Annotated in this window: 186 protein-coding genes, 2 tRNA genes, 2 pseudogenes and 1 riboswitch (1 of these 191 cut by a window edge); of the genes and pseudogenes, 103 read left to right on the forward strand and 87 right to left on the reverse strand. The window is 60.2% G+C overall.

Translation table 11 applies throughout. The features are described from left to right. A protein-coding gene (gene pbpC, locus AAFN47_RS15470) for a penicillin-binding protein 1C (RefSeq protein WP_499810151.1) crosses the window boundary here: on the forward strand, positions 1-1,861 show its 3' portion. 236 nt of this gene lie to the left of the window's left edge; 1,861 of the gene's 2,097 nt are visible here — the last part of the coding sequence; its start codon lies off the left edge, out of view; its stop codon occupies positions 1,859-1,861. A 372-nt stretch (positions 1,862-2,233) separates the two neighbouring features. Here pbpC and AAFN47_RS15475 read toward each other — a convergent pair whose 3' ends face one another. Then, positions 2,234-3,376, reverse strand: coding sequence for a lytic murein transglycosylase (locus AAFN47_RS15475; protein ID WP_499810152.1), 1,143 nt, complete (start codon positions 3,374-3,376; stop codon positions 2,234-2,236). Between the two features lie 254 nt (positions 3,377-3,630). Between AAFN47_RS15475 and AAFN47_RS15480 the strand changes: the two genes are divergently transcribed. After that, a complete protein-coding gene (locus tag AAFN47_RS15480) occupies positions 3,631-4,374 on the forward strand; it encodes a helix-turn-helix transcriptional regulator (protein ID WP_499810153.1) in 744 nt (247 codons plus the stop codon). 130 nt (positions 4,375-4,504) lie between these two features. Beyond that, positions 4,505-7,969, forward strand: coding sequence for a pyruvate carboxylase (pyc, locus tag AAFN47_RS15485; protein WP_499810154.1), 3,465 nt, complete (start codon positions 4,505-4,507; stop codon positions 7,967-7,969). Between the two features lie 10 nt (positions 7,970-7,979). Here pyc and AAFN47_RS15490 read toward each other — a convergent pair whose 3' ends face one another. The 6 genes from AAFN47_RS15490 to AAFN47_RS15515 form a co-directional block, all read right to left on the reverse strand. Then, on the reverse strand, positions 7,980-8,909 hold the full coding sequence (locus tag AAFN47_RS15490; protein WP_499810155.1) for a diacylglycerol/lipid kinase family protein: 930 nt from the start codon (positions 8,907-8,909) through the stop codon (positions 7,980-7,982). Between the two features lie 27 nt (positions 8,910-8,936). Then, entirely contained in the window at positions 8,937-10,502 is a 1,566-nt protein-coding gene (locus AAFN47_RS15495) for an efflux transporter outer membrane subunit (protein WP_499810156.1), read from the reverse strand. Between the two features lie 11 nt (positions 10,503-10,513). After that, positions 10,514-11,662 (reverse strand): HlyD family secretion protein, encoded by a 1,149-nt coding sequence (locus tag AAFN47_RS15500; protein WP_499810157.1) that lies wholly within the window; start codon positions 11,660-11,662, stop codon positions 10,514-10,516. A 3-nt stretch (positions 11,663-11,665) separates the two neighbouring features. Beyond that, positions 11,666-12,067, reverse strand: a complete 402-nt coding sequence (locus tag AAFN47_RS15505) for a DUF3302 domain-containing protein (RefSeq protein ID WP_499810158.1) — start codon at positions 12,065-12,067, stop codon at positions 11,666-11,668. A 153-nt stretch (positions 12,068-12,220) separates the two neighbouring features. After that, the gene (locus AAFN47_RS15510) at positions 12,221-13,384 is read right to left on the reverse strand and encodes an acetate/propionate family kinase (protein WP_499810159.1); all 1,164 of its coding nucleotides are present in this window, start codon (positions 13,382-13,384) and stop codon (positions 12,221-12,223) included. Between the two features lie 75 nt (positions 13,385-13,459). Continuing rightward, positions 13,460-14,341 carry a LysR family transcriptional regulator gene (locus AAFN47_RS15515; protein WP_499810160.1) on the reverse strand — a complete coding sequence of 294 codons (882 nt, stop codon included), beginning with the start codon at positions 14,339-14,341 and terminating at the stop codon, positions 13,460-13,462. Positions 14,342-14,447: 106 nt separating this feature from the next. Here AAFN47_RS15515 and AAFN47_RS15520 point away from each other — a divergent pair, with 106 nt between their 5' ends. Both AAFN47_RS15520 and ispG read left to right on the forward strand, forming a co-directional pair. Beyond that, positions 14,448-15,422, forward strand: a complete 975-nt coding sequence (locus AAFN47_RS15520) for an NAD-dependent epimerase/dehydratase family protein (protein ID WP_499810161.1) — start codon at positions 14,448-14,450, stop codon at positions 15,420-15,422. A gap of 110 nt (positions 15,423-15,532) precedes the next feature. Next, positions 15,533-16,783, forward strand: a complete 1,251-nt coding sequence (ispG, locus tag AAFN47_RS15525) for a flavodoxin-dependent (E)-4-hydroxy-3-methylbut-2-enyl-diphosphate synthase (RefSeq protein WP_499810162.1) — start codon at positions 15,533-15,535, stop codon at positions 16,781-16,783. 7 nt (positions 16,784-16,790) lie between these two features. Here ispG and AAFN47_RS15530 read toward each other — a convergent pair whose 3' ends face one another. After that, a complete protein-coding gene (locus AAFN47_RS15530; protein ID WP_499810163.1) occupies positions 16,791-17,705 on the reverse strand; it encodes a polyprenyl synthetase family protein in 915 nt (304 codons plus the stop codon). Between the two features lie 141 nt (positions 17,706-17,846). Between AAFN47_RS15530 and mtgA the strand changes: the two genes are divergently transcribed. The 5 genes from mtgA (at position 17,847) to AAFN47_RS15555 (ending at position 20,935) form a co-directional block, all read left to right on the forward strand. Then, positions 17,847-18,554 (forward strand): monofunctional biosynthetic peptidoglycan transglycosylase, encoded by a 708-nt coding sequence (mtgA, locus tag AAFN47_RS15535; RefSeq protein WP_499810164.1) that lies wholly within the window; start codon positions 17,847-17,849, stop codon positions 18,552-18,554. A 71-nt stretch (positions 18,555-18,625) separates the two neighbouring features. Next, positions 18,626-19,351 (forward strand): DUF1868 domain-containing protein, encoded by a 726-nt coding sequence (locus AAFN47_RS15540; protein ID WP_499810165.1) that lies wholly within the window; start codon positions 18,626-18,628, stop codon positions 19,349-19,351. Positions 19,352-19,358: 7 nt separating this feature from the next. Further along, entirely contained in the window at positions 19,359-20,006 is a 648-nt protein-coding gene (locus tag AAFN47_RS15545; protein WP_499810166.1) for a glutathione S-transferase family protein, read from the forward strand. 164 nt (positions 20,007-20,170) lie between these two features. Next, complete coding sequence (gene rpmF / locus AAFN47_RS15550; RefSeq protein ID WP_220231310.1) at positions 20,171-20,356, forward strand: 50S ribosomal protein L32; 186 nt, start codon at positions 20,171-20,173, stop codon at positions 20,354-20,356. Positions 20,357-20,593: 237 nt separating this feature from the next. Next, entirely contained in the window at positions 20,594-20,935 is a 342-nt protein-coding gene (locus AAFN47_RS15555; protein WP_499810326.1) for a hypothetical protein, read from the forward strand. 5 nt (positions 20,936-20,940) lie between these two features. Here the strand turns inward: AAFN47_RS15555 and AAFN47_RS15560 are convergent, their stop codons facing one another. Then, on the reverse strand, positions 20,941-22,104 hold the full coding sequence (locus tag AAFN47_RS15560; protein ID WP_499810167.1) for a M20 aminoacylase family protein: 1,164 nt from the start codon (positions 22,102-22,104) through the stop codon (positions 20,941-20,943). Between the two features lie 98 nt (positions 22,105-22,202). Between AAFN47_RS15560 and AAFN47_RS15565 the strand changes: the two genes are divergently transcribed. Both AAFN47_RS15565 and AAFN47_RS15570 read left to right on the forward strand, forming a co-directional pair. Continuing rightward, positions 22,203-23,384: a D-alanyl-D-alanine carboxypeptidase family protein gene (locus AAFN47_RS15565; RefSeq protein WP_499810168.1), complete on the forward strand. Its 1,182-nt coding sequence runs from the start codon at positions 22,203-22,205 to the stop codon at positions 23,382-23,384. A gap of 17 nt (positions 23,385-23,401) precedes the next feature. Next, entirely contained in the window at positions 23,402-24,502 is a 1,101-nt protein-coding gene (locus AAFN47_RS15570; protein WP_499810169.1) for a CobW family GTP-binding protein, read from the forward strand. A 6-nt stretch (positions 24,503-24,508) separates the two neighbouring features. Here AAFN47_RS15570 and AAFN47_RS15575 read toward each other — a convergent pair whose 3' ends face one another. The 5 genes from AAFN47_RS15575 to AAFN47_RS15595 all read right to left on the reverse strand — a co-directional run bounded on the left by AAFN47_RS15575 (position 24,509) and on the right by AAFN47_RS15595 (position 28,338). Beyond that, a complete protein-coding gene (locus AAFN47_RS15575; protein WP_499810170.1) occupies positions 24,509-24,745 on the reverse strand; it encodes a sulfurtransferase TusA family protein in 237 nt (78 codons plus the stop codon). Continuing rightward, a complete protein-coding gene (locus tag AAFN47_RS15580; protein ID WP_499810171.1) occupies positions 24,742-25,923 on the reverse strand; it encodes a L,D-transpeptidase family protein in 1,182 nt (393 codons plus the stop codon). Before AAFN47_RS15580 ends, AAFN47_RS15575 begins: the two co-directional genes overlap by 4 nt. Before the next feature lie 181 nt (positions 25,924-26,104). Further along, entirely contained in the window at positions 26,105-27,058 is a 954-nt protein-coding gene (locus AAFN47_RS15585; protein WP_499810172.1) for an acetyl-CoA carboxylase carboxyltransferase subunit alpha, read from the reverse strand. 105 nt (positions 27,059-27,163) lie between these two features. Then, positions 27,164-28,117, reverse strand: a complete 954-nt coding sequence (gene xerD / locus AAFN47_RS15590) for a site-specific tyrosine recombinase XerD (RefSeq protein ID WP_499810173.1) — start codon at positions 28,115-28,117, stop codon at positions 27,164-27,166. Positions 28,118-28,191: 74 nt separating this feature from the next. Further along, on the reverse strand, positions 28,192-28,338 hold the full coding sequence (locus tag AAFN47_RS15595; protein WP_499810174.1) for a hypothetical protein: 147 nt from the start codon (positions 28,336-28,338) through the stop codon (positions 28,192-28,194). Between the two features lie 187 nt (positions 28,339-28,525). Between AAFN47_RS15595 and AAFN47_RS15600 the strand changes: the two genes are divergently transcribed. From AAFN47_RS15600 to AAFN47_RS15610, 3 genes are read left to right on the forward strand one after another with little or no spacing between them, the layout of a single operon-like run. Beyond that, positions 28,526-29,137: a shikimate kinase gene (locus AAFN47_RS15600; protein WP_499810175.1), complete on the forward strand. Its 612-nt coding sequence runs from the start codon at positions 28,526-28,528 to the stop codon at positions 29,135-29,137. Beyond that, positions 29,127-30,257 (forward strand): 3-dehydroquinate synthase, encoded by a 1,131-nt coding sequence (gene aroB / locus AAFN47_RS15605; protein WP_499810176.1) that lies wholly within the window; start codon positions 29,127-29,129, stop codon positions 30,255-30,257. Before AAFN47_RS15600 ends, aroB begins: the two co-directional genes overlap by 11 nt. Beyond that, positions 30,254-31,534 (forward strand): HlyC/CorC family transporter, encoded by a 1,281-nt coding sequence (locus AAFN47_RS15610; RefSeq protein ID WP_499810177.1) that lies wholly within the window; start codon positions 30,254-30,256, stop codon positions 31,532-31,534. The genes aroB and AAFN47_RS15610 overlap by 4 nt, the downstream gene beginning before the upstream one ends. 6 nt (positions 31,535-31,540) lie before the next feature. Here the strand turns inward: AAFN47_RS15610 and AAFN47_RS15615 are convergent, their stop codons facing one another. Beyond that, positions 31,541-31,837 (reverse strand): BolA family protein, encoded by a 297-nt coding sequence (locus tag AAFN47_RS15615; RefSeq protein ID WP_499810178.1) that lies wholly within the window; start codon positions 31,835-31,837, stop codon positions 31,541-31,543. Between the two features lie 138 nt (positions 31,838-31,975). Here AAFN47_RS15615 and AAFN47_RS15620 point away from each other — a divergent pair, with 138 nt between their 5' ends. The 4 genes from AAFN47_RS15620 to AAFN47_RS15635 all read left to right on the forward strand — a co-directional run bounded on the left by AAFN47_RS15620 (position 31,976) and on the right by AAFN47_RS15635 (position 36,626). After that, entirely contained in the window at positions 31,976-32,611 is a 636-nt protein-coding gene (locus AAFN47_RS15620) for a J domain-containing protein (protein ID WP_499810327.1), read from the forward strand. Positions 32,612-32,695: 84 nt separating this feature from the next. Then, positions 32,696-33,685, forward strand: a complete 990-nt coding sequence (gene cobS, locus AAFN47_RS15625; RefSeq protein ID WP_499810179.1) for a cobaltochelatase subunit CobS — start codon at positions 32,696-32,698, stop codon at positions 33,683-33,685. A gap of 7 nt (positions 33,686-33,692) precedes the next feature. Then, positions 33,693-35,594 (forward strand): cobaltochelatase subunit CobT, encoded by a 1,902-nt coding sequence (gene cobT / locus AAFN47_RS15630; protein WP_499810180.1) that lies wholly within the window; start codon positions 33,693-33,695, stop codon positions 35,592-35,594. Positions 35,595-35,600: 6 nt separating this feature from the next. Continuing rightward, positions 35,601-36,626, forward strand: a complete 1,026-nt coding sequence (locus AAFN47_RS15635; RefSeq protein WP_499810181.1) for an esterase-like activity of phytase family protein — start codon at positions 35,601-35,603, stop codon at positions 36,624-36,626. Between the two features lie 9 nt (positions 36,627-36,635). On the opposite strand, the gene AAFN47_RS15640 is transcribed toward AAFN47_RS15635, so the two are convergent. Further along, entirely contained in the window at positions 36,636-37,295 is a 660-nt protein-coding gene (locus AAFN47_RS15640) for a queuosine precursor transporter (protein ID WP_499810182.1), read from the reverse strand. Between the two features lie 110 nt (positions 37,296-37,405). Then, positions 37,406-37,699 carry a 50S ribosomal protein L28 gene (rpmB, locus tag AAFN47_RS15645; RefSeq protein ID WP_220231327.1) on the reverse strand — a complete coding sequence of 98 codons (294 nt, stop codon included), beginning with the start codon at positions 37,697-37,699 and terminating at the stop codon, positions 37,406-37,408. Between the two features lie 222 nt (positions 37,700-37,921). Between rpmB and yddG the strand changes: the two genes are divergently transcribed. After that, positions 37,922-38,782 (forward strand): aromatic amino acid exporter YddG, encoded by an 861-nt coding sequence (yddG, locus tag AAFN47_RS15650; protein WP_499810183.1) that lies wholly within the window; start codon positions 37,922-37,924, stop codon positions 38,780-38,782. A 6-nt stretch (positions 38,783-38,788) separates the two neighbouring features. Here the strand turns inward: yddG and gloB are convergent, their stop codons facing one another. Then, on the reverse strand, positions 38,789-39,559 hold the full coding sequence (gloB, locus tag AAFN47_RS15655; RefSeq protein WP_499810184.1) for a hydroxyacylglutathione hydrolase: 771 nt from the start codon (positions 39,557-39,559) through the stop codon (positions 38,789-38,791). Positions 39,560-39,658: 99 nt separating this feature from the next. On the opposite strand from gloB, the gene AAFN47_RS15660 reads away from it, so the two are divergent. Further along, positions 39,659-40,432, forward strand: coding sequence for a class I SAM-dependent methyltransferase (locus AAFN47_RS15660; protein WP_499810185.1), 774 nt, complete (start codon positions 39,659-39,661; stop codon positions 40,430-40,432). Here the strand turns inward: AAFN47_RS15660 and AAFN47_RS15665 are convergent. Beyond that, the gene (locus AAFN47_RS15665) at positions 40,424-42,004 is read right to left on the reverse strand and encodes a S1 family peptidase (RefSeq protein WP_499810186.1); all 1,581 of its coding nucleotides are present in this window, start codon (positions 42,002-42,004) and stop codon (positions 40,424-40,426) included. The genes AAFN47_RS15660 and AAFN47_RS15665 overlap by 9 nt on opposite strands. 238 nt (positions 42,005-42,242) lie before the next feature. Between AAFN47_RS15665 and AAFN47_RS15670 the strand changes: the two genes are divergently transcribed. After that, positions 42,243-43,892 carry an MFS transporter gene (locus AAFN47_RS15670; protein ID WP_499810187.1) on the forward strand — a complete coding sequence of 550 codons (1,650 nt, stop codon included), beginning with the start codon at positions 42,243-42,245 and terminating at the stop codon, positions 43,890-43,892. A 3-nt stretch (positions 43,893-43,895) separates the two neighbouring features. Here the strand turns inward: AAFN47_RS15670 and AAFN47_RS15675 are convergent, their stop codons facing one another. Both AAFN47_RS15675 and phaR read right to left on the reverse strand, forming a co-directional pair. Beyond that, entirely contained in the window at positions 43,896-44,108 is a 213-nt protein-coding gene (locus tag AAFN47_RS15675) for a hypothetical protein (RefSeq protein ID WP_499810188.1), read from the reverse strand. Positions 44,109-44,276: 168 nt separating this feature from the next. Further along, on the reverse strand, positions 44,277-44,870 hold the full coding sequence (gene phaR, locus AAFN47_RS15680) for a polyhydroxyalkanoate synthesis repressor PhaR (protein ID WP_499810189.1): 594 nt from the start codon (positions 44,868-44,870) through the stop codon (positions 44,277-44,279). A gap of 259 nt (positions 44,871-45,129) precedes the next feature. Here phaR and AAFN47_RS15685 point away from each other — a divergent pair, with 259 nt between their 5' ends. From AAFN47_RS15685 to AAFN47_RS15715, 7 genes are all read left to right on the forward strand, one after another. After that, on the forward strand, positions 45,130-46,311 hold the full coding sequence (locus tag AAFN47_RS15685; RefSeq protein ID WP_499810190.1) for an acetyl-CoA C-acetyltransferase: 1,182 nt from the start codon (positions 45,130-45,132) through the stop codon (positions 46,309-46,311). Between the two features lie 68 nt (positions 46,312-46,379). After that, positions 46,380-47,105, forward strand: coding sequence for a beta-ketoacyl-ACP reductase (locus tag AAFN47_RS15690; protein WP_220231336.1), 726 nt, complete (start codon positions 46,380-46,382; stop codon positions 47,103-47,105). 644 nt (positions 47,106-47,749) lie between these two features. Continuing rightward, a complete protein-coding gene (locus tag AAFN47_RS15695) occupies positions 47,750-50,812 on the forward strand; it encodes a helicase-related protein (RefSeq protein ID WP_499810191.1) in 3,063 nt (1,020 codons plus the stop codon). Next, the gene (locus tag AAFN47_RS15700) at positions 50,812-51,198 is read left to right on the forward strand and encodes an RNA-binding S4 domain-containing protein (protein ID WP_499810192.1); all 387 of its coding nucleotides are present in this window, start codon (positions 50,812-50,814) and stop codon (positions 51,196-51,198) included. The genes AAFN47_RS15695 and AAFN47_RS15700 overlap by 1 nt, the downstream gene beginning before the upstream one ends. Before the next feature lie 228 nt (positions 51,199-51,426). After that, the gene (fdxA, locus tag AAFN47_RS15705) at positions 51,427-51,765 is read left to right on the forward strand and encodes a ferredoxin FdxA (RefSeq protein WP_499810193.1); all 339 of its coding nucleotides are present in this window, start codon (positions 51,427-51,429) and stop codon (positions 51,763-51,765) included. A 386-nt stretch (positions 51,766-52,151) separates the two neighbouring features. Continuing rightward, complete coding sequence (locus tag AAFN47_RS15710; protein WP_499810194.1) at positions 52,152-52,733, forward strand: CarD family transcriptional regulator; 582 nt, start codon at positions 52,152-52,154, stop codon at positions 52,731-52,733. Positions 52,734-53,022: 289 nt separating this feature from the next. Next, entirely contained in the window at positions 53,023-53,883 is an 861-nt protein-coding gene (locus AAFN47_RS15715) for an RNA polymerase factor sigma-32 (protein ID WP_499810195.1), read from the forward strand. A gap of 15 nt (positions 53,884-53,898) precedes the next feature. On the opposite strand, the gene AAFN47_RS15720 is transcribed toward AAFN47_RS15715, so the two are convergent. The 4 genes from AAFN47_RS15720 to thiB all read right to left on the reverse strand — a co-directional run bounded on the left by AAFN47_RS15720 (position 53,899) and on the right by thiB (position 58,880). After that, on the reverse strand, positions 53,899-55,356 hold the full coding sequence (locus tag AAFN47_RS15720; protein ID WP_499810196.1) for a M48 family metalloprotease: 1,458 nt from the start codon (positions 55,354-55,356) through the stop codon (positions 53,899-53,901). Positions 55,357-55,500: 144 nt separating this feature from the next. Next, a complete protein-coding gene (locus AAFN47_RS15725; protein ID WP_499810197.1) occupies positions 55,501-56,220 on the reverse strand; it encodes a thiamine ABC transporter ATP-binding protein in 720 nt (239 codons plus the stop codon). Continuing rightward, on the reverse strand, positions 56,220-57,854 hold the full coding sequence (gene thiP, locus AAFN47_RS15730) for a thiamine/thiamine pyrophosphate ABC transporter permease (protein WP_499810198.1): 1,635 nt from the start codon (positions 57,852-57,854) through the stop codon (positions 56,220-56,222). The genes AAFN47_RS15725 and thiP overlap by 1 nt, the downstream gene beginning before the upstream one ends. A gap of 6 nt (positions 57,855-57,860) precedes the next feature. Next, the gene (gene thiB / locus AAFN47_RS15735) at positions 57,861-58,880 is read right to left on the reverse strand and encodes a thiamine ABC transporter substrate binding subunit (RefSeq protein ID WP_499810199.1); all 1,020 of its coding nucleotides are present in this window, start codon (positions 58,878-58,880) and stop codon (positions 57,861-57,863) included. Between the two features lie 38 nt (positions 58,881-58,918). Beyond that, positions 58,919-59,026: riboswitch (TPP riboswitch) on the reverse strand. An 83-nt stretch (positions 59,027-59,109) separates the two neighbouring features. On the opposite strand from thiB, the gene AAFN47_RS15740 reads away from it, so the two are divergent. The 8 genes and pseudogenes from AAFN47_RS15740 to AAFN47_RS15775 all read left to right on the forward strand — a co-directional run bounded on the left by AAFN47_RS15740 (position 59,110) and on the right by AAFN47_RS15775 (position 70,976). Continuing rightward, on the forward strand, positions 59,110-59,763 hold the full coding sequence (locus AAFN47_RS15740) for a thiamine diphosphokinase (protein ID WP_499810200.1): 654 nt from the start codon (positions 59,110-59,112) through the stop codon (positions 59,761-59,763). A 6-nt stretch (positions 59,764-59,769) separates the two neighbouring features. Then, positions 59,770-61,584: an ABC-F family ATP-binding cassette domain-containing protein gene (locus AAFN47_RS15745; protein ID WP_499810201.1), complete on the forward strand. Its 1,815-nt coding sequence runs from the start codon at positions 59,770-59,772 to the stop codon at positions 61,582-61,584. Positions 61,585-61,743: 159 nt separating this feature from the next. Beyond that, positions 61,744-65,447 (forward strand): annotated as a pseudogene (metH, locus tag AAFN47_RS15750) (methionine synthase). A 118-nt stretch (positions 65,448-65,565) separates the two neighbouring features. Next, positions 65,566-66,408 (forward strand): AAA family ATPase, encoded by an 843-nt coding sequence (locus AAFN47_RS15755; protein ID WP_499810202.1) that lies wholly within the window; start codon positions 65,566-65,568, stop codon positions 66,406-66,408. A gap of 46 nt (positions 66,409-66,454) precedes the next feature. Then, positions 66,455-67,378: a homoserine O-acetyltransferase MetA gene (gene metA, locus AAFN47_RS15760; RefSeq protein ID WP_499810203.1), complete on the forward strand. Its 924-nt coding sequence runs from the start codon at positions 66,455-66,457 to the stop codon at positions 67,376-67,378. Positions 67,379-67,386: 8 nt separating this feature from the next. Beyond that, positions 67,387-68,571 carry a vWA domain-containing protein gene (locus tag AAFN47_RS15765; RefSeq protein WP_499810204.1) on the forward strand — a complete coding sequence of 395 codons (1,185 nt, stop codon included), beginning with the start codon at positions 67,387-67,389 and terminating at the stop codon, positions 68,569-68,571. A gap of 47 nt (positions 68,572-68,618) precedes the next feature. Beyond that, a complete protein-coding gene (locus AAFN47_RS15770) occupies positions 68,619-69,626 on the forward strand; it encodes an aldose epimerase family protein (RefSeq protein WP_499810205.1) in 1,008 nt (335 codons plus the stop codon). 453 nt (positions 69,627-70,079) lie between these two features. Then, positions 70,080-70,976: a PfkB family carbohydrate kinase gene (locus AAFN47_RS15775; RefSeq protein WP_499810206.1), complete on the forward strand. Its 897-nt coding sequence runs from the start codon at positions 70,080-70,082 to the stop codon at positions 70,974-70,976. Positions 70,977-71,011: 35 nt separating this feature from the next. Here the strand turns inward: AAFN47_RS15775 and AAFN47_RS15780 are convergent, their stop codons facing one another. Further along, positions 71,012-71,599: a histidine phosphatase family protein gene (locus tag AAFN47_RS15780; protein ID WP_499810207.1), complete on the reverse strand. Its 588-nt coding sequence runs from the start codon at positions 71,597-71,599 to the stop codon at positions 71,012-71,014. A 496-nt stretch (positions 71,600-72,095) separates the two neighbouring features. Between AAFN47_RS15780 and AAFN47_RS15785 the strand changes: the two genes are divergently transcribed. The 5 genes from AAFN47_RS15785 to AAFN47_RS15805 all read left to right on the forward strand — a co-directional run bounded on the left by AAFN47_RS15785 (position 72,096) and on the right by AAFN47_RS15805 (position 82,086). Next, the gene (locus AAFN47_RS15785) at positions 72,096-73,979 is read left to right on the forward strand and encodes a hypothetical protein (RefSeq protein WP_499810208.1); all 1,884 of its coding nucleotides are present in this window, start codon (positions 72,096-72,098) and stop codon (positions 73,977-73,979) included. Next, positions 73,963-78,285 carry a cytochrome P450 gene (locus tag AAFN47_RS15790; protein ID WP_499810209.1) on the forward strand — a complete coding sequence of 1,441 codons (4,323 nt, stop codon included), beginning with the start codon at positions 73,963-73,965 and terminating at the stop codon, positions 78,283-78,285. Before AAFN47_RS15785 ends, AAFN47_RS15790 begins: the two co-directional genes overlap by 17 nt. A 78-nt stretch (positions 78,286-78,363) precedes the next feature. Continuing rightward, on the forward strand, positions 78,364-79,623 hold the full coding sequence (locus AAFN47_RS15795) for a glycerate kinase type-2 family protein (protein WP_499810328.1): 1,260 nt from the start codon (positions 78,364-78,366) through the stop codon (positions 79,621-79,623). 196 nt (positions 79,624-79,819) lie between these two features. Then, on the forward strand, positions 79,820-81,112 hold the full coding sequence (locus AAFN47_RS15800) for a YlbE family protein (protein ID WP_499810210.1): 1,293 nt from the start codon (positions 79,820-79,822) through the stop codon (positions 81,110-81,112). A 47-nt stretch (positions 81,113-81,159) separates the two neighbouring features. Then, positions 81,160-82,086 carry an urea transporter gene (locus tag AAFN47_RS15805; protein WP_499810211.1) on the forward strand — a complete coding sequence of 309 codons (927 nt, stop codon included), beginning with the start codon at positions 81,160-81,162 and terminating at the stop codon, positions 82,084-82,086. A 16-nt stretch (positions 82,087-82,102) separates the two neighbouring features. Here the strand turns inward: AAFN47_RS15805 and AAFN47_RS15810 are convergent, their stop codons facing one another. From AAFN47_RS15810 to kynU, 3 genes are all read right to left on the reverse strand, one after another. Then, positions 82,103-83,161, reverse strand: coding sequence for a 3-carboxy-cis,cis-muconate cycloisomerase (locus AAFN47_RS15810; RefSeq protein WP_499810212.1), 1,059 nt, complete (start codon positions 83,159-83,161; stop codon positions 82,103-82,105). A gap of 15 nt (positions 83,162-83,176) precedes the next feature. Beyond that, complete coding sequence (gene pcaD / locus AAFN47_RS15815; protein WP_499810213.1) at positions 83,177-83,989, reverse strand: 3-oxoadipate enol-lactonase; 813 nt, start codon at positions 83,987-83,989, stop codon at positions 83,177-83,179. Positions 83,990-84,132: 143 nt separating this feature from the next. Beyond that, the gene (kynU, locus tag AAFN47_RS15820; RefSeq protein ID WP_499810214.1) at positions 84,133-85,374 is read right to left on the reverse strand and encodes a kynureninase; all 1,242 of its coding nucleotides are present in this window, start codon (positions 85,372-85,374) and stop codon (positions 84,133-84,135) included. A 146-nt stretch (positions 85,375-85,520) separates the two neighbouring features. Between kynU and dxr the strand changes: the two genes are divergently transcribed. Beyond that, positions 85,521-86,717: a 1-deoxy-D-xylulose-5-phosphate reductoisomerase gene (gene dxr / locus AAFN47_RS15825; protein ID WP_499810215.1), complete on the forward strand. Its 1,197-nt coding sequence runs from the start codon at positions 85,521-85,523 to the stop codon at positions 86,715-86,717. A 219-nt stretch (positions 86,718-86,936) separates the two neighbouring features. Further along, positions 86,937-87,200 carry a YMGG-like glycine zipper-containing protein gene (locus tag AAFN47_RS15830; RefSeq protein WP_499810216.1) on the forward strand — a complete coding sequence of 88 codons (264 nt, stop codon included), beginning with the start codon at positions 86,937-86,939 and terminating at the stop codon, positions 87,198-87,200. Between the two features lie 91 nt (positions 87,201-87,291). On the opposite strand, the gene AAFN47_RS15835 is transcribed toward AAFN47_RS15830, so the two are convergent. Continuing rightward, positions 87,292-87,690, reverse strand: coding sequence for a MarR family winged helix-turn-helix transcriptional regulator (locus AAFN47_RS15835; protein WP_499810329.1), 399 nt, complete (start codon positions 87,688-87,690; stop codon positions 87,292-87,294). 120 nt (positions 87,691-87,810) lie between these two features. On the opposite strand from AAFN47_RS15835, the gene hmgA reads away from it, so the two are divergent. From hmgA to maiA, 7 genes are read left to right on the forward strand one after another with little or no spacing between them, the layout of a single operon-like run. Then, positions 87,811-89,127, forward strand: a complete 1,317-nt coding sequence (hmgA, locus tag AAFN47_RS15840; protein WP_499810217.1) for a homogentisate 1,2-dioxygenase — start codon at positions 87,811-87,813, stop codon at positions 89,125-89,127. A gap of 1 nt (position 89,128) precedes the next feature. Continuing rightward, positions 89,129-90,148, forward strand: coding sequence for a fumarylacetoacetate hydrolase family protein (locus tag AAFN47_RS15845; protein WP_499810218.1), 1,020 nt, complete (start codon positions 89,129-89,131; stop codon positions 90,146-90,148). Positions 90,149-90,151: 3 nt separating this feature from the next. Then, on the forward strand, positions 90,152-91,102 hold the full coding sequence (locus tag AAFN47_RS15850; RefSeq protein ID WP_499810219.1) for an MBL fold metallo-hydrolase: 951 nt from the start codon (positions 90,152-90,154) through the stop codon (positions 91,100-91,102). A 33-nt stretch (positions 91,103-91,135) separates the two neighbouring features. After that, positions 91,136-92,743 (forward strand): FAD-dependent oxidoreductase, encoded by a 1,608-nt coding sequence (locus AAFN47_RS15855; RefSeq protein WP_499810220.1) that lies wholly within the window; start codon positions 91,136-91,138, stop codon positions 92,741-92,743. A gap of 11 nt (positions 92,744-92,754) precedes the next feature. Then, positions 92,755-92,958 (forward strand): DUF2783 domain-containing protein, encoded by a 204-nt coding sequence (locus AAFN47_RS15860; RefSeq protein ID WP_499810221.1) that lies wholly within the window; start codon positions 92,755-92,757, stop codon positions 92,956-92,958. Positions 92,959-93,006: 48 nt separating this feature from the next. After that, the gene (locus AAFN47_RS15865) at positions 93,007-93,549 is read left to right on the forward strand and encodes a VOC family protein (protein WP_499810222.1); all 543 of its coding nucleotides are present in this window, start codon (positions 93,007-93,009) and stop codon (positions 93,547-93,549) included. Positions 93,550-93,592: 43 nt separating this feature from the next. Beyond that, a complete protein-coding gene (maiA, locus tag AAFN47_RS15870) occupies positions 93,593-94,237 on the forward strand; it encodes a maleylacetoacetate isomerase (protein WP_499810223.1) in 645 nt (214 codons plus the stop codon). 2 nt (positions 94,238-94,239) lie between these two features. Here maiA and hppD read toward each other — a convergent pair whose 3' ends face one another. Further along, complete coding sequence (hppD, locus tag AAFN47_RS15875; RefSeq protein ID WP_499810224.1) at positions 94,240-95,352, reverse strand: 4-hydroxyphenylpyruvate dioxygenase; 1,113 nt, start codon at positions 95,350-95,352, stop codon at positions 94,240-94,242. Between the two features lie 140 nt (positions 95,353-95,492). On the opposite strand from hppD, the gene AAFN47_RS15880 reads away from it, so the two are divergent. The 3 genes from AAFN47_RS15880 to AAFN47_RS15890 all read left to right on the forward strand — a co-directional run bounded on the left by AAFN47_RS15880 (position 95,493) and on the right by AAFN47_RS15890 (position 98,194). Then, positions 95,493-95,948: an Lrp/AsnC family transcriptional regulator gene (locus AAFN47_RS15880; RefSeq protein WP_499810225.1), complete on the forward strand. Its 456-nt coding sequence runs from the start codon at positions 95,493-95,495 to the stop codon at positions 95,946-95,948. Between the two features lie 129 nt (positions 95,949-96,077). Beyond that, positions 96,078-97,130 (forward strand): TRAP transporter substrate-binding protein, encoded by a 1,053-nt coding sequence (locus tag AAFN47_RS15885; protein ID WP_499810226.1) that lies wholly within the window; start codon positions 96,078-96,080, stop codon positions 97,128-97,130. Between the two features lie 428 nt (positions 97,131-97,558). After that, positions 97,559-98,194 carry an alpha/beta hydrolase family protein gene (locus tag AAFN47_RS15890; RefSeq protein WP_499810227.1) on the forward strand — a complete coding sequence of 212 codons (636 nt, stop codon included), beginning with the start codon at positions 97,559-97,561 and terminating at the stop codon, positions 98,192-98,194. A gap of 312 nt (positions 98,195-98,506) precedes the next feature. On the opposite strand, the gene AAFN47_RS15895 is transcribed toward AAFN47_RS15890, so the two are convergent. Continuing rightward, positions 98,507-98,770 carry a hypothetical protein gene (locus AAFN47_RS15895; protein ID WP_499810228.1) on the reverse strand — a complete coding sequence of 88 codons (264 nt, stop codon included), beginning with the start codon at positions 98,768-98,770 and terminating at the stop codon, positions 98,507-98,509. A 387-nt stretch (positions 98,771-99,157) separates the two neighbouring features. Here AAFN47_RS15895 and AAFN47_RS15900 point away from each other — a divergent pair, with 387 nt between their 5' ends. Next, positions 99,158-99,853 carry a peptidoglycan-binding domain-containing protein gene (locus tag AAFN47_RS15900; protein ID WP_499810229.1) on the forward strand — a complete coding sequence of 232 codons (696 nt, stop codon included), beginning with the start codon at positions 99,158-99,160 and terminating at the stop codon, positions 99,851-99,853. Positions 99,854-99,929: 76 nt separating this feature from the next. Here the strand turns inward: AAFN47_RS15900 and AAFN47_RS15905 are convergent. Both AAFN47_RS15905 and AAFN47_RS15910 read right to left on the reverse strand, forming a co-directional pair. Continuing rightward, positions 99,930-100,337, reverse strand: a pseudogene (locus tag AAFN47_RS15905) (acetamidase/formamidase family protein); the annotation flags it as partial. Between the two features lie 252 nt (positions 100,338-100,589). Next, a tRNA-Arg gene (locus AAFN47_RS15910) sits at positions 100,590-100,666 on the reverse strand. A 158-nt stretch (positions 100,667-100,824) separates the two neighbouring features. Between AAFN47_RS15910 and wrbA the strand changes: the two genes are divergently transcribed. Continuing rightward, a complete protein-coding gene (gene wrbA, locus AAFN47_RS15915) occupies positions 100,825-101,424 on the forward strand; it encodes an NAD(P)H:quinone oxidoreductase (RefSeq protein WP_499810230.1) in 600 nt (199 codons plus the stop codon). A 24-nt stretch (positions 101,425-101,448) separates the two neighbouring features. Here the strand turns inward: wrbA and AAFN47_RS15920 are convergent, their stop codons facing one another. The 5 genes from AAFN47_RS15920 to AAFN47_RS15940 are packed head-to-tail and all read right to left on the reverse strand — an operon-like array spanning position 101,449 to position 107,377. Further along, positions 101,449-102,393 (reverse strand): ABC transporter permease, encoded by a 945-nt coding sequence (locus tag AAFN47_RS15920; protein WP_499810231.1) that lies wholly within the window; start codon positions 102,391-102,393, stop codon positions 101,449-101,451. Then, complete coding sequence (locus AAFN47_RS15925; RefSeq protein ID WP_499810232.1) at positions 102,390-103,439, reverse strand: ABC transporter permease; 1,050 nt, start codon at positions 103,437-103,439, stop codon at positions 102,390-102,392. The genes AAFN47_RS15920 and AAFN47_RS15925 overlap by 4 nt, the downstream gene beginning before the upstream one ends. Continuing rightward, positions 103,429-104,952, reverse strand: a complete 1,524-nt coding sequence (locus AAFN47_RS15930; protein ID WP_499810233.1) for an ABC transporter ATP-binding protein — start codon at positions 104,950-104,952, stop codon at positions 103,429-103,431. Before AAFN47_RS15930 ends, AAFN47_RS15925 begins: the two co-directional genes overlap by 11 nt. Then, a complete protein-coding gene (locus AAFN47_RS15935; RefSeq protein ID WP_499810234.1) occupies positions 104,949-106,391 on the reverse strand; it encodes an amidase in 1,443 nt (480 codons plus the stop codon). The genes AAFN47_RS15930 and AAFN47_RS15935 overlap by 4 nt, the downstream gene beginning before the upstream one ends. Before the next feature lie 2 nt (positions 106,392-106,393). After that, a complete protein-coding gene (locus AAFN47_RS15940; RefSeq protein ID WP_499810235.1) occupies positions 106,394-107,377 on the reverse strand; it encodes a BMP family protein in 984 nt (327 codons plus the stop codon). 209 nt (positions 107,378-107,586) lie between these two features. Between AAFN47_RS15940 and AAFN47_RS15945 the strand changes: the two genes are divergently transcribed. The 3 genes from AAFN47_RS15945 (at position 107,587) to AAFN47_RS15955 (ending at position 109,940) form a co-directional block, all read left to right on the forward strand. After that, positions 107,587-108,735, forward strand: a complete 1,149-nt coding sequence (locus AAFN47_RS15945; protein WP_499810236.1) for a WD40/YVTN/BNR-like repeat-containing protein — start codon at positions 107,587-107,589, stop codon at positions 108,733-108,735. A 94-nt stretch (positions 108,736-108,829) separates the two neighbouring features. After that, positions 108,830-109,318 carry a LysM peptidoglycan-binding domain-containing protein gene (locus AAFN47_RS15950; RefSeq protein WP_499810237.1) on the forward strand — a complete coding sequence of 163 codons (489 nt, stop codon included), beginning with the start codon at positions 108,830-108,832 and terminating at the stop codon, positions 109,316-109,318. Positions 109,319-109,448: 130 nt separating this feature from the next. Beyond that, entirely contained in the window at positions 109,449-109,940 is a 492-nt protein-coding gene (locus AAFN47_RS15955) for a GNAT family N-acetyltransferase (RefSeq protein WP_499810238.1), read from the forward strand. Here AAFN47_RS15955 and AAFN47_RS15960 read toward each other — a convergent pair. Both AAFN47_RS15960 and blaOXA read right to left on the reverse strand, forming a co-directional pair. Then, positions 109,876-111,171 (reverse strand): cation:proton antiporter, encoded by a 1,296-nt coding sequence (locus AAFN47_RS15960; protein WP_499810239.1) that lies wholly within the window; start codon positions 111,169-111,171, stop codon positions 109,876-109,878. The genes AAFN47_RS15955 and AAFN47_RS15960 overlap by 65 nt on opposite strands. A 78-nt stretch (positions 111,172-111,249) precedes the next feature. Next, entirely contained in the window at positions 111,250-112,059 is an 810-nt protein-coding gene (gene blaOXA / locus AAFN47_RS15965) for a class D beta-lactamase (protein WP_499810240.1), read from the reverse strand. Positions 112,060-112,281: 222 nt separating this feature from the next. Between blaOXA and ugpB the strand changes: the two genes are divergently transcribed. The 5 genes from ugpB to AAFN47_RS15990 all read left to right on the forward strand — a co-directional run bounded on the left by ugpB (position 112,282) and on the right by AAFN47_RS15990 (position 117,984). Beyond that, positions 112,282-113,595, forward strand: coding sequence for a sn-glycerol-3-phosphate ABC transporter substrate-binding protein UgpB (gene ugpB, locus AAFN47_RS15970; protein WP_499810241.1), 1,314 nt, complete (start codon positions 112,282-112,284; stop codon positions 113,593-113,595). Between the two features lie 78 nt (positions 113,596-113,673). Next, positions 113,674-114,555, forward strand: coding sequence for a sn-glycerol-3-phosphate ABC transporter permease UgpA (gene ugpA / locus AAFN47_RS15975; RefSeq protein ID WP_499810242.1), 882 nt, complete (start codon positions 113,674-113,676; stop codon positions 114,553-114,555). Between the two features lie 47 nt (positions 114,556-114,602). Further along, on the forward strand, positions 114,603-115,439 hold the full coding sequence (gene ugpE / locus AAFN47_RS15980; RefSeq protein WP_499810330.1) for a sn-glycerol-3-phosphate ABC transporter permease UgpE: 837 nt from the start codon (positions 114,603-114,605) through the stop codon (positions 115,437-115,439). Between the two features lie 5 nt (positions 115,440-115,444). Further along, on the forward strand, positions 115,445-116,497 hold the full coding sequence (locus AAFN47_RS15985; RefSeq protein ID WP_499810243.1) for a sn-glycerol-3-phosphate import ATP-binding protein UgpC: 1,053 nt from the start codon (positions 115,445-115,447) through the stop codon (positions 116,495-116,497). A gap of 665 nt (positions 116,498-117,162) precedes the next feature. Next, the gene (locus tag AAFN47_RS15990) at positions 117,163-117,984 is read left to right on the forward strand and encodes a methyltransferase domain-containing protein (RefSeq protein WP_499810244.1); all 822 of its coding nucleotides are present in this window, start codon (positions 117,163-117,165) and stop codon (positions 117,982-117,984) included. Between the two features lie 128 nt (positions 117,985-118,112). Here the strand turns inward: AAFN47_RS15990 and AAFN47_RS15995 are convergent, their stop codons facing one another. Both AAFN47_RS15995 and AAFN47_RS16000 read right to left on the reverse strand, forming a co-directional pair. Beyond that, positions 118,113-118,286: a DUF1326 domain-containing protein gene (locus AAFN47_RS15995; protein ID WP_499810245.1), complete on the reverse strand. Its 174-nt coding sequence runs from the start codon at positions 118,284-118,286 to the stop codon at positions 118,113-118,115. Positions 118,287-118,793: 507 nt separating this feature from the next. Next, complete coding sequence (locus tag AAFN47_RS16000; protein ID WP_499810246.1) at positions 118,794-119,417, reverse strand: hypothetical protein; 624 nt, start codon at positions 119,415-119,417, stop codon at positions 118,794-118,796. Between the two features lie 301 nt (positions 119,418-119,718). On the opposite strand from AAFN47_RS16000, the gene AAFN47_RS16005 reads away from it, so the two are divergent. Together AAFN47_RS16005 and AAFN47_RS16010 are read left to right on the forward strand one after the other, a co-directional pair. After that, a complete protein-coding gene (locus AAFN47_RS16005; RefSeq protein ID WP_499810247.1) occupies positions 119,719-120,234 on the forward strand; it encodes a DUF488 domain-containing protein in 516 nt (171 codons plus the stop codon). Beyond that, on the forward strand, positions 120,173-120,952 hold the full coding sequence (locus tag AAFN47_RS16010) for a DUF8758 domain-containing protein (protein WP_499810248.1): 780 nt from the start codon (positions 120,173-120,175) through the stop codon (positions 120,950-120,952). The genes AAFN47_RS16005 and AAFN47_RS16010 overlap by 62 nt, the downstream gene beginning before the upstream one ends. A gap of 92 nt (positions 120,953-121,044) precedes the next feature. Here AAFN47_RS16010 and AAFN47_RS16015 read toward each other — a convergent pair whose 3' ends face one another. Continuing rightward, positions 121,045-121,656, reverse strand: coding sequence for a hypothetical protein (locus tag AAFN47_RS16015; protein ID WP_499810249.1), 612 nt, complete (start codon positions 121,654-121,656; stop codon positions 121,045-121,047). A 598-nt stretch (positions 121,657-122,254) separates the two neighbouring features. Here AAFN47_RS16015 and AAFN47_RS16020 point away from each other — a divergent pair. Both AAFN47_RS16020 and AAFN47_RS16025 read left to right on the forward strand, forming a co-directional pair. Further along, positions 122,255-122,407: a hypothetical protein gene (locus AAFN47_RS16020; protein ID WP_499810250.1), complete on the forward strand. Its 153-nt coding sequence runs from the start codon at positions 122,255-122,257 to the stop codon at positions 122,405-122,407. A gap of 11 nt (positions 122,408-122,418) precedes the next feature. After that, complete coding sequence (locus AAFN47_RS16025; protein WP_499810251.1) at positions 122,419-122,733, forward strand: hypothetical protein; 315 nt, start codon at positions 122,419-122,421, stop codon at positions 122,731-122,733. 112 nt (positions 122,734-122,845) lie between these two features. On the opposite strand, the gene AAFN47_RS16030 is transcribed toward AAFN47_RS16025, so the two are convergent. After that, positions 122,846-123,616, reverse strand: a complete 771-nt coding sequence (locus AAFN47_RS16030) for an RES family NAD+ phosphorylase (protein WP_499810252.1) — start codon at positions 123,614-123,616, stop codon at positions 122,846-122,848. Beyond that, positions 123,547-123,984, reverse strand: a complete 438-nt coding sequence (locus AAFN47_RS16035) for an antitoxin Xre-like helix-turn-helix domain-containing protein (protein WP_499810253.1) — start codon at positions 123,982-123,984, stop codon at positions 123,547-123,549. The genes AAFN47_RS16030 and AAFN47_RS16035 overlap by 70 nt, the downstream gene beginning before the upstream one ends. A 136-nt stretch (positions 123,985-124,120) precedes the next feature. On the opposite strand from AAFN47_RS16035, the gene AAFN47_RS16040 reads away from it, so the two are divergent. Continuing rightward, positions 124,121-124,684, forward strand: coding sequence for an inner membrane-spanning protein YciB (locus tag AAFN47_RS16040; RefSeq protein WP_499810254.1), 564 nt, complete (start codon positions 124,121-124,123; stop codon positions 124,682-124,684). A 31-nt stretch (positions 124,685-124,715) separates the two neighbouring features. On the opposite strand, the gene AAFN47_RS16045 is transcribed toward AAFN47_RS16040, so the two are convergent. Next, positions 124,716-125,930 carry a tetratricopeptide repeat protein gene (locus AAFN47_RS16045; protein WP_499810255.1) on the reverse strand — a complete coding sequence of 405 codons (1,215 nt, stop codon included), beginning with the start codon at positions 125,928-125,930 and terminating at the stop codon, positions 124,716-124,718. A 221-nt stretch (positions 125,931-126,151) separates the two neighbouring features. Between AAFN47_RS16045 and AAFN47_RS16050 the strand changes: the two genes are divergently transcribed. After that, positions 126,152-126,952 carry a glycerophosphodiester phosphodiesterase gene (locus AAFN47_RS16050; RefSeq protein WP_499810256.1) on the forward strand — a complete coding sequence of 267 codons (801 nt, stop codon included), beginning with the start codon at positions 126,152-126,154 and terminating at the stop codon, positions 126,950-126,952. Between the two features lie 58 nt (positions 126,953-127,010). Here the strand turns inward: AAFN47_RS16050 and AAFN47_RS16055 are convergent, their stop codons facing one another. Together AAFN47_RS16055 and AAFN47_RS16060 are read right to left on the reverse strand one after the other, a co-directional pair. Then, positions 127,011-128,228 (reverse strand): alpha/beta hydrolase family protein, encoded by a 1,218-nt coding sequence (locus AAFN47_RS16055; RefSeq protein WP_499810257.1) that lies wholly within the window; start codon positions 128,226-128,228, stop codon positions 127,011-127,013. Positions 128,229-128,442: 214 nt separating this feature from the next. Next, positions 128,443-128,916 carry a phasin family protein gene (locus AAFN47_RS16060; protein WP_499810258.1) on the reverse strand — a complete coding sequence of 158 codons (474 nt, stop codon included), beginning with the start codon at positions 128,914-128,916 and terminating at the stop codon, positions 128,443-128,445. A 211-nt stretch (positions 128,917-129,127) separates the two neighbouring features. Here AAFN47_RS16060 and AAFN47_RS16065 point away from each other — a divergent pair, with 211 nt between their 5' ends. Next, complete coding sequence (locus AAFN47_RS16065) at positions 129,128-129,481, forward strand: DUF2200 domain-containing protein (RefSeq protein ID WP_499810259.1); 354 nt, start codon at positions 129,128-129,130, stop codon at positions 129,479-129,481. An 89-nt stretch (positions 129,482-129,570) separates the two neighbouring features. Here the strand turns inward: AAFN47_RS16065 and AAFN47_RS16070 are convergent, their stop codons facing one another. Further along, positions 129,571-130,860 (reverse strand): amidohydrolase family protein, encoded by a 1,290-nt coding sequence (locus AAFN47_RS16070; RefSeq protein ID WP_499810260.1) that lies wholly within the window; start codon positions 130,858-130,860, stop codon positions 129,571-129,573. A gap of 184 nt (positions 130,861-131,044) precedes the next feature. On the opposite strand from AAFN47_RS16070, the gene hisC reads away from it, so the two are divergent. Further along, positions 131,045-132,151, forward strand: coding sequence for a histidinol-phosphate transaminase (hisC, locus tag AAFN47_RS16075; RefSeq protein ID WP_499810261.1), 1,107 nt, complete (start codon positions 131,045-131,047; stop codon positions 132,149-132,151). Continuing rightward, positions 132,148-133,086 carry a prephenate/arogenate dehydrogenase family protein gene (locus AAFN47_RS16080; RefSeq protein WP_499810262.1) on the forward strand — a complete coding sequence of 313 codons (939 nt, stop codon included), beginning with the start codon at positions 132,148-132,150 and terminating at the stop codon, positions 133,084-133,086. The genes hisC and AAFN47_RS16080 overlap by 4 nt, the downstream gene beginning before the upstream one ends. A gap of 19 nt (positions 133,087-133,105) precedes the next feature. Here AAFN47_RS16080 and AAFN47_RS16085 read toward each other — a convergent pair whose 3' ends face one another. Beyond that, a complete protein-coding gene (locus AAFN47_RS16085; RefSeq protein WP_499810263.1) occupies positions 133,106-134,113 on the reverse strand; it encodes a DUF2125 domain-containing protein in 1,008 nt (335 codons plus the stop codon). Positions 134,114-134,166: 53 nt separating this feature from the next. Here AAFN47_RS16085 and AAFN47_RS16090 point away from each other — a divergent pair, with 53 nt between their 5' ends. Beyond that, positions 134,167-134,697 carry a gamma-glutamylcyclotransferase gene (locus tag AAFN47_RS16090; protein WP_499810264.1) on the forward strand — a complete coding sequence of 177 codons (531 nt, stop codon included), beginning with the start codon at positions 134,167-134,169 and terminating at the stop codon, positions 134,695-134,697. Here AAFN47_RS16090 and AAFN47_RS16095 read toward each other — a convergent pair. The 4 genes from AAFN47_RS16095 to ftsE all read right to left on the reverse strand — a co-directional run bounded on the left by AAFN47_RS16095 (position 134,646) and on the right by ftsE (position 137,982). Further along, a complete protein-coding gene (locus AAFN47_RS16095; RefSeq protein ID WP_499810265.1) occupies positions 134,646-135,455 on the reverse strand; it encodes a lysophospholipid acyltransferase family protein in 810 nt (269 codons plus the stop codon). The two genes, AAFN47_RS16090 and AAFN47_RS16095, sit on opposite strands and share 52 nt — an antisense overlap. Before the next feature lie 7 nt (positions 135,456-135,462). Next, positions 135,463-136,215, reverse strand: a complete 753-nt coding sequence (locus AAFN47_RS16100; protein ID WP_499810266.1) for a YdcF family protein — start codon at positions 136,213-136,215, stop codon at positions 135,463-135,465. A gap of 125 nt (positions 136,216-136,340) precedes the next feature. Beyond that, the gene (locus AAFN47_RS16105; protein WP_499810267.1) at positions 136,341-137,330 is read right to left on the reverse strand and encodes a cell division protein FtsX; all 990 of its coding nucleotides are present in this window, start codon (positions 137,328-137,330) and stop codon (positions 136,341-136,343) included. Further along, entirely contained in the window at positions 137,323-137,982 is a 660-nt protein-coding gene (gene ftsE / locus AAFN47_RS16110; RefSeq protein WP_220231508.1) for a cell division ATP-binding protein FtsE, read from the reverse strand. Before ftsE ends, AAFN47_RS16105 begins: the two co-directional genes overlap by 8 nt. A gap of 169 nt (positions 137,983-138,151) precedes the next feature. On the opposite strand from ftsE, the gene AAFN47_RS16115 reads away from it, so the two are divergent. The 4 genes from AAFN47_RS16115 to AAFN47_RS16130 all read left to right on the forward strand — a co-directional run bounded on the left by AAFN47_RS16115 (position 138,152) and on the right by AAFN47_RS16130 (position 140,578). Further along, positions 138,152-138,550, forward strand: coding sequence for a hypothetical protein (locus AAFN47_RS16115; protein ID WP_499810268.1), 399 nt, complete (start codon positions 138,152-138,154; stop codon positions 138,548-138,550). A 126-nt stretch (positions 138,551-138,676) separates the two neighbouring features. Next, a complete protein-coding gene (gene hpt / locus AAFN47_RS16120) occupies positions 138,677-139,219 on the forward strand; it encodes a hypoxanthine phosphoribosyltransferase (protein ID WP_499810269.1) in 543 nt (180 codons plus the stop codon). 191 nt (positions 139,220-139,410) lie between these two features. Continuing rightward, positions 139,411-139,773 carry a response regulator gene (locus AAFN47_RS16125; protein WP_499810270.1) on the forward strand — a complete coding sequence of 121 codons (363 nt, stop codon included), beginning with the start codon at positions 139,411-139,413 and terminating at the stop codon, positions 139,771-139,773. Positions 139,774-139,957: 184 nt separating this feature from the next. Further along, positions 139,958-140,578 carry a LysE family translocator gene (locus AAFN47_RS16130; RefSeq protein WP_499810271.1) on the forward strand — a complete coding sequence of 207 codons (621 nt, stop codon included), beginning with the start codon at positions 139,958-139,960 and terminating at the stop codon, positions 140,576-140,578. Positions 140,579-140,591: 13 nt separating this feature from the next. Here AAFN47_RS16130 and AAFN47_RS16135 read toward each other — a convergent pair whose 3' ends face one another. From AAFN47_RS16135 to argH, 4 genes are all read right to left on the reverse strand, one after another. Beyond that, positions 140,592-143,135, reverse strand: a complete 2,544-nt coding sequence (locus AAFN47_RS16135) for a TIGR02302 family protein (protein ID WP_499810272.1) — start codon at positions 143,133-143,135, stop codon at positions 140,592-140,594. A 97-nt stretch (positions 143,136-143,232) separates the two neighbouring features. Further along, entirely contained in the window at positions 143,233-144,501 is a 1,269-nt protein-coding gene (gene lysA, locus AAFN47_RS16140; RefSeq protein ID WP_499810273.1) for a diaminopimelate decarboxylase, read from the reverse strand. 9 nt (positions 144,502-144,510) lie between these two features. After that, positions 144,511-144,798, reverse strand: a complete 288-nt coding sequence (locus tag AAFN47_RS16145) for a hypothetical protein (RefSeq protein ID WP_499810274.1) — start codon at positions 144,796-144,798, stop codon at positions 144,511-144,513. Between the two features lie 94 nt (positions 144,799-144,892). Continuing rightward, the gene (argH, locus tag AAFN47_RS16150; protein WP_499810275.1) at positions 144,893-146,281 is read right to left on the reverse strand and encodes an argininosuccinate lyase; all 1,389 of its coding nucleotides are present in this window, start codon (positions 146,279-146,281) and stop codon (positions 144,893-144,895) included. Here argH and tlpA point away from each other — a divergent pair. Next, positions 146,280-146,990, forward strand: a complete 711-nt coding sequence (gene tlpA / locus AAFN47_RS16155; protein WP_499810276.1) for a thiol:disulfide interchange protein TlpA — start codon at positions 146,280-146,282, stop codon at positions 146,988-146,990. The two genes, argH and tlpA, sit on opposite strands and share 2 nt — an antisense overlap. Before the next feature lie 9 nt (positions 146,991-146,999). Here tlpA and AAFN47_RS16160 read toward each other — a convergent pair whose 3' ends face one another. The 12 genes from AAFN47_RS16160 to AAFN47_RS16215 form a co-directional block, all read right to left on the reverse strand. After that, on the reverse strand, positions 147,000-147,872 hold the full coding sequence (locus tag AAFN47_RS16160) for an NAD(P)-dependent oxidoreductase (protein WP_499810277.1): 873 nt from the start codon (positions 147,870-147,872) through the stop codon (positions 147,000-147,002). 24 nt (positions 147,873-147,896) lie between these two features. After that, positions 147,897-149,306, reverse strand: coding sequence for an adenylate/guanylate cyclase domain-containing protein (locus AAFN47_RS16165; RefSeq protein WP_499810278.1), 1,410 nt, complete (start codon positions 149,304-149,306; stop codon positions 147,897-147,899). 81 nt (positions 149,307-149,387) lie between these two features. Continuing rightward, complete coding sequence (locus AAFN47_RS16170) at positions 149,388-149,894, reverse strand: O-acetyl-ADP-ribose deacetylase (RefSeq protein ID WP_499810279.1); 507 nt, start codon at positions 149,892-149,894, stop codon at positions 149,388-149,390. 10 nt (positions 149,895-149,904) lie between these two features. Beyond that, complete coding sequence (locus AAFN47_RS16175) at positions 149,905-150,375, reverse strand: thioredoxin family protein (protein WP_499810280.1); 471 nt, start codon at positions 150,373-150,375, stop codon at positions 149,905-149,907. Between the two features lie 72 nt (positions 150,376-150,447). Next, entirely contained in the window at positions 150,448-151,869 is a 1,422-nt protein-coding gene (locus tag AAFN47_RS16180; protein ID WP_499810281.1) for a TrkH family potassium uptake protein, read from the reverse strand. A 66-nt stretch (positions 151,870-151,935) separates the two neighbouring features. Beyond that, complete coding sequence (locus AAFN47_RS16185) at positions 151,936-152,817, reverse strand: 3-hydroxybutyryl-CoA dehydrogenase (RefSeq protein WP_220231521.1); 882 nt, start codon at positions 152,815-152,817, stop codon at positions 151,936-151,938. A gap of 96 nt (positions 152,818-152,913) precedes the next feature. Next, on the reverse strand, positions 152,914-153,843 hold the full coding sequence (locus AAFN47_RS16190; RefSeq protein ID WP_499810282.1) for an electron transfer flavoprotein subunit alpha/FixB family protein: 930 nt from the start codon (positions 153,841-153,843) through the stop codon (positions 152,914-152,916). A 16-nt stretch (positions 153,844-153,859) separates the two neighbouring features. Further along, positions 153,860-154,609, reverse strand: coding sequence for an electron transfer flavoprotein subunit beta/FixA family protein (locus tag AAFN47_RS16195; protein WP_499810283.1), 750 nt, complete (start codon positions 154,607-154,609; stop codon positions 153,860-153,862). A 216-nt stretch (positions 154,610-154,825) separates the two neighbouring features. Further along, positions 154,826-155,584, reverse strand: a complete 759-nt coding sequence (locus tag AAFN47_RS16200) for a rhomboid family intramembrane serine protease (protein WP_499810284.1) — start codon at positions 155,582-155,584, stop codon at positions 154,826-154,828. Between the two features lie 7 nt (positions 155,585-155,591). Then, positions 155,592-156,170, reverse strand: coding sequence for a cob(I)yrinic acid a,c-diamide adenosyltransferase (locus AAFN47_RS16205; protein WP_499810285.1), 579 nt, complete (start codon positions 156,168-156,170; stop codon positions 155,592-155,594). A gap of 57 nt (positions 156,171-156,227) precedes the next feature. Then, positions 156,228-156,425, reverse strand: coding sequence for a twin transmembrane helix small protein (locus AAFN47_RS16210; RefSeq protein ID WP_220231526.1), 198 nt, complete (start codon positions 156,423-156,425; stop codon positions 156,228-156,230). A gap of 48 nt (positions 156,426-156,473) precedes the next feature. After that, a complete protein-coding gene (locus tag AAFN47_RS16215; RefSeq protein WP_499810286.1) occupies positions 156,474-157,307 on the reverse strand; it encodes an SDR family oxidoreductase in 834 nt (277 codons plus the stop codon). 133 nt (positions 157,308-157,440) lie between these two features. Here AAFN47_RS16215 and AAFN47_RS16220 point away from each other — a divergent pair, with 133 nt between their 5' ends. Together AAFN47_RS16220 and AAFN47_RS16225 are read left to right on the forward strand one after the other, a co-directional pair. Then, the gene (locus tag AAFN47_RS16220) at positions 157,441-158,289 is read left to right on the forward strand and encodes a YihY/virulence factor BrkB family protein (RefSeq protein ID WP_499810287.1); all 849 of its coding nucleotides are present in this window, start codon (positions 157,441-157,443) and stop codon (positions 158,287-158,289) included. Positions 158,290-158,398: 109 nt separating this feature from the next. Continuing rightward, complete coding sequence (locus AAFN47_RS16225) at positions 158,399-158,689, forward strand: hypothetical protein (RefSeq protein WP_499810288.1); 291 nt, start codon at positions 158,399-158,401, stop codon at positions 158,687-158,689. Here the strand turns inward: AAFN47_RS16225 and gluQRS are convergent. Then, positions 158,669-159,595 carry a tRNA glutamyl-Q(34) synthetase GluQRS gene (gene gluQRS / locus AAFN47_RS16230; protein ID WP_499810289.1) on the reverse strand — a complete coding sequence of 309 codons (927 nt, stop codon included), beginning with the start codon at positions 159,593-159,595 and terminating at the stop codon, positions 158,669-158,671. The genes AAFN47_RS16225 and gluQRS overlap by 21 nt on opposite strands. 69 nt (positions 159,596-159,664) lie before the next feature. Here gluQRS and AAFN47_RS16235 point away from each other — a divergent pair, with 69 nt between their 5' ends. Together AAFN47_RS16235 and AAFN47_RS16240 are read left to right on the forward strand one after the other, a co-directional pair. Further along, the gene (locus AAFN47_RS16235) at positions 159,665-160,315 is read left to right on the forward strand and encodes a DNA-3-methyladenine glycosylase family protein (protein WP_499810290.1); all 651 of its coding nucleotides are present in this window, start codon (positions 159,665-159,667) and stop codon (positions 160,313-160,315) included. A gap of 137 nt (positions 160,316-160,452) precedes the next feature. After that, the gene (locus AAFN47_RS16240) at positions 160,453-161,010 is read left to right on the forward strand and encodes an HNH endonuclease (protein WP_499810291.1); all 558 of its coding nucleotides are present in this window, start codon (positions 160,453-160,455) and stop codon (positions 161,008-161,010) included. 9 nt (positions 161,011-161,019) lie between these two features. Here AAFN47_RS16240 and AAFN47_RS16245 read toward each other — a convergent pair whose 3' ends face one another. Both AAFN47_RS16245 and AAFN47_RS16250 read right to left on the reverse strand, forming a co-directional pair. Beyond that, positions 161,020-161,535, reverse strand: a complete 516-nt coding sequence (locus tag AAFN47_RS16245; RefSeq protein ID WP_499810292.1) for a disulfide bond formation protein B — start codon at positions 161,533-161,535, stop codon at positions 161,020-161,022. Positions 161,536-161,545: 10 nt separating this feature from the next. Then, entirely contained in the window at positions 161,546-162,127 is a 582-nt protein-coding gene (locus tag AAFN47_RS16250) for a YqaA family protein (protein ID WP_499810293.1), read from the reverse strand. A 154-nt stretch (positions 162,128-162,281) separates the two neighbouring features. Between AAFN47_RS16250 and AAFN47_RS16255 the strand changes: the two genes are divergently transcribed. After that, a tRNA-Leu gene (locus AAFN47_RS16255) sits at positions 162,282-162,367 on the forward strand. A gap of 57 nt (positions 162,368-162,424) precedes the next feature. On the opposite strand, the gene AAFN47_RS16260 is transcribed toward AAFN47_RS16255, so the two are convergent. Together AAFN47_RS16260 and AAFN47_RS16265 are read right to left on the reverse strand one after the other, a co-directional pair. Beyond that, entirely contained in the window at positions 162,425-164,212 is a 1,788-nt protein-coding gene (locus AAFN47_RS16260) for a potassium/proton antiporter (protein WP_499810294.1), read from the reverse strand. A 239-nt stretch (positions 164,213-164,451) separates the two neighbouring features. Further along, complete coding sequence (locus AAFN47_RS16265) at positions 164,452-164,868, reverse strand: hypothetical protein (protein ID WP_499810295.1); 417 nt, start codon at positions 164,866-164,868, stop codon at positions 164,452-164,454. 345 nt (positions 164,869-165,213) lie between these two features. On the opposite strand from AAFN47_RS16265, the gene AAFN47_RS16270 reads away from it, so the two are divergent. The 3 genes from AAFN47_RS16270 (at position 165,214) to AAFN47_RS16280 (ending at position 168,819) form a co-directional block, all read left to right on the forward strand. After that, positions 165,214-166,857 carry an acyl-CoA synthetase gene (locus AAFN47_RS16270; RefSeq protein WP_499810331.1) on the forward strand — a complete coding sequence of 548 codons (1,644 nt, stop codon included), beginning with the start codon at positions 165,214-165,216 and terminating at the stop codon, positions 166,855-166,857. Between the two features lie 144 nt (positions 166,858-167,001). Beyond that, the gene (locus AAFN47_RS16275; protein WP_499810296.1) at positions 167,002-167,736 is read left to right on the forward strand and encodes a hypothetical protein; all 735 of its coding nucleotides are present in this window, start codon (positions 167,002-167,004) and stop codon (positions 167,734-167,736) included. A gap of 21 nt (positions 167,737-167,757) precedes the next feature. Continuing rightward, positions 167,758-168,819 (forward strand): hypothetical protein, encoded by a 1,062-nt coding sequence (locus tag AAFN47_RS16280; protein ID WP_499810297.1) that lies wholly within the window; start codon positions 167,758-167,760, stop codon positions 168,817-168,819. 71 nt (positions 168,820-168,890) lie between these two features. Here AAFN47_RS16280 and AAFN47_RS16285 read toward each other — a convergent pair whose 3' ends face one another. Continuing rightward, positions 168,891-169,550, reverse strand: a complete 660-nt coding sequence (locus AAFN47_RS16285; RefSeq protein WP_499810298.1) for a DUF2971 domain-containing protein — start codon at positions 169,548-169,550, stop codon at positions 168,891-168,893. Between the two features lie 235 nt (positions 169,551-169,785). Here AAFN47_RS16285 and AAFN47_RS16290 point away from each other — a divergent pair, with 235 nt between their 5' ends. Then, positions 169,786-170,133, forward strand: a complete 348-nt coding sequence (locus tag AAFN47_RS16290) for a type II toxin-antitoxin system HicB family antitoxin (RefSeq protein WP_499810299.1) — start codon at positions 169,786-169,788, stop codon at positions 170,131-170,133. A 274-nt stretch (positions 170,134-170,407) separates the two neighbouring features. On the opposite strand, the gene AAFN47_RS16295 is transcribed toward AAFN47_RS16290, so the two are convergent. From AAFN47_RS16295 to secA, 5 genes are all read right to left on the reverse strand, one after another. Continuing rightward, on the reverse strand, positions 170,408-170,686 hold the full coding sequence (locus tag AAFN47_RS16295; protein ID WP_499810300.1) for a helix-turn-helix domain-containing protein: 279 nt from the start codon (positions 170,684-170,686) through the stop codon (positions 170,408-170,410). After that, a complete protein-coding gene (locus tag AAFN47_RS16300; protein WP_499810301.1) occupies positions 170,655-170,888 on the reverse strand; it encodes a BrnT family toxin in 234 nt (77 codons plus the stop codon). Before AAFN47_RS16300 ends, AAFN47_RS16295 begins: the two co-directional genes overlap by 32 nt. Before the next feature lie 461 nt (positions 170,889-171,349). After that, on the reverse strand, positions 171,350-172,597 hold the full coding sequence (locus tag AAFN47_RS16305) for a GNAT family N-acetyltransferase (RefSeq protein WP_499810302.1): 1,248 nt from the start codon (positions 172,595-172,597) through the stop codon (positions 171,350-171,352). A gap of 7 nt (positions 172,598-172,604) precedes the next feature. Continuing rightward, on the reverse strand, positions 172,605-174,038 hold the full coding sequence (locus AAFN47_RS16310) for a lipopolysaccharide biosynthesis protein (RefSeq protein WP_499810303.1): 1,434 nt from the start codon (positions 174,036-174,038) through the stop codon (positions 172,605-172,607). Between the two features lie 149 nt (positions 174,039-174,187). Continuing rightward, positions 174,188-176,929 carry a preprotein translocase subunit SecA gene (gene secA, locus AAFN47_RS16315; RefSeq protein WP_499810304.1) on the reverse strand — a complete coding sequence of 914 codons (2,742 nt, stop codon included), beginning with the start codon at positions 176,927-176,929 and terminating at the stop codon, positions 174,188-174,190. 392 nt (positions 176,930-177,321) lie between these two features. Between secA and AAFN47_RS16320 the strand changes: the two genes are divergently transcribed. The 5 genes from AAFN47_RS16320 to AAFN47_RS16340 all read left to right on the forward strand — a co-directional run bounded on the left by AAFN47_RS16320 (position 177,322) and on the right by AAFN47_RS16340 (position 181,133). Further along, positions 177,322-178,206: a peptidylprolyl isomerase gene (locus AAFN47_RS16320; RefSeq protein ID WP_499810305.1), complete on the forward strand. Its 885-nt coding sequence runs from the start codon at positions 177,322-177,324 to the stop codon at positions 178,204-178,206. A gap of 29 nt (positions 178,207-178,235) precedes the next feature. Continuing rightward, positions 178,236-179,468 (forward strand): bifunctional glutamate N-acetyltransferase/amino-acid acetyltransferase ArgJ, encoded by a 1,233-nt coding sequence (gene argJ, locus AAFN47_RS16325; RefSeq protein ID WP_499810306.1) that lies wholly within the window; start codon positions 178,236-178,238, stop codon positions 179,466-179,468. 93 nt (positions 179,469-179,561) lie between these two features. Beyond that, the gene (locus AAFN47_RS16330; RefSeq protein ID WP_499810307.1) at positions 179,562-180,332 is read left to right on the forward strand and encodes a GNAT family N-acetyltransferase; all 771 of its coding nucleotides are present in this window, start codon (positions 179,562-179,564) and stop codon (positions 180,330-180,332) included. Continuing rightward, entirely contained in the window at positions 180,325-180,744 is a 420-nt protein-coding gene (gene mutT, locus AAFN47_RS16335; protein WP_499810308.1) for an 8-oxo-dGTP diphosphatase MutT, read from the forward strand. The genes AAFN47_RS16330 and mutT overlap by 8 nt, the downstream gene beginning before the upstream one ends. Before the next feature lie 89 nt (positions 180,745-180,833). Continuing rightward, positions 180,834-181,133, forward strand: a complete 300-nt coding sequence (locus AAFN47_RS16340; RefSeq protein ID WP_499810309.1) for a hypothetical protein — start codon at positions 180,834-180,836, stop codon at positions 181,131-181,133. A gap of 18 nt (positions 181,134-181,151) precedes the next feature. Here AAFN47_RS16340 and AAFN47_RS16345 read toward each other — a convergent pair whose 3' ends face one another. Together AAFN47_RS16345 and AAFN47_RS16350 are read right to left on the reverse strand one after the other, a co-directional pair. Further along, the gene (locus tag AAFN47_RS16345; RefSeq protein WP_499810310.1) at positions 181,152-181,970 is read right to left on the reverse strand and encodes a polyphosphate kinase 2 family protein; all 819 of its coding nucleotides are present in this window, start codon (positions 181,968-181,970) and stop codon (positions 181,152-181,154) included. A gap of 84 nt (positions 181,971-182,054) precedes the next feature. Further along, positions 182,055-182,939, reverse strand: coding sequence for a methyltransferase domain-containing protein (locus tag AAFN47_RS16350; RefSeq protein WP_499810311.1), 885 nt, complete (start codon positions 182,937-182,939; stop codon positions 182,055-182,057). 52 nt (positions 182,940-182,991) lie between these two features. Here AAFN47_RS16350 and AAFN47_RS16355 point away from each other — a divergent pair, with 52 nt between their 5' ends. The 4 genes from AAFN47_RS16355 (at position 182,992) to AAFN47_RS16370 (ending at position 185,404) form a co-directional block, all read left to right on the forward strand. Beyond that, complete coding sequence (locus AAFN47_RS16355; protein ID WP_499810312.1) at positions 182,992-183,756, forward strand: ComF family protein; 765 nt, start codon at positions 182,992-182,994, stop codon at positions 183,754-183,756. Positions 183,757-183,837: 81 nt separating this feature from the next. Next, positions 183,838-184,101 (forward strand): glutaredoxin 3, encoded by a 264-nt coding sequence (gene grxC, locus AAFN47_RS16360; RefSeq protein ID WP_499810313.1) that lies wholly within the window; start codon positions 183,838-183,840, stop codon positions 184,099-184,101. Between the two features lie 2 nt (positions 184,102-184,103). After that, on the forward strand, positions 184,104-184,979 hold the full coding sequence (locus tag AAFN47_RS16365; RefSeq protein WP_499810314.1) for a carbon-nitrogen hydrolase family protein: 876 nt from the start codon (positions 184,104-184,106) through the stop codon (positions 184,977-184,979). Continuing rightward, on the forward strand, positions 184,976-185,404 hold the full coding sequence (locus tag AAFN47_RS16370; protein ID WP_499810315.1) for a DUF1178 family protein: 429 nt from the start codon (positions 184,976-184,978) through the stop codon (positions 185,402-185,404). Before AAFN47_RS16365 ends, AAFN47_RS16370 begins: the two co-directional genes overlap by 4 nt. 211 nt (positions 185,405-185,615) lie before the next feature. Here the strand turns inward: AAFN47_RS16370 and AAFN47_RS16375 are convergent, their stop codons facing one another. Together AAFN47_RS16375 and ubiG are read right to left on the reverse strand one after the other, a co-directional pair. Continuing rightward, positions 185,616-186,032: a VOC family protein gene (locus AAFN47_RS16375; protein WP_499810316.1), complete on the reverse strand. Its 417-nt coding sequence runs from the start codon at positions 186,030-186,032 to the stop codon at positions 185,616-185,618. A gap of 359 nt (positions 186,033-186,391) precedes the next feature. Beyond that, complete coding sequence (ubiG, locus tag AAFN47_RS16380; RefSeq protein ID WP_499810332.1) at positions 186,392-187,138, reverse strand: bifunctional 2-polyprenyl-6-hydroxyphenol methylase/3-demethylubiquinol 3-O-methyltransferase UbiG; 747 nt, start codon at positions 187,136-187,138, stop codon at positions 186,392-186,394. A 197-nt stretch (positions 187,139-187,335) separates the two neighbouring features. Here ubiG and AAFN47_RS16385 point away from each other — a divergent pair, with 197 nt between their 5' ends. The 6 genes from AAFN47_RS16385 to clpB all read left to right on the forward strand — a co-directional run bounded on the left by AAFN47_RS16385 (position 187,336) and on the right by clpB (position 196,716). After that, positions 187,336-188,589 (forward strand): aspartate kinase, encoded by a 1,254-nt coding sequence (locus tag AAFN47_RS16385; protein WP_499810317.1) that lies wholly within the window; start codon positions 187,336-187,338, stop codon positions 188,587-188,589. Between the two features lie 62 nt (positions 188,590-188,651). Beyond that, the gene (ptsP, locus tag AAFN47_RS16390; protein ID WP_499810318.1) at positions 188,652-190,919 is read left to right on the forward strand and encodes a phosphoenolpyruvate--protein phosphotransferase; all 2,268 of its coding nucleotides are present in this window, start codon (positions 188,652-188,654) and stop codon (positions 190,917-190,919) included. A 23-nt stretch (positions 190,920-190,942) separates the two neighbouring features. After that, positions 190,943-192,019: a peptide chain release factor 1 gene (prfA, locus tag AAFN47_RS16395; protein ID WP_499810319.1), complete on the forward strand. Its 1,077-nt coding sequence runs from the start codon at positions 190,943-190,945 to the stop codon at positions 192,017-192,019. A gap of 5 nt (positions 192,020-192,024) precedes the next feature. Then, positions 192,025-192,915, forward strand: coding sequence for a peptide chain release factor N(5)-glutamine methyltransferase (gene prmC / locus AAFN47_RS16400; RefSeq protein WP_499810320.1), 891 nt, complete (start codon positions 192,025-192,027; stop codon positions 192,913-192,915). Positions 192,916-193,237: 322 nt separating this feature from the next. Beyond that, complete coding sequence (locus AAFN47_RS16405; protein ID WP_499810321.1) at positions 193,238-193,918, forward strand: DUF4167 domain-containing protein; 681 nt, start codon at positions 193,238-193,240, stop codon at positions 193,916-193,918. A gap of 197 nt (positions 193,919-194,115) precedes the next feature. Next, positions 194,116-196,716: an ATP-dependent chaperone ClpB gene (clpB, locus tag AAFN47_RS16410; RefSeq protein ID WP_499810322.1), complete on the forward strand. Its 2,601-nt coding sequence runs from the start codon at positions 194,116-194,118 to the stop codon at positions 196,714-196,716. Between the two features lie 81 nt (positions 196,717-196,797). On the opposite strand, the gene AAFN47_RS16415 is transcribed toward clpB, so the two are convergent. Continuing rightward, a complete protein-coding gene (locus AAFN47_RS16415) occupies positions 196,798-198,753 on the reverse strand; it encodes a M23 family metallopeptidase (RefSeq protein WP_499810323.1) in 1,956 nt (651 codons plus the stop codon). Between the last annotated feature and the right edge of the window lie 612 nt (positions 198,754-199,365).

Consider the following 199,365-nt stretch of genomic DNA (forward strand, 5'->3'; position numbering starts at 1 on the left):
TTTCATCGATCTTCTGATTTCCTATGAGGACCGGCGATTCTACGATCATCCCGGGATTGATCCTCTCGCCATGGGCCGCGCGCTTTGGCAGATGGCGCTGCACCGCCGGATTGTCTCGGGCGGTTCGACGATAACCATGCAGGCGGCTCGCCTGCTCGAGCCGCGGCCGGACAGGACCGTGGGCGCGAAAATCCTGCAGATGGCGCGGGCGTTGCAGCTCGAGAGACGCCTTTCCAAGGCCGAGATTCTGCAGCTCTACCTGACGCTTGCGCCCTATGGCGGCAATCTGGAAGGCGTGCGATCCGCGTCGCTTTCCTATTTCTCGAAAGAGCCGGCGGGCCTGTCGCTTGAGGAAATGGCGCTGCTTGTCGCCTTGCCGCAATCGCCTGAAACACGACGCCCGGACCGCTTTCCCGAACGTGCGCGCGACGCCAGCCTGAGAGTGATCGAGAGGGCCGCCATGACCGGCCTGATCGCCGAAGGCGAGCGCGATCGGGTGGCCGGTCTGCAATACAGGGCGCGCAAACATCCGCTGCCTTCGCTTGCGCCGCATCTCGCCCGTCGCGCATTGCTAGGCGCGCCTGACAAGGTCCGCATATCGACAAGTCTCGTACGGCCGGTGCAACAGCGGCTCCAGAGCCTTGCCGCCGGCGCGGCCAAACGCATTGGCCCGAATATCTCGGTCGCCATTGTAATGGCCGACAGCCGCGACGGATCCGTGCTGGCGGAAGTCGGCTCCGCCGATATCTTCGATGCAAGCCGCGACGGCTGGATCGACATGACGACCGCCGTGCGCTCGCCCGGATCGACCTTGAAACCCTTCATCTACGGCCTGGCGTTTCAGGAAGGTCTCGTCATGCCGGAAACGGTCATTGCCGACAGGCCGGCCGATTTCAGCGGCTATCGCCCGCAGAATTTCGACATGACCTTCCAGGGCGACGTCACGGTGCGCAGGGCGCTGCAAATGTCGCTGAACGTGCCCGCGGTGCGCTTGCTTGAAGGCGTCGGGCCGCAGCGACTTACAGCAATGATGCGCCGCGCCGGCGCCGCCTACAGTTTTAGCGGAGAGGAGGCGCCAGGCCTTTCTGTCGGTCTCGGCGGCCTCGGCATGAGCCTGAAGGACCTTGTGCAGCTCTATAGCGGGCTTGCGGTCGCGCCCGGTCGTGCTTTGCAGCCGCTGAACAATGGCATTGATCCCGAGCGGCCGGGCTCCGGAAACGGTCCCCTCATGGAGGCGCCGGCGATCTGGCATGTCACCGATATTCTGCGCGAACTGGCGCCGCCTGCCGGTTCCGCCAATGTCGATATCGCGTACAAAACCGGCACCAGTTACGGATATCGCGACGCCTGGGCGATCGGCTATGACGGTCGCTACGTGATCGGCGTCTGGGTCGGTCGGCCCGACAATGGCGCAGTTCCCGGATTGACCGGCTTCACCGCCGCCGCTCCCGTTCTCTTCGACGCCTTCGTCAGGTCAGGCGTCGATCATGCCGCCTTCACGCCGGCGCCGGCCGGCGCGGTGCGTCTGGCGCGCCAGGAATTGCCGCCGGCCATGCGGTTCTATCGTGGCGCTGGCGAAGCGGCGGCTTCGAGGGGCGCGGTGGAGACAGCTCCGCACATCGCCTATCCGCCCGCAGGCGCCCGTATCGCGCTCAGTTGGGGTCAACAGGCCTACAGTCCTCTGATCGTCAAGTTGCAGGGCGGACGCCCGCCGTTCCGCTGGCTCGCCAATGGCCGCCCGCTTGACGAGCCGGGTCGGCGGCGAGATCTCACCTGGATGCCTGACGGACCGGGCAGCGCGAACATCCTGGTTATCGACGCAGCAGGACGCGCGGCGCAGGTCGATGTCTTCGTGGAGTGATTTAGCGGCGGACCGGCGCGCAGAACAAAGCATGAATTCGCAGCTGCATTTTTGCGCTGAATGTGCTATACTAACGACGTTGCGCAAGCCTTGAAGTTCGAGCGGTTCACGACAATCAAACGCAAAAATCGCGGATTCCCGAAACAAAGCCAAATGCAATTTTTATGGAGATCGGCGATTCCCGAAACAAAGCCAGATTGAGTTTTGCCTGTGATTTGCCGGAATCCCGAAACAAAGCCAGATTGAATTTTTACCGCGGTTTGTCGAAATCCCGAAACAAAGCCAGAATTTTCCTTCGAGGCGCTATCGCACCCGAGAAATCTTATAACTATAAGATATTATTGCTATTTTTATGAAATTAGCAGGCGATCGCTAATTGAACACCGCGTTGTAGACGTCCTCATCCATGTGGCCGTCCGGCGTCATGCCGTTGCGGGCCTGATACATGCGGATGACTTCGCGCATCGGCAGGTTCACGCGGCCGTCGGTCCGCGGCACCGGATAGCCCATCTTCTTCAGTTCGTGCTGAAGGGCGACGCGCTCTTCCTTGTTGAGCGGCCGCTCGACGTTCCAGGTTCCGCTGAAGGAAGGCGTCCGGTCGGCGATCCGGTCGGCGAGATGCGCCACCGCCAGCGCATAGGCGTCGGAGAAATTGTACTCCTTGATGACGAAGAAGTTGTCGGTCACCAGAAAGGCGAGGCCTTCGACGCCGCTCGGAAAGAACAGCGTCGCGTCGCCCTTCGACGGCAGCGGCTTGCCGTCCGTGCGCACGACGCCGCGTCGCGTCCAGCCCGCAAAACTGTCGTCCGCCTTTGTCAGGTCGATGCTTTTCGGCAGCGTGACCTGATAGCCCCAGGGCGCGCCGGGCTTCCAGCCTTTCTGCTTGAGGTAATTGGCGGCCGAGGCGAGCGCATCCGCCTCGCTGGACCACAGATCGCGCTTGCCGTCTCCGGAATGGTCGACCGCGTATTCGATGAAACTGGATGGCATGAACTGGGTCTGACCGACCGCGCCGGCCCAGGATCCGCGCATCTGGCTCCGGCTCATTTTCTCGGTCTGCAGGACAAGGAGAGCGTTCACGAATTCCTTCTCGAAAAGATCCCTGCGATAACCGGCATACGCGAGCGACGCTATGGACCGGAGCGTATCGCTCTTCCCAATGTAGCCGCCATAATTCGTTTCCATGCCCCAGATGGAAACGAGCACGTAGCGGTCGACGCCGTATTTGCGTTCAATACCGTCGAGGGTGCGCTGATACTTTTTGGCCTTGGCGCGACCGTTGCTGACCTGGGCCGACGTGACGCGCTTGTCGAGATACTGTCCGATCGACCGTTTGAATTCCGGTTGCGATTTGGTCAGGCCGACGAGCTTGCTGTCATACGTCATGCCTTTCGTTGCGGCGTGGAACGTGTCCCAGCTCACGCCCGCTGCGGCTGCGGCCGGATAGAGAGATTCGACGTAATTCTCGAATTTCGGTTTTGCCGCGGCGATGTCGAATACTGTCAGCGTGGTCACGAGAACAGTCAAGGCACGAAAGATTAGGCGCAATTTTATCATGTGTTGAGAATAGCAGAAGCGAAAGCGCCCCGATAGCGTCAGGGTAAGGTCGCATAAAGAGAAACAAGTGGATTTGCTCCGCGCTGTATTCTACCTGTCATCTTAACTGGATAGTAGAATGTGAGAGTAGGTTGATGTCCAGACTGGTAGTTTGCTTCGTCTGAGCTTAGTATTGTGCCGGCGGGCTGGAATGAAAAACAAGCAAGTGAATAATGACATCACCTAGACTCGCGACCCTGACGGAATTCACGGCGCAGCTACCTGAAATCGAGACGGTCAACGAGGTGATCAGTGGTCTCGACGCGGTCATGAATGCCTTCGATATCCGATTTTATGTTATCGTTCGGCATCCGGCCTTTTCCCGCGATCTCATTGGTCAGGTTCTTGCCGGACGCTGGCCCGATGGATGGCCGGAACGGTATATCGCAAAGAACTATGTGCTTGTCGATCCGATCGTCCGATACATGGGCCGGTCGCAGGTCGGCTTCAACTGGGCGGATGCGATCCTCGCCTACCATTCCGACCCGGATTACAGCCGTATGCAGAGAATGATGCTCGACGCATTCAAGCACGGACTTGAGGGCGGATACGCCTTTCCCATACACGGCCGGGGGGGGCTGGTCGGCAATATGAGCCTCAGTGGTCGGGCGGCGGAACTCAAAACGAATGAACTGCAGGCTTTCGACACATTGGCGAAATACGCCTTCTGGCGCCTGCAGGAACTGGCGGGATCAGACGAGGGCAGGCCATCCTACACCGATCCGCATCTCACCGTGCGTGAAAAGCAGATCCTGGCCTTTCTCGGCGACGGTCTGACGTCCAACGAGATCGCGTCGGAACTGGAATTGTCACGGCATACGGTGGACTGGCATATGGGTTCGCTGCAGGAAAAACTGCAGGCGAAGAACCGCCATCATACGATTGCGATAGCATTTCGTCTCGGGCTTATTTCCTGATATTGCTAGGAAAATTTGCCCTATAAAAAATATTGCGACGCAAAAATTCCTTGACTTTACCCACCGGATCCGTGGCTTAATAGCCGATGCGTCTTAAGGCGCGTTGATGTCTGGATACGGAGCAGTCCTCTTGCCGATTTCGAAAATTCTCGTCGCCAACCGCTCGGAAATTGCCATTCGCGTCTTTCGCGCCGCCAACGAGCTGGAACTGCAAACCGTGGCTGTGTGGGCAGAAGAAGACAAACTCGCTCTCCACCGGTTCAAGGCCGACGAATCCTATCAGGTCGGGCGCGGTCCTCATCTCGAGATGAATCTCGGGCCGATCGAAAGCTATCTGTCGATCGAGGAAATGATTCGGGTCGCCAGGCTTTCCGGAGCCGACGCGATCCATCCAGGCTACGGACTTCTGTCCGAAAGTCCGGAATTCGCTGAAGCATGCGCCGAGGCGGGCATCGTCTTTATTGGTCCAACACCGGACACGATGCGTCGCCTGGGCAACAAGGTTGCCGCCCGCAATCTCGCCATGGAGGTCGGCGTGCCGGTGGTGCCGGCGACGGCCCCGTTGCCGGACGACATGGACGAAATCGCCCGCATGGCCGAGGAGATCGGCTATCCCGTTATGTTGAAAGCGTCCTGGGGCGGCGGCGGGCGCGGCATGCGGGCCATTCGTTCAGCCGATGATCTCGCCCGCGAGGTCACGGAAGCCAAGCGGGAGGCGAAGGCGGCCTTCGGCAAGGACGAGGTGTACCTCGAAAAACTGGTCGAGCGCGCGAGACACGTCGAAGTGCAGCTGCTTGGCGACACCCACGGCAACGTCGTGCATCTCTTCGAGCGCGATTGTTCAATCCAGAGGCGCAACCAGAAGGTCGTGGAGCGCGCGCCGGCGCCCTATCTCTCCGATGAGCAGCGCAGTGAAATAGCCGGATACGCAATCGAAATCGGCAAGGCGACCGATTATATCGGCGCCGGCACGGTCGAGTTCCTGATGGATGCGGACACTGGGGCGTTCTATTTCATTGAGGTCAATCCACGCATCCAGGTCGAACATACGGTGACGGAGGAAGTCACCGGCATCGACATCGTCAAGGCGCAGATACACATTCTTGATGGTTTCGCCATCGGCTCCGAGGGCTCCGGAGTTCCTGCGCAGGGCGATATCAAGCTCAACGGAAACGCCCTGCAGTGTCGGATCACGACCGAGGATCCGGAGCAGAATTTCATTCCGGACTATGGCCGAATCACCGCCTATCGCGGGGCGACCGGATTTGGAATCAGGCTTGACGGCGGAACCGCCTATTCCGGCGCGGTGATCACCCGCTTCTACGATCCCCTTTTGGAAAAGGTCACGGCGTGGGCGCCGACTCCGGAAGAGGTGATCAGTCGCATGGACCGCGCTCTCAGGGAGTTCCGCATCCGCGGCGTGGCGACAAATCTGACGTTTCTTGAAGCCATCATCGGACATCCGAAATTTCGCGACAACAGCTATACGACGAAGTTTATTGACACGACGCCGGAACTGTTCGAACAGGTGGGCCGCCGCGACCGCGCGACGCGGCTCCTGACATATATCGCCGACGTTACGGTCAACGGTCATCCAGAAACGCGCGGTCGCGCAACGCCGCCGGAGACAGCGCCGCCGCAGGTCCCCTTCGCCGGCGGCGAAGTTCCGGATGGAACCAAGCAGAAACTCGACGCGCTCGGTCCGAAAAAATTCGCTGAATGGATGCGGGCGCAATATCGCATCCTGGTGACCGACACCACCATGCGGGACGGCCATCAATCGCTGCTGGCGACACGCATGCGCACCTATGACATCGCCCGCATTGCCGGAACCTATGCGCGGTCCCTGCCGGAATTGTTTTCGCTGGAATGCTGGGGCGGAGCGACCTTCGACGTGTCGATGCGGTTCCTGACCGAGGATCCCTGGGAGCGGCTGGAACTCATTCGCGAGGGCGCGCCCAATATCCTTCTGCAGATGCTCCTGCGCGGCGCCAATGGCGTCGGCTACACCAACTATCCTGACAATGTGGTCAGGCATTTCGTGCGCCAGGCCGCTGCCGGCGGCATAGATCTTTTCCGCGTATTCGACTGCCTCAACTGGGTGGAAAACATGCGTGTCGCGATGGACGCGGTGTGCGAGGAGGACAAGCTCTGCGAGGCGGCGATCTGCTACACGGGAGACATCCTGAGTTCGGCGCGACCGAAATACGACATCAAATACTATGTAAATCTTGCCCGGGAACTGGCGGACGCTGGCGCGCATATCATCGCCGTTAAGGATATGGCCGGGCTGCTAAAGCCGGCCGCTGCGGCGCCGCTCTTCAAAGCGCTGCGGGAAGCGACAGACCTTCCAATCCACTTCCATACGCATGATACGTCCGGCATCGCGGCCGCCACGGTTCTCGCCGCCGTCGAAGCCGGCGTGGACGCCGTGGATGCTGCGATGGACGCGCTGTCCGGCAACACATCGCAGCCCTGTCTCGGATCGATCGTCGAAGCCTTGCGCGGCACGGAACGTGATCCTGGCCTTGATCCGGAATGGATACGACGCATTTCATTCTACTGGGAATCGGTGCGCTCGCAGTACGCCGCTTTCGAAAGCGATCTGAAAGGACCGGCGTCGGAGGTCTATCTACACGAGATGCCAGGCGGACAGTTCACCAATCTGAAGGAGCAGGCGCGCTCGCTCGGTCTCGAAACGCGCTGGCACGAAGTCGCCCAGGCCTACGCGGACGCCAACCGGATGTTCGGCGACATCGTCAAGGTGACGCCGTCGTCCAAAGTTGTCGGCGACATGGCGCTGATGATGGTTTCACAGGATCTTTCCGTCGCCAATGTCGAAGATCCGGCGCGCGACGTGTCGTTCCCCGATTCTGTCGTTTCCATGATGCGCGGCGATCTCGGACAACCGCCCGGCGGTTGGCCGGAGGCCTTGCAGAAGAAAATTCTGAAGTCGGACAAACCCTACACGGAACGTCCGGGTTCGCTGCTTGAAGACGCTGATCTCGATGCGGAGCGCAAGACGGTCGAGGACCTCGTCGAACGCGAGGTCAGCGAGTACGAGTTGTCATCCTACCTCATGTATCCGAAGGTGTTCACCGACTACGCGTACGCGCGCAAGACCTACGGGCCCGTTTCCATTCTTCCGACGCCGACATATTTCTACGGTCTTCCGGCCGGCGAGGAGATGTTTGTTGACCTCGAAAAGGGTAAAACCCTTGTGGTTCGCAATCTGGCGATTGGGGAGCCGAACGAGAAGGGCATGGTCACCGTGTTCTTCGAACTCAATGGTCAACCGCGTCGCATCCTGGTTCCCGACCGCATCCACGGTGCAGCTGCCTCGGCGCAACGTCGAAAGGTCGATCCGACCAACGAGGCCCATGTCGGTGCGCCGATGCCTGGCGTCGTCTCCTCGGTGGCTGTGGCCGCAGGACAGGAGGTCAAGGCCGGCGACGTGCTCCTTTCCATCGAGGCGATGAAGATGGAAACCGCGCTGCATGCCGAGCGTGACGGCGCGGTGCAGGAGGTTCTCGTAGCCTCCGGCGACCAGATCGACGCCAAGGATTTGCTGATCGTCTACGCCTCGGCGGAGTAGGAACCGCGGATCATTGCCGTAAACGTAGCGCTCCGGGCAGAATTTTGAATTCGGCCCGGAGGTATCCGGGTGATTCGCCGTCGATATCGATTGCGACCCGGTTCGGGCTTTCTGAAACGGTTTCGGCGATTAAACGACGCCCGCTGAAAAAGGCGATGCTTGGATGTGTCGTATGAGCGCCGGAATAGACCAGCGGCAATTGGCCAATCAGCTGCAGTTTCGGCGTCTTCTTCAGCACCATGATTTCGAATGCGCCGCTGTCGAGCCGCGCATTCGGAGCGACATGCATGCCGCCGCCGAAAAAGCGCCCGTTCGCCACCACAGTCAGGGATTGATCAATTACGAAGGATGGTCGGTTGTCGATCGACATCCGTATTGTAGATGGTCGATGCCGCCATACTGACGTTATCGTAGCAAGCAGGTAGGCAAGCGTTCCGGGCAGTACATTCGCCGAAGACGTGGCGTTGACGACGCGACAGACCTCTCCGGATAGGCCGAAACCGGCGGCGTTGATGAAAAGCCGGCTCGCCTGGTCGCCAGTTTCACTGCTGAAGGTGACTTTTCCAAGATCGATCGGTCTGACATCGCTCTCGGCAATGCGCTGCACCGGATCAGGCGATGGCTGTCCGAGGCTTCGGACGAAATCGCAGCCGGTGCCGCTGGCCAGCGCCGCAAAGGCGCAGCTCTCCGGCATATTACCGTTTGCATCGGGAAATCCGTTTACAGCCTCGCCGAAAGTACCGTCGCCGCCCACGGCGATGACCAGCGTCGCGCCGCCCTCGATAGCAGCGCGGACGAGGCGCGTTGCATCGCCTGCCACTTTGGTCACGGCCTGGTCAAAGGGTCCAAGCGCTTTGTGGATGCGGTCAGACAGAGTAGGCCATCGCCGTCCTGTCCGCCCGTTGCCTGCACGCGGATTTACGACAACGAATATGCTCATGCCGTTACGATCGCTGACGCGCCGGAATCAGCTTTCCGGCTGATCGACGCTGTCTGGCGCGCTTTCAAGCAACTTGCCCCAATTGGTGCGTTGTTCCATCTGCGTTCGGGTCTTGTCGTTGACGAAACCCTTCACATTGGGCGGAATCCAGCCGCCGGCGATGCCCTTGTAGATGGCGATAAGGTTGGTCAACACATCCGCGCGGGCGCTCACGAGGCGCGATTCAGAGCTGAATATCTGTCGCTGCGAATCCAGCACGCGGTCGTAGCCCGCAGTGCCGTCGCGATACTGGTCAAGCACGCGCGCTTCCGCGTCCTTTGCTGCCTTGACGCTGCGATAAAGATAGACTGTCTGCTGTTTTGCCTTGAAGAAAGCGGTGATGGACGTTTCCACTTCCGCATAGGCTTTCAGCACGGTGTTTTGATAATCGAGCAGCAGTTCCTGGAACTTGGCGTCCTGGGCTCGAACATTGTTGCGAATACGTCCGTAGTTCAGGAAATTCCAGGTGAAGCCGGGATTGATGAAAGCGTCGAAGCTGTTTTTCGTGAAAAGCGTTGCGACTTCCTTGGAACTGACGGCGATCGCGCCGCTGATTGTGAAGGCCGGATAAAGGTCGGCCTGCGCTACGCCGATCTGCGCCGACTGCGCCGCCGCCCGGTACTCTGCAGCGCGGATATCAGGCCGGCGTCGCAGCATATCCGCGGGAACGCCGACAGCAACCTGGGCCGGAATGATCGGCATACGCGCGTATCGCTTTTCCATGCGCGGCTTGATCTTGCCGGGCGTCTCGCCCAGCAGAACGCTCATGGCGTTGTAGGCTTCGGCCAGCTCGCCCTCAAGTTCCGGTATGATCGACAAAGTGTCATTGTACCGGGCCGTCGCCTCGTCGATATCGAGCTCGGTGGTTGTGCCATTTTCGAACTTCAGTTTGGCGATATCCAGGCTCTTCTTCTGCAGAGCCGCATTGTTTCGCGCCACGGAAATAAGCGCCTGCAGCTCCCGAATGGTGACATAGGTCACTGCGATGTCGCCGGTCAGCGTGACCAGAACATCATCGTAGCTTGCGATCTTGGCGGCCAGGTTCGCCTTGGCCGATTGCACGTCGCGGCGAATCTTGCCCCAGATGTCGATTTCCCAACCAGCGTCGAAGCCGACCTGATAACGCGTGAAATTGGTGTTGAGGTCAACAAAGCGCTCTGCTTCCTGCACGAAAGGATCATTCCTGCTGATCGACAGGTATTTGCCGTCGGCGAAGCCCTGCTGTTGCTGCGGAAACAGTTCGCCGCGCGCAATGCCGAGCTGAGCGCGGGCCTGGTAAACGCGGGCGCCGGCCGCCTCGAGCTGCAGGTTCTGTTGGTAGGCCTCGTTCACGAAGGCGTCGAGCGTCGGATCCTTGAACAGGGTCCACCAGTCAGCCACCGCCTCGCTGCGGGAGGTAAAGCCGGTTTTGCTGTTGACCTGAAGCCCGCTGGACCCTTGCGTCCAGTTATCGAGATAGGGCGCCTCCGGACGAATGAAGTCCGGCCCGACCATGCAGCCGCCGAGAAGCAGCGTGGCCGTGAAGATGACAGGAACACAGAATTGTCGGGTCATTCACGCAACCCTCACAGGAAATCCATCGGGAACAGGAAATTCGACCAGCTGTAGAGCCGGATGTTTATGCGTCTCAGGAATGCAAAATTCTGGCCGCCTCCGGTATAAATCGCGACGGCGCCGTGGGTGCCTGCCGGCAGCCTCTTCATGTTCGGATCATCGATATTGATCTGCACCGCAAACCGGCCCTGCAGGCTTGGAAAGCGGAAGGTCGGAACGTTGCCGCTAGGCTTGATCTGGCCCTGGCCGGTGCCCCACCAGACATCCACGACCTTGCCTTTGAAGATTTCGCCCGGATAGATGTCGAGCGCGACTTCCACATCCTGGCCCGGCTCGACGAATTTCAGGTGCTCCTGGTAGAAGCTGGCGAGAATATACGGGTCATCATCGGCGATCAGAACGGAAATCGCCCCGAAGCGCAGCGCGCCGACAACCAGTCCGGGCCGCGCCTGCTGGCTGATGATCACGCCGTCTTCCGGCGCTTTCATTGTCGTCTGATCGAGATAATATTTTGCTTCGTCAAGTTGCGCCTGAGCCGCGACAACCTGCGCATTGACCCCGTTCACCTGTGCGTCGATTGCGATCTGCGCCTTCTTCACGTTGGTGTTGGCTTCTGCGACGGCGGCGTTGGCGCTCGCCAGATCCGCTGTCCACTTGTCGAGCGATTCCTGTCGGGCGCCGCCCTTCGGCACCAGATTGCTGTAGCGGTCGAACTGCTGCTGCGCATAGGTCTGTTGAGCTTCGGCCTGACTGAGCTCCTGTTCGGCAAGGTCAAGGTCCTCCTGGAGCGCCTCGGCGTTCTGCTTGGCGCCGGCGAGATTGGCTTCGGCTTCCCGGACTTTCGCCTGATAGACGGACGTATCGAACTGATAAAGCGGATCGCCCTTTTTAACGGCCTGGTTGTTGTCGACGAACACCTCTTTCAGGAGGGTCGGTCCCTGCAGGCGCGGAACGAGCTGTATAGTCGGGCGGATGACATGCGCGTCCATCGAATATGGCTGGTAGAAGCGCAATGCGATGATGAATATCAGCAGCATGTGTACACCGACCCAGAAGCCGACAACGCCCCAGACGATATTGAATTTCAGCCATCTGAACCGGAAAAAGACCAGCCAGACGAAGACGACATAGATAAGGACGAGACCGAGAGCGATAAACATGGATTATGCTTTCTGTTCAGTCTGGGTCGCAGGTTCGCTCGCGACGGATTCCTCCGTCGGTACGGTATCGGTCGGCGGGGGCGTCAGGCCGGGCGGATGCGGCGCGTCGATCTCTCCGGTTTGGCCTTCTTTCGGCATCTTGCGCACGTCGACAGTGATGGAATCGTGTATCGACCAGATCAGCGCATGAATGTAGGGAAACACCGTGAACAGCCCGATCCAGCCGACATATTTGACGGCTTCCGCGTGCGGGTGGTTCCGCCTTTGGGCGATCTTTCCAGGCAATCCGCCGATTTGGATGAGGATGTAGAAGAACGCGACAATGCCAATGACCCCGAACAACAGGGTCCAAAGGTCAAACCGGTCAATCGGAAAATCGACGAGGGCATACTTGTCGCCGTCCATCGAGACGCCCTTTCTACTCAAACAAACTAAACTCAACTGTCGCGACCATAGACTCCGCCGAGTTAACATATTGCAACCGCAAGAGAAGAATAACGCGATTAGGCGAGAGCAGGATGTATGCCGGTAGGATTGGACCGAGATGTATTTGGGAAATTATTGCCCGATAAGTTCAAGTGCGTGGCGCGCTAAGACGATTTCTTCGTCCGTTTGAATAACGAACAGGCCGACGCTGGATTGGTCGGTTGAAATGACGGCGTCTCCTGAGCGATTGCGCCGGGTGTCGAACTCGACACCCATCCATTCGAACCCTTCACATACGGACTGGCGGATTCGCCAGGCGTTTTCGCCGATGCCGCCGCAGAAGATGACGGCGTCCAGCCCGCCCAGCATTGCGGCGAGGGCGCCCAGCTCGATCCGAATGCGGCCTGTGAAGTAATCGATCGCGCGATCGGCTTCCGGCGTCGCTGCGGCTTCCAGGGTCCGGAGATCGTTGGACAGGCCGGAAAGGCCCTTCAGCCCGCTGTCGTGATAGAGCATGTCCTCTATCGCATGGGCGCTCATCCCCTTCTCCTGCATGAGATACAGCACCACGCCCGGATCGAGTTGTCCGCAACGGGTGCCCATGGGCAGGCCGTCGAGAGCCGTGAAACCCATCGTCGATCCGATGCTGCGGCCGTTGTCGATTGCGCACATCGAGGCGCCGTTGCCGAGATGACAGGCCACAACCCGTCCCGATGCATGCGTCGGAGAAATTACGCGCAGGCGGCCGCTCACATATTCATAAGACAGGCCGTGGAAGCCGTAACGGCGCACCCCTTCCTCGTAGAATCGATAGGGCAGCGCAAAGGCGTCGTTAATCCAGGGTTGATCTCGATGAAACGCGGTGTCGAAGCAGCCGACCTGAATCGCGTCGGGAAAGGCCGCCGCCGCCGCATCGACGCCGGCGAGGTTGTTTGGCTGATGCAATGGCGCGAGCGGAATCAGCGCACGCAATTTCTCGATCGTTTCCTTGTCAAGCACGACCGGTCGGCTGAATTGCGTGCCGCCATGAACGATTCGATGCCCAACAGAGGCAATACTGATATCGGGAAACTCGGTGCGTAAAAGATCAAGGATCGCCGAAAGCGCGGCGCCATGGTCGCTGACATTCGCATCTTCCAGAGAGCGGTCGATGATGGATTCTGCGTTGCGCTTTGCCGAAATGCGCGGCGCCGTTCCGATGCCGTCTATCTGTCCGCGAAGGACTTCCCGCACGTCGCTGTCGAAAATCGCGAATTTGATGGAGGAGGAACCGCAATTCAGCGTCAGAAGATGCAAGGCAGGCTCCCATGGAAGGCAGATTGCAGAAAGGATCGTGGAGAAACGGGCGGGTTGTTAATGTCTGGCCACACCCTATTCGTCAAGCGGCAGGGCGCGTAGGGCCTCATATAAGTAATCCATGGTCCTGCGAATGCGTCGGCTGGTGCGCAGCTCACTGTGCGAGGCAAGCCACAACGGCAGCGAAGGTATCTGGATTTCCGGCAAAATGCGGATCAGATCCGGACAGTTTTTTGCAATGAATTGCGCGATGAAGCCGATCCCGGCGCCGCTTTTGACAAGCTCGACGTAGGCGATCTGGTGATCAGTGCGAATAGTGAAGTCGTTTCGCCGAGCCTTGAATCCCAGGCGCGTCATGCTGTCGATAATCAAATCGGAGCGATCCATGCCAATTACCCGGTGCGCCAAGAGCGCATCGGGAGATTTCGGGACGCCGTCCTGGTGGGCAAGCTCCCGGTGCATGTAGACGCCAATGCCCATGTCGTTCACCTTGCGTGCAATCACGTCGTTCTGGTCAGACCTCACCATGCGTATGGCGATATCGGCGTCGCGACTGAGCAGGTTCTCGACCGTGTTGCTCGGCGCGAGTTCGATTTCAATGTCCGGTTCTTCCTGGGCGAAACCGGCGATAATCGCAGGCAGAATGAAAGTGGCGACCACTTCGCTGGCTGTAATACGTACAGTTCCACCGACATTTTCCACTTTGCCGGCGGCCCGTAGCGCCAAGTGATCGGCGCCGCGGCGCATGTCTCTTGCATCGTCAATCAAGGACAATCCGGCCTCTGTCGGCGTCATGCCATGCCGGCCTCGCGAAAACAGCGTTAGGCCGAGTTCGGCTTCAAGCGCGTCGATATGGCGGCCAATGGTCGGTTGACTGACGCCAAGCCTTTCTGCGGCCTGCGCGAGCGTGCCATTCTCGGCGACCGCAAGAAAGCTGCGTATGAGATCCCAATCCAACATCAATGCAATAATGAATAATAACCCTTCATTCCTGTCAATTTAAAAAACGAAAATGAAAGAATATCTGTTGGGTGTTCGCAACCTCATCCGAAAGGAAAACATGATGACGACAGTCGCGATCCTCGGCGCCAACGGCCGTCTTTCGAATATGACGGCCCGCGCTTTTCAGAATGCCGGCTATCGTGTCGTCGCAGTGACGCGCAACGGCAAGGCGAAGGGCCTCCCGGCAGATGTCGAACAGCGCGCCGCCGATGCGCTTGACCGGCAGGCGCTGATCCGCGCCACCGCATGCGCAGACATCATCTTCAATGGTCTCAATCCGCTCTATCCCGATTGGCGTCGAAAAGTCATTCCGATGGGGGAAAACGTCATGGCCGCCGCCCGCGCCCACGGTTCTCAGCATATCTTCGCTGGTAACCTCTATAATTACGGCCGCTCCATCCCGGCGACGGTTGTCGACGACACGCCATTTGAGGACTCGACGCGCAAGGGCGCCATCCGCAACCGGGTGGAGGAACTATTCGCGCGCGAAGCGGCATCCTCGAACGTTCGGACGATGGTGCTGAGAGCCGGTGACTTCTACGGCGGCGGCGTGCCAGGCTCTTGGTTCGACCTGATGCTCGCAGCACGGTTGAGCAAGGGCAAATTCACCTATCCCGGTTCTATGGATCTCGTTCACAGTTGGGCCTATCTGCCCGATCTCGCCCGGGCTTTTGTGGCTTTGGCCGATCGCCGGGACGAGACGTCGCCCTACGAAGCATTCCTCTTCCACGGGCACGCCATGACCGGCCATGGTATGAAGGCGCATATTGAAGCGGCCATCGGCGAGGAACTGGCCGTTGCGAGTGTGCCTTGGCCGCTGCTGCGACTGGGTGGCCTCTTCTCGCCGATGTTGAGAGAAGTGATCGAGATGAAATATCTCTGGGACAGACCGCACGCGCTTGACAGTGGCAAGCTGGAGATGCTGATCGGCGCCGAGCCGCATACCAGACCGCAGGCGGCGGTCGCCGCCGCGTTGCGCGATCTCGGACTTCTGCGGACAGGCGGCGGAAGCTATCCGGTGACCGAAGCAGCGTGACGGCCAAAAGCATTATGATCCGGCGGCGGTAAAATCTGCCGCCGGATTGTTGACATCATGCTCCGAATGGCCCACCTCACCGATAGAAATCGGGTTTTCGGACAGAAACGATGGATTCCTATTACGCAGAGGTTTTTGAACGCCGCCAGTCGACGGGCGTTGACGTCGGCGGCGTGGTGGTCGGCGGATCGAGCCCTATCGTCGTCCAGTCAATGACCAATACAGATACGGCGGACGTGGATTTGACGGTTGCGCAGGTCGCCGCTCTCCACAAGGCAGGTTCGGAAATCGTGCGCATCACGGTCGATCGTGATGAAAGCGCGGCCGCGGTGCCGCGCATACGCGACCGTTTGATGCGGCTCGGCGTCGACGTGCCTCTCGTTGGCGACTTCCACTATATTGGCCACAAATTGCTCGCCGACCACCCGGCCTGCGCAGAAGCGCTGGCGAAATACCGCATCAATCCGGGCAATGTCGGCTTCAAGGACAAGAAGGACAAGCAATTCGCCGCGATCATCGAAATGGCGATGCGTTACGACAAACCTGTGCGGATCGGCGTCAACTGGGGTTCGCTTGACCAGGCTCTGCTTACGAGGCTGATGGACGAAAACCAGGAGCGAGGCGGCCCGTTGAGCGCGCAGGAAGTCATGCGCGAGGCGGTTGTCCAGTCGGCGCTGCTTTCGGCCGAACTCGCCGAGGAACTGGGGCTTGGGCGCGACCGGATCATCCTGTCGGCCAAGGTCAGCCAGGTCCAGGACCTGATCGCCGTCTATGCCGAACTCGCGAAACGCTCGAACCACGCCCTGCATCTGGGCCTGACTGAAGCCGGCATGGGCACGAAGGGGATCGTCGCTTCGTCAGCGGCGCTCGCCATCCTGATGCAGCAGGGCATTGGAGACACGATTCGCATTTCCCTGACGCCGGAACCCGGCGGCGACCGCACCCGCGAGGTGCAGGTGGCGCAGGAGCTTCTGCAGGTCATGGGATTTCGTCAGTTCGTTCCCATCGTCGCGGCGTGTCCGGGCTGTGGCCGGACGACCTCGACGGTGTTTCAGGAACTGGCGCAGAAAATTCAGGACGACATTCGCCGCAACATGCCGGTCTGGCGTGAGAAATATCCGGGCGTCGAAGCGCTGAACGTCGCGGTTATGGGCTGCATTGTAAACGGGCCAGGGGAGTCGAAGCACGCGGACATCGGTATTTCTCTTCCCGGCACCGGCGAAACGCCGGTTGCGCCGGTCTTCGTCGACGGGGAAAAGGTCAAGACGTTGCGCGGGGCAAACATTGCGGCGGCTTTCGAGGCGATGGTGGGCGAATACATCGAAAACCGCTTCGGGCAAAAGGTGGAAGCAGCCGAGTAGTTCGGGTTCAGCTTTCGCGGTTGGCGATAAAATTGGCAGTTTGTCGCAGGATGTCGGCGCGATCGCCAAAGGGCTCCAGCAAGGCGCGAGCCTCGCCTACCAATCCGTCAAGCCGTTCGCGCGCCCATTCCACGCCGTGCAAGCCGATCAGCGTCCCCTTTCCACGCGCGGCGTCCTTGCCGGTCGCCTTGCCCATCTGGCTTGCATCTGAAGTTACGTCCAGCAGGTCGTCGGCAAGCTGGAAGGCAAGGCCGATCATCTCGCCGAAGCGTTTCAACCCGTCGCGTTCCGTCGCCGTCGCATTGCCGACGATCGCGCCGGCCTCGCAGGCATAGCGCAACAGCGCGCCGGTCTTCATCGATTGGAGCCGGATGATCCCTGATTCATCCGGTGCAGTACTTTCGGCGTCGAGGTCGAGTATCTGTCCTCCCGCCATGCCGCCCATCCCCGCAGCCTGCGCAAGCCCAAGCATCAGCGCCGCCTTGCGACTATCATCCAGCCCGGATTGCGGTCGGGCAAGAACATCGAAAGCCAAAGTTAGCAGGGAATCGCCGGCGAGGATCGCCGTCGCCTCGTCAAAGGCGATGTGCACGGTCGGCTTCCCGCGTCTCAAATCGTCGTTATCCATCGCCGGTAGATCATCATGAATCAGCGAATAGCAATGTATAAGCTCCAGCGCCGCGCCTGTCGCCAGCGCCGCCGCCATATCGGCGTCGAAGATGCGGGCCGCCTCGATGACCAGGAAAGGCCGGATACGTTTGCCGCCGTTCAGAACTCCATGGCGCATGGCCGCAAGCAGTTTCGGCGGGCGAGTGATTTCCTCCCCGGCGCAATCGGGCGAGAGCAACCGGTCGAGCACGGCTTCGACCTCGACGGCCCGCTGGGTCAAAAGCCCGCTGAAACTTTTTGATGCGTCGTTCATGGCCGGCTTATTGACATGGCTTGTGACCATCGGCAAGCCACAGGACACTTGTATTGATGTGCGGACTGTTATCGCGTCGCAGGATGTGCTTTAGAAAGTTCTGCGCATGCGGTGTTCAGGAAAACGGCGGCAAAGGCGAAGATGGCGACCAGCAAACCCAGATCCTGGATCCGGAAAGCGGTTCGGTGGATATTTGCTGTCGTCGTCGCCTGGGTTGTTCTGGTCGCCGCCCTCACAGCGCTCTATCGAGCGCCCGCTCTTCACCCGGTTTCCACCCTGATGCTGCGCGATGTTGTTTTATTGCGAGGTTATGACCGCCAATGGGTGGATTTCGAGGATATTTCGCCGGCTCTCGTTCAGTCAGTAATGATGTCCGAAGACGGCCGGTTTTGCGCCCATGGCGGCGTTGACTGGGGCGCGCTCGACAGCGTGATAGACAATGCTCTCGAGGGTGAACGAACCCGGGGCGCCAGCACAATCGCCATGCAGACGGTGAAGAATCTCTATCTGTGGTCCAGTCGATCCTATATCCGCAAGCTGCTTGAAGTTCCGCTGGCCATGGTGGTCGATGCCGTCTGGTCGAAACGCAGGACGATGGAAATCTACCTCAATATCGCCCAATGGGGGCCTGACCTTTACGGGATCGGCGCAGCCTCCGAACGGTATTTCGGCGTATCGGCCGCGCAACTGTCACGGCGGCAGGCGGCCTATCTTGCGGTTTCGCTTCCAAATCCGATCGAACGTAATCCGGCGAAGCCGTCGAGCGGCATGACCCGCCTTGCAGGCATTGTCGAGAAACGGGCCGCGCAATCGGGCGCATATATCAAATGTCTTGATGAGGCCGGTTAATTTTATTGGTTGGTCGGCGCACATGCGTCACGATAGAATCAGCCACAGGCTCTTCGGTTACAGGACCTACGATGCAGACAGACACAGCGATTGAAGCGCTGCGCGCCTTTGGCGCCACAGGCAAGTCAGGTCCGACCCGGCATTACGGAACCCGTTTCGACAGCGAGGGCAATTTCCTGAATGAACCGGGCAACACTATCGTCAGCCATGTGACAAAAGGTTCGACGACGCAAGCGGCTCTCGTCGAAGTCCGCACGCGGCTAATGAAACTTCCCTTTGCGCATCACTTCTCGTTCACTCCGGTTTCGAGCCTTCACATGACCCTTGCCCAGGGCGTCATCGAATTCCGGCGCAAGGAAAAATTTTGGCCGGAAGGGGTCGATCATGACGCCGATTTCGACTGCATCACGGACCTCTATTGCGATCGCCTGAAGACATTTCCGGATGTCGGCGCATTCCGTACACGGGCGGCAAGAGTGACGCCGCTTGGCGTCACTCTCGCCGGAGCGACCGGCAAGGACGAGTCAACGCTTCGTCGCTGGCGCGACGAACTCTGCGAACCGCTCGGCTTCCGGCATCCAGACCATGACGGCTACGTGTTCCACATTACGCTCGCCTATCTCATAGACTGGTTGCCTGAGGAAGCGCTGCCTGTCTATGCCAGGGCGTTGGCCGACTGCACGACGTTGTTGCAGTCAAGAGCGCCGACGCTGGAACTCGATGATCCATATTTTTGCAGCTTCGAGGACATGAACCACTTCGAGCCGCTGCTCAATCTTAGGCGCACAGACAGGTAGCCAAGCAATGGTCGATCTTACTCTCTACATCGGTAACAAGAACTATTCGTCCTGGTCCTTCCGACTGTGGATCGCAATGCGTCACTTCGATATCCCGTTCGATGAAGAACTGGTCCCGTTCGACTTCGCGGCGGGCAACCCGGCTTTCGCAGCCTTTTCGCCGACCAACCGGGTGCCGGTGCTCAAGCATGGCGATCTTACTGTCTGGGAAAGTCTTGCCATTCTGGAGTATCTCGCCGATCTCTACCCGGAAAAGCAGCTCTGGCCAGTCCGGCCCGAAATGCGCGCGCAGGCGCGCTCCGTCAGCGCTGAAATGCTCAGTGGATTTATCGCCTTGCGGTCCGAATGTCCGATGAACATGCGTCGGGAGCCCGGCGTCCTCGAGATTTCGGACGCCGCCAAGCGTGATGTTGCGCGGGTAGAGCAGATTTGGCGCGAGTGTAGCGAGGCCCATGGCGGACCCTATCTTTTCAGCGACTTCTCGATTGCTGACGCCATGTATGCGCCGGTTGTCAACCGGCTTGAAATCTACATGCTTGCGGGCGATCCGGTGGTCCTCGACTACATGAAAACAATGAAGTCCTTGCCCGCATGGCGCGAATGGGAACTCTCCGGCAGGCAGGAGCCATGGATCGTAGAAGAGGACGAGGTCTGACTCTTCCAGAAGAGATTCGTCGACATGCTTAAAAAAATGCGCGGTAATGCTGGTCAAACGGTGAAATCCGCTGTATAAGCCCGCCCAATTTCCGAGATTGACATGCGCTCGATCCGGCCGCATCGGCTGGAACCGGCGCATTGATCCATGAGTGGAGTAGTGAAATGGCTGTACCAAAGAGAAAAGTGACCCGCTCGAAGCGTGGCAATCGCCGCTCGACCGACGCTCTGGAGGCTCCGACCTATGTCGAGGACCAGACTTCCGGCGAACTGCGCCGTCCGCATCATATCGATCTGAAGACCGGCATGTATCGCGGTCGACAGGTTCTGAAGGTCAAAGAAGACGCCTGACGCGGGCGTCAATCGCTGTTGAAAATGGCCGGCCGTGCGCCGGCCTTTTTGTTATTGGTCAAACCGGTTGGAACGTCTGGCCGCAATTCTGACACGGACTTTATTCTTCATATTCGGAACAAATACTACTTTCCACGAGTAGTATCCGGGTGTCATGAAGCAGGTTCTCAGATGATTGCAACTATTCCACTGATGATCATTCCGTTGATCGCCTACAACGCCATCTTGTTCGCGCCAATGCTTGGACAGGATTTCGGGGCGCTTACGTCGACGATGTTCAGCCTGGAAATGCTGTCCGGCGCTGTCTGGACCATGGACCTTTCAGCGATGCTGATCGCCGGAGCGCTTGTCCTGTTATTCGTAGAAATATTGAAGGCGACCCGGACCGGCTCCTGGTCGCTTGCCGATCATCTGCTGTCGACGCTCGTATTCATCGCGTTTTTGATCGAATTTCTCACCGTCAGACAGGCTGCGACCGGAACCTTCTTTATTCTCACCGCAATCGCGCTGATTGACTTGGTGGCCGGGTTCTCAGTCGCGATCCGGTCCGCCGGCCGCGATGTCGCAATCGGCTTGTGAACCGATCAGTTCGCCAGCGCCGTTTCTGCAAGCCGAACCCAGTATGATACGCCGTAGCTGATCGCTTCGTCGTTGAAATCATATTCGGGGTGATGCAGATTCGCCGTGTCGCCATTGCCCATGAATATGAAGGCTCCGGGGCGCGCTTCCAGCATGAAGGAAAAATCCTCGCCGCCCATCGTCGGATCGGTATCGGTGACGACACGGTTTGGTCCGGTGACCTGCTCGGCTACGGAGATCGAAAAGTCAGTCTGGTCGTCGTGATTGTAGGTCACGGGATAGCCGCGGTGGAAGTGAATGGACGCCGAGGCGTCGTGTGACGCGGCGATGCCGGTCGCGATCTGCTTGAGACGATCCTCGGCCATCTTGCGGACATCGGCGGAGAGGGTCCGGATAGTGCCGCCCAGTTCTGCTTCGGAGGGGATCACGTTGTGCGTGGTGCCCGCCTGAAATTTCGTTACCGAAACGACGACAGAATCGACCGGACTTGTGTTTCTCGAAGCAATCAACTGCAGACTAGAGACAATCTGGGCGCCGATGGCGATCGGATCGATCGCCTGATGCGGCATCGCCGCATGGCCGCCGCGCGCTTTAAGCTTGATCGAAAACTCGTCGGTTGCAGCCATTATGGCGCCCTTGCGAATCGCGAATTCGCCAACCGGCAGCCCCGGCAGATTGTGCATGCCATAGACTTCGGCGATGCCAAAGCGTTCCATCATCCCGTCATTGACCATCTCGCGGCCACCAGCGCCGCCTTCTTCCGCCGGCTGAAATATTACCGCTACAGCGCCGCTGAAATTGCGTGTCTCAGCAAGATATTTGGCGGCGCCCAGAAGCATGGCCGTGTGGCCGTCATGGCCGCAGGCGTGCATTTTGCCGTCAACTTCGGAACTCCAGGGCTTGCCCGTGGCTTCCTTGATAGGCAGTGCGTCCATATCGGCGCGTAATCCGATAACCCGGTCTCCGCCGCCCGATCCCTTGATAATGCCGACCACGCCGGTGCGCCCGATTCCGGTTATGACATCGTCGCAACCGAACGCCTTCAGCTTCTCCGTGACGAAACCCGCAGTCTTGTGGACATCAAACAGAAGTTCGGGCTGAGTATGGAGGTGGCGGCGCCACTGGGAGATTTCTTCCTGCATTTCTGCGGCTCGATTCAATATCGGCATTAATAATAACCTCGTTTTGTAGGTATTGGTTATTTTGTTATATGGCATATATGCCAGCTTGTCGGTACACACAATTCGCATTCTGCGAGAGGTTCGACGTGACAACATTTCGAAATAGGACCAATCCGGGTCCATTGCTTCTCCTGCTGAGCCTGTTGCTTCTGTTGACAGGACCGGCGCAGGCCGCCGGGCCCACCATTGTGGTGGATGTCGAAAGCGGCCGGGTGCTCGAGCATAATGACGCCTTCCAACGGTGGTATCCAGCTTCGCTAACCAAACTGATGACGGCCTATGTCGTATTCCGGGCCGTGCGCGCCGGCCAGGTCAGCATGGACTCTCTGGTAACCGTCAGCGCCGAGGCGGCCAAGGCGCCGCCCAGCAAGATGTATTACAAGCCCGGATCGCAACTTACCCTCGACAACGCCTTGAAGATCATTCTCGTGAAATCCGCCAATGACGTGTCGGAGGCGATCGCCGAATCGGTCGCAGGATCGCAGCAGGCATTTGTCGACCGAATGAACGCCGAAGCCCGTCGTCTTGGCCTCATGGATACGCGATTTGTCAATCCGCACGGCTTGCCAGGAAAGGGCCAAAGCACCACGGCGCGCGATATGGCGTTGCTTGGGATGGCCTTACACAACGAGTTTCCGCAATTTTCTCTCTATTTCAACCTGGAGGCGATCTCCACAGGAAAGCGAACATACGAGAATTACAATATTCTCATCGGCCGGTTTCGCGGCGCCAACGGCATGAAAACCGGCTTCATCTGCTCCTCCGGCTTCAACCAGGTTTCCTCCGCAACCCGCAATGGACGCACGGTCGTGTCGGTTGTTCTGGGAGCAAAGGATCAGGAAGAAAGAGCCAGTGAATCAGCCCGTCTGCTGCAAAAGGGACTAACCTCTTCGAAATTCGCCGCCCCTAGACTGGATTCCCTGAAGCCCTATGGCGCCAATAGGCTACAAACGGTCGACCTCAGACCGCAGATCTGTTCTGCGGAAGCGCGCAAGAACCGCAATCGGGTTACCGATGAGAGCGGCAATCTCAGCGTAACGTCCGCCTATATCCATCCGATGCGCCGGCCAGCGCGCGCGGTGTCCGTTGGCCTCGTCGGCAGCGTTAATCCGGCGCTCGCCGGGCGAAGAATTCCGGTGCCGAAACCCCGGCCCGCCCAGATTGGCCGCGGCGTTGTCGCGATCACGGCAGGCGCCTCCGCCGCGCCTGTATCGACCGGGCAGCCTGCGCCGGGTATGCCCGTGCCCCGGCCGAAGCCGCGGCGTTAGCGCAGGAGTTCGTGGTTATGGCTCCTGCAACGCCAATACCGGTTTCGATCGTCACGGGATTTCTCGGGAGCGGCAAGACGACGCTCCTCAACCGGCTTCTGAAAGATCCGTCTCTGGTCGACACTGCCGTGATCATCAACGAGTTCGGCGATGTCGGCATCGATCATCTTCTGGTCGAACAGTCCAATGACGGCGTGATCGAACTCTCGGACGGTTGTTTGTGTTGCACCATTCGCGGCGATCTCGTCGATACGCTGGCCGATCTGATCGATCGTCTTCAGACCGGACGCATCAGGGCGCTTAGCCGCGTGTTAATTGAAACGACGGGGCTCGCCGATCCTGCGCCGGTGCTGCAGGTTATCATGGCGCAGCCCGTGCTTTCGCAGGTCTATCGTCTTGACGGCGTGATCGTCACGGTCGACGCCGTCAACGGGTCCACGACGCTCGACAATCACGAAGAAGCAATCAAACAGGTAGCAATGGCCGACAGGATCGTTCTGACCAAAACGGACCTTGTCGATCGGGACTCACCGGAATTCGCACGTTTCACGACACGGTTGATGCAACTCAACCCGGGCGCGCCACAGGTGTCCGCCCAGGATGGCGGAGGGATCAAGGCGGAGCTGTTCGATTGCGGCCTCTACGATCCGGAGACCAAGACGGCTGATGTCTCCCGCTGGCTGAGAGACGCAGCTGTCGAAGAACATCACCATCACCATGGGCATGACGTCAATCGACACGATAGCCGTATTCGCGCCTTCACGCTGCAACACGACAAGCCAATCGATCCAGGCGCCTTTGAAACATTCATCGATCTGCTTCGATCGGTCCAGGGCGAGCGTTTGTTGCGCTTTAAGGCGATTGTGCGCCTTGCGGACAATCCCGATCGCCCGCTGGTCGTCCATGGCGTGCAGAGTGTTTTTCATCCGCCTGCGAGACTGGCCGCGTGGCCGGATGAGGATCGCAGAACGCGGCTGGTAATTATCTCCCGCGATCTCGATGAAAACTACGTCCGCAGGTTATTCGACGCTATTCTCGGCACGCCGAGCATTGACACGCCCGATCGCGAAGCACTTGCAAACAACCCACTCGCCGTCCCGGGCGTCCGGGCGGGATGAAAAGCGCTATCTCTTTTCGATCAGGAAACGATTGCCATCGGCGATCGTTGTGGTCTCGACCAGAAGGTGACCGGCCTCCTTGCAAAAATGCGGAATGTCGATAGCGGCGAGCGGGTCGCTGGTCTCGACCCAAATCCGGTCGCCTGCCTTGAGATTCTGCAGGCGACGCCGCGTCTTGAGAACCGGCAGCGGGCATTTCAGTCCGCGCAGATCATAGATCTCGGTCGTTGAGGACCGGGTCATTCCCTTTTCCAGACTTTCCACCAGGTTTTTTTGGATTTTGCATCCTGGGGTTGGCCGGCCTGCTGTTCTTCCGTGATTTCCGCCGTCTCCCGGGTTTCAGGTAGTTCGGGAGCCGTTCCTGGCGCCTCCGTTGCAGCCTGCTCCGCCTGCGGCGCGACCTCGCTAGTCGGCTGTGCCGCTGTTTCTTCCAGGAGTCCGGCCGTCGCCGGAACGTTACGCGCATTCCGGTTGTTGAGCTTCGGCGTGCTTTGTTCGGGGGTTGCCTGGGCTTCCGGAACAATCGAAACGACTCTCGGTTTCCGCTTTGCCTCCAGTTTGCTGACTTCAGCAGCGAATTCCGTGTTGTATGTGTCCAGGTAGGACGCATAGGCGAGCCGCAGCGATTGCGGTGCTTCCGACGGCGGGCAAGCCTGTCTGGCGTTGAACTCCTTGTCGTCGTCGGCGACCTGGTTAAACACGTATCTGCGGTCGCAAATGTCAACTTTCGGCGGCATCTTCGTGAGTTCGAAGTGATCGTAGCCGACTTTGAGCATCTCCCAGAATTCATAGTGATCGTTGCCGCGGTGCCGCGCCATGTTTTCGGCCGTCATGCGGAACGGATAGGCTTGCACCTGGAAGAATGGCTGTCCTCCACGAAAGGCTTCACGCGCAAAGGCGTAAATCTCGAGGACCTGTTCGTCGGTCATTGAATAGCATCCGGCGGAAGAACAGGCGCCGTGCACCATCAGATTGCTTCCCGTCCGGCCATGCGAACGATCATAGGTGTTGGGATAACCCATGTTGAATGCGAGATAGTAGTTCGACTTGGGATTCATCTGGTAAGGACGAATCTCGTAATAGCCTTCGGGCGCCTGCCGGTCGCCTTCCTTGAATTTCGGGCCAAGTTTGCCGGACCATTTGCAGATCTCGTATTCCTTGACCATGGCGTAACGGCCATTGGTCTTGGCTTTCCAGATTTCGAGAACGCCCTCTTCCTTGAAGATCCGCATCATGATCGGCGCGCGAACCCGCTGGTCGTGCGCCTTCATCTTGTTCACGAGCTTGTCCGGGAGAGGGTATTCAGCCTTGTTGTCGACCGACTCCAGCACATCCTGACAGGCTGTCAGCGCAAGGGACAGGCCCAAAACTGCGACAGTCGTTTTCAGACGACGGGCTTTGGTGATGTTTGCGACTGGCATTTCCGTCCCGGTTTTCGAAGTAGCCCTTGAAGGGCCTCACCCTGATCGACCAGAATTATGGCGAATATGGTTCACGAATCTTTACCACGATGCCGAATTTTGTACTGTGGAGCGTAAATATAAAGCAAAAACTGTGATTGTTGAACTCAATTTGATCTGACGGCTGGTAACAAATTGATCGTTATCCGCTGCGGCCGATCGCCAGAAACTTCTGCCGTCTTGCTGCAAGCAGCGTGTCTGCGTCTTTAGACATCAGTTCCTGCAGCGCCTTGTCTATGGTGTCGCCGGTGGCCGCAATCACCGCCTTGGCGTCCCGATGAGCGCCGCCAATCGGCTCCTTGATGACGCCGTCGACGACGCCGAGCGCCTGCAAATCCTGCGCTGTGATCTTCATGTTGGTCGCTGCGTCTTTCGCACGGGTGGCGTCACGCCACAGAATGGAAGCGGCCCCTTCTGGTGAAATCACGCTGTAGATGGCGTGTTCGAGCATGAAGACCCGATTGGCGGTTGCGATGGCGATTGCGCCGCCCGAACCGCCTTCGCCGAGAATAACCGAGATGATCGGAACCTTGACCTTCAGGCACACTTCAGTGGAGCGGGCGATCGCTTCGGCCTGTCCGCGCTCTTCCGCGCCGATGCCCGGATAGGCGCCGGACGTGTCGACCAGCGTAATGACGGGAAGCGAGAACCGGTCAGCAAGCTCCAGGATCCGAACCGCCTTGCGATAGCCTTCCGGTCTGGCGCTGCCGAAATTGTGCAGGATACGGGTTTTCGTATCATGGCCCTTTTCCTGGCCGATGATGGCGACCGCCTGCCCGCGAAAACGTCCAAGCCCGGCTTGTATGGCTTCGTCATTGGCGAATTTTCGGTCGCCAGCCAGTGGCGTGAACTCGTCGAAGAGGGCGGCGGCGTAATCGACGAAATGCGGTCGATCGGAATGACGGGCGACCTGCGTTTTCTGCCAGGGCGTGAGCTTGGAATAGAGTTCGGCCAGCGTATCGCGCGCCTTGATTTCGAGCTTCTCGATTTCCGAAGACGTGTCGATAATCTCGCCGTCTCCCGCGACCTTGCGGAGTTCGCGTATTTTTCCTTCAATATCGGAAAGAGGTTTTTCGAAATCGAGATAGTTGTGCATGTCTCTGTTTTTTTCGGATTGCCGGTGAGACGAAATGTGTTTCTTGGCTAAAAGTCAACGCGGTCTAAAGCAAGTAAAAACCGAAAAACCGGTCCAAAATGCGCATTATCCGGATTTTCTTGCAAGCGGATGGTGGTTCCTGACCAGTCTCTGCAACCGCTCCTCCAAAACATGCGTGTAAATCTGCGTCGTCGAAATGTCGGAATGACCAAGCAATTCCTGCACGACGCGCAGATCCGCGCCATTTTCGAGGAGGTGGCTCGCGAATGCATGGCGGACAACGTGTGGCGAGAGCTGTGATGATCGCATTCCACAGCGCACCGCCAGCGCCTTAAGGTCCCTTGCGAACACTTGGCGGGGCAGATGTCCGTCCGCCGATCGTGAGGGAAAAAGGAACGCCTGTCGATGTGGCGGCGTTTCGCGGCCGTTTTGCGTCATGGTGTCCAGATAGGCGGTCATCGCCTGGCGGGCGGTTTCCGACAGCGGCACAAGCCTTTCCTTGTCGCCTTTGCCGCGAACGATCAGGAAGCGCTTTTCCTCTTGCAAAGCAGCCGACAGCGGCAACGTGACCAGTTCGCTCACCCGCATGCCGGTGGCGTAAAGCAGTTCGAGAAGCAGCCTGAGACGCAGTCTGCCAAGCCTGGTTTGCGCATCCAGCCCCGGGACCTCGCATTCGAGTTGCGCCCTGTCGAGCAACTGGCTCACCTCCTTCGAAGAGATTGTCTTCGGCAGGCTGCGCATCTGGCGCGGGGCATCGAGATTGCCGGTCGGGTCATCGCCGCGGAGCCCTTCTGAGTAGAGAAAACGGTAGAACTGACGCATGGACGACAATCGTCTCGCCTGGGAGCTTGCGGCGAGACCGCGGCTGGCAATGTCGGCGAGATAAGCCCGCAAATCCTCAGTGGCCGCCCCTGTCAGGCCGCGTTTGCGACTGGCGAGAAATCCGTGAAGATCGGCGAGGTCGTTGCGATAGCTGGCGAGGGTGTTCTTTGATGAACCCCGCTCGGCGCTCATCATCTCCAAAAAGGTTTCGAGGTAGGTTCTGCCTGGATCTGACACGTTGCTCCCGCTATTGTTCAGGTCGTTGGAGGGACAGTAACCGTGATGTGGTTAAGAAGCCGCCAATTGCAGCGCTAATCCGGATTCACCCTGTCCGTCGGAATCCGGACGGTTATTTCCCGCGGTTTCGGCTCGACATAGGTCGTCAGCAAATACATCGACCCGTAGATCAGGCCGGCGATGACGGCGCAAAAAACCACAAGTCGGATCAGTGAAGGCATCGGCGCTTCCGTTTCCTGCATCCCATTCAGGCGAGTGCAACATTCGCCCTGTCTCTTTCAACTCCCTTTATGGCCTGAGCGTGTTGGCCATTTCAAGACTGGCTATCGCCCGATACCGTTCCGGTCGGCTGCTTGACGGGGGCTCGAGATTTGTTGATATCGGGATCCATGTTGCACGGTTCGATCCATGAATTCCCGATCTGAAGACAAGTCGTCGGCCCAGGCCGAATTGGTGCGCGACTTACTGGGGAAGCGCGCGCTGGTCTTTGTTGGGCTGATGGGGGCCGGGAAATCTGTTATTGGAAAGATGGTCGCCAACGCCATCGGTATTCCTTTCATCGATTCCGACAACGAAATCGAAAAAGCTTCGCGCATGCCGATTTCGGATCTGTTTGCATCGTATGGCGAGGCGGAGTTCAGGGCTCTGGAGGGGCGGGTGATCAGCCGGCTCCTCAAGGACGGGCCGATAGTCCTGTCGACAGGCGGCGGCGCCTTCATCAATCCGGCCACGCGCCAGGAGATCCTGCAAAGGAGCCTTTCGGTCTGGCTGAAGGCCGATCTTGACGTGCTTTGGGAGCGGGTGCGCCGCCGTAGCCACAGGCCGTTGTTGCAAACCGAAAATCCCAGACAGACCTTGCGAAATCTGATGGAGCAACGATATCCGATCTATGCTGAAGCCGATCTGGTGGTGAATTCGCGTGATGTCGCGAAGGATGTGATCGTCGGCGAGGTGATAAACGCCGTCCTTCAGATGAAACGAAACTATATGGATGCAGCGGGAGCAGCCAATGATGATTGAGGCGACGGAGGACGCGGATCGGGTCTTGGTTGATCTCGGCAATCGATCGTACGACATCCTGATCGGCGATGGTCTCGTCGACCGCGCCGGCAAGGGGATCGCGGAGCGTTTTCCAGGCGCGCGGGCCGCCATTGTCAGCGACGAGACGGTCGCAAGCCTTTATCTCGAGCGGCTCCGGAACAGTCTCGCGTCCGCCGGCGTTGACAACGCAGCGATTATCATGCCGCCCGGCGAAAAGACCAAAAGCTTTGAGCATCTGATGACCGTGGTTGACGAGATCCTTGCCGCCCGCCTTGAGCGGCGCGACGTCGTGATCGCGCTGGGCGGCGGCGTCATTGGGGATCTGACCGGCTTTGCCGCCGGCGTCGTTCGCCGCGGCATGCATTTTGTTCAGATTCCGACGACGCTGCTGGCGCAGGTGGATTCCTCTGTTGGAGGCAAGACGGGCATCAATTCGGCCCGAGGCAAGAACCTCATTGGCGTGTTTCATCAGCCGGCGCTGGTTCTTGCTGACACGAGCGTTCTCGACACGTTGAGCGCGCGTGAGTTTCGTGCGGGTTACGCTGAAACAGCGAAATACGGGCTTATCGACCAGCCGGAGTTCTTCGCCTGGTTGGAAGGGAACTGGAAGGACGTCTTCGCGGGGGGAGAAGCGCGCAGACGGGCGATCGCAACAAGTTGCCGCGCGAAGGCGGCTGTGGTCGCGGCCGACGAACGGGAATCAGGCGCGCGGGCGCTGCTTAACCTCGGCCACACGTTCGGCCATGCGTTGGAAGCCGCGGTTGGATACGACAGCAGCCGCCTCGTGCATGGCGAGGGCGTGGCGATAGGCATGGTTTTGGCGCATCAATTCTCGGTGCGGCTCAACCTCGCGAGCGTCGACGACGCAAGAAGGGTTGAGGCGCATTTGGCCGAGGTTGGACTGCCGACGACGCTGTCCGACATACCGGGCGACCTACCGCCGCCTGATCGTCTGCTGGAGCATATTGCACAGGACAAAAAGGTGGAGCGCGGACGCCTGACTTTCATTCTGACCAAAGGTGTAGGACAATCCTTTGTCGCCAGGGATGTCCCGGCTTCCGAGGTTGAGTTGTTCCTGAAGGAGAAATACGGGCAATGATCGGCGAATACTGGCTGATTCTCATTTTCATTCTCGTTCTTATTGTGGTTTCGGGCTTCTTTTCGGGGTCTGAAACCGCGCTGACCGCTGTTTCCCGGGCCCGAATGCATCAGCTTGACGCCAATGGAGAGGCGAGGGCCGGCATAGTCACGCGTCTGATCGCTCGCCAGGACCGGCTGATCGGCGCGCTTCTGATCGGAAACAATCTCGTCAACATTCTGGCCTCATCGCTTGCCACAAGCCTGTTTCTCGGCCTGCTTGGCGACAGCGGCGTGGTCTATGCGACGCTGGCCATGACGGTTCTTTTGGTGATATTCGCCGAAGTGCTTCCAAAAAGCTGGGCGATATCAACGCCTGATCGTTTCGCCATGGCTGTCGCTCCGGTGATACGCGTCTTTCTCGTCGTTGTCGGCCCTCTGTCGACCGGGGTGAACTGGATCGTGCGCAATCTGCTGGCGGCGCTCGGCGTCGAATTCTCGTCCGACCGCTCCATGTTGTCGGCGCATGAGGAGATACGCGGCGCGGTGGCGCTGCTGCACCAGGAAGGTTCTGTCATCAAGGCGGACCGGGACCGGCTGGGCGGCGTTCTCGATCTCGGCGAGCTCGAAGTGTCGGATATTATGGTGCATCGTACGTCGATGCGCATGATTAATGCCGACGAGCCGCCGGAAGAAGTCGTTCAGCAGATCCTCAAGAGCCCATACACCCGCATGCCGGTCTGGCGCGGCGAGAGCGACAATATCATTGGCGTCATCCACGCCAAGGACGTGCTCAGGGCGCTTGCCGGATCAGGCGCCAGCGCCTCCGAAATCGATATCGTCAAGATTGCCCAGAAACCCTGGTTCGTGCCCGACACCACAAATCTGAAAGATCAGCTCAACGCTTTCCTGCGCCGCAAGACCCATTTCGCGATCGTCGTGGACGAATATGGCGAGGTGGAGGGACTGGTTACGCTCGAAGACATCCTTGAGGAAATCGTCGGCGACATTTCCGATGAGCACGATCTCGACCTGCAAGGCGTGCGCCAGGAAGCGGACGGCTCGGTTGTGGTGGACGGCAATGTGCCTATCCGGGATCTCAACCGGGCGCTTGACTGGGAACTTCCCGACGAGGAGGCCACCACCGTCGCGGGTCTGGTAATTCACGAATCAAAGATCATCCCGGAGGAGCGGCAGGCCTTTACCTATTACGGAAAGCGCTTCATCGTGATGAAGCGAGACAAGAACCGCATCACCCAGTTGCGCATCCGTCCGCTCGCAGCCGATTCGGAGCGCTGATTGAAACTAACGTCGCGATGCTTCGCCAGGCGCGCGCGGTTCCACCGCGAGCGCATGCACGCCGTCAGCAAGTTCATCGGCAAGGATCTCGTTAACAGCCCTGTGACGAGCAAGTCGCGTCATGCCGTCAAATTTTTCGCTGGCGAGACGAACCCGGAAGTGGGTTTCGCCGGAACCGTCGAAGGCCTCCTGGTGCCCTGCGTGGAGATGACTCTCATTGATCACTTCAAGCTCGGTCGGCGAAAACGCCGCATGCAGCTTTTTTGTAATTCGTGCTTCAATCGTGTCAGATTTGTCTGTCATGAACGGTCAATCCTGCTATGCTATCGCGCCTTCGCACTTGCGAAGTAATGGCCATCGGCGTCAGCAGTTCCGATAATCGCGCGGATTGCTGAAAGTCAATTCTTGTTCATCGATTGTGAGATCACCATAACTGTGACTATGAAGCTGGATTCGAAATATTTTGACAGCATCCGTTCTTCCAAGAAAAAAGGCAAGAAGGGACCGGGCGCCGCAAAGCCCGACACGCCGATTTGCCAGTGGGACGGTTGCGAAAAGAAAGCCGAATTCCGCGCGCCGGTCGGTCGTGACGCGGAAGGTCAGTATTTCATGTTCTGCGCCGAACATGTGCGCGAGTACAACAAGGGCTACAATTATTTCTCGGGACTGTCTGACGGCGAGATCGCGCGCTATCAGAAGGAGGCCCTGACCGGCCATCGTCCAACATGGACCATCGGCGTCAACAAGACCTCAAAGGCGTCGCCGCGACACGCACAGACCAGATCAGGCAGCGCAGCGTCCTTCGCGAATATGCGCGATCCTTTCAGGTTGTTTGAGGAGGGCAAGGCCGGTCGCAAGCCGCAACCTCGGCAGCGCAAGCTGAAAACCCTTGAGGCCAAGGCTTTCGACACCATGGGTCTGGCCGCCAATGCAACCTCCTCGGACATTAAGTCGCGCTACAAGGAGCTCGTCAAACTGCATCACCCGGACGCCAATGGCGGTGATCGCCGCTCGGAAGAGCGTTTTCGGGCTGTGATACAGGCCTACCAATTGTTAAAGCAGTCCGGTTTCTGCTAGACGGTTCCTCAAGAGACCTTTGACAGTCATCAATCAAGCAGAATTGGACGGAGCGACCCCGGCGAGGATCGCGTTGGAGTTACAATGAACAAGATCGACCTGGACATAAACAATCTGCCGGACAGTACGGTGTCGGTGCGTGAACTCTTCGGTATCGACAGCGACTGGAAGGCGCCTGCCTACAGCCAGGGCGACGCATATGTGCCCGACCTCGATCCGGACTATCTGTTCGACAAGGAAACCACGATGGCGATCCTTGCGGGCTTCGCCCACAATCGTCGCGTGATGATCTCCGGATATCACGGCACCGGAAAGTCGACGCATATCGAGCAGGTCGCCGCCAGACTCAACTGGCCGTGTGTGCGCGTCAATCTCGATAGCCATGTCAGCCGTATTGACCTTGTTGGCAAGGACGCCATCGTTCTTCAGGACGGCCAGCAGGTCACGGAATTTCGAGACGGCATTCTTCCCTGGGCGTATCAACACAATATCGCACTCGTCTTCGACGAGTATGACGCCGGCCGGCCGGATGTGATGTTTGTTATTCAGCGCGTGCTGGAATCGTCAGGTCGCCTGACGCTTCTCGACCAGAGCCGGGTGATCCGCCCGCACCCCGCTTTCCGCCTGTTCGCAACAGCGAACACGGTCGGTCTCGGCGACACGACGGGCCTCTACCATGGCACGCAGCAGATCAATCAGGCGCAGATGGACCGTTGGTCGATCGTCACGACGCTGAACTATCTGCCGCATGACAACGAGGTTGATATCGTTATCGCTAAGGTGAAGAGCTTTACCACCGAAGAAGGCCGCGAAACCGTTTCCAAGATGGTTCGCGTCGCTGACATGACGCGCGCGGCGTTCATAAACGGCGACCTGTCAACTGTCATGAGCCCCAGAACGGTGATCACCTGGGCCGAAAACGCCGAAATCTTTGGCGATGTCGCCTTCGCCTTTCGCCTGACCTTTCTCAACAAGTGCGATGAGCTGGAGCGCACACTCGTGGCGGAGCAGTATCAGCGGGCCTTCGGTGAAGAACTGAAGGAAAGCGCCGCCAATATCGTACTCGACAGCTGATTACGCCATGGCGGGCCGTGGAGACAATTCGAAGGCGAAGCCGGGCGGACCGGTTGACGTTGAGCCGTTCAAGCGCGCCTTGACCGGCTGTGTCCGTTCGATCGCGAACGACGGAGAACTGGAAGTCGTTTTCGCCAATGACCGCCCCGGTCTCGCCGGTGAGCGGATGCGTTTGCCGGATCTTCCGAAAAAGCCAAGCCAGACGGACGTGCAGATCACCCGCGGCGTCGGCGATTCGCTGGCCCTGCGCAAGGCCTGTCACGACGCCACTCTCCACAATACGATGTCGCCTGCGGGCGAAGATGCGCGGCAGATCTTCAACGCTGTCGAGCAGGCCCGCGTCGAGGCTATCGGCTCAAACCGCATGGCCGGCGTCGCCGATAATCTGACCGCCGCGCTTTCCGACCGTTACGCCAAGTCGAATTTCGCTAACCTGACAGACCGGTCCCAGGCTCCTTTGCATGATGCTCTGGCGTTGCTGGTGCGTGAAAAACTGACGGGCCTCAAAGCGCCGGAGAGCGCCGGTCCGGTGGTCGATCTGTGGCGCGACTGGATTGAAGAGAAAGCCGGCGAAGACCTCACCCATATGGACGAGAAGATCGAGGACCAGAAAGGGTTCGCCCGGCTGGTGCGGGACATGCTCGCCCATATGGACGTCGCCGAGGAATATGGCGAGGACCAGGAGCAGTCCGACGACCAGGAAGACAGCAGCGACGACGACCAGCCCAGATCAGAAGAGGAAAACCAGCAGAGTTCGGAAGAAGAAGCCGGCTCTGAAGCCTCGCCAGCCGACGAGAACGAAGCCGCCGACGAGCAAATGGACGACGGCGAGATGGACGGCGCGGAACTGTCCGACGAAGATTCGCCGGACGATCTGGACGACGAAACCGAAACGCCCGGTGAAACGCGGCGCCCGAACACCCCTTTCGACGATCTCGACCAGAAGGTCGATTACAAGGTCTTCACGACCGCCTTCGACGAAATGATCGAAGCTGAAGAGCTTTGCGACGAAGCGGAACTGGAACGTCTCCGCAGTTTTCTCGACAAGCAGCTTGCCCATTTGCAGGGCGTTGTCGGACGGCTCGCCAATAGGCTGCAGCGCCGGCTGATGGCGCAGCAGAACCGCAGTTGGGAATTCGATCTCGAGGAAGGCTATCTCGACTCCGCCCGCCTCGTGCGCATGATCATAGATCCGATGCAGCCACTGTCCTTCAAGATGGAGCGTGACACCAATTTCCGCGACACAGTCGTCACGCTGCTGATCGACAATTCAGGATCCATGCGTGGAAGGCCAATCACGGTCGCCGCAACCTGCGCCGACATCCTGGCGCGAACGCTTGAGCGCTGCGGTGTGAAGGTCGAAATCCTCGGATTTACGACAAAGGCGTGGAAAGGCGGGCAATCGCGAGAAAAATGGCTGTCAGACGGCAAGCCGGCTACGCCCGGCCGTCTTAACGACCTCAGGCACATCATCTACAAATCGGCGGATGCGCCCTGGCGAAGGGCGCGCCGAAATCTCGGTCTGATGATGCGCGAAGGCCTGTTGAAGGAGAATATCGACGGCGAGGCGCTGATCTGGGCGCACAACAGGATGCTTGGACGTCCCGAACAGCGCCGGATTCTCATGATGATTTCGGATGGCGCGCCAGTTGACGATTCAACGCTTTCGGTTAATCCCGGCAACTATCTGGAGCGACATCTACGCGCTGTGATCGAGGAAATCGAAACCCGGTCGCCGATCGAACTGCTTGCCATTGGTATCGGTCATGACGTGACGCGTTACTATCGGCGCGCAGTCACCATTGTCGATGCGGAAGAACTCGCCGGCGCAATGACGGAACAGCTGGCAGCGCTTTTCGAGGAAGAGGACAGCTCGGCGAAGGGCGGTGGATACCGCCGGGCGGGGTAAGATCATTTGAACGGTAGAACTCTACCAGCCTCGATACTGAAAACGGCATTCTTTCTAATCAGTCTTGCGCTTGTTTCTTCTGTATGCGCGCTGGCGGCCCCCGCCGGCACTGAGAAGATCCCCGTACAGTCGGATGTAATAAATCGCTTTCGCGTCGGATCGACCGAGACACGTTTCGGATCGCTGGAATTTGTCGGAGGTCTCGAGCTTTCCTCGCACAGCAGCAAATTCGGCGGCATGTCTGCGATCCGGATGTTGGACGATCGCAACTTTCTGGGCGTCATGGATACTGGCTACTGGTATTTCGGGACGCTTGAACGCGACCAAGCTGGCCGGCCATCCGCCGTCACGGATTTTGCCGTTGGCAAAATCCTCGGAAACGGCGACGATAAATATGGTTCGGACGCTGAAGGTATGGTCATCGACGGCAACCGCGTTCTGGTGAGTTTTGAGCGCGACCATCGAATCGGAGCATTCGATCTCAACCTCATTCCGCGCAGTGCGGGCAAGAACCTGCCGCATCCAATCCCATTGCACGAATTCCGGTCAAATGCCGGGATGGAAGCAATAGCGAAAGCGCCATCCGGCGGAGCGCTGGATGGTTCCATCGTCGTCCTGACCGAAAAAAGCCTGGACAAGAAAGGCGATATATTCGCTGCCGTTCTTTCGGGTCCGCAAAAGGGCGTATTTTTCGTCAGGCGATGGGGCCGCTACGACATCACAGACGCAGATTTTTTGCCCGACGGCGCTCTTCTGGTTCTGGAGCGGCGCTTCAATCTTGCCGACGGTATCGGTATGCGGATCCGGCGGATCGCCGCCGGAGATATCAGGCCCGGCGCGACGGTGGACGGCGAGGTGATCATGGAGGCGAACCTCGCCAATCAAATCGATAATATGGAGGGGCTCGATGTGTTTGAGACCCCTGACGGCGGCACGCATATCATGCTGGTGTCCGACGACAACCGCTCGATTCTGCAGCGGACGCTGATGCTCGAGTTCCGGCTCGTGGATGAACCGAAGACCATGAATTGAACAGCTTGTTCAGGCTGTGGTCCTGGCCGGGTGGGTCCAGGCGATGACGACGCGGTAAGGCGCCAGCAGAGCGAGCGCTACCAACAACTTCACTGTCAGGTCGCCGATCGCCCAGGAGACCCAGCGGGGCGCATGGATATTGACGACGCCGGCAAGCGGCGCGAGATCGATAGCGAAAGCATCATTTGGACCGATGAAGCTGAAACCGGTGGCGAAGGCCAGCGAGAAGAATATCAGCGTATCGATGATCGACCCGAAAAACGACGAAACCAGCGGCGCGTGCCACCAGAACGAATTGCGCAGCCGGTTGAAGATCGTAACGTCGAGGAGTTGCGCCACCAAAAAGGCTGAGCCCGATGCAATAGCGATCCGAGGCGTCGAGAGATACCAGGACAGGAAAACCGCGAAAAGGAAGCCCGTAAAGACAACGACGCGCGCCCGTCTTGGCCCAAATTTTCGGTTGGAAAGATCCGTGACCAGGAAAGCGACCGGGTAGGTAAAGGCGCCCCAGGTCAAGAGGTCGTCCAGCTTGAGTTCACCCATTGTCAAAAAGACTGGGAACTGAACCAGATAGTTGGAGGCAATGACAACCAGGGCCATTGCGATGATGAAGGGGACGAGACGTCCGTACGTCGTTTCTGACGCAGATACAGATTTGTTGCTCTGCATTTTTTTATCCTGGGTGATGCCACCAGTTTGCCGTTGCCTGAGCAATGGACGTTGAAAAAATGCGGACCGGCAAACCCGATCCGCTGCTATACTTTAAGCTTGTCGCCTAATCAGGCGGCTGCTTCGGCCAGCTTCTTTGCAATTTCGCGCTTTATCAGGCGAGCGCGCTGGGCGAGCTGCTTCTCGTCAGCCTTCATCAGGAAAGCGTCGAGGCCGCCGCGATGCTCAACGGAACGCAGAGCCGCTGCGGAGATGCGCAGGCGGAAATTACGGTCGAGCGCTTCGGAATTCAGCGTGACATGGCACAGATTCGGGAGGAATTTGCGTCTCGTCTTGTTATTGGCATGGCTAACATTGTTGCCCGACTGGACGGCCTTGCCGGTCAATTCGCAACTGCGGGACATGGGTTTCACCTTCGGTTTCATTTGCCAATGGCTATGCGTGTCCGGTGCGTATGTCCGGCCGCGCCATTCTGGCCTGTCATTGGAAGTCGCGGTTCTATAGTCGCAGCCGCGCTGGCCGTCAAGCCTGTGGTCTGGAATTCCCTGCGGCTTTGCGGTACTGGCGTTCATTCACGCTTGGCGCGGATCCGACGCCGCTTAATCCGTTTATGGGACAGGTTACAGATGCGAGCAACCCTGATTGGCTTCAGCGCCATTTTGATGTGGTCGTTGCTCGCGCTTTTGACAGCTTTGTCCGGAGCGGTTCCGCCTTTTCAACTCGCGGCCATCTGCTTTCTCATCGCGACAGTGATCGGTTTGGCGTCCCTGTCGTCACGGCCGGGAAGCTACCGCGCTTTGCGTCAGCCCTGGCCGGTATGGCTGCTGGGCGTTGGCGGATTGTTCGGATACCATTTTTTCTATTTTACGGCGCTGCGCAATGCGCCGGCCGTGGAAGCGGGTTTGATCGCCTATCTCTGGCCTCTACTGATCGTGGTCGGCTCTGCGCTTCTGCCTGGAGAAAAGCTTGGCTGGCACCATGTGGCCGGAACGCTTGCGGGACTCGCCGGAACCGTGCTGATCATCGCGGGCAAGGGGCTCTCCTTCGAAACCCAATACGTTTTCGGATATGGGACGGCGCTCGCCTGCGCTTTCATCTGGTCGACCTATTCGCTGGTGTCCAGGCGCTTCGGCGCCGTGCCGACAGACGCGGTGACCGGCTTTTGCGCGGCGACGGCGGCGCTTGCTCTCGTTTGCCACCTGATCTGGGAACAGACCGTCTGGCCGTCCGGGGCAACCCAGTGGCTGGCTGTTCTTGGCCTCGGCCTGATGCCGGTCGGCGGCGCGTTCTATGTCTGGGACTATGGCGTCAAGCACGGCAATATCCAGATTCTCGGCGCATTCAGCTATGCTGCGCCGCTGTTTTCGACGCTGATCCTGATTGCCGCTGGCATTGGCGAACCGAGCTGGCGCATTGCTGTCGCCTGCGTGCTGATCACCGGCGGCGCGGCGCTTGCCGCCAAGGAACTATTGCGACGCAAACGTTGACGGCCGTCAGAAGTTGTCTTTGCGTTTGCGTATCTCCGCGAAGACGGCGACATCGTCCGCATTGGCCATGCCGAGCACCTTTCGGATACCGGGATCGGAGGCCCGCAGGAACGGATTGGTTCGTTTTTCAAGGCCGATTGTTGTCGGAAGGGTGGGTTTGTCTTCAGCCCTGAGCGCCTCGATTTCCCGCACCCGGGTTGACAATTCCCCGTTGTCGGGATCGACGGTCACCGCGAAGCGGGCGTTGGAGAGCGTATATTCGTGGCCGCAATAGACCTGCGTGTCATCCGGCAGGTCTGCAAGTTTCTGCAGCGAATTATACATCTGGGGCGCTGTTCCTTCGAAGATCCGGCCGCAGCCCAGCGCAAACAGGGTGTCGGCCGCGAACACTGTCTTCGCGGCGGGAAAGTAATAGCTGATATGGCCGAGTGTGTGGCCAGGCGTCTCGAGCACCTGAACCTCGAAGCTGCCGAAGGTGAACATATCGCCCTGGCCAACCGGTTTGTCGATGCCCGGAATCTTCTTGGCTTCACCGGCCGGACCGATGATCGTCACCCCGAATTCTTTCTTCAACGCCTTGTTCGCGTCCACATGATCCTGATGGTGATGCGTCGTCAGGATGTGGGTCAGCTTCCAGCCAGTGCGCTCAAGCGCCTCGAGGATCGGCCCTTCCTGGGGCGCGTCGATCGAGGCGGTGTCTCCGGTTTTCGGATCATGGATCAGAACGCAGAAATTGTCGCTCCGGCAGATGAACTGTTCGATTTGCAATTGCGGCAAAGCGTCCTCCTGTGTTGTATCATGCGAACTTCATGCATGTATGCAACATGCAGACGATAACTTCAAACTGCTGTTTTACCGCCATGGTGGGCGTCATCTATGCACACAGATATTGTTGAACTGAGACAGTTTTATCAGTCCCATCTTGGTCGTTTGGCGCGCAATGCAATAACCATGGCCCTTTCAACGCTTTGGGTATCCCTGCCTGACGAGCGCCTTATGGGGCTAGGCTACACGACGCCCTATCTCGACCGGTTCGGTACGGACGCCGAGCGCAGGCTGGCCTTCATGCCGGCCGGCCAGGGAGCGGTTCGCTGGCCGTCCCAGAAGGCGTGCGCTACGGCGCTGGTCTTCGACGAGGAATTGCCACTGCCGGATTCCGCCCTCGATCGAATCCTGATGGTCCATGCGCTGGAATTCGCTGAGAGTCCGCGCGAAACCCTGATGGAGGCCTGGCGGGTGCTGTCCCCGGGCGGGCGGTTGGTGATCGTGGCGCCGAACCGAAGAGGCGTATGGGCGCGGATGGAACACACGCCATTCGGATCCGGCACGCCCTATTCGCGCAATCAGCTGACGCGCCTTCTGCGCGACGCGAATTTCACGCCGGAAGCCTATTCCGAGGCGTTGATGTTCCCGCCGTCGCGGTGGCGCTCGATACTGAGCGTCACGCGTACCCTTGAACGGGCCGGTCGGCGCTATTGGCCTTTCCTGAGCGGTGTGGTGATCATCGAGGCGCAGAAGCGGTTATATCAGGGTCTGCCTGTCGCAGAACGCAGCTCGCGGCGCGTTTTCGTTCCGGTGCTCGCGCCGCAGGGCGTAACACGGGTTCAGCGGATCAAGGCAAAACCGGAAGGCAACGCCCACTTAGTTTGAAGGCGCTTCCAGAAGCTTGCGGACCTCGCTCGCCGGTACGCCGAGATTGGATCCGCCATATTCCGGCAGGATCGCCGAATTGACGGCGATCACTTCGCCGTTGATATCGAGAACAGGCCCGCCGCTGCCGCCTCGCGTCGTTTCTGCGTCATAGGCGATGATCCCTTCGGAAACTCTGGCGACGATGCCGCGGCTGGCAAGCGGTTCGATGTGGCCGCTTTCAGCGAGACGCGCCGCCACGTCCCAGAAGCCGGTTTCTCCGAGTGTTTTCAGGTTTTCCACAAATCGGTTGCCCGCCTGAACGAGCAACGCCTTTAGGCCTGTCGGGTATCCCATCAAAATAATGGCGTCGCCCGGTAGCGCTTGCCGTTCGGACAGGACGAGGCCGTTCGTTTCCCGCGAAAGATTGGCGGTTTCCAGCAGAGCGATGTCCGCGGTTTCGCTGACACGCACGACCGCAAGATCCATTATATTGGAATCGCCGGGCGCATAGGCCAGAAACCGGATCATTACCGGCTCCAGACCGCTTGCCCCGAGTGTCTCGATATTCGCGTCATTTTGCCATGGGACGCCGATATGCCGATTGGTGACGATGAGGGGGTCGCTTCCGACAAAAAAGCCGGAGCCGGTGAATTGACGTTCGGCGACCGGGCCGTCGCCTTCCAATGATAGCAACGGCAATCCGTTCGGAAGTGTCAGCGGCGCGCCATCGGGGCCGATAACCTGCCGCAGCATGCGTCCGTCAGACGTATTGCGAAATCCGTAGGCGCCCTGGATGAAAACCACTGCGGAGCGGGCCGCGGCTATGATTTCAGTGCTCGCCGTCGAACGTCGTTCGATTTCGGAGACCCGCTCGGAAGTGACGCCGATACGACTTTCAAAGTCACTCTGAAGTGTTTCCAGGTCTTGCGGAGTTATGGCCTCCTGGCGAGAACGGGCGAGCACACGGGAGAAATGTTCGAGTTCCGCCACGCCGCTTTCAATCTGTAGCCGCTGCAATTCGTTCATGCGGTATTGCTGGAAGACGAGAAAGCCGAGCGCAGCGATGCTTATGAGCATCGCTATCCGGAAAAGCACCGTGGTATCGCTCGTCAGGCGGCGCGCTGTCTGGCTGCAGGATCGCATGAGCCTTACCGCCACAGGCCGCCGACTGTTGCGGAAATAGGCGGCCGTGTCGCTGAAGATGCTGGCGACGCTGTCATGCATCTTGCGGCTGTTCGCATAGAGGTAATAGCGCGACATCGGTCCGTTCTCGCCGAACTCGATCATGTCGTGATGCCTGAGCAACTGGGCGCTGGCCGGTTGTCCGTTGATCCACAATGGACGGCCGTCAACCGCCTCGATTGAATAATGGTTGCTGTCTGACCGTTTGAGACGCGCAACAGGCTCAGGCGTTCGGCGGTCCTTGTCCGAGGCCATGCAGATACGGCCGTCGGTGCGTAATCCGAGTTCGATTTCCGGTTGCCAGAGCCACGACACCGAACCGCGCGAGGGGCCGGTCAGGTGCTCGAGAGCCGCCACCGCCTGCGTGTCTTCCAGATCGATCGTGCCTTTCGACGCCTCGGCTTCCATTGCCTTTCCTGCTAGTGCCCCGAATCTGAAGTTCGTTACATCCTGCAGCACGATTTATTCGAACTTCACATTCGATAAGGGCACTAGCAAGATAATGATTCTAGTGTGGTTTACGGATTTGAAGTTCCTGTATGAGACAGCTGCTACAATGTAAGCAACTTCAAATCCACCACACTAGAGCGGAATGTCATAGATGTAGTGTATCGGGACGATCGTGCAAACTGCCGGGAGACAGTCATTGATCGAATACTTGCGCAAGGCTTTGGAAGTGTTCGCTGGCTGGCGCCAAGCCGTAGTCGTGGACCTGATGCGCCAACTCCGCTGGTCGTTCCTGCCGCCGCTTATGGTTTATCTCGCAGCCGGCGTTTCCGGCCTTACCGGCATCGTCGGCGCATTCTACGTCAAGGAATATCTGGGCCTTTCAGCAGCCTTCATTGCCGGGCTCGCCTTCTGGGCGGGGCTGCCATGGGCGCTGAAGATGCCGCTCGGTCACCTTGTCGACCTGATCTGGCGATGGAAGTCCCTGCTTGTCTTTCTTGGCGCAGGGCTTATCGCGACCAGCCTGATGATCATGTACGCCATCGTGTCCTGGCCCTTGGACATGGCGGCGATCATGCCGCTTGAAGCCTGGTATGTGGTCAGCCTGTTGCTCGCTCCCTGCGGCTACGTGATCCAGGATTCAGTCGCTGATGCGATGTCGGTCGAGGCCGTGCCAAAGGTCGACGAGGAGGGGCGCCCGTTCACCGAAGCGGCCCAGAAGGCGATGCACACGACGATGCAGACCCTCGGACGCATTGCGTTGATCAGCGGCCTCGTCGCGGTCGCGGCCCTCAACATCTTCATGTTCTCAGGCATCGAGAGCATGGATGAAGGCCAGAAGACGGACACCTACGCCCGTATCTATCTCTATGCACTGGTCATCCCTGTTATCTCGATTTCCGGCGTTATTCTTGCAGAGTTTATTCGCCACCGCCGTCGACGCGCCTTTCTTGAACAGGGCATGGACGAGGAAAGCATCAGCGATCTCCTCGACCGCCCCGACGAGAATGTCGAGCCGAATTACTGGTTTTTCGGCGGCGGCCTCGCCTTCGTCGCGCTCACCTTGACCGTCGGCCTGTCCGATCTTGCCTGGTCACAGGAGATTGTCTTCGCCGGCTCAATGATCATCGTCCTGATACTGATGCGCCAATTGATCGCCGTGCTCGAACCCGACCGGGCGCGTATTCTGGTCGGCACAGCGATCATTATCTTCGTTTTTCGCGCCGTGCCTTTGCCCGGTCCCGGGGCAACCTGGTTTCAAATCGATGTCCTCGGCTTCGATCAGCAGTTCCTTTCGATCCTCTCGTTGATTGTTTCGCTTCTGACGCTTGCCGGAATGATCGTCCTGCGCCCGCTGATGGCGTCGCATTCGATCGTCTATATCGTCGCGTTGCTGACGCTGGCGTCTGGCATTCTTTCATTGCCGAATATCGGATTGTATTACGGGGTTCAGGAATGGACCGCGCGCCTGACCGGAGGCGTGGTCGACGCGCGCTTCATCGCCATCATGGATACGGCGCTGGAATCGCCACTGGGCCAGGTAGCGATGATTCCGATGCTCGCCTGGATCGCGCGCAACGCACCGGCGGAACTCAAGGCGACTTTCTTCGCGGTGATGGCGTCGTTCACCAATCTGGCTTTATCTGCAAGCAGCCTCTTTACCCGTCATCTCAACGAGATATTCGTCGTGACACGCGAGGTGACGGATCGCGAGACAGGCGCGATCGTCACGGCCGCGGATTACAATCAGCTCGGCGTTCTGCTTATCCTGGTCGCGACGATCTCGGTCGTGGCGCCGCTGCTAGCGATATTCATCGTGCAGATGTCGCCGCTGCGGACAAACGAATAGCCGTCAGATTGACGGACGTTCAACGCCTTTTGCTTCGAACTCAGCCTCGAGACGTTTCTCAAGTTCTACGAGATCCTGGGGCAGAGGCTGGCCCGTCGCGCGAAGCTGACTCAATTCCATATGGATCTGAAGCAGCAATTCGCGGGTGTCCTCCGGCTGGTTCTCCATATCGACGAACATCATGTTCAATCGTGTAATCAGGTCTTCAAAAACCATGCCGCAGGCATCTCCTCTTGCGCAGGTTGACGGGTCGCGACGTTTGTCAGCTTTTCAGCCAATGTCAAGACGCAGCCCGCCTGCCGTTTAATGTTGGTCACGTTCAAGTTTGGCTGCCCATCGACGCAGCCTGCTGTCTGAGAATTCCGACCAATAATCGCGCGGGCTTCAGTCGCCCAGTGAATCCAGTTTTTCCTGGAGTGAGCGCAACTGGTCTTTCAGGTCCTGAATATCCTGATTGCCCGATTTGGATTTGGGGCTGCTGGCGGGTGTGTTCCCGGCGGTCTTTGCAAATGGCGAAAACATCTGCATGGCCTGCTGGAACATCTCGGTGTTGCGGCGCACCTGGTCCTCGACCATCTGTATCGGCGCCTGCATGTTGCGCGTGATCGGCGTTTCGCCAAAAGCCTTGGTGAGCTGTTCGCGCATCTGCTCTTGCTGGGCGCCGAAGGCGCTCATGGAATGCTCCAGATAACTCGGAACCAGCATTTGCATCTGGTCGCCATAATAGGTGATGAGTTGTCGCAGAAAGGAGACAGGCAAGAGCGTGTTGCCGGTCTTCGATTCCTGTTCGAAGATGATCTGGGTGAGCACAGAATGCGTGATGTCTTCACCGGACTTGGCGTCGATGACCACAAAATCGTCGCCATCCTTCACCATGACCGCCAGATCATCGAGCGTCACATAGGTGCTCGTGCCGGTGTTATAGAGCCGCCGGTTGGCGTATTTTTTGATGACGGTCTGACCATCTACTTTGGTCATTCACACGACCTCCCTGTCGGCGCTTCCCGGACTTCGGGCATGATACGGTATCCGTACAATAGACAACAGATGAACACGAGCCGAAAAAAAAGTATAGCATGTTTTGCACATTTTTGTGCAACGCCGCAAAAGTTTTAGGCATAAGTGCCATGAAACCCGCGGGCGGATGACCGTCTGCGGCGGGAAGCCGGTTTGACTTCCTGACTGTCCTCGGTCAGTCTCAAACCACACAGTATAACCATCTTTATAGGGAAGAATCATGTCAACACCATCAGTCGTCATCGCCAGCGCGGCGCGCACCGCGGTTGGTTCTTTCAATGGCGCGTTCGCGAACGAACCCGCCCACAAATTGGGCGCGACTGCAATCTCCGGCGCGCTGGAGCGCGCGGGCGTGCAAGCTGCCGAGGTCAATGAGGTGATCATGGGGCAGATCCTGTCTGCCGGCGAGGGCCAGAATCCTGCCCGTCAGGCCGCCATGGCCGCCGGCATTCCGGCCGAAGCGACGGCTTGGGGACTGAACCAGCTCTGCGGATCGGGCCTTCGCGCGGTCGCCGTTGGCATGCAGCAGATCGTCAGCGGAGACGCGGACATCATCGTTGCGGGTGGGCAGGAATCGATGTCCATGGCTCCGCACGCCGCGCATTTACGCGCAGGCAAGAAGATGGGCGACCTGCAAATGATCGACACGATGATCAAGGACGGCCTGACCGACGCTTTCTATGGTTACCATATGGGCAATACGGCGGAGAATATCGCCTCTCGCTGGCAGCTGACCCGCGATGAGCAGGACACATTCGCCGTCGCGTCCCAGAATAAGGCGGAAGCCGCGCAGAAGGCTGGCCGTTTCGACGATGAGATCGTTCCCTATACCGTCAGCAGCCGCAAGGGCGACATCGTTGTCGACAAGGACGAATACATCCGCTACGGCGCATCGGTCGAACAAATGGCGAAGCTGCGCCCGGCCTTCGCCAAGGACGGCACGGTGACTGCCGCCAACGCTTCCGGAATTAACGACGGGGCGGGCGCAGCCGTCCTGATGAGCGAAGCGGAGGCGCAAAAGCGCGGGATCACGCCGATGGCGCGCATCGTTTCCTGGGCGACCGCAGGCGTCGACCCGCAAATCATGGGCACCGGCCCAATTCCCGCATCGCGCAAGGCGCTTGAGAAGGCGGGCTGGTCGATCGGCGATGTCGAGCTTGTCGAGGCCAACGAAGCGTTCGCGGCTCAGGCCTGCGCCGTCAACAAGGATCTTGGCTGGGATCCGGAGATCGTCAATGTGAATGGCGGCGCTATTGCAATCGGTCACCCGATTGGCGCGTCAGGCGCCCGAATTCTCAACACGCTGTTGTTTGAAATGCAGAGGCGCGAGGTCAAGAAGGGACTTGCCACCTTGTGCATCGGCGGCGGCATGGGCGTCGCAATGTGCGTTGAACGGTTCTGATAGTCAGTGCGGCGGAACGGCCTGACTGCCGTTTCGCCTCATCAATAAATTTGCAGGGAGAAAAAGCCATGAGCAGGGTTGCAGTTGTTACGGGTGGGTCACGCGGGATTGGCGCCGCCATATCGGTCTGCCTGAAGGATGCAGGCTACAAGGTCGCCGCCAATTACGCCGGCAATGACGAAAAGGCCAAGGCATTCAACGAGGAAACCGGGATACCGGTCTACAAATGGGACGTCTCGAAATATGAGGCCTGCGTCGAAGGGCTTGCCAAAATCGAAGCTGATCTCGGACCCGTGGACGTACTGGTCAACAATGCCGGCATTACCCGCGACGCCATGTTCCACAAAATGACGCCGGAAAACTGGAACGATGTTATCAACACCAATCTGACCGGTCTGTTCAATATGACCCATCCGGTCTGGCCCGGCATGCGCGACCGCGGATTCGGGCGCATCATCAATATTTCTTCCATCAACGGTCAGAAAGGCCAAATGGGGCAGGCCAACTATGCGGCTGCAAAGGCCGGTGACATTGGATTCACCAAGACGCTTGCCCAGGAGGGCGCGGCGAAGGGCATTACCGTAAACGCAATATGCCCCGGCTATATCGGCACGGAGATGGTGCGCGCGGTTCCCGAGAAGGTGCTCAACGAACGCATCCTGCCGCTAATTCCGGTTGGACGGTTGGGAGAGCCGGAAGAAATAGGGCGCTGTGTGGTCTTCCTCGCGTCCGACGACGCCGGCTTCGTGACCGGTTCCACGCTGTCCGCCAATGGCGGTCAATACATGACCTGATTTCGACCTTCGGGGCCATCCAGGAAACCAGTCGGGTCCCGAGTATGCAGGGCGAAGGCGACGCGTGACATTCAATCTATGGGCGCAATTGGTTAACGCCGGCGGTCAATCCTGACCGAATAAAGTCGCGAAACCTGCGTCCCTGTTGTGGTTGACTCTGAAAGAATATCCATATGTTGTGTGAACAATTCAGGAACATCGTCAGGTAAGCGATTCGTCGCTGATTCGTTCCGCTTTTGATCGAAATCTTAACGGAAATCGCTATATGGAGACGAGTACCGTTAACTTTCTGTCAAGAATTTCCCGGAATTTACAAATGTTTAACCATGAACCGCGCAGGCGAACCGTCGTGTTCTCATCAAAGGTTAACGGGCGGTGAGATTCTTGTCCAAATTGCCATACGCGGGTCTTGAAGGGAATCACCATCTTGTGTCGATCGACCAATACAGGCGCATATATGGCCGTGAACAAAACCGGAATCGGCTTGAGTCAGTGATTCGTCGCCGATTCGTTCTCAGCATGTTCCGAAAGTTAACATCGCGTCCTGGCGAGACGGCGCCGGCGGACCGCGGCGGCGGCATTGACGTCCCGACTTCGCCGGATTTCATCGTATCATCTGATTGACGCCACGATCGATTTTCAAGATGTCCGTATTGATGCAGCACCCTGAGACCGCCAGCAGCCAGCCCATGATCCTCTCCGGCCGTGGTGTCACCGCCGTGCTTGGGCCGACCAACACCGGCAAGACACACTACGCCATCGAAAGAATGGTGGCGCACAAATCTGGCGTGATCGGTTTGCCGTTGCGGCTTCTGGCGAGGGAGGTCTATGGTCGGATCGTACAACGCGTCGGAGCAGACAAGGTCGCGCTTATCACGGGTGAAGAAAAGATTTCCCCAAACGGCGCCGTCTATTCTGTCTGCACAGTCGAGGCGATGCCAAGGCAGACGGACGCTGCGTTTGTGGCGATCGACGAGGCGCAACTCGCTGGCGATCTCGAACGTGGGCACATATTCACTGACCGCATTTTGCATCTGCGAGGTCAGGAGGAGACGCTGCTGCTGGGGGCGGCGACCATGCGGCCTATCCTGGAAAAACTGCTTCCCGGCTTGACCGTCGTGTCGCGGCCGAGATTGTCGCATCTCGCCTATGCCGGCTCGAAGAAGATCACCCGGCTGCCGCGCCGCAGCGCTGTCGTGGCGTTCTCCGCCGAAGAGGTATACGCGATCGCCGAGCTGATCCGGCGCCAGCGCGGCGGCGCAGCGGTGGTTCTCGGCGCACTGAGCCCGCGCACCCGCAATGCCCAGGTCGCGCTCTACCAGGAAGGCGATGTCGAATACCTGGTCGCCACCGATGCGATCGGCATGGGCCTCAATCTCGACGTTGACCACGTTGCGTTCGCGCAGGACAGTAAATTCGACGGGTTTCAGTACCGCAATCTGACACCGGCGGAAATGGGCCAGATCGCCGGGCGCGCCGGCCGCCATATGCGCGACGGCACATTTGGCGTCACCGGACGCGTCGCGCCCATGGTCAATGAGACGGTCGAGAGGATGGAGAGCCACGAATTTCCACCGGTCAAGCTGCTACAGTGGCGCAGCAAGCGCCTTGATTTCAATTCGCTGGACGCATTGCGTCAGTCGCTGGAGGCAACGCCGCCCGTGCAGGGTCTAACCCGGGCGCTGCCTGCGGTCGATCAGCGGGCGCTGGAACGGTTGTCGCTGGATCCCGAGATTCGCGACATGGCGCGCGGCGCCGATCGGGTGGAACTGTTGTGGGACGTCTGTTCATTGCCTGATTACCGACGCATAACGCCTTTGCAGCATACCGACCTGATTGCGACAATTTATCGTGACATTGTTCGTCTTGGGACCGTAAAGGAAGATTATCTGGCGGAGCAGGTGCGACGGGCGGACCAGACCGGCGGCGATATCGATACGTTGTCGGCGCGCATATCCCAGATCCGGACCTGGACCTATGTCTCACATCGGTCTCACTGGTTGGAGAATCCGTCACACTGGCAGGAAAAGACCCGGGAAATCGAAGATCGGTTATCGGATGCACTGCATGAAAGGTTGACGAAACGCTTCGTTGACCGCAGGACATCTGTGCTCATGAAGCGGTTGAGAGAGAACGCGATGCTTGAAGCTGAAATTGGTGTCGATGGCGATGTATTCGTCGAAGGCCATCATGTGGGACAATTGTCGGGATTCCGGTTCACGCCGGATTCATCGGCTGAGGGACCGGACCAGAAAGCCGTCCTGGCTGCGGCGCAGAAGTCGCTCGCCATCGAGTTCGAGGCAAGAGCCGCGCGTGTGCATGCATCCGGCAATCATGATTTCGCCCTCGGCTCCGACGGCACTGTGCGATGGCTTGGCGATCCCGTTGCAAGGCTCGCCTCCAGCGACAGCATTCTCGCGCCGCGCATAATCCTGCTTGCCGATGACCAGCTTTCGGGCCAGGCGCGAGACGTGGTGACGGCGCGGATCGAACGCTTCGTCCACCATCACATCTCAACGATCCTGAAACCGCTCGACGACCTCGCAAAGGCCGAGGATCTCGAAGGCCTCGCCAAGGGCCTCGCCTTCCAAATCGTCGAGGGGTTAGGCGTCCTGTTTCGGCGTGACGTCGCCGACGACGTCAAGGCGCTTGATCAGGAGGCGCGCGGTTCGCTGCGGCGCTATGGCGTGCGGTTCGGCGCCTATCATGTTTTCATGCCTGCATTGCTTAAGCCGGCTCCGGCCGAGATCATCACCATGCTCTGGGCGCTGCGCAATGAAGGTTTCGACAAGCCGGGATACGGAGAAATCGCGGCGGCTTTGGCTGCGGGCCGCACCTCGATTGTCACCGATGCGGAATATCAACGCGATTTCTACCGGCTTGCGGGTTTCCGCTATCTTGGCAAGCGCGCCGTGCGCATCGACATTCTCGAGAGACTGTCCGATCTTATTCGACCGCTCCTGCAATGGAACCCAGGAAACGGCGTTCCGCCGGAAGGCGCCTATGATGGGCGGCGTTTCTCGACGACGCCGGCTATGCTGTCGATCCTGGGCGCTACGCCGGACGACATGGAAGAAATTCTGAAAGGTCTTGGCTACCGGTCAGAGGCCATCGAACCGGCGGTGGCAAAAGCGCACCTGGACGCGATACGCGTGAAGGCGTCGCCCGCGGAGGTCGAGGGCGTAAAAGCCAGCGAGGCTTCGATGGAGGCTGGACCGGAAGCCGGAGCTGCCGAGAAGACGGAAGACACTTCGACTGAGGAATCCGCGTCAGAGACGGGAGACGAAGCCAAGGTTGGCGAGGCGCCTGAACAGGACGGACAACCGGCTGAAGCCGGCGCGACGGCGCAAGCGCCTGTCGAGACGCAAATAGCCTCGCCTGAGACAACCGCAGACGCTATTCAGGCTCCTGCAGAGGAGGCCGCCGAGGAGGAGCCGAAGCCGGTATTGCTTTGGCGTCCGGCCGGCCGCAATGAGAACAAAGGTCATCGTCAGCATCGGCAGGGCAATCGTCAAAGACAGGGAGCCGGACGCGGCAAGGGCGACGACCGAAACCAGCCTCACCGCAACAGTAAAGGCAAACCGCCGCGTCATGGCAAGAAGCATGGAGATCATGGAAAGCCGCGCCCGCCGCGCAAGGAAAAGCCAATCGATCCGGATTCGCCATTCGCCAAGCTTGCCGCGCTGAAGGAGCAGATGAACAAGTAGTGTGCGCCTCGCAGAGGATCGACAAGTGGCTATTTTATGCGCGTGTCCTCAAATCTCGGTCGCTGGCGGCGAAACTCGTCCAGAAGGGCCGGGTGCGCGTCAATGGCGACAAGATCGACAGGGCGAGCCGCATGATCGTTGCGGGTGATGTGCTGACGATAACACTGGACCGCGTCATCAAGGTTCTGGAGGTGGCGGATCCGGGAACGCGCCGCGGTCCCTACGAGGAAGCCCGTCAGCTCTATCGCGATATTTCACCCGAGCCGTCTCCTGAAAAAGACAAGACGCCTGTCGCCATGGTTCCGTTGCGGGAAGCCGGAAGCGGTAGGCCGACAAAACGCGATCGACGCCAGATCGATCGATGGAAGGCGTTGACGGACGAATAGGCGCTCTAGGCGTGCATTCTTGGCGCCGGTTTTACTGTTCGGTCTGTGCTTGTGCGAAACGTTCCCTGAAATGGCGCAGAAAAAGAAGAATTTTTCTGGAGCATTGCGGCAAAAAGGTGAGACTGCGCTGCGTGTAGAAATGGCGCACTTGCCAATGCAAAACAGACTCGCTACCTGAACCGGAGAATATTTGTTCGCGGTTCAACGCGGGCGTCACCGGAGCCTTTCATGACCTACATCGTCACCGACAACTGCATCAAATGCAAATATACCGATTGCGTCGAGGTGTGTCCGGTAGACTGCTTTTACGAAGGCGAAAACATGCTCGTCATCCACCCAGACGAGTGCATCGACTGTGGCGTTTGCGAGCCGGAATGTCCTGCGGAGGCCATAAAACCGGATACTGAACCAGGTCTCGAAAAGTGGCTGCAGATTAATACGGAGTTCGCCGAAAAATGGCCTAATATCACCATCAAAAAGGATTCTCCGGCGGATGCCGAGGAGTTTGATGGAAAGGACGGGAAATACGAAGACTATTTTTCTCCGGAACCCGGTGACGGGGATTGACGCCCATTCAACGGGCAGGGTCAAAGAAATTAACTGGTGAAGTTCCGGGCGACTGCCTGCATTTACCAAGAATCGATTGACGCAGGCTGCGACATTGTGCGCCTGCGGCAAATTGTTGAATTTTGCGCTTCTTTATGCTATATGTGTGAAACTGACCGAAGGCGGATGAACGAGTTCGCCTTGATTGCCATAACAACGGAAGTGCAACCCCACATATCCTCATGTTTGCAACAGCAGTGTGCATGGATTGCTGGAGGTTTGATTGTTGTGGACGATCCCAGCCAGGATTGTTGAAGCCGCTGCCCAGTGGGGCGCCCCTTCGCATGTGACGGCCAGTACCCAACCCCGAATGTTAGCGGGGCAGTAACAGGGAGTACATAGAGCGGATGACAACGCAACAGAAGAAGCCTGCACAGCGCCAGGGTTTCAAGACCAACGAATACATCGTTTACCCTGCCCATGGTGTTGGCCAGATCGTTGCAATCGAGGAACAGGAAGTCGCCGGGCACAAGCTTGAGCTCTTCGTCATCGATTTCGACAAGGACAAGATGCGCCTGAAGGTGCCCGTCGCCAAGGCGTCCTCAATCGGCATGCGCAAGCTCGCCGAGACCGACTTCGTAGAACGTGCATTGAAGGTGGTGCAAGGTCGCGCCCGCATAAAACGCACCATGTGGTCGCGGCGTGCGCAGGAATATGACGCGAAAATCAATTCCGGCGACTTGATTTCCATCGCAGAGGTCGTTCGCGACCTGTATCGTGCTGAAAATCAGCCCGAACAGTCCTATTCCGAGCGCCAGCTTTATGAAGCGGCACTCGATCGCATGGCGCGTGAAATCGCAGCGGTGAACAAGGTTTCGGAAACCGAGGCCGTTCGTCTCATTGAGACCAATCTCAACAAGGGACCGAAGCGCGGCAAGGCGGCCGAAGACGAAGTTGCCGAAGAGGATGAACAGGAAGCAGCCGCCTGATCAGATTGCTATCACTTGAATGTGATAGACTCTGGAATATCGGCTCAACCCTAGGAAATCGCTGAAAAAGCCGGCTTTAGTCGGCTTTTTTGCGTTGCAACACCTATCTTGCATATTTGGGATCGATTGGTTCCAAATAGTGAACGCTGCGTTTTCTTGCATAGCGAGTGAACCGATCCCAAGATACGCTCGTTAGACATTGTGAGTTCTTGAGCCCACGCAAAGTAACGCGTCAATGTTGATTTCCCCAGGTCACACAGTGGGCGTTGGCCGCATTTGGGAGAACATGATGAACGACAATCGTGTTCGTCAGACGATGATCAAAGCCGCGATGGCGGCTCCCTATCTCGAAAGGGAAGAAGAGCATGAGCTTGCGGTTCTCTGGAAGGAGGATCGCAACCAGGACGCCCTTAATCGAATTACCATGGCCCATATGAGATTGGTTATTTCGATGGCGGCCCGGTTCCGCAATTTCGGGCTGCCGATGAACGACCTGATCCAGGAAGGCCATGTCGGCCTCCTAGAAGCAGCCGCCCGTTTTGACCCCGATCGCGAGGTTCGCTTCTCGACCTATGCCACGTGGTGGATCCGCGCTTCCATACAGGACTACATCCTGCGCAACTGGTCGATCGTCCGCGGCGGCACCAGCTCCGCTCAAAAGGCGCTTTTCTTTAATCTGAGACGTTTGCGCGCCAAATTGTGGCAAACAAACGAATCCGGAATGGACAGTTCGATTCACAATGAGATCGCGCTGGCGGTTGGCGTCAATGTAAGGGATGTAGCGATCATGGACGCGCGTCTTTCAGGCTCGGATATGTCCCTCAATGCGCCAATATCTGATTCAGAGAACCAGGGCGCCGACAGAATAGACTATCTGGAAAGTGACGACCCCCTGCCGGATGAACAGGTCAGTTCCATGATTGATGACGAGCGAAGGTCTCAGTGGATCGAAGCTGCGCTCGAAACGCTCAATCCGCGCGAAATACGGATCATCAGGGAAAGGCGGCTGAGCGAGGACGGCGCCACGCTGGAATCCCTTGGAACGAGTTTGGGTATTTCGAAGGAACGCGTAAGGCAAATCGAAAACAGAGCACTTCAGAAGTTGAAAATCGCCCTCGAGAAAGACGCTCCGGCCATCGCGACCATGTAGTCGCGGGACAGCGCATCAACGCTCGTCGGTGACCAGCTTGACCTTTTCGCCCACAGACACTGTTTCTCCGCTGGACAGCGAGTTCAGGAGCCGGAACAGCTCCAGTTTTCGACGTGTCCCCTGATTGCGTTCTGCGAGCGACGTCATTGTATCTCCTGGCTTCACGTTTGCGATGCGGATGCGCAGCGGATGTAGAGACGCTATTTCGGAAGACGACATTTTGCTGAATGACGACGTGACGATGCGGGCCGCCGCGTCCAGATTGCTGCTGCCAACGGGCGCAGCGGTTAGCAGTCTGTAGATCCGGTTGCCTACACGGATTACCGTGACGTCGAATTCCCAGGTATCCGCCACAGCCTTCGCTGAGGCGGCCTCTAGCCCGTTGATCCGAAGAGGTCTGACGCTCGACGGATCAAGGCCACTGACCCAGCCGCTGGTGATGTAGCGCGTCAGAGGCGTGCGTTTTTTGTCCGAAACGCCGTCGAAACGGATTGCGATGTCGCCGGGTCCGGTCGCGAGAACAGCCTCGGCTGTATTGTCGATCTGAAAACCCTGGGGAACGCTGAAGCGGATGCCAAGGACCGGATGCAGGAACGTATTTCCCCGCACATAGCCCTGTTTTGGACTATCGCCATAAAGGAGGCCGTCAATAGCCCTTAGATATTTGTCCTGATCACGCGTGCCGACGCCTGGCTGTCCGAACGCGCGAGCATGTCGGTAGGCGAGTTCTCGACGCTTCGGCGCATCAGGATGGCTCGACAGAAAATCGAGACTCGGGTCGAGATCTTCGACATTGTTCTGGTATCGACTGTAGGCGTCCATGGTTTCAAGAAAGCGGGCGGCGGCGTAGGGGTCGAATCCGGCCTCACCGAGCATACGAACGCCGATAACATCAGCCTCCAGCTCCTGTTGCCTGGAAAAGGCTGCAAGCCTGAGCTTTCCACGGGCTTCGACCTGTTCGCCGGTCATTTCACCTGACAGCACTTCCGTCGCGACGCGATTTGCAATCTGCTCGGCTTCCTCGGCGCGCTTGCGAAGGAGTCCGTGATTGGCGGTGACATGGGCCATCTCGTGCGCGATGACGGCCGCTACCTCCGATGAGTCGTCTGCAAGCGCCAGCAAGCCTCTCGTCACATACAGATAACCGCCTGGCAAGGCGAAGGCGTTTACCGCAGGCGAGTCGAGAATCGTAATTCGGTAAGTCTGTTTCGGATTTTCCGAAACGAGAGTGAGAGCGCCGACAATGCGCGCCAATTGTCGTTCTACCTTCGGATCGTTGTACTCTCCGCCATAATTAGCAAGGATCCGCGGGTGTTCGCTTGCGCCAAGCCTGGCTCGCGGATCGTCATCGGTCTGCAGGGTTCCCTGTGACGGCCCGGCGCCAGGCGGATTGGTTTCGTTGAGGAGCGTTTGGCACCCAGCAAGCGCAAGAAGCGCTACGACGCAGAAGACACGCGCGAGCAAGCCCGGCATGCCTGGTGAAGCTGAATTCCCGCGGGATCGGATGTTCCAGACCGATACGAAGGAACTGTCTTTGGGTGCGCTTAGAATCTGCTACGCCTCGTATTTGTCCGCACTGATTTCTAGTACATTAAATGTGGCGCCGGTAGTCCCGTGTCATCTATCTTTTTCACCCATATAGGCCTGAAGGCCAGGAATGTCTCGCCGACCCGCGAAACCCGCCGCAGAACCCTGCCCTGCGATGCTGCGTCGATCAACGAAAACGAACTCGTCGGCGAACTGTTCCGCTTCGTCCGGCTGATGCGTGACCACGGCGACCGTCATGCCTGTTTCCTGCTGCAAGGCGCGTATAAGCGCCAGCATGTCGCCACGAAGTCCGGGCCCCAGCGCCGCGAAGGGTTCGTCTAGCAGCAGCACCGGACGCCTGCGGACAAGCACACGGGCGAGCGCGACACGCTGGCGCTCGCCTCCTGACAACATGCCTGGCTTGCGGTCTGCATAGCCGGATAGCCCGACACGCTCGAGGGCGTCGTCAACAATGCTCCCACTGGCGCCGCGATGGATCTTGCGGTCAAGGCCAATCGAGACATTGCGGCGCACGGGCAGGTGGGCGAAGAGATTGTTATCCTGGAAGACCATGGTCACTGGTCTTTCAGCCGGGGAAAGGGAAGTTACGTCGTCGCCGCCGATCAGAATGCGGCCGCTGTCGGGTATTTCGAAACCCGCGATGAGATTGAGAATGGTGGATTTGCCTGAGCCGGACGGCCCGATAATCGCCGTTGTTACGCCGCCGGAAAGCGTCACGTCGAATAGCATCGGCGCCGATCCATAATCGAACCGCACTTTTTCAAGAACGATATCTGATCCGGCCGTCATTATTGCCCTCCGGCAGACGGTTTGCGACCGCTGTTCGCGATTATCATCAGGATCAGGCAAACGAGGCCGAGTATGAGCGCAATGCCGGCTGCGTCGTCGGTTCGGTAGCTGCTCATGCGCTGCAGGAGTAGATAGGGCAGAGTGATGACGTCCTGGCTGCCGAACAGCGCAATCGCGCCGAGATCGCCTAGTGACAGGGCCATGGCGAAAGCAGCGGCAAGAAAAAAGGCCGTCCGCAAACCGGGCCAGTCCACCAGGAGAAATTTTCGCGCTCCGGTAAGGCCGAGCGAGGCGGAGAGACGGCCGGTGCGCGCCATGTGGCTGGCGTGGGCAGGTTCCATGACCCGCATGACGAAAGGAAGCGCCATCAAGGCATTGACGGCGACAATGATGACCGGCGCAAGGCCAAAGATGTCCGTGTGACCGCGCAGCAGCACGAACCAGCCGGCGCCGAGCACGATCGGCGGGACAAGGAGTATCAGGCTGGAGATCGCCCCGACGGCGCTTCGGAAGGCTGTCGCCACATTCGAATGGCGCATGAGCGGCAAGCAGGCGCTTCTTGCTTTTATCAGCACCGCAGCCATCGTTACGGAAATCAACGCGGCGACCATGCCTATGACGAGACTTGTCACAGCCGCCCGCAAGACGATGTCTTCTCCCGCCAACCTCACAAGATCGGACGCCAGGCCGGCAGCCGTCACCGAAAGCAGGGGCGACAAAAGAAACACGCCGCCGATAACAATCAATCCGTAGTCGCCGAGCAGTGCGCCAACGCTGTCGCGACCGTATCGCCGCGAAGCGCGACCGTAAACGGGTTCCTCTTCCTGGGGTCTGCCAACAAGGGCGAGAACTGCCAGCAACGCTCCGGTCATTGCGAGTTGTACAAGAGCCAGCACAACGGCGCGCAGCGGGTCGAAATCGAAGCGCAGCGACTGGTAGATCGCGACCTCGATGGTGGTTGCGCGTGGCCCCCCTCCCAGCAGCAGAACCAGTGTGAAGCTTGTTACGCACAGCATCAGCACGAGGCCTGCGACGCCGGGTATCTGCCCCCGGATCTGCGGCCACTCGATAAGCAGGAAGGTTTGGCGCTGGGTTAGCCCCAACTGTCCTGCGTTGCGCCAATATTCCGATGGAATCTCTTCGAGACGCGCCAGCAGCAGCCTGGCGGCAAGCGGCAGGTTGAAGAAGACATGGGCCAGCAAAATCCCTGAAAGTCCGTATATCGAGACCGGTTTCGCCAGACCCAGCGATAGCAACAGGTCGTTGAGAAGTCCCTGCCGCCCCCAGATTTCGATGATGCCAAGGGCGACGACAATCGGCGGCAATCCCAGCGGAACCGCCAAGAGCTGAATCAGCAGCCGCCTTCCGGGGAACTCAGGACGCCTGGCGATCGCGCGCGCGAACGCGATCGCCGGAATGACGGACAGAAGGGTCGAGGCGACCGCCTGGAACAGCGTAAACCGCGCGACCCGCCAGATATAGCTGTCGAAAAACGGCGATTGGCTCTGCGTCGACCCGGTCGCCGTCAGCACCAGCGCAAGCGCTGCTGATCCGACAATTGCCGTTATGAACAGAAAAACCGCCGCGCCGGCAAAAATGCCGAGCGCCGTCTGTCTTCTGTTCAGCAAGCGCATGGTCGCTTAACGACTCATGACGGCGAGCCACTCGTCGACCCAGGCTTTGCGGTTTTCAGAGACCTCTTCTGCTGTGAAGATCAGAGTCTTTGACGGTGATACAAGTTCTTCGAAGGCCGCAGGCAGTGGTTCTGATGTCTTGCCTGCCGGCAGCATCCAGTTGGTGGTGGGAATTGCGTTCTGGAAACCGGGTCCGGTCATGAAGCTCAGAAACTGTTGCGCAAGGTCCTTGTCCGTCGCCATTTTTAACATTCCTGCGACTTCGATCTGCAGGTAGTGACCTTCCTCGAATGCGGCCGCCTGATACTGATCCGTGTCTTCCGCGATCATGTGATAGGCTGGCGATGTGGTGTAGGAAAGCACCATCGGCGCTTCACCTTTGGTGAACAGCCCATAGGACTCCGACCATCCGGGCGTAACGGCCAGCACGCGATCCTGCAGTTTCGCCCAGGCGTCTGCCGCGTCGTCGCCATAGACAGACCTGATCCAAAGCAGCAGGCCGAGACCCGGCGTCGATGTGCGCGGATCCTGAATTGCAATCTTCGGCGCATCCGGCCCGCCCTCGACCAGTTCCTTAAGGCTCGCCGGCGGCGAACTGACCGCCTCGGTATCGTAGATGACGGCGAAGTAACCATAGTCGAACGGTACGAAAACATCGTCAGACCAGCCGCCGGGAACCGATACATCGGACGTGTCGACGCCGCTTGGCGCGAACAATCCGGTGGCTTTCGCCTCGGCGACGAGATTGGTGTCGAGGCCGAGCACGACGTCGGCTTTTGTTGAATCGCCTTCGAGCCGCAAGCGGTTGAGCAAAGCGACGCCGTCAGCGACGCCGACCCATTCGAGCGTGCAATCGCATTCAGCTTCGAATGCTTCCTTGACGACAGGGCCGGGACCCCAGTCTGCGACAAAGCTCTCATAGGTGTAGACGGTAAGCGTCTTGTCGCTGGCGGTTGCCGGAGCAGCTGACAGTGTTGCGATTGTGGCCAGGCCGATGAAAAATGATGATATGTAGCGTTTGCGCATTTGCGCCTCCTTGACTGTTACAAGAACGGGAAAAAGGCGCGAATGTTGCGTCTAATCCCTACGCCGGTGTTAACCGGATCAGGTTCTACGGGTTGGTGGATCCTCTCAGCCGGCCGCGATTGCGACAGGCACCCCGTTAGAGCGGCTCCACTTGTACTAATCGCCAAAGACGCTGGCAAGAGCCGGAAAAACTGCTAGAGGCTTCACGCACAAGCTTCATAAGAGACCCATGAACGACAATTCCGCATTTCTCATACTTCTTGGTGGAGAGCTTTCAACGACGGATCGGCTGCGGCGGCAAATTTCCGGCACGCGGGTAATCGCGGCCGACAGCGGCATGCGGCATGCGCGCATGCTCGACGTCGAGCCCGAGATCTGGGTAGGTGATTTCGATTCGGCGACCGCCGCTCTCCAGGAAGACTGGCGCCATGTGGAGCGGATACCATTTCCGGCGGAGAAGAACTTCACCGATGGGGAAATCGCGGTCGAAGAGGCGTTGACGCGCGGCGCCCGAAGTCTTGTTCTCGCCGGATCCTTGGCCGGTGAGCGCAGCGACCATGCCCTGCTTCATATGACCTTCGCCTGCTCGCTGGCGCAAAGCGGCCTGGATGTTCATCTGACTTCCGGCGCGGAAGAGGCATGGCCGCTCTTGCCCGGTTCGCGCGCGTTCGAGTTGCCAGCTTCGTCGCTGTTCTCGATCGTCAATTTTACGCCTGTTGAGGACCTCCATATTGAAGGCGCGCGCTATCCGCTCACCGATCACGAGCTCGCATTCGGATCATCCCGCACCTTGTCGAATGTCGCCGAGGGGCCGGTGACGATCACCATGGGCTCGGGGTCGGCGATACTGGTTGCGCGTCCCTATGATCTTTCGGGACGGTGATTGAAGATGGCGCCGCCAATTATAAAACTCGATGACATTCACCTGACTTTCGGCGGGACGCCCCTGCTCGACGGCGCCGACCTGCAGGTCGAACCGGATGACCGGATTTGTCTTGTCGGCCGAAATGGCTCCGGCAAGTCCACGCTGATGAAAATCGCCGCCGGGCTGGTCGAAGCCCAGTCGGGAGAGATATTCCGCCATCCTAAAGCAACGGTGCGCTATCTCGAACAGGCGCCGGATTTTACCGGTTACGAAACGGTGCGCGCCTATGCCATGGCCGGCCTTGCGCCGGGCGATGACGAGCATCGCGTCGATTATCTTCTCGAACATCTCGATCTGACCGGAGATGAGGATCCTGCAAGAGTATCCGGCGGTGAAGCGCGCCGCGCGGCGCTGGCGCGGGTGCTTGCTCCCCGGCCCGATGTACTGCTTCTGGACGAGCCGACCAATCATCTCGACCTGCCAACCATTGAATGGCTGGAAAAGGAACTGCGTGCGTTTCGCGGCGCTCTGGTTGTCATTTCACACGACCGGCAATTTCTGAAATCAGTGTCGCGGGCGACCGTCTGGATCGATCGCGGCAAGACGCGCCGTCTCGAAAAGGGTTTCGAGGCTTTCGAAGACTGGCAGAACGAGGTTCTGGAGGAAGAAGAACGCGCACAGCACAAACTGGGCCGAGCGATCGTGCGCGAGGAACACTGGCTGCGTTACGGCGTGACGGCGCGGCGCAAACGCAATGTGCGGCGGCTCGGCGAATTGCATGCCATGCGGGAGCGCCATCGCAGTCATCGCGGGCCGACAGGCGTTGCAATACTTCACGCCTCGGATGCGAAGGATTCCGGAAAGCTGGTGATCGAGGCGGAAGGGCTTGTGAAGCATTATGACGGCCGGCCGATCGTTGACGATTTCTCCCTGCGCGTTCATCGCGGAGATCGTATCGGCCTCATCGGTCCGAACGGCGCGGGCAAGACAACTCTGCTGAAGTTGCTGACCGGCCAGTTGCAATCGGACGTCGGCGCGCTGCGGCTCGGAACCAATCTCGAAATCGCGATTCTGGATCAGAAACGGGAGGATCTCGATCTGCAGATGTCACTCGAAATGTTCCTGACGGACGGTCGTGGAAGCAATCTCGTCGTCAATGGCGAACAAAAACATGTGACAGGCTACATGAAGGATTTTCTGTTCCAGCCGGAGCAGGCCCGCACGCCTATACGGGAATTGTCAGGTGGCGAGAAGGCGCGATTGCTGCTCGCCAAGATGCTTGCGCGCCCTGCCAATCTGATCGTGCTGGACGAGCCGACAAACGACCTCGACTTGGAAACGCTCGATCTTCTGCAGGAACTTGTCGCCGGGTTCGCGGGCACCGTCATCCTGGTAAGCCACGATCGGGATTTTCTGGATCGGACGGTAACTTCGGTGATCGCGCCGGCGCAGATGGAAGCGCCGGACGGTCGATGGATAAGCTATGCGGGCGGCCATACCGATATGCTCGCCCAGAGGCGGGAACAGGAGGTCCGGTCAAAACCGTCGCCGACCTCAGCTTCCTCCGCTGCCGTGGCGCCGAAGTCTTCCGGCCGCGAACGAAAGCTGTCTTACAAGCAGAAATTCGCTTTGGAGACTCTGCCTGGAAAGATCGCCGAGGCGGAACAGAAAGCCGGTGAGCTGGAAGACCTGATGGCCGATCCGAATCTGTTCACACGCGATCAGGAATCGTTCAATCGCGCAGCGGAAGATCTTGCGGCTCTCAGGTTGAAACTGGAGGCCATGGAGGAGGAATGGCTGGAACTCGAGATGCTGCGCGAGGAAATTGAAACCGGATGATCCCTTGAATCGAAAGGGGTGACCGTTATAGTGCGGGCAAATCGACATTGCCGGACCGACATTTCTCCCAATGTATGTGCACTACAAGGACCTGCGCTTGCCGCTCGCCCGCCAGTATTGCCCGGCAACATAGACAACCCGAACAGGAACAGCACAGCAATGCATGCGAATATCGAGGCTTTGGCCGAAGAGAGGGTTCTGATCCTCGACGGCGCGATGGGCACCATGATCCAGGAAAGAAAACCGGACGAGGCGATCTATCGCGGCGAACGGTTTCGCAATCATCCGACTGATTTGGCGGGCAACAACGAACTATTGAGTCTGACGCAGCCTGAAATGATCACCGATATCCATCGGGCCTTCATCAAAGCCGGAGCCGATATCATCTGCACCAACACTTTCTCGGCGAGCCGGATCAGCCAGGCGGACTACGATCTGCAGGAAATTTGCGTCGAACTGAACCTCGCCTCCACCGAATGCGCGCGCAAGGCGGTCCAAAGCGTAGACCGGCCGGTGTGGATCGCCGGCGCCATCGGGCCGACCAACCAGACGGCGAGCATCTCGCCTGACGTCAACGACCCGGGCATGCGGAAGGTCATGTTCGACGATCTTGCGCTGGCCTATTGCGAGGCGGCGAAGGCGCTTATCGAAGGCGGAGTGGACCTTATCCTGATCGAAACCATTTTCGACACGCTCAACGCAAAGGCGGCCGTCTATGCGTTGGAAACGTTGCGTGACGAAGGCGTCGCCGTTCCTCCGCTGATGATTTCCGGCACGATCACAGACCGCTCCGGTCGTACATTGACAGGCCAGACGCCGGAAGCGTTCTGGATTTCGCTATGCCATGCAAAACCGTTCTCCGTAGGGCTCAACTGTGCGCTCGGCGCCGCCGAAATGAGGCCGCATATCCGGGCGCTTTCGGATATCGCCGACACCCGGATCTGCGCATACCCAAATGCCGGGTTGCCGAACGAGATGGGCGGCTATGACGAACTGCCGGAGGAAACTGCGGCCTATCTTGGCGCATGGGCTGAAGCCGGCCTTGTCAACATCGTAGGCGGTTGCTGCGGAACCACCCCGGATCATATCCGCGCCATCGCCGATGCCGTGCGGGGCAAGGCGCCGCGCAATGTTCCTCGCTTTGCCCCACGGTTGCGGCTTTCGGGCCTCGAAATGTTCGAGGCTGATCGCGAAGAGGTTGCGGCATGAACGTCGCCACTTTCATCAATATCGGTGAACGCACCAACGTTACAGGATCGGCTAAATTCAAGAAGCTGATCATGGAAGGCGACTACGCGGCTGGCCTTGAAGTCGCAAGGAGCCAGGTCGAGAACGGCGCCCAGATAATAGACGTCAATATGGACGAAGGCCTGCTCGAGAGCGAACAGGCGATGACGACCTTCCTCAATCTCATTGCCTCCGAACCGGACATCTCGCGGGTTCCGGTGATGATCGACAGTTCCAAATGGTCTGTCATCGAGGCGGGGCTGAAGTGCACCCAGGGCAAATCCGTAGTCAATTCGATCAGCCTGAAGGAAGGCGAAGAGCCGTTTCTCGAACAGGCGCGGATCATCCGGCGCTACGGCGCAGCTGTAGTCGTCATGGCCTTCGACGAGGACGGTCAGGCCGAAACCGCCGAGCACAAGTTCAGTATTTGCGAAAGATCCTATCGCCTTCTGACGGAAAAGGCCGGATTCAGCCCGGCCGATATCATCTTCGACCCCAATATCTTTGCCGTCGCAACCGGGATCGAGGAACACAATAATTACGCGGTCGCTTTCATCGAAGCGACGAAGATGATCAAGGAACGGCTGCCCTACGCCCATGTGTCGGGAGGATTATCGAACATCTCCTTTTCGTTCCGCGGCAACAATCCGGTTCGCGAGGCGATGCATTCGGTGTTCCTTTATCACGCGATCCGGGCCGGTCTCGACATGGCGATCGTCAACGCCGGCCAGATCACCGTCTATGACGATATTCCGGAAGAGCTGCGCGAGCATGTCGAGGATGTGCTGCTCAACCGCCGTGACGATGCGACCGAGCGCCTGTTGGCGATCGCCGACAATTATCGCGGGTCCGGCGAGGCGCAGAAGAAGGCTGATCCAAAATGGCGTGAGGAGCCGGTTGAAGAGCGGCTGCGTCACGCGCTCGTTCACGGCATTACCGAGTTTGTCGTCGGCGATACGGAGGAATGCCGGCAGCGCGCCGAAAAACCCCTCGACGTGATCGAGGGTCCGCTGATGGAAGGCATGAACGTCGTCGGCGACCTATTTGGCGCAGGCAAGATGTTTCTGCCCCAGGTGGTGAAATCGGCGCGCGTCATGAAAGCCGCTGTCGCCCATCTCATTCCCTTCATGGAGGAGGAGAAAAAGCGCAGCGGCGACACAAGCGCGAAGGGGCGGATCCTCATGGCGACCGTCAAGGGCGACGTCCATGACATCGGCAAGAACATCGTCGGCGTCGTGCTCCAGTGCAACAACTACGACGTGGTCGATCTCGGCGTCATGGTTCCAACCGAGGATATTCTGGAGAAGGCGCGCGAAGAAAAGGTCGATATTATCGGCCTGTCCGGTCTCATCACGCCCTCGCTCGACCGCATGGTCGACGTCGCTTCCGAAATGAAACGGGCAGGCTTCGACCTGCCGTTGCTGATCGGCGGCGCAACGACATCGAAGAAACACACGGCGTTGAAGATCGCGCCGGAGTATGATCACGGTGTCCTGCACGTCAACGACGCCTCCAAAGCGGTTGGCGTTGTGGCCCGGCTTCTGTCCAGGACGGCGCGTTCCGGTCTCCTTGCAGAAGTTGCACTCGATCAGGAAAAGATGCGTGGAAGCGGCTCGAAGGAAAAGGCTCGTCCGGTGATTTCCATCGCCGAGGCGCGCGCCAACAAATTCGATGGCGGCTTCGACAGCTACACGCCGCCGAAACCAAACATTACTGGTCTGCAGGTCTTCGAAAATATACCTGTCGACGATCTCGTGCCTTTTATCGACTGGACGCCTTTCTTCCAGACCTGGGAGATGTCCGGCGGCTTCCCCGCAATTCTCGATGATCCGGACAAGGGCCCGGCCGCGCGCGATCTGTATGACAACGCGCAGGCGATGCTGAAGCGCGTCGGCAACTGGTTTCATCCGAAGGCGGTCATCGGTCTCTGGCCAGCCAATGCCGACGGCGACGACATCACTGTCTGGGCGAGCGAAGCGCGCGACAGGCCACAGGCGCGGTTCAGTATGCTGAGGCAGCAGGGGCGAAAGTCGCGCAATCGCCCCAATCTCTGCCTGTCAGATTTCGTTGCTCCTATAGGCTCGCCTGACTGGCTGGGCGGCTTTGCCGTGACGGCCGGACCGGAGGTCCACGAGATCGCCAATCGCTTCAAGGAAGAAGGCAACGACTACGATTCGATCATGGTTCAGGCGCTTGGCGATCGTCTAGCAGAAGCACTGGCCGAAGCCATGCATGCACGCGTGCGTAAGGAACTTTGGGGCTACGCGCTCGATGAGGCCATGTCCAACAACGAGCTGATATCCGAATCCTATCGCGGCATTCGACCGGCGCCCGGATATCCGGCTTGCCCGGATCATACCGGCAAGCGGGTGTTGTTCGACCTTCTGCAGGCGCCGAAGCATACGGGCATCGAGCTCACGGAATCCTGCGCGATGTGGCCGGCGGCTTCCGTCTCCGGTCTCTACTTCGCGCATCCCGGATCATCCTATTTCGGCGTCGGACGTATCGGCGCAGATCAGGTGCAAGACTATGCAAGACGCCGGGGCATAACTGTCACTGAAGCCGAGACCTGGCTTTCGCCGTCGCTTGCGTATGACTCAGCCGCTCGCGCCGCCGAACTGAAGAAGACCGCCTGAAAAATCCGGTGACGGATCGATCGTGAAGCCAATGAGGCCGATTTGTGCCATCAAATGCTTCCAATTGAGATCGGCACACTCTAATGTCGCGCCCGCTTGATAGGAGATTGTAGGGAATATGCGTTTCGAGGGTACTGACGCTTATGTCGCGGAGAAAGATCTGACGGTCGCCGTCAATGCGTCGATCACGCTGGAGCGGCCGCTACTGGTCAAGGGTGAGCCCGGAACCGGCAAGACCGAACTCGCGAAGCAGGTTGCGGCGGCGCTGGATCTGAACTTGCTGGAATGGCACGTCAAATCCACCACCAAGGCGCAGCAGGGTCTCTACGAATATGACGCGGTTTCCCGGTTGCGCGACAGCCAGCTCGGCGACGAGCGCTTCAATGACGTGCGCAACTATATTCGCAAGGGCAAGCTGTGGGAGGCTTTCACCGCCGAAAACCGCGTGGTGCTTCTGATCGACGAGATAGACAAGGCGGATATCGAGTTTCCGAACGATCTGCTTCAGGAACTCGACAAGATGGAGTTCTATGTCTACGAGACGGGCGAGACGGTGCGCGCAAAACAGAGGCCGATCGTCATAATAACCTCGAACAATGAGAAGGAATTGCCGGACGCCTTTCTGAGGCGCTGTTTCTTCCATTATATCAAATTCCCGGAAGCCGAGACGCTGATGCAGATCGTCGATGTCCACTATCCCGGCATCAAGCAGGATCTCGTGCGCGCGGCGCTCACCCAGTTCTACGAGATTCGCGAGGTCGCCGGCCTGAAGAAGAAGCCATCGACATCCGAAGCGCTGGACTGGATTCGCCTGCTGGTTTCCGACGACGTTTCGCCCGCCGATCTCCGGGGAAACGCTACGAATGCCTTGCCGAAACTGCACGGAGCGCTCCTCAAGAACGAACAGGACGTTCATCTGTTCGAGCGACTGGCTTTCATGGCGCGGAGAAACGGCGGCTAGCATAGCCGATTTGCCGCAAATCCGTTCCTGCTAATCGAGACGACCGATGCCTATCAAGATTCCCGACCTGTTGCCTGCGCGCCAGACCCTCGAAGCAGAGGGTGTGAGGGTGATGACCGAAACCGCCGCTATCCGCCAGGATATCCGGCCGCTGCAGATCGGCTTGCTCAATCTTATGCCCAACAAGATCCGCACCGAGTTGCAGATGGCGCGTCTCCTCGGCGCGACGCCGCTGCAGGTCGAGCTTAGCCTGGTGCGCATTGGCCAGCATATGCCGAAGAATACGCCTGAAGAGCATCTGCTTGCTTTCTACAACACATGGGAGGAAGTGCGCGATCGCAAGTTCGACGGGTTTATCATCACAGGTGCGCCGATCGAACTGCTGGATTTCAAGGAGGTGTCGTACTGGCCAGAGATGGAGCAGATCTTCGACTGGACAGTCACCAATGTGCATTCGACGCTGAATGTCTGCTGGGGCGGAATGGCGGCGATCCATCACTTCCATCGCGTGCCGAAATACACGCTGTCGGAAAAGGCCTTCGGGGTTTATCGTCACCAGAACCTCAACCGCGCATCGCCCTATCTCAACGGTTTTTCCGACGATTTCCAGATACCGGTTTCACGTTGGACCGAGATCCGGGAGGACGACATCGACCCGGCGCGCGGACTGGAAATTCTAATGAAGTCGGACGAGACGGGCGTCTGCATGATACACGAGCAGATGTGCAACCGGCTTTATATATTCAATCACATCGAATATGATTCCTTCTCGCTCAAGGAGGAATACGAGCGGGACGTGTGTCAGGGCAAGTCGATCCACATTCCGCACAATTATTTTCCCGCTGACGACCCGTCGCGGGAACCACTTAACCGTTGGCGCAGCCACGCCCATCTACTGTTCGGAAACTGGATCAATACGATCTACCAGACCACCACCTTCGATATCGGGCAGATCGGCGAAAACAGGTAGTCGGCAGCATGTTCATACCGTTCTTCCTGGAACTCAAAGCTGCAAAGGTGCCGGTTTCCCTGCGCGAGTACCTGACGCTACTTGAAGCCATGAAAGAACAGGTGGTCGATTTCGATGTCGAGGGTTTCTATTTCCTCGCGCGCGCTGCGCTGATCAAGGACGAACGCTATATCGACCGCTTCGATCGTGTATTCGCGCACGCCTTCAAGGGGCTCGAGGCGGTTTCCGGCGAGCCCGGCGCGCAAGTCACCGAAATTCCCGAGGAATGGCTGCGCAAGCTTGCCGAGAAGCATCTGACCGACGAGGAGAAGGCGCTGGTCGAAAGTCTCGGCGGTTTCGACAAGCTCATGGAAACCCTGCGGAAGCGGCTGGAAGAGCAGCAGGGTCGCCACCAGGGCGGCAACAAATGGATCGGGACCGCCGGAACGTCTCCCTTTGGCGCCTATGGCTATAATCCGGAAGGCGTTCGGATCGGCCAGAAGGAAAGCCGCAACCGGCGGGCCGTGAAGGTCTGGGACAAGCGCGAATTCAAGAATTTCGACGATTCGGTCGAACTCGGCACACGCAATATCAAGGTGGCGCTCAAGCGACTGCGACGCTGGGTGCGGCAAGGCGCCGACGAGGAGTTCGATCTTGGCGGCACGATCCGCTCCACCGCCGAGCATGGCTATCTGGATGTCAAGACGCGGCCGGAACGGCGCAACGCGATCAAACTGCTGATGTTCTTCGACGTCGGCGGCTCGATGGACGGCCATATCAAGGTCGTGGAAGAATTGTTCTCGGCCGTGCGCGGCGAGTTCAAGCACATGGAATATTACTATTTCCACAATTGCCTCTATGAAGGCGTGTGGAAGGACAATCGCCGCAGACATCAGGAAGTCTTGCCGACCTACGATGTGATCCGAACCTTCGGTCCTGACTATCGGGTGATATTTGTCGGAGACGCCTCGATGAGCCCGTACGAGATTGTTTACCCGGGCGGCTCCGTTGAGCACTGGAACGAGGAATCGGGTCAGGTCTGGCTCACGCGAATGCTCAATCATTTCCCGAAGACCGTGTGGATCAATCCGGTCGTCGAAAAATACTGGCGTCATGCCCATTCCATTGGTCTCGTGCGCGAGATATTTGCTGACCGCATGTATCCGCTGACCCTGGCCGGTCTGGAACGGGCGACGCGCGAGCTTTCACGCTGATTCACAACTAAACCGGAACGCCGGTCGGCAGGCTGGAGGCGCAACCCATGCAGGAAATCTTCGGCCACGCGCCAAATGGCGAGACGGTTCACCGTTATACGCTCAGCGGTGGAGGACTGACAGCGAGGATCATGACATGGGGCGCGGCGGTTCAGGATTTGCGGCTCAACGGGCACGCGCCTGCGCTGGTGCTCGGTTTCGAGCGTTTCGACGACTATCTTTCATATTCTCCCTATTTCGGGGCAACCGTCGGCCGCTACGCCAACCGTATTGCCAAGGGCCAGATACGCATGGATGGGACCCTCTACAAGCTCGATCGCAACCAGGCGAACAATCATCATCTGCATGGCGGATCGGAAGGAACAGGCCAGCGCGTCTGGTCGGTCGCCGATCTCGGCCCGGATTTCATCCGGCTCGAGATCGATGAGGTGGATGGACATATGGGCTATCCCGGAAAATGCCGTATGACCTGCACCTACAGGCTGTTGCCGGACGGCGTTCTGTCGGTGGTCCATGAGGCGCAATCCGACCGGCCCACGGTTTGCAACGTGGCGCATCACAGCTATTTCAACCTGGATGGGCGGCCTGACATTCTGGACCATGAAATCAGGATAGACGCCGACCACTACATTCCGGTGGACGGCGACCAGATACCGATCGGCGATATTCTCGGCGTCATCGGATCGCCGTTCGACCTTCGTCAGATGCGGCCGATTCGCAATGCCGAAAGCGGGGAGCAATTTCTGTACGACCACAATTTCTGTCTTTCGGACGAGCGCACGGACAAACGCAGCGTCGCGTTGGTCAGGAGCCCGCATTCCGGCGTTTCGCTCGAGGTCAGGACCGGAGAGCCGGGCCTGCAGTTCTATTGCGGTTACAAGGTGAATACGCCCGTCACAGGTCTTTACGGCGCGCCATATGGCGCATTTTGCGGGCTTTGTCTCGAAACGCAGATCTGGCCGGATTCGCCCAATCATGACCAGTTCCCGAATGCGATTCTTGCACCGGGAGATACGCTTGTCCAGGAAACGGATTACGTCTTTTCACGCGCCTGAAACCGGATGAAGCCGGAACGGAGGATGCGCGTTTCTAAACCGAATATGCTTACTAAATATATGAAATAATTATTAAAAAGACGATCTCATCAGATCGCCGCTCGGTGTTTGACCTGTCTTTGGTTTCACCTTTCAGATTGAAAACATAGCCCAACGCAGGATCTGGCTTTGTTTCGGGAATTCGCGATTCTGGTGGCTTCTGCGCTTTTCCTGTTTCCCGCGCAATCTGGCTTTGTTTCGGGAATCTGCGTTTTCGATTTTCATGCGCCTATTCGCGACGCCTCCTCACACCAATGTTTAATAGCACAACCTGAGGTTAAAATCACTGATGTTTTTCTGAGATCGGCAAAACTAGCCGGTGTGGTCGAGGCAGAGGCAGGGTCGCCCGAAGTAGTTGACCTGATGGCGATCCTGCGACACGGATAGTGTTCGAAACGTGAGTTTTCTTTACACATGAACTTAATCCTGACTGTTGGCGTCGCGGTAATCGATTTCGTTTTCCGCGTCGATGAGATGCCGAAGGCCGGCGCAAAAACGCGAGCGCAGAATGCAGCGGTCGTTGGCGGCGGCTGCGCCGCCAATGCTGCGGCGGCGATCAGCCGGCTTGGCGGGAGCGCGCATCTGGCGGCGCGGGTCGGCCAGGATATGGTCGGCGACCTGATCGTTTCGGGTTTGCGTGATGAAGGCGTCGATTGTTCGCTTGTACGGCGGTTCGAGAATGGCCGATCGTCCTATTCCTCCGTGGTTGTTGATCGTTCCGCCGAACGGATGATCGTCAATTACAGGGATGAGGCGATTGATTTCAGCGCTGACTGGCTCGCCTCATCGGATGTGCCAGACTTTGACGCAGCGCTTGCGGATACGCGCTGGCCGGAGGGCGCGCGTGTCGCCATGGAAAAGGCGAGAGAACGCGGCGCGCCAGGTATTCTGGACGCCGAGCCTCCGGTGCGCGAGGCGCAGGCGGCGTTGGGCGTCGCCTCGCATATCGCATTCGGACAGAGAGGCCTGTTGGATTTCACCGGTGAGACCGATTTCGAAACGGCGCTCCGGGCAGCCGCGGCCGAGACGGGGGCCTGGGTCTGCGTGACGCTCGGCGACAAGGGGGTGACGTGTCTGGAAGATGACGGCGTCGCGCATATGCCGTCCTTTGCGGTGCAGGCTGTCGACACGCTGGGCGCCGGAGATGTCTGGCATGGCGCTTTCGCCATGAAGCTCGGCGAAGGCGTTAGCGAAAAGGAAGCGATCCATTTCGCCAATGCGGTCGCCGCGCTCAAATGCACGCGCTTCGGTGGGAGGGCGGGCGCGCCGAGCGCCGCCGAAGTCGAGGCGTTTCTTGCAGAAAATTCCTGACGCCGACAGAGCTTAATAGCCGGCTTTGACGGAAATCAGTTCAGAAGAATTTCGTTGATGACGCGCAGCGGCGGCTCTCCTTCACCGACCTCTTTTTTCGGGACAACGATCAGCGCCTCGCCGGTCCTCGGCGTCACGCCTGTGAGGGCCTCGACATTAACGTCGTGTGTAACCATCACCTGGTTGCCTGGTCCACGAAAGTTGCGAATGACTTCCATCACACCGTCGATTTTCGCGTCGACGTCGCTGTCGCCTTCCTGAATGAGATCAAGCGCCGGCAAGGGTTCCAATGCGGGGCTTCGAAACGCGTTGGCGGCGGTATCCAGCGCTCTGCACCAGCGGCTGGAATAGAGCCGGGAAATGGAGATGGAACGGGTGGCGAACTTGACGCCCCAGCGGTGCGACTGCTGCCGGCCGCGGTCGGAAAGATTGCGTTGCGTGGAACAGTCGTCGAGCTCGAAATACGGCGGATCGCCGATGCCCGGCGCATCGGCGTTGGTCAACAGGATTGTATAGCCGCCGCCGGAGATGAGCGCCCACGCCGCCTCCGTGGCGCTCGCCGCATCCACACGCACCGCCATGAAGGCCGTGAACACGGCGACCATGGCCCATCGTCTTGTCATATAGCGTTTCCTCGCATTTCGGGCGCCAGGATACCTGATTTCGCCGACGAAAACTCGTCGGCCATGTTGACCGTTCTTGGTCTGCGGGGCAAGCTAATCCTTAGAAATGGATGACCAGTGACCTCAGCGATGCAGCTCGAAGCTGTGATGTCCCGGCCTGCCCGGACAGGTAGCTGCTCTGCGGCTTCCTGGAGAGGTTGTCGGGCCTTTTTCCTTTTCCTTTTGATGGTTGCACGCTGTATATAGTGGTCTTTGCGCGTCGCGCGCCTCCTGTCCAGTCTAAAGAAATCCACTAATAATCAATCTTAAGAAGCAATCTTGCAGTTGTTTTGTACTGAATGTTCTTTATTTGTTCTTATTATTTCAGGCAATTTACAAAAAATTTCTTCACATCTATGGTTGTGATGAAAGTCACAGATCTAAAAGCAACCTTCAGTTGATTTTGGCTGTATTGTTTTGATGACGAGATATGCCCTTGCGGGGCGCTAGGCATGGAATGGGGAACAACCAGGTACTTCTGAGAGTAAACCTCCTGGGACCATTGTCGATATCGAGTCTGGACGGCGTCGACTTTACACCGCGGGGCCGCAAGTCGAAGGCTCTTGTTGCGATGCTTGCGGTTGCGCCTGATGGACGGCGCGGCCGGAAATGGCTGCAGGGCCATCTATGGAGCGACCGCCAGGAAAGTCAGGGATCTGCGAGCCTGCGTCAGAGTCTGCGTGAAATCCGCAAGAGCCTCGGAGACTTTCGCGACGTGATTTCGGCGGACTCCACCGTCGTGTCACTCGACCTCTCCCGTGTCAGCCTCGATATTGACGAGCAAACGTTAGGCGCACGTGATCTGACGGCGAAACCCGGTGAAATCCGTGATTTCCTTGAAGGCATGGATATCCGAGACGAGGAATTCTCGAACTGGTTGCAGGACCAGAGATCATATTGGAAGGATTTTTTCGAGCGTTTGCGCCCGCACAGGCGGAACTCCGCGAACAAGTCTGAAGCAACGGCCATCCGCAGACCGGACCTCGCTCGTCTCAAGCTTGAAACCGAACATTTTCCCGGGCCAGGGTCCGACACCTATTCGACTACGCATTTTTCTCCGTTGATGGGCGAACTGCTCGGCAGTCGCAACCAGTCCGGTCGCCACGTGCGTCGGCAGGCGGTCGCAATCGCGCCATTGCTGAACAAGACGGGCGATCCGAAGCTCGAATACGCCGCGGACGGCATCAGCGAGGACCTCCTTGAACGGATGGCGCGCCTGTGCTGGCTACCGGTCATTGCGCGGAGCTCGACATTCGGATTTCGGGCGGAGGATCGCGACCTCATCGCCATCGGCGATCAGGTCGATGCACGTTATGTGGTCGATGGCGATCTGTTTCTTCACGACAACGCGTTTTCGCTTCGCATTCGCCTGACCAACGCCGAATCCGGTCTTGCAATGTGGTCGCAGCGTTTCGAGATCGGACGATCCCATGTGGGCGAGGCGGTCGACGCGATGCTGTCGGAGATCGTCGGCACGATCGATTCGCGCCTCGATGTCGCCGAACAGCGACGTTCAACCGATCCGCGCTGGATCAACGGTGATTTTGACGATCACATCTGGCGCGGGCGCTGGTACATGCACAAGCTTACCCAGCAGGGCGCCATGGTCGCCAAACAGCATTTCGATGCGGCCATGGAAATCATACCGGACGCGCCGGAGGTCCTGATCCAGATGGCGCTCTGGCATCTTTGGCGGATCTGGAACACGCGCGGAAGCTATGACGAGATCGACCATGTCAGGCTCATCGCCGAACGCGCAAAAATGTCCGACAGCACGGACGGCCGCGGTTTCACGCTGGTCGGAATCGCCGAGACGTGGATGGGGCAGCATGACGAGGCCATTCGGTCGTTGCGACGCGCCATCGAACTCAACCCCAGCCTGACGAAGGCGCACCAGCAACTCGGCACGACGCTCTATCTGGCAGGCGATGCGCAATCGGCCGTCGAGCCGCTCGACACCGCAATCAGGCTCAGTCCAAATGACCAGCACCTCTTCATTCAGCTTGGCGAGATGGCGATGGCGCAAATGTTGCGCGGGGATATGAAAAAGGCGATCGACCACGCCAATCACGCTCTGCTGCACCGTCCGAACTACTGGTATGCGCATCTCGTCAGGATCTGCGCCAGCGAGGAACTGGGAGATCCGGACCAGATCGGCCTCGCCGTCAGCGCCTTTGCGACGACCGAGACGCGCCTGACCGAACGCCATTTCGAATGGGTTCCGTTCAGGGACAGGAAATGGATCAGGAAACTCCGCAATACAGCCGAATCGGCCATTGACAGGGCATATATGATTCAAGGCCAGAGCCAGGGTGGGGCGACAAATGGGAAGGCAGACTAAATATTATGACGGTGTCAGCAGCAATGATTTGAACAGGCTTCGCGCCGAAGCCGAATATTTCGATATGTCCGGCCGGATTTCGGGTTATTTTTCTGCCCTGAAACGCAGCGCCCTTGGCAAGGCAATGCCCCTCATTCTGCGCGCCGCGCGCAATTTTCGTCCGGTGTTCAATGTGTCTGGCGCGGCTTTCGTAACCCGCGCCGCCGACGTAAAGGCGATCCTCGAAAACCACGACGTGTTCGAAGTTCCCTTCGGTCCCGAAATGAAGGCGCTCGCCGGGGAAGTCACCTTCGGGCTTGGACTCGATGACGAGGAACATCACCGCCAACGCGAACTGATGCAAAAAATCGCCGAACCCGGTGATATCGACACCATGCTGGAGAATGTGCGGCGCACGACGAAGGGTCTGATTTCGGACAGCAATGGCCGGATCGATCTGATGAAAGGCTACATCACGCCGCTTCTGACGGAAGCATGCCTGACCTATTTCGGACTCGACTGCGACGATCCAGACGCCTTCGCCGAATGGGGCGTCGCGATCAGCGATACGCTGTTCGCCGATCCGGGCGGAACCCGGCTGGAAGACCGCAAACTTGCCTTTGCGGGGGCCAAGCGACTGAACTCCGTGATCGACTGGTCGATTGCTAATATGGAGCGGTCGCCTGATCCCGCGACTTTGTTGGGGCGCATGATCCGCTTGCGGCGTTCGAACGAAACCCTGAGCGACGGAACCGTCCTGTCTGAGTTCATTACGGACGCCCGTATCCGCGCGATCCTCGTCGGCATGGTCAGCGGAACGGTTCCGACGACGACGCTGGCCGCCGGACACGCATTCGAAGCGCTGCTCGGCCAGCGCGGCGGTTTGAAAATGTTGCAGGAGGCCGCCTCGGCGGACAATCGTGACCGCGTCCGGGACATCGTGCTGGAAGCAGCGCGGCTCAAGCCCGCGGGATTTCCGGGGCATTTCCGCTACGTCAATCGCGATTTCACGCTGACCGGCGAGGGGACTACCGGCCACAGTTTCAAGAAGGGCGACACCGTGATGGTGTGCACCATGTCGGCCCTGTCGGACCCGGCGTTCACCGACCACCCCTACGCGTTCAGACCGGGCCGGATCGTCGACCCCGCCTTCATGTTCGGACACGGACATCACGCCTGCCTTGGCCGTCACCTGGCGACCGAGATCATGACCGAAGCCTTTCTGCAGTTGTTCAAGCAGGACAACATCAGGCCGAAATCGCGCTGGCGGATGATGCGGGCCATGGGGCCTTTTCCTTACAGCTATCCGATGCTCTTCGATCCGAAGTCGGCCCCCGACGGACAGTCGATGATGACGATCGCCGTTCCGCTTGAGGCTCAACAGGCGTCAGAAGTAGCGGCTACGCTGCGCGAAGACCTTGGCAATCCGGCGAAGGAAGAAATTCGCCTGGCGCTGGACAAGACCGGCGTCGTCCATACGGCGAGCATGACGGTCGTGGAGCTTCTGTCCGGTGAAGAACGCAAATCGACCCTGTTGATCGAATTGAACGCCGACGGAAATCAGGAGACCATCCTGAAATCCGTGGAGAAATGGGCGGGCGACGCGCTCGCGCCGGTTCTTCGGCTGGCGGGTATGCCGACCGCGGCCAGCCTCTCGACCTGGCTTGCGCCTCTTGTTGTCGATCTCAAGACCCGGCCCTGGGGCATGATGGGGCTCAACTTCAATGGCGTCGGGGAATTCTCGGTTCGGCAGATCGAGGAAGAAAGCCGGCTTTACGCCCTTGCGCAGGACATTATCGAGAACACCGAGCCGAACCCGGCGGAAAACGGCAACCACGCCCAGCAGACGCTTGGCCTCGTGCGCGCCTATCTGCGTCAGGATCACCAGCTTATCGAGGAGGTCGACCGGCTTGAGAAGGACGGAGACGCGGATGCGGCGGCGCGCATATGCGACTGGCTCAAACGCGGAGAGGACATTGCCCATCTGCTGTTTCGCCCGGCTGGGCGCAAGGTGCTGCTGGCCGGGAAGCACGATCGCACGGCGCTGGACGCGCTAAAAGCCTGGCTGCTGTCGCGGAACGCACTGATATCCTACTTTGTTGTGGCGATCGTGCTCGTCCTGCTTTGTCGAACGATCGGTTTTGGGTGGCTTGTGGTAGTGCTTCTCGGCGTTTCGGCGGTCATTCTCGGCGCGGTCCAGATCTTCCTGCACAACGAAGCTCGCGACGTCGTTGATGAATCCAATCCCGACCATGATGCCCTGCGGGCGATCGAAAGCCGCGAAAATGATTCGCGATATCGGCAAAATCACATCACCGCCGTCAACGAACTGAAAAAGGGGTGGCTGCGTAAACTGGCGCTCGCCGGTGGATTCTATGCCATTGCCCTGGAAGTTCGCCACTGGTTCAGGCCCGGCTATGTGGTCGACATCGGCACTATCAGGCACGCCAAGTGGTTCCGGCTTGCTGGCACGGACAATCTGGTCTTTCAGGCGAATTATGACGGAAGCTGGGAGAGCTATCTAGAGGATTTCTCCAACAAGGCCTATCAGGGGCAGAACGCCGTCTGGAGCAATTGCGTTGGCTATCCGCGAACCAGAGGGCTGATGCAGAAAGGCGCCTATGACGGGGATCGGTTCAAAACATGGGTGCGCGGAAAGCAGGTCGAGACGCAGTTCTGGTACTGCCGTTTCGGGGAACTCACAAACGACAATATCCGCATCAACGCGCTGGTTCGCGACGGTCTGGCAAGATCGCGGACAAATTCCGGCGCGCGCGCCTGGCTGAGCTATTTCGGCTCGATGCCTCACCCGGTGACGGCGATCGAAACGGACGAGGTTCAGTCCTTCCTGTTTCACGGTTTCAAGGAGCTCGACTGGTCGAGCTGTCTCGCGCTCCATTTCTGTGACGATCCCGAACAGCGCGCGGCCCTCAAGACATTTGTATCGAGGCTGATCGGGCGACCGCAGGACACCGCCGTCGACTTCCGGGAGTCGCTGATCGCCTTCGGCGATGTCAAGCATCCGGATCGGGCCTGTTCGTTCGCGTTGTCGCACAGCGGGCTGGCGAAACTCGGCGTGCCGGGCCTTGAAGGCCATCAGGGCCTTGCAAGCTTTCCGCAGGCCTATCTTTCCGGCATGGGGCGTCGCGGCCAGATTCTCGGAGACAACGGCCGCAACGGGAACGGCAACTGGCTTTGGGCCGACAGTTGGGACGAGGGCGCTGGCGACAGGATCACCACCGACGCTGTACTCTTCGTCATGGGGCGCACGCGCAAACATCACGAGACGCTGTTGCGAGAAGTCGAGACGTTGCTGGGCGAGGCAATCGACGTCGTTCATCGGGTCGACTGCGCTTTCGTCAAAAAAGGCAAAGCCGGCAAACCAGACAGGTCAATCGAACATTTCGGATTTCGCGACGGAATTTCGCAGCCGGTGATGCGTGGCACGCAACGACATTCGCGAGGCGCAAGCGATGCGAACACCGTCAACCCCGGCGAATTCATCCTCGGATATCAGGACAACAAGGACCTGTTCGCGCCATCGCCGCATCTGCTTGAATACAATGATCCTGCGCAGGAACTGCCTTTACCCGCCGAAATGCTGCCGGAACGCTTCGCCGATTTCTCCGATCGACGCAGCGACAAGCGCGATCTCGGGCGCAACGGGAGCTTTCTCGTCATCCGTCAATTGCAGCAGGACGTGGAGGGTTTTTGGGAGAACGCCCGGGCGAAGGCCGAAAAGGTCGCCGAGGAAAGACCTGATCTGGCAGGCGAAGCCGATGCTGACTGGGTCGCCGCCAAGATTATCGGCCGCTGGAAAAGCGGCGCGCCGCTGGTTCGGGAGCCGAAGCGAACGGACGCCATGTCGGATGAGAATGATTTCCTTTACGGCCGGGATGACGCACAAGGACTGCGCTGTCCGCATGGAGCCCACATCCGTCGCTCCAATCCCCGCGAATCCTTCAATCCAGACTCACAGGCCGCGCTCGACATTGCCAACCGGCACCGGATCCTGCGTCGCGGCCGGCCTTATAGTCGTGATGAGGGCGGTGAGGACGAGGAAAAAGGTCTGCTGTTTTGCTGCTTCAACGCAAATATCGAGCGCCAGTTCGAATTTGTGCAGCAGAGCTGGGTCAATGCGCCGACGTTTCATGGCCTGCGCCGGGAACCCGATCCCCTGATGGATCCGGTCGGAAAGGGCAGTTTCACGATTCCCACATCGAACGGCCCGGTCCAGCTCAACGACATGCAGACCTATGTCACCATGAAAGGGGGCGGATATTTTTTTATGCCGGGCCGCGCAACGCTGCGCTATCTCGGCATTTGATGGCGACGACATTGTCGAAGGCGGAATTTTCTGCAAGATATCAGATGTTTCACAATGTCTTCCGACAAGGTCCGTCGCATGATGTCCGAACGAAATTTCCTTGAGTCGCTGTTCCATGTTGCTGTCGAGGCGGCGCTTCCTGATCGCTGCATAGACGCCTTCCTGCCGGAAAAACCGAAGGGGCGGACGATCGTGATCGGGGCGGGCAAGGGCGCGGCCCAACTGGCCGCAGCCTTCGAGGAACGATGGGACGGACCGATTTCAGGCGCTGTCGTCACGCGGTACGGCTATGCCGCGCCGTGCAAATCCATCGACGTGATCGAGGCGGCGCATCCGGTTCCCGACGAAGCGGGTCTGAAAGGCGCGGCGCGGCTTTTCGAATGCGTCGAGGGGCTGACGGAAGACGATCTGGTCGTCGCGCTGATTTGCGGCGGCGGTTCGGCGTTGCTGCCTTTTCCGCCCGGAGAACTGGCGCTCGGCGACGAGGTCGCGCTGAATCAGGAGCTTCTGAAATCCGGCGCGCCGATTTCCGTCATGAACTGCATCCGCACGCATGTTTCCGGCATCAAGGGCGGTCGGCTGGCTCTTGCGGCGCATCCCGCCAAGGTCGTGTCTCTTCTCGTTTCCGATATTCCGGGCGACATTGCGTCCTTCGTGGCGTCGGGTCCGACAGTCCCTGGCGAAGGAACGCTCGAGGAGGCGCGGGACTATGTCGAAGCGTACGAAATCGATTTGCCGAAAGCCGTTCAGCGTCATCTGTCGAGCGACGCCGCCAGAGCGCCGGCGGCGGACGATCCGCGTTTCGAGGGGAACGAGACGCATATCATCGCATCGGCGCAAATCTCGCTTGAGGCGGCCGCACGGGCGGCGCGCGAACGGGGTTTCGACGCCTTCATTCTGTCGGACGCGATAGAAGGAGAGGCGCGTGAAGTCGCCCATGTGCATTCGGCGATCGCCAAGCAGGTGTGTATGCGAAATCAGCCCTTCTCCAAACCCGTCGTCATCCTGTCGGGGGGCGAAACCAGCGTGTCCCTGAAAAACGAGGGTCGTGGAGGGCGCAACGGAGAATTCTTGTTGTCTTTCGCGCTCGATATCGATGGCGAGGCGTCGATCTATGCGCTGGCGGCCGATACCGACGGTATCGACGGGAGCGAAGATAATGCAGGGGCCTATGCCGACGGCGATACGGTCGCCGCGATTCGCAAGGCAGGCGGCGATCCCGCCTGGCTGCTTCGGCACAATGACTGCTGGGTGGCGTTCGACCTGGCTGGCGCCCTCTTCGTTCCGGGGCCAACCGGCACCAATGTGAATGATTTCCGAGCTATACTTGTAAGATGATCTGCGGTTGATGGAAAATTGTTAAGCAACCAGAAACATAGCGGTTCCATAATGCTTCAATACCGGTAAACTGCCCCAAGACTTGGGTGAATTGCGACTTTTTCATGCAGGAAATCGAGGGGCTGGATATTGTATTTGTTTGATCCGCTGCGCTCCTTTCCCGCAATTGACATATAATAATCTGCGAGGGGAATTGATGACGATCGACATCGATATCAAGCCGACGGTGAGTGAGCTATTACAGAAGTTCAAGGATCCGGCGCTGAGAGTCGCCAACCAGCAGGCCAACGCCGAGACGATCTCGCGCATGAAGCGCTCCAGCCCGGTTGTGGTCGGAGTCGGAAAGGCCAAGGATCACATTCCCGGAATGCGGGAGAACCTCATACTCCATGCCGGACCACCGAACAGCTGGGACAAGGCTTCCGGCGCCATGAAGGGCGCCATCATCGGCGGGATGCTTTTCGAAGGCCTCGCCAAGACCAAGGACGAAGCCGTCGCCATGATGGAAAAGGGCGAAGTGGACCTGGAGCCATGTCACGACCACGACGCGGTCGGGCCGATGGCTGGGATCACCACCTGGTCCATGCCTGTCTACATCATCGAAGATCAGGTCTCCGGTCAAAGGACCTATTCCAATATTAGCGACGACCTCGGCGACTTCATGGGCGCTTCGGTGCGTTTCGGCGTGTATGAGAAGCCGGCTATTGATCACCTCCACTGGGTGGCGGACATGTTCGGTCCGATCCTCAACGACGTGATACAGGATGTGGGCCCGATCGACCTGCTGCCGATCATTGGCAAGGGCCTGCTGCTCGGTGACGACTGTCACGTCGCCATGACCGCGACGACGCCGATGTTCCTGCGGGTCCTGATGCCGGGCCTCATCAAAGCCTGCAAGGATCAGGACACGTTGCTCAAGATCACCGAGTTGATCTACTGCGACGAACTGTTCACGCTGAATCCCATCATGGCGACCTGCAAGGCGATCAGCATTGCTGGCAGCAATGTCGCCCACAGCAGCATCGTCACCGTCATGGCCCGCAACGGAACCGAATTCGGCATCAAGGTGTCGGGACTGGGAGATCGGTGGTTTACGGGACTCGCCGAGATCGGACGGGGTTTCCTTATGCCGGGATTATCGCCGTCCGATATCGGACGGGATATGGGCGACAGCGCCATAACCGAAACCATGGGGCTGGGCGGAACGGCGAGATCGATTGCCGGCGGCTTCAAGGACGCAACCGGTACGACCACGCAGCTCTATGGCGTCACGGAATCGGAAAGCGATTTTTTCCGTATACCCGCCCTTGAAAACCGTGGTTCGCCGATGGGCTTCGACGTTCTGAAGATCATCGAGAAAAAGATTCGTCCCGCGGTGAATTCCGGCCTGGCCAATAGGCAGATGAACCGTCCTGCCGCCGGAGTCGGGTATCTGCACCCGCCCATGGAGGCTTTCATCAGCGCGGCGATCGCGCTTGGCGAAGCCTAAGCATGACACATGAACTTTCCGGTTCTCAATAACCCGGGTAGCGAACCTTGAGACAGCCGGTTGACATGATTTTCCCGCCGATAGAGGCGGGGCCGGTTCCATACTGGCGGTTGCCGTTGCGGAGCTGTTCGCAGCTGTGCTTCCAGACAAACGAACTGACCGGGTTGTTCTTCCTTGCCGCGGTTCTCGTCTCATCTCCCATTTCGGCGGTCTATCTGCTGGCGGCGGCAATCATTGCGCCGGCCGGTCGCTGGGTGATCGGCGACCGGGACCATGCCGAAGACACCGGTCTGCCCGGGCTCAATCCCTCATTGATTGCAGTATCGCTGCCTTCCTTTTACGAGACGGGATGGACGAATTTCGGCATGTGGGGCGTGTTGCTGGCATGCGTGGTGGCTGCGGTCGTTCTGGTCAAACTGTTCCTCTTTATTCTGCCATTTCCTTTTTTCATCCTGCCCTTTCTGATCATCTTCTGGGTTCTGGCGGCCCTCGCTCCGCATGTCGGCGTCCTGCAGCCGCTGACTTTTCCGGCTCTGCCGGTCGCCGATTTCAATCCGGTTCTCGCCGTGCTGATGAGCCTCGGGCAGGCGGTGTATTCTCCGATGATCCTGTCGGGAGTTCTGTTCATAGCCGGCATGCTGGTGAGCAACTGGCGGCACGCCGTGGTCGCCGCGTCCGGCGCCATCGTCGGCGCCATGGTGTCCTATTACTACGGAGACGTGGATCCGGAGAGCGTCAATCAAGGTCTTTACGGCTTCAACGGTGTGCTTGCCGCCGTCGCAGCCTATGTGACCTGCGGGGAGAAGCTGAGGCTGGCCGTGCTGGGCGCCATTCTGGCGACCATGCTGATACCGGCGGTCGGGGATCTCGGCCTGCAGTCGCTGGCCGCGCCATTCCTCATCACCATCTGGTTGATGCTGGCGCTCGGATGGGTCGAAGACAGATGGTTAGGTCCTCCCGAGGAAGACGCGTAACGAAACCATTCCGCTGTTATTCGGCGCCGATTCTTTCGATGCGCCCGATAAGCCCGCCTGCGGTTCGCAGCGACGCGCCGCAGGCAAGCACCATTTGCGGCAGGATTATCCATTCCAGCGCCCATGCCGCGCCGGATCGTTCGTTCTCGTGGATCAGGGCCTGGTGCATGCCGCCAGTCTGGGCCGCGTTGTAGCGGGCGAGCGTGACAAGCAGTTCGGCGGAGACCGGATTCTGCTTGTGCGGCATGGCGGACGATCCGCCTCCGCCGCTGATCGCAATCTCGGAAACCTCGTTCTGCGCCATCAGCGAAATGTCCTGGCCGATCTTGCCAAGCGCGCCGGTTACTTCGCTGAGCCAGCCGGCGAGCGCCGCGAGCCCGCCGCGCTGTGTGTGCCAATTGACGGACGGCGCCAGGTCGAGTTCGACGGCGAGCGCATTGATGATGTCCTGTCCGTTTTCGCCCAACTTGTCGAGTGTGCCGACAGCGCCTCCGAACTGCAGGCGGAGCAGGCGCGGGCGCAGTGCTTCGAGCGCCACGGCTGCGTCCTGCAATGGTCGCGTCCAGTTGCGAATCTTGTCGCCTACGGTGATCGGAAGAGCAGTCTGCATGCGGGTGTGGCCGTTCAACTTGTCCGACCCCCAGACGCCGGCAAGACGGGTCAGGCCAGCCGTCACCTGCGCGATTTCATGCTCGATCTGTTCGAGCGCCGGCTTCAGGCGCAGGATGAGGGACGTGTCGATGACATCCTGGCTTGTCGCGCCGAAATGGAGATGTTGCGCGTGAGGCTCGCCGACGGCTGTGCGCAACTGCCGAACCAGTTCGGGAACGCATACGCCGTCGCGCCGGGTGGCTTCGCTGAGCGCGTCCAGATCGGGCGAGAATGCGTCGGCGGCGGCTTCGATCGCCTGCGCGGCGCCTCGTGGTATGACGCCGGCGTTCTGCTGCACCCTTGCTAGCGCCGTCTCGAAACGCAGCATGGCGTCGATTTCAGCCTGCAGCTCGAAACAGCGGGCGACCTGGCCCGGATCGAACAGCTTGCCGAGGATCGGATCGTTAAAGACTGTGGCGGACATGGCGGAGCCTGGATATCATCCGGCGCTCTCTTCCCTGCGTCTGACCTCGTCCACGAAAGCCTTGATGGCTTCCGCGAGCACGATTGGTTGCTCGATACAGGGCAGGTGGCCGGCATTGGGGATCGGCTGGTACATGGCGCCGGGAATAAGCTTCGCCATCGCGCCCACGAGATCCGGCGGCGTGGAGCCGTCCTCTTCCCCCACGATGCAGATCGTCGGCACGCCGATTTTTTCCGCTTCGGCTGTCAGGTCTGCATCGCGCAAGGCCGCACAGGTTCCCACATAGCCATCTTGCGGCGTGCGGATGAGCATATTTCGGTAGCCGGCAAACTCATCGGTCTGTTCCTCGCGGAATTTTCGGGTGAACCAGCGCTCGAGAATGGCGTCGGAGATCGATGCAACGCCGCCTTTTTCGATCGCTTCAATGCGGCCGTTCCACAGGTCCGCATTGCCGATCTTCGGCGCGGTGTCGCACAGGATCAGGGCTCGCACGAGATCGGGACGCCGGGCGTACAAGCCCTGCGCGATCACGCCGCCGACGGAAAGGCCGCAAATGAAGGCGTTGGTGACGCCGAGCAGATCAAGCAGTCCCTCCAGGTCGCCGACATGATCGTCGATGGAGTAGGGCGACTGGCCGACATCGGACAGACCATGCCCGCGCTTGTCATAGGCGACGATCGCGAATTCGCCCGCCATGCGCATGATTACGTCGCGCCAGATGCGAAAATCCGTTCCGAGACTGTTGGAAAACACAATGACGGGACGCCCCTCCGGCGCTCCTATCAGCTGGAAGTGCATCGTGACGCCATTTATATGGGCAAATTGCATGGATCCCCTTCCCGAAATGCGTGGCGACCGCCAAGGGTCCCTGGCCGCGTCATGCCTCTTCCCCATGAAAGCAGATCAATACGGTAAGGTAAATTGATAATTCTTCGGTCAATCAATAGCAGATCCGCTATCGTTCGCGGACGTCAGGTCACCGCCGACCGGACCTGGAAGCGATCATCCCGCCAGGCATTGCTTTGAAGTATGTCGGAGAGCGTCGCCACAGCGTCGAAGACATCCACAAACCGGATATAGAGCGGGGCAAAGCCGAAGCGCATAATGTCCGGCGCGCGGAAATCGCCGACGACGCCGCGTGAAATCAGCGCCTGCATGACGGCGTAGGCGTTCTCGTGCCGGAAGGAAACCTGGCTGCCGCGCAGGGCTGATTCCCGGGGGCTCGCCAGTTCCAGGCCGAATCCGGCGCATTCCTCCTCGACCAGCGCGATGAAATATTCACAAAGTTCGACCGATTTCGTCCGGATCGCGGCGATATCGACGCGATCCCAGATTGCGAGCGCGGGTTCGAGCGCGGCCATCGAAAGCACCGGCGGCGTTCCGGTGAGAAAGCGATGAATGGTCTCGGCCGGCTCAAAGGACGGGTCGAAGGCGAAAGGCCGGCTGTGGCCGAACCATCCGGACAAGGGTTGTTCGGCGATGGTTTGCAGCCGTGGGGCGACATACACGAATGCCGGGGCTCCGGGGCCGCCATTGAGATATTTGTAGGTGCAGCCAACGGCGAAGTCCGCGTCTGCTCCGGCAAGGTCGACGGGAAGCGCGCCGGTTGAATGGGCTAGGTCCCAGACGACGAGCGCGCCTGCCTCGTGCGCCATCTTTGTTATGTCCGCCATGTCGTGCATGCGCCCGGTACGGTAGTTGACGTGGGTGAGCATGACGACGGCCACGCTGTCGTCGATGGCTTGCTTCACATTTTCAGGCGTGTCGACCAGCCGCAGTTCGTGGCCCTGGCCGGCGAATGCGCTGAGCCCTTCGACCATGTAAAGATCGGTCGGGAAATTGCTGCGCTCGGAGACGATGATCTTGCGTTCGGGATTTAGGCGGATCGCCGCCGCCAGCACCTTGAACAGATTGATCGAAGTGGAATCCGTCACCACAACGTCATTGGCGCCGGCGCCGATCAGTGACGCGATCCTGGCGCCGAGCCGCAACGGCATCTCGTACCAGCCGGCGGTGTTCCAGGAGGCGATGAGGTCATTCGCCCACTCATCGTCGATGCAGGACCGCATGCGTTCCCGCACCGAAACATGCATGGGGCCGAGCGAGTTGCCGTCGAGATAAATCAGCCCCGGCCTCAGAACGAACTCATCACGAAAATCGCCAAGCGGATCAGAGCTGTCACGCTCCTCAGCATTGTTGCGATTGATCTGCATTAGAGCTCGCCTCCGGTCGCCGATTGAATATTTCAAGTATAAAATAAATTCGCAGCCTTATGCAATCCAAACCACCCTTTTCGTTGACCTCGCGCCGCACATCTGATTTCAGAAGTGTTCTGCGATTGAACGCCGTATCTGAAGCAATGACGCGAAAAAACTCCGCCGCCCAACGCCGGGTCTCCATTTTCGGATCGACAGGCTCGATCGGATGCAGCACGCTCGATGTCATTTCGCATCTGGGTGGGCGCGAAAACCTCCCTGTTGTTGCGCTTACCGGCATGGACAACATTCCCCTGCTTGCAAAACAGGCGCGCGCCTATGGCGCGGAACTGGCGGTCACGGCCGATGCATACCGCTATCAGGACTTGAAGAACGCACTCTCAGGGTCCGGCGTGGAAGTGGCGGCGGGCGCTTCGGGGCTGCTCGAGGCGGCGGAACGCGAGGTCGATTGCGTTATGGCAGGCATAGTCGGCATGGCGGGGCTCGCGCCGACGCTGGCTGCGGCTGCGCGGGGCGCGGATATAGCGCTCGCAAACAAGGAATGCCTGGTCGCGGCCGGCGCTCTTTTCAAGGCGCATATCCGGCAAGGCGGCGGACGGCTGCTTCCTGTCGACAGCGAGCACAATGCAATCTTCCAGGTATTCGATCACGCCAACCCGGAAACTATTGAGCGGGTCATTCTGACCGCGTCCGGCGGACCGTTCCGCAACAGGAGCCTGCACGACATGGCCGGCGTGACGCCGGAGCAGGCCAGTTCCCATCCCAACTGGTCGATGGGCATGAAGATATCCATCGACAGCGCTTCCATGTTCAACAAGGCGCTGGAAATGATCGAGGCGATGCATCTGTTTTCGCTGAAGCCGGAACAGATCGAGGTCGTCGTCCACCCTCAGTCGATCATCCATTCGATGGTTGGATATCGGGACGGAACGGTGCTTGCGCAACTCGGCATGCCCGACATGCGCACGGCCATCGGTTATGCGCTCACCTATCCGACGCGTTCCGATCTGCCGGTCGAGCGGTTGGATTTCAGCAGGCTTTCGCGGCTCGATTTCGAGCCGCCGGACGAAATCCGCTTTCCCGCGCTGGGTCTGGCGCGCAAGGCGATGGAGGATGGCGGCGCGGCCGGCGCGGTTCTCAACGGAGCAAAGGAAGTCGCCCTGGAAGGGTTCATCACCGGCAAGATCGGCTTTCTCGACATGGCGGAAATCGTCGACAGCGTCATGGAGAGACTGCCGTCTTCCGATCCCTTGCGCGATATCGAGGACGTCTACGAGGCTGACAAGGCGGCGCGGGAAGCAGCGCGCGGGTTCATCGGAGAAATGGGCCCGATTTCCTGACCGCAAGGCTCTCGATCAGGCTACCGAACCGGCGCCGTTCATCGCCTGTTCAGGTTCAGCGAATTATGCACGGCGCGGTCCAGGACGGGAATTGCGCGGGACGGTCCGTATCGACGATCAGAGCCGGCAAAAATTGTCCCCAAGGTAGTGCAAACACTCGAAAACTATGTATTGTACGGACGGCTCTTCCTCGATGGGAAGTTAAACGGAGGCTTTAGCATGAAGAAATTGTTGGCTCTGGCGCTGGTGGCTGCATTCGTCGCCGGATGTACGCCGACCGAACAGGGCGCGGCTATCGGAGCAGGCACAGGCGCGGCCGTTGGCGCAATCGCGACGGGCACCGTCGGTGGAACGCTCGCAGGCGCAGCCATTGGCGGCGTGGCGGGCGCAGTGATCGGGCGCGTGTCCGAGGGCTCCAACCGGTGTTATTACCGCGACAGATATGGCCGTCGCTATGTCGACTCCTGCCCGCGGGGCTACTGATCGACCGGGCAAGACGCCCTATCGCTATTGAATCCAGAAGCCGGCGACCGAAAGGTCGCCGGTTTTGTTCGTATGGCGCGCAATTCGCGTCCTAGGCCTCCTCGAAAGCCTCAAGCCCGGCATTGAGTTGATCGAACAACTCCGGTCCGAGCGTTTCTCTCAGCCGCCTCTCGAAATCGAGGGCGAGTTGCGCCAGGGCGCGGTAGTTTTTCTGCCCAAGCGCGGTCAGGGTCAGGTGCTCCACCCTTCTGTCTTTGCTGTCGGATTGCCGTTTCAGCCAGCGCCGGCCTTCGAGCGCCTGCACAGCGCGGCTGACTTTGGTTTTGTGCATGGCTGAATGCCGCCCGATATCGGTAGCCGTCAGGCAGCCATATTGCCCAAGCGTCGCAAGGACCCGCCATTCCGGACGCGTCAGTCCGCTGTGCCGCCTATAAATTGCTGCAAAGCGCCGGCTCACTGTTTCAGCGGCGCGGTTCAGCCGGTAGGGCATGAACTGTTCGAGGGAGAGAAGCGGATCGGGCTCGTCTGCCACGGCAATCTCCGTTTGATAGTTACAAAATGGATTGTTACGTTTGCAACAAATATACCAATCACCGTAGTGAGGGAAATCATGCACGCCGCCTATATGCCCGGATTCGGCAATGATTTTGAGACCGAATCCCTGCCCAACGCCCTGCCGCAAGGCCAGAACAGCCCGCAGAAATGCAATTACGGGCTCTACGCCGAACAGCTCTCCGGTTCGCCATTCACCGCGCCGCGTGGCACGAACGAGCGGTCATGGCTCTACCGGATCCGGCCGAGCGTGCGGCATACGAGCCGGTTTTCGTCGGTCGAACTTCCCTACTGGAAAACCGCGCCGCACATGACGGACGGCCACTTGACCATCGGACAGCTCCGGTGGAACCCGGTTCCCATGCCGAATGAAAAGACCACCTTCATCGAAGGCGTGCGCACCATGACGACGGCGGGCGACGTGCATACGCAGGTCGGCATGGCGACCCATGTCTATGTCTGCAACACGCCGATGGTCGACGACTATTTCTTCAACGCAGACGCCGAACTTCTCATTGTTCCGCAGATCGGCGGCCTCCAGGTCTTCACGGAAATGGGCAAGATCGATCTCGAGCCGCTCGAAATCTGCATCATCCCGCGCGGCATGATCTTTCAGGCAAGTCCCGTCGGAGAACAGGCTCGCGGCTACATCTGCGAAAATTACGGCGCCAAGTTCACCCTTCCGGATCGCGGCCCGATCGGCGCAAATTGCCTTGCCAATCCGCGTGACTTCAAGACCCCGGTCGCCGCCTGGGAGGACAAGGAAACCGATTGTCGGGTTCATGTGAAATGGTGCGGTCGCTTCTATGTAACGGAGATCGGTCATTCGCCGCTCGACGTCATCGCCTGGCACGGGAACTACGCGCCCTACAAGTATGATTTGAGAACCTATTCACCGGTGGGCGCAATTCTCTTTGACCATCCAGACCCGTCCATCTTCACGGTTTTGACGGCGCCGAGCGGGGAAGAGGGAACCGCCAACATCGATTTCGTCATCTTCCCGCCGCGCTGGTTGGTGGCTGAACACACCTTCCGTCCGCCCTGGTATCACCGCAACATCATGTCGGAATTCATGGGTCTCATTCAGGGGCAGTACGACGCCAAGGAAGAGGGATTCGTGCCGGGCGGCATGAGCCTGCACAACATGATGCTGCCGCACGGGCCCGACGCAATGGGTTTCGACAAAGCCTCGAATTCCAATCTTGGCCCGACGAAACTGGAAGAGACGATGGCGTTCATGTTCGAGACGCGTTTTCCTCAGCATGTGACACAATACGGCATGGATCTGGATACGTTGCAGGACGACTATATCGACTGCTGGAAAGATCTTGAAAAACACTTCGACGGTACGATCGAAGGCAATTGGGGGAAATAGGATGAAACTCGCCACCTTGCGCGACGGTTCGCGTGACGGACAACTGGTTGTCGTCTCGCGGGATCTGACACAATGCACTGTCGTCAATCATATCGCAGCAACGCTTCAGGACGTGCTTGACGACTGGTCCGCGCTTGCGCCGCGGCTGGCCAGAGCCGCGGAAGCGCTGGAATCCGGCTCGCAGCCGACGCAGCGCTTTCATGAGAGCGAGGCGCTTTCGCCACTGCCGCGCGCCTATCAGTGGGCTGACGGATCGGCCTATGTGAACCACGTCGAACTGGTGCGAAAGGCGCGCAACGCCGAGATGCCGGCCAGCTTCTGGACGGATCCCCTGATGTATCAGGGCGGTTCCGACGCGTTTCTTGCGCCGCGTGACGCCATCCGCATGGAAGACGACGCCTGGGGCATCGATATGGAAGGCGAGGTCGCCGTCATCGTCGACGATACGCCGATGGGCGCGAGCGTTGATGAGGCGCGGGACAGGATCCGGCTGGTCATGCTGGTCAACGACGTGTCTCTGAGAAATCTCATTCCCGCGGAGCTTGGCAAGGGGTTCGGCTTTTTCCAGAGCAAGCCTTCCTCCGCGTTTTCGCCGGTCGCAGTCACGCCGGACGAGCTTGGCGATGCGTGGGATGGCGGAAAGCTACATCGGCCGTTGCTTGTCGACTATAACGACAAACCGTTCGGCCGGGCCGACGCGGGCGTCGACATGACCTTCGATTTCCCGACGCTGATCGCCCACGCAGCAAAATCGCGGCCGCTATCGGCGGGCGCAATCATCGGCTCTGGCACGGTGTCCAACAAGCTCGACGGAGGGCCGGGGCGTTCGATAAGAGAGGGCGGGGCAGGCTTTTCCTGCATCGCCGAGATCAGAATGATCGAGACGATCAATTCGGGCAAACCCACCACCCCCTTCATGTCGTTTGGAGACAAGGTTCGGATCGAGATGAAGGACGGCGCAGGCCACTCCATCTTCGGCGCTATCGAACAGACTGTAGAAAAATACGAGAGGAAATCCTGATCCATGGCCAAGGAATTTGCGTCGCGCGGCGACATGACGGAAAAAGCCGTCACTTTTTCGGAAATCGGCCGCGATCTTTGGGCCTTCACTGCGGAGGGCGACCCCAACACGGGCGTGATCATCGGTGACGACTGCGTCATGATCGTTGACGCGCAGGCTACGCCGCGTCTCGCCAACAAGGTGGTCGAAAAGATCCGCGGAGTGACGGACAAGCCAATCCGCTACGTCGTCCTTTCTCACTACCACGCCGTTCGCGTGCTTGGCGCGTCCGCCTATGGCGCCGACGAGATCATTGCGTCGGACACCTGCCGCGCAATGGTCGCCGAGCGCGGACAGGAAGATTGGGATTCCGAATTCGAGCGCTTTCCGCGTCTGTTTCAGGGGCATGAGAGCATTCCGGGCCTGACATGGCCGACCATGACTTTCGCGACAAAAATGACCGTTTATCTCGGCAACAGGCGCGTCGACCTGATGCATCTGGGCCGCGCGCATACGGCTGGCGACATTGTCGCTTGGGTCCCCGACGAGGGGGTCATGTTCACCGGCGACATCGTCGAATACCATTCCGCATGTTACTGCGGCGACGGACATTTCAGCGACTGGGGCGCGACGCTCGATGCGATCAAGGCTTACCGGCCGGCGGCGATCGCGCCCGGCCGCGGCGACGCGCTCGTCGGCGACGAGATGGTGAATGCGGCGATCGAGAACACCCGCGATTTCGTCGAGAGCACCTATCGGCCGGCTGCAGCCGTTGCAGCCCGCGGGGGGTCGCTGAAGGACGCCTGGGACGCGGTCAGGGCTGAATGCGACCCGAAGTTTGCCGACTACGCAATCTATGAACATTGCCTCCCGTTCAATGTCGCGCGCGCCTATGACGAGGCGCAGGGCATGGATACGCCGCGGATATGGACAGCGGAACGCGACAAGCAGATGTGGGAGTCTCTCCAGGGCTGACAAGGTCCGGGACGGGAAGTCGGGAGGAGTTCCATGAGCAAGATTTTCGAGACGCCGCTCTACGCCTATGAGCGCAGCGCGGACCAGGACGCCGAGAAGCCGGTCAGGCATCCGGTCGTCGTTATCGGCGCGGGCCCCATCGGTCTGGCCGCCGCCATCGATCTGGCGCAAGCCGACGTGCCGGTGGTGGTGCTGGACGAGAACGACCGGGTGAGCTGGGGATCGCGGGCGATCTGCTACGCCAAGCGGCCTCTGGAAATTCTCGACCGGCTTGGCTGCGGAGACGAATTCGTCGACAAGGGCGTGCAGTGGAACCTTGGTAAGGTCTATTTCGACGACCACAAGGTCTATGAATTCGACCTTCTGCCCGAGAAAGGGCACAAGCGGCCCGCCTTCGTCAATCTGCAGCAATATCACTTCGAGGAATATCTGATCCACCGCGTGCGCCAGTTGCAGGCGCAGGGCAATCCGCTGGATCTGCGCGGCGGAAACCGTGTAACCCACATCGAACAGGATGAAACGGGCGCGCGCCTCAATGTCGAGACGTCCGAGGGCTCCTACCGTCTCGAAGCCGATTGGCTGATTGTCTGCGACGGCGCGACCTCGCCGGCAAGAAGCGTTCTCGGTCTCGATTTTGTCGGCCGCGTCTTCGAGGACAATTTCCTGATTGCCGACGTCATAATGGACGCCGACTTCCCCGTCGAACGCCGCTTCTGGTTCGACCCGCCATTCAATCGCGGCCAGTCTGCGCTTCTGCACAAGCAGCCCGACAATGTCTGGCGCATCGATCTTCAGCTTGGCTGGAATATCGATCGCGATGAGGAGAAAAAGCCGGAAAAGGTCATCCCGCGACTCAAGGCCATGCTCGGGGACGACGCGAAATTCGAGCTGGAATGGGTTTCGATCTACACGTTCCAGTGCCGTCGCATGGAAACCTTTCTCCACGACCGGGTGATCTTTGCCGGTGATTCCGCGCACCAGGTCTCGCCTTTCGGCGCCAGAGGCGCCAATTCCGGCATTCAGGACACCGACAATCTCATCTGGAAGCTGAAGCTCGTCATGGACGGCAAGGCCCCGGAAAGCCTTCTGCGCAGCTACGATTACGAGCGCATGCTCGCCGCCGACGAGAACATCCTCAACTCGACGCGCGCGACGGAGTTCATCACGCCGAAATCTGAGATCAGCCGCATCTTCCGCAACGCCGTGCTGGATCTGGCCGAGAAGCATGAGTTCGCCCGCAGTCTCGTCAATTCAGGACGCCTGTCCGTGCCGAGCGTCTATGACGGCTCGCCGCTCAACGGCAATGACGAACCGACGCTCCCGGACCGCGCCAGGCCCGGAGCGCCGGCAAGCGACGCGCCCGTCGGCGGCGCCTGGCTTATCGATCTGCTCGGCAACCGCTTCCAGCTCGTCGGGTTCAATGCCGAGGTTCCGGGATTGATGGAGATCGGCGGGATTCCGGTAGAAGGTCTCACTGTCGACGCGTCTTCCGAGGACGGTTTCATCCGGGATCGATATCTCGGCGACGAGAGCCAGGCTGTGTATCTGTTCCGGCCGGACCAGCACGTTGCGGCCCGATGGCTCTCCTTTGACGAAGCGGCAGTCGGGCAGGCGCTCAGGACCGCCGTCGGAAAGGGCTGAGAGGAAAAGCCATGTTGAATACCAATAAGAACATAGCGAGGCAGGACGACTTCCTGGAAGAACTCCTGGCCGCGCATGAGGGATTATCCAAGTCAGAAAGCGATGCTTTCAACGCCCGCCTGATCCTGCTTCTGGCCAATCATGTCGGCGATCTTGACGTGCTTCGCGAGGCGCTCAAGGCCGCTGCTTATTCCGGTAGCCGCCAGGTGGAATGACCTGAAACGCGTACCGGCGAGGCCGGACACAAGCGAAGGATATTCCGAATGAAAATCGAACAGATTCACCACGTCGCCTATCGTTGCAAGGACGCGAAAGAAACCGTCGACTGGTACACGAAAATGCTTAACATGGACTTCGTGCTGGCGATCGCCGAGGATAATGTCCCGTCCACCCACGAACCCGATCCCTACATGCACATCTTTCTGGACGCAGGAAACGGCAATGTGCTGGCCTTCTTCGAGCTGCCGACCAAACCGCTGATGGGCCGCGACGAGAATACGCCGGCCTGGGTGCAGCACATCGCCTTCAAAGTGAAGGACCGTGACGCCCTGTTGGAGTACAAGGATCATCTGGAAGAGAACGGCGTCGACGTGCTCGGCGTCACCGACCATTCGATTTTCCACTCGATCTATTTCTTTGATCCGAACGGACACCGCGTCGAACTTGCATGCCCGGATCCGGAGGAAGAAGAAATGCTGAAGCGTCTGGACGACGTCAAATGGGATATGCTTGAGGAATGGTCGCGAACGAAAAAGGCGCCGCGCCACGCAGACTGGATGCACGCCAAGGAACTCGCCGACACCTGATCCGATGACGGGCGCCGGCGAAAACACAGACGACGGAGAGATAATGTCGAGACCGGTTCTTTATGATTACTGGCGGTCATCCGCCAGTTATCGCGTACGGATTGCGCTCAATCTCATGGGCCTGGCCTATGACGCCGTGCCTGTGAACTTGCTGACGGGTCAGCACCGCGGCGAGGACCATATCGCCCGCAATCCGCAAGGATTGGTGCCTGCCCTGGAGATCGACGGCCATATGCTGACCCAGTCGATGGCGATCATCGAGTATCTCGACGAGACGCGTCCCGATCCGGGTTTTTTGCCGAAGGAAAAACACGAACGCGCGCGCGTGCGCGCGCTCGCCTATGCAATCGCGATGGAGATCCATCCCGTTTGCAACCTCTCCGTCGCCGCGCATGTCGTGGAACTGACCGGACGCGACGAAGATCGGGTCGCCTGGATGAAGACATTCATTCGCAGGGGGCTGGTTGGTCTGGAAGGCATGCTTGCGGACGGCAAAAGCGGCATCTACTGCCATGGCGACACACCCACCATGGCCGATCTCTGTCTCGTTCCGCAGGTCTACAATGCAAAACGCTGGGAAGTCGAAATCTCAGATCTGGAGAGAATCAACACGATCTTTGAAAATTGCGCTGCGTTGGAAAGCTTTGCGGCGGCCCATCCCGACCGGATCGGACCGCCGCCGGATTAATTCTATTCCGCGGCTTCGGTCTTGATGACGCCGCGGCGTATCTGGTCTTCCTCGATCGATTCGAACAGGGCGCGGAAATTCCCTTCGCCAAAGCCCTCGTCGCCCTTGCGCTGGATGAATTCGAAGAAGATCGGGCCGATCACGGTCTTCGAGAAGATCTGCAGCAGGATTTTCGTCTGCCCGCCGCCGACGACGCCTTCGCCGTCGATCAGGATACCGTGTTTCTTCATGCTGTCGATCGGCTCGTCATGGCCTTTCACACGGTCATGGGACATGTCGTAATAGGCGTCCGGCGGACCCGGCATGAATTTCAGCTCGTTGGCTGCAAGCTGGTCGGTCGCCTCGTAAATGGCGTCTGTGCCGACCGCGATGTGCTGAATGCCTTCGCCTTTGTATTTCTTCAGATATTCCTCGATCTGACTTGTGTCGTCCTTGGACTCGTTGAGCGGAATGCGAATCTTGCCGCAAGGCGAGGTGATGGCGCGGCTCACCAGACCGGTGATCCGGCCGTCGATGTCGAAGAAATGGATCTGGGAAAAATTGAACAGATCGCGATAGAAGTCCCACCACTTGTCCATATTGCCGCGATAGACGTTGTGGGTGAGGTGGTCGAGAAAGTAGAAGCCAACGCCTTCCGGTTTCGGGTCGCGCTCGCCGATCCATTCGAATTCGGCGTCATAGACCGAGCCCTTGTCGCCGTATTTGTCAACAAAATAGAGCAGCGATCCGCCGATGCCGACGATAGCCGGAACGTCGAGCGCCTTGTCGTCGCCTTCATAGGGCGTGGCGCCCTTCGAGACCGCATGGTCGAAGGCGTGTTGCGCATCGACGACGCGCCACCCCATGGACGGCGCGCACGGTCCGTGCTTGTCGATGAAGCGGCCACCGAAGGAATCGGCCTCGCCATTCAGGATGTAGTTGATATCGCCCTGACGCCAGACGGAAATTGCTTTCCGCTTGTGACGGGCGACGGCAACGTAACCCATCTTCGTGAACAGTTCCTCGAGCTTCTCAGGCTCGGGATGGGCGAATTCGACAAATTCGAAACCATCGGTGCCGGCGGGATTATCGTCGCTGATCTTGGCCGGCGGCGCATCGTGCGGAAACGGACCCATGAGAGAACTCCTTCTGCGTTTGTGCATGTTGATCTTACTATCGCGCATTTTGCGTGCGAATAGTTTGCATTCTTGCCTCAACTGAGAGAAACTATGCACGAATATTGCAACTACAGGATCAATAGTGCGCGAATTGTGAAATGGACCAATATGACAGGAAAATCCTGGAAGAGTTGCAGAAGGATGCGCGGCTGACCAACAACGACCTGTCCGAGCGGGTCAATCTGTCGCCATCCCAATGTTCCAGACGGCGCTCGCGGCTTGAGCAGGAGGGATTTATCCGCGGCTATTTCGCCGGTCTCGACCGAAATCTCCTCGGCCTCGGCATCGTCAATATCATCACCGTGACGCTCGATACGCACAATCGCGACAATGCGCGGCGTTTCGCGCGCCTGGTCGAAGGCTTGCCGGAAGTGCTGGAGGCGCATTCGCTGACTGGCGAGATGGATTACCTTCTGAAGGTGGTCACGCCAGACCTGCGCGCCTTGTCGGGTTTCGTGAACGACGTGTTGCTTCCGCACGAATCCGTGCGGCACGTCAAATCGGCGATTGTTCTCGACACCTTGAAGGAAACCCACGCGCTGCCGCTCGGATAGGCGCGCCGCCGGGAACGCTGATTGGCCTTTCGTCCTGCTTGCGAATCCGGTCAGTCATGCTAATCATGCCGCGCTGAATATCTTCACCGGCCGGAAAGGCCGATATTTCTAAGTTTCTGGGAGGATAACTTGAAGAAACGCACCCTTTTGAAAATGCTCGCCGCCGCTGCGCTGGTCTCGACCAGCGTCGTTGGCTACGCGGCGCCGTCCTTTGCTCAGGAAGTGACGCTGCGCATGCACCAGTTCCTGCCGCCGCAGGCCAATGTGCCGAAACATGTTCTGCAGCCCTGGGCGGACAAGGTCGAAGAAGAATCGGACGGCCGCATCAAGGTCGAGCTCTATGGCGCCATGTCACTCGGCGGAACGCCGCCGCAGCTGATCGATCAGGCCAGGGATGGCGCGGTGGATATCGTCTGGACGCTGCCGGGCTATTCTCCGGGCCGCTTTCCGCGCGCCGAAGTGTTCGAATTGCCGTTCATGATGAGCAATGCGGAAGCTGGCTCGAAGGCTTATTGGGACCTGTTCGAATCCGACATGAAGGATGAGGATTTCAAGGATTTCAAGATCCTCGGCGCCTGGATGCACGGCCCCGGCGTCATTCACGCCAAGGGCGACGGCGTGCACAAGCTGGAAGACATGCAGGGTCTCAAGCTGCGTGGTCCTACGCGCGTCATCAACAATCTGCTTTCGGAAACCGGAGCGACGCCGATCGGCATGCCCGTGCCGGCCATACCCGAAGCGCTTTCGAAAAACGTGATTGACGGCACTGTCATTCCTTACGAGGTGACGACGGCTTTGAAGATACCGGAACTGGTTGAAACCCATACGGAATTTTCCGGCGACAAGGCGCTCTATACGGCGGTCTTCGTGCTGGCGATGAACAAGGCGAAATATGACAGCCTGCCGGACGATCTGAAGAAAGTGATCGACAACAATTCCGGCGCAGAGTTCTCGGCCTTCGCCGGACGCACCATGCAGGAATACGACAAGCCCGGTCGCGAGGCGGCTGAAGCCGCCGATAACGAGATCGTCATTCTCGACGAAGCAGAGGTCGCCCGCTGGAAGGAAGTAGCCCAACCGGTAATCGACAACTGGATCGCCGAAATGAACGAAAAGGGCATCGACGGCGCCGATCTCTACGAACGCGCCCAGGCGCTTATAGAGCAGTATACAACGCAGTAGTCGCCAAGTCGCCGGGGGCCGCTGCAGCGGCCCCCGGATTTCCGAGGTCCGGCAATGATGGCGCCCCGCCCCACTGTACGCGACAGGATGGAATTGTCGCACCGGCTTTGAGCTATCCCGTTACGGTTTATCGATAGAGATGTTCCGTAGCGACGCCGCGACAGGCGTTGAATATTCCGATAAACCCGGCTTCACCTCGAGAAACCTGCTTTCCCCAGAGGGTCACATCGGCCTTTGCTTCAGGAGAAGGTATTGAACGAAGCACGCCGGGCGAAGCGTCATTCATGCAACCCAGCACAAAAGCGCGCATCGTCCGAACCCCGCATGCGGCGCCGCGTTCGTTCAACTGTTCCGGGCGTAATTCCCTCAGGCGCCGGTGGATCGATCCCGCTATAAGGTCGCTGTAGTTGTGACGGAGCCAGATTGAAATGAATTTCCTGTTTGACGGGCCAACAAGCGCGCCAGTAACGATATTGCTAGCCCATGGCGCAGGCGCGCCAATGGATTCGCAAGCCATGAACCGGATTGCCGAAGCGCTTGCGGGCGAGGAAATACGCGTCGCCCGGTTCGAGTTCGGCTACATGGCTTTGCGGCGCAGCGAAGGTCGTCGAAAACCGCCGCCAAGGGCTGACCTCCTGATCCCGGAATTCAAGGCGGCGATGAATGCTTTGGCGCATGACGGGCGTCTTGTAATCGGTGGAAAGTCCATGGGCGGGCGCGTCGCCAGCATGATTGCGGACGAGGATTTCGCGAATGGCAGGATCGCCGGGCTCCTGTGTCTGGGGTATCCGTTTCATCCGCCGGGCAAGCCTGATCAGCTGCGAACCAAACATCTCGAAGGGATGAAGGCGCCGACCCTCATCTGTCAGGGCGCGAGAGATCCGTTCGGGACTTCACAGGAAGTTGGCGGCTACGACCTGTCCTCCGCAATCGAAGTTCTGTGGCTGGAGGACGGCGACCACGATCTGAAACCGCGAAAGACGATCTCGGGATTTTCAATGGCTGATCACCTGCAGACCATGGCGCAGCATGTTCGCACATGGTGCGATGAGCGCTCCAAATAGTATTTCCGCGTCCCGGCGGTGAGTGATCAAGCGCCTGTGTGGCAATAACTACAAACAATGTCACACAATCGATGAACATTGCGACGACGGTCGGCATGACGTCCTATCGTTAATGTGAGGTTCATATTGACTTAGCCATAGTATTTCGTTGCTGTTAGAGTACTTACCGCAGCACTATCTAACCAATGGGTTCGTCTGAACGGGCGTCCTGAAAAAGGTGGAATTCGAAACATGACACAAAGACTGTTTCCCGTGCTGGTCGTTCTTGCGGTGGCTTTGGCCGTTCCGCCGGAGCGTCTGACCGGAGCAAATTCACAGTCTGGTCTGGCAAATGCCCAGGCGTTTGATCCAGATGATCCGAGACATCCCAAAAACCTCCGGAAACGCCCGCAAGAGCAACAGGGCCAGCAACAGCGCCCGCCCAGACAATCCGGACAGGGCGGTCAGCAGCCGCCGCGCAATGCACAACCGCAACGGCCTCCGCGCAATGCGCAACCGCAGCGCCCGCCGCGCAATGCGCAACCGCAGCGCCCGCCGCGCAATGCGCAACCGCAACGCCCGCCGCGCAATGCGCAACCACAGCTCCCGCCGCGCAACGCACAACCGCAGCGGCCTCCACGCCCACCGGCTGCAGGTGGCCCAAGGCCTCCGCGCCCACCAGCTGCAGGCGGTCCAAGGCCTCCGCGCCCACCAGCTGCAGGCGGTCCAAGGCCTCCGCGTCCGCCGGCTGCAGGCGGTCCAAGACCTCCGCGTCCGCCGGCTGCAGGCGGTCCAAGACCTCCGCGTCCGCCGGCTGCAGGCGGTCCAAGGCCTCCGCGTCCACCGGCTGCAGGCGGCCCAAGGCCTCCGCGCCCACCAGCTGCAGGCGGTCCAAGACCTCCGCGTCCTCCGGTCGCCGGCGGACCACGGCCACCTCGTCCTCCGATCGGCGGCCCGCCGCCTCGTCCGAGGCCCTATCCTCCGGTGGCCGGCGGGACGTACCGTCCGCCCTATGCACGGCCGCCCGGCTACTATCCGCCCGGATGGCGTCCGCCGTACTGGCGTCCTCCGACCTGGCGTCCGCCCTATGTGCCGCCGCCCTATGTGCGCCCGCCGCACAACTCCTGGGGTAGATACCACTACTATCCGCAGTGGGGCTGGTACCATACGGCGCTGGTCGCAGGGGCTACGCTCGCCTTCGTGGCGACGCTCCCCAATGATCGCGGCTGCGAGCAGCTCGATATCGGTCTCTACACGTGCGACGGCGTGCTCTATCGTCCGACGACCTACCAGAACACTCAGGTCTATGAGATCGTTTCCGCCGCTCCGGAAGAGACCGATCCCGTGGTCACGTCTTCCACCGGAAGCACCTCGATCGATGACGATCCCTATGTGCTGCTGCAGCTCACCTCTCCATACCAGAGAGGCGCGCGCGTTGCGGCGCTGCAGAACGCGCTTAACGCGATCGGCTTCGATGTCGGCTCCGCTGACGGCGTTTTCGGCAGAAGCACAGACGCCGCAATTCGCGAGTTCCAGGAGTGGTATGGTCTGCCTGTAACGGGCATCGTCGACGCCGAGACAGCCAATGCCATCGGCTGGCAGCTCGCCGTGCAGATCACGCCTGAACTTGGCTATAGCCAGGAAGAGGCGGGTGAAGAGGCGCCGGCTGCGGCCGAATAGATCGCAGCAGCGCCTTTTTCACCGACAAAGGCATGATTAATGCGGAAAGGCGTCCTTCGGGGCGCCTTTTCTATTGCTATTCCAGCACCATGCGCGGGAAATAGAACGACACCACCCAGTTCGGCGCGTCCACGATTTCGCTGATCCTCAGATCGGCGCATACGGAACTCAGCATATAGGCGTCCTCCGGCGCCATGCCGTGTTCGTTACCGAGAAGATCGATCACTCGCCGGACGGCGTCGCGCGCAGCTTCCATCAGGTCCGGTCCGATACCGGTGGCTACCTCGAACCCCTTGGCGTCCAGGTGACGGGATACAGGACCGGGCGTTGTGAAACGCGGCGATTGCGGCGCGCCGTCCTTGACGAGATCGATGGTGACTGCGACCTCCATTGCGCTTTCGATTGCCGTTCCGCAGACTTCCCCGTCGCCCTGTGCCGCATGGGTGTCGCCGACTGACTGAAGAGCGCCTTTCACCTCGACCGGAAATTAGAGAACGTGTGTTTCCAGAGGGCAACTGCATTGCCTTGACGGTGTTGATGATGGTCACTGGATTGCTCCCTGTTTTGCGATCATCGCGTTGTCAGAGCCAACGACGATGAATCTGATGATACAAAGTTGGGAAGCTGATTTTTCACCAGGATTTCGCGGCAATATGCTTTGTGTTTCAATTGTTGTCGCGCCATGGCCCATGTGTGCCTCACACGCCAGAAAATCCCTCAAATATCTGACTTTAAATGGTGATCCCGGCGCGATTCGAACGCGCGACCTACAGATTAGGAATCTGCCGCTCTATCCTGCTGAGCTACGGGACCACTTGGCGGTTTCCATAGCAAAGCCGGAGCCAAATTCAAAGTTACTTCTGTCCGATTGCATCATTGCGGTGAACAGTCCGGTCACCAATTGAATTCTATCAATTTTCCCGTCGCCCCATATGTGATGCTGCATCGCAATATCATCGACGGAGTCGGAAATGGCAAAAGTTCTCGTTCTTTACTATTCAAGCTGGGGTCACATGGAAGCAATGGCAAAAGCCGCGGGCGAAGGCGCGCGCGAGGCTGGAGCGGACGTGACCATCAAGCGCGTCCCGGAACTGGTTCCCGAAGAGGTCGCCAAGGCCGCCCACTACAAGCTGAACCAGGAAGCGCCGATCGCCGATCCGCTTGAACTGGAAAACTACGACGCAATCATCTTCGGCGTTTCCACGCGCTACGGCATGATGGCGTCTCAGATCAAAAACTTTCTCGACCAGACCGGTCCGCTTTGGGCGAAAGGCGCGCTTGTCAACAAGGTCGCTTCGGTGATGGCGTCGACAGCAACCCAACACGGCGGACAGGAAATCGCGCTTCTGACGACCCAGGCCGCGTTGCAGCATCACGGCATGATCATCGTTCCGCTCTCCTACGCCTATCAGGGCCAGATGGGCGTCGACATGATCCGCGGCGGAGCGCCCTACGGCATGACAACCCTGAGCGACGGCGACGGTTCCCGCATGCCGTCCGAACAGGAACTTGAAGGCGCCGCCTTCCAGGGCAAGCGCGTCGCCGAAATCGCGGCCAAGCTGCACGATTGATGACGGAAGGCGGGCCAGTCTCGCCTATCGCTCCCCGCGTCGATAGGGCGCCATCAAGGCGTTGGGCACGCGCGCCCGGCGCGACATGACGATCAGCGCCACGATGGACAGGACATAAGGCACCATCAGGAAAAGTTGGTAGGGCACGCCGCCCTCGACCACATGCTGAAGGCGCAACTGGTAGGCGTCGAAAAGCGCGAAGAGCAGGGCGCCGAGAAGCGCCTTGCCCGGCTGCCACGAGGCGAAGACCACCAGCGCGATGCACACCCAGCCGCGACCCTGCACCATGGTCGGGAAGAACGAGTTGAAGGTGGCCGTGGTCAGGAACGCGCCGCCGAGCGCCATCAACGCGCTGCCCACGACGATCGCGCCGATCCGGATGCGGATCGGGTTCAAACCCTGCGCCTCGACGGCGTGGGGATTCTCGCCTGTCATCCGGACAGCAAGGCCGAGCGGCGTTTTCGCCAGAACCCAGGCGGTGATGGCGGCGGCCAGGATTGCGAGATAGGTGGGCGCTGTCTGACTGAATAATGCTTCGCCGAGGAACGGGATATCCGAGAGACCGGGAATCGCGAGCGGCTGGAAAGGCTCAATCGTTGGCGGACTGGACGAGACCGGCAGGGAAAGCCGATAGACGAAATAGGTCAGCGAAGAGGCGAACAGCGTGATGCCGAGGCCGGTGACATGCTGGGAAAGGCCGAGCGGAACTGTTAGAAAAGCGTGCAACAGGCCGAACATCCCGCCGCAGAAGGCGGCGACGGCCAGCCCTGTCCACAGATCGCCGCCCTGATAAACCGTCATCCAGGCGACCATGGCCCCCAGCGTCAGGATGCCCTCGATGCCGAGATTGAGGACGCCCGAGCGTTCGCAGATCAGCGCGCCCAGCGTTCCGAAAATCAGCGGCGTGGCGATCCGGAGCACGGCGTCCCAGAGGCTCGCTGTCGTGAATATGTCGAGAGCTTCCATCATCGGCGCACCCGGTAGGTTGTGAACAGCAGGCAGACGAGCATCGTCAGCAGCGAAATCGATACGATGACGTCGGCGATGAAGCTGGGCACGCCCATTGCGCGGCTCATGCTGTCGGCGCCAACGAAGACGATGGCGACGAAGAGGGCGGTCGCGACGACGCCCAGCGGATTGAGGCCCGCGAGCATGGCGACGACGATGCCCGAATAGCCGTAACCGGGCGACAGATCCAGCGTCACATATCCCTTCAGGCCGGTCACCTCGATCGCGCCGGCAAGGCCCGCCAGCGCGCCGGAAATGCAGGCGACCACCAGCAAGGTGCTCCCCAATGAAACGCCGGCGAAGGAGGCCGCGGCGGCGTTCAGACCGGCCGCGCGCGACTTGACGCCGAAGACAGTGCGCGATTGCACCACGTAGATTATAATTGCCGCGGCGATTGCGATCAGCAGCCCGATATGCAGCCGGCTGCGCGACAGCAATTTCGGCAGCATGACATCGTTGCTGACAGCGACCGATTGCGGCCACCCGAAAGCGAGCGGGTCCTTGAGCGGCCCCTCGATCATCATCGAGACGAACAGCAAAACGATGAAGTTCAAGAGCAGGGTGGTGACGACCTCGTCGACGCCGAAGCGAATGCGCAAAATAACAGGTCCGAGAAGCAGCAATGCGCCGGCGATCATGCCGGCGATCATCATCACAGGGATCGCGAGGACGGGCGGAAGCACGGCGGCTATGGAATGGCCGAGCCAGGCCGCGCACAGCGCGCCAACATAGAACTGCCCCTCGCCGCCGATATTCCAGAGCCGCGAACGGAAGGCGACAGCGGCGGCCAGCCCCGTCAGCACCAGCGGCGTGGTGCGCGTCAGCGTCTCGGAGATGGAAAGCCGCGATCCGAAGGCGCCCTTCAGCATCTCGTAATAGGCCTGCAGCGGATTGGCGCCGGCTATGGCGATGAGCACGCCGGAGAGAGCCAGCGCGATCGCAACCGCAATCAGCGGCGCTGACAGGGCGAGCGCAAGCGGCGTTTCCGTGCGTCTCTCAAGCCGCATCTTCGCCCTCCCAGATGCCGGCCATCATCAGTCCGATGCGCCGGGAATCGGCTTCCGACGCTGCGACCGGCGCGGACAGCCGGCCCTTGACGATCGCCTGGATGCGGTCCGACAGCGCGTTCACCTCGTCCAGATCCTCCGAAATCAGAAGAATCGCCGCGCCGGCTTCGCGCGCCGCCAGCAGTTCAGTGTGGACGGCCGCGATCGCGCCTTCGTCAAGGCCGCGCGTCGGCTGGTTGGCGACAATGAATTTCGGCGTAGAGGCAAGGTTCCGGCCGAGGATCATCTTCTGCATGTTGCCGCCGGATAAAAGCCGCGTGCCGGTGTCCGGCGTCGCTCCTCTTATATCGAAGCGACGGATAAGTTCCGCGGCGTAATCACGGCAGGCCTTGCGGTCGACGAAGCCCCGCCGGTTGAACCGCGGTTCTGAGATTCGTTCGAGCACGGAATTCTCCCAGACCGCCATCTCGCCGATCGCGCCTTCGGTATTGCGGTCTTCCGGAATGCGTCCGGCGGCCGATTCGACGAGGTCATGCGGCGTGAAGCTCTTGGCCGTCCGGCCGTCGAAGGTCAGATCGCCCTGTGTCGCTTCCGCCAGACCGCAGGTCAGTTTTCCGAGCGTCGCCTGGCCGTTTCCGGATACGCCGATGATGCCGAGGATCTCGCCGCTGCGCACCTCGAATGACACGTCGTCAAGCAATGTGCGCTCGCCCTGCGTCACACTGATGTTGCGCGCGGAGAACACGGTGTCGCCGGCGCGCTGATCCTGGCGCTTCGGACGCACGACACGGCGCCCCACCATCAGTTCGGCCAGTTCCGCGCGATCCGTTTCGGCCGTGTTGCGCTCGGCGACGACCTTGCCGCCGCGCAGGATCACGACGCGGTTGGACGCGGCCATGACCTCGTGCAGCTTGTGCGATATGAAGATCAGCGAAAGGCCGGTCTTCGTCATGGTTCTCAGCGTTTCAAACAGCTTGTCGGCCTCGATGCGGGTCAGAACCGCCGTCGGCTCATCAAGGATCAGGACCCGGGCGTCGCGATATAGCGCTTTCAGGATCTCGACGCGCTGTCGTTCGCCGACGGACAGGTCCGAGATCATCGCGTCCGGATCGACCTGCAGGCCGAAACGCTCGGCGAGTTCGGCGAGTTTGCGTCGCGCCGGCCGGCGCGCAGAGTTTAAAAGGCCAAGTCCTTCCGTCCCGATCATGACATTGTCGAGAACGCTCAGGTTGCCGGCGAGCGTGAAATGCTGGTGGACCATCCCGATTCCGGCCTCGATCGCAGCACTCGGCTTGCCGGGCGGCAGTACGTCGCCGAAGGCGCGAACCTCGCCGCTGTCGGCCGTATAGTGGCCGAAGAGGATGTTCATCAGCGTCGTCTTGCCGGCGCCGTTTTCGCCGAGCAGCGCCAGCAGTTCCCCATGGTTCAGGTTCAGGCTGATGTCGTCATTGGCGACGAGATCGCCGAAAATCTTGGTAATGCCGGAAAGCTCGAGAACGGGCGGCTGGGTCAATTGAGCCCTCCGGCGATCGACGCGAGGAATGGCCATGGGGCGTCGTCTTCAAGCTGGTGGGCGATATGCAAAAGCAGCAGATCGGAACCGATCGGCCCGATGAGTTGCAGAGAAAGCGGCAGGCCCGCATGATCAAGCCCGCGCGGGATAACCATCGCTGGAAGTCCGCAAACATTGGCGAGTGTTGCGCGTGGCGCATAGCGTCCCATGAACGCCCAGGTCCGGTCGGCGTCGGCATGGGTTTCAGCTGTTTGACCGATTTTGATCGGTGCCCGATCAAGCACGGGCATCGCGATCACGTCGACATTCTCGAAGATCCGCCAGCATTCATGGGCGAGACGCGCGGCTTCCGAATCTGCGCGGAAAAGCTCGGCCGCCGTTCGCTTGCGCCCTTGCGCGGCGTTTTCCGCGACGGCCGGGTGCAATTCGTCGTCGCCGATCCCGAGCGAATCAATCCAGTTCGCCTCGCTGATCGACAGGAACATACGGGCGATCGCGTCAGTGCGTTCCACGATCGAATCCAGCTTTGCCGTTTCGATATCGACGATTGCGTGGCCGTGCGAGGCGAGAATCGGTTCAGCGCTGCGGATGGCGTCGGCCTGCTCCTCGCCAAGGTCGCCCGGCGCCGTGTCGACCAGCGCAATTCTCAAGCCGCGAACGGGACCGCCGGTCAGCGACTGATCGCCATAGGGGCCCTTCGCGTGACCGGAGACCGCGAAGAGGGCGGCGTTGATATCGCGGATGGATCGCGCGATCACCAGTTCGCCGGTAATTCCCATGAGGTGGTTCGAGAATTCAGGCGCGTTGGGCACGAGACCGCGCGAAGGTTTCAGCGCTGGCAAGCCGCAGCAGGCCGCGGGGATGCGGATTGAGCCTGCGGCGTCCGTGGCGTGGGCGATGGCGACGATGCCGGAGGCGACGGCCGCCGCCGCTCCGCTTGAAGAGCCGCCAGGAGAGTATTCGGGGTTCCAGGGATTGCGCGCCACGGGATCCTCGGTCGGTTCACTGGTGACCGAAAGGCCGAAGGAAGGGCAGCTTGTCACGCCGAAGGGCAAGAGCCCTGCGCGGCGAAAGCGCTCGAAGATCAGGCTGTCGCGTTCAGGCTTTCCGACGCGTACGCCGATTGCTTTGGATCCTGCATGGGCGGGCAGACCCTTCCCGGCGTTGCCCAGTCCCTTGGCGAGAAAAGGCACGCCGGCAAAGGGCATGGTGTTGGTGTCGGCTGCACCGTCGGCCACAAGCTTGTCAAATGCAGCGGCCGCCGACAGTCCCATTTCCTCATCGAGAAAGGCGATCGCGCCCAGCTTATCGTTGCGGGCGCGATAGAGGCTGTCGCGCATGAGGGCCGAAGCTGTTGTCCGGCCCTCTCGAACGGCCTCTCCGAGAGCGATTGCGTCAGCAAGCCCGTCGTCGGCGCTGCTGTCGCCAGCCTGCTGCATGCTCAGGACGGTTCGTCGGGGTTGATCGGCACCTCGAAGGATCCGTCCTTGATGGCCTGGCGCTTGGCTTCCATCGTGGCGATGGCGTCCGGCGGCAGCTTTTCGCTGACGAAGATGATGTCATTGCCGCCATACTTCATGAAGGAAAACTCGGTGTAATCCTTGCCGACGGGCTTGCCGGCCTTGATATCGGCGACGATCGCCTCGATGGTCGGACGGTAATTCCAGATGGCGTTGGCGAAGACCGTGTCGGGATACCGCTCCGTGTAGTCAATCAGCGAGCCCACGGCGAGCACGCCGCGCTCCTTGGCGCCGTCGGCCGTGCCGATGCGTTCGCCGAAGATGACGTCGGCTCCGGCGTCGATCTGCGCAATCGCGGCTTCCTTGGCTTTTGGCGGGTCAAACCAGGTGCCGATGAAGGCGTTCAGGAACTCGGCGTTCGGGTTGACCTCGCTGACGCCGTCGCGGAAAGCGTTGATCAGCAGATTGACTTCCGGTATCGGATAGCCGCCGACCGAACCGAACTTGTTGGTCTCGCTGATCGATCCGGCGAGCATGCCGGCAAGATAGGCGGCTTCGTGGTTGCGCGTGCCGAAGACGCCGAAATTGTCGCCGGACGGACCGCCGGACGATCCCATCAGAAATGCGACGTCCGGATAGTCCTGGGCGACCTGGCGCGCCTCGTTTTCAACGGCGTAGGACTCGCCCCAGATCAGGTCGACGCCCTGTTCGGCGTATTCGCGCATGGCGCGGGCGTAGTCGGTGCCGGACACGCCTTCAGACCAGACATATTCGATCAGACCATCGTCAGCGGCCGACTGCAGCGCTTCGTGGATGCGCGAGTTCCAGGCGTTTTCAACCGGCGAGGCGTGGATTCCGGCGACCTTGATCTTGTCGTCGGCCATGGACGCGGCGCCCAGAGCCGGCAGAAGGCTTACTGCCGCCACGACGGTGATGAAGCGACGGCGTGAGAAGAGTTTGAACATTTTCGGTTCCCCTAAAGAGTTCATTATATCGGCGCAGACGGGTTTCTTCAGCCGATCTTGTTTTGCTGTACCGCACAATTTAGACGGCGGGCCAATTTCTTTGTCAATAGGGCGGGAATATTCTTGAGTGATCGAAAACAGGATTGTTTTCGAAGCAGTTGCATCGATCATGTGTTAAACTCCAAAGGTGCGAGTGGAGGGCCTGTTTGATGTCTGTGCGTGGAACCCGCATTCTGGTCGGAACGAACAAGGGCGCCTTTCTGGTCGCCGGCGAGACTGATCGCTGGACAGTCAAAGGACCCTTCTGTGACGGCTGGCCGATCAATCACATTATCGGCGACGCGGCTACGAATACGATTTGGGCTGGAGGCGGCGGCGATTGGCACGGCGCCGGCGTCTGGCGCTCCGACGACGGCGGGGAAAGCTGGGATCTGACGCGCCTGACATCCGGCCAGATGGACGCGTGGGCGGCGCAGGACGCCGATTTCGCCGCCATGATCGGATGGACGGATAGGCCATTGCCCTTTGGTGACGATTTTTCGCAGATCTGGTCGCTCGGGTATGCGCATGGAAAACTGTACGCCGGCGCAAAGCCTGCGAGCCTGCTCGTCAGTCGCGACCGCGGCCTCACCTTCGAGCGGCTGCAGGGGCTGAACGATCACCCTTCCGCGGAGAGCTGGAACCCCGGCGGCGCCGGCCTTGTGTTGCACACGATCGTGTCCGACCCATCCAATCCGGAAAAGATGTGGATCGGCATTTCAGCCGCGGGCGTCTTCGCAACGGAAGACGGCGGAAATAGCTGGGAGCGGCGCAACCGGCTGTCCAATCTCGGCACATGCGCGGATCACGACCACCCGGCGGGGCCCAGCGACGGTGAAATCGGGCATTGCGTCCACAACATGATGCGCGCGCCGGGAGAGGGCGATCTGCTCTACCAGCAAAATCATCACGGCGTGTGGCGCTCTAGCGATGGCGGGCGAAGCTGGGACGACATCACAGCAGGCCTGCCGTCTACATTCGGTTTTCCAATCTGCGTGCATCCACGGGACGCGCAAACGATCTGGACCCTGCCGCTGAATGGCGACAGCGCCGGACGGTTTCCGCCAGACGCCGCCGCGGCAGTATGGCGTTCGAGGGACGGTGGGCAAAGCTGGGAAGACATGCGAGAGGGATTGCCGCAGGAAAGCTGCTACTTCACCGTCCTGCGCCAGGCGATGGCGCGGGATGAGGCGGATCCCGTCGGCGACTATTTCGGGACCAACAGCGGCTCTGTGTTCGCCAGTCTCGACGAGGGGGACACCTGGGACGAGATTGCGCGGCATTTGCCGACAATCCTTTCCATCGAGGCGATGGGCTGAGGACGCTGTCGCCCTGCAATCCAAAGTGATTGGCTCCATACAATCGAGACGTGTAGTCTGGATGACTTGGAGCGGCAGATGGGGAGGACGCGCCATGGCCGGCAATATTGACATCCAGCAGCCACAGCCCTTCGATCTCGTGGGGAGCACCATCCTGATTTCAGGCAACGCGACGGCTTTCGAGGGAACGCTGACAATCCGCGTCAGTGAAGGCCACGACGAATATTCCTCCTTCACCAATGTGGGATCGCTGGCGCTACGCCAGTTCCAGGGCGAAATCACGATCCCCGACAATCCGGGTTTCCAGTTGTCGCGGCTGTTCCTGACGCTCGCCGACGACACCGGCAACGAAAACGGGCCGTTGGTCATCATTCCAGTTCTCTTCGGCCCGAAGATCGTTCCCGGGTACACGGGCTATCGCAACTACACCGTCAAATCCGGCGACACCCTGACGAAGATCGCAAGGGCCGAATACGGCAATGACGATTTTCAGCCGATCGTCGAGGCGAACCAGCACGTTATCAGCGACCCGGATCTGATCTTCGTGGGACAGGTGCTGCGCGTGCCGCGCAACGACACCTGATCATTTCCGGCATACAATCCTTCTGACCAAGTAAGGCGACATTGGGCGGTCTTTCACAAGGCGGTCACTTTGGATATTGCTGTGAGGCGTTCGGACCTCCATGTTCCGATCGCAGCGGGGACGGGTAGCGATGACAGTATCACCGACCGAAGCGGAATGGCTGATCAGGGCGGCCGGGCCAGACGACCAGTCCGCGATCAGCGCTCTGGTGCGCTCGGAGCGGCTGTTTCCCTACGGTCTCGGCTGGCGAACCTTTGTCGTGGCCGAGGCGGGCGAGAGGATCGTCGGCGCAGCGCAGATCCGCAATCATCGCGACGGCGCGCGTGAACTCGGATCACTGGTGGTGACGCCAGGCTGGCGCAATCGCGGCGTCGCGGAGGCGATCATCGACACGCTACTTGCCGGCGAAACAGGTCCGGTGCACCTGGTCACTGCCGCCGAGAGGGCACCACGCTTCACGCGTTTCGGTTTCGAGAAAATCAGCGTTTCACAGGCGCCGGGCGGGTTGCAGCGGCATTTCTGGCTTGGGCAGGTCGGCGGCGGGTTGTCGCAGCTTTTCAGCCTTCGGCGCCCGAGGTCGATGGTGGTGATGCGCCGGGACGGCGATGCTTCTTCTCCCTGAGCGAGTCCATCGCCCAGCCGACGGAAAAACCGTGCATGATTGTGGACAGTAAAATGACCAGTCCGACGAGCGCCCAGAGCGCGTTCTCGTTAACAAACTCGATGCTCTTGCCAGCGTAGCACAGATAATAGATCGAGCCGACGCCGCGCACGCCGTAGACCGAAATCACCCACCGGTCGCGGTGGGGAAGGTCGGTTCCGAGAAGTCCGATCCAGCCGGACAACGGGCGGATGATCAAAAGCAGCACGACGGCGACGGCGATCTGCGTCCAGGTGAGATCGGCGAAGAGTAGCGGCAGGACGCTGCCGAGCGCGATCAGCAACAGGGCGGTAAGCGCGTGTTCGATCGATTCGGAAAAATCGTGCAGGCGCCGGTGGAAGTGGTGGTCTTCCTCAATCCTGCGCAGGGTCAGGCCCAGAATGGCGACGGCGATGAAACCGTAACCCTCGATCATCTCGGTGGATCCGTAGCACAACAGCACGCCGGCAAGCGCGATCACGCCGGACCCGGTTTCGGCAAGGATCGATCCCCGCGGCACGACGAACAGGATGTAGCCGAGCGCCTTAGCGCCGAGCCAGCCCATTCCGACGCCGACGGCGATCCGGTAGACGACGTCGATGGCGAGCCATTCCAGCCCCCATGCGGTCGGCTGCAGACCGGCGGCGGCGACGATCAGTCCGAGATAGACGAAGGGAAAGGCGAGCCCGTCATTGAGGCCGGCCTCGGTGGTCAGCGTGAATCGCACCGGATGTTCGGCGCCCTCATGCGGCGGGCCAACCTGCACGTCCGAGGCAAGCACCGGATCCGTGGGGGCGAGCACCGCGCCGAGCAGGATCGCGCCTGCGGCGGTCAGGCCCACAAAGCCGACGCCGAGAAAGGCGACGGCGAAAATTGTGAGCGGCATCGCGATCGCAAGCATTCGGAAGGTCGGCATCCATTTCCGCCAGGCGCCGATCCTGTCGATGCGCAAGCCGGCGCCGAACAGCGCGATGATGACGGCCAGTTCGCTGACCAGCTCCCACGGAAGCGGCGACTGACGCGGATCGGGGATCGTCGGCAATCCGGGGATGAGCAGGGTCGCGGCCGCGCCGAAGAGGATCATCAGCGGGGCGGCGGCCGGTTCGCGTTTCGAGACGAGGCGTGGCAGCCAGCGCGCCAGGATGACGATGACGCCGATGACGGCGAACGCGAGGTGATAGGGTTCAAGGGCGAAAAATTCGTGATTCTGCATACAATCATTCTGTGCGTCTGAGGGGGTCGTGCGCCCATTTCCCCTTCCTGAACGCGCCTGGACTGAAATGGTTGCGGATCAGTCGAGCAGGCCGCCCGGCGTGAACAGGTCGACGATCAGCGTATCGCGAGCGCGGAAGCCGGGAGGCGTCTTCTGGCGCGCGCTGTCCTGGATCAGTCGGGCAAACGCCACCGTTCGTCCGTCACGCGAAGCCCAGCCAACGAACCACCCGAAGGGCGTTCCCCGGACGACTTTGCCGTCAGGCCCACGCGGCAGACCGGCGCCGGTCTTGCCATAAAGCCGCCATCCGCCGGTGTGCAGGCCGTGATCCATGATCGCGGCGGTGTTTTCGACGGCGGACGCATTTACCGGCAGCCGCCCGCTGACGAGCTTGCGAAGGAAGGCGATCTGTTCGTCCGGCGCGATCTGCAGCGATGAGCTGAGCCAGGCCTGCGTCAGGCCGTTGTTCTTGCCCGGATCGCCGGACAGGTCGCGATTGCCGTAGTCAAAGGCGTCGACGTAGGCCTGGAAGCGCTCCGGGCCTAGCCTTTCTGTAATCCGTTGCGAATACCAGACGACGGAATATTGCATCCACCGGGCGGGCGTTGCGGGCTCGCGCCACTCCGGCCGCCAGTCGACATAGCCTTTGCGATATGGAAGTTCCGGCTCCTCTGGCGACTTCAGGACGCCGCTGTCGAAGCCCATCAGGGCGATGGCGATCTTGAAGGTCGAGGCCGGCGACATCCGGCCTGCGCAATCGCCCTCGCGCGCCAGTTCTGCGCCGTTGTCTGCCTCCACGACGAGGGTGCAGATCGTGTGTGTTTCAGCTCGGCCGGGCTCGACAGCGCAAAGAAGCAGGGTCAGGCTCAACAGGACAGGACGCAACATGATGGTTCACCGTTTTGATCGCGCCGGACCATCCGGCATTCGCAGCGCGGCGTCAATCTTGCCGCCGATAGTTGCGAAAGCTGGAAATACTGCCCGCTGCAGTCGAGTTTTCCAGGAAATATAAACAACCCCTTGTGACTACTGTCACCGAACTGTAGTTTTTCAGACGTAGGAGGAGCGGACCTTGCGAAATAGGTTCGTGAAACAACAGGGAGAATTCCTATGAAGAAACTGATCCTGTCGGCGATGCTTGCAAGCTCCGCCGCCGCGCTACCGATGCCCGCCATGGCGGCCACCGAAATCGAATTCTGGCACGCCTTTACCGGACGCCTCGGAGAACTGGTGGCCGAACAGGTCGAGACCTTCAACAACAGCCAGGACGACTATGTGGTCGTCGCCTCGCACAAGGGCAATTACTCCGAAACGCTGAACGCCGGCATCGCCGCCTTCCGCGCCGGTGAGCAGCCCGATATCCTGATGGTCTTCGAGGTCGGCACCGCGACGATGATGGGCGCCAAGGGCGCCGTCAAGCCAGTCTACGAGGTGATGGCGGAAGCCGGCGCCGATTTCGATCCGGACGCCTATATCGGCGCGGTGAAGGGCTACTACACCACGACCGACGGCGACATGCTGTCGCTGCCGTTCAACTCCTCGACGCCGGTTCTCTGGGTAAACCAGGACGCGCTGAAGGAAGCCGGCATCGACCCCGACGTCGATCTCTCCACCTGGGAGCAGGTGGGCGACGTGCTGGACAAGCTGAAGGCGGCCGGCCACGAGTGCCCGCTGACAACCGCATGGCAGAGCTGGATTCATCTCGAAAACCTGTCGGCCTATCACAACGTTCCCTTCGCCACGAAGGACAACGGCTTCGCCGGTCTCGACACGGAGCTGGCGTTCAACAGCCCGCTGCAGGTCAAGCACATCCAGACGATGGGCGACTGGGCCAAGGACGGCAAGTTCGTCTACAAGGGCCGCCGCAACGAAGGCGGCGCTGACTTCCGCTCCGGCGGTTGCGCGCTGTTCACCGAGAGCTCGGCCGGCTATGCGGGCATCAAGTCCGAAGCCGAATTCGACTTCGCCGTTCGCCCGCTGCCTTACTGGTCGGACGCCGAAGGCGCGCCTCAGAACACCATTATCGGCGGCGCGTCGCTGTGGGTGATGGAAGGCCAGGACCCGGCGGAGTATGAAGCTGTCGCCGCTTTCCTGAACTTCCTGTCGTCCACCGACATCCAGGCCAAGTGGCATCAGGACACCGGTTATCTGCCGATCACCAAGGCGGCCGGCGACAAGACAAAGGCCGATGGTTTCTACGATGAAAATCCGGGAACCGACATCGCGGTGATCCAGATGACGACGAACGAGCCGACCGCCAATTCGAAGGGCCTGCGTCTCGGCTCCTTCGACCAGATTCGCGGCATCATCGACGAGGAACTGGAAGGCGTTTGGTCGGGCGACAAGGACGCCCAGGCTGCTCTGGACAGCGCGGTGGACCGCGGCAACCAGCTGCTTCGCCGTTTCGAGCAGGCCAACAACTGATAATGCAGACATGGTTCCGGCGGCGGCGACAGATCGCCGCCGGAAACTGACCGGACCGGATCGGGGGACGACGAGGCGATGGAAAAGCGGGTGACTTTCAAGGGATGGACCCTGCCGCTCATTCTGATCTTCCCGCAAGTCCTGATCTCCGCCGTGTTCTTTTTCTATCCGGCGGGCGAGGCGATCTGGCAGTCGCTGTTCATTCCGGACCCCTTCGGCCTGTCGGCGCAATTCGTCGGCCTCGGCAATTTCGAATTTCTCTTCTCCGACAAATATTATCGCGCCTCCTTTGTCACGACGGCGATTTTCTCGACGCTGGTGACGCTCGTTTCCATGGTGCCGGCGCTGTTTCTCGCCGTGCTCGCCGACCGGCTGGTCAAGGGCGCAACGACCTATCGCACGCTGCTGATCTGGCCCTATGCGGTGGCGCCGGCGGTGGCCGGCGTGCTGTGGCTCTTCATGTTCAACACGCGCGTGGGCGTCGTGTCGTTTTATCTGAGCCAGCTCGGCTATGACTGGAACCATGTGCTCGACCAGACCGAAGCGATGGGGCTGGTGGTGCTTGCTTCCTCCTGGGGGCGCATCAGCTACAATTTCCTGTTCTTCTTCGCGGCCCTCCAATCGGTGCCGCGCTCGGTGATCGAGGCGGCGGCGATCGACGGCGCGCATTTCTGGCGACGTTTCTTCACGATCGTGCTGCCGCTGATTTCGCCGACCACCTTCTTCCTCCTGGTGGTCAATATCGTCTACGCCTTCTTCGAGACCTTCGGCGTGATCCACACGATTACCGGCGGCGGGCCGCAGCAGGCGACGACGATCCTCGTCTACAAGGTCTATGCGGACGGCTTCGTCGGACAGGATCTGGGATCCTCGGCCGCGCAATCGGTGGTCCTGCTTCTCGTCGTCGGGGCGCTGACGGTGCTGCAGTTCAAATATGTCGAGCGGAGGGTGCACTATTGAGCTCCGAAGCCGTCAAGGTCGCGCCGATCGCAGAACCGCCTCCCGGCATGGTGGAGAAACGCGGCCGCGCGCTGTGGCTCACCCACGTCTTCATGATCCTGGGCGTGATGGTGATCTTCTTCCCGATCTGGCTCGCCTTCGTCGCCTCCACGGTGACGCAGTCGGAAATCGTGCGCCCGCCGATGCCGCTCCTGCCCGGCCCGCACCTGATCGAGAACTACACGCGGGCGCTTTTTTCCGGCGTCAACGTGCCGGTCTTCACGATGCTGTTCAACTCGCTGGTGATGGCGCTCGGCATCGCCATCGGCAAGATCGCGATTTCGCTGCTTTCGGCCTTCGCGATCGTCTATTTCCGCTTTCCCGGACGGGGGCTGTTCTTCTGGATGATCTTCATCACCCTGATGCTGCCGGTGGAGGTCAGAATCGTGCCGACCTACGAGGTGGTGGCCGGCTTCGGCATGCTGAACTCCTATTCCGGGCTGATCTTCCCGTTGATCGCGTCGGCGACGGCGACCTTCCTGTTTCGCCAGTTCTTCATGACGATCCCGGACGAACTGGCCGAAGCCGCGCGGGTGGACGGCGCAAGCCCGATGCGCTTCTTCCGCGACATCGTGCTGCCGATGAGCCGCACCAACATCGCGGCGCTGTTCGTCATTCTCTTCATCTATGGCTGGAACCAGTATCTCTGGCCGCTCCTGATCACCACCGACCCGGACATGAACACCATCGTGATGGGCATCAAGCAGATGTTCCCGTCCGGCGACGACACGGCCGACTGGCCGGTCATCATGGCGGCGTCGATCCTCGCCATGATCCCGCCGGTGATCGTGGTCGTCTCCATGCAGCAGCTCTTCATCCGCGGCCTGCTCGACAGCGAAAAATAGCACCCATGGCAACAGTAGAATTCGACAATGTGAAAAAACGCTTCGGCGCGACGGAGGTCATCCACGGCATTTCGATGGATGTGAACGATGGCGAATTCATCGTCATCGTCGGCCCGTCCGGCTGCGGAAAATCGACGCTCCTGCGCATGGTGGCGGGGCTGGAATCGGTCTCCGAAGGCGAGATCCGCATCGACGGCGCGCGGGTCAACGAGAAGGAGCCGATGGACCGCGACATCGCCATGGTGTTCCAGAACTATGCGCTCTATCCACATATGAGCGTGCGCCAGAACATGGCCTACAGCCTGAAGATCGCCGGCAAGGCGAAGAGCGAGATCGACCGGCGGGTGGCGGACGCAGCCAAGCTCCTGCAGCTCGAACCCTATCTCGACCGCAAGCCGCGCGAATTGTCCGGCGGCCAGCGCCAGCGCGTCGCCATGGGCCGCGCCATCGTGCGCGAACCGGCGGTGTTCCTGTTCGATGAGCCGCTGTCCAATCTCGACGCGAAGCTGCGGGTGCAGATGCGGCTCGAAATCAAGCACCTGCAGGCGCGGCTCGGCGTGACGTCGCTGTACGTGACGCACGACCAGGTGGAAGCCATGACCATGGCCGACCGGATGATCGTGATGAACGCGGGCGTGGCCGAACAGATCGGCTCGCCGCTCGACGTCTACGAGCGGCCGCAAACGCTGTTCGCCGCGCAGTTCATCGGCAGCCCGTCGATGAATGTCGTGGAAGGCCACATTTCCGGCGGCCGGGCGACGCTCGGCAACGGCGCGTCGCTTGCCTGCGCCTCCGCTCACGAGGGCGATGTGATGGTGGGCGTGCGGCCGGAACACCTGACGGCCGACGCGGAGGGGCCAATCACGCTGACGGTTTCGGCGGCCGAGCCGCTCGGCGCCAATACGCTTTTGCATGGTTTTCTGGGCGAGACGAAAACCGTCTTCACCGCCAGCCTGCCCGGCGTGCACCTGCAGTCGAAAGCGGCGGAAACCGTCAGGCTTTCGGCATCGCCTGAAAACATCCACCTGTTCGATCGCGAAACCGGAAAACGGATATGAACCGGCTTGAAATTCGATAATTTCACATAACATATTGAAATATTTATATTAAATCAAAATCTGGCTTTGTTTCGGGAATCCGCATTTTCGCGCCGACCGCTCCGCCGCCGGCTGCGGCGTGTCCTCCTTCCGATTGCTGATCTGATATGCAAAACTGTTTAAAAACAGGGTATTGATCGATTAAGCCCTTGCCCGGAACCGCGAGTTCAGCCTGTTTTCAAAAGATATTGGCTTTGTTTCGGGATTTGGCTTTGTTTCGGGATTTGGCTTTGTTTCGGGATTTGGCTTTGTTTCGGGATTTGGCTTTGTTTCGGGATTTGGCTTTGTTTCGGGATTTGGCTTTGTTTCGGGATTTGGCGATTTTCGCGCGCCGGCGGCGGCCTCACGGCCTGCAGTCGCGGGATGAGGCGGTTTTTCGGGCGAGCCGTATTCTAGCACAAACGCCGATGAAATTCAGCAAAAAGTTCTCTATTTGTTCTCTCTGGGGGCGCGTCAGGAAGATCGGAATCCGACATCGGAATCATTTGGAGGAACGAATTCAGAGCAGAATGAGCAAGTGGCTGCATATATTGCGCTTTTTCCTGTACCATGACCGGAGTATGGCGCAGAAAGACCGGAATCGGAAATTATGGTGAAGCCGGGCGGCGCTGAACAGGGATGAGACTATGGCTGCTTATGACGACTTCGCAGCACTCGAAAAGCGCGGATGGGCTGACGCGGACACGGCGGCCGCCTACGCCAGGGATTTCGCCCGGGCCTCCGAAATGGCGGTGCCGACGCTTGTCTCCGAATCCGCGGCCGGCCCCGGCAGTCATGTGCTGGACCTGTGTTGCGGGCAGGGGATCGTGGCGCGCGGGCTTCTGGATACCGGCGCCAGGGTGACCGGCCTCGATTTTTCACCCGCCATGCTGGCGATCGCGCGCGGGCGCGCGCCGGAGGCTGAATTCATCGAAGGCGACGCGATAGACCTGCCCTTCGAAGACGGCCATTTCGACGCCGTGGCCATGGGCTTCGGCATGCCGCATGTGCCCGACCCGCCGGCCGTGATCGCCGAAGCACGCCGTGTGTTGAAACCCGGCGGCCGGTTTGCCTATTCCGTGTGGCTGGCCGCCGAGCGCTCGGCCTTTACCTATGTCTTCGCGGCGATCGGCGCGCATGGCGCGCCGGAGGTGACGCTGCCGCCCGGACCGGGCGCGACCGACTATGGCGAAGAGGACCGCGCCTTCGCAGCGATGACAGCGGCGGGCTTCGGGACCTTGCGTTCCACCGAGGTGGACAGCCGCTGGACGATCGACGATCCGGGCGCGCCATTCGATTTCTTCGTGGAGGGCACGGTGCGCGGCGCGGCGATGCTGCGCCCGCAGCCCGACGCCAACAAGCGGGCGATCCGCGCCGCCGTGGTCGACAAGGTGCTGGCGAACCACGGCGAGTCGGCGCCCTGGGACACGCCGATTCCGTCCGTCGTGATTTCCGGGACGGCGGTGTGAGGAAGACTCAGTCGCGGCGCAGCCTGTTGCGCCGCTGAATCAGATGAGCTCATTGAGGCGTTTTCAGAACGTCGCAAAGATGATCCAGGCGCCCCATGCCGTGAGCGCCGCCACGGCCGCTTTGCTGATCAATTCGCTTTCGTGCCGGCGAGGTCCACGCCGCCATAATGGCCGGAATTGAAGATGAACATCACCGCCGCCTCGCAACTGCCCTTCGTCGGCAGCGACATGAACTGGCAGGGGCAGCCCGTGTCGCAATTGCAATTGGCAAGTTCATATTCGTAAATTTCACAAGGCATCATGATTTTCGTCCCCTTATTTATCTTATAGGCAAGTCTAATTTGGCACAGGAACGAATGTTTTTTTCTTGGGAAGTACTTGCTTGTATGGGCGGATATTGGCAGGCGAGTAGGGGCGCGGCGCGCGTTGTTTTCTGGAATCAATGTGTTGGGGCGAGGATTGTTGGGGATGGCGCTAGCATCTTCCAAACGGCATAGGGGCTTTAGGGGCCGACGAGGCGTTGGGGCGCAGATAGGCCTTCGTTAGTAATGTGAGGGGTGGCGGTGTGGCGGGTTTTCTGGCAATTGACCTTGCAAACCGCGATCGGCACGCCTTCGCAAGGTCGAACCGAGCGACCATTGTGATCGCAGGAATATTGCCAAGTTTGATCTTAGCCTCGGCATATTTGTTTCAAATTTGAATACTTCAGCTGTCAATCGAATCGAACGAGGCTAACCAGTGTAAGTCGATCAATCCGGGGAGAGCTGGCAGCAGGGAGTTAATAGCTTTTAGGGGTGTGACAGCAGCTATCACACGCAAATGTGGTTAAGCTTGTCTCTAAATTTTCGCCTCAGATCCGCGTTATTCGGATCTTGGAGTTCGGTGAGATAACCATCAAAAGCCTTAGTCAATTCCTTATGTAGAAGGCTTCGATTGATCTCTATCCGCCCATCATCATGAAATTCAAACATCTTGCCACTCTTGCGTACGACGAGGCGATCAGTCGAACCAGAATGATGTAAGGCACAACGCCCTTGTTCATAAACTTTATCAGCAAGATCGTTTACATTCTTGCCTGCAGGCACGCAGGCAAGAAACGTCGGCCATGTCGTCAAGAAGGTCGTAAAGAGTTCCTTGCTTCGACGATTGTGATTGGTGATCCCGCTTCTAAAACCCTGTATAGTCTCAATCAGTAGGAAGTCGATCGCGAGAACAGCGAAACCATTTTTTCCGCGGCCTTTACCGTTCTCAGAGTTGATCAGAAGCTGCGCGGGCTCAATAAAGCGGAGCCGAATGCGCGCGTCCAGTATCGATAATGCCTTGCCCCAATCTGCTGTGTCGCTACGGGTGTCATCTAAAGTGAGTTTCTTCCAAGCCCTCACCCTGTGGCCGGGTGCAATTTCGAAATTATCTGGCAGAGTGGAGGATTTCATGTTCTTTCCTTCCCCTAACGCCTAGATACGCCGACAAAATCTTCTATCATAGTTCTACACAAACCTTGCTGCGCGCATCCCAATTAAAAGTCTACTAAGATATCTCATGCTTGAATGTAACGCCTGAACTCTAGCCACAAAATCTTAAGTCAGCGTGTTCAAAGGTCAAAGGTAATCGAAGACAAAGCGCAGATGATAAAACGTTTCATTGATATATAGCGAACCAAGATGGTCGCGGATTAGACACGGGTGACGCGGGTTTAGATATTAGTATATGCGTAAGTGAATGAAGGGGTACGTCATGCGGATAGTCTACACAGTCGGATATGAAGGAACGGACATTGAGCGCTTCGTTGCAACTTTGAAAGCAGTCGGGGTGCAGTGTTTGGCAGATGTACGAGCAATTCCAAATTCCCGCAAAAAGGGGTTCTCAAAGAGAAAACTTGCGGCCCGTTTGGAGGCCGAGGGTATTGAGTATATGCACTTCCAGGCGCTGGGTGACCCAAAGCCTGGCAGAGAAGCCGCCCGGTCAGGACACTATGATCTATTTCGTGCTATATACGATGCTCACCTCGATTCCGATGCAGCTCAGGCGTCTATTCGTGGATTAACGACGGTGGCTGGAGAGATGGTAACGTGCCTTCTTTGTTTCGAGCGGGACCCCACGACCTGCCACAGGTCTGTCGTCGCGGAAGAGATGTCGCAACGAGTCGGGTTAGAAGTCTTTAATCTCTACGGCGACGATCCGGAGCGCTATGTCCGTAACAGCCACAAATTGCCGCGTTACGATTCTTGTGAAGGCGCTTCCGCAGCCTAGCAAGAAGTACGGAGAAACAGTCTGCTGTGCAGGTCTCACCTCGAGCGGACAATGGAAACGACTGTATCCCATTCGTTACCGCCACCTCGCAGGTGAGACTGCCTTTGGCCGCTGGAATATTATTACCTACCGCTATCGCCCACCTATCCATGACAGGCGTGCTGAAAGCTGTGCTGTAGAAGAAGATAGCATAAAAATTGTTGGACAGATGCCGGAAAAAGAGCGTGCCAAACGGCTGAATCCGCTAATCCTACCTTCGGTGTCGGAAGCAGCGAGGCTTGGTCGTTCTTTGGCGCTGATCCGTCCGACGAATACACATTTCTTCCATCGCCAAAAATCTGCTGAGGAGATAGCTGAGGAAAAGGAAGCATTTGCTAAGGCTGCCCGGCAAGGATCGCTGCTGGACAGAGAACTAGAGACATTGGAGCCAACACCACATGTCTTCAAATTTCGCTTCAAGGATGCGGAAGGAGAACATGTCTATACCAATGGCGACTGGGAGGCCCATGCTATGTTTTATAGGGGGCTACAGCGTAGGAAATCTGCCACCGAAGTGTTAGATTGGATGGACCATACGTTCAACGTTGTCTACCCACAAAAAGGTATGGCGTTCGCTGTGGGTAATATAGCAAAGCGACCTCAGACGTGGCAGTTATTGGGAGTCATTCGGTTAGACGAACTGCCAGAATACGAGATCGCACAAGGCAAGCTCTTTTGAAATATGATAATTAAAATATGATATCAAATTAGGTAAAATTTGTTAAAATATTTTAACTAGCAATATAATTGAATCTATATTCAAAATATATACTATGACCTCTTAGAATAAATTGTTTTATTAGATCTATTTTTTGATACTTGCTTCGATTTGGGCTTTAAGGGTTCTTCTTCGTCAACAATAAGTTGGCCATTATCATCAATGTCGTCCAAATCGAGGATATTAAGTTCATTTGCTCTGATCACCAAAGCTTGCCATTTCCTTTCTTGGACTTTTCCTTCAAGATACGCACACTTCACAACATAATAAGGATTATAAAATACAGCAAAAGAAAGGTCCCCCAGCGGACCGACTTGTAGCTCGATAAAGCCAAGGTCCGCTAAACGCTGAACTCGATCTTTCCACGTCCTTAATGCTCGCTGGCCCTCGAAGCCGGCGTGAAACGCCATTTCTTCCGGACGATTAAGTGTCAGGAATTGCTCTTCGCGCAATCGGGCCCACATTTCTAGGTATGTACGGCTAACAGGATAACCCTTGCCAGACATATCATCCATGATACTCAACATGAGAGGCATTATACGAGGAAGTGCAACCCACCCCTCATTATCCATGTGCCAAAGCAAATTTTCATCCAGCTTTGGCCAGAGTTTTCCGCGTGCTTCCAGTTGTCGTTTAAGTATCGTTCTGTGCGCGCGTTTTGCCATTGTGTTCTTTCCATTGGTTGGTGGGATCGACTTTGGAGGTCGATCCCATTCGCAGATAGCTCATCATACACCTCGACAAGGTAGGACTTTAGGAAGATCAGCCGGGTTTGGACCCTCGGCCGCATCCTTGCCTCTGCGATAATTCAAATATGACGCATTAATCATGTAAAGTCGAATGCTAAGTTCGGGTATTCTCTCCGCCTTTACCGCTCTAAATCGGCATTTTCAGAACCTGAATTGGAATATTCATGTCAAACTCAAAACTTAAGATGGAAAATGTATGCAAATAGCATTGGCTAACTAGTTCTTATAACTAGGTTATTTTCTTTTTTTACAGTGTCGAGGTCTCGGTTTTTATGGTTTCGTGGTATCTCGGTATCAGGTGCGGGGGAGTGTGAGGGGGCGTGATTGCTTTTCGGAATACCAAATAATCCTAGAGCGATATATTATCTTAAATCCACTATCTTCCCACCTCATCCAGAAAAACGTCAACTTACGCCCCTGCCGCATTGGTTTTCAATGCGCATACGTAACGTCGCGAAGCAGTCTGATATGGTTTTGGAGGATAAAATTGGGGTTGGCTCTAGAGGCGCGTAGCATGAGCTCCGTCTTCGCCGCGCGCCGATGGCGCATCTACGTTCAGGCCCGCAGACACGCTTCCGCCCCATCCGACAATCCCGCCCACCCTGTTACGTTCGCCACAGACGGCTCTCACCTGCAATGGAATGCTGCGATCCTCGACAACGCGTAAGGAAAGGAGCCATGTCCGCCACCGTGCTTTCCATGCTGTTTGCGCATCTGCTCTGCAACGCTCTTGCCGCGGAACAGCCCCTGCCGCCGAGAGAGGCCACTTTCTGCTCGGCGAATTTCGAGACCCTGAAGGTCGGGCTCAATCCCGACCTGACGATGGAGGCGTTCGCCCGAATGGACGCCCGGGAAAGGGCGCAGGCGAGCGTCGAGTCGTACCGCCATTACCGGATCATGGTGCGGGAGAACGCGCACCTCGTTGCCGTGATGCAGACAAGCATCGCCCCGCTGGTCAAGGGCGAGGCCGTCGCCAGCCTCGGCGAGTATTGATCAACCAGCCGAACCGGGGCGGCCAGGCGGCCGCCTCTGCGCATGTCGGGTTCAGGCGCCGGGAAGCCGGCGAAGGCGCCGCCTTCAGCTTTCGTGTCGCTACAACCACCCCTCACCCTCGCTCCACCGTCGCCTCCCGCTCTCCCGCCCACGTAAACACCCACGTATCGCCCTGCCGCACGTTCTGGACCATGTGCGGGCGGAAGGCCGCCAGGCAGCAGCCGTTCGGGTGGCGCGCTGACGGGTAGAGGAGGCCGTTGCCGCCGGCGGCAAGCACGTCGCGCGCGAGCGCCTGGCCGGCGGGATAGGCCACCGCCGGGTCTGCGCCGAGAGCGTCGTCGCCGTCGTGTCCGTGGAGATCGTGGAAGCGGGCTGTGAAGCCGGCCAGCAATTCACGGTAGGCCGTGACGTTGTCGAAAACGCCGGTGGCCTCCAGTTCGCGCGTCAGATGCCAGCAGACCTCGGCCTGCGCGGTGGCGACCGCTGTTTCGCCGTATGCCGCATACCATGCGCCGCGCTCCGGGCCGTTGAAGCGATTGCCGGTCGCGCGCGTGTAGCAGAAGGCGGCGTTGACATAGGTCCAGCCATAGCCGGCGGCCTGGTTAAGCAGTTCGGCCGGGTCGAGACCGCCCGGAACCGGAAACCGGGGCGCGCGGCGCGCTGAGGTGAGGCCCTCAAGCTCCTCAAGAATGGCGAGATCGGCCGCGTCGTCGGCAAGCGGGGTCAGGGCCGGTTCGTCGATATAGGCCGTCGAGATGAGGCGGATTGTGGCGGGGTCGGTAAAGTCGCGCAGGCCGAGATCGGCGGCGCGGATCACATGCCGCCCCTGAGCGCGTCGATGTGCTGGCGCACCCGCATCATCGCCGGAATGCCGCCTTCGCACATGATTTCGACGGGGGTCTTGCCGCCGAAGCCCGGGCCGGTATTGGCGGTCTTCGGCCAGCCATGGGTGAGCGGGCCGTTGAAAAGCAGGCGCAGCCCCTTGTAGAGCCCGACGATGAGGCTCGCCCGCGTGACCTTGTCCTGATCGAGCACGCCGCGATAGGCGCCCGCCTTCATGCGGCTCCAGGTGGCCGGCGGCACGTCGAACAGGGCCGCGGCCTCGCGGTTGCTGAGCCGCCAGGCCTCCATTGCGCGCACCACCGCCTTGACGATCGCGGCAATCCTGTCGCGCTCGATCGCCGGATGCATGGCGTCCTGGTCGTTGGCAATGGCTGGCCCGGACATGGCGTTCTCCTTATGATGTACCAATATATATCATATGATAAGATTTGCAAGAGGGGCGGGTTTGTTTCGCCGTGACGGCGCCTGCAACTGGCCGAGCTATTGCGTGGGCGATCCGAACGCCTGTCGCCTGCGTAAGAGAGGGTGGATGCTAGGAGCCGCCATGCATTGGGTTTTGAACGCCATTGAAGAGGTGCTGCCGGTCGTGACCTTCGTCGCGCTGCAGCAGCTTGTGAGCTTCACCGCCGGGCTGGCGGTGATGACGGCGCTCGTCGTCTGCCTGCTGGCGCTCGCTTATGCGACCGGGCGCAAGCCGCCGCGCTTTGCCGTGGCGAGCAATATCGCGTTGCTCGCCTTTTCCATTCCGGGCATCGTCACCGGCGACGCCGCCTGGTTTCAGGTGTCCGACACGCTGCTCGACGGGTTCGTGGCGCTGCTTTTGCTGGGCAGCCGGGCGGTCAACTATCCGCTGTTGAAGGTGCTGTTCGACCGCGTGTTTGCGATCACCGACGAGGCCTGGCGGATCCTGTCGCTTCGATGGGGCGTGCTGCTGCTTGTGCTCGCCTGTCTTAACGAGATCGTGCGGAGGGGCTATTCCGAAGACGTGTGGACCTGGTACAAGCTCGCCTCCACGCTGCTTATCCTCGCCTTCGGCTGCTACCAGTTCACGCTGTCGGCGCGCATGCGGATACCGGAGGAATCCAACCGGCTGGGCCTAAGACGCTGATTTGGGGCGGGCGCGGCGGGAGCGGCCGAAATCAGAAGCCGACGCGCGCCAGGCCGTCTTCCAGCTGCTTGCGAAAGCTTAATTCCGTGAACGGAAAGGCCGTGAAGAACTGTTGGCGATTTGCATCCGGCCGGCGGGCGCGAACCTCGGCGCTCCAGTGGCGCGCCTCCTTTTCCTTGCCGGCGAGCGCGCAGGCGACGGCCGCGATCATCAGGACGAGATGGTGGGCGCCCGGCGCGCGCGCCGCATGTTCGGCCTCGACGACGGCCTGCGCGATGTCGGCGTTGCGCAACAGACCGAAGGCGCGCACGCTGTAGATGGCGTATAAAAGCGGATCGAGCGGGCTCAGATCCTGCGCCCGCGTGGCCGTTTCGATGGCGTTTGACGCCTCGCCGCGTATGGCGTCGGCGAAGGCCAGCGAATAGTGGCCCTGCGCGAAGTTGGGGCTGAGCGCGACCGAGCGCTCAAGCCAGCTCAGGCCGCCGGCGGGATCGCCCTCAAGCCAGAACGAACGCCCCATGGTGAGATTGCAGAACGGATCCAGCGGATCGATCTCCATGCTGCGCTCGGCGTGGCGGCGCGCATCGGCGATCGCCGCCGGCGTGTCCGGCTTGTATTGCAGGAAGGCGTCCTGAAAGCGGGTGAAGGACAGACCCGCATGGGCGCGCGCGAAGGCCGGATCCTGGGCGATCGCGCGCCTGAACAGACCGGAGGCGGTCTCGTTGTCTTCCTGCGAGAAGCGGAACATGTGGCGCAGGCCAAGATGGTAATTGGCCCAGGCGTCGAGATCCTGCGCCGCGCCGGACCGGATGTGGTCGGCCTCGTTCTGGGGAATGTAGATCTCCAGCGACGACACCACGCGGGTGACGATCTCGTGGCGGACCTCCTGCAGGGCTTCGGGGCGGACCTCGAAACGGTCTGCCCAGATGACTTCGCCGGCCGCGCAGTCCGAAAGCTCGATGGTGATGGCGATGACCTCGCCCAGCCGCTCGATCATGCCGCACAGCGCGTAGCGGACGTTCAGTTGCCGGCCGATCGCGTCGAGATCGGGAACCGGGGCGCGGAAGCGGAACGCCGTGCCACGCGCGATCACCCGGATCCAGCGCAGCCGCGACAGCGCCTGGATCAGCTCGTGCGGCAGGGCCTCGCAGAGCACGCGCTCGAGCCCGGTCGGGATCAGGCTGTCGAACGGCAGGACCACGATCGATGGCCGGCCTTGGTTTTGTGGGTCAGCTTGCAGCATCATGAAGGCTCGACAAAGTCGGTGTCCGAAACGACACGGTCATCAGAAACGATTTTACAGGGTAATGTCTCTTCGCGGTACCATTACTTTCATTCGCGTTTTTACGAGAAACGGCGTTCTGTTTTGTGTGGGAAATGCCACCATTATTTTCAGAAAGTCTTTGGACCGGCATGAATTCGCGCGCGACAGTGTATGGTGACGCAACGGCGGCGGGAGGTTTGCGATTGAAAGACCGGTTGACGGGTTGGGCGCAGGACGCCGCCGATATCGCCATGGCGATGATACCGAGACGGACGCCGGACGCGGAGGCGGTGAAGCGCTGCCGCATCGTCGCCCATCGCGGCGCCCACGACTACAATCGCGCGGCGAAGGAAAACACGCTCGAAGCGTTCGAGCTGGCGCGCGCGGCGGGCGTGTGGGGCGTGGAGACGGACATACGCTGGACCGCGGATCTGACGCCGGTGATCTGCCACGATCCCGATACGGCGCGGGTGTTCGGCAAGGACGCGCGGCTTTGCGACGTCAGTTTCGAGGAATTGCGCGCGGCTGTTCCCGCCGTGCCGTCGGTCGCCGAGGCGATTGCGCGGTTCGGCGGCAGGCTGCACCTGATGCTGGAGCTGAAGGCGGAGCGCTTTCCCGATATCGGGCGGCAGAAGGCGATACTGGCGGAGCATCTTGCGGGGCTTGCGCCGGGCGCGGACTACCACATGATGGCGCTCGACCCGGATCTGTTCGAGACGTTCGACATCCAGCCGCGGCAATGCTGCCTGCCCGTGGCGATGACGAACATGGCCGCGATCAGCCGCCGGACGCTCGGGCGACCCTATGGCGGCGTGACCGGCCACTACCTGCTGTTGACCGATGCGATCAAAAGGCGGCACGAAGCGGCCGGACAGAAGGTCGGGACAGGTTTCGTGAAATCGCGCAACTGTCTCTATCGCGAGATCAACCGCGGCATGGAGTGGATCTTCTCCAACGACGCGGTCGCCATACAGCGGATGCTGGACAGCGTCACAGCGCTGTGACGGACGGCCCGCCGCGTCGCAGCCGTCTTTCGGCCGGGGTGTGCGCCTGCAGCGGGGATCACCGGGTCTCGAACACGTCGTCCAGCCAGTCGAGGACGCGCCGGTTGAGAAGCGAGCGGTTGCCCATCTCGCAATGGCCGTCCGCGCCTTCCGCCGCGGTGAAACGGATCAGCGTCTTCGGGCATGTGAGCGCATCGAGAAACGCGCCGGCGCCGGCCGCCAGTCCGTCATTCTCCGCCTGGGTGATGAGCGTCGGGCAGCGGATGAGTTCGGCGCGGCCGTCCATTGTGAAGAGTTCGGCGGAGGCGAACCAGCTGCGCATGTCATTGACGCCGTGAACCCAGAAGCCGCGCTGGACGACTTTCCAGTTCAGCGTAGGATTTGCGCGGATGAACGCGTCCAGCCGGTCGATCTGCGCCTGATCCAGCGCGCTCAGATTCTGCGCCGCTTCGCGCGGTATATCCAGCAATTGCATCGCCGCGGCCCGGAAGCCTTCCGCGATGCCCCAGGTTCCGGGATCGGCGATCAGCGCGGCAATGCGCGGTTCGCCGGACGCGCCGCGCGGCGCGAGATGCCCCCCGAGGCTCCATCCGGAAAGCGCGATGCGATCCGGATCGACGAGCGGCAGCGTTTCGGCGAAATCGACCACCGCCCGGATGACGACTTCCCAGTCGGGCCGCAGGGGAATGTTGCGTTCGTAGAGCATGGCGCCCTGGCCCGGACCGTCGAAGAGCAGGCTGTGATAGCCACGCCGCGACGCCGCCACGGCGGACGCGAAATACATGTCGGTAATGGTGGCGTCGTAGCCGTTGTTGAAGATGATCAGCGGCCGGGTCTGCGTCTCGAAACCTTCCGCCGCCACGAAATATGCAGGCATGGACGATCCCTCGAAAGGGATGGCCAACGGCGCGGCCGGATGTGGACCGAGCCCGAGGCCCCTGTCGAGCGCAGCCGTTTGCTTGCGGAAGGCGGCGACGAGGCGCGGATCGACCGGGGCGCCGTAGATCGGGTGAAAGGACGCCGCGTGGAAAGCGCTGGCGCGCAGATAGAGCGCGCGCGCACTTGCGGAGTGTCCCTTGGCGAGGGTCGCATCGGCTTCGCTGGTCAGTCGGTCGCCGGCGGCGTTCCATGCGTCGTAAAAGGCGCTGTCGTCTCCGTCGCCAATCGCCTCGGCGACGGCCCGTACCTCGCCGAAATCCGCCCCGCCATAGGGAATCCAGGCGATCGGCCAGGCGCCGAACTCCTCGTGCATGGCGTCCCGGAACAGGCTGTTCATGGCTTGCTCCGCCGGCTGGTCGCGGGCGGGAGCGGCGACCGCGGTCCGTGAGCATGCATGAAGGAAATGTTCATTGCCGGATCCCCGGGTGTTGCATATGGCCCGCAGCCGCGAACCCGCGTGTGCGCCAGCGCCGGCGATTCTATCGTGCTTCCGGCGGCGCCGGTCAAGAGGCGTCACTTCATTTCGTCTTGCCCGGGTCGGGGGCCGGGACTCAGTCCTTGCCGACGTCCTTCATCGCCGAGGCGATGCGATCCTTCATGCCGTTGAAGACCTTTTCATTCGCCGTGCGGGTTTCCTCGGCCATTTCCTTCATCAGTGTCAGCGCCTTCTCGGTGGCGTCGGCGTAGGCCTTCTTCATGGCGTCGGGGTCGCCCGAAGCCGTAAGCGAACCGGTGTAGTTCTTGGCGGCGTCCGTCATCCGGTTGAGGATAGTCATCTGCTTTTCGAGCATGTCGCGATAGGTGTCGGCCGCCGATTTGTTGGCTTCGACCAGCGCCTCGAAATTCCTGCGGTTGCGATCGACCACCTCGCTCATATCGACGTTGCCGGGCGTCATGGACTTGAACCGCTCCATGAATTTCTGCGGATCGAACATGTCCTTCATTGCGTCCGGATCATAGAAACTGAAGAACTCCTCCATCATGCCGGCAGGGTCGAAGGGGGATTTTTCCGGTTTTTTGGCCATTGCGATTTTCCTTTCCGGGGTAAACCCCGTCTGGTGATTTCCGGCGCAGCAGAACAGAACTCTGCGATGGTTTCGTGATCCCGCGACAGAAACGGGACCGGCTCATGGTATGACGAAACGCGCCGGCGAGAAAGCTGTTCCTGATTGCGCGTTTCATAGGTTGCGATAAACTCATAATGCATGTTTGGATTGCGCCGGGAAGGGAGGCCTCATGACGAAGCACAGGATCTACGCGATGAGCTTTGCCAGCGTGTACCCGCATTACGTCGCCAAGGCGGAGCGCAAGGGCTGCGCGAAGGCGGAAGTCGACGAGATCATTTGCTGGCTGACAGGGTATGACCAGCAGGGACTGGACGCCGAGATCGAAAAAGAGACGGATTTCGAGACGTTTCTTGTGGAGGCGCCGCAGATGAATCCATCCAGAGCTCTGATCAAGGGCGTGGTCTGCGGCGTGCGGGTGGAGGACATCGAGGAGCCCGTGATGCAGGACATTCGCTATCTCGACAAGATGATCGACGAACTGGCCAGGGGCAAGGCGATGGAGAAGATCCTTCGGAACGGCTGAATCCCTCGCGCCGTCGACAAGGCGCTGCTGGAGGACGGATCAAGTCCGGCATGAGGGTAAGTCTATGATATACCCACATCAATACGCTGTTATCCCTCGACAGGCGCGTAATCTGCGGCGTCGAGGCGGCCGGGGCGGCCCTCGAGCCCCAGCTTGGCGATGCGCGGCAGCGTTTCGCTTATGATCTTGCCCTGGCGGAAAACGGCGAGCCGAGTCGCCTTCAGCCGGATCGCCTCGATCGGGTCGCGCGCCTGCAACAAAACGCAATTGGCGGACTTGCCTTCGGCAACGCCGTAATAGTCGAGCCCCATCGCCTTCGCCGAGTTGACGGTGATCGCGTCATAGGCCTGGCGCATGGCGTCGAGCGAGGTCATCTGGCCGACATGCACGGCCATGTTGGCTACCTCCAGCATGTCGGCGGCGCCGAGCGAGTACCACGGATCCATGCAGCAATCCTGACCGAAGGCGACGTTGACGCCCTGGGCGAGAAGCTCCGGCACGCGGGTCATGCCGCGGCGCTTCGGATAGGTGTCGTGGCGGCCTTGCAGGGTGATGTTGATCAGCGGATTGGGGATTGCATGGATCTCCGCCTCCGCCATCAGCGGCAGCAGCTTGGAGACGTAGTAATTGTCCATCGAATGCATGGAGGTGAGATGCGAACCGGCGACGCGTCCCTGCAGCCCGAGGCGCACGGTCTCGGCGGCCACCGTCTCGATGTGGCGCGACATCGGATCGTCTGTCTCGTCGCAGTGGAAATCAACGCGCAAGCCGCGCTCGGCGGCGATCTCGCACAGCCGCGTCACCGACCGGGCGCCGTCCTGCATGGTGCGCTCGAAATGCGGAATGCCGCCGACGACGTCGACGCCCATGTCGAGGGCGCGCAGCAGGTTCTTTTCCGCCGTGGGCGAGCGGTAGAGGCCGTCCTGCGGAAAGGCGACGAGCTGCAGGTCGATATAGGGCTTGATGCGTTCGCGCACATCCAGAAGCGCCTCAACGGCAAGCAACCGGTCGTCGCAGACATCGACATGGCTGCGGATCGACAACAGTCCCTGAGAGACGGCGAGGTCGCAATAGCGCAGCGCCCGCTCGATCACCGCCTCGTGGGTGAGAAGCGGCTTCAACTCGCCCCACAGCGCAATGCCTTCCAGCAAGGTGCCGGACCGGTTGAGCCGAGGCAGGCCAAGGGAAAGCGTCGCGTCCATGTGGAAATGCGGGTCGATGAAATGCGGCGAGAGCAGGCGTCCGCCGGCGTCGACGACGCGCGCGGCCTCGCCTTCAACGCCCCTGGCGATCGCCTCGAAGCGGCCCCCGGATATCGCGACATCGACGCCCTCGCGTCCGTCCGGAAGATTGGCGTTCCTGATCAGGATATCGAACATGCGGCGCATTCCCTTGCGGTGTTTCAGAACTGCGCCATCACTGCATGGCGACGGGCCGGGCCGCAAGGGGTCGCGGCGTCATTAACTGGCGGCGAGCCTGCCGAAACCCTCGACATCGGGGGCGCTTGGCGCTATGCCCGCCGAGACTGAGCCATGTCTGAGCCAGGTCATGACAGGAAGATCGATGAGCAGCGCAGAAAACAGGCCGGCGCCGAAGCCGGGCGTGATGGATATTGCAGCTTATGTGCCGGGCAAGGATTCCGCGCCCGGCGTCGCGAAGGTTTACAAACTTTCAGCCAACGAAACGCCTTTGGGGCCGAGCCCCCATGTGGCCGGCGCAATGGCGACCGCTCTGGAGCATCCGGAGATCTATCCGGACGGCGGATCGACGAAACTGCGCGAAGCGATCGCCGCGCGGCACGGATTGAACGCCGCCAATATCGTCTGCGGCAACGGTTCGGACGAATTGCTGGGTCTTCTGTGCCAGACCTATCTCGCGCCCGGCGACGAGGGGATCGTCACCGAACACGGCTTTCTCGTCTACAAGATCCAGATCACCGCCGCCGGCGCGACGCCGGTGACCGTTCCCGAGACCGATCTGCGCGCCGATGTCGACGCGATCCTCGCCGCGGTGACGGAGCGCACCAGGCTCGTTTTCATCGCCAACCCGAACAATCCGACCGGCACCTATCTGCCGGCCGACGAATTGCGCCGTCTGCAGGCGGGGCTGCCGGGCAACGTGCTGCTGGTGATCGACGCCGCTTACGCCGAATATGTGCGGCGCAACGACTATGAAGCGGGGATCGAACTGGTTTCCGGCAGCGAAAACGTCGTCATGACCCGAACGTTCTCGAAGATCTACGGTCTGGCGGGTCTGCGTGTCGGCTGGATGTATGCGCCGCTGGCCGTCGCCGACGCCGTCAACCGGGTGCGCGGGCCGTTCAACCTCAACGCCGTCGCGATCGAGGCGGGCGCAGCGGCGATTGCCGACCGCGATCATGTGGACAAGGCCGTCGCCTACAATCTGCGCTGGATCGAGCGTCTGACGACGGAAATCAGGGCGCTGGGTCTGAGCGTCACGCCGTCGGTCGGCAATTTCATTCTCATTCATTTCGGCAATCAGCCAGGCAAGTCTGCGGCGGATGCGGATGATTATCTTACCGCGCGCGGCCTCGTGCTGCGGCGCGTGACGGCCTATGGCTTTCCGGACGGCTTGCGCATGAGCGTCGGCCCGCAAGAGGCCAACGAAGCGGTGATCGCCGCCCTGAAGGAATTCCTGGACAAGACATGACCACCAAGCAATTCGACAAAATCGCGCTGATCGGCATCGGTCTCATCGGCTCCTCCCTTGCACACGTCATCCGGCAGAAGGGGCTTGCCGGCACGGTGGCGATCGCCACCCGCTCGTCCGAAACACTGGAGCGCGCGCATGATCTGGGGCTTGGAGACAGCTATACAACCTCCAGCGCGGAAGCCGTGCGCGACGCCGACCTGGTGATCGTCAGCGTGCCGGTTGGTTCATCGGAGAAGGTGGCGCGCGAAATCGCAGGCGAACTGAAGGAAGGCGCGATCGTCACCGATGTCGGCTCGACCAAGGAATCCGTCGTCGAGCAGATGAAGCCGCATATCCCCGAACACGCGCATTTCATTCCAGGCCATCCGATCGCCGGGACGGAGCATTCCGGACCGGATTCCGGTTTCGCGACGCTGTTTGAAGGCCGCTGGTGCATTCTCACGCCACTGCCCGGCACAGACGAGGAGGCGCTGCAGAAACTGACGACGTTCTGGGAAAGCTGCGGCTCGATGGTCGACCGGATGGATCCGCACCGTCATGATCTGGTGCTCGCGATCGTCTCGCATCTGCCGCAGATCATCGCCTACAATATCGTGGGCACAGCCGACGATCTGGAAACCGTGACGGAATCGGAAGTCATCAAATATTCGGCCTCGGGCTTTCGCGACTTCACGCGTCTTGCGGCCTCCGACCCCACCATGTGGCGGGACGTATGCCTGCACAACCGGGACGCCATCCTGGAAATGCTGGCGCGTTTTTCGGAGGATCTGTCCTCATTGCAAAGGGCGATCCGGTGGGGAGACGGCGACAAGCTGTTCGACCTGTTCAGCCACACGCGGCATATCCGCAGGTCGATCATCGAGGCTGGCCAGGACGTCAAGGCGCCCGATTTCGGCCGGCATCCGGAATATGCTCCGGCGGAGAAGAATTAGGCGCGCTGTTGCGGGATGATCAGTACCGCCGCGGGCGCAGCGGCGGGATGCGGCCAAGCGTGAAGAAGGCGATCGAAACCTTGCCGCGGCGCACCGTGACCGGAAGCTTGATTTCACCGGTTCCGGACAGGGTGGACAGCACCGAGCGGACGTTTTCGATGGCGCCGGTCGGGTCGGGCACGCCGCGCGCCAGCTCCATGACGCCGGCGAGATCGCGGATGCTCAGGTCGAACCGCCCGTCGAGAAGGCCGCGCTGATCGATCGAGAACGGGCCGTCAACGGCGATACGAGCGCCATTGTCTAGAGCGACGACGAAGGTCTTCAACGAACCGCTTGCACCGATCCATGGATAATCCCGCGTTCGCTGCTGCCCCGAAAGAAGCCAGGCCCGATCGTCGACGCTGACGTCGAAATCGAGATCGAAGGCCGGCGCGTCGCCGGCGCCCGTCGCAAGCCGCGCATTGCGCAGCATCGCTGCGAAATCCAGGTTGTCGCCGTTTCGACGGGTGTGGAATTCGCTTGTGTCGGTTGCGAGCGTCAGGTCGTCGGCGCCGTTCGTCAGCACCGCCTGCGTATCCTCGACGTGGACCGAGGCGCGGTCGAGCCCGTTGAGACCGAAAACGGTGCTCGACTGCAGCGACCGCCATTCGAAATCGGCGCGGTCGCCGCGCGGCGACACGATGGTGACCGGGCTGTCGAGTTCGGAGATGATGTGGTTGGGACTGTAGACCTGCGCGGCGGTGCGGAAGGCGCCCGCCGACAGTTGCGAGGAATCGACCTCGCTGACCGCCGTCACCGAATCGCAGAACACGCCGAGGCGGAAGGGAAAGCCGCGCACTTCCATGTCTTCGCAGTCGGCCGCGACGCTGTTGAGCGACAGATTGGCGAGCACCATTTCGCTGCGCGTCTTGACCTCGCCGGCGAGGTAGAACCACAGGCCGGCATAGCCCCCGAACAGCACCACGATAAAGATCGCAAGGAAAATGAGACGCCGGAGATACCGGCCGTCATTCTGTGAAGTGGTCATAGATTCTCCAGCCAATACTTCAATTCGCCTGCGTTTCGAATTATGTGACGGATATGGACGATTTTTGGGTCTTTGGCTACGGGTCGCTGATGTGGCGGCCAGGTTTCGAGTTTCGCGAGGCGCAGCGCGGACGGATCTACGGATACCGGCGCGCGCTGTGCATCCACTCTTTCATTCATCGCGGCACGCCGGAACGGCCGGGGCTGGTGCTCGGGCTCGACCGGGGCGGCTCCTGCACGGGGATGGTGTTCAAGGTTAGGGGAGAGGACCATGAAGAGGTGGTCGCCTATCTGCGCGCCCGCGAAATGACCAACAAGGTCTATATGGAGCGGCATCTGCCGGCCTATCTCGCAAATGGCGAGCAGGTGGAAGCGCTATCCTTCGTGACGGACCGCGCGCATCCGCAATACGCCGGCGCGCTGGAGATCGACGAGGCGGCGCATCGCGTTGCGGTGTCGGAAGGCCAGTCGGGTCACAACGCGGACTATGTGCTGAGCACTGTCAGGCATCTCAGGGAAATGCGGATTCGCGATCACCTGCTTGAGGCGGTGGCCGAACGGCTGGAGCCCGTCAGTTCCTCGTAGCGTTTGCGGGCCGTTTGAGGCAGCGGCAGATGCGGATTTTCTTCGATTGTTCTGACCAGCAGTTCGTCAGTCGCGGCTTCTGTGACGTCAACCAGTTTTTCCAGGAATGCGTCAGGCTCCATGCCCGGCTGGATCGGTTCGAGAAACCGAACGTTGATTTGGCCGGGATAGCGGATGAATTTGCGCCGCGGCCAGAAAAGGCCGGGAACCATGGCGACCGGCACGACCGGAACCTGGAGCTGGTCGTAGAGCCGGGCGATGCCGAATTTGTAGACCGGTTCGGCGCCGACCGGGCGGCGCGTCCCTTCGGGATAGATGATGAGCTGGCGGCCGTCCGCCATCTGCTTGCGGGTGCGTTCGAGCACGGCCGGCATGACGCTGGATTTCGCGCCGCGATCGATCGGCACCATGCGCATCTTGATCACGTACCAGCCGAAGAGCGGGATCCAGGTAAGTTCCCGCTTGAGGATATAGAAGGGATCGTCCAGATGCGGCAGCAGCGCATAGGCGTCCCAGAAGGACTGGTGTTTCGGCGCGATGATGTAGGGTCCGTCGGGCAGGTTCTCGAGCCCTTCGATCGAGTAATCCGTTCCCACGATGACCTTGAGCAGCCAATGGTTGGACCGCACCCAGTTTTTCGGAATCACCCATGCGTTTTTCCGCCGCATCAGGAAATAGGCCGGAGAAAAGATGATCATCTGGACAATCAGGTTGAGATAGAAGGCCAGATTGAACAGCATTGAGCGGAGCAGGATCATGGGTGATCTAATCCGTCACCGTGGCCTGCGAGTCAATGCCGCCGGCGGTCGGCCGTCCGGCGGCGTGGGCGACGGAACGCAGGAATTCGCCGGCGACGTCCGTTCCCGTCGCCAGCCGCAACCGCGCAATCAGATATTTCGCGTATTCCTCGACCAGCGGACGCCAGAGCGCCGGCCTGCGCACCCAGTCATAATTGCGGAATTCGTCCGGAACCACGGGGTAGGGGATGAATTCGACCTCCTCATCAAGACGGCGCAATTCGATCAGGCTTCGCGGCATGTGATCGCTGCTGGTGACGACGATAACCCGCGTAAAGTTGTTGTCTCTCGCCCATTGGCTGACCTCGAGGGCGTTGCCTTCGGTGTCGAGCGCGTCGTGGCCGATATCCACGCAGCACTCGAACAGCGCCGCCTCCGTGGATGTCAGTTTGCGGATCTGCTCAGCCGTTGTGCTCGGATAGACGCCGGAGATCAGCAACCGGTCAGCCAGTCCCTGGTCAAGAAGGTCGAGCGCCTGTTCGATGCGGTGGCTTCGCCCCGTCAGGACGACGATGCCGTCGGCTTCCGCGATGTCCGCCGGCGGCGTGACGGAGGTGATTTCGCTGGAAAACCGGAAAAAGCCGCCGATCAGAACGCCGAATCCCAGCACGACGATCCATATGGCGATCACCGTCAACGCGCGCGCACCGCGCCGCAGCCTGCCGGGCTTTTTTGGCGCTGGCTGGTCTTCCAGTTCAGGATCCTTGTTTTCGACGTCCATGACGATGCCGCAAATGTGTAGGAGAGAATTGTACGCGCATTTCCGCAGTGTCAATGAACAATGACCGCTTTGGCCGCCCAAAGACCGCCACAGCGCGGCTTGCGCGACGTTTCGCGGTTGTCTGGCTACAGGACGTGTCCGGGGTTGGAACGGATCAGGTCGATTTCCCGAATCGTTTTCATCACGGTGATTCGCGTGGTCAGGGCAGTGAGAAAGGCGATGATGATGACGATCGCGACGATGCCGACATAGCCGCCGGGCCCCACCGAGAAGCCGCCGAACAGGGCGTTTGTCTGGTCCGATTGAGGGGTGGCGAAATTGTTGTTCGCCCAGACGCCCGCCGCCGCAAAGATGATCGCCGCCGCAATGCCGCCGGCGGTCGCGCCTTTCAGGGCGATGACGAAGAAATGACGCTGGAAGTGCGATGCGACGAAGCCGGCCTCCGCGCCGACGAAATGCAGCACTTCGACGATGTGGTGATTGCCCGACAGTGCGCCGCGGGTTGCAAATATCACCGTCAGCACCGTTGCGGCGAAGACGAGCAGCAGGATGCATATGCCGATCAGCGTCGTGGTGTTGGCCATGGCGACCAACCGGTTCACCCAGGTGCGGTGGTCGTCGAGGTAGACGTTCGGAAGGGCTTGCGTCAACGCTGTGCGCATCGCCTGAAAGTCCGGTGGCGCACCCTCGTCGATGGTGACGATGACCAGCCGGGGCACGGGAAGTTCGTCCAGATCGAGTCCCTCGCCAAGCCAGGGTTCCAGCAGGCGTGAAGTCTCGTCGTCATTGACGATCGTGGCGTCCGTCGCGCCGTCGAACCCGATCGCGATCCGTCGCGCGGTCTCGAGGGCCTGCTGCATGTCGAGCCCGTCCTGCGGCTTGATCTGGATGGTGACTTCTCGCGAAATGTCGCTCTGCCAGGTGTTTGCAGTGTCCTGGACGAGGATGACCGCGCCAAGCGTGAGGCTGGCCAGAAACGACATGATCGAAATCACGAACATGAGCGAGCGGCCGGCGATGTTCGCCGCCGGAACGATGGGCGCCGTCGGCCGAAGAACGATCTGCCGGGGCTGCCTCGCGCCGGTTCCGCCGGATGGAGCGCCGTCGTCAGTCATATATATCCAGTCGTCCATGCGACAGGATCATGCGGCGGGCGTCGATCTGGTCCATCAGCGACAGGTCGTGGGTTGCGATGACGACGGCCGTGCCGAGCTTGTTCAGCTCCATGAAAAGACGCAGCAGACGGCGCGCCAGCGGCGCATCGACGTTGCCCGTCGGCTCGTCGGCGAGCAGGATCTCCGGCTGGTCGATCAGGGCGCGGGCGATCGCCGCGCGCTGCTTCTCTCCGCCGGACAGAATGGGCGGCAAAACGTTCATCCGCTCACCAAGACCAACCCATTTGAGCAATTCGATGACGTCGGTGCGGTAGGTGGATTCCTCTCGGCCCCGCACCCTGAGCGGCAAGGCGACGTTTTCATAGGTCGTCAGATGATCGAGTAACCGGAAATCCTGGAAGACAATGCCGATGCGCCGGCGCAGCAGCGGCAGTTCCTGCGGGTCGATGGTGGCGATGTCCCGGTCGAAGATGCGAATGAAGCCGCGGGTCGGCTGCAGCGACAGGAACAAAAGCCGCAGCAGCGTTGTCTTTCCTGCGCCGGAAGGGCCGGTAAGAAACTGGAACGAGCGCTGCGGAATGTCGAAAGTCAGATCGCGCAACACTTCCGGGCCCATGCCGTAGCGCAGTCCAACATTGTCGAAATGGATCAAGTCAGCAGCCTCCCTGCCCGGGTTGCCCTATGCGCTGTTTGGTAATCGTTTTGCCGGTCGTTGTGAAAAGACAAGGGTTTCGTATTTGTTAACCGTATCGGTTTACCGTCCTGCAAGGAAGGAGCCGACGTCGGGATACCTTCCGGGAACGGGATCGCCTGACAAGCTAATGCAATACAGCCACGGCGCCGGTCAATACGATCGCAGCTTTAATGTGGAAAATTCCGGTTCGACCGCCCGTCGCCGCGGTCGTCGTCGACCTTTCGCTGGCCGCGCAACGGCGGGGTCGACCGCAATGGATGTGATTGACGCCGAATTCGTACACATAGACGACAATGGTTCCGTGGTGGAAGTCTTTGGCGCGGACACTGCGAGACCGGTTTCGCCGAGTGATTTTTTCGAAAGACGCGGGCATGGCGCAGGTCTGGCCGCAGACGCTGCACCGGCCGGATTGCCGAAGCTTTTCGGCGCGCTCGACCGGTTGAGCCCTGCGGGATTTGGCGCGCTGGTGGGGCTCGCTTCGCTGTGCGTCTTCTGGTTCTTCGGCGGATATGCGCTGTTGCAGTAAGCCTTCATTAACCATGTCTTTCGCGGCTTGCAGCCGAATGTTGGGAAAGACGGCGGCGAAACGGTTTCAAATCCCTTGCAATTCATGTAGCTAGCAGCTTCGTCAAATTGTTACGGGGCTCCACGCATGCCGGTCGTACGCGGAAAGAACATCGACATTCTCTATAGCGCGGAAGCAATTCACGCGCGCAATCTCCAGCTTGCGAAGGAAATTTCGACGGTTCCGAAGAACGATCTCCTGGTGATTTCGATCCTCAAGGGCTCTTTCATCTTCGCCGCCGACCTGCTGCGCGCCCTGCATGAAGTTGGTCTTGCCCCGGAAGTCGAGTTCATAACCCTGTCGAGCTACGGCAAGGGAACGACCAGCCGCGGCGTCAAGATCATCAAGGACATCGACAGCGATGTTAAGGGTCGTTCGATCCTGCTGATCGACGATATCCTGGAATCCGGAAACACGCTGCGATTTGCGCGCGACCTGATGTTCGAGCGCGGCGCCAGAGATGTCTCGATCGCCGTTCTGCTCGACAAGCGGTCGCGTCGCCAGGGCGAACTCGACGCCGACCATGTCGGTTTCGAATGCCCGGATTATTTCGTCGTCGGCTACGGCATGGACGTCGCCTATGCGTTCCGGGAACTGCCCTTCGTCGGCGTGGTTACGGGCGACGCCTGAGCGGCTTTGGGCGACCGCCAACCAAACGTTAATCATGTTGATCGATAGGCCTCGCGAAAAGCCGCCTGCGCGGGGTTGAAACCGGCTTCGTTTACCCGCCGACAAGATTTGGATGTTTTGCTGTTCCCACAAGAGGCAACAGGAAGCTCGTTTGGCGACGACGGCTCCAATGACAATCAGGTAGGTATGGCATGGCAAGAATTCTGATCGCGGAAGACGAGGACGCGCTTCGGCGCTTCGTGAGCCGCGCCCTGCAGATGGACGGACATGAGGTGGTGGAAGTTGCGGACGGCGCAGAAGGCCTGCACTGCCTGCGAGACGGCGGATGCTACGACCTCCTGCTTTCCGATATCCGCATGCCGGAACTGGACGGCATTGCGCTCGCCCATACAGCGGCGCTGGAGTTTCCGGGGACAAAGATCCTGTTGATGACGGGTTTCGCCGAACAGCGCGAACGCGCCGACAACCTGGCGCGGATCGTCGTCGACGTCGTGCCGAAACCCTTCAGCCTTCCCGACATTCGTTACGCGGTTGCCGAAGCGCTGTCGCACTGACGCCAGTTCGGCCAGCGGCCGATACGCTGCCCGCCCGGTCGCCGCAAGCGACCTGTCCCCATTGCAGGTCGGGCCTGCAATGGGGTCGCGGCATTGATCCAGGAATCCGTGCGACTGTATCCGGTTTCCCAACAACACCAAACGTGACATAGTCGGGTTTCCGCACTTTTTCCGGGAGACCGCAATGAACGACCACCTGGCGAGCCTGTTTCTTGCGCTTGGCATATTTTCCGTTGGGTTCATCAGCATCGGGCCGAACATACTGGCGATCATCGGAACATCGATGGAGCGCGGGCGTCGACACGGGATGGCGCTGGCGTCAGGCGTGGGAACCGGTTCCGGTATCTGGGCGATCCTGACAGTCACGGGGCTGACAGCGCTCGTCTCGGCCTATGCCGAGGTGGTGACCATTCTGAAGGTGTTCGGCGCCGCCTATCTGCTGTGGCTGGCCTGGAAGGCCTTTCGCTCCGCCGCGACGCCCGATGATAAAGTGGCGCCAACAGCAGCGCGGGGGAGCAATCTGTATCTGCGCGGACTGACGATCCAGATGACGAATCCGAAAGCGGCGTTGCACTGGATCGCGATTGTCGGGATCGGGCTCGGCGCTGACGCGCCGCTCTGGGTCGGGGCGTTGCTCGTCGTCTGCGCGACAGCCATGTCCCTCATCGGACATCTGGCCTATGCAATCACCTTCTCGACCCAGCCGGTCGTGGTGTTCTACCGTCGCAGCCGGCGCTGGATCGAGGCGGGCCTGGGGGTGTTCTTCTCGCTCGCGGCCTACAAGATCGCGACATACCGCAACTGAGCCGTCCGGCCGGTCAGTTGTTGTTGTCCAGAAGCCGTTCCAGATAGAAACGCTCCATTTCCGGACGGAAGGCGTCGCCGAGCCGGTCGCGAATGGCTTCCAGAATCCGGCGGGCGCGCTGGATATCGGCCTCCTCCGGTATCTTGACGTTCTCCCCGAAATCCGGGCCGGTATTGGCTTGCGGCCTGCCAAGCGGATCGCGGCCCTGCCGGTTGGGTGACGCCTGGCCGTTCATCGGACCCGGGTTCTGACCCATCGCCTGACGCATCTGGTTCATCATGTCCTGTGCGCCGCGGCGCAGAGCCTGCAGGGCGCGGCCCTGTTCGTCGACGGCGGTTCCGCCTTCGCCCTCGCCCAGCGCCTCGCCGGCTTCGCCCATGGCTTCACCGGCCTCGTCGAAGCCTTCGCCGGGCTGAATGCCGAATTCTTCCAGCGCCTGCTGCAATTCGCCAAGCTGCTGCTGCAGCGCGTCCTGCTGTTCCTGCAGCTGACGCAGCGCCTCGCGAAGTTGCTCCTCGGTCATATCGCCCATTTCGCCCTGCTGCTGCTGACCGTTCTCGCCCTGCTGCTGTTGCTGCTGGCCTTCATTGCCGAAAAGCTGCTGCTGCCGGCGCTGCCTCAGCGCCTGTTCGAGATCGAAGGTCTCTTCCATCAATTGCTGCTGGCGCTGCATCAGTTCGCCGAGCTCGTCCATCCGCTGACGCATCGGATTGTCGCCCTGGGCCTGCTGGTGCTGACCGGTCTGCAAATTGTTCATCATGCGCTGCAGTTCCGACAGCAATTGCTGCGCCTGGTCGCGAGCGCCGGATTGCGCGAGGTTCTCGATCTGGTCGAGCAGCCGGTCGATGTCCTGTTGGCGCAGAATGTTCTGCATGGATTGCGGCGGCATCTGCTGCGCCATCTCCGGATTCTGCTGCATGGCCTGCGCCAGCGCCTCGAGGAATTCCTGCATGGCTTCGCGCAACTCGTCCATCAACGCCTGAATGGTTTCGTCGTCCGCGCCGTTTTCGAGGGCCTCGGACAGCGCGCGCTGGGCGTCGCGCAGGCGCCGTTCGGCGAAGGACAGATCGCCATCCTCGATGCCGATGGCGATATCCCACATATAGTCGGCCGCGTCGCGCAGCATGTCGTCGTCGAAGGCCTGTCGCATGCGGGCGCGCGCCGACTTGATGAGAAGGTAATGCGTCGTGTTGTCGATGGTTTCTTCCGCCGCCATGGTGAGGGCGTCGTTGAACTCCACCGCGCGGTCGAGGTCATTCGTGTCGAGACTGAGGATCTGGCGCTGCTCGGCGACCGAACCGGCGAGCAGATTGTAGAAGGTCCTGGCCGGCAGGATCGTTTCGACAGTCTCGCTGCGGCCCTCCTGGCCGGTCGCGTCAGTGGCGACGAGCGTGATCTTCACCGCTTTGCCGGCCATCGGATGTTCTGTCAGGTCGCGGCTTTCGCGCCCCTTGCGGGAACGGGCGTTGCGTTTGGGCACCGTCAGTTCGTAGTCCGGCAAATCGTAGAGCGGATTGGCGTCGTCGGCTGCGGGCTCGACGGGCAGAATTTCGGCATGGGCGGCTTCGAGGCCATAGTCGTCGCTGGCGGAAAAGGCTATTTCCAGCGCGCCATTGGCGGCGGCCGCGGGATCCGCCTCGAAGGCGATCACCGGCGGCTCGTCGGCCAGCAGGCCGAAGGTCCAGCCATGAATCGGGGCTTCGGCCTGACGAATCTCCAGCCGGCCGCTGCCGGGAACCGGAAAACGATAGTTCCGCGCCGCCGCCGTGGCGACGCCGTCTTCGTTTTCTTCTTCCTCGATTATCTCGTCGTTGTAGACGACTGCCTCCGAGCCCTGGCCGCCGACGATGCGCACAAGCGCCTCGCTGCCTTCGGGAACGGTGATGATGTCGGGCAGGCCGATTTCGCCGCCGGTGAGAAACAGCGGCGCCTTGCCTGTGTAGGCCGGGGGCGTCACCCAGGCGTCAATGCGGATTCCGGCGAGATTTTCGGATCGGGCATGGCTCGTAAAGGCGTCTCCAAGCCGGCCGGAATGGTTCGACCAGGAATAGCCGAACGTGGCGACGAGCAGCAACGCGACCAGCGCCCGAACGCCCCATGGGTCAGCGCGGGGCGTGTCGGGCTTCGGCGCATGCACATGCACCTCTTCAAGCCTGTCATACATGCGCTGCTTGTGGGTTTGCCACAGCACCCGCGCAAATTCGGACTCGTTTTCCAGCCGGTCAGACTGGACGGCGATCGCCTGGTGGGCGATGCGGTTGTCTTTTTCAAGGCGTCGTGTGGCCTCCTGTGCGTCCGGCCAGCGCAGACTGCGAAGCGGAACGAGGCTTGCGATGAACGCCGCCAGCATGGCGGCCAGCGAAGCGATGCGCGCCCAGTCGGGCACGGCGCGAAAATAACCGATCCAGGACAGTATCGCGAAGAGTGCGAGAACGCCGAAAGCGGGCAGCAACCCTGGCCACAGCCGCTCAAGGAAAATCACGACGCGCGTAAACTGACGGCTGACGGAAATTCGCGCCAATCGACTGACTTTGGAGGCCGCTTCGTTCTGGTTCATCGCCACAGTCCCTCTGCGCCATAAAGAATAGCACTCTTTTGGGCGATGGCGAGGCCGGCAACGAAATTGTGACCGACCGCAACGCTTTATTCCGTTGTTATTTCAGCCAGTCGGGAACGGAATCGAGGCCGATCAGATCCTCATAGGTCGGGCGCGGGCGAACGACGTGATAGCTGTCGCCCTTGACCAGAACTTCTGGCGCGAGCAGGCGGGTATTGTAGGTGGAGGACTGGACAGCGCCATAGGCGCCAGCCGTTCCAACCGCGATCAGGTCGCCCTGCTTCAGCTCCGGCAGAGACCGTTCGCGGGCGAGAAAGTCGCCGCTTTCGCAGACCGGGCCGACGACGTCGACGACGATATGCGGCGTATCCGCCGGCGGCAGGACGACCGGCCGGATGTCGTGCCATGCATCGTAGAGGGTCGGCCGGATAAGATCGTTCATGGCCGCGTCGACAATTGCGAAATTACGAGCGTCGCCGTGCTTCATGTAAAGCACCTCGGTGACCAGAATTCCGGCGTTTCCGGCGATCATGCGGCCGGGTTCGAAGATAACCTGGCAGTCGAGCTGGCGCACCTGTTCCAGCACGACGTCGGCATAGGCGCGGGGATCGGGCGGCGGTTCGTTGTCCGCGCGATAGGGGATGCCGAGCCCGCCGCCGACGTCGACGTGCCGGATCGCATGGCCCGCCGCGCGCAGCTTGCCCACGATCTCCTTCAGAAGCAGGAAGGCGTCGCCATAGGGCTTCAGGTCGGTGATCTGGCTGCCGATATGCATGTCGATGCCGGTGATCTCGACGCCGGGCATGGCGGCGGCGCGCGCATAGACCGCTTCGGCGTGTTCAAGGGAAATGCCGAACTTGTTTTCCTTCTTGCCGGTCGAGATCTTGGCGTGGGTGCGGGCGTCGACATCCGGGTTGATGCGGAAGGAGACCGGCGCCCGCTTGCCGAGCGCCTGGGCGCGCGCGTTGATCATGTCGAGTTCGGGTTCGGACTCCACATTGAAGCAGAGAATGCCGACCTCGAGCCCGAAATCGACTTCGGCCGCCGTCTTGCCGACGCCGGAGAAGACAATCTTCGACGGCTCAATGCCGGCGGCGAGCGCGCGGCGCAACTCGCCTTCCGACACGACGTCGGCGCCTGCGCCCATTTGCGCCAGAGTCATCAGGACGGCCTGATTGGAGTTGGCCTTCATGGCGTAGCAGACGAGCGCGTCGATGTCCGAAAAGGCCTCGGCGAAGACACGATAGTGGCGTGTCAGCGTCGCCGTTGAATAGCAATAGAAGGGGGTGCCGACCGCGCGCGCAATGTCGGGAATGCTGACGCCCTCGGCATGCAGGACGCCGTCTCGATACTCGAAATGATTCACGGTTTTGGCCTACTGGATCAGCGGATCGAGGATGAACGGTCTGTCGGGAGTTCCGCGTTTCTGCCTGGCTTCATCGCCTTCCCCTTGCGGGCCGGCGCTCGCCGATTGCGGACCGCCGGGGCCTGCCGACTGATCAGTGTTTCCGCCTGACGCATCGTCGGCGGCGCGCTCGCGCGGAAGCTCCCTCGGATTGGGATCAGGCAGCTTCAGTTCGTTCTTGCGACCGCATCCTGCGGCGACCAGAGCAATCATGGACAGGACGGCGGCCATCCTCAAATAGGTTACAGCGGTCTTCATATGTTCGCACCTGCCCGATATGCAGTCATTCGAAATAAACCCAGAGACCTTGTAGCGAAGTTCGCGCCGATTGTGCACCCTGGATTTTGCTTAATTACAGATGCTTGCGCCACCAGGAGATTTGTCTGCGCACTTCATCAGGCGCGGCGCCGCCGAAACTGGTGCGGCTGGCGACGGAGGCCTCGACGCTCAGCACCGAATAGACGTCGTCGGTGATGGCGTCGTTGATGGACTGCAGGTCGGCGAGATCGAGCCCGGACAGATCGCATCCCTTCTCCTCCGCCAGCGCCACCGCCTGCCCTGTGACGTGGTGGGCCTCGCGGAAGGGCAGACCCTCGACACGGACCAGCCAGTCGGCGAGATCGGTCGCGGTCGAATAGCCGGCGCCGGCGGCGCGGCGCATGGCGTCCGGCAGGACCTGCAGGTCGCGGATCATGCCGGTCATGGCGGCGATGGCCAGTTCAAGCGTGGCGGCGGCGTCAAAGACCTGCTCCTTGTCCTCCTGCATGTCCTTGGAGTAGGCGAGCGGCAGGCCCTTCATGACAGTGAGCAGCGCAATGAGAGCGCCGTTGATGCGGCCGGTCTTGGCGCGCACGAGTTCGGCGGCGTCAGGATTCTTCTTCTGTGGCATGATGGACGAGCCGGTCGAGAATGCGTCCGACAGACGGACGAAGCCGAATTGCGGCGTCGACCAGATGACGATCTCTTCCGCCAGCCGCGAAAGATGCGTGCCGCAAATCGCCGCAGCCGACAGGAACTCCAGGGCGAAATCGCGGTCCGACACGGTGTCGATGGAGTTGCGTGTCGGGCCGGAAAAACCGAGGGCCTTCGCCGTCTGGTGGCGATCGATCGGAAAGCCCGTGCCGGCGAGCGCGGCGGCGCCGAGCGGGCATTCGTCAAGCCGGGCGAGCGCGTCGCGCATGCGCGAGCGGTCGCGGGAAAACATTTCGACGTAGGCCATGCAATGGTGGCCGAAGGTCACCGGCTGCGCCGTCTGGAGGTGCGTGAAGCCGGGCATGACGGTGTCGGCGTGCTCTTCGGCCTTGTCGAGGAAGGCCGTCATCAGCGCACCGAGCGCCGCCACGGATTTCTCCAGTTCGGCGCGCACCCACATACGGAAATCGACGGCGACCTGATCGTTGCGCGAGCGCGCGGTGTGCAGCCGGCCGGCCGCGGGGCCGACAAGGTCTGCGAGTCGCGACTCGATGTTCATATGAATGTCTTCGAGCTGTCGCGAAAATGTGAAGGTCCCGGCATTGATTTCGGACAGTATAGTGTTCAAACCGGCGACAATCCGGTCGCGGTCGTCGCCGGAGACGATGCCGGTGTCAGCCAGCATGGCGACATGGGCGAGCGAGCCTTCTATATCCTGCGCTGACAGCTTGCGGTCGAAATCGATGGATGCATTGATTTCTTCCATGATGGCGTCGGGGCCGGAGGCGAAACGCCCGCCCCACATCTGGTTGGAGGTTTTACCGGTCATGAATGAAGATACTCCGGAGAAGACGTCGATGGCGGCTCAAAAACACAGCAAGCGGTTCCCGGTCAGGACGATCGGCCTCGCCGTTGTCCTGGTCCTGCTCGCCAGCGCTGTTGCGGTATACGTGAACCAGGCGCCTTCTGGCAACACGCCAGATCAGACGACGGTCGCGGTTTCCGACTGTTCGGCGGCCGGAGACCTTGGCCGCAGGATCGCGCCGCTCGCCGTGGGCGACATCGCGGCGATGGGGGTCATAGACACGCGCCAGTCGCTTGCGGGCCTTGCCTTCGACGGACCGGACGGAACGCAAATGACGCTGGGCGATTTCGGCGGCAAGACGCTGCTGGTCAATCTCTGGGCGACCTGGTGCGTGCCCTGCCGCGAAGAGATGCCCACCCTCGACAGCCTGCAGGCCGAGCTGGGCGGCGAGGACTTCGAGGTCGTGGCGATCAATATAGACACCGGCGGCGACGAAAAACCGAAGAATTTTCTCGACGGGATCGGGATCCAGGATCTGGCGTTCTACCGCGACAATTCAATGGGCGTCTTCAACGAGTTGAAGAAGCAGGGCCACGCGGTGGGTTTGCCGGCGACGCTGCTGATCGACGAGAACGGCTGTCCCGTCTCGCGCATGTTCGGCCCGGCCGACTGGTCCGGCGAAGACGCGAAGGCCTATCTTCAGGCCGCCATGGCGCCGCAGGGCGAGGACTGACGGGCGAAATCAGGCGCTGTCTTCGTCAAGCCGCAATCCGGTCTTGTCTTCGACATAACGCACGAAGGCGGTGACCGGCGCGCCCGGTCCGAGCTTTTCATCCGCGTCTTCCCATATGGCCCGTCCCGCCTCGAGAAACGGCAGGTCGAGGCCCAGTTCGCGGCCGAGGCGCGTTGCGATCTCGACATCCTTGTGCATGAGCGACAGCTTGAAGCCGTCCTCGAATTTTCGGTTCAGCACATCCTGATGCAGTCGCTCGGTGGTCCAGAAACTCTGACCGGTGGAGACGTTGAGGACATCCGCCATGGCGGATGGATCAAGACCATAGGCCTTGCCGATCAACATCGCCTCTGTCGTTCCGATAACGGTCATGGCGGTGATGATGTTGTTGATGGTCTTCATCGCATGGCCTGCGCCCAGTGGACCGACATGGTGCGTCGCCTTGCCCATGACGTCGAGGAGCGGCCTCGCCCGGGTGACATCGGCGTCCGATCCGCCGACCATGAAAACGAGCGTTGCGCTTTCCGCGCCCCAACTGGCGCCGGAAACGGGCGCGTCGACCATCGAAACGCCTTTTTCAGCCAGCCTCTGAGCAGTCTCCCGCGTGAGCCACGGTTCGGCGGAGCTCGTATCGACCAGCAGCGACCCGGCCTTGCAAACGGGCAGGATTTCATCGACGACTGATGCGACCACGCCGCCGTGCGGCAGCATGGTGATGATGATGTCGGCGTCCTGCGTTGCTTCCGCCGCCGATTGTCTTCGGTCCATGTCCTTTCCCGCCTCCGGGTCGAGGTCGTAACCGACCACCTTGTAACCCGCTGTAGCGAAATGACGCGCCATGGCGCCGCCCATGACGCCAAGCCCGATGAAACAGATCTGCATTGCTCCCCTCCCTTGAATGCCGGATCATTCCGGCCGTGCGCCCTGCGACCAGACTGAAAGCGGGTGTTCGAGCCCCCGGATCGCCTGATCCGGGTGCAGCTTCAGCTCCTCGAACTCCCGGCCGTCGCCATGACCGTTGCGTTCGGATTTCGCCTTGCACACCAGTTCGTCGCTGGCGACGAGATTGCACTGGAGACTGCGCGTCAGCGCCTCCAGCCGGCTTGCGGCGTTGACCGTCGTGCCGATGACGGCGAATTCCAGACGGTTGGCGCCGATGTCGCCGAGCACGACCGGACCGTAGTGCAGGCCGAAACCGGCCCTGATTTCCGGCAGTCCGTGGGCGCTGCGAATACTGTTGAATTCCTCCAGGCTCTTCATCATGGCCTGGGCGCAGCGCAACGCGTTGTAGGCGTCTTCTTCCCCGGCGATCGGCGTGCCGAAGGTCGCCATCAGCCCGTCGCCGAGATATTTGTCGAGCGTGCCGCCAAACCGGAAGACCTCGCGCTCCATCCGTCCATGGAATTCGCGCAGCATGCGGATCACCTCTTCCGGCTCCTGTCCGTCGGAGAGTTTGGTGAAACCGACGATGTCGACGAAAAGCACCGCCACATTCTGGGTGCGGACCTGTTTCAGGGGATCGTCATTGTGCGACAGTTCCTCGACCACGTTGGGAGAGAAATACCGGGCGAGGTTGGTGCGCTCCCGCTCGACGGCGGCGTGGCTGCGCAGCAGGTCGCCCGCGCGTTTTACCGCGAGCGCCAGGATTCCGGCCACGAGCAGAAAGGCGATGAGCTCCTGGAAGCGCAGGCCGAAATCGATGGCGTTGGGATCGAGCATGTGGGCGAGTTGCTGATCGGGCGCAAACAGCGCATAGATCGCCTCGCTCCATTCCGGGTGCGCGTTGGGGAAGAAATAGACATAGGCGACGCCGAGGACCCATAGCCCGGTCGTCCACGTCGCAAAGGCGAAGCAGGTTCGCCAGGAATAGTGCAACGTGCCTGCGGCAAGCAGCACGAAGAAGAACATGAAGGCGTTATAGCGATATTGCATGGCTGTCGGCCATTCGGAATTGTCGAACGGGTTCGGCGCCACCGTGATCAGCGTCATCAGCACGAGATCGCAAAACAGGAGGAACAGTTCCGCGCGGGACTGACCGACAGTGCCGACCTTGAGCTGGATCCAGCCGATAACAGAAAAAAGCACCAGATATGCGTGATAATAGAGGACGCCCCATTGCGGATTCACGATGGGCAGCATGACGGCGATGATCGCCATTGCGATCCATCGCGCCTGCACAGCGAGCAGCAGGCCTGATTGCTTCGCCCTGACCAGGGCGGCGTCGGCGTATTCCTCCGCCTCGCGTTTCGACTCTGCGAATGTATCCTGCGTGAACTGGGTTAGCGGGACGCCAGGCGGTTCGGCGAATGCGGTCACGATCACTGCCCTCCATCGTGGATTGCGCGGGTAACATATGGGTTGGCGACAGACCAATACCAGATTGCATGGTTGCAATCTTCAGATCAACTTTTCGTAGATCGCATGGTTCTCATCGTCGAAGCAGACGAAATTCAGCGTCTCTAGCCGGTCGCCCAACGGGAATGACCTGACGGCCGCAATGGCGATTTCGGCGGCCTCGCGTTTCGGAAAACGATAGACGCCCGTACTGATGTTGGGAAAGGAGATGCTGCGGATATCGCGCCCGATCGCAAAATCGAGACAGGATCGGTAGCAGCTTTCAAGCAGCTCCGCTTCACTATCGCCGCCGCCGTTCCAGATCGGACCGACGGTGTGGATGACATAGTTCGCCGGGAGGTCGCCGGCCGTCGTGATGACGGCGTCTCCCGGCGCGCAAGGCCCTTGTCTGCTGACAATCTCCTTGCAGGCTTCGAGAATGGAAGGACCGCCCCTGAGGTGGATTGCGCCATCGACGCCCCCGCCGCCCATCAGCGAGGAGTTTGCGGCGTTGACGATTGCATCGGCGGCCACCGTCGTTATGTCGGCCTTCAGAAGATTGATTTTCATTGCGCAGACGTCATCCCGGGTATTTCGCGAGCGCAGACTTCATCATCCGCTGGAGATCGCCCGGAGAGTCCGTATCCAGAAGATGAGGGTAGTCCTTGTAGCGTCCGGTGAGGCCGGAAACGAGCCGACCCCGCGGCGACAGAACCATTGTTCGCGGGATATAGACGCCATAGGCGCCGTATCGCGCCTTGATATCCGCCTCGGTGTCCCGGTCGACGAGCACCATGACCATCGATTTGGACAAATTGACGACCGACCGGTTGTAGAACTGGCGACGGTAACGCCGGCAATGGGGGCACCAGGTCGTGTGGAAGACGACCAGTATGGGTCTGTTTGTGCTGCGGGCCTCCGCCAGTCCGTCCTGGAAGGTTTTCCAGTCGATATTCGCGCCGTTCCAGCGATTGGCGATTTTGGGCGCGTCGGCATAGGCGCAGGTCGCGGCCCAGACAAAAACGATTGCCGCAAGAAATAGTCTGGTCATGAAATGCGTTCCCCATATTATGAAACCCAGACTATCATAACTTCCGGCTTCATGCGCGCTGGCGGCGCACTGTCACCTTCGCCAGAAGGCTGGCATAAAAAGCGCGAAGACGCACATGATTTCCAGCCGGCCGATAATCATTTCGCCAGCCAGCATCCATTTGGCGAGATCCGGCAGATCGGCGAAATTCCCGGCCGGACCTATGACGCCGCCGATCCCTGGCCCCACATTGGCGAGCGCTGTGGCGGAGGCGCTAGCCGCGGTGGCGAAGTCCATTCCCATCAGAGAATAGACCAGGGCGCAAAAGAGGAATGTGATCGCGTAGAGAAAGGAGAAGATCATGACGGACGTCGAGACTTCATCCTCGATGCGACGCTCGCCATAACGCGGGATGACGATCCAGTTCGGCCGCACAAGCCGGCTCAGCGTAGCGTTGACGACCTGGTGGAGGATCACGAAGCGGAACTGCTTGAATCCGCCGGCAGTCGATCCGGCGCATCCGCCGACAAAGGTGATGATGAAGAAGACGCCGACGGCGGCTGGTCCCCACAAGAGATAGTCTTCGGATGCGAACCCTGTCGTTGTCACCACTGAAACGACGTTGAAAAGCACCGGCGCGAGGTCGTGTATGTCCGCTTCCGGATGGAATCCGGCGCGATACAGGACAATCGCCAGCGTGGTGAAGACTATGACGCCAGCATAGTAGCGGATCTGGACGTCGTTCTGCCAGGACCCGGTCGAAAGCCTGATGAGAAAGAGAAACGGAACGCCGCCGATGAACATGAAGACTGTGGAGACAAGCAACATCCCGTTTGTCGCGAAATGGCCCATGGATTCGTCGGAGGTCGAGAAGCCGCCGGTCGACACCGTCGTCATGGCGTGATTGATCGCCTCGAAGCTGGACATGCCGAGAAAGCGATAAGCGATCGTGCAGGCAAGCGTCAGCGCAACATAGATCAGCAGGATCCGCTCGGCGTATTGCTCGGTTTTCGGAAACGGCTTGTCGGCAGTGTCGGAAGATTCCAGAGAAAACATCTGCTGACCGCCGCTTCGCATGAAGGGAAGCATCGAAATTCCGAGCACGACGATGCCGAGGCCGCCGATCCACTGGTTGATCGAGCGCCAGAGCAGAATGCCTGGCGGCATCTCGTCCAGTCCCGTCAGAATTGTCGATCCGGTGGTTGTAAGACCCGACGCGGCTTCAAAAAAGGCGTCGGTGAAACTCAGATCGAGGCCCGACAGGAAAAAGGGAATGGCGGAGGCGGCGCTGAACAGGACCCACACCAGCGTCACGAACACGAACACGGAACGCCGCGATATGTGCGGCGTCTGGCGTCGGGCTGCGAAGAAGACAAGGCTGCTGAGAAAGACGACTGCGAGCGAAGAGGCGAGAAACACCCGCCAGTCAGGATTGCCGACGGCGAAATCCACCACGCACGGAACGAGCATCGACGCGCCGAGAATGCCCAGAAGCACTGAGAGGGTCTGGATCATTCAGTCCTCCCTCCCATTTGTGACCCCGGTCATTTCTGGCGTTTAAGAGCCTCCACGGGCGCGTTGTCAGCGGGTTGGAACGGGGGTTTCTCCCCGGTAGTCATAGAAGCCGCGACCGGTCTTTTGGCCGAGCCAGCCAGCCTCGACATACTTCACCAGCAGCGGACAGGGGCGATACTTCGAATCGGCGAGGCCGTCATAGAGCACCTGCATGATGGACAGGCAGGTGTCGAGGCCGATGAAATCCGCCAGCTGCAGCGGGCCCATGGGATGGTTGGCGCCCAGCCGCATGGCCGTGTCGATCGCCTCGACGCTGCCGACGCCTTCATACAGCGTATAGATCGCCTCGTTGATCATTGGCAGCAGGATGCGATTGACGATGAAGGCCGGGAAATCCTCGGCCACGGTCACGGTCTTGTCGAGCGAGCCGACGAAATTGCGCGACGCTTCGAAGGTGACGTCTTCGGTGGCGATGCCGCGCACCAGTTCGACCAGCTTCATGATCGGAACCGGATTCATGAAATGAATGCCGATGAAGCGTTCGGGCCGATCCGTGGAGGACGCAAGCCGCGTGATGGAAAGCGATGACGTGTTTGTCGCCAGGATCGCTTCCGGATTGAGGATAGGGCACAGATTGGCGAAGATCTTGCGCTTGACCGTCTCGTCTTCGGTCGCGGCTTCGATCACAAGATCCAGCGATGCGAGGTCGGCGACCGCCGGGGCGGCGTGAATGCGCGAAAGCGCGGATTCGCGCTCCTTGTCTTCCATTTTTCCGGACGACACCTGACGCGCCATGTTGCCGTTGATGGTGGCCAGACCGTCCTTGATGCGGTCTTCCGAAATATCGTGAAGCCTGACGTCATATCCGGCGACGGCGCAGACATGAGCGATCCCGCTGCCCATCTGGCCCGCCCCGATGATCCCGACCGTCTTGATTGCGTTGCCCATGGCTGTCATCCGTAAATATCAAGCGAAACAAAAATAAATGGCCGGGAAGACAACGTCCAGCCCGGCCAAGGAATTATTCCAGATTGTTGGTCGGCGTCAAAGCGCCTTTTCCAGTTCGGGCAAGGCCTGGAAGAGGTCTGCGACGAGGCCGTAGTCGGCGACCTGGAAGATCGGCGCCTCCTCGTCCTTGTTGATGGCGACGATGACCTTGGAGTCCTTCATGCCAGCCAGATGCTGGATTGCGCCGGAGATGCCGCAGGCGATGTAGAGGTCGGGCGCGACCACCTTGCCCGTCTGACCGACCTGCCAGTCGTTCGGAGCGTAGCCGGCGTCGACCGCCGCGCGGGACGCGCCGACGGCGGCGCCCAGCTTGTCGGCCACCGGAAGGATAACTTCCTGGAACTTCTCGGAGGAGCCGAGCGCCCGGCCGCCGGAGATGATGATCTTCGCAGACGTCAGCTCCGGACGATCGCTTTCCGAAAGCCTCGCCCCGACGAAGGTCGACAGACCCGGGTTCGCTGCAGCGTCCACGCTCTCGACCGAGGCCGAACCGCCTTCGCCGGCGGCCTGGAAGCCGGCCGTGCGCACCGTGATCACCTTCTTCGCATCGGAAGACTGCACAGTCTGGATGGCGTTGCCCGCATAGATCGGACGCTTGAAGGTGTCAGCGCTCACAACATCGGTGATGTCGGAGATCTGCATCACGTCGAGCAGGGCGGCGACGCGCGGCATGATGTTCTTTCCGCTGGTCGTGGCCGCGGCCATGATCGTGTCGTAGTCGCCCGCCAGCGAAACAATGAGCGCGGCCGTCGGTTCGGCAAGGCCGTTTTCCAGTTCGTCGGCCTCGGCGAGCAGCACCTTTGTTACGCCGTCTAGCTTTGCGGCGTCGTCAGCGACGCCTTTGGCGCCCTTGCCGGCGACCAGCACATGGACGTCGCCGCCGATTTCCTTCGCCGCCGACAGCGCCTTCGCCGTCTGGTCGGACAGGGCCGCATTGTCGTGATCTGCAAGAAGAAGTGTTGTCATCGTCATTCGTCCTTTATTACAGCACGCCGGCTTCGTTTTTCAGCTTGTCGACCAATTCGGCGACGCTCTCCACCTTCACGCCGGCCTTGCGGCCTTCCGGCTCCTTCGTCTCGACAACCTTGAGACGCGGAGCGGTGTCGACGCCGTAGTCGGCGACCGTCTTCTTGTCGAGCGGCTTCTTCTTCGCCTTCATGATGTTGGGAAGCGAGGCGTAGCGCGGCTCGTTGAGACGCAGGTCCGTCGTGACAACAGCCGGCAGCTTGATCTCGACCGTCTGCAGACCGCCGTCGACTTCCCGCGTCACGTTTGCCACGCCGTCGCCGATCTCGACTTCGGAAGCGAACGTGCCCTGGCTCCAGCCAAGCAGCGCCGACAGCATCTGGCCGGTCTGGTTGGCGTCGTCGTCGATCGCCTGCTTGCCGACGATCACGAGATCGGGCTTTTCCTCCTCGACGATGCTCTTCAGGATCTTGGCGACCGCCAGCGGCTCGACCAGATCGTCCGTCTGCACCAGAATGCCGCGGTCCGCGCCCATGGCGAGCGCCGTGCGGATCGTTTCCTCGGCCTTGGCCGGTCCGATCGATACAGCGATGATTTCCTCGGCCTTGCCGGCTTCCTTGAGGCGGATCGCCTCCTCGACGGAAATCTCGTCGAAGGGGTTCATCGACATCTTCACATTCGCGAGTTCCACTCCGGAGCCGTCAGATTTCACACGGATCTTGACGTTGTAGTCTACAACCCGCTTCACGGGCACGAGGATTTTCATGCGTTTCCCTTTCCCATAGCTCGCCGAGACACGTTTTCGGCGCGATATGCCTTATCTGCCCCTTCTTCCTGTTTCTGACCGAAAGACGACATTATCGTACAAGATTCGGCCAGAAATGCAGGAAACGGGCATTTCGGTGCGTTTATCGTGCGGGTCACATATCGGCAAGCGACCGTTTCCGTCAATCGGTTTGGACCTGATTTGGCTATTTTGCCGCTACCCGCGACCCCAGCGTGGTTGATCCTTCGGCTTGTCCTCCTCAACGACGACAGCGCGCGGCGTCTCGATGCGCCGATCGAACAGCGGCACGGCGCGGCGTCTGAACAGGAAGACCAGTACAGCGCCGGCGGCCAGTCCGCCGATATGCGCGCCCCAGGACACGTTGCCCGCACTGTCGCCGAACAGCATGACGACCTGCAGAATGATCCATATCCCGAGCGGTATCCAGGCCGGCAGGGGCAGGGGAATACGCCCGAAAGCAAGAACCCACAGCCGGACTTTCGGATGCAGAACGAGATAGGCGGCGACGACGCCGGCGATCGCTCCGGACGCGCCGATGAGCGGCGCCTGGGACTCCGGCATGACATAGCCATGCAACACGGCGCCGGCGATCGCGCAGAGACAGTAGAAGGCGAGGAAGCGGACATGGCCCATCGCGTCTTCGACATTGTCTCCAAAGACCCAGAGGAAAAGCATATTGCCGGCAAGATGGAGGAAATCGCCATGCAGGAAGGCGTAGGTGAGATAGGTCGCGCGTTCGGGAACGAGGACGAGGTCCGGCGTCAGATCGGCATAGCCGTTGGCGACCGCCGGTATATATCCGAGGCCGAGAATGGCGGCAGCGGTGAAATCGCTGCCAGCGCCGGCGCCCGCCGTCACCATCCAGATCGCACAATTCGCGATGATCAGGCTCAGCGTGACGTATTGCATCCTGATATATTTCAGGCCGTTGCGGTCATGCAGCGGGATAAACATGGCCGCCCTATCTGTGTTTGCCGGGAACCCACAGCACGTCGCCGCGGCCGTCGTCATTGGCGCATCGCGCGGCGACGAAAAGCAGGTCGGACGCCCGGTTGACGTATTTTATGGCGGCCGGCGAGACGATTTCGCTGTCTTTCGCGCCGAGCGCGACCATCAGCCTTTCGGCCCGGCGGATGACGGTGCGCGAAAGATGCAGGGCGGCGGCGGCTGGAGAGCCGCCCGGAAGAACGAAGGATTTCAGCGGTTCCAGACGGGCGTTCAGCGCGTCGATGTCGGCCTCAACGCGCTCGACCTGCTGGTCGGTCACGCGCAGCGGCTCATAATCGAGCTTCTTGCCGGTGTCAGGCGTCGCGAGATCGGCGCCCAGATCAAACAGGTCATTCTGCATGCGGGCGAGAATGGCGTCGATGTCCGGCAATTGGCCGGTATGCAGCCGCGCCATGCCTATGCAACTGTTGCCTTCGTCGACCGCTCCGTAAGCCTCGACGCGCAGGTCGTATTTCGGCCGGCGCGCGCCGTCGCCGAGACCGGTCGTGCCGTCATCGCCGGTTCTTGTGTAGATTTTGTTGAGTTTGACCACTTGCGCCTACCATCCCTCTCGGTTTTTCCGGGAGTTCCAGGCGCCGGCGCTGAAGCGTCAGCGGCCGCCGCCGGTAATCCAGAGAAAGGCGACAATAAGAACGACCGCGACGAACTGCAATATGATGCGCATCTGCATCAGCTTGTTTGAGAAGTTTCCGTCACCGCCGCGCATCATGTTGATCAGGCCGCGAACGAGAACAAGGACCACCGCTCCCATGACAACGAGTATGGTGAAGTAGAGGAAGGTCGACATGACTGGTCCGTTATAAAGTGGGGTGCGACTTTTCTGGCCATGTAACAGTTATGACCGGCTTTTCAAGACGGCGTGGAAAAGGGGCGCAGGAAGCAGCCGCTTCAAAATGACGCCGGTCCGTGCCGGCGTAGTGACAATGTAATGCGGTTTCGGCCGCGGATTATCAAGCGCATGCCGCAGGACGCGATAGATCGCATCCGGCCTGAGCTTGGCCCGGTTTTTCACACCGCCCTGTCGCAGCCTCTGCAATTGCGCCTCGTACTCATTCCGGTGAACGGAGGCTTCGATGTCGATGAATTTGGCGACATAGGGCAATGCATTGAGTGCGATCTTTGATTCGATCGGGCCGGGTTCGATGAGGCTGACCTCGACGCCGGAGCCGTCGAGTTCGTAGCGCATCGCGATCGACAGCGCCTCGAGCGCGCCCTTGGAGGCGGCGTAGGCGCCCCGGTAACGCATCGGAACCAGGCCCAGGATGGAGGAACATTGCACGATCCGGCCGTGGCCCTGATCGCGCATGACCGGTATGACGCGGCGGGTCAGGTCGTGCCAGCCGAAAAAGTTCGCCTCGAATTGCTCTCGCAGGGCCTCGACGGGCAGATCCTCGACCGCGCCCACCTGGCTGTAGGCGCCGTTGTTGAACAGCGCGTCGAGCCGGTTTTCGGTCTTGTCCAGCACCTTGCCGACGGCGTCGGCGATGCTCTGCGGCCTCGCATAGTCGAGGTAGAGCGCCTCCAGGCCGTCGCGTGTCAGAGCTTTGATGTCGTCCGGCTTGCGCGCGGTGGCGAATACACGCCAGCCATCGGCCTTGAGCGCCCGCGCGCACCAGGCGCCGATGCCGGATGAGCAGCCGGTAACGAGAATCGATCTTTCTTGCGTCATGGAAACTTCCGTCCTGTCCGTCTGGCCCTTCGTCCGGCGAAGCAGCCGTGATGTCAATGCCATGCGACACGCGCCTGCTTGACTATGGGCGGCTTGTGTGCGGCAAATGGCGGCAGGCATCGAAGGTCGAATCATGGACTGGACGCGGTATTGGAGGATTGTTTCGGGCGCGGTCCGCCATTTCAACAATGACGATGGTTGGGCCATGGCGAGCCATGTCGCCCTGTCTTCCCTCATGGCGCTGTTTCCGTTTCTGATATTCGCCACGTCGCTGGCGAGTTTTCTCGGCGCGCACGCCTTCGCCGAGACGGCCGTGCATCTCATTTTCGATACCTGGCCGTCGCGGGTCGCCGACCCGATTTCCCGCGAGGTGATGGATGTGTTGACGGTCAATCGCGGGGGGCTCCTGACGATCAGCGTCGCCGCCGCCTTCTTCTTCGCCTCGAACGGGGTGGAGGCGCTGAGAGTCGCGCTGAACCGCGCCTACCGGGTCAGCGATACGCGCTCGATCTTTTTTACCCGCGCGCAAAGTCTCGGTTTCGTGCTTGTGGCGACGGTGTTGATGATGGCGATCAGCTTTCTTCTCGTGCTTGCGCCGCTCGCCGAAACGCTATTGGCAAAATATGTTCCCGCCGCCGGCAAACTGATCGCGCTGATCAAGGACTGGCGGCTGATCATTGCAGCGGCTGTTTTGCTGATCGGCCTCATCGTATCCCATAAATGGCTGCCTGCGGGCAAACGCAGCATCTTTTCCATTCTGCCGGGCATCGTCGTCACGTTCGTGCTGTGGATTGTCAGCTCCATGATTTTCGCGGCCTATCTGAAAACCTTTGCGAACTATTTCAGCACCTATGCGGGTCTGACGTCGCTGATGATCGCGCTGATCTTCCTCTACATCATCGGAGCCATCTTCATTCTCGGCGCCGAACTCAATGCGTCGATCATCATCGAGGCGCGGGAAGACGAACGCCGCAATTCCTAAAATTCGAGCGAATTCGGCAAAGCTGTCTTTAAGGATTTGCGCCATGATGCACACTTGTGAGCAGGACATCCGGGCGGCGGGTCCTGCCTGAGCTTGTGGAGAGTTTTCAATGTCCGCTCAGATGTCCAACGAAGTGCTTTATGGATTGCTGGCCGGTTGCGTCATGGCCAGCTTCTTTGTCGGTCACGCCATGGACGGCGTGATGGGGCGCGCCGGTTTTGGGGTTCTCGGCAATATGCTGGTGCTGATAACCGGCCTGTTCATCGGCATCTTCTCCGCTGATCTGCTCAATCTTCGCACGACCCACATGGAAGTCCTCGGCGGAGCGGCGATCATCGGCTCCTTCACGGCGCTGATGCTGCTGGCGATTTTGAAATATCTATTCCTGAAGGTGGACTGACGCGTTTCCGGCGCCGCCGGAGCGGGGGGCGTCGTCCATTGCGTCCAAGACGTCGCGGGGCGATAGGCCAGCCTCCCGCATGGCGCGGATGGAACGATCGCGATGGGTTTTCGACAGCTTCTTTCCGTCCGGCCCCAGAAGCAGTTCATGGTGGTGATATCGCGGCTCGGGCAGGTCCAGCAATCGCTGCAGCAGACGGTGGACGGCGGTCGCGTGAAACAGATCCTGCCCACGCACGACGTCGGTGATTTCCTGCTCCGCGTCGTCCACGACGACGGAGAGATGATAGCTGGTGGGCGTGTCGCTGCGCGCCAGGATGACATCGCCCCAGCGTGCGGGATCGGCCTCCAGCACGCCGCGCGCGCCGTCCGGACCAGAGCCCTGTTCATTCCAGGTCAGATCCCCACCGACGCTCGCCACGGCCTGCGCCATATCGAGCCGCAGGGTGTAGGGGCGACCGCTTTGGGTCAATGCATCCCGTTCGGACTGCGAGGCGTCCCGCTCAAGACCCGGAAAATGCGGCTGCCCGTCGGGATCGCGCGGCCAGATCTCGCCCCTGGCCTCAACCGTGTCGACATGCTCGCGGATTTCCCGCCGCGACATCGACGCCGGATAGACAAGCCCCATGTCGTCCAGCTTGCGCAGGGCTGACCGGTAGGCGTCGAAATATTCGCTCTGGCGCCGAACCGGACCGTCCCATCCGATGCCGAGCCATTGCAGATCCTCCGTGATCTGGCGCTCGAAGGCGGGCGTGCAGCGGGCCTGGTCGATATCCTCCATCCGCAACAGCATCACGCCGCCGGACCGATCCGCCATTTGCCGGTTGAGACAGGCGGACAGGACATGGCCGAGATGGAGTTCGCCATTGGGACTTGGCGCAAAGCGGAAGACCTGGCGGTTCGTCATGTGCTCTCTGTCTTGCCGTGCTATGGTTCGTTCGAATAACGCGCAACCGGACGCCGGGTTCAAGCAATAATGGATTTCACTGTCATTGCCAGCAAAACCGATGTCGAGACCGGTCTCGATGCGCTTTGCGCGGCCGATCCGAGATTGCTGGAGGTGCGGCGGAAGGCGGGTTTAACGCCGCTGCGCAGGCAGGATCCGGGGTTCGCCGGTCTCGCGCAGATCATCGTCGCGCAGATGGTTTCCAAGGCCAGCGCCGCCGCGATCTGGGGGCGTCTGACTGACCAGACCGGGGGCGCAGCGCCGGCTCGCGTCGCCGCGCTCACCGATCAGCAATGCCGGGCGATCGGCCTGTCGCGCTCCAAGGAAAACACGCTGCGAGCGGCGGCGAACGCCGTACTGTCAGGCGCGCTCGATCCGCAGGATCTCTGCCGCGTCCCTGCTGAAGAGGCCATCGCCGCCATGATTGCGATCAAGGGTATCGGCCGGTGGACGGCGGAGGTCTATCTGCTGTTTTGCGCCGGCCACGCGGACATATTTCCGGCCGGAGACGTGGCGCTACAGAGCGCGGTCGCGCACGCCTTGCGCCTTGCTGACCGGCCAACGCAGAAGCAGCTCTATGCGCTGTCGGAGGAGTGGAGCCCCTGGCGCGGGGTCGCCGCCAGACTGTTCTGGGCCTACTATGCGAAAGAGATGCGGCGCGCCGACGTCATTCCGGCGTAAAGAGACAGTATTACGGCGCGCGCGGAGCCGATGCGCGATATCGCTTCCCCGCTTTATATTCCTGAGATAACTTCACAATCCTGTAACAACAGGCCTAATATACCATTATCAACGTGCGAATCACTCAGGAGAGTGAGGTGACAGTAGCTGTATCGCCGGACTCACTGCCGGCACTTGTTTTGAACGCCGATTACCGGCCTCTGAGTTACTACCCCCTGTCGCTGTGGTCCTGGCAGGACGCCATCAAGGCCGTCTTCCTGGACCGCGTCAACATTCTTGCGGAGTACGACTTCCGCGTCTCGTCCCCGAGCATGTCTCTGGCCCTGCCGAGCGTGGTGTGCCTCAAAAGTTACGTCAAGCCCAGCCGGCACCCGGCCTTCACACGCTTCAACGTCTTCCTGCGCGACCGCTTCCGCTGCCAGTACTGCGGCGCTGAAAACGACCTGACCTTCGACCATGTGGTTCCGCGCCGCTTCGGCGGGGAGACGACCTGGGAGAACATCGTCGCCGCCTGTTCGTCGTGCAACCTGAAGAAGGGCGGAAAGATGCCGCAGCAAGCGCGCATGTTCCCGTCGCAGAAGCCCTACCATCCGACAGTGCACGACCTGCACAACAATGGCCGGCAGTTTCCGCCGAACTATCTGCACGAAAGCTGGATGGACTACCTCTACTGGGACGTCGAACTGGAGCCGTAACAGTTCCGGTCAGTCTCGGCGCCCGAAGGCGAGGCGCAGCGAGAACCAGGCGAGCACGGCGCTTGCCAGAACGTTCCAGCCGGCGAGCGACAATCCGAAAATCCGCAGCGCCGCTTCGTCGCAGGAGGGCGGTGTGATGGCGTTGAGATCGTCGAGCAGGCTGCCGGCGTCCGTTGCGCCGCCGGCGACGCCGCTGCATGCGGACGGTCCCGGCCACCAGCCCCATTCGACGCCGGAATGATAGGCGCCGAGGGCTGCGCCATAGACCATGAGAAGTCCGCCTGCGAGCGCCAGCACGCGTGTCAGGATCGCCGGCAACTTCAGCCAGGCTGACAGCGCCGAGAGAACCATCAGCGGCGCGCCGATGTAGTAGGGCGTGCGCTGTTCCAGGCACAGGGCGCAGGGGATATAGCCGCCTATGTGCTCGAAGCCGAGCGCGGATCCCACGACCGCCGCCATGGCGAGCCCTGCGGCAAGTAGCCAGGGCGCGGCGCTACGGTCCACGGGGGCGGTCAATCTCGGCATGGCGGGAACCTCAAAACACGTAGCGGACTGCGACGAAGCCGCCAATCAGGATGATCATGAACAGCAGGAACAGCAGGCCGAGATATTTTTCGATAAAGGCCTGTATCGGCGCGCCGAAATGGTAGAGCAGAAAGGCGACCAGAAAAAAGCGCAGGCTCCTGCCAATGACGCTGACGATGACGAATGTCAGAAAATTCAGGCCGGTGAGGCCGGAGAAGATCGTCAGCACCTTGTAGGGAAACGGCGTGACTGCGGCAAACAGCACGCCCCAGCCGCCCCATGTGTTGTACCAGTCGGTGATCTCGGTGAAGGCGTCTTCCTTGCCGTAGAAATGCAGGATCGGCTCGCCGATCGCATCGAACAGGAACATGCCGATGGCGTAACCCAGCATGGCGCCGAGCACCGATGCGACGGTGCACAGCAGTGCGATCCGCCACCAGGCCTGCCGATTGGCGATAACCATAGGCACGAGCAGGACATCGGGCGGAATCGGAAAGAACGAACTTTCCGCAAATGACACGCCGACGAGCCCGGCCTTCGCAAAGCGGGTTCGTGCAAGCGACATGGTCCAGTCGTAGAGGCGTCTGATCATCCGTGCGGGTTCCAGTGGACGGGGATGCTTTTATGATTAATCGGCGGCCCGGTAAACCGCCTTGCGCTCTTTGCAGGCGATCGCGGCAAAAGCAAGTTGACCAACCCTCGACGCTTCGTATATTGCGGCTCCGATATCAGCCGACAGGCACCAGGCGGGTGTGGCGGAACTGGTAGACGCGCCAGACTCAAAATCTGGTGTCCTTTGGACGTGTCGGTTCGAGTCCGACCACCCGCACCACTCCCTGCATGAACCGATGTTCAAGACGATTGCACTTCATTCTTTCGGTTAGCGCTTTCAGTTACGCGGTTCCTCCGGCTGGCCGAACACCCTGTTGATCAGGCGCATCGCATAGGAGCGAATTCGACGCTCCGGCAAAGGCGAAAGGACAAGCCCGACCTCTTCGACCTCGCCTCTCTCCGACAGCGATCTTACGACAAGATCGACGGGCCCAAGCGTCAATCTGTCGCCCGGGACCGGATGATCCTGGAACTCATGCATGATGAGTTCGCCGATGGCGCGGTCGGGGCTGGCTCCGAGCGTTATCCCGTATTCGTGCTCGATCTCGCTGACCGTCGCGCCGGCTTTCAGGGCGAAGTGGCCGTAAATCTCCGGATCGGTCATATCCGCGGGCCTGGCGTAAACCGCGTCAAGAAGACGCACCTGGCGCGGCGTGGCGAACAAGTAGACGCGGTCGTTCGGCTGGAGCGGTCCCGCCGCATGGACGGAGTGCGCCTGGCCGTCGCGCTGTATGAGCAGCGGACGCGCCCATCGCGGAACGCGACTGCCTTTTCCGATCGTGCTGTCGGGATGGATACGGTATCCCACGAGCTCGACATCGGCCTTGCCCGGCAGGTCGAGTTCGATGCGGTCGACGAGACCCACTTGCGGTTGAGAGAGAAGGCGGAGGCGACGCGCCGCAAAGCTGATGGTCCAGCCCTGCGTCAGCAGCGAAACCAGCACGATGACGAAGACCACGTTGAAGAAGAACTGGCCGTCCGGCACGCCGCCGATGCCGGGTAGAATGGCGAGCAGGATGGAAACGGCGCCGCGCAATCCCACCCAGCCGACGAAGGCGATTTCGCGCCACGAGAAGCGAAACGGCGCAAGGCAGATCCAGACCGCCAGCGGGCGGGCGATCAGGATCAGAAAGGCGGCCGCCATCAGGCTCGGCGCCAGCACCGTCTCGAATTCCGAGGGTGTGGCGAGCAGACCGAGGGTCAGGAACATGCCGATCTGCGCCAGCCAGGTCATGCCGATCTGGAACCGGCGAATTCTGGCTTCGAAACGAACGCGCGCATTGCCGGCGACAAGTCCAGCGACGTAGGCGGCGAGGAATCCGCTGCCGCCGACGAGCCCTGTCGCGGCGAAGAGGACCAGCGCGCCTGCGACCGCCGCAATCGGATAGAGACCCTGATCAAGATCGCGAAGCACGCGAAGCAGAAGCACGATCAGGCCCCCGCCGACGACGCCCAGCACCAGTCCCAGACCGATCTGCAGGCCGAAGGTGACGGCCAATGACGGGATCGCCAGCGTTTTCAGTCCGCCGGCGGCGGCAAGTTCGACGAGGACGGCCGTGAGGAAGATCGCCATCGGATCGTTTGCGCCCGATTCGATCTCGAGGGTGGAGCGGATTCGCTCGCGAATGGTGATGCCGCCGACGCGAAGCAGAAAGAACACGGCGGCGGCGTCGGTGGACGCGACGATGGCGCCGAGCAGCAATCCTTCGCTCCACTGCGCTCCGAAAATCACCTTGAATCCCGCGCCGACTATGAGAGTGGTCAGCACGACGCCTACGGTCGCCAGCGTCAGGGCAGGAGCCGCCGCCACACGATAGCTTCTCAGCGACGTTGAAAAGCCGCTGTCGAAGAGAATTATGGCAAGCGCCAGCGAGCCGATAAAATAGGCCGTGCTTCCGCTGTCGAACTCGATCCCGAGTATCCCGTCCTCTCCGGCGAGAAGGCCAATCGCAAGGAACACCAGCAGCAAGGGGGCGCCGATGCGCTGCGAGATCAGACTCGTGAGCGCACTGAGCGTGATCAATGCGGCTCCGATCAGAATAGCGAGATTGATCTCATCGAACATGCGTTTGGAACTCCGGACTCCCTCTGTGCAGATACTTTCAACGGCGGAGAAAACAACCGCCTGACCTGCGTTATTCTGACAGGCGGTTGCAAAGGCGCGCCATTTAACCGGCTTGCCACAATCGCGTCACCCGGTTCGTCGACAGGATGTGCGAAACAGCACCGGAAAGAACGCGGTCTTGCCTGTCAGGCCAAACGGCATGGGGAAGCGCGCACGACCCCCGCCGATCCTGTTTGGCCTTACTTCCTCAACTCCTCGACAGCATCGCGGCGGACATGGAATATCCAGCTGTTCCTGCGACGTACGTCCTCGAAAACCTGCTGGTCCTCCTTTGCGAGTTCGATCAGCTTTTCGGCGTTTCCTTTCCTTGTCGCGAGAAAGATGATCGCTCCGACTATCAGCCCGATCATGAAATACCACCAGTCATCCAGGATGCTGGCAAGGACTGAGACCAGGACGACCAGAACGGAAACAATGGTCCAGATCGTGTCTGGCGAGGATGCGACGGGGCGCTGCAGCTTTGCGCGCAGGGCGTCCGACTGGACAAGGATATCCGCTACGTCCGGCCGTATGCCGAGCTTCAATTTCCCGGACTTCAGAAGTTCCATCGCCCTCTCGTAGGAGAAATCAAGGTCACTGTCGCTGATATATGGCACGGGCATTTCCTTTTAGAGTTCCGGATGCCGAATCTTCCGATCGCAAATTTATAGTCTCTTCGCGAAAGCTGTTTTGGGAGCAAAAAATATTTTTAAGTCGGCGCACAAGTTATGAAAACCGAAAGTAAAAAAGAAATTGCATACGGGACGTGTCATTTTGAAAGCCGACCTGTGCATGAAGGCGACTTCGACCGGGCTGCGCAGCGGGTTCACGTGGCCATTGCCGCAAACGCCGTGCGTTGCTAGATACTGCGTCAAGACAACGGGGAAGGCTACTGCGTTGACCGGGTTTGGCTTGGCCGGGCCATGACAGTCCTCTTTTCCCATGAGGATCGTGCTGTCGCCATGCTTCTTGAAAACAGTGACTACGTCACACTGATCGAAGGTTTTCGCTGGGACATCCCCGAGCGTTTCAATATCGGCGCAGCGGTGTGCGATGTCTGGGCGGAGCGCGATCCTGACCGGGTGTGCCTCTACTATTACCGGCCGGACGGTCCGCCCGACAGGCTGACCTACGGCGCGATGAAGCGGCGGTCCGACGCGGTGGCCGCGGGACTTGCGGCAAGGGGCGTTCGCGCCGGCGACCGGGTGGCGCTGCTTCTGCCGCAGCGCTTTGAGACCGCGATCGCCCATATCGCGATCTACAAGCTCGGCGCGATCGCCGTGCCGCTTGCCTCGCTCTTCGGAACAGAGGCGCTGCAATACCGGTTGGCGAGCGCCGGCGCGAAGGCGGTGATCACAGACCGGGCCGGCTTCGAGAAAATCACCGAAATCCGCGATACGCTTGATGCGCTCGACATTGTCGTGTCGGTGGACGGCTGCGACGGCGCCGTGGACTATGCGGACCTTGCCAACGCGGAAAACGGCGGGTTTCTTGCTGTCGACACGCGCGCCGACGACCCGGCGCTGATGATCTTCACGTCCGGCACCACCGGCCCCCCGAAAGGCGCGCTGCACGGGCACCGGGTGCTTCTCGGCCATCTGCCGGGCGTGCAGTTTCCCCATGAATTCCTCCCGCAGCCGGGAGACCGGTTCTGGACGCCGGCCGACTGGGCCTGGGCGGGCGGACTGTTGAACGTGCTTTTGCCGTCGCTCTATTTCGGCGTACCGGTCGTCGCCTCCCGGGCGCAGAAATTCGATCCGGCGACGGCGTATCGCATCATGGAAGAGATGGAGGTTCGCAACGCCTTCATCCCGCCGACGGCCCTGCGCATGTTGAGAACCGTCGAAAAGCCGCGGGAAAGATTCGATCTGAAGCTGCGGACCATCGGCTCGGGTGGGGAATCGCTCGGCCGCGAAACCTTCGAATGGGCGAAGGCGGAGCTCGGCATCGTGATCAACGAGTTCTACGGCCAGACGGAATGCAATCTGGTTTTGTCGTCTTGCGCGGCGATCGGGGTGAGCCGCATTGGCGCAATCGGCAAGCCTGTGCCGGGCCACCGCGTGGCGATCGTCGACGAGGAAGGCAATCGGGCGCCGCCCGGAACGCCGGGGCAGATTGCGGTGATGCGTCCCGATCCGGTGATGTTCCTGGAATACTGGAACAACCCCCAGGCCACGGCCGCCAAATTCATCGGCGACTGGATGCTGACGGGAGACCAGGGGATTGCGGACGAGGACGGCTATATCGCGTTTTTCGGTCGCGACGACGACGTCATCACCTCGGCCGGCTACCGGATCGGCCCCGGCGAAATCGAGGACTGCCTGACCGGGCACCCGGCGGTGGCGCTGGCGGCGGCCGTGGGCAAGCCCGATCCGGTGCGCACCGAGATCGTCAAGGCCTATATCGTGCTGAAGCCGGGATTTCGGGAAAGCCACGCGCTTGCCGGCGAAATCCAGGACTGGGTGAAGATGCGGCTCTCGGCGCATGAATATCCGCGCGAGGTGGAATTCGTGGACGCGATGCCGCTGACGACGACCGGCAAGGTCGTGCGGCGGGAGTTGAGAGACCGGGCGCAGAGGGAAACGCGCAGCTTCGATCCGCGATAGGGGCGGCGGCTGGCCCCGACAGGGCGGCCGGCAAGCCGTCTGAGAGGCGCTGAAGCCGCGCTTGCGGTCGGGCGTGAGTGGCGCGGACGCGAATTTCGCCGTTTCTTCAGACGAAATCTGGCTTTGTTTCGGGAATTCGGGATTTTGCGGGTCGTCCGGTGCGTCCGGCGGCGGGGATTCGGCTTCCACGGGGCAATCAATCCAGGCCTTGAACGCCTTTTTCCGCCGGGCGCGGGCTTCGTTGCGATAGCGCCTCAGCAGACGGCCGGGATCTTCCAGGCGGCGCGCGGCGCGCGGATCGACGAGCGCGGTGATGAGGCGCATTACGCGGCGGTCTTCCATGCGCGTGAGGGATTCGCCCGCGAGCGCCCGCTTCATCAGCTCCGCGTCGTCGCAATGGTCCGGGTACGGCGCGGCCAGGTTCACGCCGGTTTCAAAGTCTCTGAGCGCGCGTTCGCAGGATTCAAGCCTGGCTTCGGCTTCCGCCAGCGCCAGGGCGCGGAAGCTGCGCTCGTCGCAGGGGATGAAATCGGCAAGCGTCAGGTCGGGCCGGCCGAGAATGATGCGGAGCCACAGGCCGACGCGCGCCTTGTCAGGCTTCGCGGTCGCGCCGTGCCGGCGGGCGTTGCCGGAAACGATGGCCTTGCCGGCTGGTGTTCTGGGGCCTGTGCTCTTGGCAGAGTTCGCCCGGTTGCGGCGGGCGATGTGATCCGCCGTCATTGCATGGCCGGATCGAAGGCTTGCGACAGAGTCTGCAGGCTGGACGCCACGGCGATACCTCATACGGATGGGGGCTGGTTTCATAACACGGATAGCGGGAAAATGCAAGGTTGTTCGTGTTTTGTTCTTAGTCTGTGTATCGAATCTTCGCGTGATTGACTGATAATTGAAACCGTACATATGGTTCGAACTCTGACCTTGGAGATGGTTTATGCGGGCAACGAGACAATTTCTGGAGCACTCAAATTGATGTCGAAGCGTACAATAGACATACGCCGCGAGGCGGCAGGGCAGATGCAGGTGGGTACGCTTGAGGAAGGCTCCATAACTGGCTTAGTCGAGTTTGGCGATCGCTTTCTAATCGTCAAAGAAAAGGCCGTTTATGAGTTTATTATGGCTGACAAGATTGACCCTGATCGCAACAATGAGAGAATTCCCAACTCTCAGCAACGTATCTTCAAAGTCGGATCGAATGACCCCGTAATAGGGCACACGCTTTTAACTGCCGACACTCTATTCAATCCTAAGTTTTTGCCTGACACGTTTGATCGCGAGAAAGCAATGGATGCTGCCTTGCGGCTCACGAATGACTTAGTAGCTATGCGGGATGAGCAGCGGAAGCTACTGAAAGAGATAGAAATAGATGTTGCTGATGCCGCTACAAAGCCTTTCAACTCTGGCTTTGCAATTCCCGCAATAATGGATTTGGAACCGCGCTGCAAAACTGTTGTACAACGTGCAGATCATATTACTATTGCCGTGCTCGACATTGCTAGGCTGTTTTTCGGTTCACAGATAACGCACGCCGATTCGTTGTCGAAGTTTGCCGAATCGGAATTTGAAGAAGAAGACCAATTCCGTATTTTCAGCGAACAGGCTGTTCCGTTGCTCCGACTAATTCGGGAGTCACGCAATGCAGTCGAGCATCACAAGCCAGCTAAGCGAGCTGTATTCGCAAATTTCCAAATGAATTCTGAGGGAAAACTTGTGCGACCTCAGTTTGAATTGATTCATCCGCAATTCCCCCAACCAACAACCGACCTTGTCGAGTTTTTCGGATATTTGATTGAGGAGTTGTCAACATTGTTTGAGACATTTGTCGCCTTGTGTTGCGGCTACTACGCACAGTTCGACAAATTTATCATTGCAGTTGTCAGCCAAGACAAAGCTCGACGTCGCAGTCCACACGTCCGATACTCTTATGCGTTGGCAATTAATGGTGAGTGGGCACCTCTGAGTTGATCAATTTTTTACATTAGCAGCATTTGACCCGCGCTGCGAAACTCCCTCCTGACTTCACATGCATTCCGTATCTACCAGAGAGCACTATCTTTCTGTCGCACAATCTCGAACCGCTGAAATGCCAATCGAGACTGGAAGATTTCCACTTTCTTGTTGGCAATTTCTGCTCTCACCTCAGAGACTGTAATTTTAGAACTTGGCCCCACGATCACTTCTTTGAGTTGCATTGAACTAGAGAAAGGGTGAAAGACGATTTTATTTATTGAAACTTGTCCTGAAAACGTAACCAATAATCGGACCTCTTCTTCATAGCTCCAGTGGATGAATTTCGTAGCAAAAAGATCGATCATCTGATCTTCTCCGACATATGCGAAGAAGTTTTCAGGGGTTAAATTTGGATAAAGCCTTTCGGAGACGTACCGCACATCGACGAAGATACTAGGATCAACATCGAAACCATAGGCGACACCCGTATGGTTCTTGGCATAGTGCGACCACATTACAGGATTTCGCCAGGTTCTACAAAAACAAAGTAACCCGTGCTGTTTGTCCATATCTGCGAGCCAAGTTCGGAACTGGCGCCGTATTGTCTTGTTCCTTTGGCTGAAGGATGCCAATTCGTATGGATCGTTGCACAGGGAGAATCTAGAAACTTTCAGATGCTTCTTACGCAGATTGTCTAATGCGTACTCTGGCGGTGTGAAGTAGTATACTCGCTTCATAGGTTTCATCATTGCCCTCCACCCACTGAACTGCCATGGAACAAGCAATAGCAATTTCCTGAGTGACGCAGACAAATTATGTCCGCAATTGGGTTATCGCAGACAAGATCCCATCCGAATCCCGCCCATCTCTGGCTGCGCCTCGGCATGTACACTGGTGATTGAAACATTCATAAAGCAAGAAAGCAAAGCGCTATCAGGTGCGCGCCGCCCGCGCATTTCTTATGCGGTCAGGAGTTGAGCCATGAACAATGTGATGTCTTACAAGGGGTATTCCGCCCGCGTCGAATATGATGACGAAGACGGTATTTTGTTCGCCCGGATCGCTGGCATTCGCGATGGCGTCGGGTTTCACGCCAACAGCGTCGAGGAATTGCGGACGGCGTTTCGTGACGCGGTGGACGATTACATCGACACATGCGCAAAGGTCGGCAAGGAACCGCAGAAACCCTATTCGGGCAAGATGATGTTTCGCGTGGACCCGGAAGTTCACCGCAAGGCGTCGCTGGCGGCGGAAATCTCCGGAAAGAGCCTCAATCAATGGGCCGAAGAGACGCTCGCCAAGGCGGCGGATTTACCCAATTCAGAGTAGGGAGCACCTGCCTTTCTCCTTCCGCGCCGCGGACGCGGCGCCGCTGGATTGCGGGTCAGGCCCGCAATGAGGGCAGGGGGGAGGGTCCGTTGAAAACAGCAAGGCCATAGGCGAGGCGGATGTTGTATCGGACAGCCTCTCTTCGCCACTTCATACCGCACTTGACGCGGTATTCCGCGCCGGGGTTCAGCAGATGACAGCGCGCGTGGACGCATCTTCCGCGCCGCGCATCGAGTGCGTGTCATCAGGGCAGGCTTGCGACCAGGATCGTCTCTTAAGCCACGGCCTTCGCCACCATGTCGGGATGCCGGGCGATCACGCGCACATAGGCGATTGCGAAGTCGGGGGCGGTCGCCCGCGCCTGCTCCCAATCCCGCAGCGTGCCGACGGGAACCCGAAAACGGCTGGCGAATTCGGCTTGCGACAAGCCCAATCCGGTCCGCGTCTTGCGGATCAGCCGGGCGCGTTGGGCGCGGTCGAGCGCATCCGCCGTCACGTCGAAATCTTCCGCATCCGACGGATCAGCAGGAAGAATGATATTCTTTTTCTTCACCGTTGTTGCTCCTTCTAACGGAAATGAAGCGGGGCAAATCATCCCGCCAGACAAACACGCCGGTAAACAGTTTCTCGTCGACCATGCCAATCACCTTGAACCGTTCCTCGCCATCCTGCTTGCGGATGGAGGGAATGATCAGATGGTTGTCGTCCTCGAAGATCGTGTTGCCGAACGCCAGTGACAGCTTGTGCTTGAGCACAATCGAACCTGTTTTCCATGTGCACAAATATACGGAAATCCCGTACTTATATCTAGGTGATGTTTGCAGGACTTGCTCACTTGTCGGCTCCGACGTGATTGTTCTCCTCCCGCGCCGCGGACGCGGCGCTGCTGGATTGCGGGTCAGGCCCGCAATGAGGGCAAGGGAAGGGGCGTAGAGACAGCGAACTCGGCATCTGCGGACAGCCTGTGCGCAGCGATCTTGCGACGGCTTCTCGATGCATTCCCCTGCGGCGCCGCCCTATGGATCGCGGATCTTCGTCCGCGATGAGGGAAGAGAGGAAATTTGGCGTCGATACACAGCTTCGGAATTTGCCGCCAGGCAGGAGGAAATGTGTTTTCTCCCTCCTACAAACATTCCACACACCGTGCTTTGGCGCGGGATCCGGATCGGGAGTGGCGTCTGCGCTGTGCATCAGACCATCGCCGGACGACGCCAGCCTATTTGAGGCCGATTATCGAGCGCAGCTTTTCGCGCACGCGGCGGCCGAAATTGCGGGTTTCGTTGTAGAGGTGCAATTGTTTTGCGACCTGTCGGACTTCCCGGTCCTTCGCCTCGCTGAGGCCCACGATGACCGTGCTCATGGGCGAGCGTTCCCGCCATGAGCGGCTCATGACCGGGTGGTCCGGAACCGCGCAGGAATCCGTCATGTCGATGTTCGGATCGTCGAGCAGCGTTTCGGTGAGATCCTCGACGAGAAGCTGGCCCGGAGAAAACTGGCTGTAGGTTTCGTCGAATGCGGTTTTCCAGGTATAGGCGGTGCCGTTCATCACAAAGACGATCATCGAAGCGATCGCGCGGCCGTCGAGATCGAGCGTGTGGATGCGCACATTGTCCTTGTCCGCAAGATTGGTGATGGCCTCGCGGGTGAACGCCGCCCGGTAACGGTCCATGGCGAGCGCCGACCGGCGGCTGCCCTTCCAGCCGCTGGCTTCCAGCGTCAGGAACTCCTCGGCCCGTTGGCGGACCTCTTCCGGACTGCGGGCGACGTGATATTCAAGCTTGCCGAGCCCGGACAGCTTGCGCTTCTGCCGGCGATGCTCGCGGCGATGCTTGGCCGAGATCGTCTGTTCGAGATATTCCGCCGGCGGGACATCGCTTCGCAGCACGGGACGTTCGAAGGGATCGGTCTCGGCGATGGTGAGATTGCGGGAAAGCGCGACGCCGCGCAGCACGGAGGCGAACGGGCCGTCGCGGCGCAGATTGGGCAGGACGAGAATGGACGGCAGCCCCGATTCCGGACGGTTGATGGCATCGAACAGCCCGCCGATCGTTTCCGCGGCGTTCTCGCTGTCGAGCAGCGGCGTTCCGAGCGGGCCGAACGGATTGGACCAGGAGCGGATGATCGACGGACCCACCGGTATTCCGGGCTTCTCGACCGAAAAGGGCATCAGGAAACGCAGCCGGCTGCGCGCCTCGTTGTCGTCGCGAATGACCATCAGGCGGATGGTCCGGTCTTCCAGGCGCGGCATGGCGGGGGCCAGAAACTGGGCCGAGAAGAAGACGTTGTCCTCCATCGCCCGCGCGGTCAGGAAATTCAGTTCCTCACGCAGATCGTAGCCGGCGGACGCAGGGTATACCTTCAGCGTGCGACCGGTCAGGCCGGTTTCCAGCGATTGCTCGAAATCCACCGGTTGCCTCGTCGCAGCTGGCTCCGCTGCGGGCCTGCTCCCGTCACGATCTTCCATATCTCTCTTATTGAGGGGTGTTAGCGCCATTGTGTTCTTGCCCGTTTTTTAGTTTATGTCTGGCCACGCCAATTCTCAATAACATTATAATATTCAATTCTTTCCGGACGATGAAAAACAGAAGCACGGTTTCGGCAATCATCGCGAACGCCGTTGCGGCGGCTGCGCCGACAATGCCGAGTATCGGTATGAGGACGAGATTCGCGCCGACATTGATTGTAAAGGCGACGGCGTAGACAGCGGCGCAGATCCGCTCGCGCCCGGCCATGATCAGCAGCGCTTCCGCCGGTCCGATCGCGGCTTTCGCGAGGATTCCCGCAAGCAGCACGACCATGACCGGATAGCCGTCCGCGAAATCCGGGCCGAACAGGGCGAGCAGCCAGGGGCCTGTCGCAAGAACTGCGAGACCGATCGCCAGCGACGGCCAGAACGTCCAGCGCGCGGCGTTCGATGCAAAGGCGGCAAGCGCCGGCCTGTCTTTGACCGCCACGAGTTCGGCGAAGCGCGGACCGGTTCCGGCCTTGACGGCGAAATAGGCGAAGTGAACCAGGGCCATGCATTTGGCGGCGGCGTAATAGGTGGCGACGCGCTCCGGCTCCAGGAAGAGACCGACCATGATCACGTCCGAATTGGTGAGCAGGTAATAGAAACCCTCGACCAGGAAGATGGGCAGGGCGACGCGGAGCCAGTGGCCGAAATGGACCTTCTTCTCGCCCTTTCCGAACCGGTTGCGCAGGCGGCGGCCGAGCACAAGGAATTGCCCGACGGTCGTCGCCGCCGCCGCGGCGAGGGCGGCCGTGATGGCGGTGACGGCGGAAGCGGAAAAGCCGACCAGAACGGCGATCGCGACAAAGAGCAGGATCAGGATCGGGCGGATGATGAATGTGGGGCTGAGCGCATTGACAGGCCAGTTATTGGCGCGCGCCGCCCCATCGAGAATATCGCCCAGCGTGATGAGCGGCAGGGCGAAGGCGCCCAGAAACAGCGGCGCGACGTAATAGTGATCGACGCGATCGCCCAGAAGATAGAGGCAGACCATGCCGGCGACGCCGATCAGACCAGCCGACCCCGCGGCGAATAATTGCGCGGTGGCGATAATGCCGCGTAGTTCGGCGATGCGGTTTTCGGCGTTGTATTGCGGAATGAAGCGAATGAGCGCCGTCTGGTAGCCGAAACAGGCGAGATTGCCGAGGATCAGTACGAAAACCCAGACGAAGACATACACGCCGTACTCGAACTGGCCCATGATGCGGGCGAGAATGATCTGCGACAGGAAGGCGAGACCGGCGCTGAACACCCGGATCGCGAAGGCGATCATCGCCATGCGCTGCGCCTCGCCGCCATCGCCCTTGCCGCCGGCGAGGCGAAGCAGACGCGCAATCATCGTCTGCAACAGCGACTGTTCCGGCGCATCTGCCGGATTGTTGGGGTTTCGAGCCACTTTGGACGGTCACATCTCGCTGACGGCGCCGTATTGCGCAGCCGCTACCGTCTCATACCTTGTTTAAGAAACGGTTGGCTGCGTCCGGGCCTGTCCTCTCCGATCACTTGGGACCGAAGAGGCAAGAACGTCTGCCGCATCAAGTAAATCTAGGCGTAAGCGCCGTGGCAATGCTTGTATTTCTTGCCAGAGCCGCAGGGGCAGGGTTCGTTCCGGCCGACCTTGCCCCAGGTCGAGGGGTCGTTGGGGTCGCGTTCGGAGGCGGCCACCATTCGGCTGGGCGCCATCACGGCCGCGCCGCCGCCAAACGCCGGCGGCTCGGTGAACTCGTCTTCGCCGGTCGTTGCGTCGATATGGTGCGCTTCCATCGTGTCCGGTTCGTGCGGCTGCGGCGCATCGGCGGCCTGCTGAACGATTTCGACGCGCATGAGTTGACCGGTGACATGCATTCGCAGCTGCGACAGAAGAGTCTGGAAAAGCTCGAACGCCTCGCTCTTGTACTCCTGCAGCGGATCGCGCTGGGCCATGCCGCGGAAGCCGACGACCGAACGCAGATGGTCGAGATTGACCAGGTGTTCACGCCAGAGGTTATCAAGGGTCTGAAGCACGACGGACTTTTCGACATAGGCCATGGTTTCCGGCCCGTAGCGCTCGGTGCGTTCCGTCGCCGCCTTGTCGGCTTCCGCCGTCAGGCGTTCGCGGATGTCGTCCTCGGCGATGCCTTCCTCGGCCGCCCATTCCTCGATCGGCAGGTCGAGATTGAGATACTGGGCGACTTCCTGCTTGAGAGCGGCAGTGTCCCACTGTTCCGCATAGGCCTTTTCCGGAATGTGCCGGTCAACGAGCGTGTCGATGACTTCATGGCGCATTTCGGCGACGTCTTCGGTCACGTCTGCGGAATCCATCAGTTCGAGGCGCTGTTCGAAGATGACCTTGCGCTGGTCGTTCATCACGTCGTCGAATTTCAGGAGGTTCTTGCGGATGTCGAAGTTGCGCGCCTCGACCTTCTTCTGCGCGCGCTCCAGAGCCTTGTTGATCCACGGATGGACGATCGCCTCGCCTTCCTTGAGGCCTAGTTTCTGCAGCATGCCGTCCATACGGTCGGAGCCGAAGATGCGCATGAGATCGTCCTGCAGCGACAGGAAGAACTTGGAGCGGCCCGGGTCGCCCTGTCGTCCGGAACGGCCGCGCAACTGATTGTCGATGCGGCGGCTTTCATGGCGCTCGGTCGCAAGCACGTAAAGGCCGCCGGCGGACTTTGCCTGGTCTTTCAGCTTCTGGACTTCCGCGCGGATTTCGGCGGTTTTCTTCGCCCGCTCCGCCTCGTCGTCGACGCCCTGCAGTTCCTGCTCGAGGCGCATCTCGACATTGCCGCCGAGCTGGATGTCGGTGCCGCGGCCGGCCATGTTGGTGGCGATGGTGATCGATCCCGGCACGCCGGCCTGGGAGATGATGTGGGCTTCCTGTTCGTGATAACGGGCGTTCAGAACCTGGAAGTCCTTCACGCCCGCCTCCTTGAGGAGGGTCGCCAGCGCTTCCGATTTTTCGATCGAGGTGGTGCCGACGAGCACCGGCTGCATCTTGTTGCGGGCGGCGGTGATCTCCTCGATGATCGCCTTGTATTTTTCCTCGGTGGTGCGATAGACCTCGTCGTCCTCGTCTGCGCGGGCGATCGGCAGGTTGGTCGGCACCTCGACCACTTCGAGCCCGTAGATGTTGCCGAACTCTTCGGCCTCCGTCGCCGCCGTGCCCGTCATGCCGGCGAGCTTGGTGTACATGCGGAAATAGTTCTGGAAGGTGATCGAGGCGAGCGTCTGGTTTTCCGGCTGGATCTTGACGTGTTCCTTGGCCTCGAGCGCCTGGTGCTGGCCTTCCGAATAGCGCCGCCCCGGCATCATGCGGCCGGTGAATTCGTCGATGATGACGATTTCGTCATTGCGAACGATATAGTCCTTGTCGCGGGTGAACAGCCGGTGGGCTTTGAGCGCATTGTTGACGTGATGGACGATCGCGACGTTCTCGATGTCGTAGAGCGACTCGCCTTTCAGAAGCCCGGCTTCCTTGAGCATATTCTCGAGATTTTCGGTGCCGTCCTCGGTGAAGCTCGCCGAGCGCTGCTTTTCGTCGATCTCGTAGTCGGTTTCCGAAAGCTTCGGAATGAAGGCGTCGATCGTGTTATAGAGTTCCGAACGGTCGTCGAGCGGGCCGGAAATGATCAGCGGCGTGCGCGCCTCGTCGATCAGGATCGAATCCACCTCGTCGACGATGGCGTAGTGGTGGCCGCGCTGGGCCATGCTCTGGCGATCATACTTCATGTTGTCGCGCAGATAGTCGAAGCCGAGCTCGTTGTTGGTGGCGTAGGTGACGTCGGCGGCGTAGGCCGCGCGTCGGGCGTCGTCGTCCATGCCGTGCACGATGGTCGCGGTCGTCATGCCGAGAAAGGCGTAGACCTGTCCCATCCATTCGGCGTCGCGCTGGGCCAGATAGTCGTTGACGGTCACGACGTGGACGCCCTTGCCTTCGAGCGCGTTGAGATAGACCGGCAGGGTGGCGACCAGCGTCTTGCCTTCACCCGTCTTCATTTCGGCGATGGAATTTTCGTGCAGGATCATCCCGCCGATCAGCTGCACGTCGAAGGGCCTGAGGCCGATAACCCTGCGGGCGGCTTCTCGCACGGTGGCGAAAGCAGGCACAAGGAGATCGTCGAGCTTGGCGCCGCCGGCGAGCTGCTCGCGGAACATGTCGGTTCGCGCCGCGAGGTCGCCGTCTGACAGCGCCTGGATTTCCTCTTCGAGCGCGTTGATGGCGTCGACGCGGGGTTGATAGGCGCGGACGCGTCGGTCATTCGACGATCCGAAAATTTTCCTGGCAAGATTGCCGAAGCTGACCATGCAAATGGTCCTTTCTCGTATGTCAGTCAGGACTCGGGGCCGCTGCAAGGCGCATCAGGCCCAGAATACAAGGATGCATAACGCGGATCCGCCCGAAACCGAACTGGACGCAAAGTTGCGTGACAGATAAGAGTGGGTTTGAACGTTGTCAACGCCGCTGTTCGGGCTGGGTCGGACCACATCCCGCCCGCTGCGGACGGGAATCCGGTCGCGGCGCCCCGATGGTCGCAGATGGACGATTTTTCCGCGCCGCCTGTTGGATTGTCGCCGAACGGGCGCTATACCCGATTTGACGATCAGGCCCGCAAAGGAACGAATTGCGGCGTGAATGATTCTCCGGGAGCGACGTTGTCGTCTGTCTTGCGTACTTCAACCATGAAAGGTCATCCATAATGACGATCAAATCGCCGCTTCGCACCGGATTGCTGGCAGCCGGACTTTTTTGGACACTCGCCGCCGGCGCACAGGAGCCTCAAGATCGCGTGATCGCGACGGTGGGCGGCGAGCCCGTGTATGAATCCGAGCTCGTCTTCGCCGAAGGCGATCTCGATCCGCAGTTCGCGCGGCTTCCGGAACAACAGCGCCGGGCCGCGGCCCTGTCGGCGCTCATCGACATCAAGGTGATGGCCGACCAGGCCGAAAAGGCCGGTCTTGCAGAGGGCGGCGCATTCGAGCGGCGCATGCAGTTTCTGCGCGACCGCACATTGCACAACGAGTTCTTCCGCAAGGAAGTGATCGAGGGATTGTCCGAAGCCGATGTGAGAGCACGCTACGAAAAGGAAATCGCGGCGCAGCCGGGCGAACATGAGGTCAAGGCGCGGCATATTCTCGTCGACAGCGAGGAGCAGGCCAAGGCGATCATCGCCGAACTGGAAGCCGGCGCCGATTTCGAGGAACTGGCCAAGGAGAAATCCACCGGACCCAGCGGACCGCAGGGCGGCGATCTCGGCTATTTCACCCGGGGACGCATGGTGCCGGAATTCGAAGAAGCGGCGTTTGCGCTCGAACCCGACGATTTCACCAGGGAGCCCGTGAAGACCCAGTTCGGCTGGCACGTGATCAAGGTCGAGGAAAAGCGCGACGCGGCGCCGCCGGCTTTCGAGGAGGTTGTCGAACAAATCCAGCGCGTTCTCTTGCAGGAACAGTACATGGCCCTGCTGGACAAGGCGCGCGAAGGGGTCGAGATCGACGTCCAGGACGCGGAGCTCAAGGCCCTGTTCGATGCAGTCAACGCCGAGGCCGCCGCTGCTGAAGGTTCTGGCGACGACACGAAGTAATCCGGCCTCCCTCTGGAAACGACCCCGCCATGACCCACAAGGTTTCGCCACTCGCACCTTCGATGATCACCACGACGCCGCCGCTCGACGGCGTGCGCATCGCGACCACGGCCGCCGGGATCAAATACAAGGGGCGGACGGACCTTCTGGTGATGTGTTTCGACGAACCGGTTTCGGTGGCGGGCGTCTTTACCAGGTCGCTGTGCCCGTCGGCGCCGGTTGATTTCTGCAGGCGCAATCTCGACGGCGGCAAGGCGCGTGTGCTTGTCGTCAATTCGGGCAACGCCAACGCCTTTACCGGCAAGAAAGGCAACGAAGCGGCGGAACTGACCGCGCAGGCCGCCGCCCGCGCCGTCGGCTGTTCGACCAGCGAAGTGTTTCTCGCATCGACCGGGGTGATCGGCGAGCCGCTGAACGCTTCGGCGTTTGCGCATGTGCTCGCCGAAATGGTTGGCGGGGCGCAAGCCGATCGCTGGGAATCGGCGGCGCGCGCGATCATGACGACGGACACCTATCCGAAGCTGACCACCTGCACCGTGAAAATCGGCGACAAGGACGTCACCATCAACGGCATCGCGAAGGGCGCAGGCATGATCGCGCCCGACATGGCGACGATGCTCTCCTTCATCTGCACGGACGCGGATATCGCGCCGGATGTGCTTCAGTCGCTGCTTTCAAAATCGACCGGGCCGACCTTCAACTCCATTACAGTCGACAGCGACACCTCGACGTCGGACACGGTGCTGCTCTTCGCCACGGGTCGCTCGGGCGCGCCGCGGATCACCGAGGCCTCGGACAAGCGTCTGAGGGCTTTCCGCAAGGCTCTGGAAAGCCTGATGCGCGAACTTGCGCTGCTGATCGTTCGTGACGGCGAAGGCGCGACAAAACTGGTGGAAATCACCGTCACCGGCGCTGCGAGCGGCCGGGCGGCCAAGCGCATCGCCATGTCGATCGCCAATTCGCCGCTGGTCAAGACGGCGGTCGCCGGCGAGGACGCCAATTGGGGCCGCATCGTCATGGCTGTCGGCAAGGCGGGCGAGAAAGCCTTGCGCGACAAGCTGGAAATATGGTTCGGGGACGTGCGGGTGGCCATGTATGGCGAACGCGATCCGGACTACAGCGAAGCAGCGGCTTCACAGGTGATGAAACGTCCGGAAATTCCGGTGAAGGTCGATGTCGGCGTTGGCAAGGGCAGGGCGACTGTCTGGACGTGCGATCTGACCAAGGAATATGTTGCAATCAATGGCGATTACAGGAGTTGAGGTTTCATGTTGCGCCACGGGCCGCCTGACAAGGGACCGCTTGCCAGAAAAACGTCTCAATCGAAGCGCAAGGCAGGCAAACCGGATCGTCCAATGCACAGACTGGCAATTGTAAGAAGACTTGAGGCCGTTGGATTCCGCGCCTGGCCCGCAGCCTCCATTCAGTATGACGGAAGCTGGCAGGTGCGGCTGACGGCGGGACACCCCTCGAAACGCCTGAACTCCGTCAATCCGCTTGACCCGTCGGATCACGGCGACGTCGAGACGAGGGTCGAGCGCGCCGCCCAGCGGTTCAGCGCCTATGGCCGGCCGCTGATCTTTCGGCAATCGCCGCTCGCGCCGCCGCAACTCGACTCCTATTTCGACGCAAAGGGCTGGCGCCGTTTCGACGAGACGACGGTGATGATGGCTGACATCCGCAAGCTGGATCTGGACGCGACGCTCGACCATCTGCCAATTCGCGAACTTGGCCGTTACGTCGACGCCAACATTCAGGTGCATGGACGCGACAAGTCGATCAAGCCGGGACTGACCGAGGTGATCAGCTCCATCCGGCCTTCAAGCGGATGGTTCGTGATCGAGGAGCCGGGCGCAGGACCGGTGGCGACTGCGCTGTGCGTGCATGACAGCGATATGGCTGGAATTTTCGAGGTGGCGACGCGCAGCGACCGGCGCAACATGGGCTACGGACGCGAAGTGGTGACGGCGGCGCTGCGATGGGCGAGAATGCGGGGCGCCGAACAGGCCTGGCTTCAGGTCGGGACCACCAACGAGGCGGCGATGGATCTCTATGAGCGCTTCGGTTTCGAGGAAATCTACCGCTACGACTATCGGCAGGCGCCGGACAACAGCACGGATGAGTAAGGCCGCGTCGAAGCCTTCCATCGTGCTTGTGGCTGCTTGCGCGCTTGTCGATCAGGATCGCCGCGTGCTGATAGCGCAGCGTCCCGAAGGCAAGTCGATGGCGGGGCTGTGGGAGTTTCCGGGCGGAAAGGTCGAGGCGGGCGAGACACCCGAGGAAACGGTTATCCGGGAGCTGGAGGAAGAACTTGGCGTGACCACGCGCGCAGCCTGTCTTGCGCCGCTCACCTTCGCCAGCCACGCCTACGAGACGTTTCACCTGCTGATGCCGCTCTATATCTGCCGCAAATTCGACGGTTTACCGCAACCGCGCGAGGGACAGGCCCTCAAATGGGTCCGGCCGGCGCGGCTGCGCGAATATCCGATGCCGCCGGCGGACGAGCCGTTGATCCCCTTCCTGATCGATCTGGTCTGACCCTCAATTTAAGCCTGACCGTTAATCTATCATTTAGCATGTCGATGCTAGTAATGCCTGAAGTAACGAAGGTTTTTCAAGGCAATACGATGAGTAATGACGAGTTCTGGTCATCTGTCTATTCAGGAAACGGCGAATCGAAAAGCCGCCGTCGGCTGAGCCTGACCCGGCTCGTTCTCCTGTTCGGCGCGGCAGCTGTCACCATGGCTGTCGTCGTGCCGCCGATGCTTGATCACGCGGCCGATCGTCGCCTCGCCGGACACGCCGGCATTGACTACTCGACCACGTCGTCCATTCGGAAACTGCATGACTATACGGTGCGCCGCAGCGTGCTGCAGCCCTATGACGACTCTGTTTGCATCATCGGCAAGTCCGGCGAATGTAACTGACGCTGCGCTGCGAACGCGTCATTCAGTGCGGCCGGAAAGGCTTGCGACAAGCTCATCGTCCAGATCCAGGTGATCGCGCGCTTCCGAGAGCACATTTTCTTGCACAGCGGGCGGCGTCAGTTCGACATCCCGGCGAAACGCTTTCACAATGGTTTCCAGAGCTGTGATGCGCGCATATTTCTTGCAGTTCGCCGGAATGACCGTCCATGGACTGGTCCTGGTCGAAGTTTTGGCGAACATCTCGTCGATCGCCTCCTGGTAGTCGCTCCAGCGGTTTCGGTTGCGAAAATCCTCATAGGTCAGCTTCCAGCGCTTGAGCGGATCGCGAAGCCGTTTCTCGAACCGCAACAGTTGTTCTTCCGGCGAGATGTGGAAGAACAGCTTCACCAGCCGGACGCCGTCATCCACGATCATGCGCTCGAAATCGTTGATCTCCCGGTAGCCGGCGCGCCACCTGTCCGGCGGCGTCAGTTCCTCGACGCGTTCGACCAGCACCCTGCCGTACCAGGACCTGTCGAACACCGTGATCGCTCCGCTCGGCGGCAGGCGCTCCATAAAGCGCAACAGAAAATGGCGCTGCGCGTAGTAGTTTCTTGGCGCGCCAATGGGCCAGACCTTGAAGCTTCTCGGATCCAGCGCGGTCGACAGTCGCCGTATCGCGCCGCCCTTGCCGGCGGCGTCCCAGCCCTCGAAAACGATGACGCCCGATCTGCCAGACAGGAGATAGGCCTGCTGGATCTGCATCAGGGTGCGTTGAAGCTTCGCCAGCTTCTTTTCATAGGCTGTCGTCGAGATGGTCTGAGACAGATCGACATCTTTGAGTCTCGGCGCTTTCACAGACACATCCTTGGCTGTTCATGAAGATGGGGTGCATGAGGTGCGGTTGATCCTACGTCGCGCGCCGCCCATTTCCAAGCCGGATCAGGATCTGCTGTTCAACGCGTCCGTCAGGCTCATTTTCGCCGAGCCCGGCCGCAATGGCTTCTGTTGGCCCGGATCAGGCTTCCATCCAGACAGATAGACGACAGTAAAGCTCGCCCGGATGCGCCCGTCGTCATCGGCGTAGCGTTCTGCGTAGATTTCCGCGGCTCTGGCGAACAGCGCGCGCGTCGCGGGTCGGCGGCTGCGCCCGGCGAGCGGATTGGCCATGCCCATGTCGCGCAAGTCGCCCATAAGGTGGAACATCGTGTCGTATCGCACCGTATAGGTTTCACCGTCGACGACCGGCAGCGCGAAGCCGGCGCGCTGCAACAGGCCGCCGCAGTCGCGTATGTCGGCGAAGGGTATGATGCGGGGACTGGCGCCGGTGGACAGTTCGGTTTCGGCGGTAAGCAGGCAGTCCCGCAATTCGCCGAGCGTGCCTGCGCCCGGCAGGGCCGCGAGAAGAAGGCCGTCAGGCGAGAGACTGTCGGCGATTTGCTTCAGAAGGCCCGGAAGGTCGTCGACCAGATGCATGGAGAGCGCCGATACGACGAGTTGCAGGCGTTCGCGGCCAAAGGGAAAGGCGTCGAGCGCCGTGACGACGCGGGCGGTTTCCGGCGAACGATCGGCGAAAAACTCAGGCCCCGCCTCGATGCGCGTGATGAGGTCGGCCTTGCCGCTTTCGGCGAGCAGCCGGGCAACAAGCCCCGTGTGGCAATGCAGCGCCGCCGCGTTGGCGAAGCGGCGCTCGACGACGCCAAGCCTGTCGGCGAGTTCTCCGGCGACGATGCGCAGCAGGAAATCAGCCCTGGCAGGATCGCGTGCGAGCGCGCGCAGCCGGTTTTGCCGGATCATTTCGGTATCGAACAGCGTTTCGGCTTTCATTCGTCCAGGGTCCGAATTAGGCTCTTTCAGAGCGCATATACAGGGTTGTCATATGGCAGCAAGTCCACAGATGTCGAGTATTCTCAAGCAATGGATCCCCGCCGGCGGCGCTTTTCTCGCCGATCTGGTGTTTCCGCCGGTCTGCGCGGGTTGCGGCGTGCGCACCGGGCGAAACGGCGGCCTCTGCGCCGACTGCTGGACGTCCCTGCACTTCATCGAACCGCCGCTTTGCGACGTGATGGGAACGCCTTTTTCATACGATATGGGAAAGGGCATCGTATCGGCCGAGGCGATCGCCGAGCCGCCGCCGTTCTCGCGATTGCGTTCCGTTGTTCTCTACGACGATGTCGCCCGTTCTCTGACGCATCGCCTGAAATACAAGGACCGGACCGAACTCGGGCGCCTGATGGCGGGCTGGATGGCGCGGGCCGGCCGGGAACTGATCGAGGACGCGGAGGTGATCATACCGGCGCCGCTGCACTGGCGGCGGCGTCTTGCGCGCGGCTACAACCAGTCGGCCGAGCTTGGCCGGGCGGTTGCAGAGCTGTCGGGCAAGACCTATCTGCCGACGGCGCTGATGCGGCGCAAGAACACCCGGCCGCAGGTCGGTCTCGGCGCGGCCGCGCGACGTGACAATCTGCGCGGCGCCTTCGTGGTTCCGGACAGGGCGAAACCGGATATCTTCGGACGCCGGCTTCTTTTGATCGACGACGTCTACACGACCGGTGCGACGGCGCGGGCGGCCACCGCGGTTTTGCTGCGGGACGGCGCGCAGGATGTGAGCGTGCTGACCTTCGCCAGGGTTGCGGCGGGGTGACGTACGGCCCTATATGAAGAATAAATGACGAAACCATCCCGATTGTCGGGATGTGTCGATCCTCTTTGAACGGAGACTCCGGTGGCGGACATCGTAATCTATACACGCCAGTTCTGCGGCTTCTGCACGGCGGCCAAGCGGCTGCTCGACAAGAAGGGCCTGACCTATGACGAGCGTGACGCCAGCTATTCGACCGAACTGCGCCAGGAGATGTATTCCCGCGCCGGCGGCCGGACGACCTTTCCGCAGATCTTCATCGGCAAGACCCATGTGGGCGGCTGCGACGATCTTTTTGCGCTCGAAGACCAGGGCAAGCTCGACAGCCTGCTGCTATCGGCGGCGTGACGATGACGGATCTGGCGAAAGGCGTTTTCAAGGCGGCGGCGATCCAGATGCGATCGGGAACGGACCCTGAGCGCAATATCGCAGTGCTTCGCGACATGGTGCGCCAGGCCGCCGACCAAGGCGCCGATTATGTCCAGACGCCGGAGATGACCGGCGTGCTGGCGCGCAGCCGCAAGGACCTGCTTTCCGTGATCGGCGACCAGGCGACTTGTCCGGTGGCGGCCGCGGCCTCGGAGCTTGCGGCGCATCATCAGATTTATCTGCACATCGGTTCAACGGCCATTGCGCTTGGCGAAGGCAAGGTCGCCAACCGCGCCTTTCTGTTTGCACCCGACGGCGACCTGGTCGCCACCTACGACAAGATCCACATGTTCGACGTGGATCTCGACAACGGCGAAAGCTGGCGTGAGAGCAACACCTACCGGCCGGGCGAAAGCGCGGTGACGGCGGCGCTGCCTTTCGCGAAGCTGGGCATGGCGATCTGCTACGATCTGCGTTTTCCGGAACTGTTTCGCAGGGAAGCGGTGGACGGCGCTACTGTTTTGAGCGCGCCGGCGGCGTTCACGCGCCAGACCGGCGAGGCGCACTGGCACGTGCTCGTCCGCGCGCGGGCGATCGAGAACGGGGCCTTCATGATCGCCGCGGCGCAAGGCGGCAAGCACGAGGACGGCCGCGAAACCTATGGCCACTCGCTGATCGTCGATCCGTGGGGCGGAATACTGGCGGAAGCCGACAATGACGAACCCGGAATGATCCTGGCGGAAATCGACAGCGCAAAGAGCGCCGAGGCGCGCGGCAAGATACCCAATCTGAACAATAGCCGGCCTTTCGACCTGACCACGACCGCCCACGCCTCGGCCCTTTCGGTGATGGCATGATCAAGTTTAATCTCGTCTGCGACAGCGACCACCGGTTCGAGGGCTGGTTTTCGAGCAATGACGATTTCGACGGCCAATCGAAGGCCGGGCTGGTGTGCTGCCCCGTCTGCAATTCAGCGAAGGTGGAAAAGGCGCTGATGGCGCCGTCGGTGTCGACCGCGAAAAAGAAAGACGCGGCGATGCAGCTCGCCATGAACACCGCGCAGTCTGCGGCCATGACACAGCTGCGCGAGGCAGTGAAGAAAATCCGCGACAACTCCGAGGACGTCGGGACCCGGTTTCCCGAGGAAGCCCGCAAGATCCATTACGGCGAGGCGGAGGAGCGCGGCATCATCGGCCAGGCGACTCTCGACGACGCCAAGGCGCTGGTCGAGGAAGGCATCGGCGTCGCCCCGCTGCCGGACCTGCCGGAAGACAAGAACTGATCGGGCGTTCGACGGGCGCCGTCTGCGTGTGTTTTGCCGCTTTCGGGATGCTCTCCTGGTTTTGATTTTGAAGACACGCCCTATAGATCGCGGATCTTCGTCCGCGATGAGGGAAGGAGGAGAGGTTCGGTCCAGGCAATCGTCGCCGTATTGTCTGCGAAACACTGGCTGAGAGAGTTGCAGGGCCTGCTCAAATAGCACTCATCGCGCGTTATCCATCTCGCCCGGGCTCGCTCGGGTTGCTGGAGAAAAGCGCGACCTTGTTGCCCTGCGGATCACGAAGGTAGCCGACATAGAACCGGGGCCCGTACGAAGCGCGAAAGCCCGGTTGCCCTTCGTCTGAACCGCCTGCGGAAAGCGCTGCGGCGTGAAGCGCGCGCACCTGCCTTTGATCGAATGCCTCGAATGCGACCATGGATCCGTTGCCGGCGGAGGCTGGACATCCATCGAAGGTTGGCTTGACATAGAAGTCGGGCGGGACGAACGATTGACCCGGTTGCGCCGGCAATGCGTAACTCAGCCCCTCCGGCCCCTCCTCCAGTTGATAGCCGAGGGCAGGCAGGAACGCAGAATAAAATCGCTTCGCGAGCGCCAGATCATCCGCGCCGACGGTGACATAGGCAATCATGGTTCTTGTTTCTTCTCCGAATCATGGTCATGCAGACGCGATTGGCTGGGCTGTCGCAGGACGATGAAGATTTTGCCTTGACGCGCACTCTGCTGTCGAGGCCAAAAAACGATATTGGCGATCATGGTCAGGTTCATCTTGCGTATTGCTGGCTCACGGCGACGCCTGTCGCTATTGCGTCTGGAGCACAGGCAGTCTGGATCGCGGATCTTCGTCCGCGATGAGGGAAGTTGGTTGGGATTTTTCCGGCAATTGAATCCGGTCTTCGCCGGGAAGCAGGGAGTCGGACGGTTCGACGCGCTCTCAAATCGCTCTCATCCCGCGCTTGACGCGGGATCCATGCGGCCTGTCGGCGGATTCTATTCCGGCCGGGAGGCCAGCAGCATGTAGTTGACGTCGAGGTCGCGGCTGAGGTCCCAGCCGTCCTTGATGGGATTGTAGCTCACGCCGGTGCGGTCGATGATCGTCATGCCTGCGCCGCCGAGCGGCGTCTCGATTTCCTGCGGCCTCACCAGCTTTTCATATTGATGGGTGCCGCGGGGCAGCCAGCGCAGCACATATTCCGCGCCGATGATCGCCAGCGCCATGGCCTTCATCGTCCGGTTGATGGTGGCGACGAACATCAGTCCGCCGGGCTTGACCATGGAGGCGCAGGCTTCCAGGAACAGATCGCGATCGGCCACGTGCTCGACCACCTCCAGATTGAGGACGATGTCGAACATCTCGCCGTCGGCGGCGAGCGCTTCGGCCGTCACCGCGCGATAGTCGACATCGACTTCCGACTGTGCGGCGTGAACTTTCGCGACCTCGATATTGGTTTCCGACGCGTCGGCGCCCACGACCTGAGCCCCCATCCTCGCCATTGGTTCGCTGATCAGCCCGCCGCCGCAGCCAATATCGAGCACGCGCAGGTCTCTTGCGGGCCGGGGCGCGGTGATGTCGCGCCCGTAATGGTTTGCGATCCGGTCGCGGATATAGGCGAGCCGCACGGGATTGAACTTGTGCAGCGGGCGAAATTTTCCCGTCGGATCCCACCAGTCCGCAGCCATTGCCGAGAACCGGTCGATCTCCGCCTGGTCGATGGTCGTTTTGCCGGGCGCGCTCATCATTGCTCTTCCTTGTGTTCGATACAGGTAGTTGGATGATTGAGGCTGCTTGTCAAGCACCGCGACTGACGGCAAGAAAACGCGACCGGGCGCGCGCTTGCGGGTTGCGTTCAATTTGTTTATGAGAGCGGCCACACCGCTCCGGGATCCGAGCGGTTTTGTTTTGCCGTAGCACCAGTCAGGAACTCTCGCCTCCAATGGCTCGCATCGTGATGAAATTCGGCGGTACGTCCGTCGCCGATATCGACCGCATTCGAAATGTCGCCCGGCATGTGAAACGGGAGACAGACGCCGGTCACGAGGTCGCCGTCGTCGTGTCGGCCATGGCGGGCAAGACCAGCGAGCTGGTCGACTGGACGCGCCAGGCGTCATTGATCCACGATGCGCGCGAATATGACGCGGTCGTGGCCTCCGGCGAGCAGGTGACGTCGGGTCTCTTGTCGATCGTCCTCCAGTCGATGGGCGTCAACGCGCGCTCCTGGCAGGGCTGGCAGATCCCGATCCGCACCGACAACGCGCATGGCGCGGCGCGGATTCTCGATATCGACGGGAGCGAGCTGATACGCCGTTTCGGTGAAGGCCAGGTCGCCGTCATCGCCGGTTTCCAGGGACTTGGCCCCGACAACCGCATCGCCACGCTCGGGCGCGGCGGGTCGGACACCAGCGCGGTGGCGATGGCGGCTGCGCTGAAAGCCGACCGGTGTGATATCTATACGGACGTCGACGGGGTCTACACGACCGATCCGCGCATCGAGCCGAAGGCGCGGCGGCTGAAAAAGATCGCTTTCGAGGAAATGCTGGAAATGGCGTCTCTTGGAGCAAAAGTGCTGCAGGTGCGTTCCGTGGAACTGGCCATGGTGCACAAGGTGAGAACATTCGTGCGCTCGAGTTTCATCGAGCCCGACGCGCCGGGAATGGGCGATTTCGACAATCCCCCCGGTACGCTGATTTGTGATGAGGATGAAATCGTGGAACAGGAAGTCGTAACCGGTATCGCCTACGCCAGGGACGAGGCGCAGATCTCGCTGCGGCGTCTGTCCGACCGTCCGGGCGTTTCGGCCGCCATTTTCGGACCGCTGGCCGAGGCGCATGTCAATGTCGACATGATCGTCCAGAACATCTCAGAGGACGGCACGAAGACCGACATGACCTTCACCGTGCCGTCGTCCGACATGGAGAAATCCCTGGCGGTTCTGGAAAAGGCGAAGGAAGCAATCGGCTTCGACGTGGTGCAGAGCGAGCCGGGGCTGGTCAAGGTCTCGGTCATCGGCATCGGCATGCGCAGCCACGCCGGCGTTGCGGCGACCGCCTTCAGGGCGCTGGCCGGCAAGGGCATCAATATCAAGGCCATCACGACGTCGGAGATCAAGATCTCCATTCTTATCGACAGCGCCTATGCGGAGCTTGCAGTTCGCACTTTGCATTCGGTCTACGGCCTCGATAAAACATAAGTTGAAAACCTCCCGGCGTCGCACGTCGACCGGGACAACCTGAAACCGGGAGCGACAGCGCGATGAGAGACCCGTCGGCAGGTCCGCGCGTTCTATTGCGAAAACTTCGCGAGCTCATGGCCGAAGCGCTGGAGCCGCAGGAACGGCTTGACCGTATCGTGCGCCAGATCGCCCAGAACATGGTCGCCGAGGTTTGCTCCTTCTATGTGCTGCGGGCCGACGGCGTGCTCGAGCTCTATGCGACGGAAGGCCTCAACCCCGGCGCCGTTCACCTGGCGCAGCTGAAGATGGGGCAGGGCCTCGTCGGCACGATCGCCGCCAGCGCAAGGCCGCTCAGCCTGTCCGACGCCCAGTCGCATCCGGCCTTTACCTATCTGCCGGAAACGGGCGAAGAGATTTATCACTCCTTCCTCGGCGTCCCGATCCTGCGCGCCGGTCGCACCCTCGGCGTCCTCGTCATCCAGAACAAGGCGATGCGCAACTACCGCGACGACGAGCTGGAGGCGCTTGAAACCACGGCCATGGTGCTGGCCGAAATGATCGCCACCGGCGATCTGAAGAAGGTCACCCGTCCGGGGCTCGAACTGGATCTCAGCCGTCCGGTGACCATCGAGGGCGAATCCTACGGCGAAGGCATTGGTCTCGGCTATGCGGTGCTGCACGAGCCGCGCATCGTCGTCACCGAGCTTCTGAACGACGACATCGACGCCGAACTGAAGCGCCTGGAAGAGGCGCTCGATTCGCTAAGACTGTCGATCGACGACATGCTGTCGCGCCGCGACGTCTCGATGGAAGGCGAACACCGCGCGGTGCTCGAGGCCTACCGGATGTTCGCCTATGATCGCGGCTGGGTGCGAAAGCTGGACGAGGCGATCCGCAACGGCCTGACGGCGGAGGCGGCCGTGGAAAAGGTGCAGAGCGACACGCGCGCGCGCATGATCCACATGACCGATCCCTATCTCCGGGAGCGGCTGCATGATTTCGACGACCTGGCGAACCGCCTGCTGCGGCAACTGACCCGTTTCGACGACAAGGAACAACGCACCGATTTTCCGGATTCCGCGATCATCGTCGCCCGCGCCATGGGCGCCGCCGAACTGCTCGACTATCCGCGCCCGAAAATCAGAGGCGTCGTGCTGGAGGAAGGCGCGGTCACCAGCCATGTGGTGATTGTCGCCCGCGCCATGGGCATTCCGGTGGTCGGACAGGCCTCCGGCATCGTGTCGATGACCGAGAACGGCGACTCCATGATTGTCGACGGCGACGATGGCGCAGTGCATCTGCGGCCGATGGTCGACCTTGAAAGCGCCTATGCGGAGAAGGTGCGTTTCAGCGCCCGCAAGCAGGAACAGTATCGCGCGCTGCGCGAAGTCGCGCCCGTGACCCGCGACGGCGTCGAGGTGACCTTGCAGATGAATGCGGGCCTGCTTGTCGATCTGCCGCAATTGCGCGAATCCGGCGCCAGCGGCGTCGGCCTGTTCCGCACCGAACTGCAGTTCATGATCGCTTCGCGGATGCCCAAGTTCGAAGAGCAGTGCAACTTCTATCGCAGCGTTATCAAACAGGCCGAGGGCAAGTCCGTGACCTTTCGCGCGCTCGACATCGGCGGCGACAAGGTGGTGCCGTTCTTCCGCGGCGCGCATGAGGAAAACCCGGCGCTCGGCTGGCGCGCGATGCGTCTGGCGCTCGACCGGCCGGGCATCCTGCGCGTGCAGCTGCGCTCGCTCCTGCGGGCGGCGGCCAACCAGGAACTGCGGTTGATGTTTCCGATGGTGACGGAGATCGACGAGTTCAGGACCGCCCGGACGCTGGTCGCCCGCGAAGTCAACCACCTGTCGCGCTTCGGCCATGATCTTCCGCGAAAGGTCGAACTCGGCGTGATGCTGGAAGTTCCGAGCCTGATGTGGCAACTCGACGAGGTGATGACGGAGGCCGACTTCGTTTCGGTGGGATCCAACGATCTGTTCCAGTTCACGATGGCCTCGGATCGCGGCAACGCCAGGGTGAGCAACCGTTTCGACCCGCTCGGCCGCACCTTCCTGCGGGTCTTGCGGCAGATCGTCCTGGCCGCGGAACGCAACGCGACGCCGCTGACGCTGTGCGGCGAGATGGCCGGCCGGCCGCTGACCGCCATGGCGCTGATCGGGATCGGCTTTCGCTCCATCTCGATGGCGCCGGCGGCGATCGGTCCGGTCAAGTCGATGCTGCTTGCGCTCGACGCGGAGCGTTTGTCGAAAGCGCTGCTGCCGGCGCTCGACAACGGCCTCAGCGGCAAGCCGGTGCGCAACCTGCTGCTTGAATTCGCGGAAGACAACAACATACCGCTGTAACCCACCTCTGTCCGGAAACACCCATGGCAACCCTTCCACTGGAAAAGATGCGTCAACTCGAGAATCGCTTCGGCGAAATCGAGGCGCGCATGGCGCAAGGTCCCGAATCGGACGTCTATGTCAGGCTGGCGTCCGAATATTCGGAGCTGGAGCCGGTGGTCGTCGCCATCCGCAATCACGGCAAAACCATTACGGAAATTGGCGATCTGAAGCAGATGCTGAAGGATCGCGACACCGAACAGGAGATGCGCGCGCTGGCCGAACTCGAACTGGCGGAGCTCGAGGAGCGGCTGGAGGAGCTCGAGGCGCAGATGCAGGTGATGCTTCTGCCCAGGGACGCGGCCGACGAGAAAAGCGCGATCCTGGAAATCCGCGCCGGCACCGGCGGATCGGAGGCGGCGCTGTTCGCCGGGGACCTCTTTCGCATGTATGAGCGCTACGCCGGATCGCACGGGTGGAAGGTTGAGGTCGTCAGCGCAAGCGAGGGCGAAGCAGGCGGCTACAAGGAAATCGTCGCGACGATCTCGGGTCGGGGCGTGTTCGCCCGGCTGAAATTCGAATCCGGCGTGCATCGCGTGCAGCGCGTGCCGGAAACGGAATCCGGCGGCCGGATTCACACCTCCGCCGCAACCGTTGCGGTGCTGCCGGAGGCGGAGGAAATCGACGTGGAGATCCGCAACGAGGATATCCGCATCGACACGATGCGCGCCTCCGGCGCTGGCGGCCAGCACGTCAACACGACCGACTCGGCTGTCCGGATCACGCACCTGCCGACAGGCGTCGTCGTGACCCAGTCGGAAAAGTCGCAGCACCAGAACCGCGCGCGCGCCATGCAGTTGCTGCGGGCGCGCCTCTTCGATATGGAGCGGCAGAAGGCCGACAGCGAACGGTCCGCCGAGCGCAAGAGCCAGGTTGGGTCGGGCGATCGGTCGGAACGCATCCGGACCTACAATTTTCCGCAGGGGCGCGTCACGGACCATCGCATCAACCTGACGCTCTACAAGCTCGACCGGCTGATGGAAGGGGAGATCGATGAGGTCGTCGATGCGCTCGTTGCCGACTATCAGGCCGGTCAGCTCGCCGCCCTGTCCGAGACCTGATCTGCGTGACCAAAGCCGTTCCGGAGTTCAGCGCCGCGACGATCGCCGAAGCCGTCAAGGCCGCCGGTCGTCAGTTCGCGGAGGCTGGTCTGGAGGCGCCGGAGCGCAGCGCGCAGATCCTGATTTGCGGATTGCTGGATATCGGCCTGACCGAACTGGTGCTTGACGCCCGCAATCCGCTGGACGCGGAAGCGCAAAGCCGCGTCGCTTCCGCCGTCGCGCGGGCGCTTGCGGGCGAACCGGTGCATCGCATCCTCGGTCGGCGCGAATTCTACGGCCTCGAACTGCAGCTGAACGAGGATACGCTCGAACCGCGTCCGGACACCGAAATCCTGGTCGACGCCGCCTTGCCTTACGTTACGGCGATTGCGGAGCGGCATGGCGGCTGCGACATTCTCGATCTCGGCACGGGAACGGGCGCGATCGCACTCGCCATTCTTTCACATGTGAAGCAGGCGAGGGCGCTTGGCGTGGACATCAGCGAGAAGGCGGTTCTTGCGGCGACGCAGAACGCGCGCCGCCATGGCCTGGATGAGCGCTTCCGCGCGACGACCGGGGACTGGTTTGAAAATATTTCCGATCGTTTTGATGTAATCGTCTCCAACCCTCCCTATATCCGCAGAATTGATATTGACGGGTTGTCCGAGGCGGTGCGTCGCCATGATCCGGTTCGGGCGCTTGATGGCGGGCCGGACGGCCTGGACGCCTACAGGATCATAGCCCGGGAAGCAGACAACCATCTCAAACAGGGCGGACGCATTGTCCTCGAAACCGGTTTCGACCAGCATGACGCGGTGATTGCGCTGTTTGAACAACACGGGCTGAAATGCCTGGAGCGCCGCCGTGATCTCGGCGACAGAGACAGGGTTCTGGCCTTCGCGCGCAAGACGTTGTAGAAGCGCTGACGGCGCCGCAGCATTGCCGATGCGGCTGATTGGAAATTTGACGGACATATTCAAAGAAAAGGCTTGGAATTACCGGCGAAGCACGTTAGTTTCCGGTCAATGTCACGCAAATGATCGTAGCTGCATAACCGGATCCAAAGGCCCTCCGGCTTCGTGCAATGATCTGATGGCGTTGGAATCTGCCCTATGTGAGACAGTGAAGCGGGAAGAGCGCAGACGCGCATTTCCAGGCCGCACGGGGGAACTGGACGTTTGGTCCGGCGAAGGGCGCAGAAGATTACCCAGAAAAGGACGTAAACCAGGTGAGTGACTTATGAGGTCTGGACAGCAGAACAAACGCGGTCGCGGTCGCAACAACAACAACAACAATGGCGGACGCAAGAACGGCAATCCCCTGTCTCGGTCATATGACAGCAATGGTCCAGACGTTAAGATTCGCGGCACGGCGCAGCACATAGCCGACAAATATGCGACTATGGCCCGTGACGCTCTCGCCTCCGGCGATACGGTCATGGGGGAAAATTATCTGCAGCACGCAGAGCATTACAACCGCATCATCATCGCCGCGCAGGCGCAGATCCAGGAGCGCAGCATGCGCGAGGATCGCGACAATTCCGAACGCGAGCAGCCGCCCGTCAACCAGGCGTCAGGCAATGACCAGCCATCCCCCGAGCCTCAGGAGGCGAACGGTTCCCATCCTCCCGTTGTGGGATCCGGGCCGCAGCCGGTCATCGAAGGAACGCCCATGGAAATTTCCATGGAGGAGGAAAGCGCTCAGCAGCAGGTTCGCAAAGCGCCCCTGCGTCGACGCGCCGCACGCCCCAAGCGGGCGCGCAACGGCAACGGCAACGGCGGCGCGCATACCGAGGACGAGGCAGCCTCTGCGGCGTCGAACGGCGCCGACAACGGTGGAAGTTCGGAGCAGGAAAACGCCGCGCCGGCCAGCAAAAGCAGCGCCGGAGAGCAAGCGACGGCCGCGCCGACCGAAGCCTGATCCAGGCATCGCATACGCATCGTGACATGACGCCCGGTCCCCGACCGGGCGTTTTTCATATGCCTCGTCGCAGTACTTGAACGCGACGGTCTGCAAACCCCATATGAGGCATGAAGGCGGCTCGCCGAATTCGGGAGCCGGTCCACATTTTTGTTCCGCGCCGTTCATGGGCGGAACATGAAACGGAGACATGACCTATGAATATGGAAAAATACAGCGAACGCGTGCGCGGGTTCCTGCAGTCGGCGCAGACATATGCCCTTGCCGAAGGACACCAGCAATTCACGCCCGAGCATGTGCTGAAAGTCCTGCTTGACGATCCGGAAGGCATGGCCGCATCCCTGATCGACCGCGCCGGCGGACGGGCGAAGGACGCGAAGGTGGCCGTTGACGCGGCGCTTGCAAAACTGCCGAAGATTTCCGGCGGGAACGGACAGATCTATCTTTCCCAGCCGCTCGCCAAAGTGTTTTCGACCGCCGAGGACATCGCCAACAAGGCTGGCGACAGCTTCGTCACGGTCGAGCGTCTTCTGCTCGCCCTGATGATGGAAAAATCCGCGGCGACTTCGAAGCTGCTGGAAACGGCCGGCGTGACGCCGACCGCCCTCAATCAGGCGATCAACGAAATCCGCAAAGGCCGCACGGCCGATTCCGCCAGTGCGGAGCAGGGCTATGACGCCCTGAAGAAATACGCCCGCGACCTGACCGAGGAAGCTCGCGAGGGCAAGCTCGATCCGGTGATCGGACGCGACGATGAAATTCGCCGCACGATCCAGGTGCTGTCGCGGCGCACCAAGAACAATCCGGTGCTCATCGGCGAACCCGGCGTCGGCAAGACGGCGATCGCCGAAGGCCTGGCGCTGCGCATCATCAATGGCGACGTGCCGGAATCGCTGAAAGACAAGCAACTGCTTGCGCTCGACATGGGCGCCTTGATCGCCGGCGCGAAATATCGCGGCGAGTTCGAGGAGCGTCTGAAGGCGGTGCTTTCGGAGGTGCAGTCGGCTGCCGGAAACATCGTCCTGTTCATCGACGAAATGCACACACTCGTCGGAGCCGGCAAGGCGGACGGCGCAATGGACGCCTCCAACCTGCTGAAGCCGGCGCTGGCCCGCGGCGAACTGCACTGCGTGGGCGCGACGACGCTCGATGAATATCGCAAGCACGTCGAAAAGGACGCCGCTCTGGCGCGCCGGTTCCAGCCCGTCTTCGTCGACGAGCCGACGGTGGAGGACACGATATCCATCCTGCGCGGGATCAAGGAGAAGTACGAGCAGCACCACAAGGTCCGGATCTCCGATTCGGCGCTGGTCTCCGCATCGACGTTGTCGAACCGCTACATCACGGACCGGTTCCTGCCCGACAAGGCGATCGACCTTGTGGACGAAGCGGCTTCGCGTCTTCGCATGCAGGTGGATTCCAAGCCGGAAGAACTCGACGAGCTCGACCGGCGCATCATCCAGCTCAAGATCGAGCGCGAGGCCCTGCTGAAGGAAACCGACAGGGCTTCCAAGGACAGGCTCAAGAAACTGGAAGAGGATCTTACCTCGCTTGAGGAAGAGGCCGACGCGCTTACGGCGGCCTGGCAGGCCGAGAAGCAGAAGCTGGGTCTGGCGGCCGAGCTGAAGAAGCAGCTCGACGACGCCCGCAACGAGCTGGCGATCGCCCAGCGCAAGGGCGAGTTCCAGCGCGCCGGCGAACTGGCCTATGGCGAGATCCCGGATCTGGAAGCCAAGCTCGCCAAAGCGGAAGAAACCGGCAACGAAGGCTCGGCGATGGTCGAGGAGACCGTCACGCCCGACCACATCGCCCATGTGATTTCGCGCTGGACCGGCATTCCCGTCGACAAGATGCTCGAGGGCGAACGGGAGAAACTGCTGCGCATGGAAGACGTGCTGGCGAAATCGGTCGTCGGTCAGGGCGAGGCGGTGCAGGCCGTCTCCAAGGCCGTGCGCCGCGCGCGCGCCGGCCTGCAGGATCCGAACCGGCCGATCGGCTCGTTCATCTTCCTCGGACCCACGGGCGTCGGCAAGACGGAACTGACCAAGGCGCTTGCCCGGTTCCTCTTCGACGACGAATCGGCGATGGTGCGTCTGGACATGTCGGAGTTCATGGAGAAACACTCCGTGTCCCGGCTGATCGGCGCTCCGCCCGGATATGTCGGTTACGACGAGGGCGGCATGCTGACGGAAGCAGTCCGGCGCAGACCCTATCAGGTGATCCTGTTCGACGAGATTGAAAAGGCTCATCCGGATGTCTTCAACGTGCTGCTGCAGGTGCTCGACGACGGACGTCTGACGGACGGCCAGGGCCGCACCGTCGATTTCCGCAACACGCTGGTCATCATGACGTCCAACCTGGGCGCGGAATATCTGACCGGCCTCGGCGAGAACGACGATGTCGACAAGGTCCGCGATCAGGTCATGGATGTCGTTCGCGCGTCCTTCCGGCCGGAATTCCTGAACCGCGTGGACGAGATCATCCTGTTCCATCGCCTGCTTCGCGACCAGATGGGAGCCATCGTCGATATCCAGATGGCGCGGGTCCAGAACCTGCTCAGCGATCGAAAGATCGTCATCGATCTGGGCGAGGATGCGCGCAACTGGCTGGCGGACAAGGGATACGATCCGGCTTACGGCGCACGACCCTTGAAGCGGGTGATCCAGAAATACCTGCAGGATCCGCTGGCTGAAAAAATCCTCGGCGGCGAGGTCACGGACGGCCAGACCATTCAGGTGTCGGCCGGTTCGGACAGGCTGCTGTTTTCGACGGCGGACAGCCAGGTCGAAGCCGCCTGACGACCGACAGGTCCGTACAAGAGTAAAATGGTCCGGTTTGTCCGGGCCATTTTCGTTTGTGACTCATGTGGAAAGTCTATGTCAGAACGCGGACGCCAGCCGGGCCGTTCCGCTTTCCGGATTGACCAGCTTGTCTATACGCTCACGTTCGCGCTGGAACTCAGCCAGCGCCTCGCCGGTCAAGGCCTTGCCTTCGGGCAGGCGCACGCGCATCGGATCGACCTTGCGGCCGTTGACGATCAGTTCGTAGTGAAGATGCGGACCGGTGGACAGGCCAGTCGATCCGACATAACCGATCACCTGACCCTGCCGCACCCTTGTTCCCGGCGCGATGCCCTTGGCGATCGAGGTCTGGTGCGAATAGGAGCTTTCGTAGCCGTTGGGATGGCGAATGATGGTCTGCTTGCCGTAGCCGCCCTTGTTCCAGCCGGCCTTCTCGACCACGCCGTTGCCGGCGGCGATGATCGGCGTGCCGCGCGGCGCCGCCCAGTCCACGCCAGTGTGCATGCGGCGGTATTTGAGGATCGGGTGGCGGCGCATGCCGAAGCCCGACCGGAAGCGGCCGTTGGGCACCGGATTCCTGATCAGGAACTGGCGCGCGCTGCGACCTTCCGGATCATAATAGTCGATGGCTCCGGTTTCGGGATTTTGGAAACGGTAGAGTTGGACATCATTGTTGCCGAAGGTCGCCTTGACGAACAGCAATTGCGAATCGATGTCGGCGGCTTCCGTCTGTTCGTTGACCGAAAACAGCGCTTCCATCGTGTCGGTGGGCTTCAGTTTCGCCTGGAAATCGACGCTGCTTGCGAGCATTCTCACCAGCTTGTCGGTCATGTCCAGATCCATGCCGTAGGACAGGGCTGCACGGAAGATGCCGTCATAGATGCGGGGCAGATCGCGCCCGGACGAGACGGCGACCGGCTGGTTGTCAAAGGCGGTTTCCACAGCCGCCGATTTCGGCGGCTCTTCGGCGGATGCGAGGATTTCGCTGTCGTTGATTGCGACGGATCCGCGGTGCCTGCTCCCGGTATAGACGGACGCGCGGATGATACGCTTGTTCGCGCCGCGCTGTTCGAGGCCGAGGCGCACCACGTCGCCTTCGGAAAGATCTTCGGAACCGGTCTCGCCGGCCAGGAAATCGGAAAAATACTGCGCCTGGCTCTTGTCGTATCCTGCTTCCGCCAGCGCGTCCACGATCTTGACGGAAGACCGGATCGGGATGATGTCGTCGATATACTCGATGGCGTTGGCGTTTGACGTCTGGACAGGGCTGACGGAAACATTTTCCGCGACGACCTTTGCATTGAGATTCGTTGCTTCGGCAAACGGACCGTCCGCGCCATTGAAGGTCTGCGGGTTGACATAATGCATGGCCGCCACCTGCAGCTTGCCATTGTCGAGCGCCATCTCGCTTTTGCGCGCAATTTCCTCTGCTTCGTCGGCGGTCAGATTTGCGGCGTAGACATAGGGAACTGCGGTCAGCGGAAACTCGGTGATCTTCAGGCTTATTTCCGATTCGACGTCAGCGCCGTAGATGACGCCGGTCGGAGCCGCCGGCGCTTCTTCCTCTTCCTCTCCGGACGAGAATATTTTCAGCGGATCGAATTTCGGATAGTCGATCTTTGCGCCATGATTGGCGGCAAGCGCCATCTTCACATGCGCAAAAGGCTTGCTTCGGATGACGCTGCGGTCGCCTTCGTCGATCATGGTCGAGACCTCGATGATCGATCGGTCTGTCGGTTTCGCTGCGATTGCAGTGCCGACAAGCCGGCTGCCTTTTGCGGCGCCGAGCGAGTTCGTGCGGCCGGTTTCCGTTTCGGTGGAAGCATAGGCTTCGCCCGGAATGGCCAGCTGTTCGCGTCCGTCGAGGGCTGCAAACAGCGCAATGCCCATCAGGGCGCTGGAGGTGATGCCTGTCAGAAAGGTGCCGGACAGCCAGCGAATGGAGACTTCACGACGATCGGGAGCTTTGCGGCCGTCCGCCAGAAGCGGTTCGTCCTCCCCCAATTGTTTCGCTACATCACTCTCTTTCGCCATCGTTGGTCGTCTGTCCCCACATCCTTTATCGATTGCGACGCCGGCTCACGAAATATCAATCATTTCATGTGCCTCGTCGATCGCGGCGAGTCAATCTCCGGCCGAATCATTCACCCGAAATATAGAGAAACGTCCCGAATGCATACATGATTTCATGTTGCACCTCCGAGTCCCGTCGGGAACACCCTGCAGGCTGTTGCTTTATTGAGGCAGCAATAGGGCATTGGAGCGCTTGTCCAGAGAATGTTTTGCGCTTTGTGTGACGGGGTGCGGCGAAAACATGAAAAAAATTTGGATTACGGTCTAAAAAATTATGACTATATCCCCATATTAGAAGGACCGGCGCATATCCATATCGCCGGTCATCACTCTATCAGCAAGCATGAATAGCCCGGTTTTAGGGGCTTTCAACACGATCTTCCCGATAGTCGTTCGCGCCTGTCAGAAAACTTTCACAGAGTTGGAAAATAGGTGTTGACTTGCTGAAACTGTGTTGGGTATATAGCGCCACCAACGAGGGCGGTGTCGCCGCTGGCGACGGTACGTTTTGCCTTGTTGGTTTCCGGAATGGGCTTTTGGGCTTTGTTTTGGACCTGGACGGGACTTTAGGTT

It is taken from the genome of Hoeflea sp. CAU 1731 (assembly GCF_039888615.1).
In the GTDB taxonomy this organism is placed as follows: Bacteria; Pseudomonadota; Alphaproteobacteria; order Rhizobiales; family Rhizobiaceae; genus Flavimaribacter.

Coding starts and splice junctions, on each gene's coding strand:
- AAFN47_RS15795 (WP_499810328.1), top strand. CDS start 78,364: ATGATGTCCGAACGAAATTTCCTTGAGTCGCTGTTCCATGTTGCTGTC.
- AAFN47_RS15810 (WP_499810212.1), bottom strand. CDS start 83,161: ATGTCCGCCACAGTCTTTAACGATCCGATCCTCGGCAAGCTGTTCGAT.
- AAFN47_RS15640 (WP_499810182.1), bottom strand. CDS start 37,295: ATGCAGAGCAACAAATCTGTATCTGCGTCAGAAACGACGTACGGACGT.
- AAFN47_RS15720 (WP_499810196.1), bottom strand. CDS start 55,356: ATGCCGGGCTTGCTCGCGCGTGTCTTCTGCGTCGTAGCGCTTCTTGCG.
- AAFN47_RS15770 (WP_499810205.1), top strand. CDS start 68,619: ATGCAGGAAATCTTCGGCCACGCGCCAAATGGCGAGACGGTTCACCGT.
- AAFN47_RS16190 (WP_499810282.1), bottom strand. CDS start 153,843: ATGACAACACTTCTTCTTGCAGATCACGACAATGCGGCCCTGTCCGAC.
- AAFN47_RS16280 (WP_499810297.1), top strand. CDS start 167,758: ATGGTTCGAACTCTGACCTTGGAGATGGTTTATGCGGGCAACGAGACA.
- AAFN47_RS16290 (WP_499810299.1), top strand. CDS start 169,786: ATGAACAATGTGATGTCTTACAAGGGGTATTCCGCCCGCGTCGAATAT.
- AAFN47_RS15665 (WP_499810186.1), bottom strand. CDS start 42,004: ATGGAAGCCGAGGCGTCGAAAGGCACGATCGATCTGGAAGACACGCAG.
- AAFN47_RS15615 (WP_499810178.1), bottom strand. CDS start 31,837: ATGACAGACAAATCTGACACGATTGAAGCACGAATTACAAAAAAGCTG.
- AAFN47_RS15610 (WP_499810177.1), top strand. CDS start 30,254: ATGATCGGCGAATACTGGCTGATTCTCATTTTCATTCTCGTTCTTATT.
- ugpB (WP_499810241.1), top strand. CDS start 112,282: ATGAAGAAACTGATCCTGTCGGCGATGCTTGCAAGCTCCGCCGCCGCG.
- AAFN47_RS16085 (WP_499810263.1), bottom strand. CDS start 134,113: ATGACCACTTCACAGAATGACGGCCGGTATCTCCGGCGTCTCATTTTC.
- AAFN47_RS15860 (WP_499810221.1), top strand. CDS start 92,755: ATGTTGAATACCAATAAGAACATAGCGAGGCAGGACGACTTCCTGGAA.
- hmgA (WP_499810217.1), top strand. CDS start 87,811: ATGCACGCCGCCTATATGCCCGGATTCGGCAATGATTTTGAGACCGAA.
- AAFN47_RS16010 (WP_499810248.1), top strand. CDS start 120,173: ATGTCCGTAACAGCCACAAATTGCCGCGTTACGATTCTTGTGAAGGCG.
- AAFN47_RS15505 (WP_499810158.1), bottom strand. CDS start 12,067: ATGGACGGCGACAAGTATGCCCTCGTCGATTTTCCGATTGACCGGTTT.
- AAFN47_RS15660 (WP_499810185.1), top strand. CDS start 39,659: ATGCACACAGATATTGTTGAACTGAGACAGTTTTATCAGTCCCATCTT.
- cobT (WP_499810180.1), top strand. CDS start 33,693: ATGGCGGGCCGTGGAGACAATTCGAAGGCGAAGCCGGGCGGACCGGTT.
- aroB (WP_499810176.1), top strand. CDS start 29,127: ATGATGATTGAGGCGACGGAGGACGCGGATCGGGTCTTGGTTGATCTC.
- cobS (WP_499810179.1), top strand. CDS start 32,696: ATGAACAAGATCGACCTGGACATAAACAATCTGCCGGACAGTACGGTG.
- metA (WP_499810203.1), top strand. CDS start 66,455: ATGCCTATCAAGATTCCCGACCTGTTGCCTGCGCGCCAGACCCTCGAA.
- AAFN47_RS16200 (WP_499810284.1), bottom strand. CDS start 155,584: ATGTTTATCCCGCTGCATGACCGCAACGGCCTGAAATATATCAGGATG.
- ugpA (WP_499810242.1), top strand. CDS start 113,674: ATGGAAAAGCGGGTGACTTTCAAGGGATGGACCCTGCCGCTCATTCTG.
- AAFN47_RS15945 (WP_499810236.1), top strand. CDS start 107,587: ATGTCTGTGCGTGGAACCCGCATTCTGGTCGGAACGAACAAGGGCGCC.
- AAFN47_RS16125 (WP_499810270.1), top strand. CDS start 139,411: ATGGCAAGAATTCTGATCGCGGAAGACGAGGACGCGCTTCGGCGCTTC.
- AAFN47_RS15790 (WP_499810209.1), top strand. CDS start 73,963: ATGGGAAGGCAGACTAAATATTATGACGGTGTCAGCAGCAATGATTTG.
- AAFN47_RS15960 (WP_499810239.1), bottom strand. CDS start 111,171: ATGCAGAATCACGAATTTTTCGCCCTTGAACCCTATCACCTCGCGTTC.
- AAFN47_RS16365 (WP_499810314.1), top strand. CDS start 184,104: ATGACGGATCTGGCGAAAGGCGTTTTCAAGGCGGCGGCGATCCAGATG.
- AAFN47_RS16220 (WP_499810287.1), top strand. CDS start 157,441: ATGGACTGGACGCGGTATTGGAGGATTGTTTCGGGCGCGGTCCGCCAT.
- phaR (WP_499810189.1), bottom strand. CDS start 44,870: ATGACCAAAGTAGATGGTCAGACCGTCATCAAAAAATACGCCAACCGG.
- AAFN47_RS16015 (WP_499810249.1), bottom strand. CDS start 121,656: ATGGCAAAACGCGCGCACAGAACGATACTTAAACGACAACTGGAAGCA.
- AAFN47_RS16005 (WP_499810247.1), top strand. CDS start 119,719: ATGCGGATAGTCTACACAGTCGGATATGAAGGAACGGACATTGAGCGC.
- AAFN47_RS15500 (WP_499810157.1), bottom strand. CDS start 11,662: ATGTTTATCGCTCTCGGTCTCGTCCTTATCTATGTCGTCTTCGTCTGG.
- fdxA (WP_499810193.1), top strand. CDS start 51,427: ATGACCTACATCGTCACCGACAACTGCATCAAATGCAAATATACCGAT.
- ubiG (WP_499810332.1), bottom strand. CDS start 187,138: ATGAGCGCGCCCGGCAAAACGACCATCGACCAGGCGGAGATCGACCGG.
- AAFN47_RS15880 (WP_499810225.1), top strand. CDS start 95,493: ATGGACCAATATGACAGGAAAATCCTGGAAGAGTTGCAGAAGGATGCG.
- hpt (WP_499810269.1), top strand. CDS start 138,677: ATGCCGGTCGTACGCGGAAAGAACATCGACATTCTCTATAGCGCGGAA.
- AAFN47_RS15780 (WP_499810207.1), bottom strand. CDS start 71,599: ATGACAAGACGATGGGCCATGGTCGCCGTGTTCACGGCCTTCATGGCG.
- rpmF (WP_220231310.1), top strand. CDS start 20,171: ATGGCTGTACCAAAGAGAAAAGTGACCCGCTCGAAGCGTGGCAATCGC.
- AAFN47_RS16040 (WP_499810254.1), top strand. CDS start 124,121: ATGCATTGGGTTTTGAACGCCATTGAAGAGGTGCTGCCGGTCGTGACC.
- AAFN47_RS15925 (WP_499810232.1), bottom strand. CDS start 103,439: ATGCGGCTTGAGAGACGCACGGAAACGCCGCTTGCGCTCGCCCTGTCA.
- AAFN47_RS15800 (WP_499810210.1), top strand. CDS start 79,820: ATGACGATCGACATCGATATCAAGCCGACGGTGAGTGAGCTATTACAG.
- AAFN47_RS15530 (WP_499810163.1), bottom strand. CDS start 17,705: ATGAACGACGCATCAAAAAGTTTCAGCGGGCTTTTGACCCAGCGGGCC.
- AAFN47_RS15890 (WP_499810227.1), top strand. CDS start 97,559: ATGAATTTCCTGTTTGACGGGCCAACAAGCGCGCCAGTAACGATATTG.
- AAFN47_RS15920 (WP_499810231.1), bottom strand. CDS start 102,393: ATGATGGAAGCTCTCGACATATTCACGACAGCGAGCCTCTGGGACGCC.
- wrbA (WP_499810230.1), top strand. CDS start 100,825: ATGGCAAAAGTTCTCGTTCTTTACTATTCAAGCTGGGGTCACATGGAA.
- AAFN47_RS15675 (WP_499810188.1), bottom strand. CDS start 44,108: ATGGTTTTTGAAGACCTGATTACACGATTGAACATGATGTTCGTCGAT.
- AAFN47_RS15580 (WP_499810171.1), bottom strand. CDS start 25,923: ATGCCAGTCGCAAACATCACCAAAGCCCGTCGTCTGAAAACGACTGTC.
- thiB (WP_499810199.1), bottom strand. CDS start 58,880: ATGCGCAAACGCTACATATCATCATTTTTCATCGGCCTGGCCACAATC.
- tlpA (WP_499810276.1), top strand. CDS start 146,280: ATGAATGAAGATACTCCGGAGAAGACGTCGATGGCGGCTCAAAAACAC.
- AAFN47_RS16080 (WP_499810262.1), top strand. CDS start 132,148: ATGACCACCAAGCAATTCGACAAAATCGCGCTGATCGGCATCGGTCTC.
- AAFN47_RS15585 (WP_499810172.1), bottom strand. CDS start 27,058: ATGCACAACTATCTCGATTTCGAAAAACCTCTTTCCGATATTGAAGGA.
- AAFN47_RS16270 (WP_499810331.1), top strand. CDS start 165,214: ATGCTTCTTGAAAACAGTGACTACGTCACACTGATCGAAGGTTTTCGC.
- AAFN47_RS16385 (WP_499810317.1), top strand. CDS start 187,336: ATGGCTCGCATCGTGATGAAATTCGGCGGTACGTCCGTCGCCGATATC.
- AAFN47_RS15545 (WP_499810166.1), top strand. CDS start 19,359: ATGGTCGATCTTACTCTCTACATCGGTAACAAGAACTATTCGTCCTGG.
- AAFN47_RS16175 (WP_499810280.1), bottom strand. CDS start 150,375: ATGACCAGACTATTTCTTGCGGCAATCGTTTTTGTCTGGGCCGCGACC.
- AAFN47_RS16180 (WP_499810281.1), bottom strand. CDS start 151,869: ATGATCCAGACCCTCTCAGTGCTTCTGGGCATTCTCGGCGCGTCGATG.
- AAFN47_RS16330 (WP_499810307.1), top strand. CDS start 179,562: ATGCACAGACTGGCAATTGTAAGAAGACTTGAGGCCGTTGGATTCCGC.
- yddG (WP_499810183.1), top strand. CDS start 37,922: ATGCGAGCAACCCTGATTGGCTTCAGCGCCATTTTGATGTGGTCGTTG.
- AAFN47_RS16070 (WP_499810260.1), bottom strand. CDS start 130,860: ATGTTCGATATCCTGATCAGGAACGCCAATCTTCCGGACGGACGCGAG.
- ugpE (WP_499810330.1), top strand. CDS start 114,603: ATGGTGGAGAAACGCGGCCGCGCGCTGTGGCTCACCCACGTCTTCATG.
- AAFN47_RS15600 (WP_499810175.1), top strand. CDS start 28,526: ATGAATTCCCGATCTGAAGACAAGTCGTCGGCCCAGGCCGAATTGGTG.
- gluQRS (WP_499810289.1), bottom strand. CDS start 159,595: ATGACGAACCGCCAGGTCTTCCGCTTTGCGCCAAGTCCCAATGGCGAA.
- AAFN47_RS15575 (WP_499810170.1), bottom strand. CDS start 24,745: ATGACCCGGTCCTCAACGACCGAGATCTATGATCTGCGCGGACTGAAA.
- clpB (WP_499810322.1), top strand. CDS start 194,116: ATGAATATGGAAAAATACAGCGAACGCGTGCGCGGGTTCCTGCAGTCG.
- AAFN47_RS15560 (WP_499810167.1), bottom strand. CDS start 22,104: ATGCCGATATTGAATCGAGCCGCAGAAATGCAGGAAGAAATCTCCCAG.
- AAFN47_RS15850 (WP_499810219.1), top strand. CDS start 90,152: ATGGCCAAGGAATTTGCGTCGCGCGGCGACATGACGGAAAAAGCCGTC.
- AAFN47_RS15555 (WP_499810326.1), top strand. CDS start 20,594: ATGCTTGGACAGGATTTCGGGGCGCTTACGTCGACGATGTTCAGCCTG.
- AAFN47_RS16355 (WP_499810312.1), top strand. CDS start 182,992: ATGGCAGCAAGTCCACAGATGTCGAGTATTCTCAAGCAATGGATCCCC.
- AAFN47_RS15620 (WP_499810327.1), top strand. CDS start 31,976: ATGAAGCTGGATTCGAAATATTTTGACAGCATCCGTTCTTCCAAGAAA.
- rpmB (WP_220231327.1), bottom strand. CDS start 37,699: ATGTCCCGCAGTTGCGAATTGACCGGCAAGGCCGTCCAGTCGGGCAAC.
- AAFN47_RS15935 (WP_499810234.1), bottom strand. CDS start 106,391: ATGCAGCAGGCTGGCGACAGCAGCGCCGACGACGGGCTTGCTGACGCA.
- AAFN47_RS15740 (WP_499810200.1), top strand. CDS start 59,110: ATGAACGACAATTCCGCATTTCTCATACTTCTTGGTGGAGAGCTTTCA.
- AAFN47_RS16025 (WP_499810251.1), top strand. CDS start 122,419: ATGTCCGCCACCGTGCTTTCCATGCTGTTTGCGCATCTGCTCTGCAAC.
- argJ (WP_499810306.1), top strand. CDS start 178,236: ATGACCCACAAGGTTTCGCCACTCGCACCTTCGATGATCACCACGACG.
- kynU (WP_499810214.1), bottom strand. CDS start 85,374: ATGCAGATCAATCGCAACAATGCTGAGGAGCGTGACAGCTCTGATCCG.
- AAFN47_RS15685 (WP_499810190.1), top strand. CDS start 45,130: ATGTCAACACCATCAGTCGTCATCGCCAGCGCGGCGCGCACCGCGGTT.
- AAFN47_RS15785 (WP_499810208.1), top strand. CDS start 72,096: ATGGGGAACAACCAGGTACTTCTGAGAGTAAACCTCCTGGGACCATTG.
- AAFN47_RS16105 (WP_499810267.1), bottom strand. CDS start 137,330: ATGACTGACGACGGCGCTCCATCCGGCGGAACCGGCGCGAGGCAGCCC.
- AAFN47_RS16130 (WP_499810271.1), top strand. CDS start 139,958: ATGAACGACCACCTGGCGAGCCTGTTTCTTGCGCTTGGCATATTTTCC.
- thiP (WP_499810198.1), bottom strand. CDS start 57,854: ATGCGCTTGCTGAACAGAAGACAGACGGCGCTCGGCATTTTTGCCGGC.
- AAFN47_RS15725 (WP_499810197.1), bottom strand. CDS start 56,220: ATGACGGCCGGATCAGATATCGTTCTTGAAAAAGTGCGGTTCGATTAT.
- AAFN47_RS16170 (WP_499810279.1), bottom strand. CDS start 149,894: ATGAAAATCAATCTTCTGAAGGCCGACATAACGACGGTGGCCGCCGAT.
- AAFN47_RS16370 (WP_499810315.1), top strand. CDS start 184,976: ATGATCAAGTTTAATCTCGTCTGCGACAGCGACCACCGGTTCGAGGGC.
- mtgA (WP_499810164.1), top strand. CDS start 17,847: ATGGCGACCAGCAAACCCAGATCCTGGATCCGGAAAGCGGTTCGGTGG.
- AAFN47_RS15990 (WP_499810244.1), top strand. CDS start 117,163: ATGGCTGCTTATGACGACTTCGCAGCACTCGAAAAGCGCGGATGGGCT.
- AAFN47_RS15690 (WP_220231336.1), top strand. CDS start 46,380: ATGAGCAGGGTTGCAGTTGTTACGGGTGGGTCACGCGGGATTGGCGCC.
- AAFN47_RS16000 (WP_499810246.1), bottom strand. CDS start 119,417: ATGAAATCCTCCACTCTGCCAGATAATTTCGAAATTGCACCCGGCCAC.
- ptsP (WP_499810318.1), top strand. CDS start 188,652: ATGAGAGACCCGTCGGCAGGTCCGCGCGTTCTATTGCGAAAACTTCGC.
- AAFN47_RS16305 (WP_499810302.1), bottom strand. CDS start 172,597: ATGGAAGATCGTGACGGGAGCAGGCCCGCAGCGGAGCCAGCTGCGACG.
- AAFN47_RS16375 (WP_499810316.1), bottom strand. CDS start 186,032: ATGATTGCCTATGTCACCGTCGGCGCGGATGATCTGGCGCTCGCGAAG.
- AAFN47_RS16020 (WP_499810250.1), top strand. CDS start 122,255: ATGAGCTCCGTCTTCGCCGCGCGCCGATGGCGCATCTACGTTCAGGCC.
- AAFN47_RS15745 (WP_499810201.1), top strand. CDS start 59,770: ATGGCGCCGCCAATTATAAAACTCGATGACATTCACCTGACTTTCGGC.
- AAFN47_RS16065 (WP_499810259.1), top strand. CDS start 129,128: ATGACGAAGCACAGGATCTACGCGATGAGCTTTGCCAGCGTGTACCCG.
- AAFN47_RS16285 (WP_499810298.1), bottom strand. CDS start 169,550: ATGAAACCTATGAAGCGAGTATACTACTTCACACCGCCAGAGTACGCA.
- secA (WP_499810304.1), bottom strand. CDS start 176,929: ATGGTCAGCTTCGGCAATCTTGCCAGGAAAATTTTCGGATCGTCGAAT.
- AAFN47_RS15695 (WP_499810191.1), top strand. CDS start 47,750: ATGTCCGTATTGATGCAGCACCCTGAGACCGCCAGCAGCCAGCCCATG.
- ispG (WP_499810162.1), top strand. CDS start 15,533: ATGGATTCCTATTACGCAGAGGTTTTTGAACGCCGCCAGTCGACGGGC.
- AAFN47_RS16215 (WP_499810286.1), bottom strand. CDS start 157,307: ATGACGCAAGAAAGATCGATTCTCGTTACCGGCTGCTCATCCGGCATC.
- AAFN47_RS16350 (WP_499810311.1), bottom strand. CDS start 182,939: ATGAAAGCCGAAACGCTGTTCGATACCGAAATGATCCGGCAAAACCGG.
- blaOXA (WP_499810240.1), bottom strand. CDS start 112,059: ATGTTGCGTCCTGTCCTGTTGAGCCTGACCCTGCTTCTTTGCGCTGTC.
- AAFN47_RS15830 (WP_499810216.1), top strand. CDS start 86,937: ATGAAGAAATTGTTGGCTCTGGCGCTGGTGGCTGCATTCGTCGCCGGA.
- AAFN47_RS16260 (WP_499810294.1), bottom strand. CDS start 164,212: ATGTTCGATGAGATCAATCTCGCTATTCTGATCGGAGCCGCATTGATC.
- AAFN47_RS15710 (WP_499810194.1), top strand. CDS start 52,152: ATGACAACGCAACAGAAGAAGCCTGCACAGCGCCAGGGTTTCAAGACC.
- AAFN47_RS16160 (WP_499810277.1), bottom strand. CDS start 147,872: ATGCAGATCTGTTTCATCGGGCTTGGCGTCATGGGCGGCGCCATGGCG.
- AAFN47_RS15570 (WP_499810169.1), top strand. CDS start 23,402: ATGGCTCCTGCAACGCCAATACCGGTTTCGATCGTCACGGGATTTCTC.
- AAFN47_RS15540 (WP_499810165.1), top strand. CDS start 18,626: ATGCAGACAGACACAGCGATTGAAGCGCTGCGCGCCTTTGGCGCCACA.
- AAFN47_RS15755 (WP_499810202.1), top strand. CDS start 65,566: ATGCGTTTCGAGGGTACTGACGCTTATGTCGCGGAGAAAGATCTGACG.
- mutT (WP_499810308.1), top strand. CDS start 180,325: ATGAGTAAGGCCGCGTCGAAGCCTTCCATCGTGCTTGTGGCTGCTTGC.
- hppD (WP_499810224.1), bottom strand. CDS start 95,352: ATGGGTCCGTTTCCGCACGATGCGCCGCCGGCCAAGATCAGCGACGAT.
- AAFN47_RS15715 (WP_499810195.1), top strand. CDS start 53,023: ATGAACGACAATCGTGTTCGTCAGACGATGATCAAAGCCGCGATGGCG.
- AAFN47_RS15490 (WP_499810155.1), bottom strand. CDS start 8,909: ATGAGCATATTCGTTGTCGTAAATCCGCGTGCAGGCAACGGGCGGACA.
- AAFN47_RS15520 (WP_499810161.1), top strand. CDS start 14,448: ATGACGACAGTCGCGATCCTCGGCGCCAACGGCCGTCTTTCGAATATG.
- AAFN47_RS16320 (WP_499810305.1), top strand. CDS start 177,322: ATGACGATCAAATCGCCGCTTCGCACCGGATTGCTGGCAGCCGGACTT.
- AAFN47_RS16210 (WP_220231526.1), bottom strand. CDS start 156,425: ATGTCGACCTTCCTCTACTTCACCATACTCGTTGTCATGGGAGCGGTG.
- AAFN47_RS16415 (WP_499810323.1), bottom strand. CDS start 198,753: ATGGCGAAAGAGAGTGATGTAGCGAAACAATTGGGGGAGGACGAACCG.
- AAFN47_RS16225 (WP_499810288.1), top strand. CDS start 158,399: ATGTCCGCTCAGATGTCCAACGAAGTGCTTTATGGATTGCTGGCCGGT.
- AAFN47_RS15950 (WP_499810237.1), top strand. CDS start 108,830: ATGGCCGGCAATATTGACATCCAGCAGCCACAGCCCTTCGATCTCGTG.
- pcaD (WP_499810213.1), bottom strand. CDS start 83,989: ATGCAATTTGCCCATATAAATGGCGTCACGATGCACTTCCAGCTGATA.
- AAFN47_RS15595 (WP_499810174.1), bottom strand. CDS start 28,338: ATGCCTTCACTGATCCGACTTGTGGTTTTTTGCGCCGTCATCGCCGGC.
- AAFN47_RS16135 (WP_499810272.1), bottom strand. CDS start 143,135: ATGAACCAGAACGAAGCGGCCTCCAAAGTCAGTCGATTGGCGCGAATT.
- AAFN47_RS15985 (WP_499810243.1), top strand. CDS start 115,445: ATGGCAACAGTAGAATTCGACAATGTGAAAAAACGCTTCGGCGCGACG.
- AAFN47_RS16250 (WP_499810293.1), bottom strand. CDS start 162,127: ATGATCAGACGCCTCTACGACTGGACCATGTCGCTTGCACGAACCCGC.
- AAFN47_RS15995 (WP_499810245.1), bottom strand. CDS start 118,286: ATGATGCCTTGTGAAATTTACGAATATGAACTTGCCAATTGCAATTGC.
- AAFN47_RS15855 (WP_499810220.1), top strand. CDS start 91,136: ATGAGCAAGATTTTCGAGACGCCGCTCTACGCCTATGAGCGCAGCGCG.
- AAFN47_RS15845 (WP_499810218.1), top strand. CDS start 89,129: ATGAAACTCGCCACCTTGCGCGACGGTTCGCGTGACGGACAACTGGTT.
- AAFN47_RS16245 (WP_499810292.1), bottom strand. CDS start 161,535: ATGCCGAGATTGACCGCCCCCGTGGACCGTAGCGCCGCGCCCTGGCTA.
- AAFN47_RS16045 (WP_499810255.1), bottom strand. CDS start 125,930: ATGATGCTGCAAGCTGACCCACAAAACCAAGGCCGGCCATCGATCGTG.
- AAFN47_RS16115 (WP_499810268.1), top strand. CDS start 138,152: ATGCAATACAGCCACGGCGCCGGTCAATACGATCGCAGCTTTAATGTG.
- prfA (WP_499810319.1), top strand. CDS start 190,943: ATGGCAACCCTTCCACTGGAAAAGATGCGTCAACTCGAGAATCGCTTC.
- AAFN47_RS16090 (WP_499810264.1), top strand. CDS start 134,167: ATGGACGATTTTTGGGTCTTTGGCTACGGGTCGCTGATGTGGCGGCCA.
- AAFN47_RS16145 (WP_499810274.1), bottom strand. CDS start 144,798: ATGAAGACCGCTGTAACCTATTTGAGGATGGCCGCCGTCCTGTCCATG.
- dxr (WP_499810215.1), top strand. CDS start 85,521: ATGACGCGAAAAAACTCCGCCGCCCAACGCCGGGTCTCCATTTTCGGA.
- AAFN47_RS15765 (WP_499810204.1), top strand. CDS start 67,387: ATGTTCATACCGTTCTTCCTGGAACTCAAAGCTGCAAAGGTGCCGGTT.
- AAFN47_RS15865 (WP_499810222.1), top strand. CDS start 93,007: ATGAAAATCGAACAGATTCACCACGTCGCCTATCGTTGCAAGGACGCG.
- AAFN47_RS15835 (WP_499810329.1), bottom strand. CDS start 87,690: ATGCCCTACCGGCTGAACCGCGCCGCTGAAACAGTGAGCCGGCGCTTT.
- AAFN47_RS16405 (WP_499810321.1), top strand. CDS start 193,238: ATGAGGTCTGGACAGCAGAACAAACGCGGTCGCGGTCGCAACAACAAC.
- AAFN47_RS16235 (WP_499810290.1), top strand. CDS start 159,665: ATGGATTTCACTGTCATTGCCAGCAAAACCGATGTCGAGACCGGTCTC.
- AAFN47_RS16195 (WP_499810283.1), bottom strand. CDS start 154,609: ATGAAAATCCTCGTGCCCGTGAAGCGGGTTGTAGACTACAACGTCAAG.
- argH (WP_499810275.1), bottom strand. CDS start 146,281: ATGACCGGTAAAACCTCCAACCAGATGTGGGGCGGGCGTTTCGCCTCC.
- hisC (WP_499810261.1), top strand. CDS start 131,045: ATGAGCAGCGCAGAAAACAGGCCGGCGCCGAAGCCGGGCGTGATGGAT.
- AAFN47_RS15775 (WP_499810206.1), top strand. CDS start 70,080: ATGAACTTAATCCTGACTGTTGGCGTCGCGGTAATCGATTTCGTTTTC.
- AAFN47_RS16100 (WP_499810266.1), bottom strand. CDS start 136,215: ATGGACGTCGAAAACAAGGATCCTGAACTGGAAGACCAGCCAGCGCCA.
- AAFN47_RS16055 (WP_499810257.1), bottom strand. CDS start 128,228: ATGAACAGCCTGTTCCGGGACGCCATGCACGAGGAGTTCGGCGCCTGG.
- AAFN47_RS16340 (WP_499810309.1), top strand. CDS start 180,834: ATGAGTAATGACGAGTTCTGGTCATCTGTCTATTCAGGAAACGGCGAA.
- AAFN47_RS15495 (WP_499810156.1), bottom strand. CDS start 10,502: ATGACCCGACAATTCTGTGTTCCTGTCATCTTCACGGCCACGCTGCTT.
- AAFN47_RS15480 (WP_499810153.1), top strand. CDS start 3,631: ATGACATCACCTAGACTCGCGACCCTGACGGAATTCACGGCGCAGCTA.
- maiA (WP_499810223.1), top strand. CDS start 93,593: ATGTCGAGACCGGTTCTTTATGATTACTGGCGGTCATCCGCCAGTTAT.
- AAFN47_RS16095 (WP_499810265.1), bottom strand. CDS start 135,455: ATGATCCTGCTCCGCTCAATGCTGTTCAATCTGGCCTTCTATCTCAAC.
- AAFN47_RS15940 (WP_499810235.1), bottom strand. CDS start 107,377: ATGTTCAAACTCTTCTCACGCCGTCGCTTCATCACCGTCGTGGCGGCA.
- AAFN47_RS16060 (WP_499810258.1), bottom strand. CDS start 128,916: ATGGCCAAAAAACCGGAAAAATCCCCCTTCGACCCTGCCGGCATGATG.
- AAFN47_RS16185 (WP_220231521.1), bottom strand. CDS start 152,817: ATGGGCAACGCAATCAAGACGGTCGGGATCATCGGGGCGGGCCAGATG.
- AAFN47_RS15955 (WP_499810238.1), top strand. CDS start 109,449: ATGACAGTATCACCGACCGAAGCGGAATGGCTGATCAGGGCGGCCGGG.